At 68.2% G+C, this 228,093-nt stretch carries 225 protein-coding genes (2 of these 225 cut by a window edge); 144 read left to right on the top strand and 81 right to left on the bottom strand.

The window, feature by feature from the left end:
- The 3 genes from RCP38_RS16660 to RCP38_RS16650 form a co-directional block, all read left to right on the top strand.
- On the top strand, positions 1-42 hold the 3' end of the coding sequence (locus RCP38_RS16660) for a PGRS repeat-containing protein (RefSeq protein WP_308474026.1). 8,244 nt of this gene lie to the left of the window's left edge; the window shows 42 of its 8,286 coding nt (coding positions 8,245-8,286); the start codon falls outside the window, past its left edge; its stop codon occupies positions 40-42.
- Between the two features lie 126 nt (positions 43-168).
- A complete protein-coding gene (purD, locus tag RCP38_RS16655; RefSeq protein WP_308474025.1) occupies positions 169-1,437 on the top strand; it encodes a phosphoribosylamine--glycine ligase in 1,269 nt (422 codons plus the stop codon).
- Positions 1,438-1,467: 30 nt separating this feature from the next.
- Positions 1,468-2,061, top strand: a complete 594-nt coding sequence (locus RCP38_RS16650) for a hypothetical protein (RefSeq protein WP_308474024.1) — start codon at positions 1,468-1,470, stop codon at positions 2,059-2,061.
- Positions 2,062-2,219: 158 nt separating this feature from the next.
- Here the strand turns inward: RCP38_RS16650 and RCP38_RS16645 are convergent, their stop codons facing one another.
- A complete protein-coding gene (locus tag RCP38_RS16645) occupies positions 2,220-3,056 on the bottom strand; it encodes an alpha/beta hydrolase (RefSeq protein ID WP_308474023.1) in 837 nt (278 codons plus the stop codon).
- A gap of 79 nt (positions 3,057-3,135) precedes the next feature.
- Between RCP38_RS16645 and RCP38_RS16640 the strand changes: the two genes are divergently transcribed.
- The 3 genes from RCP38_RS16640 (at position 3,136) to pntB (ending at position 6,883) form a co-directional block, all read left to right on the top strand.
- Entirely contained in the window at positions 3,136-3,753 is a 618-nt protein-coding gene (locus RCP38_RS16640) for a TetR/AcrR family transcriptional regulator (protein WP_308477372.1), read from the top strand.
- A 131-nt stretch (positions 3,754-3,884) separates the two neighbouring features.
- A complete protein-coding gene (locus tag RCP38_RS16635) occupies positions 3,885-5,408 on the top strand; it encodes a Re/Si-specific NAD(P)(+) transhydrogenase subunit alpha (RefSeq protein WP_308474022.1) in 1,524 nt (507 codons plus the stop codon).
- Positions 5,409-5,440: 32 nt separating this feature from the next.
- Positions 5,441-6,883, top strand: coding sequence for a Re/Si-specific NAD(P)(+) transhydrogenase subunit beta (pntB, locus tag RCP38_RS16630; RefSeq protein WP_308474021.1), 1,443 nt, complete (start codon positions 5,441-5,443; stop codon positions 6,881-6,883).
- A gap of 6 nt (positions 6,884-6,889) precedes the next feature.
- On the opposite strand, the gene RCP38_RS16625 is transcribed toward pntB, so the two are convergent.
- On the bottom strand, positions 6,890-7,561 hold the full coding sequence (locus RCP38_RS16625; RefSeq protein WP_308474020.1) for a TetR/AcrR family transcriptional regulator: 672 nt from the start codon (positions 7,559-7,561) through the stop codon (positions 6,890-6,892).
- Here RCP38_RS16625 and RCP38_RS16620 point away from each other — a divergent pair.
- From RCP38_RS16620 to RCP38_RS16610, 3 genes are read left to right on the top strand one after another with little or no spacing between them, the layout of a single operon-like run.
- A complete protein-coding gene (locus RCP38_RS16620) occupies positions 7,548-8,204 on the top strand; it encodes a hypothetical protein (RefSeq protein ID WP_308474019.1) in 657 nt (218 codons plus the stop codon). The two genes, RCP38_RS16625 and RCP38_RS16620, sit on opposite strands and share 14 nt — an antisense overlap.
- A gap of 6 nt (positions 8,205-8,210) precedes the next feature.
- Positions 8,211-9,629, top strand: coding sequence for an adenylosuccinate lyase (gene purB, locus RCP38_RS16615; RefSeq protein WP_308474018.1), 1,419 nt, complete (start codon positions 8,211-8,213; stop codon positions 9,627-9,629).
- Positions 9,630-9,634: 5 nt separating this feature from the next.
- Positions 9,635-10,858 (top strand): cytochrome P450, encoded by a 1,224-nt coding sequence (locus RCP38_RS16610; RefSeq protein ID WP_308474017.1) that lies wholly within the window; start codon positions 9,635-9,637, stop codon positions 10,856-10,858.
- 37 nt (positions 10,859-10,895) lie between these two features.
- Here RCP38_RS16610 and RCP38_RS16605 read toward each other — a convergent pair whose 3' ends face one another.
- Positions 10,896-11,753, bottom strand: coding sequence for a DUF559 domain-containing protein (locus RCP38_RS16605; RefSeq protein WP_308474016.1), 858 nt, complete (start codon positions 11,751-11,753; stop codon positions 10,896-10,898).
- 63 nt (positions 11,754-11,816) lie between these two features.
- Positions 11,817-12,452 (bottom strand): hypothetical protein, encoded by a 636-nt coding sequence (locus RCP38_RS16600; RefSeq protein ID WP_308474015.1) that lies wholly within the window; start codon positions 12,450-12,452, stop codon positions 11,817-11,819.
- 76 nt (positions 12,453-12,528) lie between these two features.
- Between RCP38_RS16600 and RCP38_RS16595 the strand changes: the two genes are divergently transcribed.
- The 5 genes from RCP38_RS16595 (at position 12,529) to RCP38_RS16575 (ending at position 18,159) form a co-directional block, all read left to right on the top strand.
- On the top strand, positions 12,529-13,425 hold the full coding sequence (locus RCP38_RS16595) for a phosphoribosylaminoimidazolesuccinocarboxamide synthase (protein ID WP_308474014.1): 897 nt from the start codon (positions 12,529-12,531) through the stop codon (positions 13,423-13,425).
- Positions 13,422-15,533, top strand: a complete 2,112-nt coding sequence (locus RCP38_RS16590; protein ID WP_308474013.1) for a S9 family peptidase — start codon at positions 13,422-13,424, stop codon at positions 15,531-15,533. The genes RCP38_RS16595 and RCP38_RS16590 overlap by 4 nt, the downstream gene beginning before the upstream one ends.
- Before the next feature lie 10 nt (positions 15,534-15,543).
- Complete coding sequence (locus RCP38_RS16585; protein ID WP_308474012.1) at positions 15,544-16,032, top strand: glutathione peroxidase; 489 nt, start codon at positions 15,544-15,546, stop codon at positions 16,030-16,032.
- Positions 16,032-17,372, top strand: a complete 1,341-nt coding sequence (locus tag RCP38_RS16580) for a DUF2254 domain-containing protein (protein ID WP_308474011.1) — start codon at positions 16,032-16,034, stop codon at positions 17,370-17,372. The genes RCP38_RS16585 and RCP38_RS16580 overlap by 1 nt, the downstream gene beginning before the upstream one ends.
- Positions 17,373-17,433: 61 nt before the next feature.
- Positions 17,434-18,159, top strand: coding sequence for a DUF2334 domain-containing protein (locus tag RCP38_RS16575; RefSeq protein WP_308474010.1), 726 nt, complete (start codon positions 17,434-17,436; stop codon positions 18,157-18,159).
- 1 nt (position 18,160) lies between these two features.
- Here the strand turns inward: RCP38_RS16575 and RCP38_RS16570 are convergent, their stop codons facing one another.
- The gene (locus tag RCP38_RS16570; protein WP_308474009.1) at positions 18,161-18,799 is read right to left on the bottom strand and encodes an MBL fold metallo-hydrolase; all 639 of its coding nucleotides are present in this window, start codon (positions 18,797-18,799) and stop codon (positions 18,161-18,163) included.
- A gap of 86 nt (positions 18,800-18,885) precedes the next feature.
- Here RCP38_RS16570 and purS point away from each other — a divergent pair, with 86 nt between their 5' ends.
- The gene (gene purS / locus RCP38_RS16565) at positions 18,886-19,125 is read left to right on the top strand and encodes a phosphoribosylformylglycinamidine synthase subunit PurS (protein WP_308474008.1); all 240 of its coding nucleotides are present in this window, start codon (positions 18,886-18,888) and stop codon (positions 19,123-19,125) included.
- Entirely contained in the window at positions 19,122-19,808 is a 687-nt protein-coding gene (gene purQ / locus RCP38_RS16560) for a phosphoribosylformylglycinamidine synthase subunit PurQ (RefSeq protein WP_308474007.1), read from the top strand. The genes purS and purQ overlap by 4 nt, the downstream gene beginning before the upstream one ends.
- Here purQ and RCP38_RS16555 read toward each other — a convergent pair.
- Together RCP38_RS16555 and RCP38_RS16550 are read right to left on the bottom strand one after the other, a co-directional pair.
- Positions 19,805-20,602, bottom strand: coding sequence for a family 1 encapsulin nanocompartment shell protein (locus tag RCP38_RS16555; RefSeq protein ID WP_308474006.1), 798 nt, complete (start codon positions 20,600-20,602; stop codon positions 19,805-19,807). The genes purQ and RCP38_RS16555 overlap by 4 nt on opposite strands.
- Positions 20,599-21,669 carry a Dyp-type peroxidase gene (locus RCP38_RS16550; protein ID WP_308474005.1) on the bottom strand — a complete coding sequence of 357 codons (1,071 nt, stop codon included), beginning with the start codon at positions 21,667-21,669 and terminating at the stop codon, positions 20,599-20,601. Before RCP38_RS16550 ends, RCP38_RS16555 begins: the two co-directional genes overlap by 4 nt.
- On the opposite strand from RCP38_RS16550, the gene RCP38_RS16545 reads away from it, so the two are divergent.
- The 18 genes from RCP38_RS16545 (at position 21,668) to purM (ending at position 40,680) form a co-directional block, all read left to right on the top strand.
- Positions 21,668-22,927, top strand: coding sequence for a M18 family aminopeptidase (locus RCP38_RS16545; RefSeq protein WP_308474004.1), 1,260 nt, complete (start codon positions 21,668-21,670; stop codon positions 22,925-22,927). The genes RCP38_RS16550 and RCP38_RS16545 overlap by 2 nt on opposite strands.
- Before the next feature lie 94 nt (positions 22,928-23,021).
- On the top strand, positions 23,022-25,322 hold the full coding sequence (purL, locus tag RCP38_RS16540; RefSeq protein WP_308474003.1) for a phosphoribosylformylglycinamidine synthase subunit PurL: 2,301 nt from the start codon (positions 23,022-23,024) through the stop codon (positions 25,320-25,322).
- Positions 25,323-25,331: 9 nt separating this feature from the next.
- Positions 25,332-27,026 carry an alpha/beta hydrolase gene (locus RCP38_RS16535; RefSeq protein ID WP_308474002.1) on the top strand — a complete coding sequence of 565 codons (1,695 nt, stop codon included), beginning with the start codon at positions 25,332-25,334 and terminating at the stop codon, positions 27,024-27,026.
- Between the two features lie 69 nt (positions 27,027-27,095).
- On the top strand, positions 27,096-27,938 hold the full coding sequence (locus tag RCP38_RS16530) for an alpha/beta fold hydrolase (RefSeq protein WP_308474001.1): 843 nt from the start codon (positions 27,096-27,098) through the stop codon (positions 27,936-27,938).
- 3 nt (positions 27,939-27,941) lie between these two features.
- Entirely contained in the window at positions 27,942-28,340 is a 399-nt protein-coding gene (locus tag RCP38_RS16525; protein ID WP_308474000.1) for a sterol carrier family protein, read from the top strand.
- 50 nt (positions 28,341-28,390) lie between these two features.
- Positions 28,391-29,908 (top strand): amidophosphoribosyltransferase, encoded by a 1,518-nt coding sequence (gene purF / locus RCP38_RS16520; RefSeq protein WP_308473999.1) that lies wholly within the window; start codon positions 28,391-28,393, stop codon positions 29,906-29,908.
- 133 nt (positions 29,909-30,041) lie between these two features.
- Positions 30,042-31,316, top strand: a complete 1,275-nt coding sequence (locus tag RCP38_RS16515; RefSeq protein ID WP_308473998.1) for an aromatic ring-hydroxylating oxygenase subunit alpha — start codon at positions 30,042-30,044, stop codon at positions 31,314-31,316.
- A gap of 5 nt (positions 31,317-31,321) precedes the next feature.
- Positions 31,322-31,642: a hypothetical protein gene (locus RCP38_RS16510; RefSeq protein WP_308473997.1), complete on the top strand. Its 321-nt coding sequence runs from the start codon at positions 31,322-31,324 to the stop codon at positions 31,640-31,642.
- A complete protein-coding gene (locus RCP38_RS16505; protein WP_308473996.1) occupies positions 31,639-32,886 on the top strand; it encodes a metal-dependent hydrolase family protein in 1,248 nt (415 codons plus the stop codon). Before RCP38_RS16510 ends, RCP38_RS16505 begins: the two co-directional genes overlap by 4 nt.
- A 15-nt stretch (positions 32,887-32,901) precedes the next feature.
- Entirely contained in the window at positions 32,902-33,354 is a 453-nt protein-coding gene (locus tag RCP38_RS16500; protein WP_308473995.1) for a MarR family winged helix-turn-helix transcriptional regulator, read from the top strand.
- Between the two features lie 88 nt (positions 33,355-33,442).
- Positions 33,443-34,192, top strand: a complete 750-nt coding sequence (locus RCP38_RS16495) for an SDR family NAD(P)-dependent oxidoreductase (RefSeq protein WP_308473994.1) — start codon at positions 33,443-33,445, stop codon at positions 34,190-34,192.
- Positions 34,189-35,421 carry an SRPBCC family protein gene (locus RCP38_RS16490; RefSeq protein WP_308473993.1) on the top strand — a complete coding sequence of 411 codons (1,233 nt, stop codon included), beginning with the start codon at positions 34,189-34,191 and terminating at the stop codon, positions 35,419-35,421. The genes RCP38_RS16495 and RCP38_RS16490 overlap by 4 nt, the downstream gene beginning before the upstream one ends.
- Positions 35,418-35,753, top strand: a complete 336-nt coding sequence (locus RCP38_RS16485) for a hypothetical protein (RefSeq protein WP_308473992.1) — start codon at positions 35,418-35,420, stop codon at positions 35,751-35,753. Before RCP38_RS16490 ends, RCP38_RS16485 begins: the two co-directional genes overlap by 4 nt.
- Before the next feature lie 42 nt (positions 35,754-35,795).
- Positions 35,796-36,641, top strand: coding sequence for a TauD/TfdA dioxygenase family protein (locus tag RCP38_RS16480; protein WP_308473991.1), 846 nt, complete (start codon positions 35,796-35,798; stop codon positions 36,639-36,641).
- Positions 36,638-37,171, top strand: a complete 534-nt coding sequence (locus RCP38_RS16475) for a carboxymuconolactone decarboxylase family protein (RefSeq protein WP_308473990.1) — start codon at positions 36,638-36,640, stop codon at positions 37,169-37,171. Before RCP38_RS16480 ends, RCP38_RS16475 begins: the two co-directional genes overlap by 4 nt.
- Entirely contained in the window at positions 37,168-38,310 is a 1,143-nt protein-coding gene (locus tag RCP38_RS16470) for an acyl-CoA dehydrogenase family protein (RefSeq protein ID WP_308473989.1), read from the top strand. The genes RCP38_RS16475 and RCP38_RS16470 overlap by 4 nt, the downstream gene beginning before the upstream one ends.
- Positions 38,307-39,536 carry an acyl-CoA dehydrogenase family protein gene (locus RCP38_RS16465; RefSeq protein ID WP_308473988.1) on the top strand — a complete coding sequence of 410 codons (1,230 nt, stop codon included), beginning with the start codon at positions 38,307-38,309 and terminating at the stop codon, positions 39,534-39,536. Before RCP38_RS16470 ends, RCP38_RS16465 begins: the two co-directional genes overlap by 4 nt.
- 58 nt (positions 39,537-39,594) lie before the next feature.
- Positions 39,595-40,680, top strand: coding sequence for a phosphoribosylformylglycinamidine cyclo-ligase (gene purM, locus RCP38_RS16460; protein WP_308473987.1), 1,086 nt, complete (start codon positions 39,595-39,597; stop codon positions 40,678-40,680).
- Positions 40,681-40,784: 104 nt separating this feature from the next.
- Here purM and RCP38_RS16455 read toward each other — a convergent pair whose 3' ends face one another.
- Both RCP38_RS16455 and ygfZ read right to left on the bottom strand, forming a co-directional pair.
- Positions 40,785-40,952 carry a DUF3073 domain-containing protein gene (locus RCP38_RS16455; protein ID WP_308473986.1) on the bottom strand — a complete coding sequence of 56 codons (168 nt, stop codon included), beginning with the start codon at positions 40,950-40,952 and terminating at the stop codon, positions 40,785-40,787.
- 135 nt (positions 40,953-41,087) lie between these two features.
- Positions 41,088-42,167, bottom strand: coding sequence for a CAF17-like 4Fe-4S cluster assembly/insertion protein YgfZ (gene ygfZ / locus RCP38_RS16450; protein ID WP_308473985.1), 1,080 nt, complete (start codon positions 42,165-42,167; stop codon positions 41,088-41,090).
- A gap of 35 nt (positions 42,168-42,202) precedes the next feature.
- Here ygfZ and RCP38_RS16445 point away from each other — a divergent pair, with 35 nt between their 5' ends.
- Positions 42,203-43,072: an aminodeoxychorismate lyase gene (locus RCP38_RS16445; protein WP_308473984.1), complete on the top strand. Its 870-nt coding sequence runs from the start codon at positions 42,203-42,205 to the stop codon at positions 43,070-43,072.
- A gap of 53 nt (positions 43,073-43,125) precedes the next feature.
- On the opposite strand, the gene RCP38_RS16440 is transcribed toward RCP38_RS16445, so the two are convergent.
- The 6 genes from RCP38_RS16440 to lmeA form a co-directional block, all read right to left on the bottom strand.
- Positions 43,126-43,812 (bottom strand): heme-binding beta-barrel domain-containing protein, encoded by a 687-nt coding sequence (locus RCP38_RS16440; protein WP_308473983.1) that lies wholly within the window; start codon positions 43,810-43,812, stop codon positions 43,126-43,128.
- 179 nt (positions 43,813-43,991) lie between these two features.
- Complete coding sequence (locus RCP38_RS16435; protein ID WP_308473982.1) at positions 43,992-44,294, bottom strand: DUF1416 domain-containing protein; 303 nt, start codon at positions 44,292-44,294, stop codon at positions 43,992-43,994.
- A 1-nt stretch (position 44,295) separates the two neighbouring features.
- Complete coding sequence (locus RCP38_RS16430; RefSeq protein ID WP_308473981.1) at positions 44,296-45,129, bottom strand: sulfurtransferase; 834 nt, start codon at positions 45,127-45,129, stop codon at positions 44,296-44,298.
- Positions 45,130-45,159: 30 nt separating this feature from the next.
- On the bottom strand, positions 45,160-45,618 hold the full coding sequence (locus RCP38_RS16425; protein WP_308473980.1) for a DUF4395 domain-containing protein: 459 nt from the start codon (positions 45,616-45,618) through the stop codon (positions 45,160-45,162).
- A gap of 210 nt (positions 45,619-45,828) precedes the next feature.
- Entirely contained in the window at positions 45,829-46,248 is a 420-nt protein-coding gene (locus RCP38_RS16420; RefSeq protein WP_308473979.1) for a thioredoxin family protein, read from the bottom strand.
- Entirely contained in the window at positions 46,245-47,033 is a 789-nt protein-coding gene (gene lmeA / locus RCP38_RS16415) for a mannan chain length control protein LmeA (protein ID WP_373692383.1), read from the bottom strand. The genes RCP38_RS16420 and lmeA overlap by 4 nt, the downstream gene beginning before the upstream one ends.
- Before the next feature lie 60 nt (positions 47,034-47,093).
- Here lmeA and RCP38_RS16410 point away from each other — a divergent pair, with 60 nt between their 5' ends.
- From RCP38_RS16410 to RCP38_RS16375, 8 genes are all read left to right on the top strand, one after another.
- The gene (locus RCP38_RS16410) at positions 47,094-47,864 is read left to right on the top strand and encodes a winged helix-turn-helix transcriptional regulator (RefSeq protein ID WP_308473978.1); all 771 of its coding nucleotides are present in this window, start codon (positions 47,094-47,096) and stop codon (positions 47,862-47,864) included.
- Positions 47,861-48,790, top strand: coding sequence for a mycothiol synthase (gene mshD, locus RCP38_RS16405; RefSeq protein ID WP_308473977.1), 930 nt, complete (start codon positions 47,861-47,863; stop codon positions 48,788-48,790). Before RCP38_RS16410 ends, mshD begins: the two co-directional genes overlap by 4 nt.
- Positions 48,791-48,904: 114 nt before the next feature.
- The gene (pstS, locus tag RCP38_RS16400; RefSeq protein ID WP_308473976.1) at positions 48,905-50,011 is read left to right on the top strand and encodes a phosphate ABC transporter substrate-binding protein PstS; all 1,107 of its coding nucleotides are present in this window, start codon (positions 48,905-48,907) and stop codon (positions 50,009-50,011) included.
- A gap of 49 nt (positions 50,012-50,060) precedes the next feature.
- Entirely contained in the window at positions 50,061-51,029 is a 969-nt protein-coding gene (pstC, locus tag RCP38_RS16395; RefSeq protein WP_308473975.1) for a phosphate ABC transporter permease subunit PstC, read from the top strand.
- Positions 51,026-51,940 (top strand): phosphate ABC transporter permease PstA, encoded by a 915-nt coding sequence (gene pstA, locus RCP38_RS16390; RefSeq protein ID WP_308473974.1) that lies wholly within the window; start codon positions 51,026-51,028, stop codon positions 51,938-51,940. Before pstC (RCP38_RS16395) ends, pstA (RCP38_RS16390) begins: the two co-directional genes overlap by 4 nt.
- 80 nt (positions 51,941-52,020) lie before the next feature.
- Positions 52,021-52,797: a phosphate ABC transporter ATP-binding protein PstB gene (pstB, locus tag RCP38_RS16385; protein ID WP_308473973.1), complete on the top strand. Its 777-nt coding sequence runs from the start codon at positions 52,021-52,023 to the stop codon at positions 52,795-52,797.
- 57 nt (positions 52,798-52,854) lie between these two features.
- Positions 52,855-53,955, top strand: a complete 1,101-nt coding sequence (pstS, locus tag RCP38_RS16380) for a phosphate ABC transporter substrate-binding protein PstS (RefSeq protein ID WP_308473972.1) — start codon at positions 52,855-52,857, stop codon at positions 53,953-53,955.
- A 109-nt stretch (positions 53,956-54,064) separates the two neighbouring features.
- On the top strand, positions 54,065-56,092 hold the full coding sequence (locus RCP38_RS16375; RefSeq protein ID WP_308473971.1) for a serine/threonine-protein kinase PknD: 2,028 nt from the start codon (positions 54,065-54,067) through the stop codon (positions 56,090-56,092).
- Between the two features lie 20 nt (positions 56,093-56,112).
- On the opposite strand, the gene pstA (RCP38_RS16370) is transcribed toward RCP38_RS16375, so the two are convergent.
- The 3 genes from pstA (RCP38_RS16370) to pstS (RCP38_RS16360) are packed head-to-tail and all read right to left on the bottom strand — an operon-like array spanning position 56,113 to position 59,092.
- A complete protein-coding gene (gene pstA / locus RCP38_RS16370; protein WP_308473970.1) occupies positions 56,113-57,018 on the bottom strand; it encodes a phosphate ABC transporter permease PstA in 906 nt (301 codons plus the stop codon).
- Positions 57,015-57,980 (bottom strand): phosphate ABC transporter permease subunit PstC, encoded by a 966-nt coding sequence (gene pstC / locus RCP38_RS16365; RefSeq protein ID WP_308473969.1) that lies wholly within the window; start codon positions 57,978-57,980, stop codon positions 57,015-57,017. The genes pstA (RCP38_RS16370) and pstC (RCP38_RS16365) overlap by 4 nt, the downstream gene beginning before the upstream one ends.
- Positions 57,977-59,092, bottom strand: a complete 1,116-nt coding sequence (gene pstS, locus RCP38_RS16360; protein ID WP_308473968.1) for a phosphate ABC transporter substrate-binding protein PstS — start codon at positions 59,090-59,092, stop codon at positions 57,977-57,979. The genes pstC (RCP38_RS16365) and pstS (RCP38_RS16360) overlap by 4 nt, the downstream gene beginning before the upstream one ends.
- Positions 59,093-59,310: 218 nt before the next feature.
- Between pstS (RCP38_RS16360) and hrpA the strand changes: the two genes are divergently transcribed.
- The gene (gene hrpA, locus RCP38_RS16355; protein ID WP_308473967.1) at positions 59,311-63,225 is read left to right on the top strand and encodes an ATP-dependent RNA helicase HrpA; all 3,915 of its coding nucleotides are present in this window, start codon (positions 59,311-59,313) and stop codon (positions 63,223-63,225) included.
- Between the two features lie 5 nt (positions 63,226-63,230).
- On the opposite strand, the gene phoU is transcribed toward hrpA, so the two are convergent.
- The 5 genes from phoU to RCP38_RS16330 form a co-directional block, all read right to left on the bottom strand.
- Positions 63,231-63,887: a phosphate signaling complex protein PhoU gene (gene phoU / locus RCP38_RS16350; protein ID WP_308473966.1), complete on the bottom strand. Its 657-nt coding sequence runs from the start codon at positions 63,885-63,887 to the stop codon at positions 63,231-63,233.
- 53 nt (positions 63,888-63,940) lie between these two features.
- Positions 63,941-66,106, bottom strand: coding sequence for an LCP family glycopolymer transferase (locus tag RCP38_RS16345; RefSeq protein ID WP_308473965.1), 2,166 nt, complete (start codon positions 66,104-66,106; stop codon positions 63,941-63,943).
- A gap of 182 nt (positions 66,107-66,288) precedes the next feature.
- Positions 66,289-67,422 (bottom strand): tRNA dihydrouridine synthase DusB, encoded by a 1,134-nt coding sequence (dusB, locus tag RCP38_RS16340; protein ID WP_308477368.1) that lies wholly within the window; start codon positions 67,420-67,422, stop codon positions 66,289-66,291.
- 86 nt (positions 67,423-67,508) lie between these two features.
- Complete coding sequence (locus RCP38_RS16335; RefSeq protein ID WP_308473964.1) at positions 67,509-68,510, bottom strand: acyl-ACP desaturase; 1,002 nt, start codon at positions 68,508-68,510, stop codon at positions 67,509-67,511.
- A gap of 85 nt (positions 68,511-68,595) precedes the next feature.
- Complete coding sequence (locus RCP38_RS16330; protein ID WP_308473963.1) at positions 68,596-69,201, bottom strand: TetR/AcrR family transcriptional regulator; 606 nt, start codon at positions 69,199-69,201, stop codon at positions 68,596-68,598.
- A gap of 316 nt (positions 69,202-69,517) precedes the next feature.
- Between RCP38_RS16330 and RCP38_RS16325 the strand changes: the two genes are divergently transcribed.
- From RCP38_RS16325 to RCP38_RS16300, 6 genes are read left to right on the top strand one after another with little or no spacing between them, the layout of a single operon-like run.
- Positions 69,518-70,399: an SDR family NAD(P)-dependent oxidoreductase gene (locus tag RCP38_RS16325; protein ID WP_308473962.1), complete on the top strand. Its 882-nt coding sequence runs from the start codon at positions 69,518-69,520 to the stop codon at positions 70,397-70,399.
- On the top strand, positions 70,399-71,760 hold the full coding sequence (locus tag RCP38_RS16320; RefSeq protein WP_308473961.1) for an aromatic ring-hydroxylating oxygenase subunit alpha: 1,362 nt from the start codon (positions 70,399-70,401) through the stop codon (positions 71,758-71,760). Before RCP38_RS16325 ends, RCP38_RS16320 begins: the two co-directional genes overlap by 1 nt.
- Positions 71,757-73,601, top strand: a complete 1,845-nt coding sequence (locus tag RCP38_RS16315; protein ID WP_308473960.1) for a flavin-containing monooxygenase — start codon at positions 71,757-71,759, stop codon at positions 73,599-73,601. Before RCP38_RS16320 ends, RCP38_RS16315 begins: the two co-directional genes overlap by 4 nt.
- Positions 73,598-74,434: a TauD/TfdA dioxygenase family protein gene (locus tag RCP38_RS16310; protein WP_308473959.1), complete on the top strand. Its 837-nt coding sequence runs from the start codon at positions 73,598-73,600 to the stop codon at positions 74,432-74,434. The genes RCP38_RS16315 and RCP38_RS16310 overlap by 4 nt, the downstream gene beginning before the upstream one ends.
- A complete protein-coding gene (locus RCP38_RS16305; protein WP_308473958.1) occupies positions 74,431-75,369 on the top strand; it encodes an SDR family NAD(P)-dependent oxidoreductase in 939 nt (312 codons plus the stop codon). Before RCP38_RS16310 ends, RCP38_RS16305 begins: the two co-directional genes overlap by 4 nt.
- A gap of 17 nt (positions 75,370-75,386) precedes the next feature.
- Positions 75,387-76,814, top strand: coding sequence for an aldehyde dehydrogenase family protein (locus RCP38_RS16300; protein ID WP_308473957.1), 1,428 nt, complete (start codon positions 75,387-75,389; stop codon positions 76,812-76,814).
- A gap of 17 nt (positions 76,815-76,831) precedes the next feature.
- Here RCP38_RS16300 and RCP38_RS16295 read toward each other — a convergent pair whose 3' ends face one another.
- Entirely contained in the window at positions 76,832-77,842 is a 1,011-nt protein-coding gene (locus RCP38_RS16295) for a ferredoxin--NADP reductase (RefSeq protein ID WP_308473956.1), read from the bottom strand.
- Positions 77,843-77,913: 71 nt separating this feature from the next.
- On the opposite strand from RCP38_RS16295, the gene RCP38_RS16290 reads away from it, so the two are divergent.
- The 10 genes from RCP38_RS16290 to RCP38_RS16245 all read left to right on the top strand — a co-directional run bounded on the left by RCP38_RS16290 (position 77,914) and on the right by RCP38_RS16245 (position 86,061).
- Positions 77,914-79,320, top strand: a complete 1,407-nt coding sequence (locus RCP38_RS16290) for a class I adenylate-forming enzyme family protein (RefSeq protein ID WP_308473955.1) — start codon at positions 77,914-77,916, stop codon at positions 79,318-79,320.
- On the top strand, positions 79,305-80,210 hold the full coding sequence (locus tag RCP38_RS16285; RefSeq protein ID WP_308473954.1) for an acyl-CoA dehydrogenase family protein: 906 nt from the start codon (positions 79,305-79,307) through the stop codon (positions 80,208-80,210). Before RCP38_RS16290 ends, RCP38_RS16285 begins: the two co-directional genes overlap by 16 nt.
- Positions 80,197-81,288 carry an acyl-CoA dehydrogenase family protein gene (locus tag RCP38_RS16280; RefSeq protein ID WP_308473953.1) on the top strand — a complete coding sequence of 364 codons (1,092 nt, stop codon included), beginning with the start codon at positions 80,197-80,199 and terminating at the stop codon, positions 81,286-81,288. Before RCP38_RS16285 ends, RCP38_RS16280 begins: the two co-directional genes overlap by 14 nt.
- A gap of 57 nt (positions 81,289-81,345) precedes the next feature.
- The gene (locus tag RCP38_RS16275; protein WP_308473952.1) at positions 81,346-82,113 is read left to right on the top strand and encodes an enoyl-CoA hydratase/isomerase family protein; all 768 of its coding nucleotides are present in this window, start codon (positions 81,346-81,348) and stop codon (positions 82,111-82,113) included.
- 8 nt (positions 82,114-82,121) lie between these two features.
- Positions 82,122-82,991 carry a methylmalonyl Co-A mutase-associated GTPase MeaB gene (gene meaB, locus RCP38_RS16270; RefSeq protein WP_308473951.1) on the top strand — a complete coding sequence of 290 codons (870 nt, stop codon included), beginning with the start codon at positions 82,122-82,124 and terminating at the stop codon, positions 82,989-82,991.
- Positions 82,992-83,012: 21 nt separating this feature from the next.
- A complete protein-coding gene (locus RCP38_RS16265) occupies positions 83,013-83,603 on the top strand; it encodes a TetR/AcrR family transcriptional regulator (RefSeq protein WP_308473950.1) in 591 nt (196 codons plus the stop codon).
- 87 nt (positions 83,604-83,690) lie between these two features.
- Positions 83,691-84,446 carry a hypothetical protein gene (locus tag RCP38_RS16260; RefSeq protein WP_308473949.1) on the top strand — a complete coding sequence of 252 codons (756 nt, stop codon included), beginning with the start codon at positions 83,691-83,693 and terminating at the stop codon, positions 84,444-84,446.
- Between the two features lie 2 nt (positions 84,447-84,448).
- Positions 84,449-85,195: a hypothetical protein gene (locus tag RCP38_RS16255; RefSeq protein ID WP_308477366.1), complete on the top strand. Its 747-nt coding sequence runs from the start codon at positions 84,449-84,451 to the stop codon at positions 85,193-85,195.
- Complete coding sequence (locus RCP38_RS16250; protein WP_308473948.1) at positions 85,188-85,760, top strand: cytochrome c oxidase subunit 3; 573 nt, start codon at positions 85,188-85,190, stop codon at positions 85,758-85,760. The genes RCP38_RS16255 and RCP38_RS16250 overlap by 8 nt, the downstream gene beginning before the upstream one ends.
- 7 nt (positions 85,761-85,767) lie before the next feature.
- Positions 85,768-86,061 (top strand): cytochrome C oxidase subunit IV family protein, encoded by a 294-nt coding sequence (locus RCP38_RS16245; RefSeq protein ID WP_308473947.1) that lies wholly within the window; start codon positions 85,768-85,770, stop codon positions 86,059-86,061.
- On the opposite strand, the gene RCP38_RS16240 is transcribed toward RCP38_RS16245, so the two are convergent.
- Together RCP38_RS16240 and RCP38_RS16235 are read right to left on the bottom strand one after the other, a co-directional pair.
- Positions 86,049-87,128, bottom strand: a complete 1,080-nt coding sequence (locus tag RCP38_RS16240) for an NAD(P)H-dependent amine dehydrogenase family protein (protein ID WP_308473946.1) — start codon at positions 87,126-87,128, stop codon at positions 86,049-86,051. The two genes, RCP38_RS16245 and RCP38_RS16240, sit on opposite strands and share 13 nt — an antisense overlap.
- Before the next feature lie 99 nt (positions 87,129-87,227).
- Positions 87,228-87,878 (bottom strand): TetR/AcrR family transcriptional regulator, encoded by a 651-nt coding sequence (locus RCP38_RS16235; protein ID WP_308473945.1) that lies wholly within the window; start codon positions 87,876-87,878, stop codon positions 87,228-87,230.
- A gap of 220 nt (positions 87,879-88,098) precedes the next feature.
- On the opposite strand from RCP38_RS16235, the gene RCP38_RS16230 reads away from it, so the two are divergent.
- Positions 88,099-89,271 (top strand): acyl-CoA dehydrogenase family protein, encoded by a 1,173-nt coding sequence (locus tag RCP38_RS16230; protein WP_308473944.1) that lies wholly within the window; start codon positions 88,099-88,101, stop codon positions 89,269-89,271.
- 51 nt (positions 89,272-89,322) lie between these two features.
- On the opposite strand, the gene RCP38_RS16225 is transcribed toward RCP38_RS16230, so the two are convergent.
- Genes RCP38_RS16225 through RCP38_RS16195 form a run of 7 tightly spaced genes read right to left on the bottom strand, consistent with a single transcriptional unit; the run spans position 89,323 to position 95,043 of the window.
- The gene (locus tag RCP38_RS16225) at positions 89,323-90,132 is read right to left on the bottom strand and encodes an acyl-CoA dehydrogenase family protein (protein ID WP_308473943.1); all 810 of its coding nucleotides are present in this window, start codon (positions 90,130-90,132) and stop codon (positions 89,323-89,325) included.
- Positions 90,129-91,283 carry an acyl-CoA dehydrogenase family protein gene (locus RCP38_RS16220; RefSeq protein ID WP_373692380.1) on the bottom strand — a complete coding sequence of 385 codons (1,155 nt, stop codon included), beginning with the start codon at positions 91,281-91,283 and terminating at the stop codon, positions 90,129-90,131. The genes RCP38_RS16225 and RCP38_RS16220 overlap by 4 nt, the downstream gene beginning before the upstream one ends.
- A complete protein-coding gene (locus RCP38_RS16215) occupies positions 91,280-91,702 on the bottom strand; it encodes a nuclear transport factor 2 family protein (RefSeq protein ID WP_308473942.1) in 423 nt (140 codons plus the stop codon). Before RCP38_RS16215 ends, RCP38_RS16220 begins: the two co-directional genes overlap by 4 nt.
- Positions 91,686-92,906 carry a metal-dependent hydrolase family protein gene (locus RCP38_RS16210; protein WP_308473941.1) on the bottom strand — a complete coding sequence of 407 codons (1,221 nt, stop codon included), beginning with the start codon at positions 92,904-92,906 and terminating at the stop codon, positions 91,686-91,688. Before RCP38_RS16210 ends, RCP38_RS16215 begins: the two co-directional genes overlap by 17 nt.
- 2 nt (positions 92,907-92,908) lie before the next feature.
- Entirely contained in the window at positions 92,909-93,232 is a 324-nt protein-coding gene (locus RCP38_RS16205; protein ID WP_308473940.1) for a hypothetical protein, read from the bottom strand.
- Positions 93,216-94,493: an aromatic ring-hydroxylating oxygenase subunit alpha gene (locus RCP38_RS16200; RefSeq protein WP_308473939.1), complete on the bottom strand. Its 1,278-nt coding sequence runs from the start codon at positions 94,491-94,493 to the stop codon at positions 93,216-93,218. Before RCP38_RS16200 ends, RCP38_RS16205 begins: the two co-directional genes overlap by 17 nt.
- A gap of 4 nt (positions 94,494-94,497) precedes the next feature.
- Positions 94,498-95,043 (bottom strand): carboxymuconolactone decarboxylase family protein, encoded by a 546-nt coding sequence (locus tag RCP38_RS16195; protein ID WP_308473938.1) that lies wholly within the window; start codon positions 95,041-95,043, stop codon positions 94,498-94,500.
- Positions 95,044-95,300: 257 nt separating this feature from the next.
- On the opposite strand from RCP38_RS16195, the gene RCP38_RS16190 reads away from it, so the two are divergent.
- The 4 genes from RCP38_RS16190 (at position 95,301) to RCP38_RS16175 (ending at position 98,514) form a co-directional block, all read left to right on the top strand.
- Entirely contained in the window at positions 95,301-96,581 is a 1,281-nt protein-coding gene (locus tag RCP38_RS16190; protein ID WP_308477362.1) for an amidohydrolase family protein, read from the top strand.
- Positions 96,582-96,703: 122 nt separating this feature from the next.
- On the top strand, positions 96,704-97,999 hold the full coding sequence (locus RCP38_RS16185) for a cytochrome P450 (RefSeq protein ID WP_308473937.1): 1,296 nt from the start codon (positions 96,704-96,706) through the stop codon (positions 97,997-97,999).
- Complete coding sequence (locus RCP38_RS16180) at positions 97,996-98,202, top strand: ferredoxin (RefSeq protein WP_308473936.1); 207 nt, start codon at positions 97,996-97,998, stop codon at positions 98,200-98,202. Before RCP38_RS16185 ends, RCP38_RS16180 begins: the two co-directional genes overlap by 4 nt.
- 9 nt (positions 98,203-98,211) lie before the next feature.
- On the top strand, positions 98,212-98,514 hold the full coding sequence (locus tag RCP38_RS16175) for a DUF1330 domain-containing protein (protein ID WP_308473935.1): 303 nt from the start codon (positions 98,212-98,214) through the stop codon (positions 98,512-98,514).
- A gap of 10 nt (positions 98,515-98,524) precedes the next feature.
- On the opposite strand, the gene RCP38_RS16170 is transcribed toward RCP38_RS16175, so the two are convergent.
- The 7 genes from RCP38_RS16170 to RCP38_RS16140 form a co-directional block, all read right to left on the bottom strand.
- Entirely contained in the window at positions 98,525-98,734 is a 210-nt protein-coding gene (locus tag RCP38_RS16170) for a ferredoxin (RefSeq protein ID WP_308473934.1), read from the bottom strand.
- An 8-nt stretch (positions 98,735-98,742) separates the two neighbouring features.
- On the bottom strand, positions 98,743-99,945 hold the full coding sequence (locus tag RCP38_RS16165; protein WP_308473933.1) for a cytochrome P450: 1,203 nt from the start codon (positions 99,943-99,945) through the stop codon (positions 98,743-98,745).
- 111 nt (positions 99,946-100,056) lie between these two features.
- On the bottom strand, positions 100,057-100,875 hold the full coding sequence (locus RCP38_RS16160) for an NAD(P)-dependent oxidoreductase (protein WP_308473932.1): 819 nt from the start codon (positions 100,873-100,875) through the stop codon (positions 100,057-100,059).
- Entirely contained in the window at positions 100,876-101,760 is an 885-nt protein-coding gene (locus RCP38_RS16155; RefSeq protein WP_308473931.1) for an alpha/beta hydrolase, read from the bottom strand.
- Positions 101,761-101,770: 10 nt separating this feature from the next.
- Complete coding sequence (locus tag RCP38_RS16150; RefSeq protein WP_308477360.1) at positions 101,771-103,405, bottom strand: thiolase C-terminal domain-containing protein; 1,635 nt, start codon at positions 103,403-103,405, stop codon at positions 101,771-101,773.
- 26 nt (positions 103,406-103,431) lie between these two features.
- Positions 103,432-103,725 (bottom strand): ferredoxin, encoded by a 294-nt coding sequence (locus RCP38_RS16145; RefSeq protein ID WP_308477358.1) that lies wholly within the window; start codon positions 103,723-103,725, stop codon positions 103,432-103,434.
- A 23-nt stretch (positions 103,726-103,748) separates the two neighbouring features.
- On the bottom strand, positions 103,749-105,047 hold the full coding sequence (locus RCP38_RS16140) for an NADH-ubiquinone oxidoreductase-F iron-sulfur binding region domain-containing protein (protein WP_308473930.1): 1,299 nt from the start codon (positions 105,045-105,047) through the stop codon (positions 103,749-103,751).
- A 38-nt stretch (positions 105,048-105,085) separates the two neighbouring features.
- Between RCP38_RS16140 and RCP38_RS16135 the strand changes: the two genes are divergently transcribed.
- Positions 105,086-105,568 (top strand): hypothetical protein, encoded by a 483-nt coding sequence (locus RCP38_RS16135; RefSeq protein ID WP_308473929.1) that lies wholly within the window; start codon positions 105,086-105,088, stop codon positions 105,566-105,568.
- 32 nt (positions 105,569-105,600) lie between these two features.
- On the opposite strand, the gene RCP38_RS16130 is transcribed toward RCP38_RS16135, so the two are convergent.
- Genes RCP38_RS16130 through RCP38_RS16115 form a run of 4 tightly spaced genes read right to left on the bottom strand, consistent with a single transcriptional unit; the run spans position 105,601 to position 109,185 of the window.
- A complete protein-coding gene (locus RCP38_RS16130; RefSeq protein ID WP_308473928.1) occupies positions 105,601-106,494 on the bottom strand; it encodes an alpha/beta fold hydrolase in 894 nt (297 codons plus the stop codon).
- Positions 106,495-106,512: 18 nt separating this feature from the next.
- Positions 106,513-106,914: a Rieske (2Fe-2S) protein gene (locus RCP38_RS16125; RefSeq protein WP_308473927.1), complete on the bottom strand. Its 402-nt coding sequence runs from the start codon at positions 106,912-106,914 to the stop codon at positions 106,513-106,515.
- Between the two features lie 2 nt (positions 106,915-106,916).
- Entirely contained in the window at positions 106,917-108,080 is a 1,164-nt protein-coding gene (locus tag RCP38_RS16120; protein WP_308473926.1) for an amidohydrolase family protein, read from the bottom strand.
- Between the two features lie 16 nt (positions 108,081-108,096).
- Positions 108,097-109,185: an amidohydrolase family protein gene (locus RCP38_RS16115; protein WP_308473925.1), complete on the bottom strand. Its 1,089-nt coding sequence runs from the start codon at positions 109,183-109,185 to the stop codon at positions 108,097-108,099.
- 285 nt (positions 109,186-109,470) lie between these two features.
- Here RCP38_RS16115 and RCP38_RS16110 point away from each other — a divergent pair, with 285 nt between their 5' ends.
- Both RCP38_RS16110 and RCP38_RS16105 read left to right on the top strand, forming a co-directional pair.
- Positions 109,471-110,478, top strand: a complete 1,008-nt coding sequence (locus tag RCP38_RS16110) for an acyl-CoA dehydrogenase family protein (protein WP_308473924.1) — start codon at positions 109,471-109,473, stop codon at positions 110,476-110,478.
- Entirely contained in the window at positions 110,462-111,637 is a 1,176-nt protein-coding gene (locus tag RCP38_RS16105; protein WP_308473923.1) for an acyl-CoA dehydrogenase family protein, read from the top strand. Before RCP38_RS16110 ends, RCP38_RS16105 begins: the two co-directional genes overlap by 17 nt.
- A gap of 70 nt (positions 111,638-111,707) precedes the next feature.
- On the opposite strand, the gene RCP38_RS16100 is transcribed toward RCP38_RS16105, so the two are convergent.
- Genes RCP38_RS16100 through RCP38_RS16085 form a run of 4 tightly spaced genes read right to left on the bottom strand, consistent with a single transcriptional unit; the run spans position 111,708 to position 114,947 of the window.
- Positions 111,708-113,090 (bottom strand): cytochrome P450, encoded by a 1,383-nt coding sequence (locus RCP38_RS16100; protein ID WP_308473922.1) that lies wholly within the window; start codon positions 113,088-113,090, stop codon positions 111,708-111,710.
- A 14-nt stretch (positions 113,091-113,104) separates the two neighbouring features.
- Positions 113,105-113,299: a ferredoxin gene (locus RCP38_RS16095; protein ID WP_308473921.1), complete on the bottom strand. Its 195-nt coding sequence runs from the start codon at positions 113,297-113,299 to the stop codon at positions 113,105-113,107.
- A gap of 28 nt (positions 113,300-113,327) precedes the next feature.
- Positions 113,328-114,188, bottom strand: a complete 861-nt coding sequence (locus RCP38_RS16090; protein ID WP_308473920.1) for a mycofactocin-coupled SDR family oxidoreductase — start codon at positions 114,186-114,188, stop codon at positions 113,328-113,330.
- 57 nt (positions 114,189-114,245) lie between these two features.
- The gene (locus tag RCP38_RS16085) at positions 114,246-114,947 is read right to left on the bottom strand and encodes an SDR family NAD(P)-dependent oxidoreductase (RefSeq protein WP_308473919.1); all 702 of its coding nucleotides are present in this window, start codon (positions 114,945-114,947) and stop codon (positions 114,246-114,248) included.
- Positions 114,948-115,185: 238 nt separating this feature from the next.
- Here RCP38_RS16085 and RCP38_RS16080 point away from each other — a divergent pair, with 238 nt between their 5' ends.
- Genes RCP38_RS16080 through RCP38_RS16020 form a run of 13 tightly spaced genes read left to right on the top strand, consistent with a single transcriptional unit; the run spans position 115,186 to position 129,362 of the window.
- Positions 115,186-116,670 carry an aldehyde dehydrogenase family protein gene (locus RCP38_RS16080; RefSeq protein ID WP_308473918.1) on the top strand — a complete coding sequence of 495 codons (1,485 nt, stop codon included), beginning with the start codon at positions 115,186-115,188 and terminating at the stop codon, positions 116,668-116,670.
- Positions 116,667-117,872, top strand: a complete 1,206-nt coding sequence (locus tag RCP38_RS16075; RefSeq protein ID WP_308473917.1) for a CaiB/BaiF CoA transferase family protein — start codon at positions 116,667-116,669, stop codon at positions 117,870-117,872. The genes RCP38_RS16080 and RCP38_RS16075 overlap by 4 nt, the downstream gene beginning before the upstream one ends.
- Positions 117,873-117,890: 18 nt before the next feature.
- Positions 117,891-119,087: an OB-fold domain-containing protein gene (locus RCP38_RS16070; protein ID WP_308473916.1), complete on the top strand. Its 1,197-nt coding sequence runs from the start codon at positions 117,891-117,893 to the stop codon at positions 119,085-119,087.
- Positions 119,084-120,253: a thiolase C-terminal domain-containing protein gene (locus tag RCP38_RS16065; protein ID WP_308473915.1), complete on the top strand. Its 1,170-nt coding sequence runs from the start codon at positions 119,084-119,086 to the stop codon at positions 120,251-120,253. The genes RCP38_RS16070 and RCP38_RS16065 overlap by 4 nt, the downstream gene beginning before the upstream one ends.
- Positions 120,254-120,283: 30 nt before the next feature.
- Entirely contained in the window at positions 120,284-121,585 is a 1,302-nt protein-coding gene (locus RCP38_RS16060; RefSeq protein ID WP_373692378.1) for an MCE family protein, read from the top strand.
- Positions 121,582-122,610 carry an MCE family protein gene (locus RCP38_RS16055; RefSeq protein ID WP_308473914.1) on the top strand — a complete coding sequence of 343 codons (1,029 nt, stop codon included), beginning with the start codon at positions 121,582-121,584 and terminating at the stop codon, positions 122,608-122,610. Before RCP38_RS16060 ends, RCP38_RS16055 begins: the two co-directional genes overlap by 4 nt.
- A 46-nt stretch (positions 122,611-122,656) precedes the next feature.
- Positions 122,657-123,751 (top strand): MCE family protein, encoded by a 1,095-nt coding sequence (locus tag RCP38_RS16050; RefSeq protein WP_308473913.1) that lies wholly within the window; start codon positions 122,657-122,659, stop codon positions 123,749-123,751.
- Positions 123,748-125,199 (top strand): MCE family protein, encoded by a 1,452-nt coding sequence (locus tag RCP38_RS16045; RefSeq protein ID WP_308473912.1) that lies wholly within the window; start codon positions 123,748-123,750, stop codon positions 125,197-125,199. The genes RCP38_RS16050 and RCP38_RS16045 overlap by 4 nt, the downstream gene beginning before the upstream one ends.
- Complete coding sequence (locus RCP38_RS16040; RefSeq protein WP_308473911.1) at positions 125,196-126,359, top strand: MCE family protein; 1,164 nt, start codon at positions 125,196-125,198, stop codon at positions 126,357-126,359. The genes RCP38_RS16045 and RCP38_RS16040 overlap by 4 nt, the downstream gene beginning before the upstream one ends.
- On the top strand, positions 126,360-127,904 hold the full coding sequence (locus RCP38_RS16035; protein ID WP_308473910.1) for an MCE family protein: 1,545 nt from the start codon (positions 126,360-126,362) through the stop codon (positions 127,902-127,904). It abuts the gene before it with no gap.
- A 21-nt stretch (positions 127,905-127,925) separates the two neighbouring features.
- A complete protein-coding gene (locus RCP38_RS16030) occupies positions 127,926-128,432 on the top strand; it encodes an Rv2253/PknI dimerization domain-containing protein (protein WP_308473909.1) in 507 nt (168 codons plus the stop codon).
- Positions 128,433-128,470: 38 nt separating this feature from the next.
- Positions 128,471-128,866 (top strand): hypothetical protein, encoded by a 396-nt coding sequence (locus RCP38_RS16025; RefSeq protein WP_308477354.1) that lies wholly within the window; start codon positions 128,471-128,473, stop codon positions 128,864-128,866.
- Positions 128,867-128,903: 37 nt separating this feature from the next.
- Complete coding sequence (locus tag RCP38_RS16020; protein ID WP_308473908.1) at positions 128,904-129,362, top strand: hypothetical protein; 459 nt, start codon at positions 128,904-128,906, stop codon at positions 129,360-129,362.
- 22 nt (positions 129,363-129,384) lie between these two features.
- Here RCP38_RS16020 and RCP38_RS16015 read toward each other — a convergent pair whose 3' ends face one another.
- The 5 genes from RCP38_RS16015 to RCP38_RS15995 form a co-directional block, all read right to left on the bottom strand.
- On the bottom strand, positions 129,385-130,044 hold the full coding sequence (locus RCP38_RS16015) for a twin-arginine translocation pathway signal (protein WP_308473907.1): 660 nt from the start codon (positions 130,042-130,044) through the stop codon (positions 129,385-129,387).
- Positions 130,041-130,766: a hypothetical protein gene (locus tag RCP38_RS16010; RefSeq protein ID WP_308473906.1), complete on the bottom strand. Its 726-nt coding sequence runs from the start codon at positions 130,764-130,766 to the stop codon at positions 130,041-130,043. Before RCP38_RS16010 ends, RCP38_RS16015 begins: the two co-directional genes overlap by 4 nt.
- Before the next feature lie 97 nt (positions 130,767-130,863).
- Positions 130,864-131,295, bottom strand: coding sequence for a hypothetical protein (locus RCP38_RS16005; protein ID WP_308473905.1), 432 nt, complete (start codon positions 131,293-131,295; stop codon positions 130,864-130,866).
- Positions 131,296-131,422: 127 nt separating this feature from the next.
- Positions 131,423-133,042: an FAD-dependent oxidoreductase gene (locus tag RCP38_RS16000; protein ID WP_308473904.1), complete on the bottom strand. Its 1,620-nt coding sequence runs from the start codon at positions 133,040-133,042 to the stop codon at positions 131,423-131,425.
- A gap of 29 nt (positions 133,043-133,071) precedes the next feature.
- A complete protein-coding gene (locus tag RCP38_RS15995; RefSeq protein WP_308473903.1) occupies positions 133,072-133,761 on the bottom strand; it encodes an IclR family transcriptional regulator domain-containing protein in 690 nt (229 codons plus the stop codon).
- Between the two features lie 139 nt (positions 133,762-133,900).
- Here RCP38_RS15995 and RCP38_RS15990 point away from each other — a divergent pair, with 139 nt between their 5' ends.
- From RCP38_RS15990 to RCP38_RS15940, 11 genes are all read left to right on the top strand, one after another.
- Complete coding sequence (locus RCP38_RS15990) at positions 133,901-134,764, top strand: alpha/beta fold hydrolase (protein WP_308473902.1); 864 nt, start codon at positions 133,901-133,903, stop codon at positions 134,762-134,764.
- A gap of 1 nt (position 134,765) precedes the next feature.
- Positions 134,766-136,487: a bifunctional 3-(3-hydroxy-phenyl)propionate/3-hydroxycinnamic acid hydroxylase gene (locus RCP38_RS15985; protein ID WP_308473901.1), complete on the top strand. Its 1,722-nt coding sequence runs from the start codon at positions 134,766-134,768 to the stop codon at positions 136,485-136,487.
- A complete protein-coding gene (locus RCP38_RS15980; RefSeq protein ID WP_373692377.1) occupies positions 136,444-137,373 on the top strand; it encodes a 3-carboxyethylcatechol 2,3-dioxygenase in 930 nt (309 codons plus the stop codon). Before RCP38_RS15985 ends, RCP38_RS15980 begins: the two co-directional genes overlap by 44 nt.
- 53 nt (positions 137,374-137,426) lie before the next feature.
- Positions 137,427-139,109, top strand: a complete 1,683-nt coding sequence (locus RCP38_RS15975; protein WP_308477352.1) for an FAD-binding protein — start codon at positions 137,427-137,429, stop codon at positions 139,107-139,109.
- Positions 139,110-139,112: 3 nt separating this feature from the next.
- On the top strand, positions 139,113-140,426 hold the full coding sequence (locus RCP38_RS15970; RefSeq protein WP_308473899.1) for an LLM class flavin-dependent oxidoreductase: 1,314 nt from the start codon (positions 139,113-139,115) through the stop codon (positions 140,424-140,426).
- On the top strand, positions 140,423-141,259 hold the full coding sequence (locus RCP38_RS15965) for a coniferyl-alcohol dehydrogenase (protein ID WP_308473898.1): 837 nt from the start codon (positions 140,423-140,425) through the stop codon (positions 141,257-141,259). Before RCP38_RS15970 ends, RCP38_RS15965 begins: the two co-directional genes overlap by 4 nt.
- Positions 141,247-142,236, top strand: coding sequence for a cyclase family protein (locus tag RCP38_RS15960; protein WP_308473897.1), 990 nt, complete (start codon positions 141,247-141,249; stop codon positions 142,234-142,236). Before RCP38_RS15965 ends, RCP38_RS15960 begins: the two co-directional genes overlap by 13 nt.
- A 19-nt stretch (positions 142,237-142,255) precedes the next feature.
- Positions 142,256-143,014 carry an alpha/beta fold hydrolase gene (locus RCP38_RS15955; RefSeq protein WP_308473896.1) on the top strand — a complete coding sequence of 253 codons (759 nt, stop codon included), beginning with the start codon at positions 142,256-142,258 and terminating at the stop codon, positions 143,012-143,014.
- 10 nt (positions 143,015-143,024) lie between these two features.
- Complete coding sequence (locus RCP38_RS15950) at positions 143,025-143,846, top strand: alpha/beta fold hydrolase (RefSeq protein WP_308473895.1); 822 nt, start codon at positions 143,025-143,027, stop codon at positions 143,844-143,846.
- 180 nt (positions 143,847-144,026) lie between these two features.
- Positions 144,027-145,325 (top strand): AurF N-oxygenase family protein, encoded by a 1,299-nt coding sequence (locus RCP38_RS15945; RefSeq protein ID WP_308473894.1) that lies wholly within the window; start codon positions 144,027-144,029, stop codon positions 145,323-145,325.
- Positions 145,326-145,483: 158 nt separating this feature from the next.
- The gene (locus RCP38_RS15940) at positions 145,484-146,311 is read left to right on the top strand and encodes a class I SAM-dependent methyltransferase (protein ID WP_308473893.1); all 828 of its coding nucleotides are present in this window, start codon (positions 145,484-145,486) and stop codon (positions 146,309-146,311) included.
- A gap of 12 nt (positions 146,312-146,323) precedes the next feature.
- Here the strand turns inward: RCP38_RS15940 and RCP38_RS15935 are convergent, their stop codons facing one another.
- From RCP38_RS15935 to RCP38_RS15925, 3 genes are read right to left on the bottom strand one after another with little or no spacing between them, the layout of a single operon-like run.
- Positions 146,324-146,758, bottom strand: coding sequence for a nuclear transport factor 2 family protein (locus RCP38_RS15935; RefSeq protein WP_308473892.1), 435 nt, complete (start codon positions 146,756-146,758; stop codon positions 146,324-146,326).
- A complete protein-coding gene (locus RCP38_RS15930; RefSeq protein ID WP_308473891.1) occupies positions 146,755-148,239 on the bottom strand; it encodes an aldehyde dehydrogenase family protein in 1,485 nt (494 codons plus the stop codon). Before RCP38_RS15930 ends, RCP38_RS15935 begins: the two co-directional genes overlap by 4 nt.
- A gap of 33 nt (positions 148,240-148,272) precedes the next feature.
- Complete coding sequence (locus RCP38_RS15925; protein WP_308473890.1) at positions 148,273-148,890, bottom strand: TetR/AcrR family transcriptional regulator; 618 nt, start codon at positions 148,888-148,890, stop codon at positions 148,273-148,275.
- Between the two features lie 55 nt (positions 148,891-148,945).
- Between RCP38_RS15925 and RCP38_RS15920 the strand changes: the two genes are divergently transcribed.
- From RCP38_RS15920 to RCP38_RS15860, 13 genes are all read left to right on the top strand, one after another.
- Positions 148,946-149,866 (top strand): TIGR03619 family F420-dependent LLM class oxidoreductase, encoded by a 921-nt coding sequence (locus RCP38_RS15920; protein ID WP_308473889.1) that lies wholly within the window; start codon positions 148,946-148,948, stop codon positions 149,864-149,866.
- A gap of 91 nt (positions 149,867-149,957) precedes the next feature.
- Positions 149,958-150,794: an SDR family NAD(P)-dependent oxidoreductase gene (locus tag RCP38_RS15915; protein ID WP_308473888.1), complete on the top strand. Its 837-nt coding sequence runs from the start codon at positions 149,958-149,960 to the stop codon at positions 150,792-150,794.
- A gap of 44 nt (positions 150,795-150,838) precedes the next feature.
- Positions 150,839-151,504, top strand: a complete 666-nt coding sequence (locus RCP38_RS15910; protein WP_308473887.1) for a TetR/AcrR family transcriptional regulator — start codon at positions 150,839-150,841, stop codon at positions 151,502-151,504.
- Positions 151,501-151,698 (top strand): ferredoxin, encoded by a 198-nt coding sequence (locus RCP38_RS15905; protein WP_308473886.1) that lies wholly within the window; start codon positions 151,501-151,503, stop codon positions 151,696-151,698. The genes RCP38_RS15910 and RCP38_RS15905 overlap by 4 nt, the downstream gene beginning before the upstream one ends.
- Before the next feature lie 50 nt (positions 151,699-151,748).
- Positions 151,749-152,939 (top strand): cytochrome P450, encoded by a 1,191-nt coding sequence (locus RCP38_RS15900; RefSeq protein WP_308477350.1) that lies wholly within the window; start codon positions 151,749-151,751, stop codon positions 152,937-152,939.
- A 24-nt stretch (positions 152,940-152,963) separates the two neighbouring features.
- Positions 152,964-154,136: an amidohydrolase family protein gene (locus RCP38_RS15895; RefSeq protein ID WP_308473885.1), complete on the top strand. Its 1,173-nt coding sequence runs from the start codon at positions 152,964-152,966 to the stop codon at positions 154,134-154,136.
- Complete coding sequence (locus RCP38_RS15890; RefSeq protein WP_308473884.1) at positions 154,136-155,380, top strand: M24 family metallopeptidase; 1,245 nt, start codon at positions 154,136-154,138, stop codon at positions 155,378-155,380. The genes RCP38_RS15895 and RCP38_RS15890 overlap by 1 nt, the downstream gene beginning before the upstream one ends.
- Positions 155,370-156,482: a M24 family metallopeptidase gene (locus RCP38_RS15885; RefSeq protein ID WP_308473883.1), complete on the top strand. Its 1,113-nt coding sequence runs from the start codon at positions 155,370-155,372 to the stop codon at positions 156,480-156,482. The genes RCP38_RS15890 and RCP38_RS15885 overlap by 11 nt, the downstream gene beginning before the upstream one ends.
- Before the next feature lie 15 nt (positions 156,483-156,497).
- Positions 156,498-157,463, top strand: a complete 966-nt coding sequence (locus RCP38_RS15880) for an enoyl-CoA hydratase/isomerase family protein (RefSeq protein ID WP_308473882.1) — start codon at positions 156,498-156,500, stop codon at positions 157,461-157,463.
- Between the two features lie 4 nt (positions 157,464-157,467).
- Positions 157,468-159,870, top strand: a complete 2,403-nt coding sequence (locus RCP38_RS15875; RefSeq protein ID WP_308473881.1) for a CaiB/BaiF CoA-transferase family protein — start codon at positions 157,468-157,470, stop codon at positions 159,868-159,870.
- A gap of 160 nt (positions 159,871-160,030) precedes the next feature.
- The gene (locus RCP38_RS15870) at positions 160,031-160,633 is read left to right on the top strand and encodes a TetR/AcrR family transcriptional regulator (RefSeq protein WP_308477348.1); all 603 of its coding nucleotides are present in this window, start codon (positions 160,031-160,033) and stop codon (positions 160,631-160,633) included.
- 13 nt (positions 160,634-160,646) lie between these two features.
- Positions 160,647-161,150: an SRPBCC family protein gene (locus tag RCP38_RS15865; protein WP_308473880.1), complete on the top strand. Its 504-nt coding sequence runs from the start codon at positions 160,647-160,649 to the stop codon at positions 161,148-161,150.
- On the top strand, positions 161,150-162,196 hold the full coding sequence (locus tag RCP38_RS15860) for an LLM class flavin-dependent oxidoreductase (protein ID WP_308473879.1): 1,047 nt from the start codon (positions 161,150-161,152) through the stop codon (positions 162,194-162,196). Before RCP38_RS15865 ends, RCP38_RS15860 begins: the two co-directional genes overlap by 1 nt.
- Before the next feature lie 65 nt (positions 162,197-162,261).
- Here RCP38_RS15860 and RCP38_RS15855 read toward each other — a convergent pair whose 3' ends face one another.
- A complete protein-coding gene (locus tag RCP38_RS15855) occupies positions 162,262-162,492 on the bottom strand; it encodes a hypothetical protein (protein ID WP_308473878.1) in 231 nt (76 codons plus the stop codon).
- Between the two features lie 343 nt (positions 162,493-162,835).
- Here RCP38_RS15855 and RCP38_RS15850 point away from each other — a divergent pair, with 343 nt between their 5' ends.
- Positions 162,836-164,167, top strand: a complete 1,332-nt coding sequence (locus RCP38_RS15850) for an HNH endonuclease signature motif containing protein (RefSeq protein ID WP_308473877.1) — start codon at positions 162,836-162,838, stop codon at positions 164,165-164,167.
- 127 nt (positions 164,168-164,294) lie between these two features.
- On the opposite strand, the gene RCP38_RS15845 is transcribed toward RCP38_RS15850, so the two are convergent.
- Genes RCP38_RS15845 through RCP38_RS15830 form a run of 4 tightly spaced genes read right to left on the bottom strand, consistent with a single transcriptional unit; the run spans position 164,295 to position 168,769 of the window.
- Positions 164,295-165,362 carry a phosphotransferase gene (locus RCP38_RS15845; RefSeq protein WP_373692525.1) on the bottom strand — a complete coding sequence of 356 codons (1,068 nt, stop codon included), beginning with the start codon at positions 165,360-165,362 and terminating at the stop codon, positions 164,295-164,297.
- A complete protein-coding gene (locus tag RCP38_RS15840) occupies positions 165,359-166,198 on the bottom strand; it encodes a mycofactocin-coupled SDR family oxidoreductase (RefSeq protein WP_308473876.1) in 840 nt (279 codons plus the stop codon). Before RCP38_RS15840 ends, RCP38_RS15845 begins: the two co-directional genes overlap by 4 nt.
- 38 nt (positions 166,199-166,236) lie before the next feature.
- Complete coding sequence (locus RCP38_RS15835; RefSeq protein WP_308473875.1) at positions 166,237-167,436, bottom strand: cytochrome P450; 1,200 nt, start codon at positions 167,434-167,436, stop codon at positions 166,237-166,239.
- A 34-nt stretch (positions 167,437-167,470) separates the two neighbouring features.
- Entirely contained in the window at positions 167,471-168,769 is a 1,299-nt protein-coding gene (locus RCP38_RS15830) for a cytochrome P450 (RefSeq protein WP_308473874.1), read from the bottom strand.
- Between the two features lie 140 nt (positions 168,770-168,909).
- Here RCP38_RS15830 and RCP38_RS15825 point away from each other — a divergent pair, with 140 nt between their 5' ends.
- A complete protein-coding gene (locus RCP38_RS15825; RefSeq protein ID WP_308473873.1) occupies positions 168,910-169,563 on the top strand; it encodes a TetR family transcriptional regulator in 654 nt (217 codons plus the stop codon).
- Here the strand turns inward: RCP38_RS15825 and RCP38_RS15820 are convergent.
- Positions 169,560-170,303: an enoyl-CoA hydratase/isomerase family protein gene (locus RCP38_RS15820; protein WP_308473872.1), complete on the bottom strand. Its 744-nt coding sequence runs from the start codon at positions 170,301-170,303 to the stop codon at positions 169,560-169,562. The genes RCP38_RS15825 and RCP38_RS15820 overlap by 4 nt on opposite strands.
- Positions 170,304-170,360: 57 nt before the next feature.
- Here RCP38_RS15820 and RCP38_RS15815 point away from each other — a divergent pair, with 57 nt between their 5' ends.
- The 13 genes from RCP38_RS15815 (at position 170,361) to RCP38_RS15755 (ending at position 182,180) form a co-directional block, all read left to right on the top strand.
- Entirely contained in the window at positions 170,361-171,944 is a 1,584-nt protein-coding gene (locus tag RCP38_RS15815) for an AMP-binding protein (RefSeq protein ID WP_308473871.1), read from the top strand.
- Positions 171,945-171,979: 35 nt separating this feature from the next.
- Entirely contained in the window at positions 171,980-173,170 is a 1,191-nt protein-coding gene (locus tag RCP38_RS15810) for an amidohydrolase family protein (protein WP_308473870.1), read from the top strand.
- 2 nt (positions 173,171-173,172) lie between these two features.
- Positions 173,173-174,630 (top strand): FadD3 family acyl-CoA ligase, encoded by a 1,458-nt coding sequence (locus RCP38_RS15805; RefSeq protein ID WP_308473869.1) that lies wholly within the window; start codon positions 173,173-173,175, stop codon positions 174,628-174,630.
- A 6-nt stretch (positions 174,631-174,636) separates the two neighbouring features.
- Entirely contained in the window at positions 174,637-174,819 is a 183-nt protein-coding gene (locus RCP38_RS15800) for a (2Fe-2S)-binding protein (RefSeq protein WP_308473868.1), read from the top strand.
- Positions 174,820-174,865: 46 nt separating this feature from the next.
- Positions 174,866-175,471: a TetR/AcrR family transcriptional regulator gene (locus RCP38_RS15795; RefSeq protein WP_373692376.1), complete on the top strand. Its 606-nt coding sequence runs from the start codon at positions 174,866-174,868 to the stop codon at positions 175,469-175,471.
- Positions 175,472-175,516: 45 nt separating this feature from the next.
- On the top strand, positions 175,517-176,194 hold the full coding sequence (locus tag RCP38_RS15790; RefSeq protein WP_308473867.1) for a hypothetical protein: 678 nt from the start codon (positions 175,517-175,519) through the stop codon (positions 176,192-176,194).
- A gap of 206 nt (positions 176,195-176,400) precedes the next feature.
- The gene (locus tag RCP38_RS15785) at positions 176,401-177,933 is read left to right on the top strand and encodes a nitric oxide reductase activation protein NorD (RefSeq protein ID WP_308473866.1); all 1,533 of its coding nucleotides are present in this window, start codon (positions 176,401-176,403) and stop codon (positions 177,931-177,933) included.
- Positions 177,934-177,945: 12 nt separating this feature from the next.
- Positions 177,946-178,737, top strand: a complete 792-nt coding sequence (locus tag RCP38_RS15780) for a CbbQ/NirQ/NorQ/GpvN family protein (RefSeq protein WP_308473865.1) — start codon at positions 177,946-177,948, stop codon at positions 178,735-178,737.
- A 14-nt stretch (positions 178,738-178,751) separates the two neighbouring features.
- The gene (locus RCP38_RS15775) at positions 178,752-178,883 is read left to right on the top strand and encodes a hypothetical protein (RefSeq protein ID WP_308473864.1); all 132 of its coding nucleotides are present in this window, start codon (positions 178,752-178,754) and stop codon (positions 178,881-178,883) included.
- Positions 178,880-179,566, top strand: coding sequence for a hypothetical protein (locus RCP38_RS15770; protein ID WP_308473863.1), 687 nt, complete (start codon positions 178,880-178,882; stop codon positions 179,564-179,566). Before RCP38_RS15775 ends, RCP38_RS15770 begins: the two co-directional genes overlap by 4 nt.
- A 16-nt stretch (positions 179,567-179,582) precedes the next feature.
- Positions 179,583-179,972: a hypothetical protein gene (locus RCP38_RS15765; protein WP_308473862.1), complete on the top strand. Its 390-nt coding sequence runs from the start codon at positions 179,583-179,585 to the stop codon at positions 179,970-179,972.
- Positions 179,959-181,002 (top strand): NAD(P)H-dependent amine dehydrogenase family protein, encoded by a 1,044-nt coding sequence (locus tag RCP38_RS15760; RefSeq protein WP_308473861.1) that lies wholly within the window; start codon positions 179,959-179,961, stop codon positions 181,000-181,002. Before RCP38_RS15765 ends, RCP38_RS15760 begins: the two co-directional genes overlap by 14 nt.
- A complete protein-coding gene (locus RCP38_RS15755) occupies positions 181,002-182,180 on the top strand; it encodes a cytochrome P450 (RefSeq protein ID WP_308473860.1) in 1,179 nt (392 codons plus the stop codon). The genes RCP38_RS15760 and RCP38_RS15755 overlap by 1 nt, the downstream gene beginning before the upstream one ends.
- Here RCP38_RS15755 and RCP38_RS15750 read toward each other — a convergent pair.
- From RCP38_RS15750 to RCP38_RS15710, 9 genes are all read right to left on the bottom strand, one after another.
- A complete protein-coding gene (locus RCP38_RS15750; protein ID WP_308473859.1) occupies positions 182,175-183,647 on the bottom strand; it encodes a class I adenylate-forming enzyme family protein in 1,473 nt (490 codons plus the stop codon). The genes RCP38_RS15755 and RCP38_RS15750 overlap by 6 nt on opposite strands.
- A gap of 7 nt (positions 183,648-183,654) precedes the next feature.
- Entirely contained in the window at positions 183,655-184,476 is an 822-nt protein-coding gene (locus tag RCP38_RS15745) for a mycofactocin-coupled SDR family oxidoreductase (protein WP_308473858.1), read from the bottom strand.
- A gap of 111 nt (positions 184,477-184,587) precedes the next feature.
- Complete coding sequence (locus RCP38_RS15740) at positions 184,588-185,892, bottom strand: PE-PPE domain-containing protein (RefSeq protein ID WP_308473857.1); 1,305 nt, start codon at positions 185,890-185,892, stop codon at positions 184,588-184,590.
- Between the two features lie 50 nt (positions 185,893-185,942).
- Positions 185,943-187,478, bottom strand: coding sequence for a class I adenylate-forming enzyme family protein (locus tag RCP38_RS15735; RefSeq protein ID WP_308473856.1), 1,536 nt, complete (start codon positions 187,476-187,478; stop codon positions 185,943-185,945).
- Complete coding sequence (locus tag RCP38_RS15730; protein WP_308473855.1) at positions 187,471-188,985, bottom strand: class I adenylate-forming enzyme family protein; 1,515 nt, start codon at positions 188,983-188,985, stop codon at positions 187,471-187,473. Before RCP38_RS15730 ends, RCP38_RS15735 begins: the two co-directional genes overlap by 8 nt.
- Positions 188,975-190,432, bottom strand: a complete 1,458-nt coding sequence (locus tag RCP38_RS15725) for a class I adenylate-forming enzyme family protein (RefSeq protein ID WP_308473854.1) — start codon at positions 190,430-190,432, stop codon at positions 188,975-188,977. Before RCP38_RS15725 ends, RCP38_RS15730 begins: the two co-directional genes overlap by 11 nt.
- Positions 190,432-191,232 (bottom strand): enoyl-CoA hydratase/isomerase family protein, encoded by an 801-nt coding sequence (locus RCP38_RS15720; RefSeq protein WP_308473853.1) that lies wholly within the window; start codon positions 191,230-191,232, stop codon positions 190,432-190,434. Before RCP38_RS15720 ends, RCP38_RS15725 begins: the two co-directional genes overlap by 1 nt.
- On the bottom strand, positions 191,217-192,023 hold the full coding sequence (locus RCP38_RS15715; RefSeq protein ID WP_308473852.1) for an enoyl-CoA hydratase/isomerase family protein: 807 nt from the start codon (positions 192,021-192,023) through the stop codon (positions 191,217-191,219). Before RCP38_RS15715 ends, RCP38_RS15720 begins: the two co-directional genes overlap by 16 nt.
- Before the next feature lie 17 nt (positions 192,024-192,040).
- Positions 192,041-192,835 carry an enoyl-CoA hydratase/isomerase family protein gene (locus RCP38_RS15710; protein ID WP_308473851.1) on the bottom strand — a complete coding sequence of 265 codons (795 nt, stop codon included), beginning with the start codon at positions 192,833-192,835 and terminating at the stop codon, positions 192,041-192,043.
- A 79-nt stretch (positions 192,836-192,914) separates the two neighbouring features.
- On the opposite strand from RCP38_RS15710, the gene RCP38_RS15705 reads away from it, so the two are divergent.
- The 3 genes from RCP38_RS15705 (at position 192,915) to RCP38_RS15695 (ending at position 195,743) form a co-directional block, all read left to right on the top strand.
- Complete coding sequence (locus tag RCP38_RS15705) at positions 192,915-193,598, top strand: hotdog family protein (RefSeq protein ID WP_308473850.1); 684 nt, start codon at positions 192,915-192,917, stop codon at positions 193,596-193,598.
- Entirely contained in the window at positions 193,595-194,491 is an 897-nt protein-coding gene (locus tag RCP38_RS15700) for an enoyl-CoA hydratase/isomerase family protein (protein WP_308473849.1), read from the top strand. Before RCP38_RS15705 ends, RCP38_RS15700 begins: the two co-directional genes overlap by 4 nt.
- 76 nt (positions 194,492-194,567) lie before the next feature.
- Positions 194,568-195,743, top strand: coding sequence for a thiolase family protein (locus tag RCP38_RS15695; protein ID WP_308473848.1), 1,176 nt, complete (start codon positions 194,568-194,570; stop codon positions 195,741-195,743).
- Between the two features lie 77 nt (positions 195,744-195,820).
- On the opposite strand, the gene RCP38_RS15690 is transcribed toward RCP38_RS15695, so the two are convergent.
- On the bottom strand, positions 195,821-196,555 hold the full coding sequence (locus RCP38_RS15690; RefSeq protein WP_308473847.1) for a TetR/AcrR family transcriptional regulator: 735 nt from the start codon (positions 196,553-196,555) through the stop codon (positions 195,821-195,823).
- Positions 196,556-196,721: 166 nt separating this feature from the next.
- Here RCP38_RS15690 and RCP38_RS15685 point away from each other — a divergent pair, with 166 nt between their 5' ends.
- The 8 genes from RCP38_RS15685 (at position 196,722) to RCP38_RS15650 (ending at position 205,252) form a co-directional block, all read left to right on the top strand.
- Positions 196,722-197,483 (top strand): crotonase/enoyl-CoA hydratase family protein, encoded by a 762-nt coding sequence (locus tag RCP38_RS15685; RefSeq protein ID WP_308473846.1) that lies wholly within the window; start codon positions 196,722-196,724, stop codon positions 197,481-197,483.
- Between the two features lie 16 nt (positions 197,484-197,499).
- Positions 197,500-198,297 carry an SDR family NAD(P)-dependent oxidoreductase gene (locus tag RCP38_RS15680; protein ID WP_308473845.1) on the top strand — a complete coding sequence of 266 codons (798 nt, stop codon included), beginning with the start codon at positions 197,500-197,502 and terminating at the stop codon, positions 198,295-198,297.
- A 160-nt stretch (positions 198,298-198,457) separates the two neighbouring features.
- Positions 198,458-199,249 carry an enoyl-CoA hydratase gene (locus RCP38_RS15675; RefSeq protein ID WP_308473844.1) on the top strand — a complete coding sequence of 264 codons (792 nt, stop codon included), beginning with the start codon at positions 198,458-198,460 and terminating at the stop codon, positions 199,247-199,249.
- Positions 199,250-199,263: 14 nt separating this feature from the next.
- The gene (locus tag RCP38_RS15670; protein ID WP_308473843.1) at positions 199,264-200,514 is read left to right on the top strand and encodes an amidohydrolase family protein; all 1,251 of its coding nucleotides are present in this window, start codon (positions 199,264-199,266) and stop codon (positions 200,512-200,514) included.
- Positions 200,515-200,516: 2 nt separating this feature from the next.
- Positions 200,517-202,127: an acyl-CoA synthetase gene (locus RCP38_RS15665; RefSeq protein ID WP_308473842.1), complete on the top strand. Its 1,611-nt coding sequence runs from the start codon at positions 200,517-200,519 to the stop codon at positions 202,125-202,127.
- On the top strand, positions 202,124-202,987 hold the full coding sequence (locus RCP38_RS15660) for an amidohydrolase family protein (RefSeq protein WP_308473841.1): 864 nt from the start codon (positions 202,124-202,126) through the stop codon (positions 202,985-202,987). The genes RCP38_RS15665 and RCP38_RS15660 overlap by 4 nt, the downstream gene beginning before the upstream one ends.
- 1 nt (position 202,988) lies before the next feature.
- Entirely contained in the window at positions 202,989-204,059 is a 1,071-nt protein-coding gene (locus tag RCP38_RS15655) for an acyl-CoA dehydrogenase family protein (RefSeq protein ID WP_308473840.1), read from the top strand.
- 14 nt (positions 204,060-204,073) lie between these two features.
- Positions 204,074-205,252, top strand: coding sequence for an acyl-CoA dehydrogenase family protein (locus RCP38_RS15650; protein WP_308473839.1), 1,179 nt, complete (start codon positions 204,074-204,076; stop codon positions 205,250-205,252).
- Here the strand turns inward: RCP38_RS15650 and RCP38_RS15645 are convergent.
- A complete protein-coding gene (locus tag RCP38_RS15645; protein WP_308473838.1) occupies positions 205,239-206,066 on the bottom strand; it encodes an AraC family transcriptional regulator in 828 nt (275 codons plus the stop codon). The two genes, RCP38_RS15650 and RCP38_RS15645, sit on opposite strands and share 14 nt — an antisense overlap.
- A 25-nt stretch (positions 206,067-206,091) precedes the next feature.
- On the opposite strand from RCP38_RS15645, the gene RCP38_RS15640 reads away from it, so the two are divergent.
- Genes RCP38_RS15640 through RCP38_RS15610 form a run of 7 tightly spaced genes read left to right on the top strand, consistent with a single transcriptional unit; the run spans position 206,092 to position 213,513 of the window.
- Complete coding sequence (locus RCP38_RS15640) at positions 206,092-207,354, top strand: amidohydrolase family protein (RefSeq protein ID WP_308473837.1); 1,263 nt, start codon at positions 206,092-206,094, stop codon at positions 207,352-207,354.
- Between the two features lie 18 nt (positions 207,355-207,372).
- Complete coding sequence (locus RCP38_RS15635; protein WP_308473836.1) at positions 207,373-208,197, top strand: SDR family oxidoreductase; 825 nt, start codon at positions 207,373-207,375, stop codon at positions 208,195-208,197.
- Between the two features lie 51 nt (positions 208,198-208,248).
- Positions 208,249-209,163 (top strand): IclR family transcriptional regulator, encoded by a 915-nt coding sequence (locus RCP38_RS15630; RefSeq protein WP_308473835.1) that lies wholly within the window; start codon positions 208,249-208,251, stop codon positions 209,161-209,163.
- A complete protein-coding gene (locus RCP38_RS15625) occupies positions 209,160-211,379 on the top strand; it encodes an acyl-CoA dehydrogenase (protein ID WP_308473834.1) in 2,220 nt (739 codons plus the stop codon). Before RCP38_RS15630 ends, RCP38_RS15625 begins: the two co-directional genes overlap by 4 nt.
- A gap of 11 nt (positions 211,380-211,390) precedes the next feature.
- Entirely contained in the window at positions 211,391-212,599 is a 1,209-nt protein-coding gene (locus tag RCP38_RS15620; protein WP_308473833.1) for a thiolase family protein, read from the top strand.
- A gap of 7 nt (positions 212,600-212,606) precedes the next feature.
- Positions 212,607-213,029: a Zn-ribbon domain-containing OB-fold protein gene (locus RCP38_RS15615; RefSeq protein WP_308473832.1), complete on the top strand. Its 423-nt coding sequence runs from the start codon at positions 212,607-212,609 to the stop codon at positions 213,027-213,029.
- Positions 213,022-213,513 carry a nuclear transport factor 2 family protein gene (locus RCP38_RS15610; RefSeq protein WP_308473831.1) on the top strand — a complete coding sequence of 164 codons (492 nt, stop codon included), beginning with the start codon at positions 213,022-213,024 and terminating at the stop codon, positions 213,511-213,513. Before RCP38_RS15615 ends, RCP38_RS15610 begins: the two co-directional genes overlap by 8 nt.
- Before the next feature lie 11 nt (positions 213,514-213,524).
- On the opposite strand, the gene RCP38_RS15605 is transcribed toward RCP38_RS15610, so the two are convergent.
- On the bottom strand, positions 213,525-214,760 hold the full coding sequence (locus tag RCP38_RS15605; protein ID WP_308473830.1) for a cytochrome P450: 1,236 nt from the start codon (positions 214,758-214,760) through the stop codon (positions 213,525-213,527).
- Between the two features lie 82 nt (positions 214,761-214,842).
- Between RCP38_RS15605 and RCP38_RS15600 the strand changes: the two genes are divergently transcribed.
- On the top strand, positions 214,843-215,616 hold the full coding sequence (locus RCP38_RS15600) for an SDR family NAD(P)-dependent oxidoreductase (protein ID WP_308473829.1): 774 nt from the start codon (positions 214,843-214,845) through the stop codon (positions 215,614-215,616).
- Positions 215,617-215,685: 69 nt separating this feature from the next.
- On the opposite strand, the gene RCP38_RS15595 is transcribed toward RCP38_RS15600, so the two are convergent.
- The 3 genes from RCP38_RS15595 to RCP38_RS15585 are packed head-to-tail and all read right to left on the bottom strand — an operon-like array spanning position 215,686 to position 218,504.
- Positions 215,686-216,915, bottom strand: a complete 1,230-nt coding sequence (locus RCP38_RS15595) for an amidohydrolase family protein (protein ID WP_308473828.1) — start codon at positions 216,913-216,915, stop codon at positions 215,686-215,688.
- 16 nt (positions 216,916-216,931) lie between these two features.
- Positions 216,932-218,080 (bottom strand): thiolase family protein, encoded by a 1,149-nt coding sequence (locus RCP38_RS15590; RefSeq protein WP_308473827.1) that lies wholly within the window; start codon positions 218,078-218,080, stop codon positions 216,932-216,934.
- Between the two features lie 10 nt (positions 218,081-218,090).
- The gene (locus tag RCP38_RS15585) at positions 218,091-218,504 is read right to left on the bottom strand and encodes a Zn-ribbon domain-containing OB-fold protein (protein ID WP_308473826.1); all 414 of its coding nucleotides are present in this window, start codon (positions 218,502-218,504) and stop codon (positions 218,091-218,093) included.
- A gap of 79 nt (positions 218,505-218,583) precedes the next feature.
- Between RCP38_RS15585 and RCP38_RS15580 the strand changes: the two genes are divergently transcribed.
- Together RCP38_RS15580 and RCP38_RS15575 are read left to right on the top strand one after the other, a co-directional pair.
- Positions 218,584-219,600, top strand: coding sequence for an NAD-dependent epimerase/dehydratase family protein (locus tag RCP38_RS15580; RefSeq protein ID WP_308473825.1), 1,017 nt, complete (start codon positions 218,584-218,586; stop codon positions 219,598-219,600).
- On the top strand, positions 219,597-220,397 hold the full coding sequence (locus tag RCP38_RS15575) for a thioesterase family protein (protein WP_308473824.1): 801 nt from the start codon (positions 219,597-219,599) through the stop codon (positions 220,395-220,397). Before RCP38_RS15580 ends, RCP38_RS15575 begins: the two co-directional genes overlap by 4 nt.
- Here the strand turns inward: RCP38_RS15575 and RCP38_RS15570 are convergent.
- A complete protein-coding gene (locus tag RCP38_RS15570) occupies positions 220,394-221,608 on the bottom strand; it encodes a CaiB/BaiF CoA transferase family protein (protein WP_308477342.1) in 1,215 nt (404 codons plus the stop codon). The two genes, RCP38_RS15575 and RCP38_RS15570, sit on opposite strands and share 4 nt — an antisense overlap.
- 182 nt (positions 221,609-221,790) lie before the next feature.
- Between RCP38_RS15570 and RCP38_RS15565 the strand changes: the two genes are divergently transcribed.
- A complete protein-coding gene (locus RCP38_RS15565; protein WP_308477340.1) occupies positions 221,791-223,254 on the top strand; it encodes an aldehyde dehydrogenase family protein in 1,464 nt (487 codons plus the stop codon).
- Between the two features lie 58 nt (positions 223,255-223,312).
- Here the strand turns inward: RCP38_RS15565 and RCP38_RS15560 are convergent, their stop codons facing one another.
- The 3 genes from RCP38_RS15560 to RCP38_RS15550 form a co-directional block, all read right to left on the bottom strand.
- Complete coding sequence (locus tag RCP38_RS15560; protein WP_308473823.1) at positions 223,313-224,524, bottom strand: cytochrome P450; 1,212 nt, start codon at positions 224,522-224,524, stop codon at positions 223,313-223,315.
- A gap of 74 nt (positions 224,525-224,598) precedes the next feature.
- Positions 224,599-225,879 (bottom strand): cytochrome P450, encoded by a 1,281-nt coding sequence (locus tag RCP38_RS15555; RefSeq protein WP_308473822.1) that lies wholly within the window; start codon positions 225,877-225,879, stop codon positions 224,599-224,601.
- 18 nt (positions 225,880-225,897) lie between these two features.
- Positions 225,898-226,683, bottom strand: a complete 786-nt coding sequence (locus tag RCP38_RS15550) for an SDR family oxidoreductase (protein ID WP_308473821.1) — start codon at positions 226,681-226,683, stop codon at positions 225,898-225,900.
- 127 nt (positions 226,684-226,810) lie between these two features.
- On the opposite strand from RCP38_RS15550, the gene RCP38_RS15545 reads away from it, so the two are divergent.
- Both RCP38_RS15545 and RCP38_RS15540 read left to right on the top strand, forming a co-directional pair.
- Positions 226,811-227,629, top strand: a complete 819-nt coding sequence (locus RCP38_RS15545) for an NAD(P)-dependent oxidoreductase (RefSeq protein WP_308473820.1) — start codon at positions 226,811-226,813, stop codon at positions 227,627-227,629.
- A 17-nt stretch (positions 227,630-227,646) separates the two neighbouring features.
- Positions 227,647-228,093: the 5' portion of an aldehyde dehydrogenase family protein gene (locus RCP38_RS15540; protein WP_308477339.1), read on the top strand. The gene runs 981 nt beyond the window's last position; only the first 447 of its 1,428 coding nucleotides appear in the window; its start codon is at positions 227,647-227,649; the stop codon falls past the right edge of the window.

Raw genomic sequence — 228,093 nt, 5'->3', positions numbered from 1 at the left:
GGCGGCCGCGGCGGCACCGGCGGCGCGGGAGGCCGCCGGTGACTCCGGCCCGACAGTCAGTCGAGAACCCCGCACGCGCAGGCGCGTGCGGGGTTCTCTCCTTATATATCCTTTGTCTCGCGCCCCGCCGACGAGCATGCGAGGCGAACTCAGAGAGGAGTGGCGCCCATGCGCGTCCTGGTGATCGGTTCCGGTGCCCGGGAGCATGCGCTGCTCTTAGCCCTTCGCGCCGACCCCAAAGTCGATCACCTGGTGATCGCACCCGGCAATGCCGGCACCGCGGCCGTCGCCGAGCAACGCGACATCGACATCACCTCTGCCCCGGCGGTCACCGCACTGGCCCGCGAGGTGGAAGCCGATCTGGTGGTGATCGGGCCGGAGGTGCCGCTGGTGCTCGGCGTCGCCGACGCGGTCCGCGACGCGGGTATCGCCTGTTTCGGACCCTCACAGGACGCCGCACGCATCGAGGGCTCCAAGGCATTCGCCAAAGACGTGATGGCCGCCGCGGGGGTGCGCACCGCCCGCTCGGAGATCGTCGACAGCCCGGCCGACCTGGACGCGGCGTTGAACCGGTTCGGTCCGGATGCGGGCGAGGCGGCATGGGTGGTCAAAGACGACGGTTTGGCCGCCGGCAAGGGCGTGGTGGTGACCCCGGATCGGGCGGCGGCCCGCGCCCACGCCGCCGGCCTGCTCGACTCCGGACATCCGGTGCTGCTGGAATCGTTCCTCGACGGCCCCGAGCTGTCACTGTTCTGTGTCGTCGACGGATCCACGGTGGTGCCGCTGCTACCGGCACAGGACTTCAAGCGGGTCGGTGACGGAGACAGCGGCCCCAACACCGGTGGCATGGGTGCGTACGCGCCGTTGCCCTGGCTGTCCCGGCAGGCCGTGGCCGACATCGTCGCCGACGTCGTCGAGCCCGTCGCCGCCGAACTCGTCCGCCGGGGTAGCCGGTTCACCGGGCTGCTCTATGCGGGACTGGCGATGACATCGACCGGACCCGCGGTGGTCGAATTCAACTGCCGGTTCGGCGACCCGGAGACCCAGGCGGTGCTGGCACTGCTGGAGTCGCCGCTCGGTCAGTTGCTGCACGCCGCGGCCACCGGCGGGCTGAGTGAATTCGGTGCGTTGCGCTGGCGCGACGGCGCGGCGGTGACGGTGGTGGTGGCCGCCGAGAACTATCCGGGCAGGCCCCGCGTCGGCGATGTGATCACCGGTGCCGAGGCGGACGGGGTCTTGCACGCCGGAACCGCGCGACGCGACGACGGAGCCGTGGTGTCCGCCGGCGGGCGGGTGTTGTCGGTGGTGGGCACCGGAAGCGACCTGAGCGCCGCACGCGCCGACGCCTACCGCATCGTCGATGCAATTCGATTGCCGGGCAGTCACTTCCGCACCGACATCGGAGCCGCCGCCGCCGAAGGGAAGATCCAGATCTGACCGGACGGGGTTACCGCTATTGTGGTGGGCATGTCAGACGAGACGCAGCCGGATTCCACCGAAGAGCAGACGCAGGAGCTTCCTGCGAAAAGTGCTGACAAGCCGAAGCGGCGACCGGCTCCGCCGCCGCCTCCGGCGCCGGCACCGTCGAGTCGCGGCCCGCTGCTGATCGCGGCGGTGGTCGGACTGGTCGCGGGGCTCATCGGCGGTGCGGCCGTGGCCGGCCTGTGGCACCCGTCCTCGGGTGGCGCAAGCAGTGCGAAGTTCAGCGGTCAGCAGGTCGAGGACGCCAAGAAGGACGTCTGCAGTGCCGTGGTGATGGCCCGTCAGGCAGTGGCCAACAACATGCACATGAAGAACCCGGACCCGGAAAACCCGGTCGCGCAGCTTGCGGTGGCCGCCAATGCACGGCTGTCCCTGACCGCGGGTGCGGCTTACCTGCGGGGCCGCGTGGAAGCCGAGCCGGCCGCGCCGGAAGAAGTGACCGACGCCGCCCAGAAGATGGCCGGCGCACTCGAGCGCCTGAACCTCAGCTACCTTGTCGGGCAGCCGAACTCGGAACGCGAGCAACTCGGCCGCGACCTGGACTCGCACATCAGCACGCTGGGCAAGCTCTGCCAGTGACGTGACCACGGCAACCCCCGCCCGGCGACGCCGGGTGGGGGTTGCTGCGTTTCCGGTCCGGACAGACCGATGTCATGACCGGAAATTCATTGGCGGACAATGGTTTCAGTCGCCTGCGCGGAAGCGGACGGCCACGTCTGCGGAAATCCCGAAGGTGGCTACGCGGTCAGCAGCGGGGCCAGCCACGTCAACTCGGCCGGCAGCTGAGAGCTCCAATACGACCCGTCGTGCCCGCCCGGGGAGAAGCCGCCGGCCGGCGGGTTGGGCAGTTGGTCGATGAAGGCGCGGGTCGCCGACGCGAACGGGTCGTCCGTACCGCAGTCCACCCGGATCGGTATGGAGCCGAGCGCGGGCATCCCGAACACCGAGTTGGCGGCGAAGTCCGCGGCGCCGTCGAACGCACCCGGTGCCGTCGCCCCGGGGGAGAGCCACAGCGCGGGACTCACCGCGCAGATCGCAGCGGTCCGGCGCGGGCCGAGCCGGCCACCCAGCAGCAGCGCGCCGTAACCACCCATCGACCAGCCGATGAAGCCCACCCGGGAAGTGTCCAGGCCCTGCTCGGCCAGCAACGGCAGCAACTCGTCGGTCACCATCGCGCCCGAGTCCTCACCCGACGCGCGCCGGTGCCAATAACTGCCGCCACCGTCGACGGCCACCACCGCGAACGGGGGAAGTCCCGCATCGACGGCCTCGGCCAGGCCCTGTTCCACCCCGCCCGCCATCACGGTCGCGGCGTCGCTGCCCTTGCCGTGCAGTGCGATCAGCGGCCGCAGGGCACCGGTCTGGCCTGGTGGCCGGGCGATCGCCCAGTCGGTGTCGATCCCGCCTCGGGCGGCCGAGGTGAACGAACCGGTGACCATGGTCGGCTGCGGCGGGGCGGCCTGAGCCCGCCGGGAACCCAGCGGCGCGGTGCAGCCCAACGCCCCCGCGGCACCCACCACAGCCCCCAGCCGCAGCACCGTTCGTCGACTCACCTCCGGCATGGCGGCAATCATGCCAGCGGGCCGCGGTTTGTCCGAAAAGGCCGAAACCCATGATGCGGAGCTACCGCGGCTGGCAGCATCTCCAGATGTGATGACAGCGGTGACGCCCAAGGGTGAGCGTCGGCGGTATGCGCTGATCAGCGCCGCCGCCGATCTGCTGCGCGAAGGCGGCTTCGAGGCGGTGCGGCACCGCGCCGTCGCGCAGCGGGCCGGTCTGCCGCTGGCATCGACCACCTATTACTTCGACACCCTCGAAGACCTGATCACCCATGCCGTGGAACACATCGGGATGCTCGAAGTCGCCCAGTTGCGCGCCCGCATCACCAGCCTGTCCCGGCGCCGTCGCAGCGCCGACACCACCGCCGACATCCTGGTAGAGCTGCTGGTGGGCGAGGACGCCGACCCGCGGATCGCCGAAGAACTCATCTCCCGCTACGAGCGGTACATCGTCTGCGCCCGGCAGCCCGCGCTGCGTGAGATCCAGCGCCGCATCCTGCACCAGCGGGCCGACGTCGTCGCCGAAGCGGTCGAGCGTTCCGGGCGGATCGCCCGGGTCGAGATGGCGTACGCGCTGGTCTGCATGGTCGACGGTTCGGTGATGGCCGCGTTGGTCGATGACCGCCAGTCTCCGCGGGTGGTGGCGCGAGCAGCGGTGATCGACGTCATCGACATGCTCGCGCCGTTGGACCAACGTGCGGTGTCGGCCTGAGACGCTCGCACGGTATGCTGCCTCGATCCCTTTTTGTCGGCCCCTAAGCTACTGGCGGGTAACAAGGGGAAGAAGACGTCTGCAAATCGCCGCGACGACGGCGAAGAGATGCGAATGTGGAGAGCTACGTCATGAATATCGGTGTCCTATCCGAGGCGCAGCCCGGTGAGACGCGTGTGTCGGCAACGCCGACGACGGTCGCTGCACTGACCAAACTCGGCTACGACGTGGTCGTGGATTCCGGCGCGGGCGAGGCCTCGTCGTTCTCCGATGCGGCATTCATCGAGGCCGGCGCCACCATCGGCGATGCCCGCAAGGCCGACATCGTGTTCGGCGTCAACGCGCCGTCCGCCGAGCAACTCGACGGGTTGAAGCCGGGCGCCACGCTGGTCAGCCTGCTCTCGCCGGCACTCCGCCCCGAACTGGTCGAAGACCTGTCCAAGCGGCCCATCACGGCGCTGGCCATGGATGCGGTGCCCCGGATCTCGCGCGCCCAGTCCCTGGACGTGCTGAGCTCGATGGCCAACATCGCCGGCTACCGGGCCGTGGTCGAGGCCGCGCACGCCTTCGGCCGGTTCTTCACCGGCCAGGTGACCGCGGCGGGCAAGGTGCCGCCGGCCAAGGTGCTGGTGGTGGGTGCCGGCGTCGCCGGACTGGCCGCGATCGGCGCCGCCGGCAGCCTGGGTGCCATCGTGCGGGCCACCGACCCGCGGCCGGAGGTCGCCGACCAGGTCCGCTCGCTGGGCGGGGAGTACCTGTCGATCGAAGACCCCGAAGCCGAGGTGTCGGCCACCGGCTACGCCAAGGAGATGGGCGACGACTACAAGGCCCGCGAGGCGCAGCTCTACACCGACCAGTGCACCGACGTCGACATCATCGTCACCACCGCACTCATCCCGGGTAAGCCCGCGCCCAAGATCATCACCGCCGAGATGGTGGCGTCGATGAAGCCGGGCAGTGTGATCGTCGACATGGCCGCGGCCAACGGCGGCAACGTCGAGGGCACCGTCGCCGACCAGGCGATCGTCACCGCCAACGGGGTGACGATCATCGGCTACACCGACCTGGCCGGCCGCCTGCCCGCACAGGCCTCGCAGCTCTACGGCACCAACCTGGTGAACCTGATGAAGCTGCTGACGCCCGGCAAGGACGGCCAGCTGGTACTCGACTTCGACGACGTGGTGCAGCGGTCGATGACCGTGGTGCGCGACGGCGAATCGACCTGGCCGCCGCCGCCCGTGCAGGTCTCGGCCGCGCCGGCCAAAGCCGTCGAGGCCCCGGTGGCCACCGCGGCACCCAAGGAGCCGATGTCGACCGGGCGCCGCCTGGGCCTGACCTTCTCGGCCGCTGCGCTGCTGTTCGCCCTGATCGCGGCCTCGCCCGCAGCCCTGCAGGTGCACCTGACGGTGTTCGCACTGGCGATCGTGATCGGTTACTACGTGATCGGGCACGTGCACCACGCCCTGCACACCCCGCTGATGAGCGTGACCAACGCGATCTCCGGAATCATCGTGGTCGGCGCGCTGCTGCAGATCGGGCACGGTGACACGGCGATCACCGCCCTGGCCGCGGTCGCGATCCTGCTCGCCAGCATCAACGTCTTCGGTGGCTTCGCGGTGACCCGCCGCATGCTGGCCATGTTCTCGCGCAGCTGAGCGCCCCGGACAACTCTGGAACGGAAATTTCCATGTTCAATGCAGAAACCATCGTGAACATCGCGAACGCGGCGTACGTCGTCGCGGCCCTGCTGTTCATCCTGGCCCTGGCCGGACTCTCCAAGCATGAGACGTCCAAGGCCGGTAACGCCTTCGGTATGGCCGGTATGGCGGTGGCGCTGATCGCGACCGTCGTGCTGGCCGTCAACAAGGAGATCGAGCCGCTGGGGCTGGGCCTACTGGTCGGCGCCATGGCCATCGGCGCGGCGATCGGACTGTGGCGGGCCCGCGTCGTCGAGATGACCGGCATGCCCGAGCTGATCGCGCTGCTGCACTCCTTCGTCGGTCTGGCCGCGGTGCTGGTCGGCTGGAACGGCTACCTGCACGTCGAAGCCGACCCGAACGGGGCCGAGGCCGTCAAGCTGGTCGGCGACCACATGCTGGGCATCCACTCCGCCGAGGTGTTCATCGGAGTGTTCATCGGCGCGGTCACCTTCACCGGTTCCATCGTGGCCAACCTCAAGCTGTCGGCGCGGATGAAGTCCAACCCGCTGATGCTGCCCGGCAAGAACTTCCTCAATGTCGGCGCGCTGGTGCTGTTCGCGGCGCTGACCGTGTGGTTCATCGTCACCGATGACGTCCAGGTCCAGCTGTGGCTGCTGGTCGGGGTGACCGTGCTGGCGCTGCTGCTGGGCTGGCACCTGGTGGCCTCGATCGGCGGTGGCGACATGCCCGTCGTGGTCTCGATGCTCAACAGCTACTCCGGTTGGGCCGCCGCGGCGTCGGGCTTCCTGCTCTCCAACGACCTGCTGATCATCACCGGCGCGTTGGTGGGCTCCTCGGGTGCCTACCTGTCCTACATCATGTGCAAGGCGATGAACCGGTCGTTCATCTCGGTGATCGCCGGCGGCTTCGGCATCGAGGCCGGCCCGGCCGACGACAAGGACTATGGCGAGCACCGCGAGATCACCGCCGAGGGCGTGGCCGAACTGCTGGCCGGTGCCGACTCGGTGATCATCACCCCCGGCTACGGTATGGCCGTCGCGCAGGCTCAGTACGGGGTCGCCGAGCTCACCCGCAAGCTGCGCGACCGCGGCGTCAACGTGCGCTTCGGCATCCACCCGGTCGCCGGCCGACTGCCCGGTCATATGAACGTGCTGCTGGCCGAGGCCAAGGTGCCCTACGACATCGTGCTGGAGATGGACGAGATCAACGACGACTTCGGCGACACCTCCGTCGTCCTGGTCATCGGTGCCAACGACACCGTCAACCCGGCCGCTGCCGAGGACCCGTCCAGCCCGATCGCGGGCATGCCGGTGCTGACCGTGTGGGAGGCCGACAACGTGATCGTCTTCAAGCGGTCCATGGCGTCCGGTTACGCCGGCGTGCAGAACCCGCTGTTCTTCCGGCAGAACTCCGCGATGCTGTTCGGCGATGCCAAGGACCGGGTCGAGGACATCCTGCACGCGCTGTAGGCGCTGCTAGTCCTGCGGGGGCCGAGCGAAGTTGAGTCGTTTGCTCCGGCCCGCCGCGTCCGTCGGTTCGCGATGCAGGCCGCCCAGCAGGGCGAACAGCACCGGTTCGATCTCGCTGACCGCGCGGGCGGGATCCTCGGCGGCGGCGATCATGGGGCCGGTCTTGCTCAGCAGGGCGTAGAGCAGTTCGGCGGTGACGCCCACCGGCACCGGCTTGAGTTCGCCGGTTTCGATCAGTTCGTCGAGCACCGCACGTAGCAGCGGTAGCGCCATCTCCTCGTCGACGGTCTGTTTGCGGTCCCAGCCCAGGGCACTCGCTGACTCGCGTAGCAGTACCCGTGCGTCGTGGTTGTCGACGTAGCAGTGCAGTACCGCGCTCACCGCCATCAACGCCTGCTGCCACGGGCCGGCATCGGCGGGTGAGGACTCCAGTGCCCGTGGGAGCACGGCCTGCATGATCTCGGCCTGACTGGCCCGGAACACTTCGGCGAAGATCTCCTGCTTGTTCCGGAAGTGGTGGTAGACCGCGCCCTTGCTGGTTTGCGATTCGTGCGCGATTTCGTCGACCGAGGTTGCGTCGTATCCCTTGGCCACGAACAACGACCGGGACGCGTCGAGCACCGCGGTCCGGGTGAGCTCGGCATACATGCTCCGCCGAGTCGACTTGTCATTGGCCATCGGGCAGATCGTAATTACCGACTGGCAGTCTGTGAAAGACTATGGTTCTGTCGGATGTTTGCCGGAAGGCGATGGAAAGCAGGGGAGGCGGCTGATCTTCGGACATCAGGAGAACTCCCTGCACCGACCCCGGGTTCACGACGACCGGCCACCGGCGGTTCGGATAGCGACCGAGGTGTTCCTCGGGCTCATGCTCGACAACCGGGTGCGCCCCTACGACATCGCCACCCGCTGCCGGATTCGTTCGTTCACCCGCCACGTGCCGGTCGGACCCAGGCGGGAGATCGTGCGGTCCTTCGACATCGCACCGCACTTCTGGCCGCTCACCGTCGATCGCGGGGAGCAGGCCCGGGCCGGTTACGGAATCGACCGCACCGGTGCGTGCATCCGCTACACCCAGAACCCCTATCCGCTCGTCGGTCACGCCGACGATGTGACCGTCCACCGCGTGCAGTTCGCGCCGGGCTGCCACCACATGATGCGCCGCGCCACCCGGACCAACCCCGCCTTCATCTGCGAACAACTGCCGTCCTGGCATGCCGCGCAGGTCGTCGCCGAATACCTCATCGATGCGGCGATCTCGCTGGCGGTGGGGCGCGGCCCCCTTGCGGTGATCGGAGCCGGGGAGACGACCGTAAGCTAACTGCTCGTGAGCATCCCCAACGTTCTGGCCACCCGCTACGCGAGCACCGCGCTGACCGACATCTGGTCGCCGCAGTCCAAGATCGTCGCCGAACGCCGACTGTGGCTGGCGGTGCTGCGTGCCCAGTCCGAGCTGGGCGTACCGGTGCCCGAGCAGGCCGTCGCCGACTACGAAGCCGTCCTTGACAACGTCGACCTGGCCTCGATCGCGGCTCGCGAGCGCATCACCCGCCACGACGTGAAGGCCCGCATCGAGGAGTTCAACGCACTCGCCGGCCACGAGCACATCCACAAGGGCATGACCAGCCGGGACCTGACCGAGAACGTCGAGCAGCTGCAGATCCGCCAGTCCCTGCAACTGGTGCACGACCACGGTGTCGCGGTGGCCGCCCGCCTGGTCCGTCACGCGGTCGCCTACCGCGACCTGGTGATGGCCGGACGCAGCCACAACGTCGCCGCGCAGGCCACCACCCTGGGGAAGCGGTTCGCCTCGGCCGCCGAGGAGACCCTGGTCGCGCTGACCCGGGTACGTGAACTGATCGACCGCTACCCGTTGCGCGGCATCAAGGGCCCGATGGGCACCGCCCAGGACATGCTGGACCTGTTCGACGGCGACACCGCCAAGCTCGCCGAACTGGAGCGTCGGGTCGCCGAGTTCCTCGGCTTCTCCGCGGTGCTGACCAGCGTCGGGCAGGTCTACCCCCGTTCGCTGGACCACGACGTCGTCTCGGCACTGGTACAACTGGGCGCCGGACCGTCGTCGCTGGCGCAGACCATCCGCCTGATGGCCGGCCACGAACTGGTCACCGAGGGTTTCGCGCCCGGTCAGGTGGGCTCGTCGGCGATGCCGCACAAGATGAACACCCGCAGCTGTGAGCGGGTCAACGGCCTGCAGGTGGTGCTACGCGGTTACGCGTCGATGGCCGCCGAACTGGCCGGCGCGCAGTGGAACGAAGGCGACGTGTTCTGCTCGGTGGTGCGTCGGGTCGCGCTGCCCGATGCGTTCTTCGCCCTCGACGGGCAGACCGAGACCTTCTTGACCGTCCTCGACGAGTTCGGCGCCTACCCGGCGGTGATCACCCGCGAACTGGACCGCTATCTACCGTTCCTGGCCACCACCAAGGTGCTGATCGCGGCGGTGCGGGCCGGGGTGGGGCGCGAGGCCGCTCACGAAGTGATCAAAGAACACGCGGTGGCCGTCGCGCTGGCGATGCGCGAACGGGGCGCCGAACCGGACCTGCTGGACCGGTTGGCCGCCGATGAACGGCTGCCGCTGGACCGGGCCGCACTGGATGCGGCGCTCGGCGACCGCCAGGCGTTCACCGGCGCGGCCGCCGACCAGGTCGACCGGGTGGCCGCACAGGTCACCGAACTCGTCGACCGGTACCCGTCGGCCGCCGGCTACAGTCCCGGCGCGATCCTGTAGCCGTCATGGGAGTCCGGGAACTCGCGGGGATCGACTTCACCGATCTGGACAACTTCGCCGACGGATTCCCGCACGAACTGTTCGCGCTGCACCGCCGGGTCGCCCCGGTGTTCTGGCACGAACCCACCGTGCACACCCCGGACGGCGAGGGCTTCTGGTCGGTGGCCACCCACGCCGAAACCCTCGAAGTGCTCCGCGACGCGCAGACCTATTCGTCGGTGACCGGCGGGGAGCGGCCGTTCGGCGGCACCGTGCTGCAAGACCTGCCGATCGCGGGTCAGCTGCTGAACATGATGGACGACCCGCGGCACGCCCAGGTCCGCAAACTGGTCAGCTCCGGGCTCACCCCGCGGATGATCCGCCGGGTCGAGGAAGACCTGCGTCGCCGGGCGCGAGCGCTGCTCGACGACGTCGAACCCGGCGTCGCCTTCGACTTCCTGGTCGACGTGGCCGCCGAGGTGCCGATGCAGATGATCTGCATCCTGCTCGGTGTTCCCGAATCCGACCGGCACTGGCTGTTCGAGGCGATCGAACCCAGCTTCGACTTCCGCGGGTCGCGTTCGGCGGTGGTGCAGCGGATGTCCATCGAGGACGCGGGCAACCGGGTCTACACCTTCGGGCGGGAGTTGATCGCCGCCAAACGCGCGCGGCCGTGCGACGACATGCTCTCGGTGGTCGCCAACTCGACCGATCCCGAACTGTCCGACCTCGAGGTCTACCTGTTCTTCCAGTTGCTGTTCAGTGCGGGCGCCGAGACGACCCGAAACGCCATCGCCGGCGGGCTGCTGGCGCTGGCCGGCCATCCCGACCAGTACCGGTTGCTGCGCGCCGATCCCGGGCTGTTGCCCACCGCCATCGAGGAGATCATCCGCTGGAGTTCGCCGGCCCCCTCGAAGCGGCGCACCGCCACCCGGCACGCCGTGCTGGGCGGCCAGCGGATCGAAGCCGGCCAGAAGGTGTTGGTCTGGGAGGGCTCGGCCAACCGTGACCCGGCGGTCTTCGAGCGCGCCGATCGGTTCGACATCACCCGCAAACCCAACCCGCACATCGGATTCGGGCATGGTGCGCACTTCTGCCTGGGTGCGCACCTGGCCCGGTTGGAACTGCGGGTGGTCTACGAAGAGCTGCTGGCCCGGTTCGGCGGGGCGACGGTGGTGGCGCCGGTGGAGTGGGCGCGCAGCAACCGGCACACCGGGATGCGGCACCTGATGGTGGAGCTAACGCCGTAGTTGCGATTTCGGCGCGGTTAGTCTCGCTCAGCGGGCATTACCGCGCCGAAATCGCATAACGAATCTCGGCAATTACCCGGTCCGGGGTAGTGACAAGGTCCAGCCAGGTGAACCGGAGCACCGTCCAACCCCGCAACACGATCTGGTTCTGCCGTACCCGGTCACCCTCGAATTGGTCCGGGCTACTGTGATGCGCCCACCCGTCGACTTCGATACCGACCCTGATGTCGGGAAAGGCGACGTCCACCTTGTAGCGGCCTAATCGATAGTTCGCCACCCATCCCGTGATCCCGGCATCGCGCAACAGGCGGACCAGCATTCGTTCGGCCTGCGACAGTGCGCCGCTCTCCGCTGCCCACAGCATCCGGCGGGCCGACGGGGAACCGTATCGGCCCGCGTTACGCAGGTGGGCGCGCCACAGGTACGGCAACTCGGTATGGCGCTGCAGCGCGGTGTCCATCACTTTGGGTCCCCCACCACGACGGGCAGCGGCTTCAACCGTTGTCAGGGCGAGTCCGGTGATCTGCAGTCCCCGGCGTTCGACGACATCCGCGGGTGAGAGGTCCCGGCGCCTTACCCGGGTACCTCGATGAGCTCGACCGTGGGAATTACGGGGCACGGTGACCTCGACTAAATCCGGTGGGGCGGAGATCAGTTGGTGCCACCACGCTGCCGCCAGGCCACTGGCGACCGCATCGGGCCCGTAGCTCCACACCCCGGCGCGAATGCGTGCGGCGGTGGTGAACGGCCGATCGTCGGCAAAGTACACACCGGGACCGCAGCGCCGCCAATGCCCGGATTCGAGTCGACGGCCGATGGCAGAGCGGGAGAGGCCGCACGCCAATGCCTGCTCGCGGGTGATCACACCGTCCTGACACCGCAGGAAGCTGTCCATGCAAGTCGGACGTAGCCGGGGCCGTCCCCGGTTCCCTTGCGATTTCGGCGCGGTTAGTCTCGCTCAGCGGGCATTACCGCGCCGAAATCGCCGGGCCAGGCCGGCCGCATGCAACTCCAAGGTGGCCAGGCCGCCGATCACCGCCTGATCGCCGTGGCGCCACGCCCCGACCGGGTCGGGCGAGACCGCGGTCAGTCTGCCCAGCGGCCGGTTGGTCAGCGCGCGCAGCGCCAGCAGTTGAGTGCCCGCCGGGGTGGCGGCCAGTGCCAGTACCGCGCGCTTGCGCAGGAAGAACCGCAGTCGCAACGCCAGCCACGGCATCGCCACCGCCAGGATCGGCGGCGCCGCGACCGCGACCGCCAGCAGGTAGGCCAGCCATCCGGCGGTGGTGTTCAGGTCGTGCCCCGCACCGGCGATCTCGACCGCTGCCTGCCCGGCCGCGGTCAGCGGTTTGCTCACCGCATCGCCCACCAGCGGAATGCGGTCCGCGCTCTGGCCGGCCGACGCGAGGCTCTCCGCGACGCCGTTGGCGCCGCGCTCGAACTGTCTGCCCACACCGGCGATCGTGGTCACCGCGCCGTGCACCGCCAACGCGACCAGCACCCACAGGAAGGTCCAGGTCGCGACGACGACGTCGCTGAACAGTTGGGCCAGCAGGCGACCGGGGGAGGTGGCGTAGGGCAGCAACCGTGATGTCATGGAGTCGATCCCAGCACAGTGTGTATCGCGGTGCGCCCGGCTTCGCCGGCCCGGGTCCACCGATTAAGCTGGCCGGATGCCGCGTCCCGCGCTCTCCGAATACCAACACCTGGCCAGCGGTAAGGTCCGCGAACTCTACCGGATCGACGACCAGCATCTGCTGTTCGTCGCGACCGACCGGATCTCGGCCTTCGACTACATCCTGGACAGCGAGATTCCCGACAAGGGCCGCATCCTCACCGCGATGAGCGTCTTCTTCTTCGACCTCGTCGACGTTCCCAACCACCTGGCCGGCCCGCCGGATGACCCCCGCATCCCCGACGAGGTGCTGGGTCGCGCCCTGGTGGTCCGCAGGCTCGAGATGATGCCGGTGGAATGCGTGGCCCGCGGCTACCTGACCGGCTCCGGTCTGCTCGACTACCAGCGCAGCGGTGCGGTCTGCGGCATCGCGCTGCCCGCCGGGCTGGTGGAGGCCAGCAAATTCCTCAACCCGCTGTTCACGCCGGCCACCAAGGCCGAGATCGGTGAGCACGACGAGAACATCTCGTTCGAGCAGGTGATCGACCTGGTGGGCCCGGTGCGGGCCGGGCAACTGCGCGACCGCACCCTGCAGACCTATGTGCAGGCGGCCGACCACGCCCTGACCAAGGGCATCATCATCGCCGACACCAAGTTCGAATTCGGTGTCGACGAGCATGGCAACCTGGTGCTCGCCGACGAGGTGTTCACCCCCGACTCGTCGCGGTACTGGCCCGCCGACGACTACCGGGCCGGGGTGGTGCAGGCCAGCTTCGACAAGCAGTTCGTCCGCAACTGGCTCACCGGCCCGGAATCCGGTTGGGATCGCAACGGAGACCAGCCGCCCCCGCCGCTGCCCGATGAGATCGTCGCCGCGACCCGTGCCCGCTATATCGAAGCCTACGAACGTATTTCGGGACTGTCCTTCGGCGACTGGGTCGGGCCGGGCGCATGACTTCGCTACCCGAACCGCCGGTGGCGAAGCGGGTCGAGTCGACCCGCACCCACCACGGGGACGTCTTCGTCGACTCCTACGAGTGGCTGCGCGACAAATCCGATCCCGAGGTGATCGCGTACCTGGAAGCCGAGAACGCCTACACCGACGCCGCTACCGCGCACCTGGAGCCGTTGCGGCAGAGCATCTTCGACGAGATCAAGGCCCGCACCAAGGAGACCGATCTATCGGTTCCGTCGCGGCGCGGTGACTGGTGGTACTACGCGCGTACCTTCGAGGGAAAGCAGTACGGCGTCCAATGCCGCTGCCCGGCTGGCGGCCCGGACGACTGGACCCCGCCGCAGCTCGACGAGACCACCGAGATCCCCGGCGAGCAGGTGCTGTTGGACCAGAACGCCGAGGCCGAAGGCCATGACTTCTTCGCGCTCGGCGCGGCCGGTGTCAGCCCCGACGGCAACATCCTGGCCTACTCCGTCGACGTCGTCGGGGACGAGCGATACACCCTGCGGTTCAAGGATCTGACCACCGGAGAGCTGCTCGGCGACGAGATCGCCGGGATCGGCGCCGGCGTGACCTGGGCGACCGACAACCGCACCGTCTACTACGTGACCGTCGACGACGCCTGGCGGCCGGACACGGTGTGGCGCTACCGGATCGGTGCCGCCGAGCCCGCCGCGCAGGTCTACCACGAGGCCGACGAACGGTTCTGGCTCTCGGTCGGGCGGACCCGTAGCGATGCCTACGTGCTGATCGCCTCCGGATCCGCGATCACCTCCGAGGTGCGCTACGCCGACGCCGCGGACCCGCACGCGGAGTTCACCGTGGTGCTGCCCCGACGCGAAGGCGTCGAGTACTCCGTGGAACACGCGATCGTCGGCGGCCAGGACCTGTTCCTGATGCTGCACAACGACGGCGCGGTGAATTTCACCCTGGTGCAGGTGCCCGTGGAGAATGCGGCCGACCCGACCGCGCAACAGACCCTGATCGCCGGCCGCGACGACGTGCGCCTGGACGAAGTGGATGCGTTCGCCCACCACCTGGTCATCGGCTACCGCGCCGAAGGACTGCCCCGTATCCAGCTGTGGCCTTTCGATGCCGAGGGCACCTACGGGACGCCGTGCGACATCACCTTCGACACCGAACTGACGTCGTGCGGGCTGGCGGCCAACCCGAACTGGGATGCGCCGAAACTACGGGTGGGCGCAACATCGTTCATCACCCCGGTCCGGGTCTACGACATCGACCTCGCGACCGGCGAGCGCACCCTGCTGCGCGAGCAGCCCGTCCTGGGTGACTACCGCAGCGCCGACTACGTGGAATACCGGGACTGGGCCTACGCCGAGGACGGCACCAGAATCCCGGTGTCGATCGTGCACCGGGCGGGAGTCGAACTGCCCGCTCCCACACTGCTGTACGGCTACGGCGCCTACGAGATGTGCGAAGACCCGCAGTTCTCCATCGCACGGCTGTCGTTGCTGGACCGGGGCATGGTGTTCGCCGTGGCACACGTCCGCGGCGGCGGTGAGATGGGCCGCGCATGGTACGAGCACGGCAAGCTACTGGAGAAGAAGAACAGCTTCACCGACTTCGTCGCGGTCGGGCGTCACCTGATCGATGCGGGGGTCTGCCGGCCCGGCCGACTCGCGGCGATGGGCGGCAGCGCGGGCGGCCTGCTGATGGGCGCGGTGACCAACCTGGCGCCGGACCTGTTCGCCGGGGTGGTGGCGCAGGTCCCCTTCGTCGATCCGCTGACCACCATCTTGGATCCGACGCTGCCGTTGACGGTCACCGAGTGGGACGAGTGGGGAAACCCGTTGGGCGACAAGGACGTCTACTTCTACATGAAGTCCTACTCGCCGTATGAGAACATCGCGCGCCGGGACTACCCGCCGGTCCTGGCGATGACCTCGCTGCACGACACCCGGGTGTACTACGTCGAACCCGCGAAATGGGTCGCCGAACTGCGGCGCACCAAGACCGACGACAACCCGGTGCTGCTCAAAACCGAGATGAACGCCGGCCACGGCGGCATCTCCGGGCGGTACGAACGCTGGAAGGAGATCGCGTTCTCCTACGCCTGGCTGCTGGAGGCGGTCGGTTGCGGGTAACGTCGCGGCCATGAGCCTCGTCGATATCCCTCTGACCACCCTTGACGGTCGGCCCACCTCGCTGGCCGACTACGCCGACCGCGCAGTCCTGGTCGTCAACGTCGCCTCCAAATGCGGACTCACCCCGCAATACGGCGCGCTGGAAAAGCTCGCCCGGGACTACGGCGACCGCGGCCTGACCGTGCTCGGGGTGCCCTGCAATCAGTTCATGGGTCAGGAACCCGGTACCGCCGAGGAGATTCAGACGTTCTGCTCCACCACCTACGGGGTGACGTTCCCGCTGCTGGCCAAGACCGACGTCAACGGCGACGACCGGCACCCGCTGTATGCCGAACTGACCAAGACCGCCGACGCCGAGGGCGCCGCGGGTGATGTGCAGTGGAACTTCGAGAAGTTCCTGCTGGCCCCGGGAGCGGTGGTGGTCAACCGATTCCGGCCCACCACGGTGCCGGATGCTCCCGAGGTGATCGCCGCCATCGAGGCCGTGTTGCCAGGCTGATGCTGCCCCGATCGGAACGCTTTCCCAGTGTGCGATCAGCGGCGCTGGCCTACCGGTTCCGGGAGAGCCTGTTCGCGCTGCCACTGCTGATCGTGCTCGGCGGCATGCTGCTGGCGATCGCCACCCGCATTGCGGATCGCAACATCGGTCCGGCGCCGCGCTTCCTGCTCAAGATGGACAGCGGGGTGGCCACCACCATGCTGTCGACGATCGCCGGCGCGACCATCACCACCGCGGGTGTGATCTTCTCGCTGACCATCGTGAGTCTGCAGCTGGCGAGCTCACAGCTGTCCCCGCGGGTGATGCGCTGGTTCATCCGGGACCGGCTCAGCCAGGTCGTGATCGGCTTGCTGGTCGCGACATTCGTGTACTGCGTGTTGAGCCTGCCCGACCTCGGATCATCGCCGGAGCCCGCGCCGCCGTTGACGGTCACGGTGGCGATCGTGTTGACCATCGCCACCGTGATCACGATCATCGCGCACGTCGATCACCTCGCGCATCGACTGGAAGTCGGCCAGGTGGTTCGGGAGATCGCGGCCGAAGGCTCGATGGTGATCGACGCCGTGGCGGCCGCCGCCGCCCACGAGCAGCCCGCCCACGACGCCGACATGGAGATGCCGGCGGATGCGCTGCGGCTGACCTCGCCCGGCAACGGTTGGGTCAGCCAGGTCCACGCCGAGCGACTGCTGGCCGCGATCCCGGCCGGCACCACGATCCGGCTGGACACCCGGGTCGGCGCCTACATCCACCTGGGGCAGCCGCTGGTCACGATCTGGCCGGAGCCGGCCAACCCGGATCGGGTGCGCCACAAGCTGGCCCGCGCGGTGGTGGTCAGCGACAGCCGCACCATGCAGGAGGACATCGATTTCGCGTTCCGCCAGCTGGTCGACATCGGGCTGCGCGCGCTCAGTGCGGCGATCAACGACCCGACGACCGCGGTGGAGGCGACCCTTCGGGTCGGCAGCCTGCTGCGCCGGGTGCTGACGGTGCCGCCGCGACCGCGGGCCGTCGCCGGTCCGGACGGACGAGTCCTGTTGCGGCCCTGGGATCTCGACCCCAAGGAATACATCGCACACGGTTTCGACCAGCTCCGCCAGGCCGCGCCCGGGCAACCGTTGGTGGCGGCGACCATCCTGCGGGTGCTGCGGATGCTGATCGCCCATGTGAAGGAGGCGGGCCGCCCCGAACACCTGTCTGCCCTGCGCGAACAGACCGGTCTGTTGCTGGAATCGCTGGAGAAGACGCCGGGGCTGCATCCGCGCGACCTGGCCCGGTTGAAGTCGATCGCAGCCGACACCACCGACCCGGCCGACCACAGCCGTCGGCGGGCGACCCCATAACGCCGGCCGCCGTCTGCTTCGACGTCACCGGCGCGACACCTGAACCGGCCACACTGGTGCGGTGACCGGACAGTTGATCGTCTCCCTCTCGGGGATCAGGGCGCGCACCCGCGACGATGCCGAGGAGTTCTGCGCGCAACTCGACGCCCGCGATGTCCCGGTATCCCTGTTGGTGGCGCCTCGACTCGGCGCGGACTACCGACTCGACCGGGATCCGGGCACCGTGGACTGGCTGGCGGCGCGGCGTGCCGCCGGAGCGGCGATCGTGCTGCACGGCTTCGACGAGGCGGCGACGAAGAAGCGGCGCGGTGAATTCGCCGCACTGCCCGCCCACGAGGCGAACCTGCGTCTGCTCGGCGCCGACCGTGTCATGGAGCACCTGGGCCTGCGCACCCGGCTGTTCGCCGCACCGGGCTGGAACGTCTCGCCGGGCACGGTCCGGGCGCTGCCGCGCAACGGATTTCGGCTACTGGCCGGGCTGCACGGCGTCACCGACCTGGTATCGGGGCAGACCGTGCGCGCCCGGGTGATCGGTGTCGGATCAGGCTTTCTCACCGCCCCCTGGTGGTGCCGGATGGTGGTGGCGACCAGTGACCGGATCGCGCATCGCGGCGGCGTGGTGCGGCTGTCGGTCGGTACCGGCCAACTGGCCAAACCGGGGGTGGCCGCGGCCATGCTGAACGCGGTGGACACCGCACTGGGCTACGGCTGCCTGCCGGAGCTCTACCGCTGGCCGGTGCCGCGGATCGATGCGACCCGGGAACCGGCCCCGGGGTTGAGCGCCTGAGTCAGAACCGGACCGCGCTCTCGGCGGGCAGCACCTGAAAGTCGGCGCGGCCCATCTCGGCCAGCCGGCTGTGGTAGATCCCGCGGGCCTCGGTGGCGATGATGCCCTGGTGGATCGGCACCGCAGCACGCGGCGCCACCGCCCGCAGGTAGTCGACCGCCTCGGAGATCTTCATCCACGGTGCCGCCGCCGGGGTGGCCAGCACGTCCACCGGTTCGCCGGGCACGAACAGCGCGTCGCCGGGATGCATCAACCGGGCCGGATGCGCGTCATCGCCGACCAGGTAGGAGATGTTGTCGATCATCGGCAGCTCCGGGTGGATCACCGCGTGCTGCCCGCCCACCCCGCGCACCCGCAGCGCACCGACGTCGAAGGCGTCCCCGACGTGCACCGCACGCCAGGGCGGGCCCAGCTGGGCGGCGGTCTGCGGGTCGGCGTAGAGCGCGGCCCCCGGATTGGCGTCGATCAGCGCCGGTAGCCGCGTGGTGTCGGCGTGATCGGGGTGCTGGTGGGTGACCAGGATGGCCGACAGTCCGGTGATGCCCTCGAACCCGTGCGAGAAGGTGCCGGGGTCGAACAACACCGTGGTATCGCCGAAGTCGGCGAGCAGGCAGGAATGGCCGAAGTGGGTCAGTTGCATACCTAGAGATTGTGCGCCCCCAACCGGCCGGCCGGGCATCGGTATTGTTGAGCCGACCGATTCCCCGTCGACAGTAGGGAGCGCGCGTGGCCCGGGTGGTTGTGCACGTGATGCCCAAAGCCGAGATCCTCGACCCGCAGGGTCAGGCGATCGTCGGAGCGCTTTCCCGGCTTGGGCACACCGGAGTGTCGGATGTGCGGCAGGGCAAGCGTTTCGAGCTCGAGGTCGACGACTCCGTCGACGACGCCGCGCTCGCCGAGATCGCCGAGTCGCTGCTGGCCAACACCGTGATCGAAGACTTCACCGTCAGCCGGGAGACCTCGTGAGCGCCCGGATCGGCGTCATCACCTTCCCCGGCACCCTCGACGACGTCGACGCCGCCCGTGCGGTCCGCTTCGTCGGCGCCGAACCGGTCAGCCTCTGGCACGCCGACGCCGACCTCAAGGGCGTCGACGCCGTGGTGGTTCCGGGCGGGTTCTCCTACGGCGACTATCTGCGCTGCGGCGCGATCGCCCGGTTCGCCCCGGTGATGGGTGAGGTGATCAGGGCGGCCGGCGCGGGCATGCCGGTGCTGGGCATCTGCAACGGGTTCCAGGTGCTGTGCGAGGCGGGCCTGCTGCCCGGCGCGCTGACCCGCAACGCCGGCCTGCACTTCGTCTGCCGCGATGTCTGGCTGCGGGTGGCCTCCACGGACACGGCCTGGACGTCGCGGTTCGACGCCGACGCCGACCTGCTGGTGCCGTTGAAGTCCGGTGAGGGCCGCTACGTGGCCTCCGAGACCGTGCTCGACGAACTCGAGGGCGAGGGCCGGGTGGTGTTCCGCTACGTGGACAACATCAACGGTTCACTGCGCGACATCGCCGGGGTGAGTTCGGCCAACGGCCGGGTGGTCGGGCTGATGCCGCACCCCGAACACGCCATCGAGGCCCTGACCGGGCCCAGCGATGACGGGCTGGGGTTGTTCTACTCGGCGCTGGACGCGGTGCTCGCCGCCGGCGCGACGAGCTAACAGCTCAGCGCGACGGCCGCCTCGGCGGTGTAGCACAGGAAGGTCAGCGTCTCCTCCAGGTAGAGCTGCACGCTGTCGGCGTCATGCGCGGAGTAGCCGATCGCCACATCGGTACCCAGCCGCAGATCGAAATCTCCACCGCGGGTGGCCAGCACAAAAGCCCCGTCGATCGCCGGCGCCCAGATGATGTCGCCGTCGACCAACCGGTTCAGGTGCTCGCGGATCGGGTAGCCGTGATCCGACGTCTCACTGACCTTGGTGTAGGTCTCCGCCGACAGCAGCACCGAGTAGGGGCCGTCGACCCCGGCCAGCCGCAGCGCGGACAGCGCCTGGGCGATGACGTCGGGGATGTCGCGGGGGTCGTCCGGCAGGGTCAGGGCGGCATTGCTGCTCGCACTGCGGATGCCCTGCACCGACGCCGCGGGGTAGCCCTCGAAGATCAGCCGGTCCTCGGCGAACGCCAGCTTCTTGGCGGCCTCTTTCACCGGGTCCCAGTCGGCGTCCTGCGCGCCGCGTTCCACGTCGTCGATCTCCGAACGCGACAGGGTGAACGGCACCCGCAGCCGGACCAGGGGCTTGGCGTCGCGCAGGTGTGCCTCGACGCCGGCGGCGGGAGCACTCACACCGGTCAGCCGTCCGGTGCCCACCGCCGCGGCGGTCGGTCCGGCCGGATCGCTCACATCGACGACCCGCCGGCCGGCGATGTGGCGCTTGAAGGTGCGGGCGGCCTCCTGCTCGATGTCGGCCCAGGCCGCCTCGGTCACCGGGGCCAGATCGCGGTACAGGTTGTTCATTGCGGGATTCCTTTCAAGCTGCCGATGTTCAGTGAGCGGCCGCCGGTGGGCTCGACGGGCTCAACAGGGGGAGGGGACGCGCCGCCCGGGAGTGGCGGCGGAGCGTCGAAGAAGTCGGCGGCCGGGGTGAAGAACATCCCGCCGGTGACCGCGGTGGAGAACTCCAGGATGCGGTCGGTGTTGCCGGGCGGGTCGCCGAGGAACATGTTGCGCAGCATCTGCTCGGTGATCGCCGGGTTACGCGAGTAGCCGATGAAATAGGTTCCGGCATCGCCTCCGCCGGCCGTCCCGAACGGCATGTTCGCCCGGACGATGTCGAGTTCGTTGCCGTCGTCGTCGGTGATCACGTTCAGCGCGATGTGCGAGTTCGCCGGCTTGGTGGCGTCATCGAACTCGATGTCGTCGGCCTTGGTGCGCCCGATCACCCGCTCCTGCTCACCGACCGGCAGTGACTCCCAACCGCTCAGGTCGTGGATGTACTTCTGGATGTGCACGTAGCTACCGCCGGCGAACGCGGGATCCTCGTCGCCGATCGCGGTGGCCCCGAGCGCCTCGCCGCCGACCGGGTTCTCGGTGCCGTCGACGAAGCCGAGCAGGTCGCGGTTGTCGAAGAACCGGAAGCCGTGCACCTCGTCGACCACGGTGACCGCGTCGCCGAGCACCCGCAGAATGCGCCGGGCCAACTCGTAGCAGACGTCGAGGGTCTCGGCGCGGATGTGGAACAACAGGTCGCCGGGCGTGCTCGGTGCGTGATGCCGCGGGCCGGTCAGCTCGACGAACGAATGCAGTTGCGCGGGCCGCGGGCCGGCGAACAACCGATCCCAGGCGTCCGAGCCGATCGAGCACACCAGCGACAGCTGCTTGGTCGCATCGCGGAAGGCGAGCGCGGTCGCCAACCCGGGCAGGTCCGGCAGCGCGTCGTGGACCGCCGATTCACCGCCTTCATCGATGGTGACGACCAGGAAAATCGCGGCGCAGGTCAAGGGCGCGGTCACAGGCTGAACGGACGGCACGGTATCGACCCTAACGCCCCCGCCGGGGTCGGGATGCGAAAGACTTGACCTCATGGCGGCCACCGCAACCGGATTGTGCGAGTTCATCAACGCTTCACCGTCGCCGTTTCACGTCTGCGTCACAGTGGCGGAGCGACTGCGGGCGGCGGGCTACACGGAACTGGCCGAGAGCGATCGCTGGCCGTCGGCCGCCGGCCGGTACTTCCTGGTGCGGTCCGGATCCCTGGTGGCCTGGATTGCTCCGGAGCACAGCCCGGAGTCCGTCGGTCACGTGCCGTTCCGGATCGTCGGCGCGCACACCGACAGCCCGAATCTGCGGGTCAAGCAGCGTCCTGCACGGCAGGTCGCCGGCTGGCAGACGGTGGCACTGGCGCCCTACGGGGGAGCCTGGCTGAATTCCTGGCTGGACCGCGATCTGGGGCTCAGTGGTCGGCTGTCGCTGCGCGACGGCACGCATCACCTGATCCGCATCGACGAGCCGATCCTGCGGGTGCCGCAGTTGGCCATCCATCTCGCCGAGGACCGCGCCGCGGTCAAGGTGGATCCGCAGCGCCACCTCAACGCGGTGTGGGGCGATGGCCGGTCCCCGGATTTCCTCGACTACGTCGCGCGACGGGCCGGGGTGCGATCCGCCGACGTGCTGGGCTTCGACCTGATGACCCATGACCTGGCGCCGTCGCGGGTGACCGGCGTCGGCCAGGAGTTCGTCAGCGCGCCGCGGCTGGACAATCAGGCCAGTTGTTATGCGGGGCTGGAGGCGCTGCTGGCCGCGGAACCCGGCGGTTACCTGCCGGTGCTGGTGCTGTTCGACCACGAGGAGGTCGGGTCGACGTCGGATCACGGTGCCCAGTCGGACCTCCTGCCGACCGTCTTGGAGCGCATCACGCTGGCCGCCGGCGGGGACCGGGAGGATCTGCTGCGCCGGCTGTCCGCCTCCACACTGGCGTCGGCGGACATGGCGCACGCCACCCACCCCAACTACCCGGAGCGGCACGAGCCGGGCCACCCGATCGCGATCAACGCCGGCCCGGTCCTCAAGGTGCAGCCCAACCTGCGTTACGCCACCGACGGCCGTACCGCCGCCACGTTCGCGCTGGCGTGCGATCAGGCCGGGGTGGCCTTGCAGCGCTACGAGCACCGTGCCGACCTGCCCTGCGGTTCGACCATCGGGCCGATGAGCGCGGCCCGCACCGGGATCCCCACCGTCGACGTGGGTGCTCCGCAACTGGCGATGCATTCGGCGCGCGAGTTGATGGGCGCACGCGATGTGGCCGGCTACGCTGCGGCGCTCGCGGCGTTCCTGGCGCCCTGAGCGCTCGGACCGTCCGTCCGCGCGCCACCGGTGCCCACTTCCCGGAGTTCGATTTCAGTCTGAGTCAGCCCGACGTACCAGCCCAATTAGACTCATGGCCGTGACGTCCGGGACCCCTGAACACATCGATACCGTCGAGCACGCCGCGTCGACCCCCGACCATCCGCAGCCGTTCGCTGAGCTGGGCCTCAAAGACGACGAGTATCAGCGCATCCGCGACATCCTCGGTCGGCGCCCCACCGACGCCGAACTGGCGATGTACTCGGTGATGTGGAGCGAGCACTGCTCCTACAAGTCCTCCAAGGTGCACCTGCGCTACTTCGGCGAGACCACCACCGACGAGATGCGTGCATCGATGCTGGCCGGTATCGGGGAGAACGCCGGCGTGGTCGACATCGGCGACGGCTGGGCGGTCACCTTCAAGGTGGAGTCGCACAACCATCCCTCCTACGTCGAGCCCTACCAGGGTGCGGCCACCGGAGTGGGCGGCATCGTGCGCGACATCATGGCGATGGGTGCCCGACCGGTCGCGGTGATGGACCAGTTGCGCTTCGGCGCCGCCGACGCTCCCGACACCCGCCGGGTGCTCGACGGAGTGGTGCGAGGCATCGGCGGCTACGGCAACTCCCTCGGGCTGCCCAACATCGGCGGCGAGACGGTCTTCGACCCCTGCTACGCCGGCAACCCGTTGGTGAACGCGCTGTGTGTCGGGGTGCTGAAGAAGGAAGACCTGCACCTGGCGTTCGCCTCCGGTGCCGGCAACAAGATCATCCTGTTCGGGGCGCGCACCGGCCTGGACGGCATCGGCGGGGTGTCGGTGCTGGCCAGCGACACCTTCGGCGGAGACGAATCCGGTGCGGGCCGCAAGAAGCTCCCGTCGGTGCAGGTCGGTGACCCCTTCACCGAGAAGGTGCTCATCGAGTGCTGCCTCGAGCTCTACGCCGCCAAGCTGGTGGTCGGTATCCAGGACCTCGGCGGTGCCGGATTGTCCTGCGCCACCTCCGAGTTGGCGTCCGCCGGTGACGGCGGTATGGCGATCCGGCTGGAGCAGGTGCCGCTGCGCGCGGCGAACATGAACCCCGCCGAGGTGCTCTCCAGCGAGTCCCAGGAACGCATGTGCGCCGTGGTGGCCCCGGAGAACGTGGACGCCTTCATGGCGGTCTGCGCCAAGTGGGACGTGCTGGCCACCGTCATCGGTGAGGTCACCGACGGCGACCGGCTGCAGATCACCTGGTACGGGCAGACCGTCGTCGACGTGCCGCCGCGCACGGTGGCACACGAGGGCCCGATCTACCAGCGCCCGGTGGCACGCCCCGACACCCAGGACGCACTCAACGCCGACCGCTCCACCAAGTTGCCGCGGCCGGTCACCGGCGACGAACTGCGTGCGACGCTGCTGGCGCTGCTGTCCAGCCCGCACCTGTGCAGCCGGGCTTTCATCACCGAGCAGTACGACCGCTACGTGCGCGGCAACACGGTGCTGGCCGAACACGCCGACGGCGGCATGCTGCGTATCGACGAGGCCTCCGGTCGGGGCATCGCCGTCTCCACCGACGCCTCGGGCCGCTACACCAAGCTCGACCCCTACACCGGAGCGCAACTGGCGCTGGCCGAGGCGTACCGCAACGTCGCGGTCACCGGTGCCACCCCGGTCGCCGTCACCAACTGCCTGAACTTCGGGTCCCCGGAAGACCCCGGGGTGATGTGGCAGTTCGCCGAGGCGGTGCGCGGCCTGGCCGACGGCTGTGCGGAACTGGGCATCCCGGTCACCGGCGGCAACGTGAGCTTCTACAACCAGACCGGTGCCACCCCGATCCACCCCACCCCGGTGGTCGGGGTGCTCGGCGTCATCGACGACGTCGCCCGGCGCATCCCCACCGCGTTCGGCGACGAACCGGGCGAGACGCTGATGCTGCTCGGCGACACCCGCGACGAGTTCGACGGCTCCATCTGGGCGCAGGTGACCGGCGACCATCTGGGCGGGCTGCCGCCCGCGGTCGACCTGCCGCGTGAGCAGTTGCTCGCCGAGGTGCTGAGCGCGGCATCGCGCGACGGACTGGTCTCGGCGGCCCACGACCTGAGCGAGGGCGGCCTGATCCAGGCCGTGGTCGAATCGTCGATCGCCGGTGAAACCGGTTGCCGCATCCTGCTGCCCGAAGACGCCGACCCGTTCGTGTTCCTGTTCTCGGAGTCGGCGGGCCGGGTACTGGTCGCGGTGCCGCGCACCGAGGAGAGCCGGTTCCGCTCGATGTGCGAGGCCCGCGGGTTGCCGGCCGTCCGCGTCGGCGTGGTGGACCAGGCCTCCCAGGAGGTCGAGGTCCAGGGACAGTTCAGCGTGTCGCTGGCGGAACTGCGCAGCACGTCCGAAGCGGTGCTGCCGGGACTGTTCGGGTAGCCCGGCGTCATGCAGGCGCCGGCCGGGCATCCGTTGCTGGTGTGGGCTTGGCGCCTGCTGCGGCTCGAGTTCGTCGGGCTGGCCTTCGGGGCGCTGTTCTTCTGCCTGTCGCTGACGCCGTCGCTGCTGCCGCGGGACTGGCTGTTCCAGGGGGTGATCGGCGGCATCAACGCCGCGGTCGGCTACGCCCTGGGGGTCCTGATCGGTGCGGCGGTGCATCGGTTCGTGCTGCGCGGCGCGAGTTGGTGGCCGCCGCCGCGGCGGGTGCTGCTCGCCCTCAAGGCGACGGTGGTCATCGCGGCCCCGGCCTGCTGCGTGCTGATGCTGATCCCGGCGGCCGGCTGGCAGCGGCAGGTCTCCGACCTGCTGGGCATGCAAGGACCCGGCACGTTGGGCTACCTGCGCACCCTGGGCGTCGCGATCGGGGTCTGTGGCGCGCTGATCGCGGCGGCGCGGGTGCTCATCGATGCCAGCCGACTCGTGGCGCGGCTGCTGATCCGGCGGTGGCATCTGCACAGCGAGGTCGCCCTGTTCATCGGCACGTCGATCGTCGTCGCGGTCCTGATCACCATGATCAACGGCGTGCTGATCCGCGGATTTTTCGCCGGCGCCAATGCGGTCTTCCAGCCCGAGGACCGCGGCACCGTCGCAGGGGTGAGCCGGCCGCAGCAGCCCGAGCGGTCCGGCAGCCCGGGCTCACCGGCGCGGTGGGAGACCCTCGGCAGTCAGGGCCGCAGCTTCGTGGCCGGGGGAGCGGGCGCGGCCGAACTCACCCGCATCAACGGCCGGCCCGCCCGTGAACCCATCCGGATCTACGCCGGCCTGCACAGCGCCGACGACGACCGCGCCCGGATGCAACTGTTGCTCGACGAGTTGGACCGCACCCGTGCCTTCGAGCGCCGGGTGCTGGTCGTGGTGCCCACCACCGGGACCGGGTGGATCGACCCGGCGGCCGCGGACGCCGTGGAGATGCTCTACAACGGGGACACCGCGATCGTCGGCGTGCAGTACTCCTATCTGCCGAGCTGGATCTCCTTTCTGGCCGACCAGCGCAAGTCGATGGACTCCGGCCGGTTGCTGGTGCAGACCATCGCCGACCGCTGGCGAACCCTGCCCGCGGCGCACCGGCCCAAGCTGATGCTCTACGGCGAAAGCCTGGGATCGATGGCGGGCCAGGCCGCGTTCGGATACCTGCCCGACGTCGCGGCGATGGGCTTCGAAGCGGTGCTGTGGGTGGGGCCGCCGCACGCCAGCCCGCTCTGGCATGCCCTGCTGGTGCGGCGCGACCCGGGCAGTCCGGCGGTGCTGCCGCGCTACGACGACGGCCGCACCGTCCGGTTCGCCCAGGGCACCGACCCCGCCGAGATCGCCGAGATCGCCGCGCGGGAGTGGGAGGGCACCCGGGTGCTGTTCCTGCAGCACGCCTCCGACCCGGTGGTCTGGTGGTCGCCGGATCTGCTGTTCGCCCGGCCGGACTGGCTGACCGAGGCGCCCGGTGCCGACCGCACCGCCTCCATGCGCTGGTACCCGGTGGTGACGTTCTGCCAGGTCACCGCCGACCTGTTCCAGGGCGAGCAGATGCCGGCCGGGCACGGCCACAACTACTCCGGCACCATCCTGGACGGGCTGGTGGCGGTGCTGCCGCCGCCGGACTGGACCCCGTCGGACACCGAACGGATCCGGGCGGCCCTGCAGCGGCGGTAGCCGGCGGCGCGGGGGGCCGCGAGGCGGGGTCGGCGCCGTGGCGGACCGGGCGTGGGGGATGCTTCCCCCATGCAGCGTTTCAGTCGTGACGGTCTGGTCTTCGATGTCCGCGACGCCGGGCCGCCCGACGGACCCGTGGTGATCCTGCTGCACGGCTTCCCGCAGCGCGGGGACAGCTGGAACGGCGTCATCGACCGGCTCACCGCCGCCGGTTACCGATGCCTGGCGCCCGATCAACGCGGCTATTCACCGGGTGCGCGGCCACCCCGCCGCCGCGACTATCGGCTGAGTGAACTCGTCGCCGACATCGGTGCGTTGATCGACGCCTCCGGCGCGCAACGCGTGCACCTGGTGGGACACGACTGGGGCGCGGTGGTGGCGTGGGCGGTGGCGGGCGCGATGCCGCAACGGCTGGCCTCGGTGTCCCCGGTGTCGGTGCCGCACCCCGCGGCGTTCCTCAAGTCGTTGCTGACCAGCCGTCAGGGCCTGCTGTCGTGGTACATGGGCTTCATCCAACTGCCCCGGCTGCCGGAGTGGCTGCTCGGTCGCGGCAGCGGTCGCTGGACCGCGATCGCCCTGCAGCGCAGCGGACTGCCCGCCGCCGAGGCCGAGCGGGACGCGCGGGCGGTGACCGAGCCGGGCGCGCTGACCGGGGCGCTGAACTGGTACCGCGGGCTGCCGTTGTCCAAGCCGCGGATCGCGACCCGGCGCACCACGGTTCCGGCGATGTATGTGTGGAGCGACGACGACATCGCGCTGGGCCCCAAGGCCGCGAACAACACCGGCCGCTACGTCGACGCGGACTACCGCTTCGAGGTGCTGCCGGGGGTTCCGCACTGGATCCCCGATCTGGAACCGGATCGGCTGGCCGAGCTGCTGCTGGAGTGGTTCACCGCCCACCCGCTGGACTGAGCCGTGGCCCCCGCGCGCCCGAAGCCCGATCCGGCGCAGACCCGTGCGGCCGTCCTGGCCGTCGCGGACTGGCTGCGCGACGACACCGCACCCGCCCCGGACCGTGCCGAGGTGGCCGCAGCGGTCCGGTTGACCGCCCGCACCCTGGCCGAGCTGGCTCCGGGCGCCAGCGTCGAGGTACGGGTGCCGCCGTTCGTCGCGGTGCAGTGCATCGCCGGACCGCGCCACACCCGTGGCACCCCGCCCAACGTCGTGGAGACCGACCCGCGCAGTTGGCTGCGGCTGGCCGCCGGACTGCTCGACGCCGACCGGGCGACCGCCGCCGGCACCCTGCGACTGTCCGGCACCAGGGCGGTGGAGATCGCCGATTGGCTGCCGTTGGTGAAACTTGACGCGTGTTGACCGTAGACTGATCACCGTCACTCGCGCCGTCCCCCGGGAGCAGCTGAAACGTGCCGGACCAGCAGGTAGTAGACCTTGAGAATGCACCCCGTGAAGAATGCGGTGTCTTCGGTGTATGGGCTCCAGGCGAAGAAGTAGCGAAGCTCACTTATTACGGCCTGTATGCGCTGCAACACCGTGGCCAGGAGGCCGCCGGTATCGCAGTCGGCGACGGCTCGCAGGTGCTGGTCTTCAAGGACCTCGGTCTGGTCAGCCAGGTGTTCGACGAACAGACCCTGGCATCCATGGCGGGCCACGTGGCGGTCGGGCACTGCCGGTACTCCACGACCGGCGACACCACCTGGGAGAACGCCCAACCGGTCTTCCGCAACACCGCTGCGGGCACCGGGGTGGCGCTGGGGCACAACGGCAACCTGGTGAACACCGCGGAGTTGGCCGGCCGGGCCCGTGAACTGGGCCTGATCGACACCCGCCGCCCGGGCGTGGCGACCACCGATTCCGACATTCTGGGTGCCCTGCTGGCGCACGGCTCGGCGGACAGCTCGCTGGAGCAGGCCGCCCTGGAGTTGCTGCCGACGGCACGCGGCGCGTTCTGCCTGACCTTCATGGACGAGAACACCCTGTACGCGGCCCGCGACCCCTGGGGGGTGCGGCCGCTGTCGCTGGGCCGGCTCGACCGCGGCTGGGTGGTGGCTTCGGAGACCGCGGCGCTGGACATCGTCGGCGCGTCGTTCGTCCGCGACATCGAGCCCGGCGAGCTGCTGGCGATCGACGCCGACGGAGTGCGTTCCACCCGGTTCGCCAACCCCGGACCCAAGGGCTGCGTCTTCGAGTACGTCTACCTGGCCCGGCCCGATTCCACCATCGGCGGCCGCTCGGTACACGCCACCCGGGTGGAGATCGGACGCCGGCTGGCCCGCGAGCACGCCGTCGACGCCGATCTGGTCATCGGGGTTCCCGAGTCCGGGATTCCCGCGGCGGTGGGCTACGCGCAGGAGTCCGGCATCGACTACGGGCAGGGGCTGACCAAGAACGCCTACGTCGGACGCACGTTCATCCAGCCGTCGCAGACCATTCGCCAGCTCGGGATCCGGCTCAAGCTCAACCCGCTGCGGGAGATCATCCGCGGCAAGCGGCTCATCGTCGTCGACGACTCGATCGTGCGCGGCAACACCCAGCGCGCCCTGGTGCGCATGCTGCGGGAGGCCGGCGCCGTCGAGGTGCACGTGCGCATCGCATCCCCGCCGGTGAAGTGGCCCTGCTTCTACGGCATCGACTTCGCCTCGCCGGCGGAGCTGATCGCCAATGCCGTCGAGGACGAAGCCGGGATGGTCGAAGCGGTGCGGCGCACCATCGGCGCCGACAGCCTGGGCTATGTCGGCCAGGACGACATGATCGCGGCCACCGAGCAGCCCCGGTCGCGGCTGTGCTGCGCCTGTTTCGACGGGGTGTACCCGATCGAGCTGCCCGAGGACAGTGCGCTGGGCAAGAACGTCGTCGAACAGATGCTGAGCAACACCGCCCGCAAGGCCGAGAGCGACCAGGACGCGGCGCTGAGTCAGTCCTAGCCGGATCCGGCCTTCCGATCCGCGGCACCGGCTCGCCGCGTCGGCTAAGTATCAACTACTTGACACTGAAGCGGTGTGTCGATAGCGTCGGCGCCATCTCGACTCGTGACCCGACGTGAGGACAGGAGTGGCCGTGGCGCGTTTCCCCAAGCCGGCTGAGGGCAGTTGGACCCAGCACTATCCCGAACTCGGCACCGAACCGGTCTCCTACACCGATTCGGTCAGTCCGGAGGTCTACGAAAAGGAGCGCGCGGCGATCTTCCGGCGTGCCTGGCTCAATGTCGGCCGGGTGGAACAGATTCCCCGCAAGGGCAGCTACTTCACCCGGGAACTCAAGGTCGTCAACACCTCGATCATCCTGGTGCGCAACGGATCCGACGAGGTCAAGGCCTACCACAACGTCTGCCGGCACCGCGGCAACAAGCTGGTGTGGGACGACATGCCACTGGAGGAGACCAGCGGGAACTGTCGGCAGTTCACCTGCAAATACCACGCCTGGCGCTACGACCTGGACGGCGCGTTGACCTACGTCCAGCAGGAGGAGGAGTTCTTCGACCTCGACAAGAGCCGCTACGGCCTGGTCGAGGTGCACTGCGAGGTCTGGGAAGGATTCATCTTCGTCAACTTCGCCGCCACCCCGGAGCAGTCGCTACGCGAATTCCTCGGGCCCATGGTCACCGCGCTGGAGGGATATCCGTTCGGGCAGATGACATCCCGGTGGCAGTACCGATCGTCGGTCAACTCCAACTGGAAGCTGTTCCTGGACGCGTTCCAGGAGTTCTACCACGCGCCGGTGCTGCACGGGAACCAGACGCCCACCGCGTTTCGGGTGGCGGCCGAACAGGCCGGTTTCGAGGCGCCGCACTATCAGATCGAGGGACCGCACCGACTAGTGAGCACCTCGGGGGTACGGGCCTGGGAGATGCCGTCGGAGATGCGCAAACCCATCGAGGAGATCCTGCAGAGCGGACTGTTCGGGCCCTGGGATCCACCGGACATCGGGCCGATGCCCGAGGGGCTCAACCCCGCGAAATGCGATCCGTGGGGCCTGGATTCGTTCCAGATCTTCCCCAACTTCACCATCCTGTTCTGGGGCCAGGGCTGGTATCTGACCTACCACTACTGGCCCACCGGGCACGACTCGCACGTGTTCGAGGGCACGCTGTATTTCCCGGAGCCGCGGACGCCCCGCGAGCGCGTCGCCCAGGAACTCGCGGCGGTGTCCTTCAAGGAATACGGCCTGCAGGACGCCAGCACCCTGGAGGCCACCCACACCATGCTCGGCACCGGGGCGGTGGAGAAGTTCCTGCTCAACGACCAAGAGGTGCTGATCCGGCACTTCCACAAAGAGACCGCGGCATGGATCGACGAATACGAGCGCACTCAAGCCGGGGCGGCCGCACGGTGAACGCCATGCTGCCCAAGGAATTCGCCGACCTCGAGCCGTTCAACGACTGGTGCCTGGGCTCGGAGCCGGAGCGCTACGCCAAGCGGCTGAACAGCTCCATGGCCGAGATGCAGGCCTTCTACGACGCCGTCACCGCCCGGGCCGAAGAGGCGCTGGCCTACTGCGACAAGTTCAGCCTCGACGATCTGCCCGAGGACGTGCTGAACCTGATGCACCTGCTGTACTCCATGATCACGGTGGCCTTCCCGGCCGAATCCTGGAAGCAGCCGCGGGTTCCCGATTCGGGCGCCGCGGTCATCGACTGCGTCTCGGAGCCCTACCCGTGACCGGCGTCTCGGTGTTGCGGGCGGCCCGCTGGCTCGACATCGACGCCGGAGTGGTGCGCACACCGGCGGTCGTGGTGATCGAGGACGGCCGGATAGTCTCCGTGGATCCCGAAGCGCCGGTAGCGGATTCGGCCCAGGTCATCGACCTCGGCGACGTCACGTTGCTGCCCGGCCTGATGGATATGGAACTCAACCTGCTCATCGGCGGGCCGGGCAGCCCGGAAGGACTGCCCACCCCGCTGCACGGTGTGCAGGACGATCCGGCCTACCGCACCCTGCGGGCCGCGGTCAACGCCCGGACCACACTGGAAGCCGGATTCACCACGGTGCGCAACCTCGGGCTGATGGTCAAGACCGGCGGCTATCTGCTCGACGTGGCGTTGCAGCGCGCGATCGACCAGGGCTGGCACGTCGGACCGCGGATCTATCCGGCCGGCCACGCCGTCACCCCCTACGGCGGGCACCTGGACCCGACGGTCTTCCAGCGGCTCGCGCCGGGCATCATGCCGCTGTCGGTGGCCGAGGGCATCGCCAACGGCGTGGCGGACGTGAGTGCCTGTGTGCGCTACCAGATCCGGCACGGCGCCAAGCTGATCAAGGTGTCGGCATCCGGCGGGGTGATGTCGCACAGCACCGCCCCGGGCGCACAGCAGTACTCCGACGCCGAACTGGCCGCGATCGCCGACGAGGCGCATCGGGCCGGGGTACGGGTGGCCGCGCATGCGATCGGCGACACCGCGATCCGCGCGTGCATCCGGGCGGGCATCGACTGCATCGAGCACGGATTCCTGGCCACCGACGAAACCCTGGCGATGATGGTCGAGCACGGCACCTTCCTGGTCTCGACCACCTACCTGACCGATGCATTGGCCGTCGACCGGATCGCCCCGGAGTTGCGCAGGAAAGCCGCCGAGGTGTTCCCGCGCGCCAAGGACATGCTGCCCCGGGCGATCGCCGCCGGGGTCCGCATCGCCTGCGGCACCGACGCGCCGGCGATTCCGCACGGCCAGAACTTCAAGGAACTGTGCGCGCTGGTCGAGCGCGGCATGACCCCGTTGCAGGCGCTGCGCGCGGCCACCGTGGTCAGTGCCGACCTGATCGAGGCCGGCCACGAGTTGGGCAGGCTGGCGCCGGGGTACTGCGCCGATATCATCGCCGTACCGGGCGATCCGACCCGGGACATCAGCGCCACCGGTGACGTGCGATTCGTCATGAAAGACGGTCGGGTCTACAAGCGCAGTTGACAGGGAAGTCAGGTCATGGATCCCACCCGCAACATCCTGTGGCTGCTCAAGCAGGCCTTCTACCACTCACTGACGAAGGTGAACGAGGCGATCAGCGACTATCGCGTCAGCACCGCGCAGATCGGTCTGCTGCGTCAGCTCGCCGGCGAGCCGGGGCTCTCGGGTGCCGAGTTGGCCCGTCGGTTGCTGATCACCCCGCAGGGTGTGCAACTGGCGCTCAATGCGCTCGAGCGCCGCGGCCTGGTGGAGCGCAAGCAGGATCCCCATCACGGCCGCATCCTGCGGGCCTACCTGACCGAAGAGGGTCGTGAGGTCACCGGCGCGGTGGTCACCGAGGCCATTGCCGCCCACGACCAGGTGTTCGGCGTGCTGACCGCCGACGAGCAGGAGACCCTGCGGAGCCTGCTGGCCCGCGTCGTCGAGCAGGGCACCGGGCACGCCCTGTTCGCCGATCACGTCGAGAGCTGACCGGGCTCGGATTCGGTTCGACGCCGCCCCTTGAGAACAATGACAAGTACTTGATAACATCTCGATGAAGTCGTCCGGAAGGAATGCGATGACCGCAGAGCGGGTAGCCGTCGTCACCGGTGGTGGCTCGGGCATGGGGGAGTCGACCTGTCACGAACTGGGCCGGCGCGGCTACCGCGTGGCCGTCCTCGACGTCAACGCCCAAGCCGCGCAACGGGTTGCCGCCGATCTGCAGGGGCGGGGCATCACCGCGCTGGGCGTCGAAGCCGACGTCACCGACCGCACCGCCGTCGATGCGGCCTTCGCGGCCGTCCGCGCCGAACTCGGACCGGTGGCCGCACTGGTCACCAGCGCGGGACTGTTCGACTACTGCGCCTTCCTCGACATCACCGCCGAGAACTGGGCGCGGATCGTCGAGGTCAACCTCACCGGAACCTTTCACAGCTGCCAGGCCGCGCTGCCCGACATGATCGCCGCCGGATGGGGGCGCATCGTGATGATCTCCTCGTCCAGCGCCCAGCGCGGATCACCGTTCGCCGCGCATTACGCGGCATCCAAAGGTGCGGTGATCACCCTGACCAAGTCGCTGGCGCGTGAATACGCCGCGCACGGCATCACCGTCAACAACATCCCGCCATCGGGCATCGAGACCCCGATGCAGCATCAGGGGCAGGCCGCCGGATATCTGCCGCCCAACGAACAGATCGCCGCCAACATCCCGCTGGGCCGGCTCGGCACCGGCGCGGACATCGCGGCGGCGGCCGGCTTCCTGTGCTCGGAGGAGGCCGGCTTCATCACCGGCCAAGTGCTCGGCGTCAACGGAGGAGCAGTGTTGTGACCGAACAACTTTCAGCGCGATCAGGTCGCACCCCGGAGGGCTCGTGGACCGAGCACTACCCGGAATTGGGCACCGGGCCGATCTCCTTCACCGATTCCACCTCACCGGAGTTCTACGAGATCGAACGCGAAGCGGTGTTCAGGCGTGCCTGGCTCAACATCGGCCGCATCGAAGAACTGCCCGAACGCGGCTGCTACGCCACCAAAGAACTCGAAGTGGTGCAGACCTCGATCCTGCTGATCCACACCGACTGCGGGATCGAGGCATTCGGCAACGCCTGCCCGGGCTGCGCCACCAAACTGGTCTGGCACGACTTTCCCGACCGCGAGACCGCCGGGCAGGCCGACGCCCTCACCTGCAAGCGCTGCCGGCGGGCCTACCGCGTCGATGACGCCGGTAGCGATCTGCGCGGGTTGCACTGCGACATCTGGAACGGCTTCATCTTCGTCAACCTCGACGCCGAGCCGCGCCAGAGCCTGCGGGACTTCCTCGGCCCGATGATCACCGGCCTCGACGACTACCCGTTCGCGAAACTGACCGAACGCTACGACTGGGTGGCCCACAACAACAGCAACTGGAAGATCTTCGCCGACGCGTTCCAGGAGTACTACCACGTTCCGGCGCTGCACTCCCAGCAGGTGCCCGCCGAAGTGCGGGTCCCCGGAGCCGGATTCACCTGCGGGCATTTCCAACTCGACGGCCCGCACCGCCTGGTGTCCACCGCGGGCCGACGGCGTTGGCTGCTGCCCCCGGAATACATGTACCCGATCGAGCGGGCCACCCGCAGCGGGCTGGTCGGTCCCTGGCAGACCCCCGACATCGGCGAGATCCCGGCCGGGGTCAACCCCGGTGGTATCGAGCCGTGGGGGATCAGCAACTTCCAGATATTCCCCAACACCGAGATCCTCATCTACGGCGGCTGGTACCTGCTCTACCGGTACTGGCCCACCTCGCACAACACCCACCGGTTCGAAGCCCACACCTACTTCCACCCGGCCCGCACCGTGCGCGAACGCATCGAACACGAGGTGGCGGCGGTGGTGCTCAAGGAGTTCGCGCTGCAGGACGCCGGCATGCTCGGCGGGACCCAGGCGGCACTGGAGTACGGCATCGTCGACGACTTCCCGCTCAACGACCAGGAGATCCTGGTGCGTCATCTGCACAAGGTGGTGGGCGACTGGGTGGACGACTACCGGCGCGAGTGCTCCGATGCGGGAGTTGCGCAGTGAGCGCCCCGCGGCTGCCCAGCGCGTTCGCCGAGCTGGAGCCGTTCGCGCAGACATGGTGCCTGGCAACCGAAACCGAACGGTTCAACCAGCGCATCACCAGCACCACCCCGGAGCTGCGGCGGTTCTACGACGCCTTCTTCCCGCGACTGGAGGAGGCGATCGACTACTGCGACAAGTACCCGCTGGACGACATCCCCGAGGACGCGCTGAATCTGCTGCACCTGATCTATTCACTGGTGATGGTGGCGATGGCGGTCGAGGTCATGCACCAGCCGGCACCCGTGGACGCCGCCGACGCCGTGATGATCCGCACCGGCTGGCCCGTCCCCTGACCACCCCGATCGTGAAATCCCCTGCCAGAAAGGACGCAGCAGATGAGTCTGCTCACCATCAATAAGCTGACGTCGTCGGTGGGCGCCGAAGTGCTCGGCGTCGATCCGGAGCGGTTGGCCACCGACGACGGACTGGGCGCCGCGGTGCTGCAGGCGTTGGAGGACAACGGCGTGCTGGTCTTCCGCGGCCTGGGCATCGATCCCCGAGCCCAAGTGGCGTTCTGCGGGAAGCTGGGCAGTGTCGACTACTCCGCCGACGGCCACCACGAGGTCTCCGGCATCTACCCGGTCACGCTCAACCGGGCCAAGAACTCCTCGGCGAGCTACCTGCGGGCCACCTTCGACTGGCACATCGACGGCTGCACCCCCTCCGGTGAGGAGTATCCGCAGAAGGCCACCGTGCTCTCGGCGGTCCAGGTCGCCGACCGCGGCGGCGAGACCGAGTTCGCCAGCTCGTATGCCGCCTACGATCTGCTCACCGACGACGAGCAGCAGCGGTACGGGGCGCTGCGGGTCGTGCATTCACTGGAGGCCTCCCAACGCCGCGTCACCCCAGATCCGGCTCCGGAGGAACTGGCCCGCTGGCGGGCCCGCCCCACCCACGAGCACCCGCTGGTCTGGACGCACCGCGACGGCCGTAAGTCGCTGGTATTGGGTGCCTCCGCCGATTACGTCGTCGGGATGGACCTCGACGAGGGCCGGGCACTGCTGGACGAACTGTTGCGGCGCGCCACCGTCGCCGACCGTGTCTACCGGCACGACTGGGCGGTCGGCGACACCGTCATCTGGGACAACCGCGGCGTGTTGCATCGAGCGGCCCCCTACGACCCCGACTCGCCCCGGGAGATGCTGCGGACCACCGTGCTCGGTGACGAGCCCATCCGGTGACACCACGTCTGCAACCACTGCCCGCACCGGAGTGGGATGCCACGGTGCGTGCCGCCCTGGGATCGCTGCTGCCGCCGGAGCGCGCCAACCCGCGCGACGCCGGGAACGTGCTGGCGACCATGGTCCGGCACCCCGCACTGACCGGTGCCTACCTGCCGTTCAACGCCTACCTGCTCAACGGTTCCACGCTGTCGCCGCGAATCCGGGAGATCGCGCTTTTGCGCGCGGTGCTGCGGGCGGACTGCGAGTACCTGTGGGCACATCACCTTCCGATCGCGCGCCGGGCCGGCCTCACCGATAGCGAGATCGACGCGATCCGCGGCGGCACCCCGGCCACCGCGGCCGACGCCGCGGTGGCGCGTGCCGCCGACGAACTGGTCGACACCCGCACCGTCTCGGCGGCGGTTTGGCAAGATCTGGGCTGTCACTTCACCGATGACCAACGCATGGACCTGGTGTTCACCATCGGCGGCTACTGCCTATTGGCCATGGCGGTCAACGCCTTTGGGGTTGAGGAGGAGAACACGTGACCGACGTGTCAACGGAGACCGACCTGTTCGTCGCCACCGCGCGGGCATTCCTGGACAAGACCGCGTCGCTGCGCGATCACCGCGACCTGCACGCCCGGGGCGAGTCCTACGACCCGGCCTGGTGGCGGCAGGCCGCCGACCTGGGTTGGGCCGGGCTGCTGGTGCCCGAGGAACTCGGCGGCGGCAGTGTCTCCGGTTGCGGCCTGCGCGACCTGGCCGCGATCGCGACCGAGATCGGGCGCACCGTGGCGCCCGGGCCGCTGTATCCGGTCAGCACGGTGCTGGCCGGTCTCGTCGACGCCGACAACGCCGACACCCATGCGCCGACCATCGCCGCGCTGATCGCGGGGGAGACGGTGGCGACCTGGGCGCCGGACGAACCCGGCCGGGGTTTCCGGCCGCAGCGGCCGGGTATGACCGCCACCCGAACCGCCGGCGGCTACCGGCTCAACGGCACCAAGGACCGGGTGGAGGCCGCCGACCGGGCGGAGCTGGTGCTGGTCGGTGCGGTCACCGACGACGGCACGCTGCGCCAGTTCCTGGTCCGCACCGACACCCCCGGCGTGACGGTGACCCCGCAGGCCGGCATCGACCTGCTGAAGCGCTACGCACGCATCGAGTTCACCGACGCCGAGATCCCGGAATCGGCGACCGTCGGCGGCGCCGCACAGACCGCGGCGCTCATCGACCGCCAGACCCAGGTCGGCATCGCACTGGTCTGCGCCGAAACCGCCGGAATCCTCGACGCCGTGACGACCATGACCCTGGACTGGGCCCGTGACCGGTACAGCTTCGGCCGGCCGCTGGCGTCGTATCAGGCCATCAAACACCGGCTGGCGGACATGACGACGTGGCTGCACGCCTGCCGCGCGATCACCGCCGGCGCGGTGGACAAGGTGGCCGCACGCGACGCCGACGCCGCGATGTGGACCGGCGCCGCCAAGTCCTATCTGGGCGAACACGCCGGCCGGCTGATCCAGGAGTGCGTGCAGTTGCACGGCGGCATCGGTGTCACCTGGGAACACGACCTGCACCTGTATCTGCGCCGCGCCACGCTGTACCGGAATCTGCTCGGCACCCCCGCCGATCATCACCAGGCCATCTTCGAGGCCGCGACCGACACGGAGCCCGCCGCATGACCGAGCCCACCGTCGAGGCCTTCGCCGCGTCCGCACGCGAGTGGCTGGCCGCGCACATGCCCCGCCTGGATCCGCAGCATCCCCCGCGCAACGGGCGCGACGACGACGGCGCCTGGCAGCGGGCCCGGGAACTGCAGCGGCTGCTGTACGACGGCGGCTTCGCCGGCATCTGCTTCCCCCGCGAGTACGGCGGCCTGGGCCTGGACATCGGCTACCAGAAGGCCTTCGACGCCGAGTCCGTCGGCTACGAGATGCCGCTGATCCTCAACGTCCCGACGTTCACGATCTGCTGCGCGACGCTGCTGGACACCGGCACCGAGGAGCAGAAGCGCCGGCACATCCATGCCGCACTGCGCGGTGACGAGGTGCTGGTACAGCTGCTCTCGGAGCCCAGCGGCGGATCCGACCTGGCCGGGCTGATCACCCGGGCCGACCGCGACGGCGACGACTGGGTGGTCCGCGGCGCCAAGACCTGGAGCACCAGCGCCTTCGCCGCCGACTACGGGCTGCTGCTGGCCCGCACCGACCCGACGGTGCCCAAGCACGACGGGCTGACGATGTTCCTGGTGCCGATCGACTCGCCGGGCGTCACCCTGCGCCGCATCGAACAGGTCGACGGCTCCAACGAGTTCTGCGAAGAGTTCTTCGACGGCCTGCGGCTCGGTCCCGACACCGTCGTCGGCGAGGTGAACAAGGGCTGGGACGTCGCCTCCCGACTGCTCTATCACGAGCGCCGTGCGGTGGGGCAGGGCTCGGAGTTCGCCAGCGGCCGCGGGCCCGAGCGCACCGAGATGGCCGCCGGTGACTTCCTCACGCTGGCCCGCGACGCCGGCACCGCCGAGGACCCGCTGACCCGCGACGCGATCGGCCGGGTCCTGGCCCGGAGGATGGTGCGCGACAAACTCGTCGACCATGTCGGGCGCGGCATGCGCAGCGGCGAACTGCCACCTACCGCGGGCTCGATCATCCGGCTGTTCCATTCCGACGTGACCTACCTGGAAGTGGACACCGCAGTGCAGGTCGCGGGCCCGCTCGGCGTGGTGGACGACGAGGCGAACCTGCTGCGGGTGGGCCGCCGGTACCTGTCACGGCAGACCGTGGGGCTCGGCGGCGGCAGCGACGAGATGGCCCGCAACGTGATCGCCGAACGCGTGCTGGGCCTGCCGCGGGAATACGCCGCAGACCGCGGTGTGCCGTTCAACCAGGTCCGGCACAACCGGATCTGAGGCCGCAACCACCGAGCGCGATACCGCGCGCGGTCGACGACCGGTAGCCTTTAGCGCGATGAGCTCAGCAGAATCAAGTCCCCAGGGTGTCACCTACGCATCGGCCGGGGTGGACATCGAGGCCGGCGACCGCGCCGTCGAGTTGTTCAAACCGTTGGCAGCCAAGGCTACCCGGCCGGAGGTGCGCGGCGGCCTCGGCGGCTTCGCCGGCCTGTTCGCCCTGCGCAACGACTACCGGGAGCCGCTGTTGGCGTCCTCCACCGACGGTGTCGGCACCAAGCTGGCGATAGCCCAGGCGCTGGACAAGCACGACACCGTCGGTATCGACCTGGTGGCGATGGTCGTCGACGACCTGGTGGTATGCGGTGCCGAGCCGCTGTTCCTGCAGGACTACATCGCCGTCGGCCGCACCGTGCCCGAACGGGTCGCCGCGATCGTCTCCGGCATCGCGGAGGGCTGCGTGCAGGCCGGCTGCGCGTTGCTGGGCGGAGAGACCGCCGAGCACCCCGGCCTGATGGCACCCGACCACTACGACATCTCCGCGACCGGTGTGGGCGTGGTGGAGGCCGACAACGTGCTGGGCCCCGATCGGGTCCGCCCCGGCGACGTGCTGATCGCGATGGGAGCCTCGGGCCTGCACTCCAACGGTTACTCGCTGGCCCGCGCGGTGCTGCTGGACATCGACCGGATGAATCTGGCCGGCCATGTCGAGGAGTTCGGTCGCACCCTGGGCGAGGAACTGCTCGAGCCCACCCGCATCTACGCCAAGGACTGCCTGGCGCTGGCCGCCGAGACCCAGGTGCGGACCTTCTGCCATGTGACCGGTGGTGGTTTGGCCGGCAACCTGGCGCGCGTCATCCCGGACGGGCTGATCGCCGAGGTGGACCGCGGCACCTGGACGCCGGCGCCGGTGTTCGCGATGATCGCGCAGCGCGGCCGGGTGAGCCGCGAAGAGATGGAGAAGACCTTCAACCTGGGGGTGGGGATGGTCGCCGTCGTCGCGCCGGAGGACACCGATCGCGCGCTGGCGATTCTGACCGCGCGGCACGTGGACTGCTGGCCGCTCGGTACGGTCACCAAGCCGGGTAAGGACGCCGAGTCGGGGGAGGGCGCCAGGCTGGTCGGGTTGCACCCGCGGTTCTAGGCCGTCGAGGACCGAGGTCTTCGAGGGGCCAGAGCCGCGGAATCCGCCTGGGGCCGACGTGTCCGGTCAGGTCAGGACCGGTCCGACGGCACGCCGCTCGTGGATCAGCGACGCCAGTCGTCGTCGCCGTTCCACGAGTCGTCACCGTCGGAGTCTTTGACGTCAGACCCGGCCAGCTCCCGTTGAAGCTGGGTGAAGTCGGTGGTCGGTGAGCTGTACTTGAGCTCCCGTGCAACCTTGGTCTGTTTTGCCTTAGCCCGGCCGCGGCCCATGGGGGGACCCCCTCGCGCAATAACGGAGCGGCCCAACGTGCAGGCGGCTCCGATCTGAATGTGTGTATTGTCCTGCGGACAGCTTACCGTGTCGCGCGGCGAACTGCCGACCGGCCTACACCGGTGTGATCACTATCAAAGGCGGCCGCGTAGCCGGTCCACGGCGAGACGCCCGGCCCCGGGCGCATCCGGTGCCGGCATCGAGTCCGGGTCGATCACCGCACTCACCTCGGAGTCGGCGCCGGTCAGCAGCGGCGTGTCGGCGGGTAGTCCCCGTTTGAGCAGCGCCAGTGCGATGGGGCCGAGCTCGAAATGATCCACCACGGTGCCCAGCCGGCCCACCGCGCGCCCACCCGACGTCACCGGATCCCCGGTCGCGGGCCGGTCCACCGATCCGTCCAGTTGCAGCAGCACCAGCATCCGCGGCGGCTTGCCCAGGTTGTGCACCCGCGCGACGGTCTCCTGGCCGCTGTAACACCCCTTGTCCAGATGCACCGCGCCGACGGCGGGCCCGCCGATCCAGTTCAGTTCGTGCGGAATGCTGCGATCGTCGGTGTCCACGCCCAGCCGTGGCCGGTGCGCCGCCACCCGGGTGGCCTCGTAGGCCCACACGCCGGCGGGGCGCACCCCGGCGGCGGTCAGCCGGTGCAGCCACTCGGCCTTGTCGGCGCGCGGCACCAGCACGTCGACCGCATCGAGCCCGGGATCCGGGCGCACGAAGCCCGCGCTGTTCGGGAGGGGCAGCGCACGGGTGGCGAGCGGCTCGGTCAACCCGAGCGCGGCGAGGACGGCCGGCGCGTCGCGGTCGGGCCCCAACAGAGTCAGCACCGCGAGGTCGGCCGGCTCGACGGTGACGTCGGCCCAGAACACCATCCTGCGGAGGTGTTCGATCAGCGGCGTGCCCCGCCCGGGTTCGGTGTCCAGCCAGGTCTGCCCGGACAGCTCGGTCTGTACCCAGTGATTCTGGATGTGCCCCTTGGCGTCCAGCGTCAGATTCTCGGTCCCGGCGCCGTCGGGCAGATCCGCGACGTGCTGGGTGCACAGGCTGTGCAGCCACGTCTGGCGTTCCGGACCGCCGAGGGCGAGCACCGCCCGGTGGGATCGGTCCACGACGACGGCGGACGTTGCGGCACAGCGTTGCTCGCCGAACGGATCGCCGTAGTGCCAGACGGCTCCGGCGTCGGGGCCGGGATCGGGCGCGGGGACGGCGGACATTCCCCAACTCTACGGAGCCGCTACGCTCACGGTCCATGACAGCCGAGCCCGAATTGGCAGACTCCGCCGTGACGATCGTCACCGTGGGAGGCGGACCGGTCGCGGCGGACTCGGCACTGCTGTACGCCGACGACCTGGCGGCGCTGCGCGGCGACGGCGTATTCGAGACCCTGCTGGTGCGCGACGGCGGCGTCTGCCTGTTGGAGGAACATCTGCAGCGGCTGAGCCGCTCCGCCGACCTGATGGACCTGCCCGCCCCGGACCTGGGCGAGTGGCGCGACGCCGTGGACGTCGCGGTGCGGCGCTGGGCCGGTACAGGGGAGGGCGCGCTGCGACTGATCTACAGCCGGGGCCGGGAGGGCGGTTCGGCTCCCACCGCATACGTGATGCTGAGCCCGCTGCCGGAGCGTATCGCCGCGGCCCGCCACGAGGGCGTGTCGGCGGTGACCCTCGACCGGGGGTTGTCGACGCAGGCACTGGCGATGCCGTGGCTGCTGGCGGGCGCCAAGACGCTGTCCTACGCGGTGAACATGGCGGCGTTGCGGCACGCCGCCAAGCAGGGCGCCGACGACGTCATCTTCATCAGCTCGGACGGTTACGTGCTGGAGGGGCCGCGTTCCACCGTGGTGCTGGCCGAACCCGGGCGGCTGGTCACCCCGCCGCTGTCTCACCCGATCCTGCGCGGCACCACCGCCGAGGCGCTGTTCGAGGTGGCCCGGCCGGCCGGCTACACCTGCGAATACGTCCCGCTGCGGACGGCGGATCTGGTTGCCGCGCACGATATCTGGCTGGTCTCCAGCATCACCCTGGCGGCCCGGGTGCACACCCTGGACGGCCGGACGCTGCAGTCGCGGGTCCCCGAGCGGGAATTCGCGGGATTGGTCGAGGCCGCGATCGGGCGCTGACACCGGGAAAGCGCGAGAAGGGTGCGCCCTCAGCGCAGAGTCAACCCCGGGGGTCAGCCGATGAAGCGGGACAGCCGGGCCGACAGGTGCGGCACCAGTTCGCCGTCGGCGTTCACCCGCTCCTCGACGTAGGCCAGGTCGCCGCCCTCGACGACCCCGTAAAGACGCTTGGCCCCGCCGACCAGCACCCCCGACCTGCTGCGGGCCAAAGCATCGGTGACCAGCTCCCAGGAGGCCGGGCCGTGCGGGCGCCCGTAGAACAACTCCACATACCCGGCGGAGTGCGCCAGCAACAGTTCGATGGCCTGGGATTCCTCGGGGTCCGCCGGATCGTCGACGAACCGCCAGTAGCCGGTCTCGCGCAGGGCCGGCTGGACGGATTCGTCATCGGAGATCCGCCAGGACCGCGCTTCCCAGTTGAGGTAGTCGCCGCCGTCGTGCGAGACCACGATCTGCTGGCCGAACCGGTAGTCGCCGTCGGTACCGTGGCCCACACCTTCACCACGCCACACCCCGACCAACGGCAGCAGGGCCAGCAGGGCGCCGTGCAGATCCGCACCCTCGCGCAGGTTGGCGGTGTCCGGGGGCAACGGCAGGTCCGCGGACTGGGGGAAGACGGGAATGTTGCGGGCGGAGGTCTCCGCGGCGCGCTCCGCGGCGGCAGCTACCGCGCGGTCGCCGGAACCCCGCTCGACCGAGCGCTCATCGCCGCCCGGCGCATCGGCGTCGGAGCCGCTCACATCTCGTCGGTGATCAGCCGATACAGCGTGTACAGCGCAAACCAGGTGATCAGGCCAGTAGCCGCCACCAGCATCAACTCGAAGAACAGAACCACGGGGAAGATTCTAGCGGCGTTCGCAGGGCCGGCTGATCCGGGTGCCCGGCGATACGACGCCGCCGTCGGGTAGGTGCTGCGTGCTCAGGCGACTTTGATGTCGACTTCGTGCAGGCCCGCACCCGACGGCGTCACCACGGCGTCGCCGTTGCCGGCCGAGGACAGTGCCCGCACCCGCCACGCCCCGGGCGCCGCGAAGAACCGGAAGTCGCCGGTGGCCGAGGCGACGACTTCGGCGGTGAACTCGTCCGAGGAGTCCAGCAGCCGGACGAAGGCCCCGCCGACCGTCTGCCCGTCGCTGTCGACCACGCGACCGGTGATCACCGTTTCCTTCTCCAGGTCGACATTGGCCGGCAAGACCAGTCCTTGTTTCGGTCCAGAGCACATATCAGCTTCCCAATTCGATAGGGGCGCCCACCAGGGAGCCGTATTCCATCCAACTACCGTCGTAGTTCTTGACATTGCGATGCCCGAGCAGTTCACGCAGCACGAACCAGGTGTGCGACGAGCGCTCACCGATCCGGCAGTAGGCGATGGTCTCCCGCTGACCATCCAGTCCGGCGTCGGCGTACAGCTTGGCCAGCTCCTCATCGGATTTGAAGGTGCCGTCTTCGTTGGCGGCCCGGCTCCACGGCACGTTGATCGCACCGGGTACGTGCCCACGCTGCTGGCTCTGCTCCTGCGGCAGGTGCGCCGGTGCCAGGAGTCTGCCGGAGAACTCCTCGGGGGAGCGCACGTCGACGAGGTTGGTGACGTTGATCGCGGCGACCACCTCGTCGCGCCGGGCCCGCAGGGACTCGTCCATCGGCTTGGCGGTGTAGGACGTGGCGGCACGCTCGACCGGTTCGGCCGACAGCGGGCGCCCGTCGAGCTCCCACTTCTTGCGGCCGCCGTCGAGCAGCTTCACCGACTCGTGCCCGTACAGCTTGAAATACCAGTAGGCGAACGCGGCGAACCAGTTGTTGTTGCCGCCGTAGAGGATCACGGTGTCGTCGTTGGCGATGCCGCGTTCGGAGAGCAGTGCGGAGAAGGTCTCGGCATCGATCACGTCACGTCGCACCGGGTCCTGCAGGTCTTTGCGCCAGTCCAACCGGATGGCACCCGGGATGTGACTGGTGTTGTAGATGCTGGTGTCCTCGTCGACCTCGACGAAGACGGTGTGCGGCGCGTCGAGATGGCTCTCGGCCCAGTCGGTGGAGACCAGGACGTCAGAGCGTGCCATGGCGGGGATCCTTTCCGTTCTTCCGGGCGGTCAGTTCGACGGTGCCGATACCGGGTGCAGGCGCAGCGCAAGCGGGTACAGCAGGCAGCCCAGGCAGATACCGAAGGCGGCATTGAGGAACGCCGCCACCAGCGCCGCCGCGGTCGCGATCGATCCGAGCGGTTCGGCGCCGAGGAGACCGGCCAGCCCGATCACCGCGAACAGCAGGCCGACGAGTTGGGCGAAGCGCAGGGGCGCAACCGGTTCCCGCTCGGTGACCGGTCCCAGTCGCGGTGCCACCAGGCGGGCGAACACCACCCCGTACGGGTGGCGGCGCGGACCCAGCGCCGCGCCGACGGCGAACACCACCGCCTGAGCCGCCAACAGTGCGGCGGCGCCGTGCGGGCTGACGCCGGCGATCAGCAGGACGGCCACCAGGACCACGGTGGTGACCCAGGCGACGAAACGGGGGCCGCGGACGTCCACCTGTGTGGTGTCGGTCTTTTGCATGGAATGCTCCCTGGTGCTGTCGTGGCGAATGGCTGGTGGAGACATGCCACGGATTACCGGGCGCTCCGAAGCGACGCGAAAACGTCGCGCTTCAGCGACAACGACAACAGCAGAAGCCCGCGGTGCGGCACAGGTCGACTGTGCGGCGCTTGGTGAGCACGAGCTCGAGGCGGGCGAACACGAGGTACAGAGTACCCAATGACCAGGTCGTCAGGCCAACAGAGGTTCCAGCGCGGATCGCAGGTCCGCGGCGGTCGGGACGCCGGGAGCCCGGTACCGCTGCCGGCCGTCGCCGTCGAAGATCACCGTGGTCGGCAGCGACAGCACCGAGAATCTGCGGGCGGCGTCGGGATCGGCGTCGATGTCGATCTCCCGGTGCGCGACGCCGAGGTCGTCGCAGACCTGCTCGACCACCCGGCGCAGCGCCGCGCACGGTCCGCACCACGGCGCGGAGAAATGCACCAGGGCGGGCCGCCCGGCGTCCAGTCCGAGGGAAGCGGCGTCCCCGGTCGGATCGCCGGCGGGGCCGGGGTCGGCGACGCTGCGCAGGGCCCCGGACCGCCGGTTGAGCAACCATCCGAGTGCCGCGGCGATCGCCAGGGCGGCGACGGCCGCGACGACGCCCGTCATCGCCGGAAACCGGGCAGCGTGACCGTCATGTCCTCGGCGATGCCCTCGATGATCACGTCGGAGCCGCGGGCGCCCTGGGCGGTCGGGGTCAACCCGAACGGCAACCGTTGTTGCGGCAGGCTGCCGCGGAAGGCGTTGAGCACCAACGCCCGCTGCTCGTCGGGAACCTTCTGGTCGGCGGTGTCGGGCCCGGTGAGTATGCCGGTCGGGGTGATGATCAGGGTGGTCCGGTCCGGTCCGCCGATCGACAGGTCCACCGACACGCTGACCCGCTTCCCGAAACCCGCTGGCGTCCCGGTGAATACCAGCCCCTGCTCGCTGGAGATCCCCGACTCGGTGGTGCCACCGGTGCTGTCGTCGGACTCGGCCGGCGGCGCCTCGATCATCAGGTCCCGGATACCGAGGTAGCGGCCCAGATGCACTGAGCCGATGATGATTCGGCTCTCCAGCTTGGCCACCGGGATCGGCGCATCCGGCCGGAATCGCCACGTCGCCTCGGACAGGTCGACCGAGTGCATGGTGGCTTCCAGCATCGCTTTGCCGATCAGCGGGCGCTCGACCGCGGGGGCCTTGATCTCCACCTCGTCGTAGTGGTCGCGTCGCAACTGGGTCAGATACGGGAAGTCCAGGATCGCCACGAACGGATCCACGGTCAGGTCGTTGGCCTGGCGCACCGCCCGCGAAAGCTGGTATTCGGCGTAGACCGCGGTACCGAAATCGGCTCCGACCGCGACGACGACCAGAGCCGCCACCGCGGCCGACATACCGATAAGCACCCTGCGCACCCGGTCATTCTGGCAGGTCGCACGTTATCGTTAGAGCACCTGGGACGCTGGAGGGCCTCTTTGGAACTACTGCTGTTGACCGCCGACCCGCACTCCGACGGAGTGCTGCCGTCGCTGTCGTTGTTGGCACACACCGTGCGGACGGCGGCGCCGGAGGTCTCTGCGCTGCTCGAGGCCGGTACGGCCGAGGTGGTGCTGGTCGACGCGCGCACCGACCTGGCCGGTGCACGGGGCCTGTGCCGCCTGCTCAGCGGTGCTGCGGGGTCGGTTCCGGTGGTGGCCGTGGTGACCGAGGGCGGTCTGGTCGCCGTCAACTCGGAGTGGGGCATCGACGAGATCCTGCTACCGGGCACCGGTCCGGCCGAGATCGATGCCCGGCTGCGCTTGCTGGTCGGGCGGCTTGGCGCGCCGGCCGCCGATCAGGCTTCCGGCCAGACCAAGCTGGGCGAACTCGTCATCGACGAGGGTACCTACACCGCACGGCTGCGTGGTCGGCCGCTGGACCTGACCTACAAGGAATTCGAGCTGCTCAAGTACCTGACCCAGCATGTCGGGCGGGTGTTCACCCGGGCGCAGCTGCTGCAAGAGGTGTGGGGATACGACTTCTTCGGGGGCACACGCACCGTCGACGTCCACGTCCGGCGGCTGCGCGCCAAGCTCGGGCCGGAGTACGAGTCACTGATCGGCACCGTCCGCAACGTCGGCTACAAGGCGGTCCGGCCGGCCCGAGGCCACCCGGCGGGCGCCGCCGACGACAGCGCCGGGGACGACGCGCTCGACGATCTCGACGGGGCCGACGGTGGCGCGCCCGAGTCGCTGGCGAACCAGTGACCGCCCCGCAGTGGCGAGCCGCGCTCACCGACGACGAGCAACGGCAGGTCCGTGAGCTGATCGCGGTCGCCGGTACCCACGACGGTGTCGCCCCGGTCGGTGAGCAGGTGCTCCGGGAGCTGGCCGCGTCCCGCACCGAACATCTGCTCGCCCGGGACGGGGCCGCGGTACTTGGCTACCTCAACCTGCCCGGTGGCTCCGACGACGCTCCGCCGATGGCCGAACTGGTGGTGGCGCCGCAGGCCCGACGGCGCGGGATCGGGACGGCACTGGCCCGCGCCGCGTTGGACAGAACCGACGGGGGCACCCGGTTCTGGGCCCACGGCACCTTGCCCGCGGCCCGGGCGACCGCCGCGGCGCTGGGCCTGGACACCGTGCGTGAGCTGCTCCAGATGCGACGGTCGCTGCACGGCGTGCCGGAGCCGGCGGTTCAGCCAGGCTCGACGGCGGCTCCGCCCGGGGTGTCGGTGCGCACCTATGCCGGCCCCGCCGACGACGCCGAACTGTTGCGGGTCAACAACGCCGCCTTCTCCTGGCATCCCGAGCAGGGCGGCTGGACGGTCGCCGACCTGGCCGAGCGGCGGGCCGAGCCCTGGTTCGATCCCGAGGGGCTGTTCCTGGCGTTCGAGGGGTCCACGCTGCTCGGGTTCCACTGGACCAAGATCCACCGCGGCAAACCGGGGGCCGAGCAAGCCGGTGAGGTCTACGTGGTCGGGGTCGACCCGGCCGCGCAGGGCCGCGGCCTGGGGGGCGTGCTCACCGAGATCGGCCTGGTCTATCTGGCGGACCGGCTCGCCGACGTCGACGATCCCACCGTGTTGCTCTACGTCGAAGCCGACAACACCGCGGCGTTGCGGACCTACGAGCGGTTGGGCTTCACCGTGTACAGCGTCGACACCGCCTACGCGACATCCGCCCGCGGCTGACCGCTCACGACATCTGTTCACCGATCGTTCATCTGCCATGCGGTTGCCATCCATGAGTGGCGCATACGTTCCCCGGAAGGATTTTCCAACGCAGAGCGAGAAGGGCGAGGAGCGATGAGACGCACGACGGCGGGTCTTGCGCTGTTTGCGGCCGCCACGACGGGTCTGGGGCTGAGCGGTTGCGGTAGCGACGACAACATCGCGACCGGCTACACCGCGGACGCGGCGGACTCCGCTCGGTGCGAGGGGAAGCGCAGCCTGACCGCAGAGGGATCGACGGCTCAGCAGAACGCGATCGCGGTGTTCAACCGGGTGTGGGCCAAGCAGTGCGCGGGCAACAATCTCTCCTACAACCCCACCGGATCGGGGGCGGGCAGAGAACAGTTCATCGCCGGGCACGTCGACTTCGCCGGATCGGACTCTCCGCTGAGCGACACGCAGGCCGTCGAAGCGGCCGACCGGTGCGGCCAGAATCCGGCCTGGCACCTGCCGCTGGTGTTCGGCGCGATCAGCCTGCCCTATCACCTCGACGGGGTGGAGCACCTGGTGCTCAACGGCGACGTGCTGGCCCGGATCTTCAGCGGAACCATCACCCACTGGGACGACCCCGCGCTGATCGCCCTCAATCCGGGGACGGAGCTGCCGCCGATCGCCATCACGCCGATCTTCCGGTCGGATTCCTCGGGTACCACCGACAACTTCCAGAAATACCTCAGCGCCGCGGCACCGGAGGCCTGGACCTTCGGTGCGGGCAGTGAATTCCAGGGCAATGCCGGTGAGGGAGCGCAGAAGTCGGCGGGCGTGGTGCAGGCGGTGCAGAGCACCCCGGGTGCCATCGGCTACGTCGAGCAGGGCTTCGCCGTCCAGGCGGATCTCCGGTCGGCGATGATCGACTCGGGTGCCGGCGTGGTCGCCGCGACCGACGAAGCCGCCGGTGTCGCGATCCAATCGGCCGACTTCGAGTCGGACGACAGCAACGACCTGCGGTTGGATCTGAGGTCGCTCTACGGCACCAAGCAGCCGGCCGCCTACCCGCTGGTGCTGGTGACCTACGAGATCGTCTGCTCCAAGGGCTACGAGCCGGATACGTCGGCCGCGGTGAAGTCGTTCCTGCGGACGGCGTCGGGCGGAGGCCAGGACGAATTGTCGGGCGCGGGGTACGTGCGGTTGCCGGAGAAGCTGAAGCGGCGGCTGAGCACCGCCATCGACGCCATCCAGTAACGGTGATGCCGCAATCGACGAGGGGGTGTCGAGCATCGTTGCCTCGTCCATGACGCCGCCCCCGGTGCTTCCGGACCGGGAATGCATCGGCGGAAACCGCTTCCGGGACCGGGCGTTTCGCCTGGTGGCCGAAGCCTCCGGGGTGTCGATCATCGTTTTGATAGCCGCCGTCGGAGCCTTCCTGCTGTTCCGGGCGATACCGGCATTGCAGCGCAACCGGGAGAACTTTTTCACCTTCGGTGGCGCCTGGGTCACCACCGATACCTCCGCCATGCATTTCGGTATCGCCGAACTGCTGCAGGTGACGGTGTTCGTGTCGGTGTTCGCACTGCTGCTGGCCATGCCGGTGGCCCTGGGGGTCGCGGTCTACCTGACCGAATACGCGCCGCGCCGGTTGGCCGGGCCGCTGGGATACCTGGTCGAACTGTTGGCCGCGGTGCCCTCGATCATCTACGGCGCATGGGGGTTGTACGTGTTGGGGCCGCAGCTGCGCGGCACCGCGGTGTGGCTCAACGACCACCTCGGCGGATTCTTTCTGTTCGCGACCGGCAACGCGTCGGTCGCCGGGGGCGGCACCATCTTCACCGGCGGGATCGTGCTGGCGGTGATGATCCTGCCGATCATCACCGCGGTCAGTCGCGACGTGTTCGCCCAGACTCCGCGCGGTCAGGTCGAGGCCGCGCTGGCGCTGGGTGCGACGCGTTGGGAAGTGGTCACGATGGTGATGCTGCCGTTCGGCCGGTCCGGCTACATCAGTGCCGCGATGCTCGGATTGGGGCGGGCGCTCGGCGAGACGGTCGCATTGCTGATCATCCTGCGGTCCACCCAGAAGGCGTTCAACTGGTCGCTGTTCGACGGCGGTTCCACGTTCGCGACCAAGATCGCCGCGACGGCGTCGGAGTTCAACGACCAGTACAAGGCGGGTGCTTACATCGCCGGCGGTCTGGTGCTATTCGTGCTGACGCTGATCGTCAACGCGCTGGCGCGGGTCGCCATCGGCCGGAAGGGGCCGTCATGACCGACCTGTTGGACCGGCCGCTGAAACCGCGCTCGTTCGTGCGGGTCGGGCTGCGCCGACGCATCGTCGATGCGATCGCCACGGTGCTGATGACCGCGGCGATGGTGCTGGCGTTGGTGCCGCTGGCGTGGGTGCTCTACACGGTGATCGACTTCGGGCTGGGTGTGGTCGGCTCCCGCGTCTGGTGGACCCACTCGCAGGCCGGTATGACCGCGTTCACGGCCGGCGGCGGTGCCTACCACGCGATCGTCGGGACGCTGCTGCAGGGACTGACGTGTGCGGCCATCTCGGTGCCCGTCGGGGTCCTCGTGGCGATCTACCTCGTGGAGTACGGCGGCGGTACCCGACTGGGCAGGCTGACGGCCTTCACTGTCGACATCCTGACCGGGGTGCCGTCGATCGTGGCGGCGTTGTTCGTCTACGCGCTGTGGGTGGCGACCCTGGGATTCCACCGCTCGGGCCTGGCGGTGTCGTTGTCGTTGGTGCTGTTGATGGTGCCGGTGATCGTGCGCGCCACCGAAGAGATGCTCCGGATCGTTCCGATGGATCTGCGCGAAGCCAGCTATGCGCTCAGCGCGCCGAAGTGGCGGACCGTCACCAGCATCGTGATCCCGACCGCGTTGCCCGGCATCATCACCGGGATTCTGTTGGCGTTGGCCCGGGTGATGGGGGAAACCGCCCCGCTGCTGATCCTGGTCGGCTATTCGCAGGCGATGAATTTCGATATGTTCCACGGCTTTATGGGGTCGTTGCCGGGAATGATGTATGACCAGACATCCGCGGGCGCGGGCACCATCCCGGTACCCACCGATCGGCTGTGGGGTGCGGCACTGACGCTGATCCTGTTGATCGCCATACTTAATATTGTGGCTAGGCTGGGCGCACGGCTATTTGCGCCTAAGAAGGTTTAGTCGTCTAGTCTGGCGAAAATTCACGCCGCAACGGGACGGGTTGAGTCGATGCAGGTTGAGTCGAGTGAGGAAGGCTGCTAGTGGCCAAAAGGTTGGACCTGAACGACGTCAACATCTACTACGGGGCGTTTCATGCGGTCGCCGACGTGTCCCTGTCGGTGCCACCGCGCAGTGTCACGGCGTTCATCGGGCCGTCGGGCTGTGGCAAGTCGACGGTGTTGCGCACGCTCAACCGGATGCATGAAGTCATCCCCGGTGCGCGGGTCGAGGGCTCGGTGTTGCTCGACGGTGAGGACATCTACCAGTCCTCCATCGACCCGGTGGGGGTGCGCAAAGCCATCGGCATGGTGTTCCAGCGCCCCAATCCCTTCCCCACCATGTCGATCCGCGACAACGTGGTCGCCGGGCTGAAACTGCAGGGTGTGCGCAATCGCAAGTTGCTCGACGAGACCGTCGAGCACTCCCTGCGCGGCGCCAACCTGTGGAACGAGGTCAAGGACCGACTGGACCGTCCCGGCGGCGGCCTGTCCGGGGGGCAGCAGCAGCGGTTGTGTATCGCGCGCGCCATCGCCGTACAACCCGACGTGCTGCTGATGGATGAGCCGTGTTCGGCGTTGGACCCGATCTCGACGATGGCCATCGAGGAGCTGATCGCCAAGCTCAAGCAGGACTACACGATCGTCATCGTCACCCACAACATGCAGCAGGCGGCTCGGGTCAGCGACCAGACCGCGTTCTTCAACCTGGAAGCCGTCGGCAAACCCGGCCGCCTGGTCGAGATCGACGGCACCGAAAAGATCTTTTCCAACCCCAGCCGCAAGGAGACCGAGGACTATATTTCCGGCCGCTTTGGTTGACGAATTGCCATATTCGGCTACCGTGTGGAGTTAGCGTGCTGACCCCATAGGAGCGTAGTGAAGATAAAGCGATTCGGTGTCGCGTCGTGCCTGCTGGCAGGTGTACTGCTGACGGTCGTCGCCTGCGGTGGTGGTGACTCGTCGAAGGCGTCGGGTTCCGGGTCGGTGGAGTGCGGCGGCAAGCAGAAGCTGACCGCGAGCGGTTCGACGGCGCAGTCGCACGCGATCGAGCAGTTCGCCTACGCCTACATCCGGGCCTGTCCGGACTACACCATCGACTACCGGGCCAACGGATCCGGTACCGGGATCGCCGAATTCGCCAGCGGGCAGACGAATATCGCCGGCTCGGACTCGCCGCTGGATGCGTCCACCGGAGAGCCGCAGCGGGTCGCGGCGCGGTGCGGTTCGACGCCCTGGCACCTGCCGACGGTCTTCGGCCCGATCGCGGTGACCTACAACATCGCCGGCCTGAGCGAGCTCAACCTGGACGGGCCCGCGCTGGCCAAGATCTTCAACGGCACCATCACCAGTTGGGACGACCCCGCGCTGCAGGCGCTCAACCCGCACGTGCAATTGCCGGCCCAACCCATTCAGGTGGTGTACCGCAGCGACAAGTCCGGGACCACCGACAACTTCCAGAAGTATCTGGACGTCGCCTCCGACGGTGCCTGGGGTCACGGTTCGGGCAAGGTCTTCAACGGCGGCACCGGCACCGGCGCGGCCGGCAACGACGGTACTTCCTGGCTGTTGCGGACCACCGACGGGGCGATCACCTACAACGAGTGGTCCTACGCGGTGGGTCGCAACCTCAGCATGGCCCGGATCGTCACCTCGGCCGGCCCCGAGCCGGTGGCCATCTCCGTGGAATCGGTGGACAAGACCATCGAGGGAGCCAAGTTCAGCGGTAGCGGTAACGACCTGGTGGTGGACACCGCGTCGTTCTACAAGCCGACCACCCCCGGCGCCTATCCGATCGTGTTGGTGACCTACGAGATCGTCTGCTCCAAATATCCCAACGCGACGACGGCGCAGGCGGTCAAGGCGTTCATGAATGTGGCGATTACCGACGGACAGCACGATCTCGACCAGTTCGGCTACATTCCGTTGCCGCCCTCATTTACCGAGAAATTGAAGACCGCGATCGACGCGATCACCTGATGGATTACGTTCTGCGCCGCCCGTTTTTTGCTGGTAACCTTCAGTTAATCTGCTGTTTACGCAACAGCAGATCGGCTCATGCCAATTTGTTCTGGGTGAATGGAGCGTCGTGAATAACAATGACTCGGCTTCGCGGGTGGGCACCGAATTCGGGCCCTACCGATTGGTTCGCCTGCTGGGACGCGGCGGCATGGGCGAGGTCTACGAGGCCGAGGACACCCGCAAACGCCGGTCGGTGGCGCTGAAGCTGATCACTCCGGCACTGTCGGGCAACCCCTCGTTCCGGGCCCGCATGCAGCGCGAGGCCGACGCGGCCGGCCGGCTCACCGAACCGCACGTGGTGCCCATCCACGACTACGGCGAGATCGACGGGCAGATGTACGTCGAGATGCGGATGATCGACGGGCGGGACCTGAGCGTCGAATTGAAGCGCTCCGGGCCGCTGGCGCCGGCGCGCGCGGTGGCGGTGATCGAACAGGTGGCCTCCGCGCTGGACGCCGCGCACGCCAGCGGGATCACCCACCGCGACATCAAGCCGGAGAACATCCTGCTCACCCGGGACGACTTCGCCTACCTGGTCGACTTCGGCATCGCCCGCGCCGCGGCCGATCCGGAGCTGACCCAGACCGGGATGGCGCTGGGCACCTACAACTACATGGCACCGGAGCGGTTCGGTGGGGGAGACGTCGACTACCGGGCCGACATCTACTCGCTGGCCTGTGTGTTGAGCGAATGCCTCTGCGGTATGCGGCCGTACCCGACCGAGACCGTGGAGCGATTGATCGCCGCACATCTGATGGAGCCCGCCCCGCGGCCGAGCCAGCTACGTCCGGGCGTGGTGCCGATCGCGTTGGACCAGGTGATCGCCCGCGGGATGGCCAAGAATCCGCGGGAGCGCTACAGCAGCGCCGGTGACCTGGCCCGTGCCGCCCACGATGCGCTGACCACCGCCGAGCAGCATCAGGCCGCGATGATCCTGCAGCACGGCGATGCGGCCACCCGGATCTCCGGCCCGGTCGGTACCGCCACCAACGGTGGTGGGGGCGCTACCGGTGCCGGGCACTGGCAGCCGTCGGCCACCGGGGCCCAGCACGGCTACCCACCGAACGCCTACGGCCACCAGCAAGATCAGACCCAGCTGCGGCCCGCCGCCGCCGGGTGGCCCGAACAGCCCGCGCGCCCGCAGGCGCACGCGTTCTCTGCGCCCGTGCCGGCGGCGCCCGCCGAGCCAAAGCAGCGGGGGGAGCGCCGGTGGATGGTGCCGGCCGCGGCCGCGGCGGCCTTGCTGATCGTCGTGGGTGGGGTGGTCGGTTACGCGGCCACGCACCGCTCGGATTCCTCGACGTCGGCGACCGCGTCCGCGGCATCGTCGAACGGGCAGAGCGTGGTGGCCTTCGACGGACTGAACTTCCGCTTCTCCCCGGGCGGGGTGGCCGTAGACGGTGACGGAACCATCTACGCCACCAACCAGAGCATGTACGGCCGGGTGGTGAAGCTGGAGGCGGGTTCGACCACGCCGGTGCTGCTGCCCTTCACCGGGCTGTACGAACCGCAGGGTGTCACCGTCGATCGCGCCGGCACGGTGTACGTCACCGACTTCAACAATCGGGTGTTGAAGCTGGAGAAGGACGCCACCGACCAGGTCGAGTTGCCGTTCACCGGGCTGAACTATCCCGAAGGGCTGGCGGTGGACGCCGAAGGCAGCGTCTACGTCACCGACCGGGGTAACGGCCGGGTGCTCAAGCTGCCGGCCGGGTCCGACGCCCAGGAGGTGCTGCCCTTCACCGGGTTGCGGCATCCCGACGATGTGGTGATCGATTCCGCCGGCAACATCTACGTCAGCGATACCGACAACGACCGGGTGGTCAAGCTCGCCGCCGGATCCCAGACCCAGACCGACCTTCCCTTCTCGGACCTGTCCGCCCCGTGGGGCTTGGCCCTCGACCGGGACGGCAACGTCTACGTCGCCAACCACGACAGCCACACCGTGGTGAAGATGGGCGCCGGCGGCGGCCACGAGACGAAGCTGCCGTTCAGCGGCCTGAACACGCCGCTGCAGATCGCGGTCGGTCCGGACGGCGCCGTCTATGTCGCCGACCGGGGCAACAACCGGGTGGTGAAACTGGCCGGCGCCTAGCCGGTCGGTTCCCGCTCGGCTCAGCGGTGTTTGACCGCGGTGATCCTGGTTGCGATCGCCGCCACGATCGAGCTGACCGCGACCAGGATGATCAGCGTCAGCGCCGCACCCCAGACGCGGGCGACGCCGGCGGCCTGCGGGTTCGACAACTCCGAGTAGATCAACAGCGGCAGCGACGCCATGTTCTCGTGCAGGATGTCGTAGTTGATCGATCGGCTGTAGCCCACCAGCACCAGGACCGGAGCGGTCTCGCCGATGATCCGGGCGACGGCCAGGAAGATTCCCGACAGGATGCCCGACAGCGCGGTGGGAACGACGACGCGCAGGATCGTCTTCCACCGCGGTATCCCGAGCGCGTAGCTGGCCTCCCGCAGTTCGTCGGGGACCAGGCGGAGCATCTCTTCGGTGGAGCGCACCACGATCGGCAACATCAACAGGGCCAGCGCCAGTGACACCGCGAACGCACTCTGCTCGAATTTCAGGGTGGCGATCCACAGGCTGAACACGAACAGCGACGCCACGATCGAGGGCACCCCGGCGAGCACGTCGACCATGAAGGTGGTCAACCTCGCCCACCGGCCGCCGCCGTATTCGATCAGATAGATCGCCGTCATCAGGCCCAGCGGGACCGCCATGGCGGCGGCCACCCCGGTCTGCACCAGCGTGCCGTACAGCGCGTGGTAGACCCCACCGGCGAATTCCTCCGGCAGCACGCCGCGCTGTGAATGCGTCCACCAGCTCAGGTTGGCGATCGCATGCCACCCGCGGGCCACCACCACCCAGAGCAGCCAGATCAACGGCACCGCCGCCACCGCGAACGAACTGTAGAACGCCGCCGTGGCGACCTTGTCGGTCACCCGCCGCCGCAGGCTGAGGTGGTGCGGCACCGACCGCTTGATCGGCGTGTCGAGCTGGTTGGTTGTCATCCGTTGACCTTGCCACCGGCCACCGCGCGTGCGGCGGCATTGACGACGAACGTGAGTACGAACAGGGCGAACCCGGCCGCGATGTAGGCGCCGGTCGGCAGCGGGGCGCTGAACTCGGCCGCCGCCGAAGCGATCTTGGACGCGAACGTGTAGCCGCCGTCGAACAGCGACCAGTTCCCGGGCCGGGCCGCCGCCCGCAGGATGATCAGCATCGCGACCGTCTCACCCAGCGCCCGCCCCAGGCCCAGCATCGCCGCGGCGATCACGCCGCTGCGGCCGTAGGGCAGCACGGCCATCCGCACCACCTCCCAGCGGGTGGCACCCAATGCCTGGGCGGCCTCGATGTGGGCGAAGGGCGTCTGCCGGAACACTTCCCGGGAGACCGACGTGATGATCGGAATGATCATCACCGCCAGCACGATTCCCGCGGTGAAGATGGTGCCGCCGCCGGCCAGCGACACGTTGCCCTTGGCGAACAGGAACAGCCAGTCGCCCAGGTGGCTGCGCAGGAACCGCATCAACGGCACCAGCATCGGCGCCAGGACGAAGATTCCCCACAGGCCGAAGACGATCGACGGCACCGCGGCCAGTAGGTCGATCACCACTGCGAACGGCCGGGTCAGCCGCTGCGGCGCGTAATGGGTGAGGAAAACCGCGATGCCGACCGAGATCGGCACCGCCAGCGCCAACGCGAACAGCGAACTGAGCACCGTGACCATCAGCAGGTCCCGGATGCCGAACGACAGGTGCTTGGGGTCGGTGGTGCGGAACTGCGGGCTGGTGAAGAAGTTCGCCTCGTTGGCGAGCAACGACGGGACGGCACGGACCAGCAGGAAGATCGCGATCAGTGCGATCGCGAACACCACCGTCGATCCTGCCGCCACCGCCGCGGCCCGGAACAGTCGCTCCCCGCGCGGGGAGCCGTTACCGATGAGTGAGTTCGATGGTTGTGCGTCGGTCACGAGATGGCGTCGACGGCGGTCGTCAGGCGCGCCTTGAATGCCTCGGGGATCGGCACGTAGCCGTTGTCGGCCAGACCGTTCTGGCCCGCGCCGATCGTGGACTTCAGGAACATCCGCACCGCGGTGCCGACTTCGGCGTCGGGGTACTTCGAGCACACCACTTCGTAGGTGGCGAGCACGATCGGGTACGAACCCGCCGCGGTCGGCTTGTAGAACGACATGGTGTCGAGCACCAGGTCGTTGCCTTCGCCCTTGATGACGGCACCGGAGATGGTCTTGCCCACCGATTCGGTGCTGATCGCGACCGGCTCGGGGCCCGCGGAGGTGACGATCTGGGCGGTGGCCAGGTTCTGGGCCTGGGCGAACGACCACTCGTTGTAGGTGATCGCCCCCTCGGTGGTCGCGATGGCGCCGGCGGTGCCGTCATTGCCCTTGGCGCCTTCGCCGACGCCGCCGTTGAACGCCTTGCCGGCGCCCTTGCCCCACGCCCCGTCGGACGCCGCATCGAGGTACTTCTGGAAGTTGTCGGTGGTCCCGGACTCGTCGCTGCGGAACACCACGCGGATCGGCTCCCCGGGCAGCGTGGCCGACGGGTTGAGCGCCTTGATCGCCTCGTCATCCCAGCTGGTGATGGTTCCGTTGAAGATCTTCGCGGCGGTCGGGCCGTCGAGGACGAGGTTGTCGACGCCCTCGAGGTTGTAGGTGATCGCGATCGGGCCGAACACCACCGGAAGGTTCCAGGCCGGCGATTCGCAGCGCTGCTGCGCCTGGGCGTACTCGTCGGTGCTCAGCGGCACGTCGGAACCGGCGAAGTCGGTCTGGCCGCCCACGAACTCACGGATGCCGGCGCCGGATCCGTTGGCCGTGTAGTTGACGTTCTGGTCCGCGCACTCCTTGATGAACGCGTTGACGAACCGGGCCATCGCGTTCTGCTGGGCGGTCGAACCGCTGGCCTTCAGGGTGTCCGCGCCACCGCAGGCGGCGCCGGCGGCCGCGGTGCCCGCCGACGTCTTCTCCGCGGTGCTCGAGTTCTGGTCGCTGCCACATCCGGACAACACCAGCGCTCCGGTCGCCACGATGCCCAGCGCCGTACCAATTCCATGCAGTTTCACATCGGCCCCTTTCGCAAGCTCATCACGGTGACGGCCGCGGACGCGGTATCACCAGGAGAAACCGGCCGCGAATCGGCAACGATCACGTGCGGACCGGATCACCACATACCCCAAAACGGTGAACAGTAGTATCTAACAGTGGAACTCTGGCGGCGTCAACGTGGATTCGCTAAATACCAGATGACAACTTAGTCGATCGGCCCCGTATCCTTCGCGAAGTGGTCGAACCGTCCGTCGCGCAGTTGCGCAAACTCCTCGACGAGCTGACCTTTCGCGATGCGGCCCGACTGGGCGGACGGCTGAAGAATGTCCGCAACGGGCAGGACGCGAAGCTGCGCGACATCGCCGAGCAGATCGCGGCCGGTCAGGCCCTGACCGCCGCGCGGGCCGCCGCGGTTCCGGCCGTCGGCTACCCCGATCTGCCCGTCAGCGCCCGCCGCGACGAGATCGCCGCGGCGATCAAGGCACACCAGGTGGTGGTGGTGGCCGGCGAGACCGGCTCGGGAAAGACCACCCAGCTCCCCAAGATCTGTCTGGAGCTCGGCCGCGGGATCCGCGGCACCATCGGCCACACCCAGCCGCGGCGGCTGGCCGCCCGCACCGTCGCCCAGCGCATCGCCGACGAATTGGGCAGCCCGCTCGGTGACGTCGTCGGCTACGCGGTCCGATTCACCGACCGGGTCTCCGATCGCACGCTGATCAAGCTGATGACCGACGGAATCCTGTTGGCCGAGCTCGAACGCGACCGCCGCCTGCTGCGTTACGACACCCTGATCATCGACGAGGCCCACGAGCGCAGCCTCAACATCGACTTCCTGCTCGGCTACCTGCGCGAGCTGCTGCCGCGGCGCCCCGACCTGAAGGTGATCATCACCTCCGCGACGATCGAACCCGAGCGGTTCGCGGCGCACTTCGCGGGCACCGGCGGCGCCCCGATCGTCGAGGTGTCCGGTCGCAGCTATCCGGTGGAGATCCGTTACCGGCCCCTGGAGGTGCCGGTCGCCTCGGATGCCGGGGACGACCCGGATGATCCCGACCACGAGATCATCCGCACCGAGACCCGCGACGAGATCGAGGCGATCGTCGACGCGGTGCAGGAACTCTCCGCCGAGCCGCCCGGCGACATCCTGGTGTTCCTCTCCGGCGAGCGGGAGATCCGTGATACCGCGGAGGCGCTCGGCGGGCTGACCAATACCGAGATCCTGCCGCTGTACGCGCGGCTGTCCACCGCCGAACAGCAGAAGGTCTTCGCCCCGTCCCGGGCCGGCCGCCGGGTCGTGCTGGCCACCAATGTGGCCGAGACGTCGCTGACCGTGCCGGGTATCCGCTATGTCATCGACCCCGGCAATGCCCGGATCTCCCGGTACAGCCGCCGGCTGAAGGTGCAGCGGCTGCCGATCGAACCCATCTCGCAGGCCTCCGCCGCCCAGCGCAGCGGTCGGTGCGGCCGCACCGCACCGGGGGTATGCATCCGGCTCTACAGCGAGGCCGACTTCGAGGCCCGCCCGCGCTACACCGATCCCGAGGTGCTGCGCACCAATCTGGCCGCGGTGTTGCTGCGGATGGCATCGCTTCGGCTGGGTGCGATGGAGGATTTCGGTTTCCTCGACCCACCGGATTCGCGCAGCATCCGCGACGGGGTGCAGTTACTGGTCGAACTCGGCGCCTTCACTCCGCAGGGTGCGATCACCGCCGTCGGACGCCGGCTGGCCCGGCTGCCGGTGGATCCGCGCCTGGGTCGGATGATCGTCGCCGCCGAGGCCGAGGGGTGCGTGCGTGAGGTACTGGTGCTGGCCGCCGCCCTGACCATCCCCGATCCCCGGGAGCGGCCGCTGGAGCGGGAGGAGGCCGCCCGGGCCAAACATGCGCGATTCGCCGACGACGCATCGGACTTCATCGCCTACCTCAACCTGTGGTCGTATCTATCAGGGCAACGTAAAGCCTTGAGCGGCAGCGCGTTTCGACGGATGTGCCGGGACGAGTTCCTGCACTACCTGCGGATCCGGGAATGGCAGGACCTGGTCGGACAGCTGCGCAGCATCGCCGGGGATATCGGTATCCGCGACACCAGGGGACCGGCCGACGATCCGGCGAAGCCCGCGGCGATCCATGCCGCCCTGTTGGCCGGACTGTTGTCGCACGTCGGGATGCGCCGCGACGACGGCCGCGAGTTCGCCGGGGCGCGGAATTCGAAATTCGTGCTGGCACCCGGATCGGTGCTGGCCAAACGGCCGCCGCGCTGGACGATGGTGGCCGAACTCGTGGAGACCAGTCGGCTGTTCGGGCGCACGGCGGCGCGCATCGAACCCGAGATGGTCGAACGGGTCGCCGGCGACCTGGTGCAGCGCAGCTACAGCGAGCCGCACTGGGACGCCAAGCGCGGTGAGGTGATGGCCTTCGAAAGGGCCACGCTCTACGGGCTGCCGTTGGTGGCGCGCCGCCGGGTCGGCTACGCCCGGGTGGAACCGGCGGTGGCCCGGGAACTGTTCATCAGGCACGCCCTGGTGGAGGGCGACTGGACCGGCAAGCACCGGTTCCTGGCCGACAACGCGGAGTTGCGCACCCGGTTGCAGGCATTGGAGGACCGGGTGCGGCGCCGCGATCTGATCGTCGACGACGACACCGTCTACGACCTCTACGACGCCCGGATACCGGCCGACGTGGTCTCGGCGCGGCACTTCGACGGCTGGTGGCGCAAGCAGCGCCAGGCCACCCCGGGCCTGCTGACCTTCACCCGCGACGAACTGCTGCGCACCGACGAAACGGTCGGAGCCGACCGGCCGGACAGTTGGGCGACCGCGGACATGACGCTCCCGCTGACGTACCGCTTCGAGCCGGGCGCCGCCGATGACGGGGTCACCGTCCACGTCCCGATCGACGTGTTGGCCCGCCTCGGCGGTGACGAATTCGCCTGGCAGGTGCCGGCGCTGCGCGAAGAACTGATCACCGCGCTGATCCGGTCACTGCCGAAGGACCTGCGGCGCAACTTCGTACCGGCACCCGACACCGCCCGCGCCGTGCTGTCGGCGATCGACGCCGCCCGCGGCGAACCCCTGCTGGGGGCGCTGTCCGCGGAACTGCGTCGCCGCACCGGCGTGGCGGTGCCGCTGGACGCCTTCGACCTGTCCAAACTCCCGGCACACCTGCGGGTCACGTTCGCCGTCGAGGCCGCCGACGGTACCGAGGTGGGTAGGGGCAAGGACCTCGCCGTGCTGCAGGAGCGGCTGGCCGATCCGGCCCGCGACGCGGTGGCCGAGACGGTCGGGGCCGAGCTGGAACGCACCGGCCTGCGGGCCTGGCCCGACGACCTCGAGACGCTCCCCACCGGGGTGCAGCGGCTGGTGGCGGGCCGCGAGGTCCGCGGCTTCCCGGCTTTCGTCGACGCCGGGGACACCGCGGAGCTGCGGGTGTTCTCGACCGCGGCCCAACAGCGGTCGGCGCTGCGGCCCGGCATCCGCAGACTGCTGCGCTGCGAGATCGCCACACCGGTCAAAGCCGTGGAGCGGCAGCTCAGTTCGCAGACCCGGCTGATGCTCAAGGCGAATCCCGACGGCTCGCTGACCGACCTGATCGACGACTGCGCCGACGCCGCCACCGACGCGCTGTGCCCGTCGCCGGTGTGGACCCGCGACGAGTACGTCGCACTGCGGAACCGGGTGGCCGCCGCACTGGTGGCGACCACCGCCGACGTGGTGAACCGGGTGGCGCAGGTGTTGGCCGTGGCCCGGGATATCGAGTTGGCGCTGCCGGGGCAGCCGCCGGCTGCCCAGGCCGAGTCGCTGGCCGATGTCCGCGGCCAATTGGACGTACTGCTGGCTCCCGGGTTCGTCACCGCGACCGGGCGTGCCCGACTGGGCGATCTGACCCGCTACCTGACCGCCGCCCGTCGCCGGCTGGAGCAGTTGCCGCGCGCGCTGGCGGCCGATCGGGACCGGATGGCTCGGGTACAGGCGGTGCAGGACGCCTATGACGACCTGCTGGCGACGCTGCCGACGGCACGTCACCGGGACGAGGACGTGCGCGACATCGCCCGCCAGATCCAGGAACTACGGGTGAGTCTGTGGGCTCAGCAGCTCGGTACTCCGCGCCCGGTCAGCGAGCAGCGGATCCTCAAGGCACTCAAGCAGCTCTAGGGGAGCTACTCCGCGGTGTCTTCGGGGAACTTGCCGGTGGCCTGGAAGATCACCCGGCGGGCGACCTCGACGGCGTGGTCGGCGAAACGCTCGTAGAACCGGCCCAGCAGGGTGACGTCCACGGCCGCGGCCACGCCGTGCGGCCACTCCTTGTCCATCATCACCGAGAACAGGTGCCGGTGCAGGTCGTCCATCGCGTCGTCTTCCTCGCGGATCCGGGCGGCTTGTTCCGGATCCCGGGACAGCAGCACCTCGCGGGCGCTGTTGCCCAGCTCGACGGCGAGCCGACCCATCTCGGCGAAATATCCGTTGACCTCTTCGGGAAGTGCGTGTTGCGGATGGCGTCGCCGGGTGATCTTGGCGACGTGCAGCGCCAGTGCGCCCATGCGGTCGATGTCGGAGACCATCTGGATGGAGCTGACGATGGCCCGCAGGTCGCCGGCGACCGGGGCCTGCAACGCCAACAGCACGAAGGCGGCCTCTTCGGCGTGGGTGCTCATCGCGGCGATCTTCTCGTGATCGCTGATCACCTGTTCGGCCAGCATCAGATCCGCCTGCAGCAGCGCTTGGGTGGCGCGTTCCATGGCTGCACCGGCCAGGCCGCACATGGTGCCGAGTTCTTCGGCCAGCTCCGAGAGCTGCTCGTGGTACGCGGTTCGCATGGTTTCAAGATTAGCCCCGGATCGCGCTCGGCGTGGTGGGCAGCACCGCGGGGCTACTCGCAGGTGGTGTCGGCGGCGTTGGTGACGGTGAGGTCGTCGGGCAGTTCGGTGGGCTCGACGTTGGCACCGCGGTTGAGGATGACGTTGATCGTCGAGCCGCCGGCGGCCGGTTTGCTCACCGCGCGGAAGTCCGAGCCCAGCACCACCCGCACGATGCTGCCCAGCCCGCTGACCCGCTCGATCGGCGCCCCCGACAGCGCCGAGGAGACCGTGGCCGCCGCCTGCTCGTTGCCGGGCGAGAACAGCACCTTGGTGGTCTTGACGATGCCGGGGTAGTCGTCGGCGTTGTCGACGTTGAACCCCCACTGCTGCAGCTCCGTGGAGGTGGCCCCGGCCAGGCCGGTCTGCTCGGTGGCGTTGGATACCCGCACGGTGACGGTGCCCGGCGAGGTCGTGACCGCGCGTACCCGCTCGCTGGGCGGTTTGGCGGTGCTGCTCGGTGCAGCCGGTTGCGAACTCGACGCCGTGGTGGGGCCGGTAGTGGTGGTCGGCACGGATGTGGCGTTGTGGTCGTTCTCGCCGGGCAGCGGGTCGTCGTTGATGATCGCGTCGAACAGTGCCCGCATGTCGTCCATCCGCGGAACCTCGTCGCCGTTCTCGTCGGTCTCACTGGTCGGCACGGTGACGAAGGTGATGTGTCCGGCGGAGACCTTCTGCAGGGACTGGCCGAGGTTCACCAGGTCTTTGGTGGTGATGTTGTCCACCGAGCTGTCGCCGATGAACATGTTGACCACGTTGTTGAGCTTGGTCGGAGAGAAGAACGTGTTGGTGGAGATCAGCGAGCGCAGCAGCGACGACAGGAACAACTGTTGGCGTTTGATGCGGCCGTAGTCCCCGTTGTCCTCGGTGGTGACGTTGCGCGCGCGCACATAGTTCAACGCGGTCGCGCCGTTGACCCGCTGCCGGCCGGGATTCTCCAGGACACTGCCCAGTTCGAGGTCGTAGAGCGGGCTGGGGGTGCAGACCTCGACACCGCCCAGCGCGTCGACCATCTTGCCGAAGCCGACGAAGTCGACGGCCATGAATCGGTTGATCGCCAGCCCCGACAGCTTCTGGATCTCCTTGACCAGGCATTTAGGCCCGCCGTAGGCGTAGGTGGAGTTCAGTTTGGTCTCGGTGTAGACGGTCTCGTCGCTGTAGGTGCCGGTCTCCTCGTCGTAGATCGGGCCGTACACACCGGTCGCGGCGTTCCAGACGTCACATTCGATCGGGGTGATCGCCAGGTCCCGCGGGAACGACACCACCACCACCCGTTTGCGGTTCGCCGGGATGTTGACCAGCATGATCGTGTCCGAACGCGCACCTTCGGCGTCCTCGACACTGCCCGCCCCGATGTCGCTGTTGGCGCCGGCGCGGGTGTCGGCACCGACGATCAGGAAGTTTTCGTCGCCGTATTGGCCGGCCGCGTCGAGGATGTCGTGCGAGCCCGGGTCCAGCGCACTGACATGGTTGAGACTGCGGTTCTTCGTGCTGCTCCACTGCCAGGCCGAACCGGTGAGCACCAGGGTGAAGATCGCCAGCATCGCCGCGACCGCCCGACCCGCGAGCTTCGCCCGGCGGTGCGGTGCGGCCCGGGGCGGCTCGCTCTGCTCGGTGGCGGTACGGCGGTGCGGATCGATCCGCACCGGCGGGATCTCGTGCTCCACGTCGGGAAGCTCGACGGTCGCGGCCGCCGCATCCCAGTCGGTGTCCGGGGCGGTGTCGAGCGTCGTGCCGTGGATGCGGTCCAGGTCGGGCAGTTCCGACGGGTAGGCCACCTCGGCGATATCGGGCGACGGTGCCGGGGCCGGGGCCTCGGCGATATCGGGGACCGGGAGACGGTCGGACTCGGGTTCGGGTTCGGGTACGACGAGGGGCGCGGGCGCTTCCAAGGTCTGCGGGGGCAGGCCGGCGGCCCGGCGTCGACGGCGCCCACCCGACGGCGGAGCGTCGGCGTTGACCCGGGCGATCAGGTCGGCGACGCTCACCGAACCGTTGCCGCCGTTGCGGCGCCGTGAGCCGCTGCGCCGCGGCGCAGCGGGGGGTTCGGGGGCGGAGTTCTGCCAGCGTTCCCAGGGAGCGGGTCGCTCCGGCGGTGCCAGCGTCATGAGCTGGTGGTCACCGTCGTCGCCGCCGTCGGGCGCCCCGTGGCCAGGAGTGGCGCTGTCGCCGTCACTCATGTCCTCAAGGGCCTCCGAGTCGTCATACCCGCGCGCGTCGATCGCACGCCGGTGCAGTACGGATGATCGGCATTGGTCTCCGTACTCGCATCCACCCCCGCAGAGAGGATCTCTGCCCGGGGCAACAAGCTACTTATTCTAGTGAGAACTTTCCAGACACGCGATGTCGAGTGAGTCTCATTTCAGCCACCCGAATGCATAATGTCCGCTCCGGCCGGAACCGCGCAGTCGTCGGGGTCGTCCAGCCACCCCTCGGGCAGCGTGACCTTGGCCGCCGATCCCTGGCGCCCGCGGGGGCCGGTGGCGGCGTCCGGGAAGGGGATCGATCCGTCCAGCTGCCTCAGCAGCCCGTCCAGTTCGGCCAGTGTGGTCACCATCGACAGGGTGCGCCGCAGCTCGGATCCGGCGGGGAAGCCGTGCAGGTACCAGGCGACGTGTTTGCGGATCTCCCGCATACCCTTGTCCTCGCCGAAATGGGCGGCCAGCAGCTCGCCGTGGCGGCGGATGATGTCGGCGACCTCGCCCAACGTGGGCGGGGTGGGGGTGGGGCGGCCGGCGAACGCCGCCGACAACTCGCCGAACAGCCACGGGCGTCCCAGGCAGCCCCGGCCGACGACCACGCCGTCGCAGCCGGTGGACGCCATCATCGCCAGCGCGTCGCCGGCTTCGAAGATGTCCCCGTTGCCCAGCACCGGAATGGAGCGGACTTCGGCCTTGAGCGCCGCGATCTGCTCCCAGTCCGCGGTCCCGGAGTAGCGCTGTGCCGCGGTCCGCGCGTGCAGCGCCACCGCGGCGGCGCCCTCGGCCTCGGCGATACGGCCCGCATCCAGGTGGGTGTGGTGGGCGTCGTCGATCCCGATACGGAACTTGACCGTCACCGGAATATCGGTGCCCGCGGTGCCGCGCACCGCGGCGGCGACGATGTTGCCGAACAGGCGCCGCTTGTAGGGCAGGGCCGAACCCCCGCCGAGCCGGGTCACCTTCGGCACCGGGCAGCCGAAGTTCATGTCGATGTGGTCGGCGAGCCCCTCGTCGGCGATCATCTTCGCCGCGGCGTAGGTGGTGTCGGGGTCGACGGTGTAGAGCTGCAGCGATCGCGGTGACTCGTCCGGTCCGAACGTGGTCATGTGCAACGTCGCGGGATGGCGTTCGACCAGGGCCCGCGCGGTCACCATCTCGCACACGTACAGCCCGCTGACCGTTCCGGCGCGGGACACTTCCAGCTCGCGGCAGAGCGTGCGGAATGCGACGTTGGTGACACCGGCCATCGGGGCCAGCACCACGGGGCTGGCCAGCTCGATCGATCCGATGCGCAGCGCCGGTCGCGCCGCCAGGTCGCGCGGCGACTGCGAGCGCGGCGCAGCCGGGCGACGCAGGTCGCCGCCGTTGCCTACGCCGTCGACTACGGTGCCGATGGCTCCAGCACCTTCTTGGCGGCACGCTTCTCGGCCATCTTGGCCTCCCGCTCGAGCCGGCGCTGCTTGGCCGTTTCGAACTTCACGCAGGTCTCGTCCAGTTCGGCGACGATCTGGCCGATCTTCTCCTGGTAGTGGGCGGCCTCGCCGCTGAACTCGCGCTCGAGGATGCCCCACTTCTTCAGCACCGGCATCACCACGTCGTCGCGGTGGATCATCGGGTCGTAGACACCGCCGACCGCGATGATCACCGCCTTGCGGCGGAACTCCGGGACCACGAACCCGGGCATCTGGAAGTTGGCCAGCACCCGGTAGAGCGAGGCCATCGCCTTATCGGGTGCGATGTCGAAGCCGACGGCGGCCACGTCCCGGTAGAAGATCATGTGCAGGTTCTCGTCGTGCGAGATCCGGGCCAGCAGCTGGTCGGCGACCGGGTCGTTGCAGGCCCGGCCGGTGTTGCGGTGCGAGATGCGGGTGGCCAGCTCCTGGAAGCTGACATAGATCACCGAGTCGAAGATGCTCTCGGCGAACAGGTCGTCTTGGACCTGGTGGTTCTGGCCCGGGCTGAAGCCGCGGTTGACGGTCTCCATCCGCAGTGTCTCCAGCTCGATCGGGTCGCAGTTACGCGTGACGACCAGGTAGTCGCGCAGGGCGATCCCGTGCCGGTTCTCCTCGGCGGTCCACCGGTTGACCCAGGTGCCCCAGGGGGCGTCCATGGTGAAGTTCATCGCGATCTCGCGGTGGTACGACGGCAGGTTGTCCTCGGTCAGCAGGTTCTGGATCATCGCGGTCCGGGCGACCTCGGACAGCTTCGACTGCTCGGGGTGCCAGTCCTGCCCGCCGAGCGCGTAGTAGTTCTTGCCCTCCGACCACGGCACGTAGTCGTGCGGGTTCCAGTCCTTGGCCATCGAGAAGTGCCGGTTGACCGCGTTCTCGACGACCGGCTCGAGCTCGTGCAGTACCTCTAGGTCGGTCCATTCCCGTGCCATGCCCGCTCCCCAGATATCTGTGTCGACTAGTTGCAGGCAATATATCTGTGTCCGTCGGTAGCATCAAGTTTTTCCGGGGCGTGTTTCAGCGCCGGTCGGCGTCGTCCTCACGTTGCGCCTGCGTGCTGAGCAGCATGTCGACACAGAAATCGATGAACTGGGCGCGACTGACCTGCAGGTGACCGGCCAGGTAGGTGGTGAACAGCGCGGTCAGCGCGCCGATCAGCCCGGTCGCGACCATCTGCTGGACCGCCGCATCGCCGAACTGGGTCAGGGTGCGCTGCACCATCGTGATGAAGGTGGGCATCCATCTCGCCCCGGAATGGGTCAGGACCGGTTCGCTCTCCGGTGCCAGCAGCAGCACCCTGCCGCGCACCGGGTCGTCGACCATCAGGGCGACGAAACACTCCACGGCCTCGCGCGGCGTGCGCGTGGTCATCAGCGCTTCCATCGTGCGGGTGCACACGTCGTCGTAGACGGCGCGGACGAATTCGTCGCGGTCGGTGAAGCTCTCGTAGAAGTAGCGTTCGGTCAGCTTGGCCTCGCGGCACACCGAACGGATGGTCAGGGTGGGCCCGCCTTCGTCGCCGAGCAGCTGTACGCCGGCGGCGATGAACTCGCTGCGACGCAGCGCCGGCCGCTCCTTCAGGGGAACCCCGGACCAGCGGCCTCGGCCTTGACCGGACGGCACTCTCATCTCCTAGGGGTTTCGCTGACAACGGGAGTGGTCAAAGTAGCTCACCTGCAACGCCGATCTCCAATCGCCGACCGTTGGCCCCGGCGGGGACGCGCCGCCGGCTGCGGGACGCCGGAGCGGCGGTGCACCCGGCCGCGTTGGTCCAGACAATAAGCCCGACGGGTCGGCACTTTCGGCCCTTGACTCCCCGCTTGCCGCTGCGGAATAGTATTCTTCAGATCGAAGAATGACATATGTTGTCCGAACAAATCCGTGAATCCGGCTGCGGCCGGCGGTGCGGATCGCGGTCGATGCCAGGTGAAAGCGGGTCATGGCGGATCACTCCACTCCTTCCAGTCAGCCCAGCCCGTTGAGCGGCTCCGCGCTCGACGGCCGGATCGTGGTGGTGTCGGGGGCCGGCGGCGGCGGTATCGGCACCACGGTCACCGCGATGGCCGCCGAGGCCGGTGCCACGGTGATCGCGGTCAGCCGCTCGCGGGACAACCTCGACGAACACATCGCGCCGCTGGCCGACCGGGGCCTGCCGGTGGTGCCGGTGGCGGCCGATTCCGCCACCGACGAGGGTGTCGCCACGGTGCTCGACGCCGCCCGGCGCGCCGACGGACGGCTCTACGGACTGGTCAACGTCGCCGGCGGCGCCGAACCGTCGACCTGGATGCCGTCCACCCGGGTGACGCGCGCGGACTGGCGGAAGATCTTCACCCAGAACCTGGAGACCGCGTTCTTCATGAGCAGTGCGATCGCCGCCGAACTCGTGGCCGCCGGGTCGCCCGGTTCGATCGTGTCGATCTCGTCGATCAGCGGGATGAACACCGCTCCGTTCCACATCGCCTACGGCACCGCCAAGGCCGCGATCGTCGCGATGACCCGCACCATGGCGGTCGAGTTGGCGGCCGCCGGGATCCGGGTCAATGCGGTGGCACCCGGTGTCACCAACACCGCCGCCTCGGCGACCTACACCGACGAGGATCCCGAGCGTGACCTGCGGGCGATCGCGATGGGGCGCCGCGGACGGCCCGAGGAACAGGCCGGTCCGATCCTCTTTCTGCTCTCGGACCTGGCCGGCTACATCACCGGCCAGACCCTGCTGGTCGACGGCGGGCTCAACCTCAAGTGGAGTCACCTCGACGGCGACAACACCTCCCTGTTCCTCAAGGACGACACCTTCCGTGCTGCGATTAGGAGCTTCTGATGAGTGAAGAACTCGCCGACCCGGTGACCATCGGTATCGAGGCCTACACGTCGGAGAGCTACGCCCGTGCCGAACGAGACCGGTTGTGGCGCAAGGTCTGGCAACAGGTGGGCCGCGTCGAGGATCTGCCGGAAGTAGGCTCCTACCTCACCTACGACATCCTCGACGACTCGATCATCGTGGTCCGCAGCGGACCCGAGGAGTTTCACGCCCACCACAACGTGTGCATGCACCGCGGGCGACGACTGGTCGACACCCCCGCCGGGGCGAAGAACGCCTGCGCGCGCACCCGCAAGTCGTTCGTCTGCGGCTTCCACGGTTGGACCTACGGCCTCGACGGCGCCTGCACCCACATCCGGGAGCAGGACGACTGGCAGGGCACGCTGACCAGCGAGAACACCCATCTGGGGTCGGTGCGCGTCGACACCTGGGGCGGCTGGCTGTGGATCAACATGGACCCGGACGCCGAACCGCTGGCCGACTACCTGTTCCCGGCGGCGAAGATCCTGGACGCCTTCGGGTTGGAGAACATGCGCTACAAGTGGCGCCGCTGGTTGGAGTTCGACTGCAACTGGAAGGTCGCCCTGGAGGCCTTCAACGAGACCTACCACGTCTACACCACCCACCCGGAATTCAACAGGTTCGGCGAATTCAAGGGCTGGGCCAAGGTGCAGGGCAAGCACAGCAACCTCGGCTACGACGCGCCGGATGACCTGGAGGCCACCAAGTCCAAGATCCGGTTGGGCAGTGGCGCCGATCCGCGGGTCTCCACCGCGGAGATGCAGGTCTACACCATGGAGGAGACCAACGCCACCACCACGCAGACCCTGGTCAACGCCGCCAAGCGCCTGGTCGATGAACTCCCCGAGGGCACCCCGGCCGACAAGGTCCTGGAGCACTGGCTGGCCTCGGCGCGTCGCGACGACGAAGCCCGCGGCGTGATCTGGCCGACGATTCCCGCCGACGTGCTCGGCGAGGCCGGCACCGCGTGGCAGCTCTTCCCGAACTTCCAGATCGGCCAAGGGCTCACCAGTGCGCTGTGCTACAGCGCGCGGCCGCATCCCAGCTACAACCCGGACAAATGCATCTTCGAGGTCTCGGTGTTCGAACTGTTCCCCAAAGGTGAAGAGCCGCAGACGGAATGGGAGTACACGCCGGTCGGCGACCCGGGCTGGCGCTCGGTGCTGCCGCAGGACTTCTCCAACATGGCCGCGGTGCAGCAGGGAATGAAATCGCTGGGCTATCCCGGAGCCAAGCCCAACCCGTACCGCGAGCGCGCCATCGTCAACCTGCACCACCAGTTGTCGAAGTACATGGGTACCGGTGCGCCCCAGGAGATCCCGACAGGAAACGATCGATGACGGACTGCTCGCCGACCCAGACCCCCGACGACTTCGACATCGAAGCGCTGCGTGCGAAGTACGCCGCGGAGCGCGCCAAACGCGTTCGCTCCGACGGTTCCGGGCAGTACCTGGAACTCAAGGACGACTTCGTGGAGTTCGCCGAGGTCGATCCGCACACCGAGGTCACCCCGCGTGAGCCCATCGATGCCGATATCGAGGTGGTGGTCCTCGGCGGCGGTATCGCCGGACTGCTCGCCGGCGCCTACCTGAAGAAGGCCGGCGTGGGCGACGTGCGGATCATCGAGATGGGCGGGGACTTCGGCGGTGTCTGGTATTGGAACCGATTCCCCGGAATCCAATGCGACAACGATGCGTACTGCTACGTCCCGTTGCTCGAGGAGCTCGACTTCATCCCGTCCAAGAAGTTCGCCGACGGTGCCGAGATCTTCGCGCACTGTCAGAACATCGGGAAGCACTTCGGCCTCTACGACGGGGCGATCTTCTCGACCCAGGTGCGTACCGTGCGCTGGGACGACGGGATCAGCCGCTGGCGGCTGACCACAAATCGGGGCGACGATCTGCGGGCGCGCTTCGTGGTGATGGCACAGGGCTCCTACAACCGGCCCAAGCTGCCCGGCATCGCCGGCATCAAGGACTTCCAGAACGCCGGTGGGCATGTCTTCCACTCCGCGCGCTGGGACTACGACTACACCGGCGGCGACGCCGACGGCGGCCTGCACAAGCTGGCCGACAAGCGGGTGGCCCTGGTGGGCACCGGTGCGACGGGTGTCCAGCTGGTCCCGCACCTGGGGCGGGATGCCAAGCAGCTCTACGTGTTCCAGCGCACTCCGTCCTCGGTGGACTTCCGCGGCAACGCGCCCACCGACCCGCAGTGGGCGGCGTCGCTGCAACCGGGGTGGCAGGCCGAACGCAAGCGCAACTTTCATCGCTGGTCGCCGTTCGAAGGCGTGGTCTTCGACGCCCCGGACATGGTCTGCGACTTCTGGACCGAACTGGGCCGCAACCTGACCGCTCGCATCGGGGCCAGCCCCGACCCGACGGCGCTCGGCGTCGAGGAGATCATGGCGATGCGGGAGGAGGAGGACTACAAGATCATGGAGCGGCTGCGCCGCCGCATCGACGACATCGTCGACGACCCGCAGACCGCCGAGGCCCTCAAGCCCTACTACCGGTTCATGTGCAAGCGCCCGACCTCCAGCGACACCTACCTGCCCGCGTTCAATCGGCCCAACGTCACGCTGGTGGACGTGGCCGAATCCAAGGGCATCGAACGGCTCACCGCCAAGGGCGTTGTCGCCGGCGGCGTCGAGTACGAGGTCGACTGCGTCATCTTCGCCAGTGGTTTCGAGATCTCCACCGAGCTCAGCCGGCGGTACGCCATCGACGTCATCGAGGGCCGCGACGGGGTCTCGCTGTTCGACCACTGGCGCGACGGCTACAAGACCCTGCACGGGATGACCAGCCGGGGGTTCCCCAACCAGTTCCACACCGGCTTCATCCAGGGCGGCGTGTCGGCCAACACCACCGCGATGTTCGAGCAGCAGGCCGAACACATCGCCTACATCATCGCCGAGGCCCTCGACCGGGGGGCCACGGTCGTCGAGCCCAGCCAGCAGGGGCAGGACGCCTGGGTGAGCACCATCCGGGAGTTGGCATTCGACAACTCGGCGTTCGACTTGTCCTGCACGCCGGGCTATTACAACAACGAGGGCCGTGGATTCGGCGACGCCAGCCGCTCCTTCCTGGGCGAGGTGTACTCGCCGGGCTTCTACGCCTTCGACGACCTGCTGCGGCAGTGGCGCGACGCCGGCGATCTGAAAGGCATGGAACTACAGTGACATCGAAGACCGCCGCGACCCTCGCGACGCGAGACCTCACCGAGCGGATCGGCACCGAGGTGCTGGCCGACAAGGCCGCGCTGCTGTCCGGTGCGCATGCCGCGGCCCTCCGGGAACTGTTGGAGCAGCGCGGTGTGCTGGTGTTCCCGAAGATCGGGCTGACCGACGAAGAACAGGTCGCGTTCACCGAGACGCTCGGGACCCTCGCGCCGGAACGCGACGGCGAGGCCGTCTACGACGTCACGCTCGACACCACCGTCAACAAGCAGGCCGACTACCTCAAAGGGTCGTTCTACTGGCACCTCGACGGCACCATGAACGAGGTGCCGATTCTCGCGTCGCTGCTGTCGAGTCGGGTGCTGCCGGCCGGCGGTGGCGGTGACACCGAGTTCTGCAACACCTATGCGGCCTACGACGATCTCTCCGATGACGACAAGCAGCAGATCGCGTCGTTGCGCGCCGTGCACTCGGCATGGAATTCGTTGCTGTACTACGACCCCGAACCCGAGTACGCGCTGCTGCGGCAGATGATGGCCATCGGGCAGTGCGAACTGCCGGTGGTCTGGACGCACCGCTCGGGGCGCAAATCACTGATCCTGGGCTGCACCGCCGGTGAGATCGTCGGGATGGACCACCTCGAGAGCGTCAAAACCCTGGTGCGGCTGCGGGATTGGGCTACCCAGCCGCAGTTCGTCTATCGGCACCGGTGGTCGGTCGGGGATCTGGTGATGTGGGACAACACCGGGACCATGCACCGGGCCTTGCCGTACGCCCCCGACTCGGGTCGGATGTTGCGCCGCACCAAGCTCGCCGGTGAGGAGCCGTTCGCTTGAGCGCAGCGCAGCAGCTGAACTTCGACGGCCGGGTCGCCGTGGTGACCGGCGCCGGACGGGGACTCGGGCGCGCCTATGCGCAACTGCTGGCGCGGCGCGGCGCCGCGGTGGTGGTCAACGACACCGGTGCCGACCTCACCGGGGACGGGGGACACCAGGAACCGGCCGAACAGGTCGCCGCGGAGATCCGGGACGCCGGCGGCACGGCGGTGGCCTGCACCGCCTCGGTCGCAACTCCCGAGGGTGGACAGGCCATCATCGACGCCGCGCTGGAGCATTACGGGCGCCTCGACGCGCTGATCCACAACGCCGGCAACGTCCGCCGTGCCCCGTTGCGCGAGATGAGCCCGGCGGATTTCGATGCCGTCCTCGACGTGCACCTGCGGGGCGCGTTCCACGTGGTGCGGCCGGCCTTCGCGCTCATGTGTGACGCAGGCTACGGTCGGATAGTGCTGACATCGTCGATCGGCGGGCTCTACGGCAACGCCGAGGTGGCCAACTATGCCGCCGCGAAGGCGGGCGTGGTCGGGCTGAGCAACGTCGCCGCGCTGGAGGGCGCGGACTTCGGTGTCCGCTGCAACGTGGTGGTGCCGGCCGCGGTGACCCGGATGGCCGAAGGCATCGACACCTCGGCCTACCCCCCGATGGAGCCCGAACTGGTCGCGCCCGTGGTCGGCTGGCTCGCGCACGAATCCTGTTCGGTCACCGGTGAAGCACTGATCGCCCTGGCCGGGCGGGTGGCGCGGGCCGCGCTCGTCGAAAGTCCCGGCGTGTACCAACCGGCGTGGACGATCGAGGACGTCGACGCCCGGATCGCGCAGATCCGCGACATCGGCGCACCGGTGGAGTTCCCGGTGGTGCCCGACGGGCACGCCGCGCACATCCGGTACAGCTTCGGCATGGCCCAGCAAGACCCCACCCCCGAGTCCCTCTAGTTCCAAGGAGCGTTGTGATGCGCGAATACACCCGGTTCTACATCGACGGCAAGTGGGTGGACCCCGTCGAGCTCAAGACCCTCGATGTGGAGAACCCGGCCACCGAGCAGGTCGCCGGCAAGATCGCACTCGGGTCGGCCGCCGACGTCGACGCCGCGGTGGCCGCCGCCCGCGCGGCGTTCGCCACCTGGTCGCAGAGCAGCCGGGCCGAGCGCCTGGACCTGCTGCAGGCGATCCTGGCCGAATACCAGCGGCGCGCCGGGGATCTGGCCGACGCGGTCAGCGAAGAGATCGGCGCCCCGCCGGCCCTGGCCGCCGGCGCCCAGGTGCAGCTCGGGATCGGTCACATGCTCACCGCCATCGAGGGGCTGAAGAACTTCGCGTTCGAGGAGCAGCGCGGTGACACCCTGGTGGTGCGCGAGCCGATCGGTGTCTGCGGGCTGATCACGCCGTGGAACTGGCCGCTGAACCAGATCGCGGTGAAGGTCTACCCGGCGTTGGCCACCGGATGCACCATGGTGCTCAAGCCGTCGGAGGTCGCGCCGTTCTCCGCCTACATCTTCACCGAGATCATGGACGCCGCAGGCGTTCCGGCCGGCGTCTACAACATGGTCAACGGTGACGGGCCGGGCGTGGGGGTGGCGCTGTCGACCCACCCGGACGTCGACATGGTGTCGTTCACCGGCTCCACCCGCGCCGGCGTCGCGGTCGCCGAGAACGCCGCACCGACCGTCAAGCGGGTGACCCAGGAACTGGGCGGCAAGAGCGCCAACATCGTGCTGGACGACGACGCCTTCGCCGACAGCGTCACCGCCGGGGTATCGACCATGATGGTCAACTCCGGGCAGAGCTGTAACGCCCCGTCGCGGATGCTGGTGCCCAACTCGCGGATGGACGAGGCGATCGCGATCGCGAACGCCGTCGCCTCGCAGGTGAAGGTGGGCGACCCCGCCGACGACAAGGCCATCGGCCCGGTGGCATCCGGCGCGCAGTTCACCAAGGTGCAGGGCCTGATCGAGAAGGGCATCGCCGAGGGCGCCACGGTGGCGGCCGGCGGTGCGGGCCGCCCCGACGGGCTGGACGCCGGATACTTCGTGCGGCCCACGGTGTTCGCCAACGTCACCAACGACATGACGATCGCCCGCGAGGAGATCTTCGGCCCGGTGCTGTGCATCCTCGGCTACGACAACCTGGATGAAGCGGTCGAGATCGCCAACGACACCGACTACGGGCTGGCCGGTTACGTCTCGGGCTCCGACCTCGACGTCGCGCGCGGGATCGCCCGCCGGATCCGCGCCGGGTGGGTGGCGATCAACCACGCCTTCGACATGAACGCCCCGTTCGGCGGCTACAAGCGCAGCGGCAACGGCCGCGAATGGAGCGACGCCGGCTTCCACGAGTACCTGGAGACCAAGAGCGCGCTGGGTTACGGGGCCGCCGGCTGACGGCCGGCGGTGCCGCCCTATTCGTACTCGATGGTGATCGAGCCGCCCTGCGGGATGCCCTGACAGGTCAGGATGAGGCCGTCGGCGACCTCGTCGTCGTCGAGCACGGTGTTGTTGAGCATGGTCGCGGTGCCCTCGGTGATCTGCGCGATGCAGGTGCCGCAGTTGCCGGCCTCGCAGGAGAACGGCGGCGTCAGCCCGGCCCGGCGGGCGCTCTCCAGCAGCGTCTCGCGGGCCACCCGCGGCACCGTCTCCTTCTTGCGCCCCATGCAGATCGTGACCGTCCCGGACACCTCTGTGTCGGTCGCGGCGTCCCCGGCGGCATCGGCGGCCGGTGTGGTCGCGGTGTCGAAGTCCTCGATGAACAGCCGGCCCGGTCCGGCCCAGGCGCTGCGCACCACGTCCATGAACCCGGTGGGTCCGCAGACGTAGCAGTCCGCATCGGTGTCGGGGCCGACGAACGCGCTCACCGCGGCCGCATCCAGCAGTCCGTCCTCGGTGTCGCGGCGGCGTTGTACCGACAGTCGGCCCGGGTAGCGGGCGGCGAGTTCGGCCAGCGTGTCCTCGAAGATCGCCGCGGCGGCGTCGCGGTCGGCGCACAGCAGTCGCACATTGCGGTCGGTGGTGGCCAGGGCGCTCTTGGCCAGCGACAGGATCGGCGTGATCCCGCTGCCACCCGAGAACGCCAGCAGCGGCGCGGTCGACTCCTGCAGGCAGAAGATGCCCGCCGCCCGGGTCATCACCAGTTCGTCGCCCTCGGCGACGTTGTCCAGCAGCCAGTTGGAGACCTTGCCGCCGGGCACCCGCTTGACGGTGGTCATCAGTTCGTCGTCGGTCTCCGGGGCGCTCGACATCGAGTAGGACCGGTAGAGGTCTTCGCCGTCGACGTGCACCTGGAACGTCGCGTACTGACCGGCCCGGTATCCGAACGGGGTTTCGTGCGGCGACAGGACGAACGTGTAGGCGTCCGCGGTCTCCTTGACGATGCGGGTCACGGTCGCCCGCTGGAAAACATGAGTGACCGCCATGACCACCCCTTCCGGTTTGCGTTCTTCGCTTGAGAGAATACTATTCTCTCAAACCGATAGGATCTTCTCAAATGTTGTCAGGGGCGTCCACAGCAGTGCTTGTATTCGAGGAGCGGCAGCTGTCCCTGTCCGAGCTCGACGCGCGCTCCGGCGACCTGGCGGCGGCTCTGGCGGCCGACGGCGTGCGTGCCGGGGACCGGGTGGCACTGATGTCGTCCAATCGCCCGGAGTTCGTCATCGCCGTGCATGCCGTCTGGCGACTCGGCGCGGTCGTCGCCCTGATCAGCCCGGCCTGGAAACGCGACGAGGTCGCCCACGCCCTGGCGCTCGCCGAGGCCCGGTACGGCCTCGGCGACCACCCGGTGCTGGCCGAACTGATGGCGATGCGACAACTCGATGCCCCGGTTCCCGCCGGGGTCCGGGTGGGGGAGCCGCCCGACCCGGAGTCCGACGCGCTGCTGGTGTTCAGCTCCGGTACCACCGGGCTGCCCAAGGCGGTCCGGCACACCCACGCCTCGCTGGCCGCGGCGGTGGACCACTGGCGTGACGCGCTGGGACTGACCGCCGACGACCGGATCCAGGTCGCCACCCCGCCGTCGCACATCCTCGGGCTGCTCAACATCCTGACCGCACTGCACGTCGGCGCGCGGGTGCGGCTGCACCGCCGTTTCGATATCGACGTCATGCTGAAAACCATTGCCGCCGACAAGATCACCGTCGAGATGGCGGTGGCCCCGATCGCGCTGGCCATCGCCGGGCACCCCGACCTCGAATCGTTCGACCTGTCCTCGCTGCGCTACATCATGTGGGGTGCCACCCCGGTGACGGCCTCGGTGGCCGAGACGGTCACCGCGCGCACCGGCGTGCCCTTCGTGCCGGCCTATGGAACCAGTGAGCTGCCGGTGATCGCCTGCAGTCCGCCCGACGCGCCGCGCCTGGACACCGTCGGCCGGCCGGTGCCCGGGGTGCGGGTGCAGATCGTCGACATCGAAACCGGGCAGCCGCTTGCGGTCGGGGAGCCCGGGCAGATCCTGGCCCGCTCCGATTCGCTGATGGCCGGTTACCTCCCGGCGGATGCCACCGCGGAAGTCATGCGGGACGGCTGGTTTCACACCGGCGACATCGGCTACCTCGATACCGACGGCTGGCTGCGGATCACCGACCGCTGCAAAGAGATGATCAAGGTACGCGGCTTTCAGGTCGCCCCCGCCGAGATCGAGGCGGTGCTGCACTCCCATCCCGCGGTCGCCGACTGCGGCGTGTTCGGGGTGCCCGATGCCGCCGACGGCGAGGCCGTGATCGCCGCCGTCGCGCTGCGCGGGCCGGTCGGCGAGGCCGAGTTGTGCGCACTGGTCGCCGACCGCCTCGCGTCCTACAAACGTCTGCGCCGGGTGGTGGTCGTACCCGAGATCCCCCGGTTGCCGTCCGGAAAGCTGTTGCGTCGATTACTGAAGGAGCGCCTATGGATGTCCGGCTGAATGCTGAGCAGCGACAACTGCGGGATGCCGCAGCCAAGCTCGCCGACGACCTGGGCCCGGGTTCGGTCGCCGAACTCGACGACGCCGGCCGGGTGGCCCGGCTGGAACGGGCCGTGGAGCAGACGGGGTGGCGCTCGCTGCGCTCCGACGGCGCGTCCGGGGTGGAGGTGGCGATCGTCGCCGAGGAGTTCGGCCGCGGTCTTGTCGACGTGCCGTTCCTGGGTCCGGTGCTCGCCGACGACCTGAGCCGTCATGTGGCGCTCGGTGATGGGCCGGCCACGGTCGCGATCGGTGACACCGCCATCGACGCCCGCGGCGCCGCCCGGGCGGTCGCGGTGCGCGAGCACGCGGTGCTGACCGCCCCGGTCGGTGCGGCGCGCACCGGAGCCGATCTGACCCGCGCCGTCGCCGACCTCGCCGGCTCACCGGAGCAGGCCGGGGAGCTGGGCGCCGAAGAGGCACTGCGCTGGCAGGCCCTGGCGTTGGTGGCGACCTGCGCCGATCTGGTCGGCGCCGCCCGCGGGGCACATGCGCTGGCGTGCGACTACGCCAAGATCCGCGAGCAGTACGGCAAGCCGATCGGCTCCTACCAGGCCATCGCGCACCTGCTCGCCGAGGGCCTGGCGCTGATCGAGGGTTCGGTGAGCGTGCTGCGGCACGCCGCCTGGTCCGTCGACGAGGCGCCCGCCGCCGATGCGGTGCGTGCCGCGCGGATCGCCAAGATCTACTCCGCCCGCGCCACTCGGACGGTCTGCGAGACCGCCATCCAGGTGCACGGCGGAATCGGCAACACCTGGGAGTGCGCCGCACACGTCTACCTGCGCCGCGCACTGACATCGACCGGCCTGTGGCCGGTGACCATGAGGGAGATCGCAGATGGACTTTCGTGACTCACCCGCCGAAGCCGACTTCCGCGGTCGGCTCCGCGCCTGGCTGACCGAGCGGGCCGGCACCTTCCCGGTCGCCGGCAGCGACGAATACTGGGCGCGCCAAGGGGAATGGCACCAGGCGCTGTACGCGGGCGGATTCTTCGGAGTGTCCTGGCCGCGGGAGTACGGCGGCCAGGAATTGGCACCGGTCTACGACGTCATCGTCGACGAGGAGCTGGCGGCCGCCGGAGCCCCGCCGCGGCCGAGCCTCGGCTACCTGGTGGTCGGGCTGGGCCGGCATGCGAACAAAGAACTGCAGCAACGGTTTCTGCCGGGCATGATCGACGGCACCCAGCGTTGGTGTCAGGGCTTCTCGGAGCCGGGGGCCGGCTCGGACCTGGCGTCGCTGACCACCACCGCGACCCGGGAGGGCGACGAGTACGTCATCCACGGGCACAAGATCTGGACCAGTTACTCCGACGTGGCCGATTGGTGTCTGCTGTTGGCCCGCACCGACAAGGACGCGCCCCGGCACCGCGGCATCTCGGGGTTCATCGTCTCCATGCACCAGGACGGAATCGAGCAGCGGCCGCTGCAGATGATCAACGGCGTCACCACCGAATTCGGTCAGGTGCTCTTCGACGGTGCCCGGGTTCCGGCCGACCAGATGGTCGGTGAACCGGGGGAGGGCTGGAAGCTGGCGATGACGGTCGTCGGTCACGAGCGGGAACCGTCGACGCTGGGCTACTCGGCGCGCTACGGCAAGCTGGTACGCCAGATGGCCAAGCGGATCGACGGCGAGGTTCCCGACGAATTGGCCTGGGCCGCAGTGGAGACCGAGATGTTGCGGCTGCACGTGCGACGCCGGCTCTCCGAGCAGCTCGACGGTGTGTCGCACGGGCCGGAGGGTTCGATGGACAAGTTGCTGATGACCTGGGTGGAGCAGTCGGTCGGCCACGCGGCGCTGGCCGTCGGCGGCGTCGACGATCCCGACCTGCTCAGCGCCTACCTCTACAGTCGAGCCCAGAGCGTGATGGGCGGGACGTCGCAGATTCAGAAGAACATCATTGCCGGCCGGATTTTGGGACTGACCCCGTGATCGCGAGCGCGGACGGAGTCCGGGCGAAGCGGGTCGCGACTATTGAAGGAGCCTGACATGTACGACATGCCCGATGAAATCGACGTGCGCGCCGAGGGCCCGCTGCGGATCATCACGCTGAATCGCCCCGACGCGCTCAACGCCGTCAACGACGCGTTGCACTGCGGCTTGGCGAAGCTCTGGACGCAGCTCGACGAGGACCACGACGCCCGCGCGGCGGTACTGACCGGCAGCGGTCGGGCGTTCTCCGCCGGGGGTGACTTCAACTACCTCGACGAGATCCGGCGTGACGAGAAGTTGCGCGCCAAGACGATTGCGCACGGCCGCGAGATCGTGCTGGGCATGGCGCGGCTGCGCACCCCGGTCATCGCCGCGGTGAACGGACCGGCCGTCGGCCTGGGCTGCAGCCTGGTGGCACTCAGCGACATCGTCTATATGGCCGAGGGCGCCTATCTGGCCGATCCGCACGTGCAGGTCGGCCTGGTCGCCGCCGACGGCGGCCCGTTGACCTGGCCGTTGCAGATGAGTCTGCTGCAGGCCAAGGAGTACGCCCTGACCGGAGCGCGGATCCCGGCGGCGCGGGCCGTCGAGCTGGGTCTGGCCAACCACGTGGTCGAAGACCCGGTGGCCGAGGCGATCGCGTGTGCCAAGCGCATCATCGAACTGCCCCGCCAAGCCGTGGAGAGCACCAAGCGACTGCTCAACATCCACCTGGAGCGCGCGGTGCTGGCCACCCTGGACTTCGCGAACATGGCCGAGGACCAGTCGTTTCAGACCGACGACTTCAACGCGATCATCGATCGGCTCACCGCGAAGAAGGACTGACACCGGCGATGACGATCGTCGAGTTGCTTGCGTCGGCACGGGACGGCTCCGTGCGGGCCACGGGCCGGTTGCTCAGCATGGTCGAGAGCGGTCGGCGGACCGAGGTGCTGGCCGCGATCGGGCCGGCGGTCACCCGGGTGATCGGCGTGACCGGCCCGCCGGGGGCCGGTAAGTCGACCACGATCGCCGCGCTGGTGGGGGCCTACCGGCAGCGGGGGCTGCGGGTCGGGGTGCTCGCCGTCGACCCGTCCTCGCCGTACAGCGGCGGCGCCCTGCTGGGCGACCGCATCCGGATGGCCGCCCACATCAACGACCCGGCGGTGTTGATCCGATCGGTGGCGGCCCGCGGCCACCTGGGCGGATTGGCCGAAGCGGTGCCGGCGGCCATTCAGTTGCTGGCCGCACTGGGTTTCGACGTGCTGCTGCTGGAGACGGTCGGGGTCGGCCAGTCCGAGATCGAGATCGCCGCGATCGCCGACCCGACCATCGTGGTGCTCAATCCCGGCGCCGGTGACGCCGTCCAGGCCGCCAAGGCCGGACTGCTGGAAGTCGGCGACATCGTGGTGGTCAACAAGGCCGACCGCGAAGGTGCCCAGCAGACCGTGCGTGACCTGCGCATCGAATTGCACCACACCGGCGCCCCGATCCTCACGCTGGTCGCGGCGCGGGGAGACGGGCTCGAGGAGTTGGTGGACACCATCGAGGCGCACCACCGCTCCGACAGCCGGGAGCGCCGGCGGGCACGGGCGCGCGCACAGATCCTGTCGCTGGCGCAGACGCGACTGCGGGTCCATCCGGCGCTGGACGAACTCGCCGAACTGGTGGTCGACGGGGCTTCGGATCCGTACTCGGCGGCGGAGCGACTGTTATCCGACTAGCCGACTGGCTACCCTCGTCGCATGGCTGCCACTCCGGCTGTTGACCGGTTCCGCTACGTCGTCCGCACCCCGGCGCAGACCCGGGTCCTCGACGCCGCGCTGCACCTGATCGGCGAGAACGGCGTCGGAGGGACGTCGCTGCAGATGATCGCCGACGCGATCGGAGTGACCAAAGCCGCGGTCTACCACCAGTTCAAGACCAAAGAAGAGATCGTGGTCGCGCTCACCGAGCGGGAACTGGGCTCCCTGGAAGAGGCGCTGGAGGCCGCCGAGGTCGAGCAGAGTCTGCCGCGGGCCAGGGAATTGCTGCTCGACGCCGTCATCGACATGGCGGTGCGTCGACGCGGCGCCGCGAGCACCCTGCAGTTCGACCCGGTGGTCGTCCGGTTGCTCGCCTCGCATCAGCCGTTCCAGCAGTTCATCGCGCGACTCTACGGCGTGCTCGTCGGCGACGCCGGCGACGACGCGATCGTGTCGGCGGCGATGCTGTCGGGCGCACTGGCGGTCGGCGTGATGCACCCGCTGGTGACCGGTATCGACGACGACACCCTGCGCGCGCAGCTGCGCCGGCTCACCAAGCGTTTCATCGAACCGCCCGCCGACTCGCACTAGAGGCATTGACCGGCGGCTAGCCGCTCGGCTACTTTCTACCTAGCCGAACGGCTACCCAGTGCTGGGGCCGAGTGAGGGGGAGGCGTCATGCAGTTGCTCGCCGAGGTCGAGGATTCGTCGCAGGCCACCGCGTTCCGGGCACAACTGGTGTTGTTGTGGTCCGGTCCGGCGATCGGTGCGGTGCTGCTGGCGATGTTCCTGGCCTTCCCGGGTTTCTTCCCGCCGATGTCGCCGACCATGTCGGCGGATCAGGTGGCGCAGTTCTACGACGAGCACCGATCCTGGATCCGGTTGAGCATGGTCGGATTCAACCTGTGCGGGATCATGATCGTGCCGTTCCTGCTGTTGGTCGTCGCGCAGATGAAGCGGATGACCGGCCAGAGCCACGTGTTCGCCTACGCCTATCTGGCGTGCATGGTCAGCGGTGCAACGCTTTTCGCGCTGTCGAACATCTACTTCGGGGTGGCGGCCTTCCGTCCGAGCCGCAGCCCGGAAGTGATCCAGGCGCTCAACGACATGGCCTGGCTGTCGTTCATCGCCCCCGTCGGGATGATCGTGGGGCAGTTCGCGATGCTGGCCTGCGCGGTCTACTTCGATCGCGGCCCCGATCCGGTGTTCCCGCGCTGGGTGGCGCATCTGTCGGTGGCCACGGCGCTGGCGATGCTGCCCTCGGTGGCCGCGACCGTGTTCACCACCGGGCCGCTGGCCTGGGACGGGTTCATCTCGTTCTGGGTTCGCAACGGGGCCTTCGCGATCTTCGTCTTCGCGATGTTCTTTGCGCTCCGCGATGCGCTCTACCGGCAGGGCGTCGCCGAAGGCCTGATCGAGGAGTCGGCGCGGTGAGCATGGCGACGCTGCTCTACGGCGCCGAGGCCGAGGAAGCGCCGCCGGGAGGCGGCCGGCCCGACGTGCGGCTGGTGTTCTGGATCTCGGTGGCGTTCTACGTGCTGATGGGGCTCGGCGTCTGCCTGCTGGGGCGGGTGACCCCGCCGCCGCGCCCGGACGTCGGCATACCCGAGATGCAGGCCTGGTGCCAGCAGCACGCACCGACTCTGCAGATCGGCTTCGTGCTGCTGCTGATCATCGCCGGCGGAGCGGCGATCTCCAACGGCCTCATCGGATATCACATGAAACGGATGAGCTCCGGGTCGCTGCTCGCCTACGGCTACATCGGATCGATGGCGGTCGGGGCGGTCCCGGGCTTCCAGTTGATGATGCTGTGCTTTTTGCTCACGGTGTTCCGCGCCGACCGTGATCCGGAGTTGGTGCGGTTCTTCTACGACCTCGGGATACTGACCTACAACGGCTCGCTGGGCTGTTTCACCGCCGCCTACTTCTGCCTGGCGCTGGCCATCTTCTACGACAAGAACAACATCTTCCCGAAATGGTTCGCCTACATCACCGTCTGGCAGATCGTCACCGAGGTGATCGCCACCCAGATGTGGCTCTTCCAATCGGGAGCCTTCGCCTGGAACGGCATCATCTCGTTCTTCATCGCGGTCGTGATCTTCTCCGCGTGGATCGTGGTGGTCTTCCCGATCATGTGGGTGACCGGCAATCGTGAGACACCCGGAGGTCCGGTTCATGACTGATCGGCTGACCGACCCACGCCGCACGCATCTGCCCGGCGACGGGCACATGTGGTTCATGGTGCTCGGCGACCTGTTCATCTTCGGCGGCTACTTCATCGCCTACCTGGTGTTTAGGACCCGCGCACCCGAGCAGTTCCTGGCCGACCAGCAGCACCTCAACATCACCGTCGGCGTGGTCAACACCATCGTGCTGATCACCAGTTCCTGGTTGGTCGCCCAAAGCGTGCAGGCCACCCGGTCCGGCGACCGCGCCACCGCGATCGCCCTGGTGCGGTCCGGGGCGGGCTGCGGGGTGCTGTTCGTGGTGCTCAAGATCTACGAGTGGGCCACCGAGATACGGGCGGGATACACCAATTCCAGCGAGTTCTTCAGCTTCTACTACGTGCTTACCGGCGTGCATCTGTTCCACGTGGGCCTGGGCCTGCTGATCCTGGGCATCGTGATCCGGGAGCTGCGCAACCCGCGCCGCGCCCGGGTCTCCATGGTCGAGCAGGGTGCGACCTACTGGCACATGGTGGATCTGCTCTGGGTCGTTATCTTCGCGCTGCTCTACGTGATGAGGTGAGAGTTCCATGACCGCACAGCAGAATTCCCGGTTCGTGCCGGACCCGCTGCTCACCGCGAGTTGGCTGGTCCTGGTGGCGATCACCGTGCTGGCCTGGTGGCTGGCGCCGGGCCACAGCGGCGGGCACGTCGAACCCAGCATCCCCATCACCGTCACGGTGATCGCACTGTCGGCCGTCAAGGCCCGGTTGATCATCCGCAACTTCATGGAGGTGCGCGCCGCCCCGCTCTGGCTGCGGCGCACCACCGATGCGTGGCTGGCCGTGCTGTGGACGGCCGTGCTGGTGATCTACCTGTTCTGAGCGGGGAACCGCGGCAGGTGCAGCGGCAGGTCGTTGTAGGTGGCGATCCCGGGTTCGGCGGAGACCACGGCCGGAATCGCGTTGATCGGCGGCATCGCGGTCATGATGTGGCCGAGTTCGAAGAAGTCGTCGAGCGACTTCGCCGAGGCGATCAGATCCGGCGGCGGGGTGAAACCGACCTGCATGTTGACCGTCGGACGGCCGTCGATGGTGATCTTCCAGCCGTCGCCGCCGAGATCCCAATCCGGTTCCAGGGTCTGGCCCTTCCGCCACCGCACGTTGATGTCGATGATGGTCTCGCCGCCGACGATGCCCTGCCAACTGGCGAAGACGCCCGCCACATGGCCGGCCGGGATGGTCCACGAGGCCATCGGCAGATCCGCGGTGGTCTGGGCGTATTCGGACACACAGACGATCTCGTCGAGTTCGACGCCCATCGCGTCGGCCACCAGGCGGACCGCCTCGGCGAAGACCGCGGTGCCCTTGGCGGCCATCGGCTGCAGGTCGGGATCGTCGATGGCGACCCCGAAGCCCACCGGTCGTTCGGTGTCGGGGGAGTCGTAGAGGGTGGTGTCGGCGGTCTCGGTGATGGTGACCTTGTCGACCCGGTCGCAGGCCGTCGCGGCCACGATCGCCAGCAGTTCGGCGAAGCCCGGGCTCACCCCGGAGCCGAACAGGGTGGATCCGCCTTTGCGGCAGGCGTCTTCGAGCCGGGCGCGGTCATCGCCGAGGTTGTGGCCGGTGATGAACGACGCCGACGTCACGACGTTGACCCCCGCGGAGAGGATCTCCGCCAGTTCGTCGACGTCGATCCACATCGGGTTGTAGATCACGCAGTCCGGCTTCAGCGCCAGCAGTGCCGCTTTGTCGTTGCTCGCGGCTACCCCGAGCGGGTCGATGCCGGCCAGCTCGCCGGCGTCCTTGCCGACCTTGTCGTCGGACCAGGCGAACAGACCGACCAATTCGAAGTTCGGGTTGCCGGCGATCGCCCGCACCGAACTCTTGCCGACGTTGCCGGTCGTCCACTGGACGACCCGGTAGGGGGCGGTGGGTGTCTTCGCCGACATGGAAAATCCCCTTCTCGCAATGTGGTAATTACGTTTGCACGAGGGTATGTGGTTCCCCGGTCGATGTCCAGGGTTGACGGTGCGCCGGGTCCGGTCGGGCTACCCGGAGAAGCCGTGGGCGCAGAAGTCCCAGACTTCCTCGGACGTCAGCGGGTTGACCGCGGGATCTGCCGAGGCCGGACTGGATTGGGCGTTGAACATCACGGTCTGCATGACCATCGCCGCCACCCGCCGCGGGTTCGTTCCGGTACGCAGCCGGCCGGCCTCGGCGGCCTGCTCGGTCAGCTCGGCGAGCAGTTCCAGCAGCGGGGTGTGCGCGACCCTGACCTCGACCGGGTGGGTGAGCAGCAGGGTGGGGGCGAAGTCGGTGAACAGCGGCCGCTTGGCGGCCGGGTCCGGCCGTGATGACTCGAACAGCAACTCGACGGCGACTTTGAGGCGTTCCAGCGGATCGGAGTGGTTGGCCGTGGCGGCGCGGATCTGATCCGCGGCGCGGCTCAACGCGTCTTCGAAGAGCGCCAGCAGGAGCTCGTGCTTGCCGTCGAACTGCAGGTAGAAGCTGCGCAGCGACTGCCGCGAGCGGTCCACGACCTCCTGGACGGTGAAGTCGGTGCTGCCCTTTTCGATGATGATCGACTGCGCGGCATCAAGGAAACGCTGGACGCGTTGTGCCGCGCGGATCTTCGCCGTCTTGATCGAGCGTTCGACCGCGCGCTGCTTCCAGGCGGGTTCCTCGCTCGGATTGGTCACCGGCGTTCCGGACGCTGAGGGCACCGATGCATGGGGTAACTGTACCGGCCGGTAACGCGTGCGCGGTGCGCCGCACCGGCGCGGGGGCGACGATTCAGAGATCGTAACTTCTCCATTCGAGAATGATATTCTCATCGCTGCGTCTAGGGAAGCAGACGAGCAAGATCGGCGCCGCTGAAAACCGGGACCACCGGGGGCGCCCGAGTCGAGGAGTTCGCCAGTGCAATTGACCTTTGATCCCGAAGTCGAGAACTTCCGGGCCGAGTTCGCGGCGTTCCTCGACGAGCATCTGCCCAGCGACGCCGAGGCACTGGAGCGGTCGCATTCGTGTTCGGACGTGCCGGAGTGGGCCCGCCGCTGGCAGCGACTGCTGTTCGACAACGGCTGGCTGCTGCCGGCCAACCCGCCCGAGTTCGGCGGCCGCAACGCCACCATCCTGCAGCAGTACGTGCACTCCGAGGAACTGTCCCGCCGGCGGATCTACCCCAGCTTCAACCCGCAGGGCGTGGGCATCATCGCCGCGTCGCTGCTGTCGTTCGGTACCGAGGAACAGAAACACCGTTGGGCGGTGCCGATTCTGCGGGCCGAGATCACCGCATCGCTGGGCATGAGTGAGCCCGGAGCCGGATCGGACCTGGCCGGCCTGCAGACCCGGGCGGTATTGCAGGACGACCATTTCGTGGTCAACGGCCAGAAGGTCTGGACCTCGGGAGCCCACGATGCGGACGTGCTGCTGACGTTCGTGCGCACCGACCCGGACGCGCCCAAACACAAGGGCATCAGCGTGCTGCTCATCCCCACCGACACCGAAGGCGTTGTGCGGCGGCCCTTTGCATCGGCCTGCGCCCACGACGACGTCGACTTCAACGAGGTCTTCTTCACCGACGTCCGGGTGCCCGCCGAGAACCTCGTCGGCCCGCTCAACGGCGGCTGGGGAGTGGCCAACGGCTCGCTCGGGCACGAACGCACCCTGCTGTGGATGAGCTTCGCCGACCGACTGCGCGACCTGATCCTGGACTCCCGGCCGTCCGGCGCCCTGGAGCGTGACCGCTTCGCCACGTTGCTGATGGACAACCAGGCGCTGCAGCTGCTCGGCTCGGTGGCGTTGGCGCAGGCCGCCCGCGGCGAGCAGGACGTACCCGCACTGTCGGTGCTCAAACTGCTGGGATCGGAAGCCGTGCAGAGCGCCGCGGAGCACTCGCTGGACGCGGCCGGCGTCGACGGACTGACCCACCCGGGCAGCTCGGGGGCCTACATGCCGCTCAACGAGGACTACGCCAGCGGCAGCCGATTCGACCGCTACCTGCGCAGCTTTTCGGGGACCATCGCCGGCGGCACCTCCGAGATCCAGCGCAACATCATCGCGCAGCGCGTGCTCGGGTTGCCGCGGTAGCAATTTCGGCGCGGTTGTGCCCGCTGGGCGGGCACAACCGCGCCGAAATCGCTAGAGCTGGACCAGGCGCGGCGCGGAGCCGCGAGCGCGCAGGCCACCGCCGACCCGGCGGGTCAATTCTCTTGCGTTGCCGAGCAATCCGTCGAGCACCATCACCCGCTTGATGTGGCGGTGCAGATCGTGTTCCGCGGTGAAACCGACGCCGCCGAGCACCTGCTGGCAATGTTTGGCGGCGGTCATCGCGGCCTTGCCTGCGGCGGCCTTGGCCAACATGGCGGTCAGGTCGGGGCTACCGGCGCTGGGCACCGACAACGTGGCCTCGGCGCCCTCGATGGCTGCCAGGGTCTCGGCGAGCCGATGCCGGATGGCCTGGAAGGAGGCGACGGGCTTACCGAACTGCACCCGGTCCAGGGCGTGTTGGCGGGCCAGGGCCAGCATCGCCCGCGCCGAGCCCACCAGCCACCACCCCACCGCCCGCTGGGCCTCGCTGACGCGCAACAGTTGCCCTTCGGGCACCTCGCGCAGTGGAAGCCCGCCCAGGACCGGATTGCCCTCGATCGCATCGCGTTCCCAGATCACCCACCTGCCACCGGCGTACGGCATCGGGGGAGTGCCACCGGGCAGGCCGCCGATGGTCTCCAACAGCACGTCGTTGAGAATCGAGGCATGCGTCCCGGTCTCGCCGAGCAGCCGGAACACCAGCGGGATGGCCAGGTCTGGATCCTCGGAAAGCATTTCCGCCCACCCGAGTTCGGCCAGCGCCTGCTCCAGTTCGGCGCCGGAGGACGACGCCATGGTCTTGCGCAGGGTGTCTTCCAACAGGGCGATCGAGGCGGCATCCATGTCGGCGGTCACGGTCATTCCTTCCCGAGGTCGAGCAACCGGCGGGCGATGATGTTGCGCTGGATCTCCGCGGTGCCGCCGTAGATGGTTGCGGCGCGGGAGTACAGGTACTCGGGGCGCCATTCACTTTCGTCCAGTTCGATCAGACCCGGCAACAGGTCGCGTGCGGTGTCGTAGAGCAACTGTTCGGCGCCGGCCAGCAGCACCTTGTCGATGGAGGTCTCCGGGCCCAGTCGTTGGCCGTCGGCCAATCGGTGCTGGGTGGCCCGCGAGCGGCAGCGCAGTGTGTGCAATGCGAGGTAGACCGCACCCAGTTCGCCGTCCACCGCCGCGCCCTGCCGCTTGACCTCGGCGATCAGCGCATCGAAGCGCGAATACAGGTAGGCGATGCGCTGCCAGAAGCAGGTGGACCGCTCGTAGGGCAGCAGATCCATCGCCAGCTGCCACCCGTCGCCGGGCTTGCCGAGCATCCGCGAGCCGTCGACGACGACGTCGTCGAAGTAGACCTCGCAGAATTCGTCGACCCCGTGCATGGTGCGCAGCGGTCGGATATCGATCCCGGGGGTGTCGGTGTCGACGAAGAACGCGGTGATCGCCCGGTGGTTGGGGGTGTCCGCGTCACCGGTGCGGGTCAGCAGGATGCAGCGGTGCGAGAACTGGGCGAAGCTGGTCCAGACCTTCTGGCCGTTGATCACCCACTGGTCCCCGCGCGGGGTGGCACGGGTGCTCAGCGACGCCAGATCGCTTCCGGAGCCCGGCTCGGAGAAGCCCTGGCACCACTGTTCCTCGCCGCTGAGCAGCTTCGGGAGCATCTCGGCGGCCAATTCCGGTGGCGCGTAGTCGATCATCGTCGGCGCCAGAACTTCCAGCATCGAGTACGGGCCCGGCTCGGCCAGTCGGCGGCCGACGACCTCCTCGCCGACGACCGCCCGCAGCATGGCCGGACCGCCCAACCCGCCGGCCTCGACCGGCCACCCGTAGCGCATCCAGTCCGCCTCGTAGAGGGCGGCCGAGACTCGGGCGAACTGCTTCAGGTGCCCTTGCAGCGAGGTGTCGGGACCGGGGCTCAGGTCGTTCTCGTCGAGCCAGGCACGCAGATCCGCTTGGAACCGGGCGACATCGATCTCCGGGGTCGCGGACCCGACCCCGGAGCCGGCCGGCGCCGTCATTTGGCGGACGGCCGGCCGATGGCGTGCGGCCGGCCGGCGTCGTGCACGCCGCTGCGTCGGATGAACGTCATCTTGCGGGTGCGCAGCCGCCAACCCTCAGCCGTGCGCACGTAGGTGTCGTTGTAGTAACCGATCCGCATGTCGTGGCTGGCGTGGTCGATGAAACACAGCGGCTGGGTGCCGGTCGCGGTGTCGCCGTCCAACTCGATCACCGGGGTGCCGGTCATGAACAGGCCCTTGGGTGCGGCCTCGACGAGCACCGGAAACCGGTCCAGCGAATAGGTTTCGCCGAACGCGCTGTAGGTGCCGTCCGGGGTGAACACCGACACCAGACCGTCGATGTCGCCCTGCGTGATGGTCACCGCGTAGCGGGCCAGGGTCTGCTGGATGTCGACCAGGTCGTCAATTCTTGTTGACATATACCTTGCCGCCTTTCATGACGAAGTTCACGTTTCGGGTCACGGTGATGTCGGCCAGCGGATCACCGGGAACCGCGATGACATCGGCGAGCAGGCCCTCGGCCAGCCGGCCGCGGTCGCTCGAGTTGATGAGTTCGGCTGCGGTCACCGTCGCCGCCCGCAGCACCGCGGCCGGGGGCAGGCCCCACTCCACCAGGGTGACGAGTTCGTCGGCGTTGCGGCCGTGCGGAATCGCCGGCGCGTCGGTGCCGACGGCGATCTTCACCCCGGCCTCGTAGGCCGCCTTGATCGAGGTGCGAGCCTTGGGGAACATCTCGGCGGCCTTGGCCTGCAGGACCGCCGGCGCCTTGGAGACGTCCATCGCCTCGGCCAGCCGCCGGGTGCTGACCAGGAACCGGTCGTGCTCGACGAGCATCGCGATGGCCTCGTCGTCCATCAGGAAGCCGTGCTCGATGCAGTCGATGCCGCAGGCCACCGCGTGCTTGACGGCTTCGGCGCCGTGGGTGTGGGCGGCCACCCGCAGGCCGCGCCGGTGCGCCTCGTCGACGATGACGCGCAACTCTTCATCCGAATAGTGTTGCGCGCCGGCCTCTCCGGTCAACGACATGACCCCGCCCGAGCAGCACACCTTGATCAGCTGGGCGCCGTGCTTGATCTGGTAGCGGACCGCCTTGCGGATCTCATCGACGCCGTTGGCGATGCCCTCCTCGATGGTCAGCTCCAGCACGCCCGGCATGAAGGCCGCGAACATGGTCGGGTCGAGGTGACCGCCGGTCGGGGTGATCGCGTGGCCGGCCGGTACCACCCGGGGGCCCTCGATCATCCCGGCGTCGATCGCCCTGCCCAGCGCCACGTCGAGCAGGTAGCCGCCGGTCTTGACGAACAGGCCCAGGTTGCGCACGGTGGTGAACCCGGCGCGCAGGGTGCGCCGGGCGTTGCCGACCGCGCGCAGCACCCGGGTCGGCGGGTCGTCCTGAACCTGGGACAGGCCGGGGTTTTCACCCCGGCCGCCCATCAGCAGGTTGACCTCCATGTCCATCAGGCCCGGCAGCAGGATCGAGTCGCCGAGGTCGATGACCTCGGCGCCGTCCGGCACCGCGCCCCCGACGCCGACGATCCGGTCGCCGTCGATGTGCACCACACCGGGCCGGACGATCTCTCCGGCGTCGACGTCGAGCAGGCCGGCCGCCTTGAGGGTCAGCACCCCTAGATCACCGGCTCGCGGAGCAGCTCCACCCAGGCCGCGCCGCTGTCCGGGACGCGGGCCTGCTTCCAGGCCTCGATCGGGAACGACACCATGACCAGCGACTGCATCAGGTGCATGAGGGTCTTTGCGTCATCGGGCAGGTCGTCCAGGGGGAACTTGTCGCAGTAGGCCACGATGTCGTCGAGCATCGGGAAGGCGACGTCGTAGAACTCCTGCATCTCGGCCATCGACGAGGCCAGTCGCTTGGCGTAGCGGTCGGGCTCATTCGCAAGGTCCCAGCCCAGATAGGGCTCCAAGGCGGCGAATTCAGACGGTAGCGGCATTCTGGTGCTCCTTCACGATGTCGCGGTTCACTTTGTGCAGATGGCGAATCAGGACTTCCTGGTCGCACAGCAGGAAGTCCTTGACCGCCTGGGTGGTGATCATGGTCTGGGTGGCTTCCAGGGTGTTGGCGTCCTGCAGTGCGTATTCCTTGAACGTCACGGCCGCCAGTTCCTGGGCCAGGCGTTCGCGCGCGTTCTTCGGCGGGACGAAGTACAGGTTCGCTTCGAAGGTGTGCTTGTCGACGGCGGTCGGCCAGTACTGGTAGGTCAGGTACCAGCCCGGTTCCCAGATCAGAATCATGAAGTTGGGGTAGAACAGGAACGAGTCGATGCCCCACTGCGGTGCGCGCTTGACGTTGATGCCCGGCGGCAGTTCCTTGAGGTTGGCGATGAGTTCGGGCTTGTCCCACGGTCCGAACAGCCCGCTGCGCAGTACCTGGTCCAACGGCTTGACCATGGACATGTCCGGCGGCGGCGCCTGTCCGCCCCACGTCGACTGCAGGCTGTGCGGGCCGGCCAGTTCGTAGTGCAGCGCCTCATAGCCGAACTTCTGGATCTTGGCGGCTTCTTCCTTGGTGTACTGGCCCTGGTGCAGGATCGGCGCGTGGTAGAACTCGATGAACGCGTCGATGAACAGCTTCCAGTTGCTACCGACTTCGGCGCGGTAGGAATAGGTTTCGGTCATCTCGCCGAACGGGTAGCCCTCGATGCCCTTGGCCAGCGGGCCGAGGTAGTCGGCGAGCGGTTGTGCGTTGTCGTCGAAGTTGACGAAGATGAAGCCTTCCCAGACCTCGCAGCGCACGGTCGCCAGTCCGTAGTCCTTCTTGTCGACGTCGAAGAACTCCTCCTCCTGCTGGATGAAGGTCAGGTCACCGTCGAGGCTGTAGCGCCAGGCGTGGTATTTGCAGGTGAACTGGCGGCAGACGCCGGACGTCTCCTCGTTGGGGAAGTCGTTCCACACCAGCTTGTTTCCGCGGTGGCGGCAGACGTTGTGGTAGGCCTTGACCGACCCGTCCTTGGTCTTGACCACGATGATCGAGGTGCCCTTGCACACCGACGGCAGTTCCCGGGTGAAGTAACTGCCGGTCTTGGGAAGGCGCTCCACACGACCGACGTTGATCCACATCCGCTTGAAGACGGCCTCTTGTTCGGCCTCGAAGAATGCGGGGTCGTAGGAGTCGCTGTAATCGACTGGCTCGGTGCCCAGTTCGGGATAGGCCTGCGTCCAGCTGCCAGCAGCCGGTTTCGGGAAATGGGACACGGTTCTACCTCTCTGATTCGGATTTTTCGTCAAGTTCAACGCCAAAGGTGTTGAAGGCCATGGCCAACATGGAATAGCAGCCGATCGTGAAGACCAGGTCCATCAGCTGCTTCTCGTCCAGATACTTGGCCAGCACCGCCTCGGTGTCGGCGGAGAGGCGGGACTTCTCTTCGAGCTCGTCGGCGGCGTTCAGCACGGCCTGGTAGATCTCGTTGCGGCCGACGCTGTGCTGCAGCTCGGTGATGTCGTGGTCGGTGAGACCGGCTTCTTTTCCCATCGTGACGTGGTGGACCCACTCGTAGTCGCAGCCGCGTCGGTACGCGGTGCGCAGGATGGCCAGCTCACGCAGATCGGCCGGCAGTGTCGAGCCGTACAGCAGATGGACGTTGAAACGCAGGAAGACCCGGGTCAGTTTCGGGTGGTGCACCAGCATGGCCAGCGCGTTGCCCGCGCCCTGGGGATTGCGGCGTTCCTCGGGCAGCATCGCGGCCAGGGCGCGCTGTACGTCGGGGTCCTCCCAGTAGGACTCCGGCAGTTCAGTCAGGCGCATGGACCACTCCTCGTTAGCGAGAATCACATTCTCATATTTGACCAACAGATTTCCACGTTTGGCCCGATTGGTCAACACCTCGGTGTTTGCGCAGGTAGAACGACTCCTGTCGGAGGTGGTCCGCGCGGTCGGCGGCGTCGCGGGCGATGCGGCGGGCCGGTCTCGCGTGAAGGTTGATTCTCCGAAAACGGGAAGATAGTTTTCACTGGAGACGTCATTGGGTCGGCCGCGCGCCGAGCCCGGAACGGAGGATGACCGTGCACAAGGACGACATGATTCTGGTCAGCGTCGACGACCACACGGTGGAGCCGCCGGACATGTTCGCCAATCACCTGCCGAGCAAGTACCTCGACGACGCGCCGCGTCTGGTGCACAACCCCGACGGCTCCGACTCCTGGCAGTTCCGCGACGTGGTGATCCCCAACGTCGCGCTCAACGCGGTGGCCGGCCGGCCCAAGGAGGAGTACGGGCTGGAGCCGCAGGGACTCGACGAGATCCGGCCGGGTTGTTACAACGTGCATGAGCGGATCAAGGACATGGACGCCGGCGGCATTCTCGGGTCGATCTGCTTCCCGTCGTTCCCCGGCTTCGCCGGCAGGTTGTTCGCCACCGACGACCCGGACTTCTCGGTCGCGCTGGTGCAGGCCTACAACGACTGGCACATCGAGGAGTGGTGCGGGGCCTATCCGGGCCGCTTCATCCCGATGGCACTCCCGGTGATCTGGGACGCGCAGAAGTGCGCCGAGGAGGTGCGCCGGGTGTCCAAGAAGGGTGTGCACGCCCTGACGTTCACCGAGAATCCGGCCGCGATGGGCTACCCGAGCTTTCACGACGAGTACTGGAATCCGTTGTGGCAGGCGCTGTGCGATACCGACACGGTGCTCAACGTGCACATCGGGTCGTCGGGCAAGCTGGCCATCACCGCGCCGGACGCGCCGATGGACGTGATGATCACCCTGCAGCCGATGAACATCGTCCAGGCCGCGGCGGATCTGCTCTGGTCCCGGCCGATCAAGCAGTACCCGGACCTCAAGATCGGCCTTTCCGAGGGCGGCACCGGATGGATCCCGTACTTCCTGGAGCGAGCCGACCGCACCTATGACATGCATTCGGTCTGGACCGGCCAGGACTTCGGGGGCAAGCTGCCCTCCGAGGTCTTCCGGGAGCACTTCCTGACCTGCTTCATCTCCGACCCGATCGGGGTGAAACTGCGCCACGACATCGGCATCGACAACATCGCGTGGGAGGCCGACTACCCGCACAGCGACTCCATGTGGCCGGACGCGCCCGAGGAGTTGTGGGCGGTGCTCAGCGCCAACAACGCCACCGACGACGAGATCGACAAGATGACGCACCAGAACGCCATGCGCTGGTACTCCTACGACCCGTTCGCCCATCTGCCCCGGGAGCGGGCCACCGTCGGCGCGCTGCGTAAGGCCGCCGAGGGGCACGACGTCTCGATCCGGGCGCTCAGTCACCACCAGCAGGGCGAGCGTCAGGCGAACGCGTTGATGGACGCCGCGCGGTCCAACAGCTGAGCCGGGTCTTCGTCGACGTCGCCGGACCGACGCGACGTTGACGGACGCCCGCGGCATGTGAAAGTCTGTTGACCGGTTGCGAGAATGGCATTCTCGGATGTGAGAGGGAGCGGAACGGCCCGATGGATCCAGACACGATCGACTTCTTCACCGACCAGTCCGTGGTCGCAGACCCGTACCCGTATCTGCGGGCGCTGCGGGACCGGTCGCCGGTCACCCGGGAACCGCACCACAACGTGATGATGGTGACCGGTTGGGATGAGGCGTGCGCGGTGGCCGGCAACGCCGACGTGTTCTCCTCGTGCATCGCGGTCACCGGCCCGTTCCCCGGCTTCCCGGTGCCGCTCGACGGCGACCTGGGCGGTGCCACCGTCGCGGAGCTGATCGACAAGCACCGCGACGACCTGCCGTTCAGCGACCAGCTGCCGACGCTGGACCCGCCCACGCACACCAACCACCGGGCGTTGCTGATGCGCCTGCTCACCCCGAAGCGCCTCAAGGAGAACGAGGACGCCATGTGGGCGCTCGCCGACCAGGTGCTCGACGACTTCCTGGCGCCCGGCGCCGGTGAGTTCATCGGCGGCTTCGCGGCGCCGTTCACGCTGCTGGTGATCGCCGACCTGTTGGGCGTTCCGGACGAGGACCGCGACGACTTCGTCAAGAACATGCACCACAACGTCGGCGGCGGTATCGGCAACACCGAGGCGAAGTCGTTGGCGCACAGCCCGCTGGAGTTCCTCTACGCCACCTTCGCCGACTACGTCACCGACCGGCGCAAGGCGCCGCGCGACGACGTGCTGACCGGCATGGCCGAAGCCACCTTCCCGGACGGATCCGTCCCGGACCCGCTCGACGTGGCCAAGGTGGCCGCCAACGTCTACTCGGCCGGCCAGGAGACCACGGTGCGGCTGCTGGGTTCGGCGCTGATGATTCTGGCTGACCGGCCCGAGGTCCAGCAGCGACTGCGCGACGACCGCAGTCTGATCCCGAACTTCATCGAGGAGGTGCTGCGCTTCGAGAACCCGGTCAAGGGCGACTTCCGGTTGGCGAAGGTCGACACCGAGATCGGCGGGGTGCACGTCCCGGCCGGCACGACGTTGATGGTGCTCAGCGCGGGCGCCAACCGGGACCCGCGCCGTTTCACCGATCCCGAGACGTTCGACCTCGCGCGGTCGAACGCCCGCCAGCACATCACCTTCGGGCGCGGTATCCACAGTTGTCCCGGTGCGCCGCTGGCACGGGCCGAGACCCGGATCGCGCTCGAACGCCTGCTGGAACGCACCACCGATATCCGGCTCTCCGAGGAGCGGCACGGTCCGCCCGGCGCGCGGCGCTACAGCTACATCCCGACCTACATCCTGCGTGGCCTGATCGACCTGCACCTGGAGTTCACCCCGGTCGAGGCGGGTGTGCGATGAAGGCGTGGGTCGACCCGGACCGCTGTGCCGGGCACGGTATCTGCACCACGATCTGCCCCGAGGTGTTCGCGATCAACGACGACGGGTATTCCGAGGTCGCCGTCGACGAGGTGCCGCCGCAGTTCGAAGACGCCGTTCGCGACGCCATCAAACAGTGCCCCGAACGGGCCATCGACGACGTCACCGACAAACCATCCACTTAAGGAGAGTCAATGGCCAACGCGCCCAAGGGATACGTCATCCTCACCGAAGCGATCAAGGACCCCGACGGCATGATCGCCTACGGCAAGGCCGCGGGCCCGACCATGGCCGGTGCCACCATCCTGGCCGTCGACACCAAAAACGAGGTGATCGAGGGCGAGTGGCACGGAAACCAGACCGTGGTGCTGGAGTTCGAATCGGTGGATGCCGCCCGCGCGTGGTATCACTCCGAGGCCTACCAGCAGGCCGCGAAACTGCGGCAGGCCGCCGCCGACTGCAACGCGGTCATCCTGTCGGGGTTCCCGGGCCGCTAGGCCCGCCCGTCTAGTCGTCGACCTCGGCGATCGACAGCGCCTGCCGGGGACAGCGCCGAATCGCTTCGGCGACATCGCGTTCGGTCTCGGCGGTGATGTCCGGTTTGAGGATGTAGAGGTTGTCGTCGTCGTCGACGTGGAAGACCTCCGCGTTGATGCCCATGCAGATCGCATTGGCTTCACACAATCCGTAGTCGACGACCACCTGTCGTTTGGACACCGATACCCCTATCGCAGCACTCGGACCGGAACGTTCTGCCACCCGGAGACGTTCTGCATGTGGACTCGCCGCAGGCCGGACCAGTCGACCTCGTAGCGGGGCATGAAGTCCAGCAGATGCTCTAGGGCGATGGTGCTCTCCATCCGGGCCAGCGCCGCACCCAGGCAACTGTGGATGCCGTAGCCCAGGCCCAGGTGCTGGGACTGGGTGTGGTCTCGGTCGATATCGAAGGTGTCGGCGTTGGTGAACGCTTCCGGATCCCGGTTGGCGGCCGCAGCGATCAGGAATACCGGCTTGCCCGCGGGGATGGTGCCGCCGGCGACATGGGCCTCTTTGAGCGTGTAGCGCACGTTGTACTGCACCGGTCCCTCGTAGCGGAGCAGCTCTTCCACCGCGGCGGGCACCTTGCTGCGGTCGTCGAGCAGCTTCTGCCATTGCTCGGGCTGGCGGGCGAAGATCACCATGGCGTTGCCGATCAGTTTGGTGACCGTCTCGGCGCCGGCGGCCCCCAGCAGTGAGGCGAATCCGGTGATCTCGATGTCGTCGAGGCGCCGCATCTGGCCGTCCTCACCGGGCATCTCGGCGGCGATCAGCCGACTGATCATGTCGTCCTGCGGGTCGGCGCGCCGCTCCTGGATCAAGCCGTAGTAATACATCGCGGTCTCGAGATTGGCCTGCATACCGGCTTCGCTGGTCTCGATCTGCCCCGGTTCGCGGTGCAGTGAGGTGTCGATCCAGTGCCGGACCTGCTGGCGGTATTCGTCGGGGACTCCCGCCATCCGGGTGATGACCTCCACCGGGAACGGCCCGGAGAAGTCCTGCACCACGTCGAAGCCGTCCGGGTCGACGGCGCCCAGGAACCGCTGCACCTGTTCGACGATCGTTTCGCGCTGGGCCTGCATCGCGCGGGGGGTGAAGGCCTTGTTGAGCAGACTGCGCATGTGCCGGTGTTCGGGCGGGTCCATGAAGATGATCATCTTCTGCGGGGCCTCGCCGGAACGCACCATCGCGAGGTCGCAACCGCGGGCCGAGGAGTAGGTCTCGAAGTCCTTGAGTGCGGCCGAGACGTCCTCATGCCGGGTCAGTGCGTAGAAGTCCTCCTCGGCGTTGTAGTACAACGGCGCTTCCTCGCGCATCCGCCGATAGATCTCGAACGGATTGTCGTAGTACTCCTCGGAGAACGGGTCGAAAACGAGTTTCGCCTGGGTCATCGAACCTCCTCGGGGCGCCGGGCGTTGGCGAATCCGACGCGGGGCGATGGACTATAACCACTACTGTAAGACAAACGGCAGATTGTCGGAAGGGGTTCCGGCAGAACGGTGTTACCGCGGGTGATCCATCAGTGCCAGCGTCGCATCGGCGGCATCGAGCACCGCGCCGGGATCGGCCTCGGCCCGCTGCGCCAGGTCGGCCACCAACCGGACATCCTTCTGCAACAGTGCACCCGCCATACCGGCCAACCGGTCCAGGGTCCCGCCGGAGCCACGGATGCTGTTCAGCGCGAAGCTGTTCGCGCTGCCCCGCGACACCACCTCGGCAAGCCGGTCGGTGGCCACCCCCAACTGTTCGCCGAGTGCCAGCGCGGTTGCGGCGGTTCCCAGGTTGGCGGTGAACAACAGGTTGTTGAGCAGTTTGGTCACCTGGCCCGAGCCCAGGTCGCCCAGATGCACCACCGGGTCAGCGTAGGTCTCGAAGACCGGTCGGCAGCGGTCCACGACGTCGGCGTCACCACCGACCATGACCAGCAACGTGCCGGCGGCCGCGGCCGGGCCGCCGCCGCTGACCGGGGCGTCGATGACCGAAACGCCCTTGTCTGCACAGTGTTGCGCCAACCGGCGGCAGGTGTCGGGGTGCACGGTGCTGTGAATCGCGATGATCCCGCCGGGCGACAGACCGGCCAGCACCCCGTTGTCCCCGGAGATCACCTCTTCGACGTCGGCGTCACCCACCACGCACAGACAGACCAGGTCGCTCTCGGCGGCCAAGGCCGCGGGGGAGTCCGCGGTCCGCGCCTCGGTGTCGGCGAACGGTTCCAGCGTGCCGTCCCGTCGTGCCCACAGCGTCGTGGCGTACCCGCCCTCGACGATGCGTCGCGCCATCGGCGCGCCCTGACTGCCCAATCCGATGAAACCGACGCGCATCTAGCGGACCTCCGAATCCGGCGCGCCGACGGCGGTCGCCGCGCAATCGTTGACGAATGACAGCACCGACCGGTGGTAGTCCGGTGCACTGAAACCGAGACTGATGTTGTGGCCGGCATCGGGCTGGTCGTTGCCGGTGAAACTCGGTGCGGCGGTGAAGATGTCCCGGATGGCCCGCTGCGCCGCCGGATCGGATTCCCAGACCTTCTCGTGCTCGGCGAAGGTGAAGCGCACCGGAATCCGGATGCGGCCGGCCAGCTCCGGAAAATCGCGACGGGGCCAGTCGGCGACCATGTCGGCTTCATAGGGCGCACCCGAGGACGAATTGGTGATCCCGCGCAGCACCGCATCCGGGTACAGCGAGGCCGGCTCCCAGAGCAGTTCCCGCAGCCCGGTGGGTCGCTCGCCGGGCCCGGCCGAACTCAGGGCGTCGCGCGCGGCCCCCCGATAGCGCAGCCCGGTGCCGGCCAGCTCGAGCCCGAGCAGTTCGGTGCCCCGATCGTCGGCGGCCATCCGTACCGCCAGTTCGCAACCGTTGGAGTGACCCAGCACGAACAGCCCCGCTCCGCGCGGCCGTTCGCCGAGGATCCGGTCCACGGCACGGTATGCCAGTTGCACGCGCTGGGCGGGTTCGGCCATCGCCTCCGGGTACAGTGCCGAGCTGCCGTAGCCCGGCCGGTCCAGCGCGATCACGGTGTAGCCCAGTTCCGCGCCGATCTGCAGCAGCGACAGTTCGGGCCGGCCCGGGCAGTCGAAATACAACGAGGTGGTGCCGCCGCCGTGCAATGCCACGACCACGGCCCGCGGATCGGGAACCTCGGCGACCAGCGCCGACATCGGGACTCCGTCGGCACTGACCATCCGCGGCCGCACCGGATGGGTCATCGGCCGGCCCTCACGAGTCGGTCCGTAGCAGCATGACCCCGCTCGGGGTCAACCCGCCACTGCTGGCCACCGCCACCCGGGCGCCGGCGACCTGGCGTTCACCGGCGTCGCCGCGCAACTGGGTGACGGCCTCGTGGATCAGACCCATGCCGTGGGTGCGCCCGTGGGAGAGCTGACCGCCGTGGGTGTTCAGCGGGAGCACACCGTCGCGCGCGATGTTGGCGCCGCCGTCGAGGAAGCTCTTGGCCTCACCGATCTCGCAGAAGCCCAGGGCCTCGATCCAGGACAGGCAGTTGAAGGTGAACCCGTCGTAGAGTTCGGCGACGTCGACGTCGGCCGGCCGCAGCGAGGTCCGCGACCACAGATGCGCGGATTGGCCGAGCACCTGCGGCTCGTGGGTCAGTGTGCTCTGGTCCCAGTCGATCCGCTCGATGATCTGGGTGCCGACCGCCTCCACCCGGATCGGCGGCTTGGCAAGGTCGCGGGCCGCATCGACGGCCGAGACGATCACCGCGACCGCGCCGTCGCACGGGACGTCGCAGTCATAGAGACCGAACGGCGTGGTGATCGGCCGGGCCGAAAGGTAGTCGTCCATGCTCATCGGGTCGCGGTAGATCGCCGTCGGATTCACCTGGGCGTTGGCTCGCTGGTTCAACGCGATCCAGCCCAGCGTCTCCCGCGTGGTGCCGTAGCGATGGAAGTGACGCTGGGCGTTCTGGGCCAGGGTATGGGCGGCCGAGGTGGCGCCGAACGGCATCTGCCAGCTGGCGGTCCGCCCGCCCTGGGGACGGATCTTGCCCTGCTTCATCAGTTCCCCGTGGGTGGCCTCCCACAGGGTGCGGAAACACAGCACGTGGCGCGCCAGGCCGCCGGCGACCGCCAGCATGGCGGCGATCACCGAGCCGCCCGGGCCGAAGGTCTCCATGCCGCCGTTGTGCCAGGTCGGCCGGATGCCCAGTGCCGACTCCAGCGCCGTCACACCGCCCTCGGTGAACGGGCCGAGCATGCCCGGCCCCGGATAGGTGGACAGTCCGTCGATGTCGTCCAGGCTCAGCCCGGCGTCCTCGATGGCCTGTTTGCACGCCTGAACCGTCAGTGACAGCGCAGGTTTCATCAGCCGGCGGCCCAGGTCGGACATCCCGATACCGCTGATCGCGACGGCGTCCTCGAACTTGTGGCCGGTGGCCATCGGGCGGACGTGCCGGGCGAAGTCCTGCGGCGCGATCTCGTCGTCGGGCAGCGGCCCGACCTCGGCGGCGTCCCCGGCCGGCCGGAACAGCGGCAGCCAGACGTCCTCATGCTGCTCGAACACCACCTCGAGTCGCCGGCCGAGCTCGAGCTGCTCGGGATCGCAGTCGATGATGTTGGTGGTCAGCCGGATTCGCGGGTCCTCGTCGATCGCCGCCTGCGCCACCACATAGGGGGCGGGCATGCCGGGCACGCTGAACCGATGGTTGACGGTGAATCCGGCCAGTGTGGCCCGGCCGGACAGCTCCCGCACGCCCATGTTCTGACTGCGGCAGTACCGGCAGACCGGCTGCGGGGGGTGGATCAGCGACGCGCAGTCGCGGCATTCCTGCAGTCGCAGTACGCCGTCGGCACCGGCGGTCCAGAAGAATTCGTTCTCTTCGGTGATCTGCGGCAGCAGTTGCCGCTTGGGTGCTTCTGCAGTCACCGTGTGAAACCCCATTCTGCTTCGCTGGCATCGGTATTCGGGTTCGTCGGGTCGGGCTCATCGGTGGCCGGCGGGGGCGCGTCATCGGGCCGGCGTTCCCCGATGGTCATGATGGCGTGCGCGGGGCAGTCCATCAGTGCGCGCAGCACGGCGGGCTGGTCTTCTTCGGGGATGTTGCCGTCGCCCTCGAGGTTCGCGTAGCCCCAGTCGTCCAGCGAGAAGTACTCGGGGGCGTGCTTGGCGCAGACCCCGAACCCGTCGCACAGCGTCCGGTCGAGCTTGACTCGCAGCGTAGGGGGCTTGTTGTTCTCGGTCATGCGATCGATTCCACTTCGAAGGGCCGCTGCGCGGTGTAAGCGGCCGTGGCGCAGTCGGGACAGGCGTTGTCGAGGTGACGGGTGACTTCATCGGGGAACTGCGCCACGATGCTGCCGGCGACGTTGGTGGCGCCGTCCAGGGTGCCGCACGCCCCGCGCCCGCGAAGCACGACCGACCAGCGTTGCAGCCGGGCGAGGTCCTCGGCGGTGGCGATGCCGTCCCGCAGGGCTCCGGTGGCTGCGGCCATGGCGGCGGTGCCGTTGAAGCACGAGCCGCACTGCCCGGCGTTCTCCCGGTCGAAGTAGGACAGCACCGATGCCGCCACCGCCACCGGGCATTCGTCGATCAGCACCGACAGTGCACCGCAGCCCAATCCGGTGCCGGCGTCGCGCAGCGTCTCGTGGTCCAAGCTCAGCACGAGCACGTCGGGGTTGAACAGGCCGGCGAAGTAGCCGCCCATCAGCACTCCGCGCACCCGCTCCGGTGAAACACCGTGGGCGGTGAGCAGATCGGCGAGTCCGACGCCGAACGGAAGCTCGTAGAGCCCGGTCGGCATGCCGGCCGCGTTGACCGTGGCCAGGAAGGTCCCGGGCGACGAATCGGTGCCGACACTGCGGTATCGGTCCGCGCCGTGGGCGTGGATGTAGGGCAGATTGGCCAGTGTCTCGACATTGCTGATCATGGTCGGTAGCCCGCCGACACCGCTTTCGAACGGCCGCGGCGGTTTGTCGGTGGGTTTGGCCGGGCCGCCGTTGATCGCGCGCACCGCGGCGGTCTCCTCACCGGCCACGTAGCCGGGGGTCACCTTGAACACGCTGACCGTCACACCGTCCAGGGCCGTTCCGGGTTCGTGCAGTGCGTGCTGTACCGCTGCGGCCGCGGCCGCATCCGAGACGTAGACGTGCGCGTGCGCCGCGCCGATGACGCGGGCGGCCAGCCGCAGGCCGTCCAGCACCAGGTGCGGACGGTTGCGCAGCAGCCAACGATCCTTGATCGAGGCCGGTTCGCCCTCTTCGCCGTTGGCGACCAGGACGGTGTCGCGGCCGGCCAGATGCGCGGCGCGCACGGTGCGCAGCTTGGTCGCCAGCGGGAAGGCGGCCCCACCGCGTCCGACCAGGCCGGCCCGGTCGACGGCGTCGAGCAGAGCGGCTGGGTCATCCGACGCCCGGTAACCTCCGGCGTCGCGGTACTGCTCGAGGTCCTCCGGTCCCGGTTCGGTGCGCAACAGCCGGGGAGTCAGCCCCGGCCAGACCGTCACCGCCAATCCGGTATCGGGGTCGGTCGAAGTACTCATGCGGATCTCCTGCACTCGGCGCGGTTAGGCTCTGTCGTATGCGAACCGCGGTGGTACGGGTCAAAGTCGACACGGCCGGCGAACTGTCGGCCGAGCAGCTGCGCACCGGCGTTTCCACGCTGGCCGGCATGGCCGGCGACATCGGTGCCGAACTCATCGCGAACGATCTGGCCGGCCTGCCGCCGAGTCGCCGCGAGATCGAACTGCTGATGACCGGGGACGACGGCGAGGCGCTGCAGGCCACCGCGATCGAGCTGTGCGCCACGGTGTTCGGTACCGACCCGGTCGCCGGTGTGCTGACCTTCATCAGCCACGGCACCGACGACGACGCCCACGGTGTGCTCGCGGGTTTCGGGCTGACCGGCGAGATCGAACGGGTGCCCAGCGGTCCGGGAGGCCCCGGCTGGGACACCCTGAACGTCACGCTGCGCAAGGCCGATCTGGCCCGGATCCCGGAGAGCCGCGTCCACACCGCACTGGAGGCGTCCACCAACTGCGAGGTGCACATCCGCACCGTGTAAGCCGGTGCACGGCGGCGTTCCCGTCATCGCGGTCACCTCTTGAGGAAGTCCAGGATCGGCGGCGCCGCCTGCACCCAGGTGTCGAACATGTTGAATCGCTTGACCTTGCCCGACGCCCGCTCTTCGCCGGCACGCTCCCAGGCGTCCTCGGGCCACGGCGGATCGATCAGCGTCGATCCCTTGATGAGGCAGTGCACCTCCAGCGAGGTGCGCTTGGGATGGTCGAGATCGTTCTCGCCGCCGCGAATGATCAGCGTGGGAACGGTGATGTTGTCGAACATCTCGTCCTCGACACCGGGAATGGTCTGCCCCGGCTTGGGCACGAACGCGTTGAGCCAGCGCAGCATCTGCTTGAGGAAGGCGTCGGGATCCTGGTCGAGGATGCGATCCCGGTTGGCCGGGTTCTCCGCGATCCGCTCTTTCCACTCATCTACCGCGGCAACGGCTTTCATACCGGCCCCGCGCACCGCAAGAATGCTGGGCACGATGTAGTAGGACCCCAGCACGAACGAGCCGTAGACCCCTCCGACGATGTTCCAGACCACCAGTTTGGTGGCCAGTTCCGGATAGAGCATGACGGTCAGCATCGAATCCCGGGCGCCGCCGGAACCGCCGGCGATGATGCACGGACCGATGCCGAGTTCGGTGATCAATTCCTTCAGCGTCTCGGCGCGCATATGCGATTCGCTGACGCCGTAGAACTGCACATCGGACTTGCCGCAGTTGGGCCGGTCCCAGAGCACCACCCGGTAGCCGCCCTCGACGAGTTTCTCCGCCAGTGGCCGCAGCCCGGGGATGTCCTTGCTGAACCGGCCGCCCGGCGTCAGAACGATGAAGTCACCCTGCGTGCCCAAGATCTCGTAGACGACGTTGCCGCCGTTGATCTCGACGGTGTGCTCGCCGGGTTGCAGTGCCGAGGACGCCATGGTGTCTTTCTCCTGCGGTCAGGCCTGTACCAGGACGTCGTTGCCGACGACCCGGACGGGGTAGGTGCGGATGCTCCACTCGGGCTTGACGGCGGTGGTGCCGGTCGCCAACTCGAATCCCCATTGATGCCAGGGGCAATAGATGAACTCCTGGTCGCGGACCATCACCGCGTCCCCGGGTGCCTGCTCGTCGACCACACTGCGGCCGCGGGTACGGCCCGAGCACAGCGGACCCCCTTCGTGCGGGCAGTAGTTGGCGATCGCGTAGAAGGTGCCGTTGACGTTGTACACCCCCACGCCGTGCCGGCCGATCGGAACCAATTTGTGTGTGCCGGGCGGGATCTCGTCGACGGTGGCGACGATGTGCTCGCGGCCCTGTGCCAGCCGCGGCTGCTCGGCCGCGGGTTTGTCTTCGGCCATGGTCAGAACACCCGCACTTGGCCCTCGAGGGCCGGGACGGTGGTGGGCAGGTTGCGGTAGGTGGCCAGACCGTTTTTGAACATGACGGTTTCCCGGGCGTGCTCGGGCAGGTGCTTGACCAGCCAGCGCGGGTCGTCGAAGGTCCAGTGCGGGTAGTCGCTGGAGAAGAGCAGGATCTTCTCGCACTCCATCCACTCGAACGCCCGCATGAGTTCGGTCTTGTCCTCGGGGTAGTCCAGCGGTTGGGTGGTGAACTTGATGTGGTCCTTGATGTATTCGCTGGGCTTGCGTTTGATGTCGACCCACTTCTTGCGGGCCTCGTAGACGGCGTCCAGTCGCCACATCAACGGCAGGATCCAGGTGAAGGCGTGTTCGACGAAGACGATCTTCAACGTCGGGAATCGGTCGAAGACACCGTCGAAGATCAGGCTCATGATCTGGTTGTGGGCCAGCAGTGAGTAGGTGACCATCAGGTCGTGGTTGTAGCTCGGGTAACCCACCGGTGGCAGCGGCAGTTCCTCGTGGTGACTGCGGGATAGGTGACAGGCCACCGGGAAGCCGTGCTTGGTGGCGGCGGCCCAGACCGGGTCGTAGCGCGGGTCGCCCCATGCCGGGCGTCGCTCGGCCTTGATCAAGACCTGCGCCATGTAGGGGTGCTCGGCCCACTTCTCGATCTCCGCGGCCGCCAGTTCCGGAGCCTCGATGGACACGCAGATCGAGCCGCGCCAGCGCTGATGCCAGTTGTTGTGAGAGTCCAGCCAGCAGGCGTCCTGCCAGGAGTTCAGGGCCTGGCTCATGGCGTGGTCGGCTTCGGCGATCCGGGCCGGGTAGGCGGTGGGCTCCAGGATCGCGATGTCGGAGCCCGCCTCCATGATCAGCTGTTTGGTGGCCAGATCAGGGTCACTGCAAGCGAATTCGCCGTCGTCGGGGAACGAGTCGACCCGCATGGCGAAGGCGTGTGCGTAGTCGGGCGCGTCGTAGTAGATCTGCTCGCCGAAGGAATGCGTGGTGAAGTACTTGCTGCGCCAGGGCTCGGGGATGTGCGGCAACAACTGGCCCCGTTTCGGAACCGGATGCACGTCGGAGTCCACGCAGCGGACCGGCACCCGCTCGATCGGGGTGGAACGCTGCGTGGTCGGGGTGCCCGCTTCGTCGGTGGTGGTCATAGCGACACCTTTCTCCTTATCGGGCGGCCAGGCCGGCCGGAATCTCGATCCCGTAGAGCTCAGCGGCGTTGCGCCAGCAGTATTTGTCGCGCTGTTCGGCACTGTAGGAGCCGGGCACGGCCAACGGCGTCAGATTCCAGTGCGGATAGCTGGATCCGAACATCGTCATGTCGTCCTTGCCGGTGAAACCGAACCATTCCCCGGCGAAATCGGTGTCGCCGGGGCCGTCGAACGGGCCCTGCACGAAAAAGACGTGGCCGGGCAGGTACTCGCTGGGCATCCGGGGTGCCCACGGCGTCTGCTCCAGGTGGGGCCGGCCGAAGCAGTCCATCCGCCACATGAACGGGGTGAGGGAATCCCCGGCGCCGTCGCCGAAGACGAACTTCAGGCCGTCGTACCGTTCGAACACGCCCTCGGCGATCATGTTCATCAAGTGATAGAGGTAGTTCAGCGACATGAACGAGTGGTACTGCTCGTAGGTCCGGGTGACGCCGTTCGGCGTGGGCGCGAATCCGATCCCGGCGCCCACCTCGGTGTGCGTCGCCACCGGCAGCCCGGCGTCCACGGCGGCTTCCCACAGCGGCCAGAACTGCGGCTTGCCGTAGAGCTCGCGGGACTGCAGCGGGATGCCGATCTGGACGACGCGGGGGTGGTCGCGGTACTTGGCGATCTCGCGCAGCGCACCGCCGACGTCGTCGGGGTTGACCCGGATGGTGCCGCGGAACCGGTCGCCGAATGTGTCGTGGTCCAGCCAGCGTGACACCAGGATCTCGTTGTGCGCCGCGGCGATCGCGGTGCCCAGGTGGCGGTCGGGCATCACGCCACGGGTCATCGGGTGCAGCACCGCGATGTCGACGTTGCGATCGGTGAACAGGTGCTCGGCGACGGTCTCGACGTCCGAGCCGGGGTACTGGCCGTCGGGTCCTCTGGTGCCGGGTGCGTACTCGCCGCCGGGCGCGCCGTACCAGTCCATCTCGTAGTCCGGGAAGCCGCGGCTCTTGAAGGGCTCCCGCATGAAGCCGCGCAGATCGGCGTTGGACGCCGCGAAGATGTGCACGCTGGCGTCGATGACGGGCGTGCGGGTGCCGTCCGGGTGTTCGATCATCAACGTCGCCCTTCGCCGTTCCGCTCGCCGGCCGCTGGTTCCGTCGGCCGCTGTGTCGGAGTCGTCGTGCAGCCCGACCCCCCGGGTGCCATCATTGTATAGCTGTATTCTTTGCTTGCAAGAACTAGATTCTCATTCGTGGCCCCGGCGGGCGATGCCCGCTGGTCTCGCGGCGGAGTGTTCCGGGTCTCGCTGCGCAGCAGTAGCGAGGTTTCGCAGTCGGAGATCGTTACATCCGTTTGCGAGAATGTTATTCTCGATCGGCGCTTGGGAGAGGTGACGGTAATGCTCTTGGAGTTCGACGAAGATCAGCGACTGTGGCAGGGCACGGTGCGCGACGTGGTGGGCAAGCAGTGCACGCCCGCGTTGGTGCGCCGGGTCGCCGAGGACGGCGACGACGACGCCGTCGAGGCGCTCTGGAAGGTCTATGCGGACCTGGGCTGGACCGAGTTGCACGAAGCCGAGACCGCGGTGGAGTTGGCGATCGTCCTCGAAGAGTTGGGCCGCTCCACCGATCCGACGCCGTTCCTGGCGACCATGACCCAGTTCGCCCCGCTGGTCGGTGAGCACCACGACCCGGGCGGCTCGGCCGGTGCGGCGGTGTTCAGCGGGGTGACCGCGCACCGCAACGCGGCCGGTTGGGTGCTCAACGGCACCGCCCTGCACGTACTGGACGGGGATCGCGCCGATCGGCTCGCGGTGGTCACCGATGCGGGCGTCTTCCTCGTCGACGCCGGCGCGGTCACAGCACGCAAGGCCGACGTGTTCGACCCGACCCTGCACGTGACCGACCTGACCTTCGCCGGGGTGGAGGTTGCCGACACCGCCCGGCTCCGGGTCGATGTCGCCCGCGCTCGCGACGTCGCGCTGAGCGGGATGGCGATGACCATGGTCGGCGCCTGCCAGCGCATCCTCGACCTGGCGCTGGAACATGTGCGCAGCCGCCACCAGTTCGGGGTGCCGATCGGATCCTTCCAGGCCGTCCAGCACAAGGCGGCCGACATGCACGTCGCGATCGAACGTGCCCGGGCGCTGGCCTATTTCGCCGCACTGACCATCTCGGTCGACGACCCGCGGCGGCGGATGGCCGCCGCCATGGCCAAGGCCGCGGCGGGAGAATGCCAGTCGGTGGTCTTCCGGCACGGGCTGCAACTGTTCGGCGCCATGGGATTCACCTGGGAGAACGACCTGCAGTTCGCGCTCAAGCGGGCCAAGGCCGGTGAACTGATGCTGGGCGGCGCCGCGCAGCACCGTGCCGCGATCGCGGAGGAATACCTTGCAGCTCGCATTTGACCCCGAGGTCGAGGAATTCCGCGCGGAGTTCGGGGCCTTCCTCGACGCGAACCTGCCGCCCGAGGCCGACACCATGGAGCGTCCCCGCTCGGTGTCGCACATGCCGGAGTGGGCGCGCCAATGGCAGCGGCTGCTGTTCGACAACGGTTGGCTGTTGCCCGGCAACCCGCCGGAGTTCGGCGGGCGCAACGCCACCCTGCTGCAGCAGTTCGTGCATCTGGAGGAGCTGTGCCGGCGCCGGATTTACCACAGCTTTAATCCACAGGGTGTGAATATCATTGCCGCATCGCTGCTTTCGTTCGGCAGTGACGAGCAGAAGCAGCGCTGGGCGGTGCCCATCCTGCGGGCCGAGATCACCGCGTCGCTGGGCATGAGTGAACCGAGTGCGGGATCGGACCTGGCGTCGTTGCGGACCCGGGCGGACCGCGACGGCGACGACTTCATCGTCAACGGCCAGAAGGTGTGGACCTCGGGTGCCCACGACGCCGACGTGCTGCTGACGTTCGTACGCACCGACCCGGATGCGCCCAAACACAAGGGCATCAGCGTGCTGTTGATCCCCACCGACACTCCGGGCGTGGTGCGTCGTCCGTTCCCCACCATCTGCGGGATCGACGACAAAGACTTCAACGAGGTGTTCTTCACCGATGTGCGGGTGCCGGGGGAGAACCTGGTCGGTCCGCTCAACGGCGGCTGGCGGGTGGCCAACGGTTCGCTCGGGCACGAGCGCACCATGATGTGGCTGGGATTCGCCGACCGGCTCGACAACATCATCGCCGACTTCCATCCCCACGATGCGCTCGAGCGCGACCGATTCGCCACCGCGGTCATGGACTACCAGTCGCTGCGCCTGCTCGGTTCGGCGGCGCTGGCCCGCGCCGCCCGCGGCGAGGAGGACGTCGCCGCCCTGTCGGTGCTCAAGCTGCTGGGCTCGGAGGCCGAGATGTTCGCCTCCGGTCACGCACTGGATGCGGCCGGGGTGGACGGTCTGGTGCACCCGGCGATGTCGGGGCCGTATGCGCCGATGAACCTGGACAGCTACTACGCCAGCTGGTTCGAGCGGCATGCCCGCAGCTTCTCGGGCACCATCGCCGGCGGCACCTCGGAGATCCACCGCAACATCGTCGCCCAGCAGGTGCTGGGTCTGCCCCGCGGCTGACGCGCACCAGCTATCCGCAGCAAAAACCCCCGAATCGCGAAGATTTCGGGGGTTTTTGCTGTGGAGCCGCTCAGTCGATGACGACCATCTCCTTGCGCTCGGTGATCGGGCGTGCGCACTCCTGCTCGTTGCAGATCCGCTGCAGCTTCTCCAGGGTCTCGTCGAGCCCCGGTCCGAGTCGCTTGCCGGGAGTGAACGTGGCCGGCAGATTCCGCATCCCCTGGATGACGCCGATGGTGTCGTAGTGCACGGCGCCCTCGGGGTCGCACCGGTAGTCCGGCATCCGGTCGAGCACCGCGGTGAGCATCGACTTGAACACCGTGCGCGCCACGTTGGATCCGATGCAGCGGTGGACGCCCAGCCCGAAGCTGAAGTGCCGATTGCCTTTACGGTCCATGATGAGCTTGTTGGGCTCGTCGAACACCGACGGGTCCCGGTTGGCCATCGCCCAGGACAGCCACAGTCGCTCGTACTGCTTGAACTGTTGTCCCTCGACCTCGACGTCCTCGGCGAACGTCCGGCCGTCACCCGGTGCCGGGGTGAAGTACCGCAGGAACTCCTCGGTTGCCGGGTCCAGCAGCGTTGCGCGCTCCCTGCTGAGCCGGCTGCGTTCCTCGGGGTGCTGGCTCAGCCATTCCAGCGCGTGGGCCGTCAGCGCCGTCGTGGTGTCGAAACCACCGCCGATGACCAGTCCCAGGTTGCCCAGGATCTCGATATCGGGGGCCGGCTCACCGTCGATGCGGAATTGCATCAGCGCATTGACCAGGCCCGGCCGCGGGTTGTCGCGGATCTCCATCATGTTGTTGATGATGTCGATGCCCATTTCGCGGTGCTGCTCGTTGATCTTCTCGCGATCGGGCGAGTGTTCGGGGGTGTACACCGAGGCGTGGGTGGGCTCGCTGTAGACGTTCCACTTCTTGAGTTCGATGCCCATCATCGCCAGGGTGAACACCGCCGGCACCACATTCGCCAGATGTTCGACGAAGTCGATCTGGCCGGTCTCGATGTGTTCATCGAGTGCGGCACGGGTGATCTCGTCGACGAACGGCACCCACCGCTTGATCGCGGCGGGGGACAGGTAGGGGTTCAGCGCCCCGCGGTAGGTGCTGTGTTCGGGTTCGTCCATCTCCAGGATGCCGCCGCGGACCACCGTCGCCCGGCTGGCCTTGGGGATGGTGATGCCCTGAAACGGTGTCTCGCCGGTGATGTCGTGGTGGTTCGAGACCACCGGACAGCGGGCCAGTTCGAAGACGTGCTTGCTGTCCGCCGCCACCCAGTGGCCGCCATAGGTGGGACTCCACGCCATCGGGCACTTGGCGTGCATCTCCTCGGTGATCTCGACGAATCGATCGCGATATTCCGGGGTATGCCGGTCGAAGTGGTAGGTGTTCTTCTTGCGATCGTCGGCTGGATCGTCCTGACCCGTAGCGGTCAGGGAATCGTTGACGCTCAAGGGATTCTCCCTACTTATTCCTCGATACGGATGGCTTGCTCGGGGCAGGAGTGTGCGGCCTCGCGCACCGCATCCTGATGCTCTGCCGGGACGTCTTCGGACACCGGCGACGAGGTGCCGTCGATGTCACTGAGTACGAAAGAATTGGGCGCGATCATCGCGCACAGCGTGTGGCCCTGGCAGCGCTTGCCGTCGACGAAAACCTTCATGTCCTGGCTCCTTTCACCGCAGACGACATCAGACGTGGTAGTCGTACCACTTGAGGTAGCCGCCGGCGTCGACGCGCAACTGCATGCCGGTGACGTAGCGGGCCTCTTCGGAGACCAGCCACAGCACGGCGTTGCTGATGTCGACCGGCTCGACCCACGGCACCTTCATGGCCTGCTGGACGTAGAACGCCGGCTGGGCGTCCTTGAGTTCGGGGTGCTCGAGGTCCGGGCGGAACGAGCGGTACATCGGCTCGCTCTGCAGCATGTCGGTGTTGCAGTTGGTCGGGTGGATCACGTTGGCCCGGATGCCCCGCGGCGACAGTTCGGTGGCGAGGTCGTGCATGAACTGCGAGATCATCCGCTTGGAGGTCATGTAGGCCATCCCGCCCGGGTCGCCGCCCGGGTTGGGCTTGTTGTGGGCGTCCATCAGCGCCGCGGCCGAGGCGGTGGCCACGATCGCAGCACCCTCGGACAGATGCGGCAGGGCGACATGGACGGCGTTCATGGTGCCGACCAGGTTGGTGTTGATGACGTCGGTCCAGGCCTGTAGCGGCGGCTGGCCCTTCATGCCGGCGATACCGGCTTGTGCCACAACGATGTCCAGCTTGCCCAGCTCGGCGACGCCGGCGTCCAGGGCGGTCTTGAGCGCTGCGGCGTCACGCACGTCGGCTTGGGCGATCACGCAGCGTTGGCCGGTCTTCTCGACGTAGTTCTTGGTCTCTTCGAGGTCTTCGGGGGTGGCCATCTTGTAGCCGATGGTCTCGAAGTCGGTGCAGTAGTCGACCGCGATGATGTCGGCGCCTTCCTCGGCCAGTCGCAGAGCGTGGCTGCGGCCCTGCCCACGGGCTGCTCCGGTGATGAATGCGACCTTTCCGGCAACGCGTCCCACAGCTGTTCCTTTCGTTGGTGTCCGTATCGGCCTGGATATGGCGAAATAGGGTGGATGTCAGGTGTTTCGGCCGCCGTTGACGCCCAGGATCTGGCCGGTGATGTAACCGGCCTCCTCGGACGCCAGGAAGGCGCAGGCCGCGGCGATGTCCTCGGGTTTACCGATGCGCCGTACCGGGGTGCGGGCGATGTTGTCGTCGATGTCGCCGAGGAAGCCGCGGCTCTCGGCGGCCCGGAGCATCGGGGTGTCGATGAAGCCCGGGGGTACGGCGTTGACGGTGATCCCGGCCGGTCCGTACTCCAGCGCCAGAGTCTTGGTGAGCCCGTTGACGGCGGACTTGGCGGCGACGTAGTGCGCCATATATGGAGTGCCGGAATGTGTGCTGGAGGAGGAGATGTTGACGATGCGTCCCCAGCCGGCCTCGATCATGTCCGGCAGCGCCGCCTGGACCATGTGGAAGACGCCGTTGAGGTTGACGTCGATGACACGCTGCCAGTCGGCGAAGCTGATGTGGCTGAACTTCTTGAAGCCGTCCAGCCCGGCGGCGTTGACCAGGATGGTGACCGGACCCAGTTCGGCGCGGATCTGGGTCAGTGCGGCGTCGATCTGACCGCGATCGGTCACGTCGGCGGCGAACGCCAGGTCCTGGTCGCCCGGGTTGAGGTCGATGATGGCCACTTGGTGGCCGGCGGCACGCAATCGGTTGACGACTGCCGCCCCGATACCCGAGGCGCCCCCGGTCACGACAGCAGTCCTCACGAGGCCCGTCTCGGTCACAAAGAATCTCCTTTCCGAGCATTGAGAATCGTACTCTCGCACAACGGTTTCTGGCAAGGCTCACCGGCACCGCCTCTCAGCAGGGAAAATGCTGAGACTCCCTGGTGGGGCGGCCGAGAATCGCAGGCTGCAAGGCATTTCGAACGCCCTTGAGTTCTCGTATTGGAGATGTATGATTCGCCGCAGATGAGAATCAAGTTACCCCTCCGGGAGGCTTTGGATGAGTTCGCAGGACGCGGCGGTCGCCGAACAGGTTTCAACCCGGCGACTGCTGATCGACGGTGAGCTACTGGGCGCGGACAAGACGTACCCGTCGCTGAACCCGGCCACCGGCGAAGTCCTCGGCTACGCCCCGGAGGCCGGTGTGGAGCAGGCGACCGCCGCCGTCGCGGCCGCACGGCGCGCCTTCGACACCGGCGACTGGGCCACCGACACCGAACTGCGGGTCCGCTGCCTGGACCAGTTGCACCGGGCGCTCATCGAGCACCGCGACGAATTCGCCGCGCTCACCATCGCCGAGGTCGGCGCCACCGCGGCCCTGACCCAGGGTGCTCAGCTCGACGGGCCGATCGGGATCGTGCGGTACTACGCCGACCTGCTCAAGGACTACCCGATGACCGAGGACCTCGGCTACGTCGAGAGCCGCGGCATGCAGCACCACCGCTGGGTGGAGAAGGAAGGCGCCGGCGTCGTCGCGGCGATCATCGCCTACAACTACCCCAACCAGCTGGCGCTGGCGAAGCTCGCCCCCGCACTGGCCGCCGGTTGCACCGTGGTGCTCAAGGCCGCCCCCGACACCCCCCTGGTGACCCTGGCACTGGGCGAGCTGATCGCCAACCACACCGACATCCCCGCCGGCGTGGTCAACGTCCTGAGTTCTTCCGACCCCGCCGTCGGAGCCGCGCTGACCACCGACCCGGACGTCGACATGGTCACCTTCACCGGTTCCACCCCCACCGGCCGGGCGATCATGGCCGCGGCCAGCGGCACCCTCAAGCGGGTCTTCCTGGAGCTCGGCGGCAAGTCCGCCGCGATCATCCTCGACGACGCCGACTTCAACATGGCCGCGGTCTTCGCCTCGTTCTCGATGGTCACCCACGCCGGCCAGGGCTGCGCCCTGACCTCTCGGCTGCTGGTACCCAAGAGCCGGCACGACGAGATCGTCGAGCTGATCAAGACCAACTTCTCCCACGTCCGCTACGGCGACCCGAACGACCCCAAGACCTACATGGGGCCGCTGATCAGCGCCAAGCAGCGCGACAAGGTCGACGGCATGGTGCAGCGTGCGGTGGCGGCCGGCGCCACCCTGGTCACCGGCGGCGAGAAAGTCGATCCCGGCTTCTTCTACACCCCGACCCTGCTCACCGGAGTCGACCCGGACAGTGAGATCGCCCAAGAGGAGGTCTTCGGCCCGGTGCTGGCGGTCATCGCCTACGAGGACGACGACGACGCGGTGCGCATCGCCAACAACTCGATCTACGGCCTGTCCGGCGCGGTCTTCGGCAGCCAGGACCGGGCGGTGGCGCTGGCCCGGCGGATCCGGACCGGAACCTTCTCGATCAACGGCGGCAACTACTTCAGCCCCGATGCGCCGTTCGGCGGCTACAAGCAGTCCGGCATCGGCCGCGAGATGGGCGTGGCCGGACTGGAGGAGTTCCTGGAGAGCAAGACCTTCGCCGTGCCGGTCGCCGAGGGCCGGGAATGAGGCCGCTGGAGGGCGTCCGCGTCCTGGAGGTCGCGATGTACGGGTTCGTCCCGTCGGCCGGCGCGGTGCTGGCCGAGTGGGGCGCCGAGGTGATCAAGGTCGAGCACGCGGTGACCGGTGACCCGCAGCGCGGGCTGCGCCAGACCGGCATGCTGCGGGTGGAGGGCGACCCGAATCCCAACATCGAGCACGCCAATCGCGGCAAGCGCAGCATCGGCCTGGACGTGTCGACGCCCGAGGGCCGCGACGTCCTACTCGAATTGGCAAAGCGCGCCGACGTTTTCCTGACCAGCTTCCTGCCCGGGCACCGCAAGAAGTTCGCCATGGACGTCGAGGACATCCGCGCGGTCAATCCGAAGATCGTCTACGCCCGCGGCAGCGCGCTGGGCCCCCGCGGCATCGAATCGGAGAAGGGCGGCTACGACATGACCGCCTTCTGGTGTCGCGCCGGCACGGCCGCCACCATCACCCCGCCCGGGATCGAGGGCATGATCGGGCCGCCCGGCCCGGCCTACGGTGACACCATCTCCGGCACCAACCTGGCCGGCGGTATCGCGGCGGCACTGTTCAAACGCGAGCGCACCGGGGAGCCGTCGGTGGTCGACGTCTCACTGCTGGGCAGCGGACTGTGGGCGATGGGCCACACCGTCGCCCTGACCAGCCACCTCGGTGAGCGACTGATCCAGCAGCCGCCCGGCGTGCACGGCTCGCCGATCAACCCGCTGGTCGGGGTCTACGCGACCGCCGACGAGCGCTACATCTCGTTCGTCATGATGCAGCCCACCAAGTTCTGGGCCGACGTGTGCAGGCACATGGAACTCGACGAATACATCGACGACTCACGGTTCGCCACCGCCGAGTCGTTCGCCGAGCACACGCCGGCGGCGGTGGAGATCCTGCGTGCGGCGATGGCCAAGCGGACCCTGCCGGAGTGGAGCGAACGCTTCGCCACCCTGGCCGGCCCGTGGGCGCCGGTCCAGGACACCCTGCAGGCCGCGCAGGATGCCCAGATCCGCGCCAACGACTACATCGTGCAGGCCGGTGAACTCGAACTGGTCGCCAACCCCGTGCAGTTCGATGTGGCCGCACCGTCGACCGGTCCGGCACCCGGCTTCGCCGAGCAGACCGACGAGATCCTGCAGGAACTCGGTCTGGACTGGGACCGCATCATCGAGCTCAAGACCGTCGGCGCGGTCACCTGACGATTCTGGAGTCTGTCGATGCCGTACGTCGCCGCTGTCGGTACCTACCTGCCGTGTTGGGGAACCTCCCACCGCCGGTCGGTGGGTGACGACGAGGACGCCATCACGCTGGCCGTCGAGGCCGGCCGGGTGGCGTTGACCGACGGCGGCGCGGTGGAACGACTGGTGGTGGTCAGCCGCGACTTCCCGCTGACCGACAGCAGCAACGCCGCGGTGCTGCTGGCCGGTCTGGGCCTGGATCCCGAACTCGAGGTCGACGAACGACTCGGCGGCGCCCCCGCGGCACTCGATGCGCTCAGCTCGGCCCGGCCGCGCACCCTGATCATCGGGGTCGACCTGGAACCGGGTGGGGCCGGTGCCGCGGCGGTGCTCACCGCCGAGAGCGGGCTGCGGATCCGTACCGCGGCGCGCATCGCGCGCAGCCTCCCGGTGCGCACCCGCAACGACGGAGTGGTGCACGACTACGGCGACCCGCGACTGCTCTACGAACGCGGCGTGATGGCGTCGCTGGTGGCCGCCTGGGCGGAGACGCCGGTGCTGCTGGCCGGGGTGGAACACGACCGCGCCGTGGAACTGTGCAGCGGGAAGCCGGCACCGCTGCCGACGCTGGGTGCCAGTTCCGGGCTGTTCGCGCTGGCGACCCTGGCGGAGACGCAGACGGTGGGGCCGCTGCTGGCGGCCGAGCAGGCCAACCTGTCCGGAATCACCGTGGTGGAGGGACGTGCCCGCGTGCACCGGCACGAACCGGTCGCCCGGCCGCTCCCGGAACGGGTGCACACCCCCGGCGCGGACCTGCCGATCTCGCTGGCCGCCTACGAGCGGGCCTTCGAGGCCAAGGTCCGTTGGGAGGCCGGCAAGCATCCCGACAGCGACGAACTCGATTTCCCGCCCCGTTACCGGGTCGGCGACGACTGCAGCCTGAGTACCGACTACGAGCTGGTCGAACTGCCCCGCATCGGCACCGTCTACACCGAGGTGACCGTGCAGATCCCGGTCCCCGGGCTGACGACGCCGTACTCGCTGGTGATCGTGGAACTCGACGATGTGGCGGTCCGGGCACTGGTGAAGGTGACCGGGGCGCCGGCGGGCAGCGCCTGGATCGGTGACCGGGGGCGGCTGGTGCTGCGTCGGGTGGCGGTGCGCTCCGGGGTACCCGACTATGGCTACGCGTTCGAACCGTTCGACCCGTCCGAACAACCCGAGGCGGTGGCATGAGACGCGTCGCCATCGTCGGTGCCGGGATGACGCCGTTCCGGGAGCACTTCGCGCTGGGCATCAAAGACCTGCTGCCGATGGCATTCGCCGAGTGCGCGGCCAGCGTCGACAAGGGGCTGAACAAGACCGACGTGCAGGCCGCCTGGTTCGGCGCGCTCGGCACCACCGACGGATTCCCGTCCGGGATTCTGGCCGACACGCTCGGGCTGCCCGAACTCCCGGTGACCCGGGTGGAGAACTCCTGTGCCACCGGCAACGACGCGGTCCGCAACGCGGTGTTCGGCGTCGCCTCCGGGGCGATCGACGTCGCACTGGTCATCGGTGCGGACAAACTCCGCGAGACCGCCACCAAGGACATGCTCTGGGCGTGGGAGGAAACCGCGCGCGACATGGCGTGGGATTACCCGCTGGGGCTGGTCGCCCCGGCCGGGTTCGCCCTGCACGTCCGGCGCTACCTGCACGAATCCTCCGCCACCCGGGAACATCTGGCGATGGTGGCGGTCAAGAACCATCGGCACGGTGTCACCAACCCCCGCGCCCGGTTGCGCTTCGAGATCACCGTGCAGCAGGCTCTCGACGCGCCCGTGGTGGCCTCGCCGTTCGGGGTCTACGACTGCGCTCCGCAGAGCGACGGCGCCGCCGCACTGATCCTGGCCGCCGACGACGTGGTCGACCGCTTCACCGACCGGCCGGTCTGGATCCGCGGCGTCGGCCTCGGCCTGGACGCGGTGATGCACCAGCACAAACGCGACATGACCACGTTTCCGGCGACGGTGCGCGCCGCCAAGCAGGCGTTCACCATGGCGGGACTGACACCGGCCGACATCGACGTCGCCGAGGTGCACGACTATTTCACCGGGGTCGAGCTGATCAGCTACGAGGATCTCGGGTTCGCCGACCGCTTCGAGGCCCACAAACTGCTGGAAGCCGAAGTGACCAGTGTCGGCGGCGCACTGCCGGTCAATCCCAGCGGCGGTTTGAAATCCAAAGGGCACCCACCGGGTGCCACCGGTGTGGCACAGTGCGTAGAACTCTTCGAGCAGTTGCGTGGGTCGGCGGTCAATCAGGTCGACGGTGCCCGGATCGGCTTGGCGCACAACATAGGCGGACCGACCGCGGTGTCGGCGGTAACCATCGTGGAAGGGGGCGGCGGCGATGGTGCATAGCGGCGGTGTTCCCCGGGTGACGGGGCGGTAATGGTGCTTGGAGCGACTGCAGATCCGCCGTTGGACGACGAGTTCGACGGCGCGGCGGTGCGGTCCGCGGCGGCGGGCCGGCATCGGCCGGGTGGTACCAAACGTGAACCGTGGCCGCACCTGCGTCCGGTGATGGGGTTTGCCACGGTGGCGTTGGTCGCCGCGTTGATCGCGCTGCCGATCGGCTTGTTCCGGGGTAGCTTCACCCCGACCGTGCCGGTCACGGTGGTGTCGGACCGGGCCGGACTGGTGATGCACACCGACGCCAAGGTCAAGATTCGCGGGGTACAGGTCGGCAAGGTCGGCGACATCGAGGCCAAACCGGACGGTACCGCGGTGCTGCACCTGAAGATGGAGCCGGGCCAGTTGGCGAAGATCCCCGCCAACGTCACCGCCCGGATTGCCTCGTCGACGGTGTTCGGCGCCAAGTTCGTCGATCTGGTGCCGCCGGCCCAACCGGAGATCACCCGAATGCACGCCGGCCAGGTGTTGTCGGGCGACCACGTCACCGTCGAGATCAACACGGTGTTCCAGCAACTCGTGCAGGTATTGGACAAGATCGACCCGAAGAAGCTGAACGAAACCCTCAGCGCGGTCTCGACGGCGTTCAACGGGCGCGGTGAGAATCTGGGGCAGGCGCTCACCGACTTCGACAAGCTGCTGGCCAAACTGGAGCCCAGCCTGGACACCCTGGAACACGAGGCCGCCGTGATGTCGCCGGTGTTCCGGTCCTACGCGGACGCGGCCCCGGACCTCGCCGCCGCACTGAACAACACCAGCACCATGAGCGAGAGCATCGTGGCCGAGCGCGAGAGCCTGGACACCTTCCTGCTCAGCGCCATCGGCCTGGCCGACACCGGTAACGACGTGCTGGGGGAGAACCGGCAGGCGCTGACCGATCTGACCCGGACGCTGGAGCCGACCGCACAACTGCTGGACAAGTACCACGAAGAACTCGGCTGTGCGATCGGCGGCCTGGTGCCGTTCGCCAACTCCCCGCCGTTCCCGGTCCCCGGCATCATCATCACCGCCAGCTTCACCCTGGCCAAGGAGCGCTACCGCTACCCCGATCACCTGCCGAAGGTGGCGGCCAAGTCGGACCGTTCCTACTGCACCGAACTCGGCTTGCCCGACGTGCCGCCGGAGTTCCGGGTGCCGGCGCTGGTCGCCGACACCGGGGCCAACCCGTACGAATACGGCAACCAGGGCATCCTGCTCAACTCCGATGGCCTCAAGCAGGCGCTGTTCGGACCGATCGGCGGACCGCCGCGTAACAGTGCACAAGTGGGGATGCCGGGATGACGCGCAGCTGGGCAACCCTGGTCAAGTTCGGCATCTACGCCGTGGTGATGATGCTCGCGACGGTATTCCTGTTCGCGATCTTCGCCGAGGTCCGCACCGGTCCCACGGTGGGCTACCAGGCGGTGTTCTCCGACGCCTCCCGGCTGAAGTCCGGGGACAGCGTGCGGGTGGCCGGCGTCCGGGTCGGCACCGTCGGCGGGGTGGCGCTCCGCCCGGACGGCACCGTGCTGGTGAAGTTCCAGGCCGACCGCAACATTCCGCTGACCACCGGCACCCAGGCCTCGGTGCGCTACCTGAACCTGGTCGGCGACCGTTACCTGGAACTGACGGACGGGCCGGGTTCGACCCGCGTGTTGCCGAAGGGATCGGAGATCCCGCTCGAGCGGACCGCACCGGCGCTGGACCTGGACCTGTTGCTCAACGGCCTCAAACCGGTGATCCGCGGTTTGAACCCGCAGGACGTCAACTCGCTGACCGCCTCGTTGATCCAGGTCATGCAGGGCCAGGGCGGCACCATCGACTCGCTGATGTCGCAGACGTCGTCGTTCTCCAGTTCGCTGGCCGACAACAACCAGGTGATCGAATCGCTGATCGACCAGTTGCGGGACACCCTGGCCACCCTGTCCAACGGTGACAAGCGCTTCGCCGGGGCGATCGATCGGCTCAACAAGCTGGTCGCCGGACTGGCGGCCGACCGCGATCCGATCGGGACTGCCGTGGCGGCGCTGGACCGCGGCACCGCGTCGATGGCCGATCTGCTGGGCAAGGCCCGCGACCCGCTGACCAAGACCATCACCCAGGTGGACCGGCTGACGGCGGCCATCAACGCCGACCTGGCGGGCCTGGACATGTCGTTGCAGAAGGCGCCGGAGAACTACCGCAAGGCGATCCGGCTGGGCGCCTACGGCGGGTTCATCCAGTACTACATCTGTGCGGTTCAGATCCGGGTCAGCGACACCCAGGGCCGTACCGCGGTGTTCCCCTGGATCAAAGCGGAGGAGGGCCGATGCAGCGACACCGACTGACCGGTCCGCGTCCCGATACCGCACTCGGACGACCGGAGGCCCGCCGATGCTGAAATATCACGGTCGGCACCTGTCCCGGATGGGGCTGATCGGCGTGGTGGTCATCGCGTTCATCATCGCGATCGGCCTGCAGCCCGAACAGCTGATCCAGTGGGCCACCTGTGTGCGCTATCAGGCCAAGTTCGCCGAGGCCGGTGGCCTGGCCACCGGAGCCGACGTCACCCTCTCGGGGATCAAGGTCGGCTCGGTCACCGACGTCTCCCTCGACAACGGCGACGCCCTGGTGACGTTCACACTGGACGGCAAATACGGGCTCGGGTCACAGTCCACCGCGCATATCCGCACCGGGTCGCTGCTGGGCGAACGGGTGCTGACGGTGGAGCCCGCCGGCAGCGGGCGGATGCGTCCGCTGGAAGTCATCCCGCTGACCCGTACCTCGTCGCCGTACTCGCTCGTCGACGTCGTCGGGGAACTGACCTCCAACACCGCCGGCACCGACACCGAGTCGCTGAACCGGTCGCTGGACACCCTGTCGGACACCATTGACCAGATCGCGCCGCAGTTGGGCCCGACGTTCGACGGACTGAGCCGACTGTCCCGGGCGATCAACAACCGCAACGAGGGCCTGTCCGACCTGCTGAAGTCGGCGGCCGAGCTCACCGGGGTGCTCTCCGAACGCAGCCAGCAGATCAACTCGCTGATCCTGGACGCCGACAGCCTCGTCGACGTGCTCAACACCCGTCGGCAGGCGATCGTCAACCTGCTGGTCAGCACGTCGGCGGTCTCCCGGCAGCTCTCCGAACTGGTCGCCGAGAACAACGACCAGCTCAAGCCGATGCTGGAGAAGACCATCGAGCTGAACAAGGTCTTGGAGAAGAACCGCGACAACCTGGCGAAGGCGCTGCCCGGATTGGCGAAATACGAACTCACCCAGGGTGAGACGGTGTCCAACGGTGCCTACTACAGCGCCTACGTCCCGAACCTGTTCCTGCCGCAGCTGTTCCAGCCGTTCATGGACTACATCTTCGGCTTCCGACGCGGCGTGGACGCCGGACAGCCGCCGGACAACGCCGGTCCGCGAGCCGAGATTCCGTTCCCGATCAACGGGATTCCGCAGCCAGGAGATCTGCCGCCCCGATGAAGACTGCAAAACCACTGCAGATCGCCGCGGCCGCACTGGCCGCGGTGCTCCTGCTCGCCGGTGCGGGCATCCTGGTCCGGCACACCGTGTTGAAGCCGACCCGGATCACCGCATACTTCGCGACGGCGACCGCGATCTACCCCGGTGACGAGGTCCGGGTCTCGGGGGTGAAGGTCGGCACCATCGACCGCATCGAGCCGCAGGGCACCCAGGCCAAGATCAGCATGCGGGTGGACCGCAAGGTCCCGATCCCGGCCGAGGCCAAGGCCGTCATCGTCGCGCCCAACCTGGTCGCGGCCCGGTTCGTCCAGTTGACGCCGGCCTATCACCGCGGCGACGGGCCGACGATGAAGGACGGGGCGGTGATCCCGCGCGAGCACACCGCGATTCCGGTGGAGTGGGACGAGGTCAAGACCCAGCTCAACCGGCTCGCCGCCGAACTCGGCCCGCGCAGCGGAGTGTCGGGCACCTCCGCCGCGCGTTTCATCGACAGCGCGGCCAACGCGATGGACGGCAACGGCGCCAAACTGCGGGAGACGCTGGCCCAGCTGTCCGGGGTGGCCCGGATCTTCGCCGAGGGCAGCGGCAACATCGTCGACATCATCTCGGGCCTGCAGACCTTCGTGACGGCGCTGCGTGACAGTGACCAGCAGATCGTGGTGTTCGAGTCCCGGCTCGCGACGCTGACCAGCGTCATCAACGACAGCCGGAACAACCTCGATGCCGCGCTCGTCGACTTCGCCGGCGCGATCGACACGGTGCGCGACTTCGTGGCGGGCACCCGCGCCGAGACGGCCAAGGCGGTGCAGGGGGTGGCCAACGTCAGCCAGACCCTGGCCGAGGCCAAGGACTCGATCCGCAACATCTTGCACATCACCCCGAACGCGATCGCCAACACGCTGAACATGTACAACGTGACCAGCGGTACCCCGGTGGGCTCGTTCGCGTTCGCCAACTTCAGCAACCCGGTCCAGGCGATCTGCACCATGACCGGCGGGATCGGCAACGTCACGTCGACCGAGACCGGCAAGCTGTGCGAGGCGTACTTCGGGCCGGCCATGCGGCAGCTGAACTTCAACGGGATGCCGCTGCCGATCTCTCCGTACCTGACCAAGGCGGCCAGCCCGGACAAACTCATCTACACCGATCCGGCGCTGATGCCGCACGCCGAACACCCGGCCAACCTGCCGGAGCAGGAACCGTCGATCTCGGCCTACACCGGCCTGCACGGCGATGTCCCGCCCCCGCCGGGATGGACCGATCCGTTGCAGCCGCGCGGTTCGTATGCACCCGACGGTCTGCCCGCCGCCGCGACACCGCCGCTGATCCCCGGAGCCCCGCTGCCGAGCCCGACGACCTTCGACGGGATGCTGCTGCCGGGCGGCCCGCCGCCGCCCGGACCGCCGCCGCCCGGACCGCTGCCCGCAGAAGGGGGACCCACCCCATGATCGGTGTTCGTTCGCTGCGCAGAGGAGTCGCGGTCGCCGCGCTGGTCGCCGCCACCACGACCGGTTGCGCGTTCGGCGGCTTGAACTCGATTCCGCTGCCGGGTGCGCAGGGCCACGGCGCCGGGGCGCAGCACTTCCGCGTCGAACTGGCCAATGTGGGCACCCTGGAATCCAATTCGCCGGTGATGCTGGCCGACGTGGTGATCGGCAGCGTCGGCAAGATGACGGTCACCGACTGGCACGCCAACGTCGACATCACCGTCAACGAGGGGGTCGAGGTACCGGCCAATGCGGTGGCGACGGTCGGCCAGACCAGCCTGCTCGGCTCCATGCACCTGGCACTCAACCCACCCATCGGCCAGTCGCCGACCGGGCGGATGGCCGCCGGGGCCACCATCCCGCTGGCCGATTCCTCGACCTACCCGTCCACCGAGCAGACCCTGTCGTCGCTGGCGGTCCTGGTCAACGGCGGCGGGCTCGGCCAGATCGGTGATGTCATCCACAACTTCAGCGCGTCGATGGCCGGCCGGGAAGCCGACATCCGTGACCTGATCGCCCGATTGGACCGCTTCACCGCCGCGCTGGACCGGCAGCGCAACAACATCGTCGAAGCCATCTCGGAGATGAACCGGACGGCCAGCACCTTCGCCGGCGAACGCGAGACCATCAACCGCGCGCTGAACAAGATCCCGCCCGCCATCGATGTGCTGATCAAAGAGCGGCCGACCTTCATCACCGCGATGACCAAACTCGGCCAGTTCAGCGATCTGTCGGCCGGACTGGTCAACGACGCCGGCAACCACCTGGTCTCCGATCTCATCCACATCGAACCGGCGCTGCGTTCGCTGGCCGACATCGGCCCGGAACTCAACGCCGCGGTGGCCTATGCGTCGGCGTTCCCCTACGGCCCCAACGCCATCGAGCGCGCCGTGCGGGGCGACTTCCTGAACCTGTTCGCGGTCTTCGACCTCACCAAACCGCGCCTCAAGCGCGCCCTGTTCGCCGGCACCCAGTGGGGCGACGAGGATGCGAAACTTGTTCCCGCGCCCGGTGATCCGTGGTACCTGAACTATTCCTACGATCCACTGCAGGAGCCGATCCTGCAGGCGACCCACGACGGATTGCCGTCGGATGCGCTCGGTTCGGGAGGGGGCCGCTAAATGCTGACACGCTTTGTGCGGATCCAGCTGATCCTGTTCCTGGTGGCATCGGTGATCGGCGTCGGGGCCATGCTCTTCGGCTACATGCAGGTGCCGACCATGCTGGGCATCGGTCGGGTCACGGTCAAGCTCGATCTGCCCGAGACCGGGGGGCTCTACCGTTTCTCCAACGTCACCTACAACGGGGTGCAGATCGGCACCGTCACCGATGTCGCGCTGACCGACCACGGTGTGCGGGCCACCTTGTCGCTGGACCGGTCGCCGAAGATCCCGGCCGACCTGGTGGCCGCGGTGCGCAGCGTCTCCGCGGTCGGCGAGCAGTACGTGGACCTGCTGCCGCGCAGCGACGGCGGGCCCTACCTGCACAACGGTTCGGTGATCGCGGCATCCGACACCGAGGTCCCCCAACAGGTCGGTCCGATGCTCGACCAGGTGAGCAAGCTGGTCGACAGCATCCCGAAGGAGAAGCTCAGCGGCCTGCTCGACGAGACCTTCCTGGCGTTCGACGGCGCCGGCTACGACTTCCAGTCGCTACTGGATTCGGCGACGACCATCAGCGGCGACGCCAACCGGGTCTCGGACAAGATCCGCAAACTGGTCGACGACGGTGCGCCGCTGCTGGATTCCCAGAACCAGAGCACCGATGCGATCCGCACCTGGGCGCGCAGCGTCGCCGGGATCACCGAGCAGGTCGCCGTCAACGACCCCCAGCTGCGGACCATCCTGCAGCGCGGTCCCGGCTTCGCCGACGAGGTGTCCGGGCTGATGAAAGATCTCAAGCCCACCCTGCCGATCCTGCTGGCGAACCTGGTCACGCTCGGACAGGTGCTGATGGTCTACAACCCCTCACTGGAACAGTTGATGGTGTTGCTGCCCGGATACATCGCCGCCCAGCAGTCCTTCGGTCTGCCGAAGAACAACGCGACCGGCCTGCCGCAGGGTGACTTCACCCTCACCTTCGGCGATCCCAACCCGTGCACGGTGGGATTCCTGCCGGCGTCGTCGTGGCGGTCACCGGCCGACACCACCACCATCGACACCCCGGAGGGCCTGTACTGCAAGCTGCCGCAGGATTCGCCGATCTCGGTCCGCGGTGCCCGCAACTTCCCCTGTATCGAACATCCGGGCAAGCGCGCGCCGACGGTGGAACTCTGCGACGACCCGAAGGGCTTCGTCCCGATCGCGATGCGCCCGCACCTCACCGGTCCGGGACCGATCGACCCCAACCTGCTCAAGCAGGGCATCCCGATCGATGACCGGGCCGACTATCGGGAGCGGATCTTCGCCCCGGTCGGTGGCACCCCGCTGCCGCCGTGGGCCACTCCGTCGGGGACACCGCCGGATCTGCCACGGCCGGAGGTACCGGGGCCGCCGCCGGCCTTCGCCGACCACGACCCGGGACCCGCGCAGGCGCCGTCGGTGGCGGTGCTGCCCTATGACCCGAACACCGGCAAGTACATGACTCCCGACGGGCGCTACGAGCAGCAGGCGAACCTGGCCCCCGATTCCGCGCCGAAGTCGTGGACCGATCTGATGCCGTTCTGAGTCGCGAAGGAGGAGATGATCGTGCGTGCACTTCAGCTGGCCGTGGCCGCAACGGCTTTCGGCCTCGTGGTGGGGTCGACTCCGGTACTCCCCGCGCAGGCCGCGTTGGGTTTCGAACTCAACGGCGCCTACCGGGTCACCTCGAACGGGCAGTGGGCCAAGACCAACGAGGTCTACATGGACGAGGTGACGGTCACGTCGGTGTGGACGTTCAGTTCCAGCTGCGAGAACGCCCACATGTGCACCGGCCAGGTCAGCAGTGACCAGGGCTGGACCGCGCCGCTGGAGTTCCGTACCTCGCGCTGGATCGTCGACCGTTTCCACGAGAACTGGCAGACCTGCCCGGACGGCACCACTTCGTCGGGCCGGCAGCGCTACCAGTTCCAGGGCAGTGACGCCAACGGCCAGTACGACAAACGCAACATCGATCTGCTGGTCGGCTACGACCGGACGATCGGTGTCTCGGGGGCCTGCGGTCGCAACATGCCCACGGTGATCCAGATGCCGATGCGGGTCGAGCGGCTCTAGACGTGGGGGAGATGATGCAGAAGGCTCACCCGGTGAGGATGCTCGCCGCCGCGGCGCTGGCCACCGGAGCGGTGCTGGCGGTGGCCCCGGCGGCGCCGTCGGTGGCCGAACCGTACGTGCCGATGTGCGACGTCCCGGCGTGCACTCCGGGGATCGCACCGAACGTCGTGCTGGGCGCGCCGTGCACCAACACCACCTACTTCGTGTTCGGGTCCGCGGTGGCCGGTGCCTCCACGCTGCCGGGCCGGTTGGTGTTCTGCGGGTCGCCGCGCCGCTACGAACCGCGCTGGTTCCGCTCCCCGGAGATGCACGGCGTCAAGGAGGAGAACAGCAAATGCGACGAGTACGTCGGCGAGGTGGCCCAGGCGCCCGACGGCCTGTTTCTGACCTGTGTCGCCGACGGGGAGGCGCGGTGGCGCCGCGGGGACCTGTAGTGGATCGACTGTGCTGAGAAGTAAAGGGAGTTCGGCAATGATGCGGACGGCTGTCGGGGCCGCAGTGGGCGCGCTGACCATCGCCACCGTCGCGGCGCCGACCGCGGCCGCGGACATGGCTTACGGCAACTACGACGTACTGAGCGATCGTTGGAACGACGCCAGCTGGGTGTGGGCCGCCTACCCGTGCGAGGAGATGGGCAAGTTCGACACGCTGCCCAAAGGCTGCGTCCACGTGAGTGCGATCGACCGACCGCACTTCTTCGGTCGGGGGTACTACGGTGGCACCGCCAGGCTGGTGGACGGCAAGTACTCGTTCACCTCGGACTACCCCGACGGTCTGCACTGCCCGCTGGGTGGTTATCTCCCGACCCGGGACACCTTCACCTGGGACGCGAACACGCTGACCGGCGTGATGGAGTCGCACTTCGAGGTGGGCTGTTTCAACGGCCCGCCCGGAGTGAACACCTGGACGTTCGCCTTGGTGCGGCTGTAGTTCCGCGGCCGGTACCGCGCGACTAGACCGGGTCGAAGGAGGAGATCAGCCACCGGCCGTCCTGCTTCTGCAGGCCGACCTTGACGCTGCTCATCGAGTAGGAGCCGTCCGGAACGGTCTTGCTGATGGTGGTCTGATTCAAGAAGATCAGCACCTCGGCGGAGTGCGGGCGCATCGAGATGATGCCCTTGCGCACCACCGCCGCTATCGTCTGCACTTCTTTCTCCTTGGCCGCCGGCGTCACCACCTTCTCGGTGAAATCGGTGTAGTAGGAGAGGAAGTCGCCGGTCAGGTGGGTCTTCGCGGCGTTGAAGTCCTTCTCGAGCGTCTGCGGCGAGTAGGTCAGCACCGCGACCGCGCCGTCGGCGGCGGCGGCCAGCACGGCCTGCTCGGCTTCGGCGCCGAGTTGCTGGTCGGCGCGCAGCACACCGAAGTACAGCCAGGCGGTCAGGCCCAGCGCCGCCACCAGCAGTCCGGCGAGTGCGGCCGCAACCCAGCGGGCCGTTGAGACGGTGGGGGCGGTGGCAGCACCGGTTTCCGGGGTCTCGGGACCCGAACCGGCAGCATCCGGTTCGGTGTCGGTAGCCGGGTCGGGGGCCGGTTCGGTGCCGGGGACGGCGTCGACGGTCCCGGTGGTCTCGGTGATCTCGGCCGTCACGTCGTTCTCGTCGTCGGTGCTCATGCGGCGAAGTCCACCTTCGACATCTTGACCTGGCCGCCTTCGCGGGCCAGGTGCACGGTCAGCCGCCAGTTTCGGGGCTCCTCTTTCGCGCCGGCGGTGTTGGTGACCTTGGTGCTGGCCGCGACCAGTACCACCGCCTCGGTGTCGGTCATCGATTCCACTCCGGCGTAGGTGGCGTCGACCGTGGTGACGGTCTTCGATTCGCGGGCGACCTTGGCGAAGTCGGCGGCGTGGGACTCGAAGTCCTTCCTGAACTCGCCGGTCGAGTTGTCGATGATCGCCTGGACGTCGGCGTCGACGGTCTCGTAGTTCAGCGACATCAGCGTCACCACCCCCTGCCGGGCGGCCGCGGCATACTCGGCGGTCTGGTGCTGGCGCTGGGCGACGCCGCGATGGTGGTTGAGGATCAGCACATCGACGGTGATGAGCCCGCCGATGGTGAGTACCGCAAGAACCGCCGCCGCCAACAACAACAGCCTCGGGGTGCGACCGCCGAAGCGGTTCGCGACGGCCGGTGTCGGGTCGCCGCCCGCGGTGACGATCTCGGTGTCCGCGGTGCCGGTGGCCTCCTCGGTGGGGTCGGCCTCCAGCTCGGATTTGAGCAGCTGTTCGCGGGCCCGGGCCACCTCCGCGGCGGCTTCGGCGGCTTTGGCCTCGGCCTCCGTCAGAGCTTCCCGTGCGGCGTGTCTGCCTCCGGGCGTTGCCGGGTCACGCGACGGCATACGGCCTCCTGTCCGTTATCGGCACCGCTGCAACGCGGCTCCCCACCAGCTCACGCATCTGCGGAAGACCGTCCTGAAACGGTAGCACCAGGGCCTCTCACCAGGTGCGGAGCGAACAGAGCGCTCCCTTGGTCCCGGCATCGGTGGCGACCACGACGTCGTCGACACGCAGTTCGCACACGAACCCGGGGGCGGCCGGCGCGGGATGCATCGCCGGCAGCGACACCACCACCATCGCCCAGTCGTCGGGGTTGGCCAGGGTGGTCTCGAAGATCCAGGGCTGGTTCGGCCCGATTATGACGTCCGCTTTGGGACTGTATTCATACGGGTTGTGGCTGTACTCGCCGAAGTTGGGCGGCTGCACTTCGCGGTAGTAGATGTTCGCCTGGGCGGTCTCGGTGGAACTGACCGAGTAGCGCACCCGGTGCGGCGCGGCCTCGTCGGCGCCGGCCGGTCCGGCCGCGGTGAGTGCGCCGGCCCAGCACAAGCCCACGGCCAGGGATGACGCGGCGATCTTCCTGCCTGTCACGGGCTCCTCCACTGTTACGGCCGTCGGGCCGGCCGCCCCGCCAAAGACTGCAATTCTTTGCAGGGAAGAATAGCATTTCCGCCCGGTGGGTGGCGGGAGAACGAATCGCCCGTCGGGCCCACCGCCCTCACGCGTCGGCGGCGGCCGCTCGCCCGGCCCGGAAGCCGAAGACCATGGCCGGGCCGATGGTGCCGCCCGCTCCACCGTAGGCCCGTCCGGTCACTCCCGCCATGGCATTGCCCGCGGCGAACAGTCCGGGGATGGGCCGCCCGGTGACGTGCAGGACGCGGCCGTCGGAGTCGGTGCGCGGCCCGCCCTTGGTGCCCATCGCTCCGACGGACAGCGGTACGGCGTAGAACGGCGCGGCGTCGATCGGTCCCAGGGTGCGGCCGGCGACGGTGGTGGCCGTATCGTCGCCCCAATATCCGTCGTAGGCGCTCGAGCCCCGGCCGAACTCGGGATCGGATCCGTCCGCCACTCCCCGGTTCCAGGCCGCCACGGTCTGGGCCAGGCCGTGCTCGTCGATGCCGGTCTTGGCGGCCAGGGTGGCCAGATCCGGGGATTCGCAGAACCATTCCGGGCCGGTGCCGCCGGGTTCGATGCCCAGGAATCCGTACCGGCGCAGGTGTTCGGCGTCGAACACGATCCAGGCCGGATCGTTGACGTACCCGCCGCGCGGTTCCAGGTAGTGGAAGGCGCCGGCCATCGAGTTGTAGTCGCAGGCCTCGTTGACGAAGCGGCGTCCGGACCGGTTGACGATGATGCTGCGCGGGCGGGTGCGCTCGAGTCGCACGCTGCGACTGCGCTGTTCACCGTCGATGGTGTCCCCGGGGATCCGGACGATCGGTACCCACCAGGCCTCGCCCATGTTGGCCAGGTCCGCACCGTGTGCCATCGCCATGCGCAGCGCGTCGCCGGTGTTCTTCGGCGGTGACACCGCACCGCGCATCGGTCCGCGCAGGAACGCCTCGACCAGCGTGACGTCCCACTCGAATCCGCCGTTGGCGAGGATGACGCCGCGCCGGGCGCGCACCCGGCGCGAGACGCCGCCGGCCTCCACCCGGACGCCGGTGATCGCGCCGTCGGCGTCGGCGAACAGTTCGACGCCGCGGCAACCGGTGGCCGGGGCGACCCCGCGATCGAGCAGGCCCTTGAGCAGTCCGGCGATCAGCGCGGCACCGGCCACCCGGATGTCACCGGCGGAGTCGGGATCGAAGTCGGCGTTGAGCCGGGCGCGGGTCTCGGCGTCGAATCCGACGTTGCTGTAGTCCGCCGGGAACGCGGTGATCCGGTCCTGCCAGGCACCCACCCGGGATACGTCGTAGGGCAGCGGGCTCAACGAGCGCCCGCCCCCGGGCCGGCCCCCGGGCAACTCCGGCTTGTAGTCGGGGAAGCCGGTGGCGACCTCGAACCGCACGTCGCTGTGGGCCTCGACGAAGTCGACCATCTCCTGGCCGGTGCGGACGAACGTCGAGACCAGCGCGTCGTCCATCGCGCCGAAGGACTGGGCCCGCAGGTAGTCCATCGCGGCTTCCACGGTCAGATCGGGCGCCCGGTCGTGCGCCGGGATCCAGGCGATGCCACCGGAGACCGCGGTGGTGCCGCCGACGGTCTCGGATTTCTCGTAGAGCGCGACGGACGCGCCGTGCACCGCGGCGGTGAGCGCGGCGGTCAGACCGGCGCCGCCGGTCCCCAACACCACTACGTCGACGGTCTCGTCCCAATCTTCATGCGCGCCAGCCGGCATCGGTGTATTCCTCTCGGGCACTTCGGGTTTCAGCTAAGGATTTCGGAGAGTCGACGCGCCGCGGCCAACACGGCATCCCGACCGCGCAGCACCACGTCCTCGCGATGCGAGATCAGGTTGATGCAGGTCGGCGGCGACGGCGGCCGGCGGCGTACCGGGACGGCCAGCCCGAATGTTCCGGGCTCGATCTCACCGTGGGTGACCACCCAGCCGCGCTCCCGGGTCTGCGGGACGATGTCGCGTTCGCCGGGGCGCGCGGGCATGGCCGCCAGCAGCGCGATCCCGGCCGCGCCCAGGCTGAGCGGATGGCGGCTGCCCTCGTGGAACGCGAGTTGGTAGCCCACCTGGGTGGGGACGATCACGGCGACCGCCACCTGCTGGTCACCCTCGGCGACCAGCAGCGACACCGTCGTACCGAGTTCGTCGGCGAGGGCGCGCAGGGTCGGCAGGCTCAACTGGCGCACGTTGTTGTCGAACGAGGCGCCGAGCACGGCCAGCGCGGCGGCCGAGCGGTAGCGCCCGTCGTCGCCCTTGGCGATCAGCCGGAAGCCGGTGAGCGTGTTGAGCAGCCGGTAGCTGATGGTCCGGTGTACGCCGACCCGGTCGGCGACCTGCTGCACCGTCAGTCCTTCCGGCGCGGCGGCCACCGCCTGCAGGGCGGTCAGTCCGCGGGCCAGTGTCTGCGAACCCCGCGCGGTCTCGGCGGGAGCTTCGGGCATCAGCGGGGCCTCCTTGACATACACCCGTGCGAGAGTGATGCTCTTGAATATAACGTACACATGTGTGCGATAAAAGCACGTCTTGTATGGCGTAAAACGAGAATGGCATTTTCGTACGACCGCAGGGAAGAGGTGGCAGGTGCCGGACTTCGAGAGCGTCTGGAGTGATCTCCAGGGCGTCGCGTTTGAGCAGGGCTACCTCGACGCGAACGGTGTCCGCACCCGCTACCTGCGGGCCGGCGACCCGACCAAGCCGGTGCTGGTGTTCCTGCACGGCTCCGGCGGGCACGCCGAGGCCTACGTCCGCAACCTGGCCGCCCACGCCGAGCATTTCTGGACCTGGTCGGTGGACATGCTCGGCCACGGCTACACCGACAAGCCCGGCCACCCGCTGGAGGTCGGCCACTACGTCGCGCATCTGCTGGACGTACTCGACGTCATCGGCGCACCGACCGCCAGCATCAGCGGTGAATCACTCGGCGGCTGGGTGGCCGCGCGCGTCGCCATCGATCACCCCGACCGGGTGCAGCGCCTGGTGCTCAACACCGCGGGCGGATCCCAGGCCGACCCCGAGGTGATGCAGCGGATCGTCACCCTGTCGATGGCCGCGGTCGAGAACCCCACCTGGGAGACCGTGCAGGCGCGCATCAAATGGTTGATGGCCGACAAGTCCAAGGACTACGACGACATCGTGGCCAGCCGCCAGCGGATCTACCGGCTGCCCGGTTTCGTCGACGCGATGCGCGACATCATGGCGTTGCAGGACCCCGAGACCCGGGCCCGCAACCTGTTGGGGCCGGCCGAGTACGGCCGGATCTCCGCGCCGACGCTGGTCGTCTGGACCAGTGACGACCCCACCGCCGACGTCGCGGAGGGCCGGCGGATCGCCTCGATGATCCCGGGCGCCCGGTTCGAGTTGATGCCCGGTTGCGGGCACTGGCCGCAGTACGAGGACCCCGACACCTTCAACCGGCTGCACCTGGAATTCCTGCTGGGACGCTGACGTGGCCTCCGAAAAAGCTGCCGCCACCGACGTCGACGTCGTCATCGTCGGGGCCGGACCCGTCGGCCTGACCCTGGCCAACATCCTCGGTCTGCAGGGCATCCGCACCCTGGTCGTCGAGGACCGGGCCACCCTCATCGACTACCCCCGCGGCGTCGGCCTCGACGACGAGTCGCTGCGGACCTTCCAGGCGATCGGTTTGGTGGATGCGGTACTGCCGCACACCGTCCCGAACCAGATCCTGCGGTTCTACGACGGGCACCGGCGACTGCTCGCCGAGATGGCGCCCGCCGACGCCTGTTTCGGCTGGCCCAAGCGCAACGGTTTCGTGCAACCGCTCGTCGATGCCGAACTGCTGCGCGGCCTCGACCGCTTCGACCACGTCGACGTCCGGTGGGGCCACCCGATGACCGGCTGCACCGAGACCGCCGACGCCGTCACGGTCAGCCTCGGCGCCGACGGCACCGAACCGGAGACCGTGACGACGCAGTACCTGGTGGGTTGCGACGGTGGACGCAGCACCACCCGCCGGCTGATGGGGGTGTCCTTCGACGGCACCACCTCCTCGACGCGGTGGCTGGTCGTCGACATCGCCAACGACCCGCTCGGCCATCCCAACAGCGAGGTCGGCGCCGATCCGGCACGCCCGTACGCCTCCATCTCGATCGCCCACGGCATCCGCCGGTTCGAGTTCATGATCCACGCCGACGAGACCGACGAGCAGGCCGAACACCCGGACTTCGTGGCGCGGATGCTGGCCCCGTTCCTGCCGCATCCGCACGACGTCGACGTGATCCGCCAGCGCGTCTACACCCACCACTCCCGGATCGCCGGAGCCTTCCGCCGCGGCCGGCTGCTGCTGGCCGGTGACGCCGCGCACCTGATGCCGGTGTGGCAGGGGCAGGGCTACAACTCCGGGATCCGCGACGCCATGAACCTGGGCTGGAAACTGGCCGCCGTGGTCCACGGCCAGGCCGGGCCGAGCCTGCTGGACAGCTACGACACCGAGCGCCGCAAACACGCCCGCGCCATGATCGACCTGTCCACCATGGTCGGCAGGGTGATCTCCCCGACCAACCGCCGGGTGGCCGGCCTGCGTGACCGGGTGATCCGCGCGGCCTCGGCGGTGCCGACCCTCAAGCGCTACGTGCTGGAGATGCGGTTCAAACCGATGCCGCGCTACGAGCAGGGTGCGGTCGTCCACGACCAGCCGCGCCGGCCCGACTCGCCGGCCGGAACCCTGTTCATCCAGCCGAAGGTCGACACCCGCACCGGCACCGACCTGCTGCTGGACGACGTGATCGGCACCGGATTCGCGGTGCTGGCCTGGAACAACAACCCCCGGGTGCTGCTCGGCGAGGAGGCCTTCGCGCGCTGGAAAGCCTTGGGGGCGAGCTTTATCGCGCTGCGTCCATCGACTCAGTTGCACTGGACCCCGCCGGGACACGACGACGATCCGGAAGTCACCATCGTCGGCGACCGGACCGGGCGGCTCAAAGAGTGGTTCGACGGCCACAGCGAATCGGTGCTGTTCCTGCGCCCCGATCGATGCATCGCCGCGGCTTGCATCGCCCAGCGGGCACCCGAGGTCAGCGCACGGCTCTGCGCCGCCCTGTCGCTCGGCCCCGCTTCGACCGGCGAAGGGGGTGATCGCTCCGATGGCACTGGCCCTGTGCTGCATGTCCCACAGTCCACTGCTGAATCTGCCGGGACCGCCCCGTGAGTTGATGGACGACGTCGAGGCGGCGATCGCCGAGGCAGCCGCGTTCGTCGCGGACTTCGACCCGCAGCTGACGGTGGTGTTCGCGCCGGATCACTACAACGGCTTCTTCCTGCGGCTGATGCCGCCGTTCTGCATCGGCACCGCGGCGGCCGGCATCGGCGATTACGGCACGCATCTCGGCGCGCTGGACGTTCCCGCCGACCTGGCCCGCCAGTGCGCCGAAGCGGTGCTGGAACACGGTGTGGACGTGGCGGTTTCGGCAGCCATGGACGTCGATCACGCGGTGGTCCAACCGCTGGAGCGGATCTTCGGCGCCGCCACGGCGTGCCCGGTGATCCCGATCTTCATCAACGCCGTCGCCGCACCGCTGGGGCCGCTGAGTCGCGCCAGAGCACTAGGAGCCGCGGTAGGGGAGTTCCTGGCCGGCCTGGATCTGCGGGTCCTGGTACTGGGGTCCGGCGGGCTGTCACATGATCCGCCGATCCCCACGCTGGAGACCGCCCCGCCGGTCACCCGGGACCGGATCCTGCACGGCACCGCGATGACGGCGCAACAGCGTCAAGCCCGCCAAGAGGCGACGATCGCCGCGGCCCGCGACTTCGCCGCCGGCGCGAACAACCTCGCTCCGCTGAACCCCGAATTCGATGCCCGGTTCCTGTCGATCGTGGACGACGGCGACCTCGGCGACCTCGACGACTGGTCGAACACCTACATCACCGAAGCCGGCGGCGGATCCGCGCACGAGATCCGCACCTGGGTCGCGGCCTTCGCCGCGCTCGCCGCTCAGGGCGGCTACCGCACCGCCCACCGCTACTACCGGACGGCCCCGGATCTGATCGCCGGATTCGCGGTCCGCACAGCAGAACTCACGGAGGTGAACGGGTGACCGCCACAGACCACGTCGTCGACGTGCTCGTCATCGGATCCGGCGGCGGCGGCATGACCGCCGCACTGGCCGCCGATGCCCGCGGCCTGAACACCCTGGTGGTGGAGAAGGCATCGCACTTCGGCGGATCCACCGCGCTGTCCGGCGGCGGCATCTGGGTGCCCGGCGCCCCGTCGCAGCGCCGGGAAGGCTACTCGCCCGATCCCGACGACGTACTGACCTACCTGCGTGCGATCACCGACGGGTTGGTCAGCGACGCGCGGTTGCGGCAGTACGTCGAAGCCGCACCGAAGATGATGGAGTTCCTGGAGCAGACCAGTTCCTGGTTCGAGTTCGTCTGGAAGCCCGGCTACGCCGACTACTACCCGGAACTGCCCGGCGGCTCGGAACTGGGCAGCACCATCAACGTGCCCGCCATCGACCTGCGCAAGCTCGGTGACGAGGAGCAGAATCTGCTGGCGCCGTTGGCGCTGGCTCCCAAGGGAATCTGGCTGGGGCCCAAGGACCTCCGGCTGTTCTACCAGGTTCGGCAGTCGTGGCGGGGTAAGGCGGTGCTGTTCAAGCTGCTGTGGCGGATGTTCCGGGCCCGGGTGTTCGGCGACCGGATGGCCGCGATCGGCCAATCGCTGGCCGCCCGGCTGCGCCTGGCCATGGTCGATCGCGACATCCCGCTGTGGCTGGACACCCCGATGACCGAACTCATCACCGACGAGTCCGGCGCCGTCACCGGCGCGTTGGTGCAGCGCGACGGCCGGGCCCAACGCATCATCGCGCGCCGCGGCGTCATCCTGGCCAGCGGCGGTTTCGACCACGACCTGGCCTGGCGCAAACAGCATCAGCCGGTGCTGGAACACGATTGGAGCTTCGGCAATCCGGTGGCCACCGGTGACGGCATCCGGGCCGGGGAACGTATCGGTGCGGCCACCGACCTACTCGACGAAGCATGGTGGTTCCCGGCGCTGTGCTGGCCCGACGGGCGCCTGCAGTTCATGCTCAACGAGCGCATGATGCCGTCGCAGTTCATCGTCAACGGTGCCGGCGAGCGCTTCATCAACGAGGCCGCGCCCTACATGGACTTCGCGCACGCCATGATCGCCGGCCAGCGCGACGGCGTCACCCATATCCCGTGCTGGCTGGTCACCGACCAGCGGTCCTTCCACCGTTACGTCGTCGCCGGTCACCTGCCGATCCCCAAGATCCCCGGCGCACCGGTACCGACCGGCCGCCGGATCCCGCAGGCCTGGCTGGACTCCGGGGTGGTCAAGGCGGCCGGCTCCTTCGAGGAGCTGGCGACCGAGATCGGTGTCCCGCCGCAGCGACTGCGGGCCACCGCGGAACGGTTCAACGAACTGGCCCGCGCCGGCCACGACGACGACTTCAACCGCGGCGACAGCGTCTACGACAACTACTACGGTGACCCGACGCTGCCCAACCCCAACCTGTATCCGCTGGGCAAGGGGCCCTACTACGCGTTCCGGATCATCCTCGGCGACCTGGGCACCTCCGGCGGCCTGCGCACCGACGAACACGCCCGGGTGCTGCGCACCGACGACTCGGTGATCGACGGGCTGTACGCGGTGGGCAACACCGCGGCGCCGGTGATGGGCCGCAGCTACGCGGGCGCCGGAGCCACCATCGGCCCGGCCATGACGTTCGGCTATGTCGCCGCACAACACATTTCCGCACATCAACGATCCGGCGAAGCACAGACTCCCAACACAACTCCCAGGAGGTAAGACGTGAAGATCTCACTGTTCTACGAATTCGCGCTGCCGCGTCCGTGGTCGGACGACGACGAGTACCGGCTCTTCCAGGACGGCCTCGACGAGGTGGAGGCCGCCGACAAGGCCGGGTTCTCCACGGTCTGGCTCACCGAGCACCACTTCCTGGAGGAGTACTGCCACGCCACCGCGCCGGAGATGTTCCTGGCCGCCGCCAGCCAGCGCACCGAGAAGATCCGGCTGGGCTTCGGGATCATGCACCTGCCTCCGGTGGTCAACCACCCCGCCCGGGTAGCCGAGCGGGTGGCCACCCTGGACCTGCTCTCCGGCGGCCGGGTCGAATTCGGCACCGGGGAGGGCTCCTCGATCGCCGAACTCGGCGGCTTCGGCATCGACCCCGCCGACAAGCGCGCGCAGTGGGAAGAGGCCTTGGAGGTCTCGATCCGCTGCATGACCGAAGAGCCGTTCACCGGATTCGAGGGCCAGCACGTCCAGATGCCGGCCCGCAACGTGGTCCCCAAGCCCATGCAGAAGCCGCACCCGCCGGTCTGGGTCGCCTGCACCCGACCCGCGTCGGTGCAGATGGCCGCCGAGAAATGCATCGGCGCGCTGAGTTTCGCCTACACCGGGCCCGGCCCGCTGGCCGAGCGGGTCAACGGTTACTACAAGGAGCTCGAGGAGAACGGCGTCCCCATCACCCCGCAGGTCAACCCGAACATCCTGGCCATCGGTGGCGACCTGTCGATGATGGTGGCCCCCACCGACGAACAGGCGATCGCCCGGCTCGGCGTCGGCGGCGGCTTCTTCTCGTACGGGATCATGCACTACTACATGACCGGCGAGCACACCCCGGGCCGGACCGGGGTGTGGAAGAGCTACCTCGACGCCGTCGAGAAGGACCCGACGCTGGCCTACGGTCCGGGCCGCGGCGCGATCGGGAGTCCTTCGACCGCACGGGAATTCCTGCGCGGCTACGAAGAGAGCGGTGTCGACGAACTCATCCTGCTGCTCAACCCCCGTAGTCACGAGGCGACCATGGAAGCGATCGAGCTGATGGGCAAGGAAGTACTGCCCGAGTTCATCGAACGCGACGAGAAGGCGGTCGCGGACAAAGCCAAGCGTCTCGAACCGGTGCTGGAGAAGCTGGAAGCGCGTCGGCAGAAGTCGACCGCACCGGTCTTCGACGAGTCCTACTCTTTCGGCGGGCTGCCGACCGGACGCGGCGGCAAGTTCACCGCCACGGAGATCCCCGAGGCGATGGCCGAGATGAACGAGGGCCGGGTACAGGCCGCGCAGCTGGCCAAAGAGGAACGGGAACGCGGCCAGTCGTGAGGGCCCCCGCCGGTCTGTGCCGCTACGACGGGCGCCGGACCGTCGTCACCGGCTGCGCATCGGGAATCGGTGCGCAGCTGGTGACACAACTCGCCGAGCTCGGCGCGCAGGTCGTCGGCGTGGACCGGCTCGAACCGGCCGCGGAACTCGACGCGTTCCACAGCGTCGACCTGGCCGATCCGGCGTCGATCGATGCAGCGGCCGACGCGATCCGGGGGGCCGGTCACGTCGATGCGCTGTTCAACGTGGCCGGAGTGTCCTCGGGCATCGGTGATCCCGAGCGGGTGGTGACGATCAACTTCCTCGGGATGCGCGAACTCACCGAAGCCCTGCTCCCGGTGATGCCGGCGGGTTCGGCTATCGCCAACGTGTCCTCCCTGGCCGCTGCCGCCTACCGGGAGAACGCCGCCACCACCGTCGGTCTGTTACACACCGACGGCATGGCGGCCGGATTACAGTGGTGCCGTGCCAACCCCGCCGCGCTCGCCGACGGCGGCTACCGGCTGTCCAAGGAGGCGATCATCCTCTACGGCATGATCAAGGCCGGTCCGCTGGCGCAGCGCGGCATCCGGATCAACTGCACCGCACCCGGCGTCACCGAGACCCCCATCCTCGACCAGCTGCGCAGCAGCTACGGGCAGGGTTATCTCGATGACATCCCGAAACCGCTGGGGCGGGTGGCCGATGCCGGGGAGCAGGCGACCCCGTTGGTGTTCTTGAACAGCCCCGCCGCCGGCTACATCACCGGTCAGGTGTTGTGGGTCGACGGCGGTAACATCGCCGGCCGCGGTGCGGCCGCGTTGGCGGAGGGGGCGGGATCGTGGCCGGGCTGACCGAATTCCGGCGGGTCGCAGAGACGGTCCGCAACTGGGGGCGCTGGGGTGACACCGACGAACTGGGCACCCTCAACCTCATCACCGAACGCAAGATCGCCGATGCCGCCCGGCTGGTGCGCCACGGCAAGGTCTTCCCGCTCGGGGTGGACTTCGGGTCCTCCGGTCCGCAGGGGGCATTCCAGTTCCGGCACAACCCGATTCACGTGATGACCGTCGACGGCGGCGACGTGAACACCCTCGCCCACTACGGTCCGGAATGGCAGCGCAACATCGTCGCGCAACAGTTGAGCGAATTCTTCGTCGACAACCCGTTCCGGTTCAACGACGACATGATCGTGATGCCGTTGCAGGCCGCCACCCAATGGGATGCGCTGTCACACGTCTACTACGACGATCAGCTCTACAACGGATTCCCGGCCGGCTCGGTGACCAGCCTGGGCGCGTACCACTGCGGAATCGACAAGGTGGACGGCAAAGGCATCACCTCCCGCGGTGTGCTGCTGGATGTGGTCGCCCACCGGGGCGCGGACACCTTCCTGCCGCTGGGTACCCCGATCACCCCGGACGAACTCGACGAGGTGGCCCGCGCGCAACGGGTCACCGTGGAACCCGGCGATATCGTCCTGGTGCGCACCGGATGGTGGCAACGATTCCGGCAGACCGGCGACGGCGCCGAACCGGGCGCCGGACTGGACTGGCGGTGCGCGTCGTGGCTGCACGACCACGACGTCGCCGCCGTGGCCGCCGACAACCTGATGGTGGAGAATCCGGTCTCCGGCGTCGACGGAACCTACCTGCCGCTGCACATGCTGTGCCTGCGCGACATGGGACTGATGCTCGGCGAGTACTGGGATCTGGGCGCACTGGCCGCCGACTGCGCTGCCGACGGGATCTACGAATTCCAATTGGTGGCACCGCCGCTGCGCGTCACCGGCGGGGTCGGCTCACCGGTCAATCCCATCGCCATCAAGTAGTCCCGGCCGAGGAGCAACCATGCGATTCGTGTTCGTGCACGGCGGATTCCACGCGGCCTGGTGCTGGGAGCGCACCGTGGACGAACTGGCGAAGATCGGCCACACCGGTGTCGCCGTAGACTTGCCCGGCCACGGTTCGCGCATCGCCGAGGAATCCACCCTGGCGAATCGCCGTGCGGCGGTGGCGGCCGTCCTGGAGGACGGCGATGTTCTGGTGGGCCATTCCGGCGGGGGATTCGACGCCACGCTGGGTGCCGACAGCGCACCGGAACGGGTGCGCCACATCGTCTATCTGGCCGCCGCGCTGCCCCGCGAGGGCCGCAGCTACACCGATGCGATGACGATGGGCGCCGAAGGCGCGGAGTTCTTCGACACCGCGGCCGCCGACATGCTGAGTCATCTGCACTTCGCCGACGACGGAGCGATGACCTTCGCCGACCCCGAGGGCGCACGGCAGTACTTCTACCACGACTGCGACGACGAAACGCTGCGCTGGGCGTTCGAACGGCTCGGGCCGGAACGGTTCGGCGACACCACCGTCGCGCCGGTGTCGGTGCCGAACTTCTGGGCGGCCGATCTGGGCCGCAGCTTCATCCGCTGCGAGCAGGATCGCGCCTACCCGCGCTGGCTGGCCGACCTGGTCTGCCACCGCCTGGGAGTCGAACCCCTGACCATCGACGCCTCGCACTCACCGTTTCTGAGCCGCCCCGCCGAACTGGCCGAACTGCTGGTGCATGCCACCACGACCCGGCCGGTCGGACCACTGATCCCCGATTGAGGAGCCCCCGTTGTCGGTTACCCGCAAGACCGTCGTCGTCGACGGCCTGATCACCTCTTATCTGGAAGCCGGCGACCCGTCCGCCCCGGCCGTGGTCCTGCTGCACGGCGGCGAGTTCGGCGCCGGCGCCGAAGTCGGTTGGGAACGAACGATTCCCGCGCTGGCCGACCGTTATCGGGTGCTGGCCCCGGACCTGCTCGGGTTCGGCGAGTCGGCCAAGGTCATCGATTTCAACGACGGCCGCGGAATGCGGATTCGTCATGTGGCGCGGTTCTGCGCGGAGTTGGGCGTCTCGGTGGCGGACTTCGTCGGCAATTCGATGGGGGCGATCATGCTGCTCGTGGACACCACCTCGGAGGCCCCGCAGTTGCCGGTGCGCCGACTGGTCGCCATCTGCGGCGGCGGTGAGATCCAGCAGAACGAGCACATGGCGGCGCTCTACGACTACGACGCGACCGTGCCCGCGATGCGCAAGATCGTGACGGCGCTCTTCCACGACCCGGCATACCCGGCCGACGACGACTACGTGGGACGGCGCTACACCTCCAGCACCGCGCCCGGTGCCTGGGAGGCGATCGCGGCGGCACGGTTCCGCCGCCCGGGCGCCGACGCGACGCCGCCGCCGTCCAGCAGTCGCCGCTATGACCGGATCTCGGTGCCGACCCTGGTGGTCGAAGGGGCCTGCGACAAGCTGCTGCCGTCCGGTTGGGCGGCGCAGATCGCCGATCAGATCCCCGGCGGGCGGTCCGTCGTGGTGGACGGCGCCGGGCACTGCCCACAGATCGAACAGGCCGAGTCCGTCAACGCGCTGCTGCTGGAATTCCTGCGCTGAGACCGGGCGGCGGGCCGCGCCCGACACCCGCGTTTATGAACGTGTTATGGTGTCAATAATTGCAGATAGCACACATTCAGCTTGTGAATATACCCACGTAATCCGATGTAATGGAAGCGATGGGTTTGCAAAAAGGGAAGGCTGATACTCTCTGCCGAGGATTCGACTCTGCAGATAGGGATGCACATGGTTGGTGGCGCGGGCGAGCCCGTAGTCGCGGCCGTCAGTAGGGCAGAAGAACTCTCCCGCGCCACCGTCGAGAAACGGTTCGATCCGTACGTCGATATCGACTGGGATGCACCGGAGAACGCCTTAGATAAAAACGATCCACGTTGGCAGCATTCGTCGAGTATTTCCCCGCTCGGCGCGACCACGTGGTACGCCGAACAGCCGTTGAATCGCCGGATTGCGATGGGGCGCTGGCTCACCGCGAACACGCTCAAGGTCGCGCTCCAATTCGAGATGATGCTGATCCGCGGAGTGGTGCATTCCGCGGGAAGACTGCCGAACGGTTCGCCTGTTTTTCAATATCTCCTGCATGAGATCGCCGATGAATGCAATCACATCCAGATGTTTCAGGATTTCATCAATCGGACCGGTGACGATGTGCCCGGAATGCGGCGGGGATCCCGGATCTTCGGCCCGATCCTGGCATTCATCGGGGGTTATGCGAGCGTCTTCCATTTCATCGGCGTGCTCTGCGGTGAGCAGCCGCTGCACTTTCAGCAGACGCTCCAGCACCGCGGCACCGCCGAAATACCTCCACTGCTGAATCGGATCACCTATATCCATTTGGCGGAGGAGGCGCGGCATATCGCATTCGTCGAGGACCACCTGGCCGAGCAGATCCGACGTGCCGGGCGGTTCAGACGGGCCTGTTACGCCATCGCACTGCCGTTGATGCTGCGGTGGTTGATCGGCGAGATGATCACCCCGCCGCGGGCATTCGCCCGACAGTTCGGGATTCCGCGCCGGGTCTTCAAGGACGCGTTCTGGCGCAGTGATCGATCGCGCGCGCTGATGTCGGAATCGGCGGCCGACGTCCGTCGGGTCGCCGAGGATCTGGGCCTGCGGACCGGGTGGCGGCGTTGGCTGTGGCGATTGCTGGGCATCGACGGCCGGCTGCCGCGGTACCGCGGAGAACCCAATCGTCGGCCGGTCCGCACCCGTGCGGCGTGGCATCCGATCGTGGTGGGGCGCGCGGTGGCCGCGGTGGCCATGGCCGCCGTCGCGTTGCTGGCGACACCGGATGGGGTACGGATCATCGCGGTCGCCGCGGCCGGCGCCGCGGTGTGGGCGGCCTATCAGACCGTCCGGGCGCGCCGCAGCACGGTGGTGGGCAATCAGCCGTTCGAATGGTCGAGGTTCGCCGTCTGGCTGGCCGTGTGTCTGGCCATGGTTCCGGCAGGCGGGCTTATCGGGCTGGCCCTGCTGGTCTTCACGATTCTCACGCTGTCTGAATTCATGCCGACCATGTAAACGCTCGGAGCGATTCGACGAATCGGGTCCGGAGAGCCGACGGGCCCGCCGGTCATCGACGTCGATCGACCGAATCTCGATTCGGTTCCCTTTTCAATTGCAACGCCAACGGATCTGTTGTGCGCCGAGGAAATTTCAACCCCAGAGAGTGGCAGCACATGCAGAGACCGAACCTTCCCTATTTCGACCTTCTCCTCGACGAGCGGAAGGACGGCGGCGCGACCGGGCAACTGTGGGAACAACAGGTGCACTGGGGCTATTGGGAAGACCCCAAGTCAGCCGACGGCACACGTGCCGACTACCTGGCGGCCATGGCGAACATGAACGCCGTGCTGTTCGAGGCCGCCAAGGTCGCGGACGGGCAGCGACTGCTCGATGTGGGCTGCGGATTCGGCGGGACCATTCAGCAGATCGACGGCGCGCATTCGGGGATGGACCTGATCGGCCTCAACATCGACCCGCGGCAACTGGCCGCCGCCGAGGCGCAGATCGGGGCCACCGCCGGCAACCGGATCGCCTGGGTCGAAGCCGGTGCCTGCCGACTGCCGTTCGAGGACAACTCCTTCGACCGGGTCCTGGCGGTCGAATGCATCTTTCACTTCCCGTCCCGGGAGCGTTTCCTGGCCGAAGCCGCGCGGGTGCTCAAGCCGGGCGGCTACCTGGCGGTGTCCGACTTCGTCCCGGTCACGGCGGCCTTCGGCAAGACCCCGATCTGGATGGCGATTCGCGCCCGGGTCGCGAAGTCCTACGGTGCGCTCGGCAAGGTGTCGCTGCGGTCCTACAAGTCGATGGGCGAACGCGCCGGCCTCCGGTTGGAGCGCAACCTCAACATCCGGAAGAACACGATGCCGACCTATCCCTTCCTGCTCAAGTTCTTTCGCGCGAACGGGTCAGACGTCCTGGTCGCCGGAACCCGTTGGATGAAATGGCTGGCGGCGGCGGGGCTGGTTCACTACCGGGTGTACACGTTCCGAAAGCCCGAGTAAACGGCGGAGCCGTCACCGCCCCGAGGCGGGGGGATTGGTGAACCACAAGTTCTCCTCGCGCAGCCCACGACTGCGCCACCCGTCGCCGGTGCGGACCAGATCGTGGTGGTAGTAGCCGCCGCAGTAGCTCAGATCGGTCATGCCCGGTAGCTGCATGGGGTTGTAGAACATCGCGCGCACCTGCGCGGAATCCCCGGCGAAGTCGAGGATCTCGATATTGGTGATGTAGTGCATGGACATCGGGATGGCGTCGAATCCGGCGGCCAGCCAGTCGGCCACCTCGTCCCGGGTGGCGCAGATGGCGCCCGCCGACGAGTAGTCGATGACGGCGTCCTCGGTGAACACCGACCGGTACAGCGCCCAGTCCTTGCCGTCGACGGCACGGGCATAGCGGTGCAGCAGCGCGGCGATGTCCAAGCGGTCGTCCGTCGAGGCGGGCACATTCATGCCGGCATCCCGATGGTTTTGATGTGCAGGTACTCGATGAAACCCTGGGTGCCGTTGCGGTACCCCAGGCCACTCTGCTTGGTTCCGCCGAACGGGCTGTCGATCCCGAAGTGACTCTTGCCGTTGATGGTCACGTTGCCGGTACGCATGCGGGTCGCGATCGACACGGCCCGGTCCACGTCGGCGCTGCTGACCTCTCCGGAGAGCCCGTATATCGAGTTGTTTGCGATGGCGACGGCCTCGTCGTCGGTGTCGTAGGGGGTGACGGTGAGCACCGGTCCGAAGATCTCCTCCTGGGCGATCCGACTGTCGGGGGCGACGTCGGCGAGCAGGGTCGGCTGGACGTAGTAGCCGGTGGGCAGCTGATCCGGAACCCCTCCGCCGGTGATCAGGCGGGCGCCCGATTTCAGTCCGGAATCGATCAACCCCAGCACCTTCTCGCGCTGTGTCCGGCTGATCTGCGGGCCCTGCATGTTGCCCGGAGTCCACGGATCACCCATCGGGAAGTTCTCCATCGAGGCCTTCAGCACCCCAAGTCCTTCGTCGTAGCGGCTGCGGGGCAACAGGATCCGGGACGGCAACACGCAACTCTGCCCGGACATCACACACGCCATCATCGCCGCCATGGGCAGCGCAGAACCGAAGTCCGCGTCGTCGAGCACGATGTGTGCCGACTTGCCGCCGAGTTCCAGCAGCGTCTTCTTCACCGTCGATGCGCCCGCGGCCAGGATGGCGCGGCCGGTGGCGGTGGACCCGGTGAAGGTGATCATGTCGACCCGCGGGTCTGCCGACAGTGCCGCGCCGACCTCGTTGGCGTTGGAGGTGACGACGTTGAACACCCCGGCGGGAATGTCGGTCTGCTCGGCGATGATCCGGCCGAGTTCGCTACCCGACCAGGGGGTGAGTTGTGCCGGCTTGAGCACGACGGTGTTGCCGGCCATCAACGCCGGGATGGTCTCGGCGATGTTGAGGTAGAACGGTACGTTCCACGGCGTGATCGCGCCGACCACACCGACCGGCTCGTAGTGCAACTTGCGTCGCGCCGGTCCCAACTGCGTGTCGTGTACGCCGGTGTCCACCAGGTATTCGAAGGAGCGGGCGTGCTCGGCCCAGTGCTTCACCTCGGCGATCGGGGATTCGATCTGGCTGCCGGTGACCGTGACCGGGCAACCGACTTCGGTGACCAGGATCCGGCGCAGCCGTTCCTTGTCGGCTTCCAGTGCGGCGTGCAGTTGCATCAGGCAGTGGAACCGGAATTCCAGATCGTGGGCCCAGTCGCCGGTGTCGAACGCGCGTCGGGCGGCGCCGACGGCCCGCCCGATGTCATCGACGGTGCCGTCCGCGGCAACGCCGACCACCTGCTCGCTTGCCGGGTGTTCGACGTCGAACGTCGCGCCGCCGGCGGCCTCGACCAGCTCGCCGTCGATGAGCATGCGGCGTTCGCCGGCCAGTACGCCCGAATCCTCTTGCACTGCAGTCATGGCAGAACCTTTCGTCTGCCCGGCCACGCTACTCTATTTACGTAGAGTCGCGGAAGAGCTGATTCCGGCCACGATGCCCGAGATGAGTGCGTCCAGTTCCTCGGCGTCGCGGATACGGCGGTCCCCGGCGGCCAGTGCCTGCATGACCCCGCCGATGAACATCATCACCACGAACGCCTGCCGGTCGGCCAAGTCGGGGTCGGCTGCGGTGTCCGCCGGTTGGAGTTGAAGGACGGCGGCTTTGATCAACGCGACGAATCGATCGCCGTAGCTGTGGAATGCGGCGTCGAGTTGGGGATCGCGGGCGGCCTGCAGTGCGAGTTCCTGGCGGGCCTTGGTGCGGATCAACCGCGCCCCGCGGGCCGAGCGGATGACCAGGGTGGCCAGCCCCGAGGGGCCGGCCGGGGTGGACGAGGGTGATCGGGTCGCCGTGGTCAGGTCCTTCAGGTCCAGTTCGGCGACCCGCAGCGCGACGGCCTGCAGCAGCGCCGAGCGGGTACGAAAGTAGAACGAGGTGGTGCCCTCCGGGAAGCCGGCTTTGCGATCGACCTTGAGATGGCTGACTCCCTTGACCCCGTCGTCGGCGAGCAGTCGAATCGCGGCGTCGCAGAGTTCGCGCCGGCGTCGGTCCGGATCGGGCTTGCGTCTCATGGTTCTGCCGAGTTTAGTCCGCGGCGAACTCTATTGTCGTAGAGTCCATCGCGATATGAAACTGGTATTCAACCTGCCCCACGTGCTGGAACTCAAAGCGATCATGCAGCCGTGGGAGCCTGAAGTAACCGGGGCCGACCAGACCCGAATGGCCCGGTGTGCCGACGAGTGGGGCTACGACATGATCGCCGTCCCCGAGCACATCGTCATTCCCGCCGAGCACGTCGAGTTGTCCGGCCCGCACTATTTCCAGTCGACGATCGCGCAGGCCTATCTGGCCGGTGCGACGCAGCGGATCATGCTCAACTCCTGCGTCACGGTGCTGCCGTTGCATCAGCCGATCGTGCTGGCCAAGGCGCTGGCTACCGCCGACTGGCTCAGCGGTGGCCGGATGATGGTCACGTTCGGGGTGGGCTGGCTGCAGCGCGAATTCGAAGCTCTCGGAGTGCCTTTCGGCGAACGTGGCCGGATCGCCGACGAGTATCTGGCGGCGATCGTCGAGTTGTGGACCAGCGATTCACCGGCCTTCTCCGGCCGCTACGTGTCGTTCAGCGATATCGCCTTCGAGCCGAAACCGGTGCGCAAGCCGCACCTGCCGATCTGGATCGGTGGCGACGCGGACGCGGCACTACGGCGGGCCGCCAGATTCGGATCGGGTTGGTGGGGATTTCTCACGCCGCCGGAGCAGATCGCCGAGCGGGTCGACTTCATCAAATCCCAACCCGGCTACGACGGGCGCCCCTTCGACGTGATGCACGGGCTGGGGTCCAGGCGGGTGGGCGAAGGCCACGTCAAGCGTCGCGACCCGGACGCCCGCCCCGGCAGGAGTGCACAGGAGATCGTCGACCGGCTCAACTGGCTGGGCGAACAGGGTGTGACGGTCAGTTCGGTGCCACCGCCGAAGGTCCGGGGTATCGAGGAGTACCTCGACCATGCGCAGTGGGTGATCGAGGAGATCAAGCCGCAACTCGCCTGAGATCGGCGGTTTAAATCAGTCGCTTGACTGAATCGTGCCGACCGGGTTGAGTCGAAGCACCGCAGGACGCGGTCGCATCGGAAGGGCGCAGATGGACAACGAGTTGACCGGCAAGGTGGCGATCGTCACCGGTGGCGCATCGGGTCTCGGTCGGGCGATCGCCGAGCGATTCCTCGCCGAAGGGGCGCGCGTGGTGATCGCCGACCTCGAGCGCGACCGCGGCGAGGAGTTGGCCCGAGGACTGGGCGCCGATGCCGTCTTCCGAGTCGCCGACGTCGCCGATGTGGCGCAGGTGGGTGCGCTGGTCGAGCATGCCGTCGAGACGTTCGGCGGGCTGGACATCATGGTCAACAACGCCGGCGTCTCCGGCACCATGCACAACCGCTTCCTCGACGACGACCTCGCCGACTTCCACCGCATCATGTCGGTCAACGTGCTCGCGGTGATGGCCGGTACCCGCGATGCCGCCCGGCACATGGCCAAGAACGGCGGCGGCTCGATCCTGAACCTGACCTCGATCGGCGGCATCCAGGCCGGCGGCGGCGTGATGACCTACCGGGCGTCCAAGGCGGCGGTCATCCAGTTCACCAAATCCGCGGCGATCGAATTGGCCCACTACGACATCCGGGTCAACGCCCTTGCGCCCGGCAACATCCCGACACCGTTCGTGGCCTCGTCGGCCATGGCCGGCCTGGACGCCGAGGCGCTGCAGCGTTTCGAGGCGGGAATCCGCGAGACCATGCGTGCCGACCGGCCGCTGAAACGGGAGGGCACCGCCGACGACGTCGCCGAGGCCGCGCTGTACCTCGCCGGTGAGCGTGCCCGGTACGTGACCGGCGTGGTGCTGCCGGTGGACGGCGGAACGGTCGCGGGCAAGGCCATCCGACGTCGTCCCAAGCCGGCTGCGACCGATGGTGAAAAAAATTAAATCAATCGCTTGACTTAAAGTGTCGGGCGGGGTTGACTAGCGCCGTGACCACCGCTGATCGGGCCGCGCGGGCTGAGCGGGCCAACAGTACGCGGGAAGCGATTCTGACCGCTGCCGAACAGCTGTTCGCCGAACACGGCGTGTTCGCGGTCTCCAATCGGCAGGTCAGTGAAGCCGCCGGGCAGGGCAACAACGCCGCCGTCGGCTACCACTTCGGCACCAAGACCGACCTGGTACGCGAGATCGAGCGCCGCCACCGGGTTCCGGTCGAGCGACTGCGCGAAGAGATGGTCGCGACCACGGCGGATTCCACCGAACTTCGCGACTGGGTGTCCTGCCTGGTCCGTCCGCTCACCGATCACCTTGCCGACCTTGGAAATCCGACCTGGTATGCGCGGTTCGCCGCGCAGGTGATGGCCGACCCGGCCTACCACAACATCGTCGTCAAGGACGCGCTGAGTTCTCCGTCGCTGGTGCAGGTGATCGACGGCATCAACACCTGTCTGCCCGACCTTCCGGTCCGGGTTCACCAGGCCCGCAACGTGATGGCCCGAAACCTGTTGATGCACACCTGCGCCGATCACGAACGCGCGCTGGCGTCGGGAGTCTCGGGTGCCATCAGCTGGACCGAGGCCGGCGGCGGACTCATCGACGCCATCGTGGGGCTATGGCTGGCCCCGGTCACCGCGGTTCAGGGAGGTTCGTCATGAAAGTCACCGCCGACCAGGACATCTGCGCGTCGTCGGGGCAATGCGTGGGTTTTGCGCCACGGGTGTTCGACCAGCGCGACGAGGACGGCGTCGTCGTCGTGCTCGATGAGAATCCACCCGCGGAGTTGGCCGAAGCCGTACGCGAAGCGGCCCGAAACTGTCCATCCGGAGCTATCAAGATCGTCGAGGAGTGAGCGTGACCGACGCAACCACCATTGCGGCCACCACAACACCGGAGTACCCGATGAGCCGGGACGGCCGGTGCCCGTTCGCGCCGCCGCCCCAGACCATGGCGCTGGCCGCCGAGGGGCAGTTGAGCCGGGTGAAGATCTGGGACGGCAGCACACCGTGGCTGATCACCGGATATGACGCCGTGCGCACGCTGTTCTCCGACCCCCGGGTCAGCGTCGACGACCACCAGCCCGGATTCCCGCACTGGAACGAGATGATGCGCGCCAGCGTCGACCACCGACCCAAGTCGGTGTTCACCACCGACGGAGCCGAACACATCCGCTACCGGCGCATCCTGTCGCCGGCGTTGACCATGAAGCGCGTCGAGGCGCTCAAGCCGGTGACGCAGCGGATCACCGACGAACACATCGATGCGATCCTGGCCGGACCGCAGCCGGCCGAGCTGATCGAAGGCTTCGCGCTGCCGATTCCCTCGCTGGTGATCAGCGAACTGCTCGGCGTGCCCTACGAGGACCACGAGTTCTTCCAGCAGCACGCCACCATGGGCGTGGACCGCAACGCCACCTCCGATTCCCTGGCCACCGGCGCCACCGAACTCTCCAAGTACCTGATCCAGTTGCTGGAGGCCAAGATGGCCGAACCGGCCGAAGATCTGGTCTCGGATCTGGGCGCGCGGGTGAAAAACGGTGACCTCTCGGTGCGCGAGGCCACCCAGTTGGGCACCGGCATGCTCATCGCCGGCCATGAGACCACCGCGAACATGCTCGGTCTGGGTATCACCGCGCTGCTGAGCGAACCCGACAAGATCGCCGAGAAGACCGCGGTCTTCCGCGGCGACGACGACGCCGCGATCGCCAACGCGGTCGAGGAACTGCTGCGCTACCTGTCGATCATCCACACCGGCCAGCGCCGGGTGGCTCTGGAGGACATCGAGATCGGCGGCGAGACGATCAAGGCGGGCGAGGGCATCATCATCGACCTGGCCCCGGCCAACTGGGATGCCTCGGTCTTCCCCGACCCGGATGTGCTGGATCTGGCGCGGCCCGCCCGCCAGCACATGGCCTTCGGCTTCGGCCCGCATCAGTGCGTCGGGCAGCAGTTGGCCCGTGCCGAGATGGTGATCGCCTTCCGCACCCTGTTCCGGCGCATCCCCACCCTGAAGCTGGCGGTCGGCATCGATGAGATCCCGTTCAAGAACGACCGGCTCGCCTACGGCGTCTACGAACTCCCCGTCACCTGGTAACCACCCGATTGGAAGTGGATTGACATGTCCAGCACATCAACTCAAGGCACCGCGTTCTATCCCGCCGGTGGTTACGGCGCCCCCAAGGACCGGCGCGGCCAGGCCCGTCGGGACGTCGGTCTGCCCGCCGGCACCGAGGTGTTCTCGGCCGACAACCACATCTCGATCGCCGACGACATCTTCTTCCAGAAGTTCCCCGAAGACCTGCGCGACAAGGCTCCGCGCATCTGGTACGAAGACGGCGCCTACATGGTGGGGCGCAAAGGCCAGACCTTCCTGCCGGGTGACTTCTCGGCGGTGCTGATGCAATACGACGACCTGGCCGGCGCCGCCAGCAACAACATCGAGGCGCGCATCCGGGAACTCGCCGAAGACGGCGTCGACAAGGAACTGGCGTTCCCCAACGCGGTGCTGGCGCTGTTCCACTTTCCCGACAAAGAACTGCGGGAGCGGGTCTTCCGCATCTACAACGAGCACATGGCCGAACTCCAGGAGCGTTCCCGCGGCCACTTCTACGGTGTCGGCCTGATCAACTGGTGGGATCCCGCCGGTGCCCGGCGCACCCTGGAGGAAGTGAAATCCCTGGGCCTCAAGACCTTCCTGCTGCCGCTGAACCCGGGCAAGGACGACGACGGCGGGATCATCGACTACTCCGGTGCGGCGATGCGCCCGGTCTGGGACGAGATCGAGGCCGCCGGTCTGCCGGTCACCCACCACATCGGTGAGACTCCGCCGAAGACCCCGTGCGAGATCAACAGTGTCGTCGTCGGCATGATGATCAACGTCGACTCGTTCCGGGAGATGTTCTCCAAGTACATCTTCGGCGGCATCCTCGACCACAACCCCGGCCTGCGGGTCGGCTGGTTCGAAGGGGGAATCGCCTGGGTCCCCTCGGCGCTGCAGGACGCCGAACATCTGCTCGCCTCCTACCAGCACATGTTCAACCACCAGCTGGCGCACCCGATCCGCCACTACTGGCAGACCAACATGAGCGCGTCGTTCATGGTCGACCCGCTGGGCCTGAAGCTCATCGACGAGATCGGTGTCGACAAAGTGATGTGGTCGTCGGACTACCCGCACAACGAGAGCACCTTCGGCTACTCGGAGAAGTCACTGGCCAGCGTCGTCGAAGCGCTGGGCCCGCAGGACGCCGCGAAAGTGGTGAGCGGCAACATCAAAGCGTTCCTGGGGGTTTGATGGTCGCGGCTGCGGCAACGCTGCCTGCCGCGGCCGGCGGCATCGAGATCGCGGGCGTGCCCGACCGGGCCCGACTGCGCCGCGAGACCGGAACCCGCCTGCGGGCGGCCATGACCGAACGCGGAATCGACGCGCTGGTGCTGCTCGGCAACGACGCGGTCGGTTACGCCACCGGCACCAGCCGCCGACTCGGCGACGCCGGCCTGTCCCACGTCGAGCGGCCGGTCGCCGTGGTGCTCGCCGATGACCCGGACCCGCATCTGTTCCTGCCGTTCCACCGCGGCGGATCCGGCGATCCGGAGTTGCCCGCCGACCACCTGCACGGCCCGGTGTATCTCGAATTCGATGAAGGCGTAGAACTTTTCGCCGCGGCGGTCGCCGAGCTGATCCCGGCCGGCGCAGTGGTCGGAGTCGACGAGTTCACCGGTGCCATGCGGCGCGCGCAGCGGCGGATCTTCCCGACCCGCCGCCCGATCGATGCAGCCCAGGTCGTGGCCGACGCCAAGCTCGTCAAGACCGCCGATGAACTCGCCCTGATCCGGGCGGCCTGCCGGATCACCGAAAGCGCGATGTCCGCCGCCCAGCAGGCCCTGGCGCCCGGCGTCCGCCAACTCGACCTGTCGGCCCGGTTCTTGCGGCGGGCGTTCGAATCGGGCGCCGACGCCGCCATGTTCGAGCCGATCTGGCAGGTGATGCCCGCCAGCAGAGCCGCCGGCGTGTGGACCACGCACGGACAGATCGCGCAGCCCCTGCTGGCCACCGGGCGCGAACTGGCGGTCGGCGACGTGGTCTGGAGCCAGGTGTCGATCAGCAGCGGCGGGTACTGCGCGGAGTTGGGGCGCACCTGGACCGTCGGTACGGAACCGGCACCGCGCCAGCGGGCCCAGTACCGGCGCTGGCGGGAGATCTTGACCGCGATCCTCGAGGTCACCCGTGCCGGCGTCACCGCCGCCGACCTGGCCCGGGTGGCCACCGCCGCCAACGGGGGTGTGCGGCCGTGGTCACCGGATGGCTGCCTCGGTCACGGCATCGGGGTGACCGACGCCGAGACGCCGAAGATCGGCACCGATCTGGGTGCGGAGTTCGACGGCAACTTCTTCTTGGAACCCGGGATGGTGCTGGTGCTCGAGCCGATGGTGTGGGAGGACGGCACCGGAGGATATCGCGGCGAAGAGGTCGTGGTGATCACCGAGGACGGCTATCTGACCTTGACCGACTATCCGTTTGCGCCCTATGAGCACTGAAATCCTGCCCGACGTCGCCGTGCTGCGCTGCGGGCGACGGGAACGGGCGCTGGCGCAGATGGAAGCGCACGACCTCGACGTGCTGGTGCTGGGACGGCAGGCCAACGTCCGCTATGTCGCCGGTGTTCCGCAGCGTTGGATGGCCGGGACTCGACCGTTCGCGCCCAATTGCGTGTTGGTGCGCGCAACCGGAGCCGTCCACCTGCTCAGCGCGACCGACGAGGGTGTGCCCGAAGACATTCCGCACGACAACCTCTACGAGGTCTCGTGGAACCCGACGAACGTCATTGCGGCGGTCGCCCACATCGAAGGTGCCCGTACTGCACGCCGGGTCGGAACCGACGCGCTGTCACCGCTTTTCGCGCAACTGCTGCCGCTGGCGTTTCCCAGCGCCGAACTCGTCGACGGGGAGCCGGCGATGCGGGCGGCGCGGGCCATCAAAACCCCGGACGAGGTGGTCGCGGTGCGCACCGCCATCGCCGTCGCGGAAGCGGCCTTGGACCAAACCGCGGCCGCGCTGCAGCCCGGCGTCGATGAAGCAACACTGACCGGGGTGATGATGGCCGCGATGGCGGCCGGTGGGGCGAGCAGCCCGGCCAACCAGGACGTCGCGTGGGTGACCTCGCGGGAGAACCCGTGGCAGCGTGCCGCCGGCGACGGACTGGTCGGGGCCGGGGATCTGGTGGGCATCTCGGCCGCGGTGCTGGCCGGCGGCTACCTCGGTGAAGTGGGGCGCACCTACCCGGCGGGCAGCCGTCCGGACTCCCGGGCGGCGGCGCTGTACGGCCGATGGGATGAACTGTGGCAGAGGCTATCCGGTGCCTGCCGCCCGGGCGCCGTGGGCACCGATTTGTTACGCGCCTACGCCGACGAAGAGCTTCCCCCGGTCCCGGTGGCCTACGGGCTGGGGATGGGCTTCGACCCGCCGGTCGTCTCGGGTCACCTGCGCCGGACCGCGGCAGCCGAACGGTTGGAGCCGGGGATGGTGCTGGCCGTCACCGGCTACGTGTTCGAACCCGGTGTGGGTGCGGTGTTCGGGCGGGAAGCCGTGTTGATCACCGAAGACGGCCATGAAGTTTTGACCACCAGTCCGTTCAGCTGAAGGAGCAGATCACCAATGTCAGACACGCGCGCGGACGCCGGGCGGCCGTCGGCCGAGGAGATCATCCGCTACCACAAGGACCCGGCCACCAAGATCGCCACCATCACCTTCGACCGGCCCGAATACCTCAACGCGCCGACGTCGTCGGCGAGGCTGCGGTACGCGGATCTGCTGCGTGCCGCGAGCGTGGACAACGACGTGAAGGTGGTGGTGATCCGCGGCGTCGGGGAGAACCTCGGTAGCGGCGCGGACCTTCCGGAGTTCATGGAAGGCGTCGAAGACCCCGAAAAGCGTTTGGCGGAACTGCGTTTGGAGGGCATGGACGTCAACTATCCGCCGCAGGGAACCTTCCGCAACGGCGCCACCATCAGCGCCTGGTATGCCAACGTGCAGGCCGGCAACCGGCCGCTGCAGGAGCTGAAGAAGATCAGCATCGTCGAAGCCAAGGGCTACTGCTACGGCTGGCACTTCTATCAGGCCGCCGACGCCGATCTGGTGATCTCGTCCGATGACGCGCTGTTCGGGCATCCGTCGTTCCGCTACTACGGGTGGGGGCCGCGGATGTGGACCTGGGTGCAGATGATGGGGCTGCGGAAGTTCTCCGAGATGGTCTTCACCGGGAGGCCTTTCACCGCCGCGGACATGGAGAAGTGCAACTTCCTCAACAAGGTGGTGGCGCGTGCGGACCTGGAAGCCGAAGTCGAGAAGTATGCGATGGCGTGCGCCCGGAACCGGCCGGTCGACACCGTGTTCATGCAGAAGATGTTCTTCGAGGTGTACAAGCAGCATCAGGGCGAGTACATGGGCAGCCTGCTGTCGGCGTTCTTCGAATCGATGGGGTCGGGTGTGGCGCCCGACGTCGACGACCTGATGCTCGACGACGCCATCGAGTCCGGGCTGTCCGGCGCCGTCAAGGACAACGATGCGAAGTTCCCACCGGACTTCCGGTTGAGCAAATCAAGCCGTAACAAGGACTCCTGACGTCGTGGAACCGCTGCATGGTTACACCGTCGTCGATCTGACCGACGGTATCGCCGGCGCGTATGCCACCAAGATGCTCGCCGACGGTGGCGCCACCGTCGTCGACGTCGAGCCGCCGCAAGGCGATGCGCGGCGATCCTGGACGGCATCGGGCGCGGCCGTCGACACCGATGCCGGTGCGGCGCTGTTCAGCTTCCTGGGCTGCTCCAAACACAGTGTGGTGGCCGATGTGGGGGAGGACGGGGACGTCGAATTCGTGCATCGACTGCTCGGCTCGGCCGATGCCGTGGTGTGGTCACCGGAGAGCAGGGTCGGGCACCATCCATCGCTGGCTCCGGCCGAGATTCGCCGCCGGCATCCGCACCTGGTGGTCACCGCGATCACGCCGTTCGGCCTGGACGGGCCGTGGCAGGGGCGGGCCGCCACCGAGTTCACCCTGCAGGCGTGGTCGGGTGGGATCGTCGGGCTGGGGCGCGGCGCCCAGGATCGGGCCCCGGTGCAGATCGGGGGACAGGTCGGTGACTGGGTCACCGGGGCGTACGCGGCGGCGATGACGTTGGTCTCCCGGTTTCGGGCGTTGCAGGACGGCTGCGGTGAGCTGGTCGACCTGTCCGCGCTGGAGGCCCAGATCCTCTGCCTCACCTACTATCCCGTCAGTTACTTCGAGATGCTCGGCCGGCCCTGGCGCAGTGAACGCAAGCCGACCGTGCCGGGAGTGGCCGAAGCCGCCGACGGGCTGGTCGCCCTGGGCTGCGGCACCGCGCAACAATGGTTCGACCTGTGTGTGATGTCCGGCCACGACGAGTGGATCGACGAGCAGTCGACGCTGACGATCACCGAACAGGCGAATCTGCGGGCGCCGGTGCTCTACGAATGGCTGCGCGGCCACAACGTCGACGACATCCGCGACCTGGCGTCGGCGTTCCGGATCCCGAACTCGCCGGTCGGCAACGGACAGAACCTGCCGACGCTGGATCAGTACCGGCATCGCGGGGCGTTCGTGCCCAACCCGCGGGACGGATTCCTGCAGCCCGCCGCGCCCTATCGGCTGGGGGACGTGCCGTTGCGCACGCCGGCCCCGGCGCCGCGGCTGGGGGAGCACACCGAGACCTATCACACGGCGATTTCGGCGCGATCGTGCCCGCCCAGCGGGTCCAAGCGCGCCGAAACCCTGCCGTTCGCCGGCCTGCGGGTTCTCGACATGACCACCTTCTGGGCCGGCCCGTCGTGCACGCATGTGCTGGCCATGCTCGGCGCCGAGGTGATCCACCTCGAGTCCGCCCGGCATCCCGACGGCACCCGGCTGATCGCCGGGATACCGGCCACCGAGGAATCGTGGTGGGAGAAGTCCCCGATCTTCTCCGCGCTCAACACCAACAAGAAGAGCCTGGCGCTGGACTTCCAGACCGACGCCGGCCGGCAGGTACTGCACCGACTGATCGCCACCTGCGACGTGATCGTCGAGAACTTCACGCCCCGGGTGATCGACCGGATCGGACTGGACTTCGCCACCGTGCAGGCGCTGCGCAGCGACATCGTGATGGTGCGCATGCCCGGCTTCGGGCTGGACGGGCCGTGGCGGGACAACCCCGCGTTCGCCTACATCATCGAGGATGCCTCCGGGCTGAGCTGGCTGACCGGCTACCCGGACCGCAATCCCTACGAGCCCTACTCGATCGGCGACCCGAACGCCGGCGTGCACGCGCTGAACGGGCTGCTGCTCGCGCTGGAACACCGCCGTCGCACCGGGCGGGGAGTCCTGGTGGAGGCGGCCATGATCGATGCCGCGCTCAACATCGCCGCCGAGCAGGTGATCGAGTACTCCGCTCACGGCGCGCTGCTGCAGCGCGACGGGAATCGCGGGCCGGCCGCCGCCCCGCAGAACCTGTATCGGACCACCGGCATCGACGAATTCGGTCGGGAGGACTGCTGGGTCGCCATCGCGGTGGCCACCGACGAACAGTGGGCGGGCTTATGCACCGCGCTGGGTGACCCGGCGTGGGCCGCCGACCCGGTGCTGGCGGAGGCGGCCGGGCGGCGGGCCCACCACGATCTCATCGACGAACACCTGGCGGCCTGGTGTGCTTCGCGCGGTGCCGACGACGTCGTAGCCACCTTGTGGGACGCCGGGGTCCCGGTGGCCAAGGTGATGCAACCGCACCGGCAGACCGAACTGCCTCCGCTGGCGCACCGTGAATTCTTCGAGACCGTCACTCATCCGGTGAACAGCCCGGCGCCGCACAGCACCCTGCCGGCCCGTATGACGCACGCCCCGAAGCGCTTTCACGCCAGGCCGGCTCCGTTGCTCGGCCAGCACAATCACGAACTGTTGGGTGAGCTGGGGCTCAGTGTCGCCGAGATCGCCGCGTTGGAGGCCGACGGGGTGATCGGCAGCGCGGTGGGCTGAGCGGTCCGCCAGAATATGTAGCTGGTCATAGCCGTGCCGGAAGCGGTTTGAGTAAGCTGGGGTGACTCGCTAAGGGGGCGCTCCCCGCCGCGCATTTTGACGGTTGATTATGCTGACTGTCATAATCTGGTTCGCCGGCTGCCGAAAGGGGGGATGCGTGATGGCGCGTGATACCCGACAGGCGATGGTGCTGGCCGCTGTCGAGTTGCTGCGCGAACACGGTGCGGACGGGGTCACCCTCGATGCGTTGCTGACCCGCAGTGGCGCACCGCGAGGCTCGATCTACCACCACTTTCCGGGTGGGCGGGCGCAGATACTCGACGAAGCCATCCAGCTCGCCGGTGATGCGATCGCCGGGCTGATCGCCGGTTCCGCGGCGGACGGGCCGGTCGCCGTGCTCGATCGGTTCACCGCGTTCTGGCGCAAGACCCTGCAGGACAGCGACTTCGCGGCGGGCTGCCCGGTGGTATCGGTGTCGGTCAGCGCGGAGCCGGGATCGCCGCTGGTCGCGCATGCCGAGGGAATCTTCGCCCGGTGGACGGCATTACTGTGTGACTGCTTCGTCGCGGACGGCCTCGGCGCCGACGTGGCCGCCCGGTTGGCGACGATGTCGCTCGCGGCGATCCAGGGCGCCATCGTGATGTGCCGCGCGCAGGCGTCCCTGCAGCCGCTGGACGACGTCGCCGCCGAACTGCACGTCCTGCTGTCCGCGCGATCGCTGTTCGCCCGGTCAACCCGCCCTGGTCTGCAGGGTGTCAACTGAGAGGAAGCCAGCGATGGAGTGGACCGGAGCGGTCTATGCCGATATGCCGACGGTGGAGGTTTCCACGTGGGTCGACGCCCCACCGGAACGGGTCTGGGAGCTGGTCTGCGACATCCATGCGGTCGCCGAGAGCAGTCAGGAACTGCAGCGCGTCGAATGGGCCGACGGCGACGGGCCCCGGCTGGGTGCCCGGTTCACCGGATACAACCGCAACGCCGCACTCGGGGAATGGTCGACCGTCTCCGAAGTGGTCGAGTTCGAACCGCTGAAGGTGTTCGGTTGGGCGGTAACCGATCCCGACAACCCCACCGCCAGCTGGCGATTGAGTCAGGCGCCCGAGGGCGCCGGCACCCGGTTGACGCAATGGATGCAGTTGGGTCCCGCCCCGTCCGGGCTGTCGCTGGCCATCACCGCGATGCCGGACAAGGAGCAGAAGATCGTGTTCGTGCGACTACGAGAGCTCGAGGCGGGCATGACCGCCACGTTGGCCCATCTCAAGCGGCTCGCGGAGGACTGATGCGCGCGGCCATCACCCTGGAGGCCGCGAGCGTCGGCACCTGGGAATACCAGAAGCTGCTGGTCCGCGAGGCCGAGAAGATGGGCCTGGATATCTGCTGGGTCGCCGAAGCCTGGGGATCGGACGCGGTATCGGCGTTGGGCTATTACGCGGCATGCACCAGTCGAATGCTGTTGGGATCCGGGATCATCCAGCTGTCCACGCGGACGCCGGTCGCCATCGCGCAAGCCGCCATCACGCTGTCCAACCTGTCCGGCGGACGGTTCCTGCTCGGTCTGGGTGCCTCCGGCCCGCAAGTGATCGAGGGGCTGCACGGGCAATCGTTCGAACGGCCGCTGGGCCGGATGCGGGAGACCATCGAGATCATCCGACAGGTGATCGACGGGGAGCGGGTGAGCTATCGGGGGCGGCACTTCCAGATCCCGCGGGTCGGATCCGACACCAAACCGATGCGGTTGTCGATGCGGGCAGAGCACCCTATACCGCTGTATCTGGCCAGCCTGACCCCGGCGATGCTGCGGCTGACCGGGGAGCTTGCCGACGGCTGGCTGGGCACCAGCTTCGTGCCCGAAGGCGCCGACGCCGCCTACTTCGCACACCTCGACGACGGTCTTGCGCGGTCCGGGCGTGCCCGTGCGGACCTCGATATCTGCCAGGGCGCCGAGGTGTCGTTCGCCGCCGACGAGCGGCAGCTGCAGACGCTGATCGACAGTCGGAAATCCGAGCTAGCCTTCAGCCTCGGCGGAATGGGTTCGGCCAGCACGAATTTCTACAACCAGGCCTACAGCCGCCAGGGCTGGGCCGAGGTGGCCGCCGCGGTCAAACAACGTTGGCAGGCCGGCGATCGGGACGGTGCCGCCGCCCTCATCACCGACGAGATGGTGTTGGCGACCACGCTCATCGGCACGTCTGAGATGGTTCGCGACCGACTCCAGGTCTGGCGCGATGCCGGGGTGGATACGGTGCGGATCTATCCCGCCGGCGACAGCCTCGAAGACCGGATCGCCACGCTCGGTGCCGCGATCGAGTTGGTGCACTCCGTATAGCTCGGCTCGGTCCGGCGCCGGCGGTGGCCCGCGGAATTCTTCCTTGCGGGTTGCGGTGTGATGTCTCAGGACATCGGTGACGGTTTCTCGGGTTTGGGGCGTGAGCCTCGGGGTCGTCCGTTGCCGACGTAGGTGGTGCCCGATAAGGGGCGGGTGTGCTCGACAAGGACCTCGCCGTGGGTATCGGCGATGATGATCTTGTCGCCGACGGGGACGACCAGGACACGTTCGAAGGCGTGGTGCCTGTCGACCATGTAGGTGACTGAGGCCAGCCCGATGGTGCCCGCAGTGGTCACCCTTTTCACGAGGGTGCCGGCGGGAAGGTCTAACGGTAATGGTGGCGTGGGCCGTGGGCCGTGGGCCGTGGGCCGTGGGCCGTGGGCGTGGCGCAGGCTGCTCGAACAGTGGCCGAACGGGTTTGGGGCGTGGCGCATCATCAGGCCATTGCGAGATCGCAAGCCGGACGCGCGGATCGATGGGTTCATTAGCGGCCACCGCCTGAACCTTGGCGCAGAAGTGTCACCACCAAGATCACCCGAACCGTCACCGATGTCCTGAGAGATAACACCTTGCGGGTTGCGGAAAACCGAGTAGAATCGAACATATGTTCGAATAAAGGTTCCCCGGAAGGTGCCGCGCATGGACGCTACCGATCTCACGGCCTTCGTCGATGCCCTGATCGACGATCTGACGCCGACGCGCGAGGGCGAGGTGGGCGGTGGCTTGTTTGCGCTGCTGGATTCGCCACGTCGGGGGTTCGACGAACAACCCCTGCTGGCCGTGCTGGAAGCCGCGGTCACGGTGGGCAACCTGGTTGATCACCTGATCGCTTCGGCGGCCGCGGCGGCCGAGCGTCTCGATATCCCGGCGCGCAAGCAGCTGCGTTCCGGAGCCGATCTGCTGATCGGACTCGGGGTGGCACCCGCCGCGGCGTACCGGTCTGCACGGGTCGGGCGAGCCGCCCCGCAGCTCGCGGCGCTCACTCGGGCACAGTGCCTGGGAGCGGTCGGCATCGAGTTCGCCGACGCCGTCGGAACCGGCATCGGTCACATCGCCGATCGTGTCGAGCTATCCGATAGCGAGGTCGCGCGACTGGTCACGAAACTCATGATCGAGGCCACCCCGGCCGCAGTGGGCAGAAAAGCCCGGGCGATCGCCATTGCCGCCGCGCCTACCGCGCCGGAAGGCCCGGTGCCGGTGGCCGAGGACGCCGAACTCAATGTGATGGCCATGACCCATGACCGCGACGGCCGGATCAAAGCTCGTTTCGACCTGGACGTGCTGACCGGGGAGCAGCTGTACGCCGCGTTGGACCCCCTGTGCCGACCGGTACCCGCCCCCGACGGTTCTCCGGATGCCCGCACCATCGGCCGACGCCGCGCCGACGGGTTCGCGCAACTGCTCTGCGACTACCTGTCGGGCTCCAGCAGGCCGCTCTCGGGTGGAGTGCTGCCGCACGTCACCTTGATCCGGCCCGCCCCCGCCGCGCCCCCGGTGGAGGGGATCGCGACCGGCCCGGTGGACATGCTCGGGTTCACCGGCCCGGTCAGTGTCGGCACCGCCGAACTGATCTCCTGCGACGCCACCGTCGATACCGTGCACCTCGATACGCGGGGCGCACCCCTGGGTGTGGGCCGTAGCCAGCGCCTGTTCCCACCCAAGATCCGCAAAGCCCTGATCGTGCGTGACCAAGGGTGCGCCTTCCCCGGCTGCGGTCGGCCCGCCTCCTGGTGCGACGCCCACCACATCCAGCACTGGAGCGCCGACGGGGTGACCAGCCTCGACAACGGTGTCCTGCTGTGCCGACGCCACCACACCGCCGTCCACCACGCCGGCTGGCAGGTCTACCTCGGAACCGACCGGCACCCCTGGTTCATCCCACCGCCGGACACCAACCACCCCGACCGCCGACCCGAACACCTGCGGTCCCACGCCCGTCGAACCCTGACAGCGTTGCCCACTGCCGCCTGACCCAACCGAACGTGCACATTGACAACACCACAGAGAGACAAGCCTCCGCGTCATGCGGTGGGTGCCGGCCGGAGCAATCGGCCGGCGCTCACCGTAGGCGGCAATCCGACAGCGATCCCGACCTGGTTCAGTCGCCCAGGGCGTCCAGTGCCCCGCGGGTGTCCAGGTCGGTGAAGGCGGCGGCGTAGCGTTGCGCGAGCGCCAGGCTGATCTCGGGCCGCTGCCAGTTGTCGCCGCCGGACAGCGTCGCGATCCAGATCGCCAGGCCATGCGCCGCCGAAGCCCGGTACTGCAGCCAGATCTCTTCGGCAGAAGGCAATTCGGCGGCCGGGAGGCCCAGGGCGCCACGGTATTCGTCGATCAGGTCGCGCTCGCCGGTGCGCCGGTCATCGATGGTCAGCGCGCCCTGCAGGAAATAGCCCAGATCCAGGGAGAAATTGCCGCGCCGAACCATCTGCCAGTCCAGGAACCCGACGTCGCCGTCGGGCAGCACATAGGTGTTGCCGATGTGCGGGTCGCCGTGCAGCAGGGTCTGGGATCCCCGGGTCAGGCTGCGGATGTAGCGGGCCCAGGTGTCGCCGAACAGTTCCGCGCCGGTCATCGAGGTGATCTCGGACGGCACCGAGTCGGCCAGCCGTTCGTAGGCGACCTCCAACGGCGCCAACTCCAGGCCGGCGAACGGGACGAACGGCTCCACCCAGGCCAGTGCCGGGTTTTCGGTGATGCGTTGCGCCCAGAATGCACCGTGCAGGCGAGCCAATCCGCGCACGCCGTGGGCTGCCTCATCCAGGCTGAGCGGACGCGTCGCGTCGCGCGGATCGGCGCCGCGTGCGACCACGTCTTCCATGACGAGCAGGAAATCGCGGCGATCTTCGTCGATCACCGCGCGATAGACCGTCGGATGGTCAAGGGGCAGCTCGACATCGGAGAGGAACAGGCGCGGCTCGTGGTACAGGCCGCTGGTCAGCTCCACCAGGTCGGCGTGCTCGGGATCGACGGCCTTGGCGAATACGGTGGCCGGCCCGTCGCCGGAGGAGTAGCTCACCGCCAGGCGGGCGCGACGATTGGTGCCGTCGTCGCGGGCGACCACCGACACCGCATCCACAACCACCCCGGGGTGGTGACCACGCAATGCGGCGGTCAGCCACTCCGGGGAGATCGTGTCCCAGCTATCGGGATCGGCCGACAGAGTTATTTCAGGCAGCTTCCGGCATCGACCGGCAGGGTGACGCCGGTGATGTAGCGGGCTTCGTCGGAGACCAGGAACAGCACCGCGTTGCTGATGTCGACCGCGTCCACCCACGGAATCGGCAGCGTGTGGAACATCTGGCAGATCGGCGCCATGTCGTCGGGGCCCGGGTTCTCCAGGTCCGGACGGAACATCTTCCAGGTGCCCTCGTTCATGATCATGCCGGTGCTGACATGGGTCGGGTGCACGGTGTTGACCCGGATGTTCTGGTGCCCCAACTCCACCGCGAACGAGCGCATGATGCCCACCACGCCGTGCTTGGCGGCGACATAGTTGCCGCAGTGCGGGTAGGCCTTCAGCCCGCCGACCGAGCTGGTCAGCACGATCGAACCGCCCTTGCCGCCGGCGATCAGGTGCGGCACACCGGCTTTGACGGTCTTCCACACGCCGGACAGGTTGATGTCGATCATCTCCTGCCAGTCGTGCTCGCTGCACTGGTCCAGCGTGTCGCCGCCGTTGCCGATCCCCGCGTTGGCGACGATGATGTCCAGCCCGCCCAGTTCCTCGACGCCGGCGTCGACGGCCTTCTTGAGCCCGTCGAAGTCACGGACATCGACTTCCGCGGTGAAGATCCGGCGTCCCTGGGCCTTGACCAGGTCGGCCGTCTCGGCCAATTCCTCCGGGGTGGCCGGCGGGATGGGGGAGTTCTGCACGATCGGCTTACAGACATCGATCGCGATGATGTCGGCGCCCTCCTCGGCCAACCGGACCGCGTGGCTGCGGCCCTGACCGTGCGCGGCGCCGGTGACGAATGCGACCTTGCCTTCAACACGTCCAGCCATGCAAAAACCTCAATTCTGTATTTGTAGAAGTGGATTCATCAGAAGGATGCGGGCATGGATTCCCAGCCGCGGACCGTCGACGTCGGGGACAGCGCGGCCTTGGACAGGTCGACATCCCACTCGGGGAAGCGCTTGAGGATCTCCTCCAGGGCTACCCGGCCCTCCAGGCGGGCCAGGGCGGCCCCCAGGCAGTAGTGCGCGCCCACGCTGAACGTCAGGTGCTGGCGCGCCTCGCGGTGAATGTCGAAGACGTCGCCGTCGGGGGCGAAGCGGCGATGATCGCGGTTGGCCGCACCGATCAGCATCATCATCACGCTGCCCTCGGGAACGGTCTGGCCGTAGTACTCCACGTCGCGGGTGACATAGCGGGCGACGTGCGGCGCCGGCGGTTCGAAACGGAGCAGTTCTTCGATCGCCTGCGGGATCAGCGCGGGGTTCTCCACCAACTGGCGACGCTGGTCGGGATGCTCGGCCAGCACCTTGCCCGTCCATCCGATCAACCGGGTGGTGGTCTCGTTCCCGGCCCCGGCCACCAGCATCACGTACATCAGCAACTCGTCGCGCGACAGTTTCCGGGTGACGCCGGTTTCGTCGGTGAACTCGACGTTGAGCAGTTCGGTCATGATGTCGTCGGACGGGTGCTTGACCCGCCAGTCGAGATAGTCGGCGAAGATCGAGCCGTCGTCGAAGCCCTCCGACGCGATCGTCATGGGCTTGCCGGCCTCGGTGCGCATGCTGTCGTTGGAGCGGTCCCGGATGACCTCCTGGTCGGCCTCGGGGATGCCCACCAACATGCCGATGACCCGCATCGGCATCTGCGCGCCCAGGTCGGTCACGAAGTCGAGGTTTCCGGTGCCCACCAGCGGGTCGAGGCAGCGGGCGCAGTACTCGCGGATCTTGGTTTCCAGTTCGGCGATCTTGCGCGGGGTGAACATCCGGGCCAGCAGTTTGCGGTGGATGTCGTGCACCGGCGGGTCCTCGAAGAGGATCAGTCCCGGCGGGATCGGGGTGTTGGCCTTGATCAGCTCCAGAATGGCGCCGCGCGCCGAACTGAACGTCTGGTGGTCGACCAGACCCTTGTTGACGTCGTCGAACCGGCTCAGTGCGTAGAAGTCGTGTTCGGCGTTGTAGTACAGCGGCGCTTCCTCGCGGAGCCGACGGAACATCGGGTACGGATCGCCGTTGAGGTCGATGTCGTACGGGTCGTAGCGGGCTTCGTCGGTGGCGGTCACCGTCATGGTCGTCGGTTCCTCGTCTTGGCGGGGTGGTGGCTTACAGACTGGCGGCGGCCGGGGCCTTGACCGGGCTGAACTCCAGGTGCAGTTCGGTCAGGCCGCGCAGGATGAACGTCGGTTCGAAGGTGAACCGGCGGTCGCCGGCCGGACCGTGCTGGGACTCGTCGAGCCGGATGTCGGTCATCCGGTCCAGGATTCGTTCCAGTGAGATGCGGCTCTCGGCGCGGGCCAGCGGCGAACCCGGGCAGGTGTGGCTGCCGCGTGCGAACGCCAGGTGCTCGCGGACGTTCGGCCGGTCGATCCGCAACTCGTGCGGGTTGTCGAACTTGCGCGGATCGCGGTTGACCGCGCCGGGGAACATCACCACGACCGTGCCCGCCTTGAGCTTCACCCCGCCCAGCGTGGTGGTCTTGCGGACCAGTCGGGGGTCGGTCTTGACCGGGCTCTCCAGCCGCAGGGTCTCCTCGAGGAAGTTCGGGATCTTGCTGCGGTCGGTGCGCAGTTGCTCGACCAGTTCGGGGTCTTCGGCCAGGAACCGCAGCGCTGCGCTGAGCAGCTTGGTGGTGGTCTCCTGCCCGGCGCCGAACAGGAATGTGGCGCTCTTGACCACGTCGGCGATCTCCGGGATGGAGCCGTCTTCGTAGGTGGCGGTGGCCAGGTCGGTCAGCACGTCCCCGCGGGGGGTTTCGCGTCGCTCGGACAGGTAGCGACTGAACTTGTCATCCAGCCAGGCCAGCGGGTCGTGGGCCAACTCCTCGTGGTCCAGCGAGCCGATGCGGGCACCCGGCTGCGGTGCACCCAGCACCTCCTGGAACAGCGGCCGGTCTTCCTCGGGCACGCCGAGCAGGTCGGCGATCACCAGCAGCGCGAACGGCCGGGCGTAGGAGGCCAGGAATTCACAACTGCCGTCCTCGATGAAGTAGTCGAGCTGGCGGTCGGCCAGCTGCCACATGAAGTCCTGGTTCTCCTTGAGCCGCTTCGGCGTGAGCAGCCGGCTCAGCAGGGACCGGGCCTTGGTGTGCATCGGCGGGTCCATGGTGACCATGTGCTCGGTCATCGGCATCAGGTGGCGGTTCGCCTCGATCTGCTCGCTGATGTCGTCACCCTCGGGGGTGAACGGCAGCGGCGGGAACGGCCCGCCGACCGCGACCAGGTTCGAGTACGTGTCGGAGTCGCGGTAGATCTCGTTGGCCTCCTCGTGACCGGTCACCGCGACGACGTCGTACACCCCCAGCGGAGTGACCGGGCCCTTGTCCCGCAGGTAGTCGAAGTACGGGTGGGGATCGGGTACCAGGGACTGATCGGTGAAGAAATCGATCGTCGCGAAGTCAGTCAACGTGGGCCTCTCTGCGGAACGGGCTGACAGGTGCTGTGCACCTGCTTAGCATGGGCGGGGATAAGGGGTCAAGAGTTGCGGCGCCATTACGATGACCGCCGGACGTGTAGCGAGGATGACGACGATGCGGAGCGAACTGTATGCCCGAATCGGGTAAGGGACAGCGCCGAATTGGGGCGCCGGACGCAAAGAACCGGACGTTGCTGCTGGATGCGGCGGAAGAGCTTCTGCTGACCGCCGGAGCCGGCGCGGTCAGCTCGCGCCGGGTCGCCGAACGGGCCGGGCTCAAACACCAACTGGTGCACTACTACTTCCGCACCATGGACGACCTGTTCCTGGAGATGTTCCGCCGGCGCGGCGACCAGGGCTTGGCCGAACAGACCGCGGTGCTGGAATCCGAGCAACCGCTGTGGGCGCTGTGGCGGTTCAACACCGAACCGGCATGGACGGCGTTGACCATGCAGTTCATCACGCTCGCCAACGAGCGTGAGGTGCTGCGCGCCGAGATCGCCAGCTACGCCGAGCGATTGCGCGCCCAGCAGGTCGAGGTAGTCGCCGGCGTGTTCGAGCGGTACGGCGTCGACGACGCGGAGTTCCCGCCGATGGTGCTGATCCTGCTGATGACCAGCGCCTCGCGGATGTTGATGATCGAGAAGGAGGCGCTGGGCATGACCCTCGGTCATGCCGAGACGGTGGAGTTCGTCGAGCGCTGGCTGCACCGGATCGAGGGCGACCCGCCGCCGCAGGTGCCGGTCTCCGGCATCGCCATGGCGTCGGGCCCCGTCGGGCATTAACCCTGCTTCCTGCCCTGCTGTAGCCGATCGGCGGCCGCCCAGTGCTCGTCGGCGACCCACAGGCGGGCGAAGGCCGCCACCGCCTCGTCCGGCGTTGCGCCGCCGAGCACCCGCTTGATCTCGCCGGCCGAGGTATTGGCCAGCGACCGGGCCAGTGCACGCCATTCGGCGTCGAACGACTCCCGGGGCACCACCCGGTTGATCAGCCCTATCCGGTGCGCCTCGGCGGCGTCCAGCATGGTTCCGCTGCCGGCCAGCAGCAGTGCCTCGCTGTGGCCGACCAGTCGGCCCAACCGTTCGGCGCCGCCCCAGGCGGGCATGATCGCCAGCGACACCTGGTTGAAGGCGATCTTGACGTCGGCGGCCGCGATCCGGATATCCGCGGCGACCGCCACCTCGGCGCCGCCGCCCAGTGCGTGGCCGTTCATCGCGGCGATCACCGGCGCGGGGAAGGCGGCGATCCGGTCGCACAGGCCGCGCATCCGCCAGGCCATGGCGGCGGCCTCCGGTTCGGTGCGCAGCGCCGCGAGCTGCTTGAGGTCGCCGCCGGAGACGAAAGCGCGATCGCCGCCGCCGGTGATCACCAGAGCCTGCGCCCCGGCCACCTTGTCCAATGCGCGGTCGAGTTGCTCCATGGTCTCCGGCGCGATCGCGTTGCGTGCGTGGGGCCGGTCGATGGTGATGATGGCCAGGCCGTCATCCAGTTGTACGTCCAGCTCGTCCCGACCGTCGTGACCCATGGCTCTCCGCTCAAGATATTGGCATTCTCAAAAACGGAGAATATCATCGCGGACACCATGCGAAAGATTCCCGCCGACCTGGTCCGGCGCTACGAAGAGCAGGGTTGGTGGACCCGCGAAACCCTCGGTGACCTGCTCGCCACCGGGCTGGCCGCGAAGCCGGAAGTCGGGTTCGAGGTGCACTCGGAGGTCCGGCCGTGGCGCGGAGATTTCCGCGACGTGGAACGGGTCGCCCGCCGACTGGCAGCGGGCCTGCGGGACCGCGGGGTCGGCCCCGGCGACGTGATCGCGCTGCAACTGCCGAACTGGATGGAGGCCGCCGCGGCGTTCTGGGCCGCGTCGTTCCTGGGCGCGGTGGTGGTGCCCGTCGTGCACTTCTACGGCCCCCGAGAGCTGGGCTTCATCCTGTCCGCGAGCAAGCCGCGGGTCTTCATCACCGCCGAGCGGTTCGGCCGGATGAGTTTTCACCCCGAGTTGTGCGCCGACATCCCCGTCGTCGGGGTGGTGGGTGCGCGGGAGGCCGGCGTGGTGCGCGGCAACGTCGTCGATTTCGAGGACCTGCTCGCCGACGAGCCGATGGCCGGCACGCTGGCCGCCGATCCCGGCGCGCCGGCGTTGATCGCGTTCACCTCGGGCACCACCCGCGAGCCCAAGGGCGTGATCCACAGTCACCAGACGCTGTGCTTCGAGACACGCCAACTGCTCGCCAACTACCCCACCGATCGCGGCCGTCAGCTCACCGCCACGCCGGTCGGGCATTTCATCGGCATGGTCGGGGCATTTCTGATCCCGGTCCTCGAGGGCACCCCGATCGACCTCGCCGATGTCTGGGACCCCGCCAAGGTGCTGGCCCTGATGACCGAACAGGGGGTGTCGATCGGCGGCGGGCCGCCGTACTTCGTCACCAGCCTGCTCGACCACCCGGACTTCACCGACGAACACCTGCGCCACATCCGCCATGTCGGGCTCGGCGGATCCACGGTGCCGGGCGCGGTCACCCGCCGGCTGGCCGATCTGGGCATCTTCGTCTTCCGCTCCTACGGCAGCACCGAGCATCCGTCGATCACCGGTTCGCGCCCGACCGCCGCCGAGGACAAACGGCTGTTCACCGACGGCGATGCGCGGCCCGGTGTCGAGGTGCGGCTGGCCGACGACGGCGAGATCCTCAGCCGTGGCCCCGACCTGTGCCTGGGTTACACCGACGATGCGCTGACCGAGGCGGCGTTCGACGCCGACGGCTGGTATCACACCGGCGACATCGGGGTGCTCGACGCCGACGGTTATCTGACCATCACCGATCGCAAAGCCGACGTGATCATCCGCGGCGGCGAGAACATCAGCGCGGTCGAGGTCGAGGACGTCCTGCTGACCATGCCGGCGGTCGCCGAGGCGATCGTGGTCGCGGCGCCGGACGCCCGGCTGGGGGAGCGGGCGGTCGCGGTACTGCGACTCAAACCGGGGCAGGCCATGCCCGAGCTGGCCGAGGTGCGGGCGCACTTCGAGTCGGCCGGAGTGGCCCGGCAGAAGTGGCCCGAGGAGCTGCGCGAGGTGGCCGACTTCCCGCGTACCGCCAGCGGCAAGGTGCAGAAATACCTGGTCCGCAAGGAACTCACAGACAGTGTTGCAACCACACCGCAGTGAGAATATGATTCTCACGAACCGAAAAGGAGCGTTTCATGGGTCAACTGTCACATCGCGTCGACGTTCCGTTCCCCTTGTTCGACGCGGACAACCACCTGTACGAGCCGCCGGAAGCGCTGACGAAGTACCTGCCCAAGGAGTACAAGGACGTCGTCCAGTACGTCGAGGTCAACGGGCGTACCAAGATCGCCATCCGCGGCCAGATCAGTAACTACATCCCCAACCCCACGTTCTCCGTGGTCGCCAAGCCCGGCGCCTGGGAGGAGTACTTCAAGTACGGCAACCCCGACGGCAAGAGCAAGCGTGAGCTGTTCGGCGAGCCGATGAAGTCCATCCCGGCGTTCTTCGAGCCCGCCCCCCGGCTGGAGCTGATGGACGAACTGGGCGTCGACCGCTCGCTGATGTTCCCGACCCTGGCCAGCCTCATCGAGGAGCGGCTGCGCGACGACCCGGTCACCATCCACGTCATCGTGCATGCGCTCAACCAGTGGCTGGACGAGGTCTGGGGCTTCAACTACAAGAACCGCATCTTCACCACCCCGGTCATCACCCTGCCGATCGTGGAGAAGGCCATCGAGGAACTGGAGTGGTGCGTCAAGCGCGGCGCCCGTGCCATCCTGATCCGCCCGGCTCCGGTGCCCGGCTTCCGCGGCCCGCGCTCGTTCGCGCTGCCGGAGTTCGACCCGTTCTGGGAGAAGTGCGTCGAGTACGACGTCTTCATCGGCATGCACTCCTCGGACAGCGGCTACTCGCGTTACACCTCGGAGTGGGACGGCGCGGTCGAGGAGATGCTGCCGTTCCAGACCAACGCGATGGGCATCCTCAACGAGTGGCGGCCGATCCAGGACGCGGTGGCCTCCTGGGTCATCCACGGTGCGCTGTTCCGGCACCCGAAGCTCAAGGTCGGCATCGTCGAAGCCGGCTCCAAGTGGATGTTCCCACTGCTGGACTCCATGGCGGAGGTCTACCGCAAGGCGCCGGAGGCCTTCCTGGGCAACCCGATGGAAGAGATCAAGAACCGGATCTACGTCAGCCCCTTCTACGAAGAGGGCATCGACGACCTGATCAACCTCGTCGGTGTGGAGCAGGTGCTCTACGGTTCGGACTGGCCGCACCCGGAGGGCCTGGCCGAGCCGACGCACTACATCACCGCGCTGTCGCACCTGCCCGTCGAGGACCAGGCGAAGATCATGGGCGGCAACCTCGGTCGGCTCGTCACCGTCTAGGGGTGCCACGCTGGGAGACCATCCCGGAGATGGTCCTGAGCGTCGGCGATCGCTTCGGGGATGCCGAAGCGATCGCCGACGGCCCGGTGCGGCTGAGCTTCAACCAGCTGGCCGACCGGGTTCGTTGCGCGGCAGGCGCATTCGCCGCCGCAGGCATCGCCAAGGGTGATCGGGCCGCGATCTGGGCGCCCAACTCCGCGGAATGGATCATCGCGGCCTTCGGGTTGCTGACCGCCGGCGGCGTGCTGGTCCCGGTCAACACCCGGTTCAAGCCGACCGAGGCCTCCGACATCATCCGCCGCAGCGGCGCCAAGCTGGTCCTGGTCGAGAAGGGCTTCCTCGGACTGGATTTCACCGCCCCGCCCGGAGTGCCGGTGATCGACCTGAAATCGGACTTCTTGAGTTCCGGGTCGCCGCTGCACCGTCCCGTCGGCGGCGGCGATGTCGCCGACATCATCTTCACCTCCGGCACCACGGGTCGGCCCAAGGGCGTGATGATGACCCACCGGCAGAACCTGCGGCTCTACGCCGAATGGTGCGACCTGGCCGACCTCCGCGAGGGCGACCGCTACCTGATGGTCAACCCCTACTTCCACACGTTCGGCTACAAGGCCGGCTGCATCGCCTCCTGCATCCGGGGCGCCACCATGGTTCCGGTGCGGGTCTTCGACGTCGACACCGTCGCCGAACTCATTGAGACCGAACGCATCACGATGCTTCCCGGGCCGCCGACGCTGTATCAGTCACTGCTGGACGCGGGTCCGACGCGCGACCTGTCGTCGCTGCGCGCCGCCGTCACCGGTGCCGCCGACATCCCGGTGGATCTGATCCGGCGGATCCGCAGCGAGTTGCCCTTCAAGTCGATCATGACCGGATACGGACTCACCGAAGCCGGCACGGTGACCGCATCGCGTCGCGGTGACTCGTTCGAAGACATCGCGACCACCGCCGGGCTGGCGTGCGACGACATCGAGGTGCGCATCGCCGACGACGGCGAGGTCCTGGTGCGCGGCTACAACGTGATGGTCGGCTACCTCGACGACCCGGCGGCCACCGCCGAGGCGATCGACGCGCAGGGGTGGTTGCACACCGGCGACGTCGGCACCCTCGACGACGCCGGCCGGCTGCGGATCGTCGGCCGCAAGAAGGACATGTTCATCGTCGGCGGCTTCAACGCCTACCCCGCCGAGATCGAGGGCTTCCTGGTGGAGCATCCGGCGATCTCGCAGGTGGCGGTGATCGGTGTGCCCGACGAGCGGATGGGGCAGGTGGGCAAGGCGTTCGTGGTGACCGCACCCGGTGCCCAGACATCCGAGGCGGAGCTGATCGCATGGAGCCGGGACCGGATGGCCGGATTCAAGGTGCCCCGCTCGGTGAGTTTCATCGATCAGTTGCCGCTGAACGCCACCGGCAAGGTGGACAAGGCGCAGCTGCAGACAAGGGCCGCGGCCGGGGCGTGATACGCCGTGTACGTCTGCCTGTGCACCGGGGTCACCAGTCAAGAAGTGATCGACGCCGCCCGCGCCGGCGCCACGACCACCAGGCAGATCGGTGAGCGTACCGGGGCCGGAACGGTGTGCGGTCGCTGCCGGAACAACATCCGGGCGCTGATCGCCGCCGCGCTGGAAGAGACGCCGACGTTGACCTGAGTCATCGCCGTGCGTGCGGGCGCGCCGAGGCGATACTGTCGTGGCCGTGGTGGATAAGACGGAGAAGGTGTCGGCGCGCGAAACCAAGCGCCTGCAGACCCGGGAACGACTGCTGGGGGCGGCGACCGCCGAGTTCAAACGGACCGGAATGGCCCAGGCCGACGTGGGTGCAATCGTCGCGGCCGCCGGTGTCGCGCACGGCACGTTCTTCTTTCACTTCCCCACCAAGGAGCACGTGCTGCTCGAGCTCGAGAAGCGTGAAGAAGACCGGATGGCAAAGCAGTTCGGTCGGTACCTGGACAAGGGGCACGACCTCGAATCCGCGTTGACCGAAGCCGTTCGGCTGGTGCTGGGACTGGAACGACGCCTGGGCGAGTTGTTGTTCAAAGATTTTCTGGCACTGCACTTCTCCCAGACCCGGCCGGCCGCCGAAGGGGGTGGCGATCACTCGCTGGTCTTGCTGCTGGGCAAGCGCATCGAGCAGGCCCAGGCCCAGGGTGAGGTCGATCCGGAGGTCCGGCCGATCAACAGCGCGGTGTTCTTCCTGCTCGGTCTTTACGCATTGGCGATCACCACCAACGATCCGATGCGTCACGAACTGCTCGAAGACCTGGTGAGGCGCACCGTGCGCAGTATGGCCCCGGTCGGCTGATCGAGTCTTGTCGTCGACGATATTGCATGACTACAGTCAGTCAGCATGGGCAGTGCACTGTCGGTCGACGACCATATGGAAGCGTCCCGCCTAGCCCAGCGGCAGGCGGACAAATGGCTGATCGGCGGAAGCATCCTGATCGGCACCGCGGCGCTCGGAATCTTCGGCCTGCCGTTGTTCCTGCGCGGCGTGTGGCTGCTGCGGCGTGCTCAGCGCGACGGCATGTCGGTGCGGCCGATGCTGGTGACGCTGCTGGGATACCTGGTCGTGGTCGATGCGGCGATCAACACCGTGGGATGGGCGCTGGACCTGATCGGTAGCCACACCCTGCTGGCCCGGGTGCTGCTCAGCGGTTGGGGATACATGTTCGACGCCGGATACTTCTGGCATTTCAACGAACTGTGGGTGGGCGGCGCCGCCGGGCCGGGGGAGAAGGCCATGGAAGCGGGCATGATCCTGACCGTCTTCACGATGCGGATCGCGGCGGGGATCGGCTTCCTGCAGATGAAGCGCTGGGGGCATCAGTGGATGGTCGTCACCTGCTGGATGGGGGTGGTGATCTGGGTGCTGTACGTGTTCAACATGACGATGTTCGCCGACGTGCGCTTCGCCGGGGTGATCTTTCCGGTCGTGGGCTGGTGGCTCTACGACATCTTCTACATCACCCCCTTCCTGGCCATCCCGTATCTGCACACGGTCAACCGCGAGATCTTCACCGACTGACCCCATTTCTATTGACTGGAGTCAGTAAGTGGGTTAGAAACGATGCACCGGTCGACAGGGCCGATGATGCCGTCAACGAGGAGGCTCGACCGTGGACTACGTCTGGGAGATCCTGCGCTACGTCGCGGCGTGGGGCGGCACGGGTCTGGTCATCTGGTTCTGGTACTGGATGTTCTCCAACATCGGCACGTTCTGAGCCCGGGCTGATGGCCGACCTCGACCAGACCGCCGCCATGGCATTGGAACGCAGCTGCTCGGTCACCGCCGTCGCCCTGAGCGAACAGAACCGCGCCGGCGCCCGACTGGTCACCGGCGAACACCGCGGATTCGGCCTGAGCACATCGCGCAGCCACGTCCACGTGCCCTACCCGCCGGCGCGCGGCGACTGGACCCGGCGATCGCTGACCTGTGGCATCGCGCTGCAGTGCTCGTCGTCGAAAGACCGGGTGGGCCAGTACCGGATCAACGAACTGACCGTGCGCGAACTGCGGGCACTGACCCTCATCGAAGCCGGCGTCGCCCTGGGCTGGATCGCGACGCGGTGGCCCGGCCTGATGCCGGAGTTCGCCCGGCTGCTGCCCGATCTCGCCCCGGCGGACCCGCACCTCGACGCCCGCGACATGATCGCCCGCGCCGTCGAGATGGCGCAGGGCCCCGATCGGCCCGAGCTCGACCCGCTACTCGGCCGGCTGCCGGCGGTCTACACCGCGCCCACCGGGCTGGCCGACAGGCTGCGCCGGCAGTTCGGCAGGATGCCTTGGACCACAACACAAAAGCGGCTGCCGCGGCCGTACTCGGTACCGGTCGGCGGTGACGGCGGGGTCCGCAATCCGAACCTGCCGCCGCCGTCGCGGCCGCAGGACAACGACAGCGATGTCACTCCCGAGCACCGGCCGGGGATCCCGTATCCGGAGTGGAACGCCTGGACCCAGCGCCTGATGCCCGACCATGTCGCGGTGGTGGAGTCGGCGCGGGACCGCAGCGTGGGTGCCGCCACCACGACATCGGCCGACCTGCGCAAGTGGTTCCAGCGCGACACCCACCGCGCCATGATCAACCGGCTTGAAGACGGGTCGGATCTCGATATCGACCAGTACGTCCGCCATTACGTGGACCTGCGCACCGGGGAGGCCGGCGAGCCGAGACTGTTCCGCGAGCTGTTGCCGTGTGACCGCGATGTCAGCACCGCGCTGCTGCTCGACGGCAGCTCGTCGCTGGGAGTGCACGGGGGCCGGGTGTTCCGGCTGGAGTTGGCCTGCGCGGATGCGTTGTCCCGGGCGATGAGCCACGCCCGTGAACGGCACGGCATCTTCGTGTTCACCGGCAATACCCGGCACCGGGTGGAAGTCCGCTGCCTGAAGGACTTTCCGGAGGCCCGCTTCGTCCCGCCGAGCGGTCTGGGACTGTCCGCCGGCGGCTACACCCGACTCGGTGCCCCGATCCGGCATCTGACCAGCCGACTGCTGGACCAGCCCGCCGAGCGCCGACTGCTCATCATCATCGGTGACGGGATGATCTCCGACGAGGGCTACGAGGGCAGGTACGCCTGGTCGGACGCCGCGCACGCGGTGACCGAGGCCAACGACGCCGGCGTGTCGGTCTACTACGTGGGCGTCGGCCCGACCCGCGTCGACCCGTTGCCCGAGGTGTTCGGACCCAAACGCTCACAACGCATCAGCCGGGTCGAAGACCTGCCGCGCGTACTGGCACACGTGCACCGGGAACTGGTCGGCACGTGAGAGGGGAACCAGATGAGTAGCGACACCTACTATTCCAACGGCAACGAGGTCCGGCTCTTCGAACAGGCCTTCACCCGCAAGATCCCGGTGATGCTGACCGGACCGACCGGCTGCGGCAAGACCCGCTTCGTCGAGCACATGGGCTCACTGCTGGGGCGGCCCGTCATCACCATCAGCTGCCATGACGACCTGACCAGCTCGGATCTCGTCGGACGATTCCTGGTGACCGGCGGTGACGTCACCTGGACCGACGGGCCGCTGACCCGGGCCGTCAAAACCGGAGCCATCTGCTACCTCGACGAGGTGGTCGAGGCACGCCACGATTCACTGGCGATCCTGCACTCGCTCACCGACCACCGTCGCACCCTGTATCTGGACCGTGCCGACGAAGTGATCCGGGCACCGGACGAATTCATGCTGGTGTGCTCCTACAACCCGGCGTACCGGAGTTCGTTGAAAGAGCTCAAACCGTCGTTCCGGCAACGCTTCGCCACCCTGCCGATGACCTACCTTCCCCCCGACCGGGAGGCGCAGGCCGTCGTCGCGGAGACCGGCATCGAACTCGCCGCCGCGCAACGACTGGTGCAGTGCGCCATCGCGATCCGGACCGCCGACGAGGCATTCCACTTCGAACCGCCGTCGACCCGGGTCCTGGTCACCGCGGCCCAGCTCATCGCGGCCGGGGCCGGCGAACTGGAAGCGGCCGAAGCGTGCATCCTCGCCCCACTGAGTACCGACGGTGCCATCGGCGAAGGGCTCCGCGAGATCGCGGCCGCAGGCCTTCTCGACGCCGACACACGATAGAAAGGACGCCCGAAATGGCCGACCGGCAAGAGCAGAAACGCAAACGGGCCCTGATCGTCTTCCAGATCGTCATCTACGGCTACCTGCTCACGATGTTCCTCATCCAGCTCTACATGTCGTTCGATCGGGGCTGGTGGTACCTATGACGATCGCCAACCCATCGGTGAGCCTCGACGAGCATCGGGAGCAATCCCGTCTCGCCCAGCGGCGGGCCGACAAATGGATGATCGTCGGGGCGGCACTGATGGGGATGTGGGCGCCGGGGCTGATCGGCTTCCCGGTCTTCATGCGCGGGGTGTGGCTGCAGCGCGAGGCCCAGCGCGCCGGGCTGTCGGTGCGGCCGATGATCGTCACCCTGATCGGCTACCTGGTGCTGATCGACGGCATGCTCAACAGCCTGGGCTGGTCGCTGGACCTGATCGCCAACCACACCCTGATCAACCGGGTGCTGATGATCGGCTGGGGCCACATGTTCGACGCCGGATACTTCTGGCACTACAACGAACTCTGGGTCGGCGGCGCCGCCGGACCGGGGGAGAAGTCCATGGTCTTCGGCATGATCGTCACGGTGTTCGCGATGCGCTGCGCCGCCGCGATCGGCTTCCTGCAGATGAAGCGCTGGGGGCACCAGTGGATGGTCGTCACCTGCTGGATGGGCGTGCTGATCTGGGTGCTCTACGTGTTCAACATGACGATGTTCGCCGACGTTCGGTTTTCCGGCGTCATCTTCCCGGTCATCGGCTGGTGGCTCTACGACATCTTCTACATCACCCCCTTCCTGGCAATTCCCTACCTGCACACGGTGAACCGCGAGATCTTCACCGACTGACCTGAGGAGCACAACGATGGAAACCGCCGCCGAAGAGCTTCCCCCGGGCACCACGCCCTACTACGCGCGCATGCACACCTGGATCAAACGTGCCACCTTCGTCTGCCTGGTGGCCCTGGTCATCGAGGGCGCATTCACCCTGCCGTTCATGGCCGTCTACTACGGCTACCCGACGCTGAGCCTCACCCAGATCTGCAGTGAACTGCTCAAGGTGCGCTACTCCGACGACGACCTGGAGTGCAAGTTCCCCTACCCGCCGCTCGGACCGCCCGAGGGGGCCGAGGGCAAGGACACCGCCCAGGACATCTGGGGTATTCAGCCCGTCCCGCAATACCACCGACTACGTTTCCGGGAACTCGTCGATCGCTACGAAGAGAGAACGGCCAGACAACATGCCGGACAATAAGATACGGGTAATCCAGTGGATGACCGGTGATGTCGGTCGGGTCGGGGTCCGGCACTTCGCCGACAATGAGGTGTATGACCTCGTCGGGGTGCTGGTGCATTCACCGGACAAGGTGGGTCGCGACGCCGGGGAGATCGTCGGCATCGCACCCACCGGTGTGATCACCACCGACGACGTCGACGCGATGGTGGCACTGGATGCCGACTGCGTGTTCTACACGCCGGTCATCATGGACGTAGCGACCGTGTGCCGGCTGCTGCGCTCCGGCAAGAACGTCGTGACCACCAGCGGATTCTTCTATCCTTCACCGGATTTCGCAGAGCCCGCCGAGGCGATACGCGCCGCATGCCGCGACGGCGGAGTCTCGTTCCACGGCGGCGGAATCCATCCCGGCTACGCCGGCGACGTCCTACCGCTCACGCTGGCCCGGGTGATGAGCCGAATCGACACCATCCGGGTCTACGAAGTCGTGGATGTGATCGCCGACGCACCACTGGATCACATCGACTGGATGGGATTCGGAAAGGACAGGGTCGCCTTCCTGTCCGAACCGACGATACTGGGCCTGGGGCTGCCGTTCTTCGCGCAATCGATGTACATGATCGCCGACGGGCTCGGGGTCACCATCGACGAGGTGACCGCGGCCGAGGTCGACGTGGCCACCGCGCGTGAACCGATTCCGCACGATGCGGGTGCGATCGCGCCGGGCACCGTCGCCGCGCAGCATCACGAGTGGACGGCCTGGTCCGGTGGACGGCCGCTGATCGTCTTTCACGCGATCTATGTCACCGCGACACCCGACAGACTGGAACCGGCATGGGACTGGGGCGAGACCCGCTACCGGATCGTCATCGACGGCGATCCGCCCACCGAACTGACCCTCAAAGGGGCCGGCGGTTCGGCACATCCGGGTTATGACTGGACGGCGATGGGTGTCATCAACACCATTCCGGCGGTCTGCGCCGCGGCCCCCGGCTGGGTCACCCATCTGGACCTCGGCCTGGTCCGGCCACCGGGGCTGGTGCGGTGATGACCGATACGCACCTGGCGCCGGCACTGCCGCACGTCTGCTACGCCGACCTGCCGATGGCCCGGGATCGCGGGGAGGGCTGGGCGGCGCTGCGGGATCGGGGGCCTGTCCTGTACGGCGAGGGCTGGTACTACCTGACTCGCCGCGAAGACGTCTCGGCCGCCCTGCGCGATTGGGAGACCTTCTCCTCCCGGATCCCCTACGACGACATGATCAGCCCGGTACCGCTGGTGCCGCTGGGATTCGACCCTCCCCACCACACCCGGTACCGGCAGTTGCTGCACCGCTACTTCAGCCCGCAGACCCTGACAGCCCTGCTGCCCGCACTGCAGTCCCAGGCCGTCGAGATCATCTCCGGGATCGCCAGTCGCGACACATGCGAGGTGATGGCCGAACTGGCCACCCCCTACCCCTCGCAGGTGTTCCTCACCCTGTTCGGGCTGCCGCTGGCGGACCGCGACCGCCTGGTCGGCTGGAAGGATGCGATCATCGCGCTGAGCCTGACCGACGACCCGGCCGGCGTGGACCTGACCCCGACGGTGGAGTTGTTCGGCTATCTGTCCGAGGCCGTTGCGCGACAACGCCGGCAGCCGCGGCCGGGCATTCTCTCCGAGCTGCTGCACGGCGCCGACCCGCTCGACGACAACGAGGCGATCGGGTTGTCGCTGGTGTTCGTATTGGCCGGCCTGGACACCGTCACCGCAACGATCGGCACGACGATGCTCGAACTCGCCCGCCGGCCGGCGTTGCGCGCCGGTCTGCGCGACGATCCCGACGGGATCCCGGCCTTTGTCGAGGAGATGATCCGACTCGAACCGGCGGCCCCCGTCGTCGGGAGAGCGACCACCCGTCCGGTCACCGTCGCCGGTGTCGACATCCCGGCGGGCGCCCAGGTGCGGCTGTGCCTGGGCGCGATCAACCGCGACGGCAGCGACGAACGTTCCGGCGACGACCTCGTCCTGGACGGAAAAGTGCACAAGCATTGGGGATTCGGCGGCGGGCCACACCGCTGCCTCGGGTCCCACCTGGCCCGGATGGAACTCAAACTCGTCGTCTCGCAATGGCTGGCCCGCATTCCCGAATTCGACATCGCCCCAGGTTTCGTACCGGAGATCACCTGGCCGTCGGCGACCTGCGCGCTGCCTACGCTGCCGTTGCGGCTCGGGCCACCGTCATGAACCTCGCGCGTCGAACAGCGCGGCGACGTCGGCCGGTCGCACCTTGAGGGCCGCATTGCGCGGCAGTTCGTCGACGACCGTGATCGCCACCGGCACATGATGACTGGGCAGTGCCTGGCGTACCAGTCCGGTCAGTTCGGCGGTGGACGGGACCGGAGCGTCGTGGCGTAGTTCGACCGCCGCGGCGGGGACCTGACCCAGCCGCGGATCGGGGATGCCTACCACGCAGGCATCGCGGACGGCGGGATGGGTGACCAGTACCGCGCGCACCGTCTCGGGAAGGATCTTGAACCCGCCGCGGTTGATCGCCCCGTCGGCTCTGCCGTGCACCGTGATGAACCCGTCGGAGTCCACCGATGCGATATCGGTGGTGCGGATCCAGTCCGGGCGCACCAGGTCGATCCGGGCTTCCAGCAGGCCACGGTCGCCGACCGGTAATTCGGCACCGGTGTCGGGATCTACGATCCGTACCTGCACACCCGGTAGCGGCTTGCCGGAGCTGTCGGGTTTTGTGGCTCCATAGCGTCGATGCAGCTCGGGTGTCCACGCACAGACCGACCCAGCGAATTCCGTTGCGCCGTAAGCCCAGAACAGCGGAATGCCGAACCGCGACTCGAACTCCTCGCGCAGCTGCGGCTCGAGCGGTCCCGAACCGCCGGGCAGGTACTCCAGGGACGCGAGATCCTCGCGCGTCACGTCGGACTCGAGCAGCATCCGCAGCAGTGCGGGTTGCACGCCGGTCCGTTTGATCCGGTAGGTCTTGACCGCATCCACCCAGGCATCGACGGTGAACCGTTCCAGCAGCACGACGCGTTTGCCGAGGTAGGGGCCGACCAGCAACTGGCAGACCCCGATGCTGCCGAACGGCCAGTACACCAATTCGGGTGGATCGTCGGCGGAGGGCTGTTGCCCCACGGTCATGGTCAGCATGGTGTGCTGCAGCGCCGCGATGTGCACCGGCACTCGTTTGGGTGCTCCGGTGGTGCCGCTGCTGAGGATGTGCAAGCCCGCGCGGTACTGCTGCGCAGCAGGGTCGGTCGCGGTTCGCGGCGCAAGTGCCTCGACACCGAGGTCCGGTCCCGACAGCGCTATCGCGGCCGACCCGCTATCCTCGGCGGCCCGCAGTGCGGGGACGGTCCAGTCCTGCCGGTCGGCCAGGATCGCCGGGAGCCGCAGTGCGGTGATGTCGTGCGCGATCGCCTGCTCGGATTGATAGGAGTAGATCATCACGATCGGGCGGCCGGCGGCGATGAACCCCAGGATGGCCGCGGCATGGGGTACCCGGTTGCGCACCACCAGGCCGACCGGCTCGTCGGCACCGACACCCGCGCGGGCCAGGTGGTCCTCCACTCGGGTGATGTAGGCGGTGATGTCGTTGCCGGAGTACCAGGTTCGGTCGAACCGGATGAAGGGCGCGCTACCGTAGCCGCCCAATCTGGCCGACAGCGTCGCCCGGAAATCCGTCATGCCGGGCTCAGTACTGGGTGCAGCCCTGGTCGACCGGGATCGCGGCGGCGGTCACCAGGTGGGAGTCACCGCTGGCCAGCCAGCACACCGTGCCGGCGATGTCCTCCGGCTCGGCCACCCAGGTCGGCAGGAACGGTGTGAGCATCTGCGAGAGCTGCGGATTGGTCTCCATCGCCTGGCCCAGTGCACTGACCATGTCACCGGTGCCCATGTCGGTGTTCACCGGACCCGGGTGCACGCTGTTGACCCGGATACCGTGCTTGCCCAATTCGGCGGCGAACGCTCGGGCCATGCCGGTGACGGCATGCTTGCTGGCGGTGTAGTGCACCATGAACGGCTGCATCTTGATGCCGGCCGCCGAGCTGATCAAGATGATCGACCCACCGCGGCCGCCGTCGATGATGTGCTGCGCGCCGGCCATCACCGTGTTCCAGGTGCCGGTCACATTGATGTCGATGACATCGCGAAAGTTCTCCGGGGAGATGGCATCCCAGGCCTGCGGGGCCGCGACGCCGGCGTTGGCGACGATGACGTCCAACCGGCCCAGGGTGGCCACCGCGTCGGCGACGGCTTCGCGCAGTCCGTCGTAGTCGCGGGTGTCGACCACGGCGGAGACCATCCGGCGCCCGGTCGCCTCGACCAACCGCACGGTCTCGGCCAGATCTTCGGGAGTGGCCGGGTTGTAGGGCACACAATCGGGCAGCTTGCCGGCCACATCGACCGCGATGATGTCGGCGCCCTCGGAAGCCATCCGCACCGCGTGGGCCCGTCCCTGCCCGCGTGCCGCACCGGTGATGAATGCCACCTTGTCGGTCAGTCGCCCCGCCATGCCGTCTCCTCTGCCGTCGATTCCTGCGTGCCGCAGTGCGGCTCTGATCGGGCCCGAGCCGAAGACCCCGCCGATCATATATGAAATATGATCGGCGGGTAAGGGGTGGGTTCAGCTGGTGAACGCACCGCCCAGCGGGCCGATGATCCCGAGGATCGGGTCGATCAGGAACTCCTGGATCCCGGTGGCGTCCAACACATCCTGGATCGCCAGACCGATCGGCGCCTCCAGGGCGAAGAACGCCGTGAACGGGTTGAAGTCGGCGTTGAACTGTGCGACGGCGTCGTGGTAGGACTCGCCGATGGTCTCCTGCGACCACGCCAGTGCCTGCGCCAGCAGGTCGTCGAGTTCGGCGTAGCCGGGCAGGTGGGTGCCGAACAGTCCGAACGCGTTGTCGGCGCCCTGCACGACGGCGCGGGTGAGTTCGATGCCGAAGGTCAGCGGATCCAGGGTGGGGATCAACTGGACGGGCGTCGGTTCGCCGAACGGGACCGACCGGTCATAGCCGGCTTCGACGATCACCTGCAGGGCGGGCTGGACAATGTCCAGCACCGATTGCGGCACGCCCAGCGTCATCAGCGGACCCAGCAACGGCAAAGTGGTCGACGGGATGAGATAGAAGGTGGTGTCGCCCTCGACCTGCTTGACGATGTCGCTGGAACCCAGCACATATTCGTCGACGTACGGACCCGACATCGGCTCCGACGGCGGCCAGACCGCGGGGATGTTGGTCAACGGTCCGTCGCCGTAGGACGCGTGTGCGTAGATGATGCCGAAGACCGCGTTGAGGTCGGCGATCAGGTTGATCGGGTACTGCGGGAAGTCGGAGAAGAAGTCGTACTGGTTGGAGATGTCGATGGTGGGGATACCCAGATCGGTCGGCTCCGCGCCGGGAAACGCACCGCCCACTCCCGGTATGGCCAATCCTTCGAACCTCGACACCTCACCGCCGTTGGGGCGACTGGACGAACCCAACAGCAGGAACGTGACATCGGGAATCGGCTGACCGGATGCTGCGAGTTCGGCGAGGTGCGCCTTCGCCATGATCGAGATCATCGCGCTCTGTGAATAACCCGAGACCACGAACGGCTCATCGGGATGCGCGGCAACCTGAGCGTCGATCGCCTCCAGCAGTTTCACCACGCCGTCGGGAACCGACGGGCTGGCGAAGGATTCCGGGGTGGCCACCATGACCAAGGTGTAGTCGCCACCGGTGGCCGGATTGATGTAGGCCTCGATGATCGAGTCCCGCCAGGCCTGGCTGGGGGTCGGCATCCCGGTGCCGCCCATCATCAGGGCGTTGAGCGGGCCGTCGGAACTGTCGGCATGCGCGACCGATGTCTGGGGGGTGCACGTCAACAAGGCGGTCGCCGCAGCGAACATCAACGCCGTACCGGCCTGCCGACTGCGAATCATGATGCCACCCCCGGAGCGTGAATTCTGACCGAACGTAATCCAAGAATCGCCTAAGCGTCCTGCTTATCGGGGTCTTTCCGGGAGTCGGCGGTGAGCAGTTCGCGGATCCGTCGCATGTCGGCCTTGCCGGTCGCCCCGCGGGGGATGGCGTCGGTCCCGTCGACCAGTAGCCATACCGTCGGAACCTTGAACGCGCTCAACAGGTTGCGGGCCGCGCCGCGCAGCCCGTCGACGGAGAGTCCGCCGCCGGCGATCACCGCCCCCACCCGGTTGCGGTCTCCGTCGGGCACGTTGGTGACGACGGCGGCCTGCACGCCGGGGATGGACCGCAGGGCCTTCTCCACTTCACTCGGGTAGACGGTGGCGCCGCTGACTTTGAACATGTCGTCGGATCTGCCGTGATAGAACAGGAATCCGTCGCGGTCGAGGCGGCCCAGGTCGCCGGTGGGGTAGAAGCCGTCGGTGGTGAAGACCTCCTCGCGGGTGCGTCCACAGATGCCGCGCAGGGTGTGCGGACCGCGCAACTGGATCATCCCGACGGTGTCGGCGGGGAGCGGAGCGCCGGTCTCGACGTCGACGATCCGTACCTCCATGCCGGCGAACGGTTTTCCGCAGCTGCCCCACGCCGAGCGTGGCATGTCGGTGTCGGCGGCATAGCCGCAGTACGGGCCGAACGCCTCGGTCATCCCGAACAGGTTGGCGCGTGCCCCGGGCTCGGCGCGCAGGTCCGCGGGCAGCAACGCCTCCAGGCTGCCCGGACGCAACGCGGACAGATCGGCGTCGCCGGCGTGCCGGGACAACTCCGCGGCCTGATCCGGCCAGCCGCGAAACAGCGTGACCCGCTCGGATTCCAGCAGGCGCAGCGTGGTCTGCGGCGTCGGGATCTCCTCGGTGACCAGCGTCGCCCCGGCCAACAGGGCCGAGAGCACCCCGCCGCCGAAACCGCCCACCCAGAAGAACGGCATCGGCAGATACAGCCGGGTGTCGGCGCCGATGCAGCGCGGCGCAAGGCTGGAACGCACCGCGCCCAGTGCGCTGCCGTGCGAATGCTGCACCCCCTTGGGGGGACCGCTGCTGCCGGAGGTGAACATGATCAGCATCGGGTCCGCGGGGGTGACACCGGCGCCCAAGGCGTCGACGACACCGGCCAGAGCCGCGTCGGCGTTGGTGTCGGCCAACCGGTCGGCCGTCCAGACATGCTGCAGCGACGGCAGATCCCCGGGCAGGCCGTCGAGGTGGCGCCGGCCGCGGAACTCCTCGACGCCGATCAAGAACTGGACGGACGCCACCCGCAGTTGGGCGGCCAGCTCCGGTGCGGTCAGCAGGGTGCTCAACGGCACCAGCACCGCGCCGATCCGGGTCAGGCCGATGGCGATGCGGACCCACTCGACGCCGTTGGGCATGATCACCCCCACCCGGGTGCCCTTGCCGATACCCGCCGCGATGAAGACCGCGGCCAGTTCCCGCGACGACGCATCCAGATCCGCGTAGCTCAGCCGCCGGGTCGGGTCGATCACCGCAGGCTTGTCCCCGTGCCGGTCGGCGTGGGCACGTACCAGGGCGTCGACGGTCAACGTGTCAGGCATCGAACACCTTTGCCAATTCGCGTAGGTCGACCTTCCCACTGGGCAGCAGCGGGATCTGCGCCGCGGGGACGGTCGTCGATCTGCGGGGGACCTTGTAGGCGGAGAGTTCGGCGGCCAGCGACTCGCGTAGCTTCGCGCCGTCGACCGGGGTGTCGCCGACGAGGACCGCGGCCACCAGTTGACCGCGGTCGGGATCGGGCAGGCCGAACACGTAGGCGGCCATACCGCCGGTGACCGCGGCGATCGCGCGCTGCACCTCGACGGGGGACACATTGGCCCCGGCGGTCTTGATCAGCGAATCGCGCCGGCCCAGGTAGTAGTAGAAGCCGTCGTCATCGGTGCGGACCAGATCACCGGTGTGGAACCAGCCGTCGGCGTCGAAACACTCTTCCCGGCTGCGCTTGTGGTAGCGCTGCATCAGGTACGGGCCGCGCACCCAGAGTTCTCCGTCGTCGACCCGGCACTCGAATCCGGGAGCCGGCCGCCCGAAGCTACCGCGCCGGTGTTCGGGCTGGTCGGTGTCGTCGGCGCTGAGCAGGACGACGCCGCCGGTCTCGGTCAGTCCGAGCATGTTGTGCCGCAACTCCGGATCGGCGGGCCGGGCATCCGGGGCCAGGATCGGATAGAGGTTCCCGCGGCGCAACGTCGACAGATCACGGTCGGCGAAGCTCGGGTGGCGCGGCAGGCCGGCGACACCGGCCACGAAACCATTGCTCACCGTAGGCTTCTCGGCTTCCAGCAGGTCGAGGGTGACGGCCGGGTCGGTGGCGTTGGAGCAGACCAGCGTGGCGCCCGCCAGCACGGTGGACAGCAGGGCGAACGCGAACCCGCCGATCCAGAAGAACGGTGAATTGCAGAACAGGGTGTCCTCGGCGCGCAGGCCGCGGATCGCATTGAGGTTGCGCTGGTGGCCGATCAGAGCGCCGTGGCTGTGTATGGCACCTTTGGGCGTGCCGGTGGACCCGGAGGTGTAGACGATCGCCAGCGGGTCGCCGCCGTCGACGCCGTCCTCGAGGTCGGCCAGCTGCGGTGGAGCGCTGCGCCCGCTGGCGGTCTCGGGGCCGAACAGCACGTGGCGCAGTTGCGGCACCTCCGCGCAGAACAGTGGTGCACCGGCCCCGATATCCGCATCGCCGAGCACCTCGGTCAACCGTTCTCGGTAGTCGTGCGAGCGGAAAGCCGCGGCGGCCAGCAGAATCCGCACATCGCTGTGCACCAGCTGGTTCCGCAGCTCGCGTGCGGTGGCGAAGGTGGGGAACGGAACCACCACCGCGCCGATCCGGCTCGCGGCCAACAGACCCACCACGAACGCCGCGCCATTGGGGAACAGCAACCCGACGTGGCACCCCTTGCCGGCACCCAGTTCCAGGAGCCGGCCGGCCAACACCGCCGAGCGTTGCTCGGCTTCGGCGTAGCTGATCCGCTCGGTATCGGTGACCAGCAGCGGGTGATCGCGCCGGGCACGTGCCTGTTCGCGCAGGACGTGCGCCAGGGTGTCAGCGGGCATGCTCGATCAGCGCCCGCACGGCACCCAGATCGGCCTTGCCCGACGGTGTCCGCGGGATGACGTCGACGATGGCGATCTCGGTGGGAATCTCGTAGCCCGCCAGCCGGCCCCGCAGAAACTCGGTCAGCGTGCCGGAGTCCGCGGCGGCACCGGAGCGTAGTTCCACGGCCGCCACCGGGGTCTCCCCGAGACGCTCATCGGCCCGGCCCACGACGGCGGCACCCTTGACCGCCGGGTGGGCTTCCAGGGCGACCCGCACGTCGTCGGGCATCACCTTGAAGCCGCCGCGGATGATCGCCTGATCCGCCCGGCCCAGAATCCACAGGAAACCGTCGGCGTCGATCCGGGCCAGGTCGGTGGTGCGCATCCAGTCGGCGTCGGCACCGAGCTGGCCCGGCTTGACCTCCAGCAGCCCCGGTTGGTCGGGCCCCAGCGGTGCGCCGTCGTCGCCGACCACCCGCAGCTGCGCACCCAGGCTGGCGCGGCCCACGCTGCCCCGCTTGTCCTTCCAGTACCGCTGATAGTCGGCCAGTGTCCAGCCGGCGACGCCGCCACCGAATTCGGTTGCCGCATATGAGGTGAGCACCGGAATGCCGAACTTGGCGGTGAACGCGTCGGCGTCGTCCGCGGAGAGCGGGGCGGTGCCCGAGGTCACCGCACGAATACCGGCCAGGTCTTCGCGGGTCAGCTCCGAATGCAACACGGTGCGCAGCGCCGCCGGGACCAACGACACCGCACGCGGCCGGCAGGTGCGGACCGCATCGGCCCAGCGTCGCAGTTCGAAGCGTTCCAGCAGCACGAACGACCGCGCTTCGGCGATGCACTGCAGCACCCGGTAGACGCCGCCGATGTGCACCAGCGGCGAGTTGACGATCGCGATCCCGCGCCGCAACTGCTCGGGCGCCGGAGCATGCTCCGGGTCGGGGCCGATCACACTGTGCGCCAACATGTCGTAACGCAGGTCGACGCGCTTGGGCGGCCCGGTGGTTCCGCTGGTCAGCATCCACACCGCCACCCCGGGGCGCCCCACGTCCGGCACCGGTTCGGCGGCCGCACTGATCTGCGGTTCGGCCGCCAGATCGGTGATCGCCACCAGCGTCGTATGCGGGCCCGCGGTGACCAGGGCGTCCAGATCGGCGGGATCACCGATGATCACCGGCAGTTCGAGGTCGGCGATCTCGGTGCGGGTGCGGTCGTCGCCGCGGGAGGGATTGATCACCACCACGCAGCCCCCGGCCAGCAGCACCCCGAGCAGCGCGGCCACCTGGGGTGGGCGGTTGCGCAACAGGATTCCGACCCGGGCGCCCGCCGGGGTCAGCGCGGCGATGCGCCGGGCGAGTCCGTCCAGCTGCGCCCAGGAGTGCCAGGTGCCGTCGTATTGCAGTGCCGGTGCGTCGGGCTGCAAGGCGAGCACGGTCGCGATGCGTCGTTGCAGGGGATGTGGCATCAGCGAATCCGTGGGGGAGTCGTGGGGCGCGGCGGTTGCGCGTCGAGCTCGGCCTTGCCCAGGGGGTTGCCCAGCCTGGTGTAGATCAGCCCCTGGTCCAGGGCGGCGCGGTAGGGCTTGTCGAGCGACTCCCAGATCGCCTTCACCGTGCCCTGGGTGGCCGAGGGCGGTTTGGCCGCGATAGTGGCGGCGACCTCGTGTGCGCGTGCCCAGAGCTGGTCGCGGGCCACCACCTCCGACACCAGACCGATCCGCAGGGCGGTGTCGGCGCCGACGCGTTCGTCGTTGCCCATCAAGGCGATCCGCAGGGTCTCACCCAGGCCGATCTTGCGCATCAACCCGATGGGCTCCAGCGCGCAGACCAGGCCGGCGGAGACATGGGAGTCGAAGAACGTGGCCTCCGTCGAACAGATCACCACGTCGGCCTCGTTGACGAAATAGAACGCGCCCGCGGTACACATGCCCTGGACCGCGCAGACAACCGGCTTGAACATCTTCTGCCACTTGGGGCTGAGCAGCTCACCGGGATCCTCGTGGTTCCAGACGTTGTCGGGCTGCCCGTAGGAGGATTTGATGTCCAGGCCGGCGCTGAACGCGCGGTCACCGGCGGCGCGCAGTACGACGGCGTTGACGTCCTCGTCGAGCTTGACGATCCGCCACGCGGCCGCCATCTCCTCGCACATGGTGCGGTCGAAGGCGTTGAGCCGATCGGGCCGATTCAGCGTGATGGTGGCGACCCGCGCGGTGCGGTCGACGTCGAGCAGGATCGTGGTGAACGCGGGATTCATCGGCACTGCCATTCCGGTGTCCGCTTCTCGACGAAGGCGCGCGGCCCCTCCAGCGAATCCTCGGTGTGCAGATTGCGTTCCCGGAAGGACTCGGCGAGCATCTCCGCCTCGTGCAACGGCAGATCCAATCCCTTGAGGATCGCCAACCGGGTGCCGCGTACCGCCAACGGCGCGTTGGAGTTCAAGACGTCGGCGATCTCGTGGGCGCGTTCGAGCAGCCGATCGTGTTCCACGACCTCGCTGATCATGCCGAGGTCGTAGGCGCGTTGGGCGTCCATCCGCTCGTGCTTGCCCATCAGAGCCATCCGCAGTGCCACCGAGCGGGGCAGTACCCGGGCCAACCGCACCACTTCGCGTCCGGCGACCAGGCCGATCGAGACGTGCGGGTCGAAGAACGTGGCACGATCCGAGGCGATCACGATGTCGCAGGTGGTGACCCAGTCCAGTCCGGCGCCGCAACAGATCCCGTTGATGGCGGCCAGCACCGGTTTGGCCATCGTCCGGAACGGGGGAGTGCCCTCCTGCGGGGCCTCCCACTGCTCGTAGGTGGACAGATACGGGCGCTCGTTGACCACCTTGCCGTCACCGGGGATCTCTTTGACGTCGGCGCCGGTGCAGAACGCCCGGCCGTTGCCGGTGACGATCAGCAGCCACACCCGATCATCGGCTTCGGCCTCCGCGTAGGCGCTCCGCAGTTCGGTGACCATGTGCGGGCTCAGCGCGTTGAGTGCCTCCGGGCGGTTCAGTGTGATCGTGGCGGTGTGCCCGCGCACCTCGTAGTCGATGGTGTCGAACGTCGGCATGGCCGTCCCTTCTTCTGTTAGCGGCCGGTGAAACCCGGCGGGCGCCGCTGTGAGAACGCGGCCAGACCTTCTTTGAAATCCCCGGTACGGCAGCTGAGTTCGAGGTTGAACAGCTCCTGGGTCATCGATTGCGGCAGCGTCGCGTGCTGCCCGTAATGCAGGGCCTGCTTGGTCAGTCCGATCGCGACGGTCGGGCCGTCGGCCAAGCGGGCCAACAGTTCTGCTGCGGCGGCGTCTAAGTCCGCGGGCGCCACCGCCTGGTGGATCAGCCCCCAGTCGACGGCGTCGGTGCCGCCGACCTTCTCCCCGAGCAGCAGCATGCGCCGAGCCCGGGCCAGGCCCACCAGCCGCGGCAGCAGCCAGGTGGCGCCCGAGTCGGGGCTGAAGCCGCGGGCCAGGAACGGCTCCCAGAACACCGCGTCCGCGGCGGCCACGGTGAAGTCGGCGGCCAGGGCCAGATTGCAGCCCAAGCCCACCGCCCAGCCCCGGACGCTGCACACCACCGGAAGCTGGATGGTCGCCACCAGCTCGATCAGCCGGTGCGCGGTATGCGGGATGCGCCGCACCAGGTCGCCGGTGCGGGGCCGCCGGTCACCGGAGTTAGTGGCGACCCAGTCGGCGCCGGCGCAGAAGTCGTCACCGGCGCCGCGAATGTGCACCGCGCGTAACCCGTCGTCGCTCGCCGCCCCGGTGAGCGCGTCGACGAGGTCGTCGATCATCTGATGGCTCAGGGAGTTTCGACGATCCGGACGATCCAGTGTCAGGTGTAGGAGCGCGCCGTCGCGCAGCGCCGTCACCGATCCTTCGGTCACTGTGGCACCCACCCTTCGCAGCTATATCGTCATGCCTACAGTATGCTATACGATTGTCGGCATTCGGTGGGAAGGGCGCATGGCGGAAGACGTAGCGGTTTCACAGCACTCCGGTGCCGCCCGGTTCGGTGAGCTGCCCCTGGCCCAGACCGTGGCGGCGGCAGGAGCGATGCGGCGCCTGACCGGGCTGCTGCTCGCACTGGAACACCCCCACCCGCTGGTCGACGAGATGCTGACGCAATTCGCCGATTGGGAGCAGCAACTGGCCGAGGTCGCCGCCGTGGCCCCCGTCCCGCGCCTGGAGTCCGAGGCCGACGGCCGGGTCTATCTGCAGCACGCCTTCGACGTGGCGGCGTTCAATCCCTGCTTCCCCGAGTACCGATTCGATCACCTGGACGGCGAAACAGCCTCGGGCACCGTCAGTTTCCCGCTGCCCTACGAAGGTCCACCGGGACTGGTGCACGGTGGCTTCCTCGGGGTCTTCTTCGACTGCGTCACCCAGCAGCAGAGTTGCGCGGCCGGCTCGGCCGGACGCACCCGCTCACTGCTGGTCACCTACCGGCGCCCGACCCCCATCCTCACCGAGCTGGACTTCGACATCGTGCGCACCGAGGGGGAGCGTGGCATCACCGCCACCGCACGACTGCTGCACGACGGCGAGCTGCTGTGCACCGGCGAGGTCAGTACCGCGGCCGCGCCACCGAACAAGTTGAGTGCCATTCGATTCGGCCGGCGACAGCCGGGTGAGGAGTCCTGCCGATGAGCCCCGCCGACACAGGCGACGACCGTGTGTTGTTCGACGTCGATCCCGACGGGCGGATCGCCACCATCACGCTGAACAACCCCGGCCGGCGCAACTCCTACGACGCCGCGATGCGCGACGGGGTGGCACGCTGCCTGGACCGGGTGGCCGACGACGACGACATCGTCGTGGTGCTGCTGCGCGGCGCGGAAGGCGTTTTCAGCACCGGCGCGGACATGAACAACGCCTACGGCTGGTACGGCGAACGCGGTGAGAGCGGCGAGAAGGCCCAGCCTGCGGCCAAGAGCCGGCCGAGCCAGCGCCGCCGGTTGGCGGTGGACCGCAAGTCGTTCGGCTTCTACCACAATCTGATGGGCTTCCCGAAGGTCACCGTCGGCGAGATCAGCGGCTACGCGCTGGGCGGGGGCTTCGAGATGGCGCTGATGACCGACATCTCGGTGATCGCGCGGAACACCAAGATCGGTATGCCCGCCACGCGCTTCCTGGGCCCGGCGCTGGGCAGCCTGCACATGTTCTTTCACCGGTTGGGCCCGGTGTTGGCCCGGCGCCTGCTGCTGACCGGGGACATCATCACCGCCGGCGAGGTCGAGCAGCTGGGTGTCTTCACCGAGACCTGCGATCCCGCGGAGGTGACCGCACGGGCACGGTACTGGGCGGCCAAAGCGGCGAAGATGCCCGCCGACGGTGTGGTGATCGCCAAGGAGGCCTTCCGTCTCGTCGAGCAGAGTCAGGCCTACCAGGGTGAAGAGGTGGCCAGCTATCTCTTCCACGCCTACGGCACCAACCTGCAGTTCGGGCCGGGGGAGTTCAACTTCGTCAAGACCCGGGCGCAATACGGCACCAAGGAGGCGTTCCGGTTGCGCGACGAACACTTCCACGTCCCGGAGCCGTGAAACCGGGCCGGTGTCACTGACCTGACCCGCGACGCAGTACCTTTACAAAAACAACGATTAATGTAAGGTCGGAAAAATGCCTACACCTGTCATCGTCGGCGCCGTACGCACGGCCATCGGACGTTCATTCAAGGGAACCCTGGTCAACACCCCGGCGGAGACGTTGATCACGACGGTGCTGCCCGAAGTGGTGCGCCGGGCGGGTATCGAGCCGAACGAGATCGACGACATCATCTTCGCCGAATCGCACTACGGCGGCGGCGACCTCGCCCGCTACGCGGCGGCCGCGTGCGGCATGGAGAGCGTGCCGGGCCAGTCGGTCAACCGGCACTGCGCCGGCAGCCTGACCGCGATCGGCAACGCGTCGGCCCAGATCGGGTCCGGTATGGAGCGGGTGCTGATCGCCGGCGGTGTGCAGTCGCTGTCGATGTCGCCGCTGGTGAAGTGGCGGGTGCCCGGTCCCGAGTTGAAGTTCATCGAGCCCTGGATGCCGCCGACGCACCCCGAGACCCCCGACGCACCCACCCGGGACATGTCGATCACCGTGGGCTGGAACACCGCGCAGGCCGCGGGCATCACCCGTGAGGAGATGGACGCCTGGGCCGCACGGTCGCACCAGCGGGCCATCGACGCGATCGACGCCGGCAAGTTCGTCGACGAGATCATCCCGCTGAAGGTCGAACTGCCCGACGGGTCGGTGACCGAATTCAAGGTCGACGAGTTCCCGCGGCGCGGGACCACCGCGGAGACACTGGCGGGCCTGAAGGTGCTGCACCCCGAGATCGAGGGCTTCTCGATCACCGCGGGCAACAGCAGCGGCACCAACGATGCCGCCGCCGCCGTCGCGATCGTCGACTCCGACTACGCCCGCGACAAGGGCCTGAACGTGATGGGCACCGTCAAAGCCTGGGCCTCGGTGGGCGTCGCCCCGCGCGACACCGGACTGGGCGGCGTCAAGGTGATCGGCAAGGTGCTCGAACGCGCCGGGCTGTCGGTCGGTGACGTCGCGCTGTGGGAGATCAACGAGGCGTTCGCCTCGGTGCCGATCGCGGCGTGCAAGGAGTACGGCATCGACGAGGAACTGGTGAACTTCTCCGGCAGCGGTTGCAGCCTGGGTCACCCGATCGCCGCATCCGGCGCCCGGATGGTCACCACCCTGCTCTACGAGCTCAAGCGCCGTGGCGGCGGCATCGGTGTGGCCGCCATGTGCGCCGGTGGCGGCCAGGGCGGCGCAGTGGTCGTCGAGGTCTAGCGCCCAGCACACTTGGGAAAGAGCGAGCCGGCACCGTCGATCAGACGGTGCCGGCTCGCTCTTTTCGGGTCAGGCGATCACTGTTTGGCTTGCCGCCGCGCCGGCTTGCCGCTCTGCTCGATCAACCGTTCGGCGTGGTCGAGGATGCAGTTGAGGCCGTACTCGAAGTTGGCGTCGTCGGCCGCACCCACCCGATGGCCCTGCCGGGTGGTCTCGGCCAGCAGCGGGGTCACCGACGGGTCGATGACCAGCGCCTCCTCGAAATCCGACGGACCCTCGGCGTCCGATGCCCGGTTCTTCTCGTAGAGGCGGCGCAGCACCACCGACCCGCGGATGTGCACCGAGATCGTCGAGTAGGTGTCGAAGGCGTCCTGCGGGGACAGGCCGGCCTCCACCAGGCTGGCGATCGCCCGCTCCACCTCCTGGACGCCGAGTTGCGCGGCCCGCGGGCTCAGCGCAGCCCGAATCAGGATGAGATCGCACAGGATCGGGTTGCCCAGAAACGTCGACCGCATGCTGTGCGCGTGATTGCTCAGGGTCTGGCGCCAGTCCTTGGCCTCGACATACGGGGTGGCGAACACGTACTGCTTCAGGGCCCGGGTGGTCATCGCATTGAGGAGGTCGTCCTTCTTGCGGAAATACCAGTAGATGCTGGTCACGCCGACGCCGAGGTGTTTGCCGAGCAACGGCATGCTCAGGTTGTCGACCCCGATCTCCTCGGCGAGCGCGAATGCGCCGTCGATGATGTCGTCGGGGTTGATCGATCCGCGTTCGCGCCGTTGCCGTTTCTCGGCGACTGGCTGCTTTGCCACTGCGGGTACCTCCAGTTCTGGTCGACACGGCCGGATTCTCCGCCGTTGAACCTAGCTGTCAAACCTACCCGTACCCGGCTCCGACACCGGCCATGGAGCTTCTCTTACCGTAAAGCATATGGTAAGCATTTTTGTATACCTTGTCACAACGCCTGAAGGGTGAGCCGTGTCTGAAGCGGTACTGCGCGAGCGTCGCGGACGGATTCTCGTCATCACGATCAACCGGCCGGAGGCCCGCAACGCGGCCAACAAAGCGGTCGCCGAGGGACTGGCCGCCGCGTGCGACGAACTCGACGACACCCCGGAGCTGTCGGTCGGGGTGCTGACCGGAGCCGGCGGCAACTTCTGTGCGGGCATGGACCTGAAGGCGTTCGCGGCCGGCGAGCTGGCCTACGTCCCGGGCCGCGGACTCGGCTTCACCGAGCGCCCGCCGCGCAAGCCGCTCATCTCCGCCGTCGAAGGCCACGCGGTGGCCGGCGGAACCGAACTGGTGCTGGCCACCGACCTGGTGGTGGCCGCCAAGGGTGCGAAATTCGGCATCCCGGAAGTCAAGCGCGGACTGGTGGCCGCCGGCGGCGGCCTGCTGCGGCTGCCACACCGGATCCCGTACCAGAAGGCACTCGAATTGGCTTTGACCGGTGAGAGTTTCACCTCCGAGCAGGGTGCGCAGTGGGGTTTCGTCAACGTGCTCGCCGAGCCCGGTAAGGCGCTGGACGAGGCCATCGCGCTCGCCGAGCGGATCACCGCGAACGGCCCGCTGGCCGTCGCGGTGACCAAGGAGATCATGGTGAAGTCCGCCGGCTGGAGCCAGGACGAGATCTGGCAGAAGCAGAACGAACTGATCGCGCCGGTGTTCACCTCCCACGATGCCAAGGAGGGCGCCATCGCATTCGCCGAGAAGCGCGCCCCGAACTGGACCGGCGCCTGAGTCCTGGCGGGTAGCCGTGGATCTGGGCTTGCGCGACGCCCGCGCCGTGGTCGTCGGCGGCGGGCGGGGGATGGGACTGGCCGCGGCGGGCTGCCTGGCCGACGACGGCGCCCGGGTCGCCGTCCTGGGGCGGTCGAGTGACGTGCTGGATCGCGCCTGCGACGACCTGCGCAGACGCGGCAGTCCGGAGGCGATCGCCGTGGTCGCCGACGTCTGCGACGAGCATCGCGTGCAGCAGGCCTTTGCCGAGATCGGCGAGCGCTGGGGCGGCGAGCTCAACATCCTCATCAACGCCACCGGCCCGGACGTGCAGGGTCGGTTCGAGGAGCTGAGCGACGAGCAGTGGCGCCGGGCGATCGACCAGGGCGCGATGGGGATGGTGCATGCCGTCCGGGCGGCACTGCCGTTGCTGCGCAAGGCCGAATGGGCCCGGATCGTGAATTTCTCGGCGCAGTCCACGCAACGGCAGAGCACCGCTCTGGTCGCCTACACCGCGGCCAAGGCGATGGTGAACAGCGTCTCGAAGAACCTGGCGCTGTTGCTGGCGCCCGACGAGATCCCGGTCAACGTCGTCTCGCCGGGCAGCGTCGCCTCCGAGGGGCTGGTCGGCTGGGCCCGTTCGGTGGGTGTGGACGGGGACGACCCCTACCGGTTGATGGAGGCCATCACCGAGCATTTCGGCCATCCGGCACAGATGCCGCGGGCCGGCCTGCCCGACGAGGTGGGGGCGGTAGCGGCGTTTCTGGCCTCCCGCCGCAACAGCTACATGACCGGCGCCAACGTCAACGTCGACGGTGGCTCGGACTTCACCTGATCGGCTGGCCGGAATCGAGCCGTGACCTGCCTACATAGCGGTTTTCGACCGGACCGCCCGCGGTTGCGGAATGCGCTACCGAAAGGTATACAGTAAGAACTATTCCAATCGGATTCCGGTCCGGAATCCGAGTCGATTCGAGGCGGAGGTTGCGGGGTCGATGACCGCGGTGCTCTACGACGTGCGGGACGCCGTCGGGCTGATCACCCTCAACCGCCCGGAGCGGCTCAACTCCTGGGGGCCCGACATCGCCGCCGGTTTCTACGCCGCCGTCGATCAGGCCGAGGCCGATCCCGCGGTACGGGCGATCGTGGTGACCGGCAGCGGTCGTGGGTTCTGCGCCGGCGCCGATCTGGGCGGCGGCGCGCAATCCGGCCCCGACACCGATGCATCCGACACCGACGTCTCCCAACTGGTCGGCGACCGCCCCCCGCATTTCCTGACCGAATTGCGCAAACCCGTGATCGCGGCCATCAACGGCTCCTGCGTCGGAATCGGGCTGACCCACGCGCTGATGTGCGACGTCCGGTTCGCCGCGGCCGGTGCCAAATTCGCCACCGCCTTCACCCGTCGCGGCCTGGTCGCCGAACACGGAATCACCTGGATACTGCCGCGACTGGCCGGTATGGGCCCGGCGATGGACCTGCTGCTGTCCGGGCGCACCTTCCTCGCCGAGGAGGCCCGCGAACTCGGCGTGGTCAACCACGTCGTCGCGCCCGAGGACCTGCTGGAGCGTGCGCTCGCCTATGCGCGCGATATCGCCGCGCACTGTTCGCCGGCGTCGCTGGCGGTGATCAAGGGCCAGGTCTACCGCGACGCACTCGATGACGTCGCCGCGGTCAGCGCCCGCGCCGAAACCCTGATGTACGAATCGCTGACGCGGCCCGACCTGATCGAGGGAATCACCAGTTTCTTCGAGAAGCGCCCGCCGAACTTCCCGCCCCTCACGTGAGAAAGGTTGAGCACATGACTGCCGCACCCGAACGGCTCCCGTACTTGGCCGTCGACGTCGACAACCACTACTACGAGCCGCTGGACGCCTTCACCCGGCACCTGCCCAAGGAGTTCCGCAGCCGCGGTGTGCAGATGCTGCAGGACGGCAATCGCACCCTGGCGGTGTTCGGCGGGGTCGTCAACCACTTCATCCCGAACCCGAGCTTCGATCCGATCATCGAACCGGGCTGCCTGGATCTGCTGTTCCGCGGCGAGATCCCCGAAGGCGTGGACCCGGCGTCGTTGATGAAGCTCGACCGGCTCTCCGAGCATCCCGAATACCAGAACCGCGACGCCCGCGTGGCGGTGCTCGACCGGCAGCGACTGGAGACGGTGTTCATGCTGCCGACCTTCGCCTGCGGTGTGGAGGAGGGACTCAAGCACGACATCCCCGCCACCATGGCATCGGTGCACGCGTTCAACCTCTGGCTCGACGAGGACTGGGGTTTCGACCGTCCCGACGGCCGGGTCGTCTCCGCGCCGATCATCTCGCTGGCCGATGTCGAAAAGGCCGTCGAGGAAGTCGAATTCGTGATCGGTCGCGGCGCCAAACTGGTCTGTGTGCGCCCGGCCCCGGTGCCCGGCGAGGTACGGGCCCGCTCGCTCGGCGACCCGATGCACGACCCGGTGTGGGCGCGGCTGGCCGAAGCGGGTGTCGCCGTCGTCTTCCACCTGTCGGACTCCGGATACATGGCGATCCCGGCGCTGTGGGGCGGCAGCGGTGTCTTCAAGGGATTCGGTAAGCGCGACCCGCTCGACATGGTGATCATGGACGACCGCGCGATCCACGACACCATCGCCTCGATGATCGTGCACCAGGTGTTCACCCGGCACCCCAAGCTCAAGGTGGCCAGCATCGAGAACGGCTCGTACTTCGTCTACCGGCTGATCAAGCGGTTGAGGAAGTCGGCCAACAACGCGCCCTACCACTACCGGGAAGACCCGATCGAGCAGCTGCGCAACAATGTCTGGATCGCCCCCTACTACGAGGACGACGTGAAGCTGCTGGCCGACACCATCGGCGTCGACAAGATCCTGTTCGGTTCGGACTGGCCGCACGGTGAGGGCCTGGCCGACCCGACCACCTTCACCGCCGACATCCCGCAGTTCCCCGAATTCAGCGCGGAAGATACCCGAATGGTTATGCGGGACAACGCATTGACGCTGCTGGGTGATCCGAACCGGACCGCACCGGGCGCCGCCCACCTGGCAGCTTCGGTCTGACGGTGGGCGAATGGACGATCGGTGGCGTCGTCGACGCGATCGCGGAGGTCGTGCCCGATCGTGAGATGACGGTATGCGGCTCCCGGCGCAGCACGTTTGCGCAGAGCGCCGAGCGCACCCGCCGGCTGGCCAACTTCCTGGCGGGCCGCGGGCTGGGCGCACACGCCGAACGGGAGTCGTTGGAACGCTGGGAGTGCGGGCAGGACCGGGTTGCGCTCCTCATGCACAACGATCTCTACCCGGACATGCTGATCGGGTGCCTCAAGGCCCGCACCGTCCCGTTCAACGTCAACTACAACTATTCGCCCGGCGAGGTCGCCGCCCTGCTGGCCTACCTGCGTCCGCGGGCGGTGATCTACCACGGATCGTTCGGCGCCAAGTTTGCGTCCGTGCTGGACGCGGAGTTGCTGATCTGCGTCGACGACGGTGACGGTGCGCCGCTGCCGGGGTCGGTGACGCTCGACGATGCGCTGGCCCAGGGCGATTCGGACTGTGTGGCCGCGTGCTCTCCCGACGATGTGCTGATGGTCTGCACCGGTGGCACGACCGGACGGCCCAAGGGCGTGATGTGGCGCCAGGGCGACCTGTACGTGTCGTCGATGAACGGCGCCGACCACGCCGATGTCACCGAGATCCACGACAAGGTCGCCCATGCCGGTGCGCCATGGTTCGCGGTGTCGCCGTTGATGCACGCCGCCGGAATGTGGACGGCGTTCTCGGGTCTGTTGTCCGGCCAGACCGTGGTGCTGCACGACACCAAGCCCCGGTTCGATCCGCGCACGGTGCTGGAGACCGCCGAACGCGAGAAGGTCGGCCTGATGACCATGGTCGGCGATGCCTACGCCGGCCCGATCGTCGAGGAGTTGGGCCGACGCCCCTACGACCTGTCCGCGCTGTTCGCCATCGGCACCGGCGGTGCGGCCACCAACGCCAAACATCAACAGGCGCTGCTGGAATATCTGCCGCAGATCACCGTGATCAACGGATTCGGTTCCTCGGAGACCGGCAACATGGGATTCGGTCACACCCGTCACCGCGATCCCACCGCGGAGACCTTTCAGCTGCGGGCCGGCGGCCTGGTGGCCTCCGACGACTACACCCGGTTTTTGGAACCGGGGGAGGACGAGATCGGCTGGGTGGCACGCAACGGCCGAATCCCACTGGGCTACTTCGAGGACGCCGTCGCCACCGAGAAGGTCTTTCGGCAGATCGACGGCCAGTGGGTCGTCATCTCCGGCGACCGGGCCGCACTGGACGCCGACGGAACCCTGCGACTGTTCGGACGCGACTCCCTGGTGGTCAACACCGGCGGGGAGAAGGTCTTCGTCGAGGAGGTCGAGGACGTGCTGCGGGCCCACCCGCAGGTGGCCGATGCACTGGTGGTGGGGCGGCCCAGCGAGCGGTGGGGAGAAGAACTGGTCGCACTGGTGGCGCTGCAACCGGATTCGGACACCAGCGATGAGCAACTGGCCGCGCACTGCCGCACGGTGCTGGCGGGTTTCAAGGTGCCCAAGCAGTTCCTGCACGTCGAGCAGGTGCGTCGGCTGGGCAACGGCAAGGCGGACTACCGCTGGGCCAAACGTCGGGTGAGCGAAGAGGTGACTACGGCATGACTGCCATCAGCGAGCCGTCCCGGGCCATCGATTGTCTGGTGAACGTGCACTTCGGCGAGAACAAGCAGCCGGAGTGGATGGTCCGGGCGCGTGACGACTACTTCAAGGGGCCGGCGTCGATGTTCGCCCCCGTCGAGATGTCGGCGCTGCTCGACGAGATGGACGCCAACGGCGTGCACAAGGCCGTCCTGATGGACAACCTGACCAAACCCTCGGTGACCGCCCGGAAGTTCGTCGCGGAACGGCCCGATCGGTTCGCGCTGGCCATGGGTGGCATGAACCTGCTGCGTCCGGTGCCCGCGCTGCGCGAACTGTCCGCGATCGCAGCCGAGCTCCCGGTGGTCTATGCGGTGGTGGGGCCCAGTTTCTGGGGGGACGGTCAGTATCCGCCGAGCGACGCCGTCTACTACCCGCTGTACGCCAAGTGCGCCGAGTTGGACCTGCCGCTGTGCGTCAACACCGGCATCCCCGGGCCGCCGATCCCCGGCGAGGTGCAGCATCCGATCCACCTGGACCGGGTCTGCGTGCGCTTCCCCGAACTGCGACTGTGCATGATCCACGGCGCCGACCCGTGGTGGGACGTCGCCATCCGGATGCTCATCAAATACCGCAACCTGCGGCTGATGACCTCCGCCTGGTCGCCCAAGCGGCTGCCCGAATCGCTGCTGCACTACATGCGCACCCGCGGCGCCGACAAGATCATCTTCGCCTCGGACTGGCCGGTACTGCGGATGAACCGCGTCGTGCCCGAAGCGCGAGGACTGGACCTGCCGGCCGAGGTGCTCGACAAATACCTGTACCGCAATGCCCACGACTTCTTCTTCGCCGACCGCGGCGACGTACCCGAACAGGAGAACTGAGATGGATCGTTTCGAACTGCGCAGGCTGGACTACAGCCTGACCGAGGACCACGTCGCGCTGCAGGCGGCCTACAAACAGTTCTTCGCCACGCACTGCGATATCGAAACCGTGCGCGCCGCAGAAGAATCCGGTTTCGACAAGAACCTCTGGGAACGGTTGTGCGCGATGGGTGCCACCACCATGGCCCTTCCGGAAACCGTCGGCGGCGACGGAGCCACGCTGGTCGACCTCGCACTGGTGGCCGAGGAGATCGGCCGCAGCCTGGCGCCGGTGCCCTGGATCGACCAGGTCTGCGCGGCCCGGCTGCTGGAAAGCCTGGGTGCGTTGCCGGCCGACGGCGCGGACACCGCCGACATCGTCAACGGCGCCCGGCTGGTCGCCATCGACCCGCATCAGGACGCCGTGGCCGGATCCCGGCTGCTGCCGACCGGTTCCATCGCCGACGAGATCATCGTCCGCGACGGCGACGCGGTGGTCCGGCTGTCGTTCGGCACCCGCCCGGCCCGGGTCGACAACATCGGCAAACTGCCGATGGCCTGGATCGACCCGGCCGACGCCGACTCGCGCACGGTGCTGGCCAGCGGCCCCGACGCGCTGGCGAAATATCAGCGGGCACTGGATGAATGGCGACTGCTGACCGCGTCCGCACTGGTCGGTCTGGTGGAGCAGACCATGACCATCGCCGCCGAGTTCGCCAAGACCCGCTACACCCTCGGGGTGCCGATCGGCACCCTGCAGGCGATCTCGCACCCGCTGGCGAACATGGCGATCACCGTCGCGTCGGGGCGCAACCTGGCCTACCGTGCCGGGTGGTTCCTGGACAACGAACCCGACGAACGGCCCGAACTGGCGCCCTCGGCGTTCGTGTTCATGGCCGAAGAGGCCGCCAAAGCCGCCACCATGGCCGTACACATCCAGGGCGGCCTGGGCGTGTCGGCCGAAGCCGCGGCGACGGCGTACCTGGTGCGGGCCCGCGGCTGGCCGCTGGCCGGCGGCGACCCGGGCGCCAGCGCCTGCCGCATCGCCGACCTGATCGCCGCCCGCGAAACCGCCTACCGCGCAGCCAACTAAGGACACCGAACATCATGGACTTCTCACGACCGCAACTCACCGATGACGACCAGGCCTTCCTCGAGGAGGTCCGGACCTTCCTGGCCACCCACGTCACCGAGGACGTCAAACGCCGCGACCGCGAGACCGGCGACAACTTCGACGAGGGCGTGCACCTGGCGCTGGGTGCCGCCGGTTACCTGGAAGCGGAATGGAAAACGGAAGAAGACGGCGGCTTCCCGCGGGTACGCCGACGTATCTGGGAACTGGAGAAGCGGCGCGCCCACGTCCCGTGGGTCACCTGGGGGACGACCGCGATGGTGGCCCGCTCGGTGGCGTCGTTCGGGTCACCGGAACTGCGCGATGAGGTGCTGCCCGGAGTCTTCAGCGGGCACATCCGGCTCTGCCTGGGCTACACCGAACCCGAAGGCGGCTCCGATGTCGCCACCTGCAAGACCCGCGCGGTACGCGACGGCGACCAGTGGGTGATCAACGGCTCCAAGATGTTCACCACCGGCGCGCACAACTGCCAGTACGTCTTCCTGATCACCAACACCGATCCCGAAGCACGGAAACACAAGAGCCTCACCATGTTCCTGGTGCCGTTGAACACTCCGGGCATCGAGATCCAGGGGCTGCGCACCGTCGACGGCGACCGCACCAACATCGTCTACTACAGCGATGTCCGCGTCGACGACAAGTACCGGCTCGGCGAGGTCAACGGCGGCTGGACGGTGCTGCGTGAGCCGCTCAACGTCGAACACGGCGCGGTGGATGCCGCCGCAGACGGGCTGGCCGACGTCTCGATCATGATGCACCAGGCCAATTTCATGGCCGAGGCCGTCGACAAGGCCGGCGCCGTCGTCGGAGGGTCGGGCAGTATCGCCGACCGCTCGGTGGCCTACCGGCTGGGCAAGGCCGCCGCCCGGGTGGAGGCGTCGCTGTCGGCGCCGTCGATCTTCGGACGCGTCGCCCTCGCGCAGGCGATGCGCGACATCTCCCCGGACCTGATGGACTTGCTGGGCAGCGCATCGGCGCTGCCGATCGACACCGACGGCTCCATCGACAACGGGGCCAGCGACTATATCTTCCGGTTCGCACCGCTGGTCGGGATCTACGGCGGCACCCTGGAGGTGTTCCGCAACATGATCGCCCAGTACGTGCTGGGGCTGGGCAAGCCGAACTATTCGCCGCCGGCGGTCAAGACGGGGTAGGTGTGGCGATCCGGCGGTGGTAGGTCGACGGGGCCTCGCCGGCGAACTTGGTGAACGCCCGGGTGAACGCGCTCAAGCTGTCGAAGCCGACGGCGGTCGCGGTTTGCTGCACGCCCTGATCGGGTGCGGCCAGTAAGGCCATCGCCTGCAACATCCGCGCATGCAGCAAATAAGTCCGCCAGGAGATGCCGATGACGGCTTCGAACTGGCGGCGCAGGGTGCGCTCGGAGACCGCGACGGCCTGGGCGACCTCGGCCGCGGTCACCGCGGCCAGGTGTTCTTTGGTGTAGACCATCGCCGGGCCGACGATCGGATGATCGGAGGTCGGCAGGCTCAGCGGCGCTTCGTGGTCCAGCGCGTCGGAGACCAGATGCCCCAGGGTGCGGAAGAAGTCGTCGGAGACCCCGTCGCCGTCGGCGCGCTCGATCGGCCAGCGCAGCGAGTGCAGCATCATCTCGCGGATCAGCGGCGAGACGGTCAGGATGCGGGCCCGGTCCCCGGCGTGCGCCACCAGTGCTGGGTCGAACATCACCGCCACCGTGCGGACTTCGGGGCGCATGACGGCCTGATGCTCCAGTCCGGCCGGGATCCAGGCGGCCTGCTGCGGCGGCAGCAGATAGTGCGCGGTGGCGGTCTGCACTTCGACCACCCCGCCGACCGCGTACTCGATCTGGTGCATGTCGTGCGAGTGCCACCCGGTGACCAGCTCGCGTCCTTCGTAGAGGTAACTGCCCGCTCGGGCACGCCCGCCACGGCGCAGATCGATGTTGGCCGGTTCTGCAAAATCTATGGCCGAACGCGCGGAGACGGTCACGGTTTTCCAGGGTACTAGTAGAGGCATGAACATCGACGACCTCATCCTGATCAGCATCGACGACCATGTGGTGGAGCCGCCCGACATGTTCCTGCGCCACGTCCCGGCCAAGTACAAGGACGAGGCGCCGATCGTCGTCACCGACGAAAAAGGTGTTGACCAGTGGATGTATCAGGGCCGCCCGCAAGGCGTCAGCGGCCTCAACGCGGTGGTGTCCTGGCCGGCCGAGGAGTGGGGCCGCGACCCGGCCGGGTTCGCCGAAATGCGCCCCGGCGTCTACGACGTGCACGAGCGGGTGCGCGACATGAACCGCAACGGCATCCTCGCCTCGATGTGCTTCCCGACCTTCACCGGCTTCTCCGCCCGCCACCTCAACATGACCAGGGAGAACGTCACGCTGGTGATGGTGTCGGCCTACAACGACTGGCACATCGACGAGTGGGCGGGCTCGGCCCCGGGCCGGTTCATCCCGATCGCGATCCTGCCGACCTGGAACCCCGAAGCCATGTGCGCCGAGATCCGCCGGGTGGCGGCCAAGGGCTGCCGGGCGGTCACCATGCCCGAACTGCCGCACCTGGAGGGTCTGCCCAGCTACCACGACGAGGACTACTGGGGTCCGGTGTTCCGCACGCTCTCCGAAGAGGACGTGGTGATGTGCCTGCACATCGGCACCGGCTTCGGGGCGATCAGCATGGCGCCCAACGCCCCGATCGACAACATGATCATCCTGGCCACCCAGATCTCGGCGATGTGCGCCCAGGATCTGCTGTGGGGCCCGGCGATGCGCAACTATCCGAACCTGAAGTTCGCATTCTCCGAGGGTGGCATCGGCTGGATCCCGTTCTACCTGGACCGCTCGGATCGGCACTACACCAACCAGAAGTGGCTGCGCCGCGACTTCGGTGACAAGCTGCCGTCGGAGGTGTTCCGCGAGCACTCGCTGGCCTGCTACGTCACCGACAAGACGTCGCTGAAGCTGCGCCACGAGATCGGCATCGACAACATCGCCTGGGAGTGCGACTACCCGCACTCGGACTGCTTCTGGCCCGACGCCCCCGAACAGGTGCTCGCCGAGTTGGAGGCCGCCGGCGCCGACGACTCCGACATCAACAAGATCACCTGGGAGAACTCCGCGAGGTTCTTCAGCTGGGACCCGTTCGCCCAGACCCCGCGCGAGCAGGCGACGGTGGGGGCACTGCGGGCGCAGGCCACCGATGTCGACGTCTCCATCCGGCCGCGCGCGGAATGGGCGCAGCGGTACGCGCAGAAGCAACTGGCGCAGGCCTGACGGGACGGGGCTGACGCGATGGTTGCGGTGATCACCGGCGGCGCCGGCGGGATGGGGCTGGCCACGGCGAAGCTCGTCGGGCGTGATCAGCCGGTGGTGCTCTGCGATATCCGCCAAGATCGGCTCGATGCCGCGGTCGCGGCGCTGGAAGACGTTGAGGTCACCGCGATCAACTGCGATGTCACCGACCGCGACGCCGTCGTTGCGCTCTTCGAGGCTGCGGCGGCCGTCGGGCCGGTGCGCTCGGTGATCCACACCGCCGGGGTCAGCCCCAGCATGGGCGACGCCGACTACATCATGCGCACCAACGCCATCGGCACGCTGAATGTCGACGAGGCCTTCTATAACGTCGCGCCCGAAGGGGCCGCGATCGTCAACGTGGCGTCGATGGCCGCGCACCTACTGCCCGAAGAACTGATCCCCACCGACCGGTTCTCGTTGGCGCTGCATGACGTTCACGGCTTCACCGCGGCCATGGCCGCGGTCTGTGAACCGATGCCCGCCGAGGCGCGCTCCGGTATCGCCTATGCCGTGAGCAAAGCGTTTGTGCGCTGGTACACCAGCTCGCAGGCCGAGCGGTTCAACGGCCGCGGGCTGCGCATCGTCTCGGTCTCCCCGGGCTCGACCGACACCGAGATGGGCAGACTGGAGGAACAGGCCGGGGCCGGGGCGCTGGTCGTCGACGCCGCCGTCCCGCGCTGGGGACTGCCCGAGGAGATGGCCGAGTTGCTGGCGTTCTGCGTCAGCGACAAGGCGGGGTATCTCACCGGGACCGACATCCTCAACGACGGCGGAGTAGTGGCCTCGGTGCGGGAACGGGCGCGGGTGGCCGCCGCCGGCTGAGCGAACCCGACAACTTGCATCCGTCGACTATTCGACGTAATTTTCGAAAGTATGACGGCGGTGATCGGTGAGGGCGGCTCGGCGCGTCCGGTTTCGTCGCCGCCCACCGAGCGGGTGATGCGGATCCTGGAGCTGCTGGCCACCGACCCGGAACGCCATTTCACCCTGTCGGAGATCTCCCAGACGCTGAGCATCAGCCACGGTACCTGCCACGCGATCCTGGCCACCCTGGCCAACCGGCAGTGGATCGTGCGCGACCGGCATTCGAGCGGATACTCCTGGGGACCCGCACTGGCCGCACTGGCCCGCCCGGTCAACAGGCACGCGTTCCGGCCCGAGCTGCAACGGCTTTTCGACACCGTCGGCAGGCAGGTCATCCTCGGCGTCCGCCAGGGAGCGACGGTGGTGGTGACCGATTCGATCGGGGAGTCGATCGCGGGGTTGCGGTTGGGCCCCGGATTCCGGATGCCGCTGGTGGCGCCGTTCGGCCGCGAGTTCATCGCCGGCGCGGCCGAGCCGGTCAAGAAGGAGTGGTTGTCCGGGCTGGGGGCACCGTCGCCGCGGCTGCGCCGCCGCCTGGGTGCGGTGCTCGACGAGGTGAGCGGACGCGGCTACGCGATCGACCGGATGAGCCGCGAGTACGTCCGGGTGTACTCGGCGCTGCAAGCGCTGGCCGCCGACGGTGAACCCGACGAGATCACCGCACGACTGGCCACCGCCTTCGCCGATCTCACCGAGGTCGACTACCTGCCCGACGAACTCGACGGCACCGCAGCGCATCCGATCGCCAGCGTCTCGGCACCGGTGCGCGGCCCCGACGGAACCGTCGCCATGTCGGTGGGGGTGGCCCCGTTCACCGCTTTGGCCGCCACAGAGGTCGCCGACCTCGGGGAAGCCGTCCGTGAGGCCGCCGAACGTATCCAAGCCCAGCACGCCGCACCGGCAGAATCAGAGGAGAACACGTGAGCGTGACGCTCAGCCCCGAACAACGGCAACTCGGGGAGTCCCTGCGGCAGTTCGCCGCCCGGCACGCGCCCATCGCCGACACCCGCGCCGCTTTCGACGCGCTGGCGGCCGGTGAACGGCCCGATTGGTGGGACGAACTGGTGGCGAACGGGTTTCATGCCGTTCACCTGCCGGAGCGTTTCGGCGGACAGGGCGGGGAGCTACTCGATGCCGCCGCGGTGCTCGAAGCCGCCGGCACCGTATCGCTGGCCGGACCGCTGCTGCCGACGGTGACCGCCGGTGCCGTCGGGCTGCTCGCCGACGACACCGAAGCGCGGGAGGAGTTCCTGCGGGCGGTCGCCGACGGTACTCCGGCCACCGTCGTGCTCGCCGGACAGTCCGACTTCACCGCGCGACGCGTCGACGACGGCTGGTCGATCAGCGGCACCTCCGAGGTGATCTCCGGTGCCCGCTCGGCCCGGCTGGCCCTGGTCTGCGCCACCGGGGACGACGGTGAGGACGTGTGGGTGGTCCTCGACACCGACCGAGCAGACCTCCGGCCGGCGAACGGTACCGATCTGCTCACCGACCTGGCGAGCATCACCGTGGCCGATCACCCGGTGAACGCCGAGGACGTGCTGACCGGAATCGACTCCGAGCGAGCCGAATACGTTGCGGTCGGACTGGTGGCCACGGTGTGCGCCGGGATCGCGCAATGGTGCGTCGAGGCGGCGACCGCGCACCTGCGCACCCGCGAGCAGTTCGGTGTCGCGATCGGCACCTTCCAGGCGCTGCAGCACAACGCGGCCATGCTGCTGGTCAGCGCCGAACTGGCGTGTGCCGCGGCCTGGGATGCGCTACGTGCCGCGACCGACACGGTCGAACAACATCGGATGGCGGCGGCCACCGCAGCCCTGACCGCGATCGCGCCGTGCCCGGACACCGTGTTCGACACTCTGACGATGTTCGGTGCCATCGGATTCACCTGGGAACACGACCTGCACCTGTACTGGCGTCGTGCCACCAGCCTCGCCGGTTCGGTCGGCGCCGCCACCGAATGGGCGCGCCGGCTCGGTGCGCTCACCGTCGCCCGGCAGCGGGACTTCACCGTCGACCTCGGTGGTGCTGAAGCGCAGTTCCGGGCCGGGGTCGCCGAGACGCTCGACGCCGCGACGGAACTGGTCAACGACGGCCCGGGACGCCAGGGCGACTACCCGTACTTCGAAACCGGCCCGCAGCGCACGCTGATCGCCGACGCCGGGCTGATCGCCCCGCAGTGGCCCGCGCCGTGGGGCCTGGATGCCTCGCCGCTGCAGCAGCTGATCATCATCGAGGAGTTCGCCAAACGGCCCTCGCTGGTCCGGCCGTCCCTGGGCATCTCCGAGTGGATCCTGCCGTCGCTGATCCGCGCCGCACCCGAAGCGCTGCGCCAACAGCTGATTCCCCCGACCCAGCGCGGTGAGCTCGCCTGGTGCCAACTGTTCAGTGAGCCCGGCGCGGGATCCGATCTGGCATCACTGACCACCCGTGCGGTCAAGGTGGACGGCGGCTGGCGCATCAACGGCCACAAGATCTGGACGTCGGCCGCCCAGCGCGCCGACTACGGTGCGCTGCTGGCCCGCACCGATCCCACCGCGGCCAAGCACCGCGGCATCGGCTACTTCATCCTGGATATGCGTTCGCCGGGCATCGAAGTCCAGCCGATCGTGACCGCCACCGGGACGGCCGAATTCAACGAAGTGTTCCTCACCGATGTGTTCATCCCCGACGAGATGCTGTTGGGGGAGCCGACCGGCGGATGGCAACTGGCGATCGCGACCATGGCCGAGGAGCGGACCGCCATCAGCGGCTACGTCGAGAACGATCGGGCCGTCGCGCTGCGGGCCATCGCCGGCGCCCCGGGCCCGTCGCAGCCGGATGCCGTGCGAGCGCTGGGTGAACTCGACGCCTACGCCAACGCCATCCGCGCCCTGGGCGTCCGCGAGACCATCCGTCTACTGCACGGCGAAGGTTCGGGGGCGTCGTCGAGCATCGCCAAGGTGGCGATGAACGTCTTGCTGCGCCGCACCTTCCGGGCCACCCTGGCCACGGTCGGTCGGCTGGCCATGGTCGCCGACTCCGACCCGGCCGTCGTCGAGCCCTATCTGCTGTCACCGGCCGAGCTGATCGGCGGCGGTACCAAGGAAATTCAGCTGAACATCATCGCCCAGATGATTCTCGGCCTGCCCCGAAAGTAGAGGACTTTCCCATGGGATTACGCGGAGAAGCCGCGATCGTCGGCTACGTCGAACTGCCGCCCGAACGGTTGAACAAGGCCACCCCGGCCCCGTTCACCCTGGAGCAGTGGGCGGAGTTGAGCGCAGCCGCGCTGGCCGACGCGGGCCTGTCTGCCGAACTGGTCGACGGCATCGTCACCTCGCATCTGGCCGAATCGGAGATCTTCGTCCCGTCCACCATCGCCGAATACCTGGGCGTCGGGGCACGGTTCGCCGAGATCGTCGACCTGGGCGGGGCGAGTGCGGCCGCCATGGTCTGGCGGGCCGCGGCCGCGATCGAACTCGGCATCTGCGATGTGGTGCTGTGCGCGCTGCCGGCCCGCTACATCACCCCGATGTCGGAACGTAAACCCAAGCCGCTGGTCGACGCGATGTTCTTCGGATCGTCGAGCAACCAATACGGTTCCCCGCAAGCCGAATTCGAAATTCCCTACGGTAACCTCGGCCAGAACGGCCCCTACGGACAGGTCGCCACCCGCTACGGCGCGGTCTACGGCTACGACGAACGCGCCATGGCCAAACTCGTCGTCGACCAACGGGTCAACGCCAACCACACCGACGGCGCCATCTGGCACGACACCCCGCTGAGCATCGACGACGTGCTGGCCAGCCCGGTGATCGCCGACCCACTACACATGCTCGAAATCGTGATGCCCTGCGTCGGCGGCGCCGCCGTGGTGATCGCCGGCGCCGATGTCGCCAAGCGGGCCCGTAACCGTCCGGTGTGGATCAAGGGATTCGGCGAACATGTGCCGTTCAAGACCCCGACGTACGCCGCCGACCTGTTGGCGACACCGATCCGCGAAGCCGCCGACACCGCGTTCGCCATGACGGATCTGACCCGGGCCGACATGGACATGGTCTCCATCTACGACTGCTACACGATCACCGTGCTGCTGTCGCTGGAAGACGCCGGGTTCTGCGAAAAGGGCAAGGGCATGCAGTTCCTGGCCGACCACGACCTGACCTTCCGCGGCGACTTCCCGCTCAACACCGCCGGCGGGCAACTCGGATTCGGCCAAGCCGGCCTGGCCGGCGGCATGCACCACGTCTGTGATGCCACCCGCCAGATCATGGGCCGAGCCGGTGCCGCCCAGGTCACCGACTGCAACCGGGCCTTCGTCTCCGGCAACGGCGGAATCCTGAGCGAACAGACCACCCTCATCCTGGAAGGGGACTAGCGAACCGATGATGAGCTTCGAACGGCCGATGCCGGTCAAAACCCCTACCACTGCACCGTTCTGGGATGGGTTGGCCCAGCACCGCATCGTCATCCAGTACTCGCCGTCGTCCGACAGCTACGTGTTCTACCCGCGGGTGCGCGCACCGCGCACCCTGGCCGACGACCTCGAGTGGCGCGAGATCTCCGGGATGGGCACGCTGTATTCGTTCACCGTCGCGCGCCGCCCCGTCGGCCCGCACTTCGCCGACGCCGTGCCGCAACTGCTGGCGATCGTCGAATGGGATGAGGGGCCCCGGTTCTCCACCGAACTTCTCAACGTCGACCCCGCGGATCTGACGGTGGGCATGCGGGTGCAACCGGTGTTCTGCGACTACCCCGACCACGACGTCACGATGCTGCGCTACGAACCGGCGGTGAGCGATGTCTGAGGCGACGGCATTGGCCGAGATCGAAGCGATCAAGCGCCTCAAGTCGCGCTACTGCCGATACCTGGACGCCAAGGACTGGACGGCCTGGCGGGCACTGTTCACCGACGACTTCGTCAGCGACACCGCGAGCGCAGGCGGCAAAATCATCACCGGCGCCGACGAATTCGTGGCCTTCACCCGCCGCAGCCTGCGCGATCAGGCCACCGTGCACCAGGTGCACGCCCCCGATATCGAGCTGGATTCGCCGACCACCGCACACGGGGTGTGGGCGCTCGAAGACGTGGTCCGCTTCGGCCCCGGGCTGAACCTGCGCGGTTACGGGCACTACACCGAGACCTACGAAAAGATCGACGGCGCCTGGCTTATCAAGTCCTCGAAGCTCACCCGGCTACGCGAAGACGTGTTCAACGGGCTGTTCGCGGTCTATCTTTCACCGCGGGTGCGATCCGCGGTGGGCAGAGTCGCCGGGCGGTTGATGAAGTGAGCGCATAGCACTCACCGCAGCGAATACCGCAGCGGAAGATGCTTGTGCCCGCCGACGAACGTCGTCGCGATCAGTTCGGGTTCGCCGTCGAAGTCCACCGAATCCAGCCGCGGCAGCAGTTCGGCGAACAGGCTGCGGATCTCCATGCGCGCCAACGCCGCCCCCATGCAGAAGTGCACGCCGTGGCCGAAGGACAGATGCTGGTTGGGGTCGCGGCCGACGTCGAATCGGAAGGGTTCGTCGAAGACGTCTTCGTCCCGGTTGGCCGAGACATAGGACAGCAGCACCGACTCGCCGGCGGCGATGGGCACGCCACGGACCGAGGTGTCTTCGGTGGCGGTACGCATGAATCCCTTGACCGGGGTGGTCCAGCGGATCATCTCCTCCGCGGCCAGCGGCATCAGGTGCGGATCGTCGCGCAATCGCTGTTGCTGGTCGGGGTGCTCGATCAGGGCGCGCATCCCGCCGGAGATGGCCGCACTGGTGGTGTCGTGGCCCGCCGTGGCGACGATGACGTAGTAGGACACCGTGTCGATGTCCGACATGTATTCGCCGTCGATTTTGGCGTTGGCGATCGCCGACGCCAGATCGTCGGTGGGATTCTCGCGGCGTGATGCGGTCAGCGCGTTGAAGTACTCGAACATCTCCAGCAGCGCATACATCTGTTCTTCGGGGGTTCCGCTGCGCTGCATCTCGGGGTCGTCGGCGCCGACGAGTTCCTGGGTGAGCTTGAGCATCCGCGGGAAGTCCGATTCGGGCAGGCCGAGCAGCGACATGATCACGAACAGCGGGTAGTCGACCGCGATGTCGCGGGCGAAGTCGCAGTGGCCGCCCGCCGCGCGCATCTTGTCCACATAGGTTTTGGCGAGGTCGTCGACCCGGCCCTGCAGCGCGCGCATCGCTTTCGGCCGGAACCAGTTGGCCCCGATGGATCGCATCGCCTGGTGCTCGGGATCGTCGGCGTGGATCAGGGTGCGCACCCCGATCTGGGCCTGCTGTTCCTCGTACTCGGTCCGCATCAGCACCGGGCGCGGGGCGTTGATGAAGACGTCGTTGGCGCGTTCGATCGCCAGGATGTCGGCGTGTTTGGTGATCGCCCAGAACGGCCGGTAGGACGGCACATTCACCAGCGACACCGGGGCGGCCGATCGCAACCGGGTCAGCGTTGCGTGCAGTCGCGGTTCGTCGGTGTAGGCGACCGGGTCGGCGAGCAGATCAGCGGAGTGGTTCACGTGCGAGGCGGTCATCCCGAATAGCTTACTGGAAGGGCTATAGTACAGTCGCCGGGAGATAGTCCGGCAGTGACCGATCCAATCAAGGGGAGTGTTCGTGGAGATCGAAGGCAAGGGCGCGATCATCGTCGGTGGCGCATCGGGGTTCGGTAAGGCGACTGCAGAGTTGCTGGCCAAGCGCGGCGCCAAAGTCGCGATCCTGGACCGGCCGCAGTCCAAGGGCGCCGAGGTCGCCGCCGAGATCGGCGGCCAGTTCTTCGAAGCCGACGTCACCGACTTCGCCGGCATCGAGCAGGTGATCAACGAGGCCGTCGGCGCACTGGGCGGACTGCACATCGCGGTGACCACCGCCGGTGGGACCACCGCGGGCGGCGGCATCGGCGAACGAACCATCAAGCGCGACGGCCCGCACGACCTGGACGCGTTCCGGTCGACCCAGGACCTCAACGTCGTCGGGACCTTCAACGTCAGCCGCCTGGCGGCCTGGCACATGAGCACCAACGAGCCCGAGGACGACGAGCGCGGCGTCATCATCAATACGTCGTCGATCGCGGCGTTCGAGGGCCAGATCGGCCAGATCGCCTACACCGCATCCAAAGCCGCGATCGCCGGGATGTGCCTGACCATGGCCCGCGACCTCGGCGGCGTGGGCATCCGGGTGCTCGCGATTGCGCCCAGCCTGTTCGCCACCGGTCTGACCCAGGGCATCCCGGACGAGTTCGCCGCGGTGCTGACGAAAGATGCAGCGTTCCCCAAGCGGCTGGGCCGCCCGGAGGAGTACGCCAAGCTGGCCGCCGCCATGGTGGAGAACCCGATGCTCAACGGCCAGTGCATCCGCCTGGATGCCGGACAGCGCTTCGCGCCCAAGTAATCCCTCGTTGAGAATGCAGTCAGGGCGGTGTCCGTTGCGACACCGCCCTGACTGCATTGTCATCGCCGCTTAGGCTCCCGCGGGCACCGGCGGCTTCGATGCCGACGGGTCCGGGTTGGCGATCGGCAGCCCCATGAACCGGCGGGCATTATCGCCCATGAAGTCGTAGGTGCGCCGGACGTCCATGCCCTCGGCGTAGCGCCAGAAGCCCTTCGGCTCGGCCAGGCCTTCGGGATGCGGGTAGTCCGACCCGAACAGCACCTTGTCCCAGCCCACGGTGTCCACCACATCGGAGATGCAGCCCTCCCAGAACGGGCTGACCCAGATGTTGCGCCGGAATACGTCGTGCGGGTGCTCGGGGAAGTTCTGCGGCATCTTCTTGTACAGGTCGCCGAAGTCGTCGAAGAGCGGCCGGATCCAGGAGCTGCCGTTCTCCACGCTGGCGATGCGCAGCTTCGGGAATCGGGTCAGCGTGCCGTGGCAGATCAACGCGGTGATCATGTCGGCGATCTCCCGGTGGCCCAACACCATCCAGCGGAACGCGCTCTGCGCCATGAAGTTCTGCGTGTAGGGCGGTTCCCAGCGGCCGACGTAGTCGTCCAGCGGCGGGAAACTGGCGTGCAGCACGATGGGCAGCCCGGCGGCCTCCACGTCTCGCCAGAACGGGTCGAACTCCGGCAGGGCGGGGGAGCGCCAGCCGTGAATACCGTTGACCGGCCCCGGTTTGATCAGCGCCACCGCGGCGCCCCGGTCGAGGACGTAGGCCAGTTCCCGCTGCGCGGCGTCGACCTCGGAGAGGTTGATGATCGGGGTGGAGAACACCCGGCCGTCGTAGTTGTAGCTCCAGTGCTCGGCCATCCACTGATTCAGCGCGTGGATGATGGCCAGGGTCAGCTCGGGGTCGTCGGCGCTGGAGTGCTCGACGAGGCTGGCCAGCGTCGGATAGTTCAATGCCTCGGCCACGCCCTGGCGGTCGAGTTCGGCGACCCGGTCGACGGGGTTGCGGGTGGCCGCCGGCGCCTCGATCGCCGGCCCCTGCATCTCGCGCAGGGTCAGTCCCTCGGTGTTCTCCCCGGCGAAGAACTTCTCGTGCGCGCCCGGTGCGGCGACCCGCTCGAAGGTGGGGTTGGGGATGAAGTCGCTGACCCGGTTGTTGATGATGATCCGGGTCTGGCGGCCGATCTGCGCGAATTGGACTGCCCGCGAGTACTTCTCCGGCAGATACTTGGTCAGCGACTCGGGGGTCTCGTACATGTGCTGATCGGCATCGAAGATCGGTGCGTCACGGAACTGGCTCATGGTGTTCTCCCGGTTTCTAGCGGGTCAGAATGGTGGCCGCGGCGGTGCCGGGCGCGCCGTAGAGCTGGGCGAACCCGACCTTGGGTTCACCGGGCACCTGCCGGTCGCCGGCCTCGCCGCGCAGCTGGCGCACCAGCTCATGGATCTGCCGCAGCCCGGAGGCGCCGATCGGCTCGCCGTTGGCGATCAGCCCGCCGTCGGTGTTGATCGGCATCGACCCGCCGATCTCGGTGGCCCCGTCGGCCAGCAGCTTCTCCTGGTCGCCGTCGGCGCAGAACCCGCACTCGGCCATGTGGATGACCTCGGCACCGGCGTCGGTGTCCTGCAACTGGATGACATCGACATCGGCCGGCGCCACACCGGCCTTCTCGAAGGCGGCACGCGCGGCGTACACCGTGGGCGCCACGTCCTCGGCCACCGGCGCAAACGTGGTGTTCACCTCGTAGGCGCCGTAACGCCGGGTGCGGACCTCCACGGCCTTCAGGTACACCGGCTTGTCGGTGTAACGGTGCGCGATGTCGGCCCGGCACATCACCACCGCCGCCGCGCCCTCGTCCGGGGCGCAGAACATGTACTGGGTCAGCGGGTAGTTCAGCATCGTCGAACCCAGGATCTCCTCCTCGGAGATCGGCTTGCGCCGGAACGCATTCGGGTTCAGCACGCCGTTGCGGAAGTTCTTCGCCGCGACCCGGGCCAGCGTCTGCTGCGAGATGCCGTGGTCGTGCAGGTAGCGGTTGGCTTTCATGCCGAAGAACTGGGTGGTCAGATACTGGCCGTTCTCGGCGTACCACCGCGGCATGCCGACCAGCGCCGGGTCCTCGGTGAATGCGCCGCGGGGGTGCTTGTCCAGGCCCACGGCGATACCGATGTCGTAGTCGCCCAACCGGATACCGTCCGCGCACACCTTGGCCGCGCTGGCCGCCGTCGCGCAGGCGTTGAAGACATTGGTGAACGGGATACCGGACAATCCCACCATCCCGACGATCGCATCCGGGTTGGCCACCGTCCAGCTACCGCCGGTGGCGGCGCCGATGTCCTTCCAGTCCACGCCCGCGTCGGCGACCGCGGCGAAGATGGCGTCCACCCCCATCTCCATCGCGGATTTGCCCTCGAATCGGCCGAACGGGTGCAGGCCGACCCCGATGATCGCTACGTCGTTAACCATGTTCTGTCTCCTAAACCGGCCGGAACGCGAAGGTGATGACCTCGTTGCCGTCGGCATCGGAGGTGAACGGCACCATGGTCAACTCCACCGGCATGCCGAATTCCAGCTTCTCCGGGTCGTTCTCGGTGAGCCGGCCTTCGACACGGATGACATCGCCGAGCTGCACCAGCCCGACGCCGAACGGGACGAAGTCCTTGCCGGTCGGGCCCGCATAGGGCGCCCCCGGCGGGAAACCCTGGGTGGTCCAGGCCACCAGCGTTCCGGTGCGGGGGAGCAACTCCTGGCTCATCTGGTCGCCGCTGCAGCTCGGGCAGCGCGGCTGAACGGGGAAGACCGTCGCGCCGCAGGCGCCGCAGCGGCTGCCGATCAACTGTGGGTCTTCGGCCGGCCACGTCGATATCTCGGGTGCGAGTGCCTTCTGCATGGGACCTCCGTGAGTGCTAACTGTAATGCTTACAGTAATGTACGATAGCGGGACTTGACCAGCGGCCGGGAGTTCAGTCATGACTGCGAGCGACGGATCACCGACGGCGCGGCGGCGTGCCCTGGTCATGGGCGCCAGCGGCAACGTCGGCGCGTGCGTGGTCCGGCAGCTCGCGGCCCGCGGCGACGACGTCCGCGTCCTGCTGCGCCGTTCCAGCTCCACCCGGGGCATCGACGGACTCGACGTAGAGCGTTGCTACGGCGACATCTTCGACACCGAGGCGGTGACGGCCGCCATGGCCGACCGCGACGTCGTCTACTACTGCGTCGTCGACACCCGGATGGAACTGCGTGACTCCGCGCCGCTGTTCCGCACCAACGTCGAGGGCCTGCGCAACGTCCTGGACGTGGCCGCGCGGGCCGGTCTGGACCGGTTCGTGTTCCTGAGCACCATCGGCACCATCGCCGTCGGTGCCGACGGGGAGTCGGTGGACGAGACGACGCCGTTCAACTGGGCCGACCGCGGTGGCGACTACATCGCCTCGCGCCGGGCCGCCGAACAACTGGTGCTGACCTATGTCGCCGACCGGGGGCTGCCGGCCGTCATCACCAACGTGTCGAACCCGTACGGCCCGCCGGACTGGCAGCCGCGTCAAGGCGCGCTGATTCAGGCTGCGGCACTGGGCAAGATGCCGTGCTACGTACGCGGGATCGGTGCCGAGGTGGTGGGGATCGACGATGCCGCCCAGGCCATGTTGCTGGCGGCGGAGCGGGGCAGGATCGGGGAGCGCTACATCATCTCCGAGCGGTACATGACCCAGCGTGAGATGCTCACGATCGCCGCCGAAGCGGTCGGGGCCACGCCGCCGCGCATCGGGATACCGAAGGTGCTCATGCATGCCGCGGGCCATCTGGCCGGCGCGGTGGGTGCACTGCTGCGCCGCGATATCCCGTTCAATGCGACCGGTGCCCGACTGCTGGCGTTGACGTCGCCGGCCGACCACTCCAAGGCGACCCGGGAACTGGGCTGGCACCCGGAACCGACCGAACATTCCATCCGGCGTGCCGCCCGGTTCTATCTGGAGCGCAATTCATGATTCCCTTCGTGGTTCGTCACGGTGACGACCTGGTGCCCAACCCGATCGCGCACGGCGGTTGGGGTCCCACAGTCGGCGGGCAGGTGGTCGGCGGTCTGTTGGCCCGCGCGATCGAGCAACATGTGCCCGAGGCCGACCTGCAGCCGGCCCGCCTCACCGTCGAGATCCTGCGCCGGGTGGCCGGTGCGCCGCTTCAGGTCAGCGCGAAGGTGGTGCGCTCCGGTTCCCGGATGCGGGCGGTCGATGCCGAGATGACCCAGGACGGGGAGCGGGTCGCCCGTGCCTCAGCGCTGTACCTGCGCCGCGGACCGCAGCCCGACGGGGACTTCTTCACCACCGACGTCGCGCTGCCGCCGATCCCGGAAGAGCCTGCGCGGCTGGATGAATCGGTGCCGATGCTGATCCGGACCTATGGCGACGACAGCATGGGGATCCCCTGGCAGACGGCCGGGCCGCGCTACGCATGGTTGCGCGAGATCCGCGACCTGGTCGACGGCGAGGATTTGACGCCGTTCGTGCGGGCGGCGATGGCCGTCGACGTCACCGCGTCGATGACGAACTTCAGCACCAAGGGGCTGGCGTTCATCAACGCCGACTACACGCTGACGTTGAGCCGGTTGCCGATCGGTCCGTACATCGGACTGGCGGCGCTGACCCACTACAGCGATGCGGGCGTGGCGACCGGCAGCGCCGCGCTGTTCGACGGCAGCGGCCCGATCGGCACCGGGGTGTCCACCGCGATCGCGAACTTCACCTTCGACGCCGCCGGGCAGGGGAAAGGACTCGCGGCCGGTTAGGCGATGTCGCCGGACTCCTTGAGCGCTTCGATACGGTCCCAGTCCAATCCGAGTTCCATCAGCACGATCTCGGTATGCTCGGAGGCCTGCGGTGCGCGGGTGGTCTCCAGCGGCTCATGGTTGAACTGGACCGGGCCGCGCACCACCTTGAACGGCGGCCCGCCGTCGGCGGGTTCGACCTCGGCGATCATGTCGTTGGCGATGGCCTGCTCGTCGGAGCCCAGGTCGACCAGGCTCTGGAACGGCGCCCACTGGCCCTTCATGGTTTTGAGGTGTTGGCGCCAGTACTCGAAGGGCTTGGCGCCGATCGCGTCGACGATCAGCGCGCTGGCCGCGTCGGCGTTCTGCATCAACGGCAGCACCTCGGCGAAGCGCGGATCGTCGGCCGCCTCGGGAATGCCCAGGTGCTCGAAGGTGTCGCGGATGTAGCCGGTCGGGCTGACGATGCACAGGTTGATGGTTCCGCCGTCGGAAGTGGTGTAGTTGCCCAGGAACGGATTCGCCGGGGAACCACCGGATTCCGGCATCATCGCCCGCATGGCCTCGCCGGTGTCCAGACCCTGGGTGACGCTGGCACCGGCCGCCCACCACGCGGTCGACAGCAGCGACACGTCGACCTCCAGCGCTTCGCCGGTGCGTTCGCGGTGCAGCAACGCCGCGGCGATCCCGCCGGCGATGTTCATCCCGCCCACCGAATCGCCGAACGCCGGAATCCCCTGCGACAGCGGCGCCCCCAATTCCTCGGGGCTGAGCGCATGGCCGACCCCGCTGCGGGTCCAGAAAGCGGTGCCGTCGAAGCCGCCGATGTCGCGCTCGGGGCCCTTGTCGCCGTAGGCGCTGCCGCGGGCGTAGATGATGTTCGGATTCGCGGCGCGGATGTGCTCGACGTCGAACTTGTTCTTCTGCCGCGCCCGGGGCAGATAGTTGGTCAAGAACACGTCGGCGGTGGCGGCCAGTTCGTAGAGCACCTGCTGGCCGCCGGGGGTCGAGACGTCGATCCCGACGCTGCGTTTGCCCCGGTTGGGGTGCTCCATCAGCGGATGCCGGTCCGGGTTGAGTTCGAAACCACCCATCTTGATGAACCCGCGCTGGGTGTCGCCGCGCACCGGGTGTTCGACCTTGATGACGTCGGCGCCCCAGTCGGCCAGGATGGCGCCGGCCGCGGGCACGAAGGTGAATTGCGCGACTTCCAGTACCCGGATGCCGTCCATGACTTTGATCAACTCAGCGCGCTCCTGCCGCAGTGCGAACCGACCCAGAACCAATTGAAGTATTCTACTGTAATGGTTACGGTTGGGCATCCGAAAAGGCGGGAGGCCAGGTGAACGACGTCGAACAGCAGGTCGGCAGTGTGGAGATCGGAGAACGCGCCGCCGGCGCGGCGGAGTCGCGCATGCTGATCGACGGCAAGCTGGTGACGGCGATCTCGGGTGCGGAGTTCGACAACCACAGCCCGGCCACCGGGCGGCTGTTGGGCACCACGGCGGCCGCCGATGCCGCCGACATGAACCTGGCCGTCGCCGCCGCCCGACGCGCCTTCGACGACACCGACTGGTCGACCAACCGGGAGCTGCGCAAGCGCTGCCTGGCGCAGCTGCAGGCGGCCCTGGAGTCCGAGAAGGAAGAACTGCGCACCGAGCTGATCGCCGAGGTGGGCTGCCCGGTCATGACGACCGGGCTCGCCCAGCTGGATTGGCCGCTGGCCGACGGGTTGCGCTATCCGGGAAAGCTGATCGACGAGTTCGAGTGGGAGCGGCAACTCGACGGCGGCGGACTGTTCGGTGACCGCAACGTCCGCACCGTCGTCAAGGAACCGGTCGGTGTGGTCGCGGCGATCACCCCTTCCAACTTTCCCGTCGAGGTGATCCTCAACAAGCTCGGGCCGGCGCTGGCCGCCGGGAACACCGTGATCCTCAAGCCCGACCCGAACACCCCGTGGAACGCCACCCGACTGGGGCGGCTGGTCGCCGAGCACACCGACATCCCCGCCGGCGTCCTCAACGTGGTGCCCACGCCGTCCAACGAGGTCGCCGGGCTGCTCGGCACCGACCCGCGGGTCGACATGGTCTCATTCACCGGATCCACAGCGGTCGGAAAGATGTTGGCCCGCAACGGTGCCGACACCATGAAGCGGACCTTCCTGGAACTGGGCGGGAAGTCGGCGCTGATCGTGCTCGACGACGCCGACCCGGCCAAGGTGCTACCCGGGGCGATCGGGGTGTGCGTGCACGCCGGGCAGGCCTGCGCGGCCACCACCCGGATGTTGGTACACACCTCGCTCTTCGACGACCTGCTGGCGGCGGTGACCGCAGCGTTCGCCGCGGTGTCGGTGGGCGACCCGGCACTGCCGCAGACCCTGGTCGGCCCACTGATCAGCGCCGCCCAGAAGCAGCGCGTGCTCGACGCCTACGCCCAGGCCCGTCGGGACGGTGCTGAGATCACCACCGGCGGCGGGGAAGTCGTCGGTCTTCCGGATGAATTGGCCGGCGGGCACTACGTGCAGCCGACCGTCATCGCCGGGGTCGACAACAGTGCCGCGATCGCCCAACAGGAGGTGTTCGGGCCGGTGCTGGTGATGCTGCCGTTCTCCGACGACGACGAGGCGGTCCGGATCGCCAACGACAGCGCGTTCGGGTTGGCCGGCGCGGTGGTCTCGGCGTCCGACGAGCGGGCCATGGCGGTGGCCCGCCGGGTGCGCACCGGGGCGATCGGCGTCAACGGCGGCATGTACTACGGGGCCGACGCGCCGTTCGGCGGCTACAAGAACAGCGGTTGGGGCCGCCAGTGCGGGATCGAGGGGTTCGCGCAGTACCTGGAGACCAAGACGATCGGCTACCGCAAGCGCCGCGGGGCGTGAGGTAAGCCGCGCGGCCGGATCGCCGAACGTGCGGTGCTATACGCCCGCCGCGGCGGGCCTACTTCGCGCTGAACGTCACCGGTAGCGACCGCGGCGAGCGGAACGGCTGACCGTAGATGTGCGGGTTGTCGTCGGTGACCAGGGTGATCTCGTCGAGGCGCTCCAGCAGGCACTCCATCGCGACCCGCATCTCCATCCGGGCCAGGTGCAGCCCCATGCAGGTGTGCTCACCGGCGGCAAAAGTGATGTGCGGAATCCACTTACGGAAGATGTCGAACTCCTCCGAACGCTCCCACCGGCTCTCGTCGCGGTTGGCCGAACCGATGCAGACATCGACCACGGCACCGGCGGGAATCGCCACACCGGCCACCTCGGTGTCGCGGATCGCGGTGCGCTGCACCGTGGTCAGCGGGGTCTCGTAGCGCAGCCCCTCCTCGATGGCGGCGCCGATCAGCTCGTGGTCGGCACGCACCGCGGCGAACTGGTCGGGGTGGGTGAGCAGCAGGAACAGCAGATTGCTGGTAGCCCGGTAGGTGGTCTCCAGACCGGCCGGCAGCAGCAGGCGCAAGAACGAGAAGATCGCTTCGTCGGTGAGGCGTTCCCCGTCGACCTCCGCGGTCACCAGATCGCCGATGATGTCTTCGGTGGGATGCGATTTACGCATCTCCATCTGCGCCAGGAAGTAGTCCTTGAGCGCCGCCGACGCGGTGAACGCCCGCTCGAAGTCGATGGTGTAACTGATCAATTCCATCGCCCGCTGCCGGAACCAGGGAAGATCCTCTTCGGGCAGGCCCAACAGCTTGGAGATCACCCGGGTGGGGAACTCGAAGGTGAATTCCGATACCAGGTCGGCGGTGCCGGCCTCGATGAACTCGTCGATCAGCGCGGTGCAGACCGGTCGGACGATGTCGGGTTCCCAGTGCACCAGAGACTTCCGCTTGAACGCCGACGAAACCAGGTTGCGGTGTTTGCGATGCGGTTCGCCCTCCATGGCCAGGATGGTCGGCCCGAGAAACAGTCCGATCGTCATGTCGTAGATCCGCGAGTTGAACGAATCCGAGTCCCGGAACACCTGGTTCACCGCCTCGAAGGAGACCGCGGCGAACGGAGTCTTCGGCCGTAGCGATTCCGGGGTCTTGGAGAAGTCCATGACCGTGCCGGGGAAGATCCCCGCCCCGCCGCGCTTGCCGGCGAAGTACGGATAGGGGTTGCGGATGAAGTCGGCCGGCTTGTCGAGTGCGGCGGCGACGTCGTCGACCTGACTGTCCACGGCGGACCTCCCGTTCGGCGGAATTAATTACTGTAAGGATTACAGTAACTGATTAAGCAAGCGTAGCGCCAGCGTCAGGCCAGACTGATCGGCATCCGCTTGATGCCGTGCACAAAGGTGCTCTGCAGGTACTCCGGCTCGCCGATCTGCACGTCCGGCAACCGGGTGAGCAGCTCGTAGAACAGATGCCGCAACTGCATCCGGGCGACATGGGTGCCCAGGCAGTAATGCGCGCCGCCGCCGCCGAATCCCAGGTGCGGGTTGGCGCCGCGGGTGATGTCGAACTCATGGGGCCGGTCGAACACCGCCTCGTCGCGGTTGGCCGAGCAGTAGAACAGCGCGATCTTCTCGCCGGCCTTGATCTCGGTACCGGCCACCTCGGTGTCGGTGACCGCGTGCCGCGCGAAGGCCAGTACCGGCGTCGACCAGCGGACGAATTCCTCTACCGCACCGCCGATTCGGTTGTCGTAGTCGTCGAGCAGCCAGGCGCGCTGCTCGGGATGCTCGATCAGGGCCTTGAACGCGTGGGTGGTGGTCTGCTTAGTGGTGTCGTTGCCCGCCGAACCCAGCAGCACCATGAAGGAACCGAGTTCTTCGTCGGTCAGCCGGTGCCCGTCGACCTCGGCGTTGACCAACTCGGTCATCAGGTCCTCGTGCGGCTCAGCGCGGCGGCGCTGTGCCAACTCGACCCCGGAGCCGGCCAGCACGCCGAGTTGGGTCATCACGTGCACGGCCCGCTCCTCCAGCGAGGCGTACTCGTCGTCGCTGCCGCTGAACAGGCACTCGGCGGCGTAGGCGACCTTCGCCTGATCGGCGGGGTCGATCCCGATCATGTCGGAGACGGTGCGCATCGGCAGCTGGCCCGAACAGGCTGCGACGAAGTCGATCTGCTCACCGCTGCGCAGCTGGTCCAGGAGTTTGTCGACGATGTCGCGGGAGTTGGCCTTGATCTGCTCCTCGATGCGGCGGACCTGCCGCGGGGTGAACCCGGAGCTGATGAGCTTGCGATACCGGGTGTGCTCGGGCGGGTCCATCGCCAGGAAGAACGTCATGTTGCGCTGGATCTCCGCCGGCATCGGGTCGACGCTGACGCCCTCACTGGAGCAGAACAGCTCTTCGTGCTGGCTGACGAACTTGACGTCGGCGTGCCGGGTCGCCGCCCAGTAGCCGGTCTCCTGGTGGGGGAACACGGCGTCGATCGGCCGGTGCCAGGTCAGGCCCGGTTCGCCGCGCAGCGTCGTGAATGTCTCGTCGCGGGTGCGGAAGTCCTTGCCCCAGAACGTGGTATCGGAGATATCCAGCCGGTGGTAGGCACGCGGTGAGGCCGGTGTGGTGGCTGCTGAATCCAGGGTCATGGTTTTCCTCTCGTGGCCCTACGCGGTGATGGGGGTGCCGGTGGTGATCGAGGTGATGAATCCGCCGTCGACTTGAACGTCCTGGCCGGTGATCCATCCGGCGGCCGGCGAGGCCAGGAAGTCGATCACCGGCACGATGTCGTCGACGCGCGCGTGCCGGCCGACGGTGGCGCGCACGGTGTCGAGCATCTCCTTGCCCATCGAAGTCTCGAAGTCGGGCAGGATCGGTGTCTCCACCGGCCCCGGACTCACCGTGTTGATCCGCACGCCGAACTCGTTCTGCGCGGTCGCCGCGCGCCGCTTGGCGTAGAGGATCATCGCCTGCTTGGAGGTGGTGTAGACCGGGAACGCCGGATCCTGGCCGGCCTGCCAGTCCAGCACCGACTCGGCATCGGTCGCCTCCAGCAGGCCGTTGAGCGTCTCGACGCGCTGCTCCCAACCGAGCGCGGCCGTCGACGCCACGGCGACCACCGCCCCGCTGCGCCGCAGTCGGGGCAACATCGCCTCGGTCATCAGGCGCATCCCCAGGTAATTGATCGTGAGCACATCGGCCGCCGGTGCGGTCCCGGGCACGCCGGCGACGTGAGCCAGCACATCCCAATCGGACTCGAGGCCGGCGGCGAACGCGGTGATCGCCGTGGCATCGCGCAGATCGCAGCAGGCGTGCTGGGACGCCGGTGTCTCGTGCGGGCCTACGTCGACGGCCAACACGAAATCACCGGCCCGGTGGAAATGTGCGGCGGCTGCCGCGCCGATTCCCGATCCGGCGCCCACGACCACGACTCTGCGCGGCGAGTTGTTCATTGCTCAACCAGTCTTCCGGCGTACCCGAATAGGCGACAGTAAGCGTGACTGTAACGAATTCGGCGGCTACGGACAATGCTACGGTTGGCGCTACGGGAAAGCTGAAAGCTGCCATGAGGAGCCGAGAATGACCACAACAAGCCCGGTCGTCGGGTTCGTCGGAGCCGGCCAGATGGGCGAGCCGATGGTTCTGCGCCTGGCCGACGCCGGGTACCGGGTGCAGGTCTACGCCCGGCGGCCCGAGGTACGCGAGCGGCTCGCCGCCGCGGGCGCGGTCCCGGTGGATTCGGTCGCGGCGGTTGCCCGCGATGCCGGCGTGGTGATCAGCTGCCTGTTCTCCGACGCCCAACTGCTCGAAATCGCCCGGGGCGCCGACGGACTGCTGGCCAACGTCAGGCCCGGCACCGTCGTGGTCTCGCACACCACCGGGACGGTGAGCACGCTGACCACCCTGCTGGCGGAATACCCGGACGGCCCGCTGCTGGTCGACGCGCCGGTCAGCGGCGGCGCCCACGACATCGCCGCCGGGAAGCTGACGGTGCTACTCGGCGGGCCCGACGACGCGGTGGCCCGCGCGAAAGCCGTACTGGGGGCCTACGCCGACCCGATCATCACCACCGGGGAGTTGGGCACCGCACTCAACCTCAAACTGATCAACAACGTGCTGTTCGCCGCCAACGCCCAACTGGTGGCCGCCGCGGTCGAACTGGCCAAGAACCTCGACGTCCCCGAAGCCAGTCTGTTCGAGGCGCTGGGACAGTGCAGTGGCGGTAGTAAGGCAGCCGGCTACGTGCAGTCCGCCGGCGGGGTGGCGAGCTTCGGGAAAGTGGTGGCGCCCTTCATGCGCAAGGACGTCGCGGCCTGTATCGAGGCCGCCGCCGACCGCGGCGTGGATCTGGGGCAGCTGCGGACCGTGGCCGAAAACGGGCCGCTGGACCTATCGTGACCACCGATCTGGCGAATCTGCTGGAGCGGCAACGCAAGGCGTTCGTCGCCGACGGGCCGCCGGGCGTCGCCGTCCGGCGCCATCGCATCGACCGACTGGTGGCGATGGTGCTCGACAACATCGACGCCTTCACCGAGGCGATGGAGCAGGATTTCGGCACCCGGTCCCGGGCGGCGTCGCTGGCCACCGAGATGGTCGGCATGATCCCGGTGATCGAGCACACCCGATCGAACCTCAAGAAATGGATGCGTTCCGGCAAGCTGCTGCGCGCGGCCCGGCTGGTCGGGCTGCGCGCCGAAGTGCAGCCCAGCCCGCTCGGTGTGGTGGGCATCATCGGACCGTGGAACTTCCCGCTGCAACTGGTCGTGGTGCCCGCCGCGGCGGCCTTCGCCGCCGGCAACCGGGTGATGATCAAGATGTCCGAGATCACCGCGCGCACCGGCGAACTGATGCAACAACTGGCC

It is taken from the genome of Mycolicibacter sp. MU0083 (assembly GCF_963378075.1).
GTDB lineage: Bacteria > Actinomycetota > Actinomycetes > Mycobacteriales > Mycobacteriaceae > Mycobacterium > Mycobacterium kokjensenii.
Note: the sequence above shows the minus strand (reverse complement) of the source record. Positions and strands in the feature narration are given on the sequence as shown.

Bases quoted from the DNA above. Each gene is read 5' to 3' on its own strand.
- purD (WP_308474025.1), top strand. From the start codon at position 169: ATGCGCGTCCTGGTGATCGGTTCCGGTGCCCGGGAGCATGCGCTGCTC.
- RCP38_RS16650 (WP_308474024.1), top strand. From the start codon at position 1,468: ATGTCAGACGAGACGCAGCCGGATTCCACCGAAGAGCAGACGCAGGAG.
- RCP38_RS16645 (WP_308474023.1), bottom strand. From the start codon at position 3,056: ATGATTGCCGCCATGCCGGAGGTGAGTCGACGAACGGTGCTGCGGCTG.
- RCP38_RS16640 (WP_308477372.1), top strand. From the start codon at position 3,136: ATGACAGCGGTGACGCCCAAGGGTGAGCGTCGGCGGTATGCGCTGATC.
- RCP38_RS16635 (WP_308474022.1), top strand. From the start codon at position 3,885: ATGAATATCGGTGTCCTATCCGAGGCGCAGCCCGGTGAGACGCGTGTG.
- pntB (WP_308474021.1), top strand. From the start codon at position 5,441: ATGTTCAATGCAGAAACCATCGTGAACATCGCGAACGCGGCGTACGTC.
- RCP38_RS16625 (WP_308474020.1), bottom strand. From the start codon at position 7,561: ATGGCCAATGACAAGTCGACTCGGCGGAGCATGTATGCCGAGCTCACC.
- RCP38_RS16610 (WP_308474017.1), top strand. From the start codon at position 9,635: ATGGGAGTCCGGGAACTCGCGGGGATCGACTTCACCGATCTGGACAAC.
- RCP38_RS16605 (WP_308474016.1), bottom strand. From the start codon at position 11,753: ATGGACAGCTTCCTGCGGTGTCAGGACGGTGTGATCACCCGCGAGCAG.
- RCP38_RS16600 (WP_308474015.1), bottom strand. From the start codon at position 12,452: ATGACATCACGGTTGCTGCCCTACGCCACCTCCCCCGGTCGCCTGCTG.
- RCP38_RS16595 (WP_308474014.1), top strand. From the start codon at position 12,529: ATGCCGCGTCCCGCGCTCTCCGAATACCAACACCTGGCCAGCGGTAAG.
- RCP38_RS16590 (WP_308474013.1), top strand. From the start codon at position 13,422: ATGACTTCGCTACCCGAACCGCCGGTGGCGAAGCGGGTCGAGTCGACC.
- RCP38_RS16585 (WP_308474012.1), top strand. From the start codon at position 15,544: ATGAGCCTCGTCGATATCCCTCTGACCACCCTTGACGGTCGGCCCACC.
- RCP38_RS16580 (WP_308474011.1), top strand. From the start codon at position 16,032: ATGCTGCCCCGATCGGAACGCTTTCCCAGTGTGCGATCAGCGGCGCTG.
- RCP38_RS16570 (WP_308474009.1), bottom strand. From the start codon at position 18,799: ATGCAACTGACCCACTTCGGCCATTCCTGCCTGCTCGCCGACTTCGGC.
- RCP38_RS16555 (WP_308474006.1), bottom strand. From the start codon at position 20,602: ATGAACAACCTGTACCGCGATCTGGCCCCGGTGACCGAGGCGGCCTGG.
- RCP38_RS16545 (WP_308474004.1), top strand. From the start codon at position 21,668: ATGGCGGCCACCGCAACCGGATTGTGCGAGTTCATCAACGCTTCACCG.
- RCP38_RS16550 (WP_308474005.1), bottom strand. From the start codon at position 21,669: ATGAGGTCAAGTCTTTCGCATCCCGACCCCGGCGGGGGCGTTAGGGTC.
- purL (WP_308474003.1), top strand. From the start codon at position 23,022: ATGGCCGTGACGTCCGGGACCCCTGAACACATCGATACCGTCGAGCAC.
- RCP38_RS16535 (WP_308474002.1), top strand. From the start codon at position 25,332: ATGCAGGCGCCGGCCGGGCATCCGTTGCTGGTGTGGGCTTGGCGCCTG.
- RCP38_RS16530 (WP_308474001.1), top strand. From the start codon at position 27,096: ATGCAGCGTTTCAGTCGTGACGGTCTGGTCTTCGATGTCCGCGACGCC.
- RCP38_RS16510 (WP_308473997.1), top strand. From the start codon at position 31,322: ATGCTGCCCAAGGAATTCGCCGACCTCGAGCCGTTCAACGACTGGTGC.
- RCP38_RS16500 (WP_308473995.1), top strand. From the start codon at position 32,902: ATGGATCCCACCCGCAACATCCTGTGGCTGCTCAAGCAGGCCTTCTAC.
- RCP38_RS16495 (WP_308473994.1), top strand. From the start codon at position 33,443: ATGACCGCAGAGCGGGTAGCCGTCGTCACCGGTGGTGGCTCGGGCATG.
- RCP38_RS16480 (WP_308473991.1), top strand. From the start codon at position 35,796: ATGAGTCTGCTCACCATCAATAAGCTGACGTCGTCGGTGGGCGCCGAA.
- RCP38_RS16465 (WP_308473988.1), top strand. From the start codon at position 38,307: ATGACCGAGCCCACCGTCGAGGCCTTCGCCGCGTCCGCACGCGAGTGG.
- purM (WP_308473987.1), top strand. From the start codon at position 39,595: ATGAGCTCAGCAGAATCAAGTCCCCAGGGTGTCACCTACGCATCGGCC.
- RCP38_RS16455 (WP_308473986.1), bottom strand. From the start codon at position 40,952: ATGGGCCGCGGCCGGGCTAAGGCAAAACAGACCAAGGTTGCACGGGAG.
- ygfZ (WP_308473985.1), bottom strand. From the start codon at position 42,167: ATGTCCGCCGTCCCCGCGCCCGATCCCGGCCCCGACGCCGGAGCCGTC.
- RCP38_RS16445 (WP_308473984.1), top strand. From the start codon at position 42,203: ATGACAGCCGAGCCCGAATTGGCAGACTCCGCCGTGACGATCGTCACC.
- RCP38_RS16435 (WP_308473982.1), bottom strand. From the start codon at position 44,294: ATGTGCTCTGGACCGAAACAAGGACTGGTCTTGCCGGCCAATGTCGAC.
- RCP38_RS16430 (WP_308473981.1), bottom strand. From the start codon at position 45,129: ATGGCACGCTCTGACGTCCTGGTCTCCACCGACTGGGCCGAGAGCCAT.
- RCP38_RS16425 (WP_308473980.1), bottom strand. From the start codon at position 45,618: ATGCAAAAGACCGACACCACACAGGTGGACGTCCGCGGCCCCCGTTTC.
- RCP38_RS16420 (WP_308473979.1), bottom strand. From the start codon at position 46,248: ATGACGGGCGTCGTCGCGGCCGTCGCCGCCCTGGCGATCGCCGCGGCA.
- pstS (WP_308473976.1), top strand. From the start codon at position 48,905: ATGAGACGCACGACGGCGGGTCTTGCGCTGTTTGCGGCCGCCACGACG.
- pstC (WP_308473975.1), top strand. From the start codon at position 50,061: ATGACGCCGCCCCCGGTGCTTCCGGACCGGGAATGCATCGGCGGAAAC.
- pstA (WP_308473974.1), top strand. From the start codon at position 51,026: ATGACCGACCTGTTGGACCGGCCGCTGAAACCGCGCTCGTTCGTGCGG.
- pstA (WP_308473970.1), bottom strand. From the start codon at position 57,018: ATGACAACCAACCAGCTCGACACGCCGATCAAGCGGTCGGTGCCGCAC.
- phoU (WP_308473966.1), bottom strand. From the start codon at position 63,887: ATGCGAACCGCGTACCACGAGCAGCTCTCGGAGCTGGCCGAAGAACTC.
- RCP38_RS16345 (WP_308473965.1), bottom strand. From the start codon at position 66,106: ATGAGTGACGGCGACAGCGCCACTCCTGGCCACGGGGCGCCCGACGGC.
- RCP38_RS16335 (WP_308473964.1), bottom strand. From the start codon at position 68,510: ATGGCACGGGAATGGACCGACCTAGAGGTACTGCACGAGCTCGAGCCG.
- RCP38_RS16325 (WP_308473962.1), top strand. From the start codon at position 69,518: ATGGCGGATCACTCCACTCCTTCCAGTCAGCCCAGCCCGTTGAGCGGC.
- RCP38_RS16320 (WP_308473961.1), top strand. From the start codon at position 70,399: ATGAGTGAAGAACTCGCCGACCCGGTGACCATCGGTATCGAGGCCTAC.
- RCP38_RS16315 (WP_308473960.1), top strand. From the start codon at position 71,757: ATGACGGACTGCTCGCCGACCCAGACCCCCGACGACTTCGACATCGAA.
- RCP38_RS16300 (WP_308473957.1), top strand. From the start codon at position 75,387: ATGCGCGAATACACCCGGTTCTACATCGACGGCAAGTGGGTGGACCCC.
- RCP38_RS16295 (WP_308473956.1), bottom strand. From the start codon at position 77,842: ATGGCGGTCACTCATGTTTTCCAGCGGGCGACCGTGACCCGCATCGTC.
- RCP38_RS16290 (WP_308473955.1), top strand. From the start codon at position 77,914: ATGTTGTCAGGGGCGTCCACAGCAGTGCTTGTATTCGAGGAGCGGCAG.
- RCP38_RS16285 (WP_308473954.1), top strand. From the start codon at position 79,305: ATGGATGTCCGGCTGAATGCTGAGCAGCGACAACTGCGGGATGCCGCA.
- RCP38_RS16280 (WP_308473953.1), top strand. From the start codon at position 80,197: ATGGACTTTCGTGACTCACCCGCCGAAGCCGACTTCCGCGGTCGGCTC.
- RCP38_RS16275 (WP_308473952.1), top strand. From the start codon at position 81,346: ATGTACGACATGCCCGATGAAATCGACGTGCGCGCCGAGGGCCCGCTG.
- meaB (WP_308473951.1), top strand. From the start codon at position 82,122: ATGACGATCGTCGAGTTGCTTGCGTCGGCACGGGACGGCTCCGTGCGG.
- RCP38_RS16265 (WP_308473950.1), top strand. From the start codon at position 83,013: ATGGCTGCCACTCCGGCTGTTGACCGGTTCCGCTACGTCGTCCGCACC.
- RCP38_RS16260 (WP_308473949.1), top strand. From the start codon at position 83,691: ATGCAGTTGCTCGCCGAGGTCGAGGATTCGTCGCAGGCCACCGCGTTC.
- RCP38_RS16255 (WP_308477366.1), top strand. From the start codon at position 84,449: ATGGCGACGCTGCTCTACGGCGCCGAGGCCGAGGAAGCGCCGCCGGGA.
- RCP38_RS16250 (WP_308473948.1), top strand. From the start codon at position 85,188: ATGACTGATCGGCTGACCGACCCACGCCGCACGCATCTGCCCGGCGAC.
- RCP38_RS16245 (WP_308473947.1), top strand. From the start codon at position 85,768: ATGACCGCACAGCAGAATTCCCGGTTCGTGCCGGACCCGCTGCTCACC.
- RCP38_RS16240 (WP_308473946.1), bottom strand. From the start codon at position 87,128: ATGTCGGCGAAGACACCCACCGCCCCCTACCGGGTCGTCCAGTGGACG.
- RCP38_RS16225 (WP_308473943.1), bottom strand. From the start codon at position 90,132: ATGACCGTGACCGCCGACATGGATGCCGCCTCGATCGCCCTGTTGGAA.
- RCP38_RS16220 (WP_373692380.1), bottom strand. From the start codon at position 91,283: ATGACGGCGCCGGCCGGCTCCGGGGTCGGGTCCGCGACCCCGGAGATC.
- RCP38_RS16215 (WP_308473942.1), bottom strand. From the start codon at position 91,702: ATGTCAACAAGAATTGACGACCTGGTCGACATCCAGCAGACCCTGGCC.
- RCP38_RS16205 (WP_308473940.1), bottom strand. From the start codon at position 93,232: ATGCCGCTACCGTCTGAATTCGCCGCCTTGGAGCCCTATCTGGGCTGG.
- RCP38_RS16195 (WP_308473938.1), bottom strand. From the start codon at position 95,043: ATGCGCCTGACTGAACTGCCGGAGTCCTACTGGGAGGACCCCGACGTA.
- RCP38_RS16185 (WP_308473937.1), top strand. From the start codon at position 96,704: ATGGATCCAGACACGATCGACTTCTTCACCGACCAGTCCGTGGTCGCA.
- RCP38_RS16180 (WP_308473936.1), top strand. From the start codon at position 97,996: ATGAAGGCGTGGGTCGACCCGGACCGCTGTGCCGGGCACGGTATCTGC.
- RCP38_RS16175 (WP_308473935.1), top strand. From the start codon at position 98,212: ATGGCCAACGCGCCCAAGGGATACGTCATCCTCACCGAAGCGATCAAG.
- RCP38_RS16165 (WP_308473933.1), bottom strand. From the start codon at position 99,945: ATGACCCAGGCGAAACTCGTTTTCGACCCGTTCTCCGAGGAGTACTAC.
- RCP38_RS16160 (WP_308473932.1), bottom strand. From the start codon at position 100,875: ATGCGCGTCGGTTTCATCGGATTGGGCAGTCAGGGCGCGCCGATGGCG.
- RCP38_RS16155 (WP_308473931.1), bottom strand. From the start codon at position 101,760: ATGACCCATCCGGTGCGGCCGCGGATGGTCAGTGCCGACGGAGTCCCG.
- RCP38_RS16140 (WP_308473930.1), bottom strand. From the start codon at position 105,047: ATGAGTACTTCGACCGACCCCGATACCGGATTGGCGGTGACGGTCTGG.
- RCP38_RS16135 (WP_308473929.1), top strand. From the start codon at position 105,086: ATGCGAACCGCGGTGGTACGGGTCAAAGTCGACACGGCCGGCGAACTG.
- RCP38_RS16130 (WP_308473928.1), bottom strand. From the start codon at position 106,494: ATGGCGTCCTCGGCACTGCAACCCGGCGAGCACACCGTCGAGATCAAC.
- RCP38_RS16125 (WP_308473927.1), bottom strand. From the start codon at position 106,914: ATGGCCGAAGACAAACCCGCGGCCGAGCAGCCGCGGCTGGCACAGGGC.
- RCP38_RS16120 (WP_308473926.1), bottom strand. From the start codon at position 108,080: ATGACCACCACCGACGAAGCGGGCACCCCGACCACGCAGCGTTCCACC.
- RCP38_RS16115 (WP_308473925.1), bottom strand. From the start codon at position 109,185: ATGATCGAACACCCGGACGGCACCCGCACGCCCGTCATCGACGCCAGC.
- RCP38_RS16110 (WP_308473924.1), top strand. From the start codon at position 109,471: ATGCTCTTGGAGTTCGACGAAGATCAGCGACTGTGGCAGGGCACGGTG.
- RCP38_RS16095 (WP_308473921.1), bottom strand. From the start codon at position 113,299: ATGAAGGTTTTCGTCGACGGCAAGCGCTGCCAGGGCCACACGCTGTGC.
- RCP38_RS16080 (WP_308473918.1), top strand. From the start codon at position 115,186: ATGAGTTCGCAGGACGCGGCGGTCGCCGAACAGGTTTCAACCCGGCGA.
- RCP38_RS16075 (WP_308473917.1), top strand. From the start codon at position 116,667: ATGAGGCCGCTGGAGGGCGTCCGCGTCCTGGAGGTCGCGATGTACGGG.
- RCP38_RS16070 (WP_308473916.1), top strand. From the start codon at position 117,891: ATGCCGTACGTCGCCGCTGTCGGTACCTACCTGCCGTGTTGGGGAACC.
- RCP38_RS16065 (WP_308473915.1), top strand. From the start codon at position 119,084: ATGAGACGCGTCGCCATCGTCGGTGCCGGGATGACGCCGTTCCGGGAG.
- RCP38_RS16060 (WP_373692378.1), top strand. From the start codon at position 120,284: ATGGTGCTTGGAGCGACTGCAGATCCGCCGTTGGACGACGAGTTCGAC.
- RCP38_RS16055 (WP_308473914.1), top strand. From the start codon at position 121,582: ATGACGCGCAGCTGGGCAACCCTGGTCAAGTTCGGCATCTACGCCGTG.
- RCP38_RS16050 (WP_308473913.1), top strand. From the start codon at position 122,657: ATGCTGAAATATCACGGTCGGCACCTGTCCCGGATGGGGCTGATCGGC.
- RCP38_RS16045 (WP_308473912.1), top strand. From the start codon at position 123,748: ATGAAGACTGCAAAACCACTGCAGATCGCCGCGGCCGCACTGGCCGCG.
- RCP38_RS16040 (WP_308473911.1), top strand. From the start codon at position 125,196: ATGATCGGTGTTCGTTCGCTGCGCAGAGGAGTCGCGGTCGCCGCGCTG.
- RCP38_RS16035 (WP_308473910.1), top strand. From the start codon at position 126,360: ATGCTGACACGCTTTGTGCGGATCCAGCTGATCCTGTTCCTGGTGGCA.
- RCP38_RS16025 (WP_308477354.1), top strand. From the start codon at position 128,471: ATGCTCGCCGCCGCGGCGCTGGCCACCGGAGCGGTGCTGGCGGTGGCC.
- RCP38_RS16020 (WP_308473908.1), top strand. From the start codon at position 128,904: ATGATGCGGACGGCTGTCGGGGCCGCAGTGGGCGCGCTGACCATCGCC.
- RCP38_RS16015 (WP_308473907.1), bottom strand. From the start codon at position 130,044: ATGAGCACCGACGACGAGAACGACGTGACGGCCGAGATCACCGAGACC.
- RCP38_RS16010 (WP_308473906.1), bottom strand. From the start codon at position 130,766: ATGCCGTCGCGTGACCCGGCAACGCCCGGAGGCAGACACGCCGCACGG.
- RCP38_RS16000 (WP_308473904.1), bottom strand. From the start codon at position 133,042: ATGCCGGCTGGCGCGCATGAAGATTGGGACGAGACCGTCGACGTAGTG.
- RCP38_RS15995 (WP_308473903.1), bottom strand. From the start codon at position 133,761: ATGCCCGAAGCTCCCGCCGAGACCGCGCGGGGTTCGCAGACACTGGCC.
- RCP38_RS15980 (WP_373692377.1), top strand. From the start codon at position 136,444: ATGTCCCACAGTCCACTGCTGAATCTGCCGGGACCGCCCCGTGAGTTG.
- RCP38_RS15975 (WP_308477352.1), top strand. From the start codon at position 137,427: ATGACCGCCGCACTGGCCGCCGATGCCCGCGGCCTGAACACCCTGGTG.
- RCP38_RS15955 (WP_308473896.1), top strand. From the start codon at position 142,256: ATGCGATTCGTGTTCGTGCACGGCGGATTCCACGCGGCCTGGTGCTGG.
- RCP38_RS15945 (WP_308473894.1), top strand. From the start codon at position 144,027: ATGCACATGGTTGGTGGCGCGGGCGAGCCCGTAGTCGCGGCCGTCAGT.
- RCP38_RS15940 (WP_308473893.1), top strand. From the start codon at position 145,484: ATGCAGAGACCGAACCTTCCCTATTTCGACCTTCTCCTCGACGAGCGG.
- RCP38_RS15935 (WP_308473892.1), bottom strand. From the start codon at position 146,758: ATGAATGTGCCCGCCTCGACGGACGACCGCTTGGACATCGCCGCGCTG.
- RCP38_RS15930 (WP_308473891.1), bottom strand. From the start codon at position 148,239: ATGACTGCAGTGCAAGAGGATTCGGGCGTACTGGCCGGCGAACGCCGC.
- RCP38_RS15925 (WP_308473890.1), bottom strand. From the start codon at position 148,890: ATGAGACGCAAGCCCGATCCGGACCGACGCCGGCGCGAACTCTGCGAC.
- RCP38_RS15920 (WP_308473889.1), top strand. From the start codon at position 148,946: ATGAAACTGGTATTCAACCTGCCCCACGTGCTGGAACTCAAAGCGATC.
- RCP38_RS15915 (WP_308473888.1), top strand. From the start codon at position 149,958: ATGGACAACGAGTTGACCGGCAAGGTGGCGATCGTCACCGGTGGCGCA.
- RCP38_RS15905 (WP_308473886.1), top strand. From the start codon at position 151,501: ATGAAAGTCACCGCCGACCAGGACATCTGCGCGTCGTCGGGGCAATGC.
- RCP38_RS15900 (WP_308477350.1), top strand. From the start codon at position 151,749: ATGAGCCGGGACGGCCGGTGCCCGTTCGCGCCGCCGCCCCAGACCATG.
- RCP38_RS15895 (WP_308473885.1), top strand. From the start codon at position 152,964: ATGTCCAGCACATCAACTCAAGGCACCGCGTTCTATCCCGCCGGTGGT.
- RCP38_RS15890 (WP_308473884.1), top strand. From the start codon at position 154,136: ATGGTCGCGGCTGCGGCAACGCTGCCTGCCGCGGCCGGCGGCATCGAG.
- RCP38_RS15885 (WP_308473883.1), top strand. From the start codon at position 155,370: ATGAGCACTGAAATCCTGCCCGACGTCGCCGTGCTGCGCTGCGGGCGA.
- RCP38_RS15880 (WP_308473882.1), top strand. From the start codon at position 156,498: ATGTCAGACACGCGCGCGGACGCCGGGCGGCCGTCGGCCGAGGAGATC.
- RCP38_RS15870 (WP_308477348.1), top strand. From the start codon at position 160,031: ATGGCGCGTGATACCCGACAGGCGATGGTGCTGGCCGCTGTCGAGTTG.
- RCP38_RS15865 (WP_308473880.1), top strand. From the start codon at position 160,647: ATGGAGTGGACCGGAGCGGTCTATGCCGATATGCCGACGGTGGAGGTT.
- RCP38_RS15860 (WP_308473879.1), top strand. From the start codon at position 161,150: ATGCGCGCGGCCATCACCCTGGAGGCCGCGAGCGTCGGCACCTGGGAA.
- RCP38_RS15850 (WP_308473877.1), top strand. From the start codon at position 162,836: ATGGACGCTACCGATCTCACGGCCTTCGTCGATGCCCTGATCGACGAT.
- RCP38_RS15840 (WP_308473876.1), bottom strand. From the start codon at position 166,198: ATGGCTGGACGTGTTGAAGGCAAGGTCGCATTCGTCACCGGCGCCGCG.
- RCP38_RS15835 (WP_308473875.1), bottom strand. From the start codon at position 167,436: ATGACGGTGACCGCCACCGACGAAGCCCGCTACGACCCGTACGACATC.
- RCP38_RS15825 (WP_308473873.1), top strand. From the start codon at position 168,910: ATGCCCGAATCGGGTAAGGGACAGCGCCGAATTGGGGCGCCGGACGCA.
- RCP38_RS15820 (WP_308473872.1), bottom strand. From the start codon at position 170,303: ATGGGTCACGACGGTCGGGACGAGCTGGACGTACAACTGGATGACGGC.
- RCP38_RS15815 (WP_308473871.1), top strand. From the start codon at position 170,361: ATGCGAAAGATTCCCGCCGACCTGGTCCGGCGCTACGAAGAGCAGGGT.
- RCP38_RS15810 (WP_308473870.1), top strand. From the start codon at position 171,980: ATGGGTCAACTGTCACATCGCGTCGACGTTCCGTTCCCCTTGTTCGAC.
- RCP38_RS15790 (WP_308473867.1), top strand. From the start codon at position 175,517: ATGGGCAGTGCACTGTCGGTCGACGACCATATGGAAGCGTCCCGCCTA.
- RCP38_RS15785 (WP_308473866.1), top strand. From the start codon at position 176,401: ATGGCCGACCTCGACCAGACCGCCGCCATGGCATTGGAACGCAGCTGC.
- RCP38_RS15780 (WP_308473865.1), top strand. From the start codon at position 177,946: ATGAGTAGCGACACCTACTATTCCAACGGCAACGAGGTCCGGCTCTTC.
- RCP38_RS15775 (WP_308473864.1), top strand. From the start codon at position 178,752: ATGGCCGACCGGCAAGAGCAGAAACGCAAACGGGCCCTGATCGTCTTC.
- RCP38_RS15770 (WP_308473863.1), top strand. From the start codon at position 178,880: ATGACGATCGCCAACCCATCGGTGAGCCTCGACGAGCATCGGGAGCAA.
- RCP38_RS15765 (WP_308473862.1), top strand. From the start codon at position 179,583: ATGGAAACCGCCGCCGAAGAGCTTCCCCCGGGCACCACGCCCTACTAC.
- RCP38_RS15760 (WP_308473861.1), top strand. From the start codon at position 179,959: ATGCCGGACAATAAGATACGGGTAATCCAGTGGATGACCGGTGATGTC.
- RCP38_RS15755 (WP_308473860.1), top strand. From the start codon at position 181,002: ATGACCGATACGCACCTGGCGCCGGCACTGCCGCACGTCTGCTACGCC.
- RCP38_RS15750 (WP_308473859.1), bottom strand. From the start codon at position 183,647: ATGACGGATTTCCGGGCGACGCTGTCGGCCAGATTGGGCGGCTACGGT.
- RCP38_RS15745 (WP_308473858.1), bottom strand. From the start codon at position 184,476: ATGGCGGGGCGACTGACCGACAAGGTGGCATTCATCACCGGTGCGGCA.
- RCP38_RS15740 (WP_308473857.1), bottom strand. From the start codon at position 185,892: ATGATTCGCAGTCGGCAGGCCGGTACGGCGTTGATGTTCGCTGCGGCG.
- RCP38_RS15735 (WP_308473856.1), bottom strand. From the start codon at position 187,478: ATGCCTGACACGTTGACCGTCGACGCCCTGGTACGTGCCCACGCCGAC.
- RCP38_RS15730 (WP_308473855.1), bottom strand. From the start codon at position 188,985: ATGCCCGCTGACACCCTGGCGCACGTCCTGCGCGAACAGGCACGTGCC.
- RCP38_RS15725 (WP_308473854.1), bottom strand. From the start codon at position 190,432: ATGCCACATCCCCTGCAACGACGCATCGCGACCGTGCTCGCCTTGCAG.
- RCP38_RS15720 (WP_308473853.1), bottom strand. From the start codon at position 191,232: ATGGCAGTGCCGATGAATCCCGCGTTCACCACGATCCTGCTCGACGTC.
- RCP38_RS15715 (WP_308473852.1), bottom strand. From the start codon at position 192,023: ATGCCGACGTTCGACACCATCGACTACGAGGTGCGCGGGCACACCGCC.
- RCP38_RS15705 (WP_308473850.1), top strand. From the start codon at position 192,915: ATGGCGGAAGACGTAGCGGTTTCACAGCACTCCGGTGCCGCCCGGTTC.
- RCP38_RS15700 (WP_308473849.1), top strand. From the start codon at position 193,595: ATGAGCCCCGCCGACACAGGCGACGACCGTGTGTTGTTCGACGTCGAT.
- RCP38_RS15695 (WP_308473848.1), top strand. From the start codon at position 194,568: ATGCCTACACCTGTCATCGTCGGCGCCGTACGCACGGCCATCGGACGT.
- RCP38_RS15675 (WP_308473844.1), top strand. From the start codon at position 198,458: ATGACCGCGGTGCTCTACGACGTGCGGGACGCCGTCGGGCTGATCACC.
- RCP38_RS15670 (WP_308473843.1), top strand. From the start codon at position 199,264: ATGACTGCCGCACCCGAACGGCTCCCGTACTTGGCCGTCGACGTCGAC.
- RCP38_RS15660 (WP_308473841.1), top strand. From the start codon at position 202,124: ATGACTGCCATCAGCGAGCCGTCCCGGGCCATCGATTGTCTGGTGAAC.
- RCP38_RS15655 (WP_308473840.1), top strand. From the start codon at position 202,989: ATGGATCGTTTCGAACTGCGCAGGCTGGACTACAGCCTGACCGAGGAC.
- RCP38_RS15650 (WP_308473839.1), top strand. From the start codon at position 204,074: ATGGACTTCTCACGACCGCAACTCACCGATGACGACCAGGCCTTCCTC.
- RCP38_RS15640 (WP_308473837.1), top strand. From the start codon at position 206,092: ATGAACATCGACGACCTCATCCTGATCAGCATCGACGACCATGTGGTG.
- RCP38_RS15635 (WP_308473836.1), top strand. From the start codon at position 207,373: ATGGTTGCGGTGATCACCGGCGGCGCCGGCGGGATGGGGCTGGCCACG.
- RCP38_RS15630 (WP_308473835.1), top strand. From the start codon at position 208,249: ATGACGGCGGTGATCGGTGAGGGCGGCTCGGCGCGTCCGGTTTCGTCG.
- RCP38_RS15620 (WP_308473833.1), top strand. From the start codon at position 211,391: ATGGGATTACGCGGAGAAGCCGCGATCGTCGGCTACGTCGAACTGCCG.
- RCP38_RS15615 (WP_308473832.1), top strand. From the start codon at position 212,607: ATGATGAGCTTCGAACGGCCGATGCCGGTCAAAACCCCTACCACTGCA.
- RCP38_RS15610 (WP_308473831.1), top strand. From the start codon at position 213,022: ATGTCTGAGGCGACGGCATTGGCCGAGATCGAAGCGATCAAGCGCCTC.
- RCP38_RS15605 (WP_308473830.1), bottom strand. From the start codon at position 214,760: ATGACCGCCTCGCACGTGAACCACTCCGCTGATCTGCTCGCCGACCCG.
- RCP38_RS15595 (WP_308473828.1), bottom strand. From the start codon at position 216,915: ATGAGCCAGTTCCGTGACGCACCGATCTTCGATGCCGATCAGCACATG.
- RCP38_RS15590 (WP_308473827.1), bottom strand. From the start codon at position 218,080: ATGGTTAACGACGTAGCGATCATCGGGGTCGGCCTGCACCCGTTCGGC.
- RCP38_RS15585 (WP_308473826.1), bottom strand. From the start codon at position 218,504: ATGCAGAAGGCACTCGCACCCGAGATATCGACGTGGCCGGCCGAAGAC.
- RCP38_RS15580 (WP_308473825.1), top strand. From the start codon at position 218,584: ATGACTGCGAGCGACGGATCACCGACGGCGCGGCGGCGTGCCCTGGTC.
- RCP38_RS15575 (WP_308473824.1), top strand. From the start codon at position 219,597: ATGATTCCCTTCGTGGTTCGTCACGGTGACGACCTGGTGCCCAACCCG.
- RCP38_RS15570 (WP_308477342.1), bottom strand. From the start codon at position 221,608: ATGGACGGCATCCGGGTACTGGAAGTCGCGCAATTCACCTTCGTGCCC.
- RCP38_RS15565 (WP_308477340.1), top strand. From the start codon at position 221,791: ATGCTGATCGACGGCAAGCTGGTGACGGCGATCTCGGGTGCGGAGTTC.
- RCP38_RS15555 (WP_308473822.1), bottom strand. From the start codon at position 225,879: ATGACCCTGGATTCAGCAGCCACCACACCGGCCTCACCGCGTGCCTAC.
- RCP38_RS15550 (WP_308473821.1), bottom strand. From the start codon at position 226,683: ATGAACAACTCGCCGCGCAGAGTCGTGGTCGTGGGCGCCGGATCGGGA.
- RCP38_RS15545 (WP_308473820.1), top strand. From the start codon at position 226,811: ATGACCACAACAAGCCCGGTCGTCGGGTTCGTCGGAGCCGGCCAGATG.